General features: G+C 43.9%; 132 protein-coding genes, 4 tRNA genes and 1 pseudogene. 75 read left to right on the top strand and 62 right to left on the bottom strand.

The window, feature by feature from the left end; genetic code table 11:
* Positions 1 to 137: 137 nt before the first annotated feature.
* From AC1DV1_RS12890 to AC1DV1_RS12900, 3 genes are all read left to right on the top strand, one after another.
* A complete protein-coding gene (locus tag AC1DV1_RS12890; RefSeq protein ID WP_477359736.1) occupies positions 138 to 701 on the top strand; it encodes an arylesterase in 564 nt (187 codons plus the stop codon).
* Positions 702 to 900: 199 nt separating this feature from the next.
* Positions 901 to 3,585 carry an alpha-L-rhamnosidase gene (locus AC1DV1_RS12895; RefSeq protein ID WP_477359738.1) on the top strand — a complete coding sequence of 895 codons (2,685 nt, stop codon included), beginning with the start codon at positions 901 to 903 and terminating at the stop codon, positions 3,583 to 3,585.
* A gap of 140 nt (positions 3,586 to 3,725) precedes the next feature.
* Positions 3,726 to 4,370 carry an START domain-containing protein gene (locus tag AC1DV1_RS12900; RefSeq protein ID WP_477359740.1) on the top strand — a complete coding sequence of 215 codons (645 nt, stop codon included), beginning with the start codon at positions 3,726 to 3,728 and terminating at the stop codon, positions 4,368 to 4,370.
* Positions 4,371 to 4,484: 114 nt separating this feature from the next.
* Here the strand turns inward: AC1DV1_RS12900 and AC1DV1_RS12905 are convergent, their stop codons facing one another.
* Positions 4,485 to 4,808, bottom strand: coding sequence for an FtsB family cell division protein (locus AC1DV1_RS12905; RefSeq protein ID WP_477359742.1), 324 nt, complete (start codon positions 4,806 to 4,808; stop codon positions 4,485 to 4,487).
* 118 nt (positions 4,809 to 4,926) lie between these two features.
* Complete coding sequence (locus tag AC1DV1_RS12910) at positions 4,927 to 6,255, bottom strand: DEAD/DEAH box helicase (protein WP_477359744.1); 1,329 nt, start codon at positions 6,253 to 6,255, stop codon at positions 4,927 to 4,929.
* A 226-nt stretch (positions 6,256 to 6,481) separates the two neighbouring features.
* Here AC1DV1_RS12910 and AC1DV1_RS12915 point away from each other — a divergent pair, with 226 nt between their 5' ends.
* Positions 6,482 to 6,928, top strand: coding sequence for a hypothetical protein (locus tag AC1DV1_RS12915; protein WP_477359746.1), 447 nt, complete (start codon positions 6,482 to 6,484; stop codon positions 6,926 to 6,928).
* Here AC1DV1_RS12915 and lspA read toward each other — a convergent pair whose 3' ends face one another.
* From lspA to AC1DV1_RS12930, 3 genes are all read right to left on the bottom strand, one after another.
* A complete protein-coding gene (lspA, locus tag AC1DV1_RS12920) occupies positions 6,929 to 7,459 on the bottom strand; it encodes a signal peptidase II (protein ID WP_477359748.1) in 531 nt (176 codons plus the stop codon).
* 143 nt (positions 7,460 to 7,602) lie between these two features.
* Positions 7,603 to 8,898, bottom strand: a complete 1,296-nt coding sequence (eno, locus tag AC1DV1_RS12925; RefSeq protein ID WP_477359750.1) for a phosphopyruvate hydratase — start codon at positions 8,896 to 8,898, stop codon at positions 7,603 to 7,605.
* 183 nt (positions 8,899 to 9,081) lie between these two features.
* Entirely contained in the window at positions 9,082 to 9,804 is a 723-nt protein-coding gene (locus tag AC1DV1_RS12930) for a DUF2490 domain-containing protein (RefSeq protein WP_477359752.1), read from the bottom strand.
* Between the two features lie 269 nt (positions 9,805 to 10,073).
* Here AC1DV1_RS12930 and AC1DV1_RS12935 point away from each other — a divergent pair, with 269 nt between their 5' ends.
* Entirely contained in the window at positions 10,074 to 10,724 is a 651-nt protein-coding gene (locus AC1DV1_RS12935) for a DUF4279 domain-containing protein (protein WP_477359754.1), read from the top strand.
* A gap of 114 nt (positions 10,725 to 10,838) precedes the next feature.
* Here the strand turns inward: AC1DV1_RS12935 and AC1DV1_RS12940 are convergent, their stop codons facing one another.
* The 3 genes from AC1DV1_RS12940 to AC1DV1_RS12950 all read right to left on the bottom strand — a co-directional run bounded on the left by AC1DV1_RS12940 (position 10,839) and on the right by AC1DV1_RS12950 (position 13,887).
* On the bottom strand, positions 10,839 to 11,951 hold the full coding sequence (locus AC1DV1_RS12940; protein ID WP_477359756.1) for an ABC transporter permease: 1,113 nt from the start codon (positions 11,949 to 11,951) through the stop codon (positions 10,839 to 10,841).
* A gap of 134 nt (positions 11,952 to 12,085) precedes the next feature.
* Positions 12,086 to 12,850 carry an ABC transporter ATP-binding protein gene (locus tag AC1DV1_RS12945; protein WP_090651231.1) on the bottom strand — a complete coding sequence of 255 codons (765 nt, stop codon included), beginning with the start codon at positions 12,848 to 12,850 and terminating at the stop codon, positions 12,086 to 12,088.
* 743 nt (positions 12,851 to 13,593) lie between these two features.
* The gene (locus tag AC1DV1_RS12950) at positions 13,594 to 13,887 is read right to left on the bottom strand and encodes a GNAT family N-acetyltransferase (RefSeq protein WP_477359758.1); all 294 of its coding nucleotides are present in this window, start codon (positions 13,885 to 13,887) and stop codon (positions 13,594 to 13,596) included.
* A 262-nt stretch (positions 13,888 to 14,149) separates the two neighbouring features.
* Between AC1DV1_RS12950 and AC1DV1_RS12955 the strand changes: the two genes are divergently transcribed.
* From AC1DV1_RS12955 to AC1DV1_RS12970, 4 genes are all read left to right on the top strand, one after another.
* The gene (locus AC1DV1_RS12955) at positions 14,150 to 14,815 is read left to right on the top strand and encodes a hypothetical protein (protein ID WP_477359760.1); all 666 of its coding nucleotides are present in this window, start codon (positions 14,150 to 14,152) and stop codon (positions 14,813 to 14,815) included.
* Positions 14,816 to 15,051: 236 nt separating this feature from the next.
* Positions 15,052 to 16,947 (top strand): DNA topoisomerase IV subunit B, encoded by a 1,896-nt coding sequence (locus tag AC1DV1_RS12960; protein WP_477359762.1) that lies wholly within the window; start codon positions 15,052 to 15,054, stop codon positions 16,945 to 16,947.
* A 230-nt stretch (positions 16,948 to 17,177) separates the two neighbouring features.
* Positions 17,178 to 17,666 (top strand): cytidine deaminase, encoded by a 489-nt coding sequence (locus tag AC1DV1_RS12965; RefSeq protein WP_477359764.1) that lies wholly within the window; start codon positions 17,178 to 17,180, stop codon positions 17,664 to 17,666.
* Positions 17,667 to 17,669: 3 nt separating this feature from the next.
* Positions 17,670 to 18,329: a GDSL-type esterase/lipase family protein gene (locus AC1DV1_RS12970; RefSeq protein WP_477359766.1), complete on the top strand. Its 660-nt coding sequence runs from the start codon at positions 17,670 to 17,672 to the stop codon at positions 18,327 to 18,329.
* 205 nt (positions 18,330 to 18,534) lie between these two features.
* Here the strand turns inward: AC1DV1_RS12970 and AC1DV1_RS12975 are convergent, their stop codons facing one another.
* Positions 18,535 to 19,077: a YceI family protein gene (locus AC1DV1_RS12975; protein WP_477359768.1), complete on the bottom strand. Its 543-nt coding sequence runs from the start codon at positions 19,075 to 19,077 to the stop codon at positions 18,535 to 18,537.
* A 286-nt stretch (positions 19,078 to 19,363) separates the two neighbouring features.
* On the opposite strand from AC1DV1_RS12975, the gene AC1DV1_RS12980 reads away from it, so the two are divergent.
* Positions 19,364 to 21,004: an FMN-binding glutamate synthase family protein gene (locus tag AC1DV1_RS12980; RefSeq protein ID WP_477359770.1), complete on the top strand. Its 1,641-nt coding sequence runs from the start codon at positions 19,364 to 19,366 to the stop codon at positions 21,002 to 21,004.
* Positions 21,005 to 21,409: 405 nt separating this feature from the next.
* Positions 21,410 to 21,862 carry a hypothetical protein gene (locus tag AC1DV1_RS12985; RefSeq protein WP_477359772.1) on the top strand — a complete coding sequence of 151 codons (453 nt, stop codon included), beginning with the start codon at positions 21,410 to 21,412 and terminating at the stop codon, positions 21,860 to 21,862.
* A gap of 35 nt (positions 21,863 to 21,897) precedes the next feature.
* Here the strand turns inward: AC1DV1_RS12985 and AC1DV1_RS12990 are convergent, their stop codons facing one another.
* Complete coding sequence (locus AC1DV1_RS12990; RefSeq protein ID WP_477359774.1) at positions 21,898 to 22,791, bottom strand: DUF6193 family natural product biosynthesis protein; 894 nt, start codon at positions 22,789 to 22,791, stop codon at positions 21,898 to 21,900.
* Positions 22,792 to 23,061: 270 nt separating this feature from the next.
* On the opposite strand from AC1DV1_RS12990, the gene AC1DV1_RS12995 reads away from it, so the two are divergent.
* The 5 genes from AC1DV1_RS12995 to AC1DV1_RS13015 all read left to right on the top strand — a co-directional run bounded on the left by AC1DV1_RS12995 (position 23,062) and on the right by AC1DV1_RS13015 (position 27,264).
* Positions 23,062 to 23,172: a hypothetical protein gene (locus tag AC1DV1_RS12995; protein ID WP_477359776.1), complete on the top strand. Its 111-nt coding sequence runs from the start codon at positions 23,062 to 23,064 to the stop codon at positions 23,170 to 23,172.
* Between the two features lie 218 nt (positions 23,173 to 23,390).
* Complete coding sequence (locus AC1DV1_RS13000; protein WP_477359778.1) at positions 23,391 to 23,780, top strand: hypothetical protein; 390 nt, start codon at positions 23,391 to 23,393, stop codon at positions 23,778 to 23,780.
* A gap of 11 nt (positions 23,781 to 23,791) precedes the next feature.
* On the top strand, positions 23,792 to 24,757 hold the full coding sequence (locus tag AC1DV1_RS13005) for a cytochrome-c peroxidase (protein WP_477359780.1): 966 nt from the start codon (positions 23,792 to 23,794) through the stop codon (positions 24,755 to 24,757).
* 92 nt (positions 24,758 to 24,849) lie between these two features.
* On the top strand, positions 24,850 to 25,467 hold the full coding sequence (locus AC1DV1_RS13010) for a DUF1579 family protein (protein ID WP_477359782.1): 618 nt from the start codon (positions 24,850 to 24,852) through the stop codon (positions 25,465 to 25,467).
* 606 nt (positions 25,468 to 26,073) lie between these two features.
* Positions 26,074 to 27,264, top strand: a complete 1,191-nt coding sequence (locus AC1DV1_RS13015; RefSeq protein ID WP_477359784.1) for a winged helix-turn-helix domain-containing protein — start codon at positions 26,074 to 26,076, stop codon at positions 27,262 to 27,264.
* 305 nt (positions 27,265 to 27,569) lie between these two features.
* Here the strand turns inward: AC1DV1_RS13015 and sucC are convergent, their stop codons facing one another.
* The gene (gene sucC, locus AC1DV1_RS13020; protein ID WP_477359991.1) at positions 27,570 to 28,823 is read right to left on the bottom strand and encodes an ADP-forming succinate--CoA ligase subunit beta; all 1,254 of its coding nucleotides are present in this window, start codon (positions 28,821 to 28,823) and stop codon (positions 27,570 to 27,572) included.
* A 3-nt stretch (positions 28,824 to 28,826) separates the two neighbouring features.
* Complete coding sequence (locus AC1DV1_RS13025) at positions 28,827 to 31,931, bottom strand: sensor histidine kinase (RefSeq protein WP_477359786.1); 3,105 nt, start codon at positions 31,929 to 31,931, stop codon at positions 28,827 to 28,829.
* Positions 31,932 to 32,111: 180 nt separating this feature from the next.
* On the opposite strand from AC1DV1_RS13025, the gene AC1DV1_RS13030 reads away from it, so the two are divergent.
* From AC1DV1_RS13030 to AC1DV1_RS13045, 4 genes are read left to right on the top strand one after another with little or no spacing between them, the layout of a single operon-like run.
* Complete coding sequence (locus AC1DV1_RS13030; protein ID WP_477359788.1) at positions 32,112 to 32,765, top strand: ABC transporter ATP-binding protein; 654 nt, start codon at positions 32,112 to 32,114, stop codon at positions 32,763 to 32,765.
* Positions 32,766 to 32,779: 14 nt separating this feature from the next.
* Complete coding sequence (locus tag AC1DV1_RS13035; protein ID WP_477359790.1) at positions 32,780 to 33,088, top strand: hypothetical protein; 309 nt, start codon at positions 32,780 to 32,782, stop codon at positions 33,086 to 33,088.
* Positions 33,078 to 33,686, top strand: a complete 609-nt coding sequence (locus tag AC1DV1_RS13040; RefSeq protein WP_477359792.1) for an HAD family hydrolase — start codon at positions 33,078 to 33,080, stop codon at positions 33,684 to 33,686. The genes AC1DV1_RS13035 and AC1DV1_RS13040 overlap by 11 nt, the downstream gene beginning before the upstream one ends.
* Before the next feature lie 54 nt (positions 33,687 to 33,740).
* Positions 33,741 to 35,255, top strand: a complete 1,515-nt coding sequence (locus AC1DV1_RS13045; RefSeq protein ID WP_477359794.1) for a S41 family peptidase — start codon at positions 33,741 to 33,743, stop codon at positions 35,253 to 35,255.
* Between the two features lie 220 nt (positions 35,256 to 35,475).
* On the opposite strand, the gene smc is transcribed toward AC1DV1_RS13045, so the two are convergent.
* A complete protein-coding gene (smc, locus tag AC1DV1_RS13050) occupies positions 35,476 to 39,015 on the bottom strand; it encodes a chromosome segregation protein SMC (RefSeq protein ID WP_477359796.1) in 3,540 nt (1,179 codons plus the stop codon).
* A 561-nt stretch (positions 39,016 to 39,576) separates the two neighbouring features.
* Between smc and AC1DV1_RS13055 the strand changes: the two genes are divergently transcribed.
* Positions 39,577 to 39,942, top strand: coding sequence for a SnoaL-like domain-containing protein (locus tag AC1DV1_RS13055; protein ID WP_477359798.1), 366 nt, complete (start codon positions 39,577 to 39,579; stop codon positions 39,940 to 39,942).
* 49 nt (positions 39,943 to 39,991) lie between these two features.
* Here AC1DV1_RS13055 and AC1DV1_RS13060 read toward each other — a convergent pair whose 3' ends face one another.
* The 4 genes from AC1DV1_RS13060 to AC1DV1_RS13075 all read right to left on the bottom strand — a co-directional run bounded on the left by AC1DV1_RS13060 (position 39,992) and on the right by AC1DV1_RS13075 (position 41,642).
* Entirely contained in the window at positions 39,992 to 40,282 is a 291-nt protein-coding gene (locus tag AC1DV1_RS13060; protein ID WP_477359799.1) for a hypothetical protein, read from the bottom strand.
* A gap of 62 nt (positions 40,283 to 40,344) precedes the next feature.
* Positions 40,345 to 41,280, bottom strand: a complete 936-nt coding sequence (locus tag AC1DV1_RS13065) for an alpha/beta hydrolase (RefSeq protein WP_477359801.1) — start codon at positions 41,278 to 41,280, stop codon at positions 40,345 to 40,347.
* Between the two features lie 108 nt (positions 41,281 to 41,388).
* A tRNA-Leu gene (locus AC1DV1_RS13070) sits at positions 41,389 to 41,472 on the bottom strand.
* Positions 41,473 to 41,558: 86 nt separating this feature from the next.
* A tRNA-Leu gene (locus tag AC1DV1_RS13075) sits at positions 41,559 to 41,642 on the bottom strand.
* 116 nt (positions 41,643 to 41,758) lie between these two features.
* Between AC1DV1_RS13075 and AC1DV1_RS13080 the strand changes: the two genes are divergently transcribed.
* From AC1DV1_RS13080 to AC1DV1_RS13110, 7 genes are all read left to right on the top strand, one after another.
* On the top strand, positions 41,759 to 42,766 hold the full coding sequence (locus tag AC1DV1_RS13080; protein WP_477359803.1) for a WD40/YVTN/BNR-like repeat-containing protein: 1,008 nt from the start codon (positions 41,759 to 41,761) through the stop codon (positions 42,764 to 42,766).
* 135 nt (positions 42,767 to 42,901) lie between these two features.
* Positions 42,902 to 42,974 (top strand) — tRNA-Lys (locus AC1DV1_RS13085).
* A 96-nt stretch (positions 42,975 to 43,070) separates the two neighbouring features.
* Positions 43,071 to 43,143, top strand: a tRNA-Lys gene (locus AC1DV1_RS13090).
* A 466-nt stretch (positions 43,144 to 43,609) separates the two neighbouring features.
* On the top strand, positions 43,610 to 43,957 hold the full coding sequence (locus tag AC1DV1_RS13095) for a helix-turn-helix domain-containing protein (RefSeq protein WP_477359805.1): 348 nt from the start codon (positions 43,610 to 43,612) through the stop codon (positions 43,955 to 43,957).
* A complete protein-coding gene (locus tag AC1DV1_RS13100; RefSeq protein WP_477359807.1) occupies positions 43,957 to 45,252 on the top strand; it encodes a type II toxin-antitoxin system HipA family toxin in 1,296 nt (431 codons plus the stop codon). The genes AC1DV1_RS13095 and AC1DV1_RS13100 overlap by 1 nt, the downstream gene beginning before the upstream one ends.
* Positions 45,253 to 45,491: 239 nt before the next feature.
* Positions 45,492 to 46,043, top strand: a complete 552-nt coding sequence (locus AC1DV1_RS13105) for a 2OG-Fe(II) oxygenase (protein ID WP_477359809.1) — start codon at positions 45,492 to 45,494, stop codon at positions 46,041 to 46,043.
* 246 nt (positions 46,044 to 46,289) lie between these two features.
* A complete protein-coding gene (locus AC1DV1_RS13110) occupies positions 46,290 to 47,078 on the top strand; it encodes an HAD-IIA family hydrolase (RefSeq protein ID WP_477359811.1) in 789 nt (262 codons plus the stop codon).
* Positions 47,079 to 47,231: 153 nt separating this feature from the next.
* On the opposite strand, the gene AC1DV1_RS13115 is transcribed toward AC1DV1_RS13110, so the two are convergent.
* The 3 genes from AC1DV1_RS13115 to AC1DV1_RS13125 all read right to left on the bottom strand — a co-directional run bounded on the left by AC1DV1_RS13115 (position 47,232) and on the right by AC1DV1_RS13125 (position 51,011).
* Positions 47,232 to 48,155 (bottom strand): DUF6607 family protein, encoded by a 924-nt coding sequence (locus tag AC1DV1_RS13115; protein ID WP_477359813.1) that lies wholly within the window; start codon positions 48,153 to 48,155, stop codon positions 47,232 to 47,234.
* A gap of 144 nt (positions 48,156 to 48,299) precedes the next feature.
* Positions 48,300 to 48,908 carry an HmuY family protein gene (locus tag AC1DV1_RS13120; RefSeq protein ID WP_477359815.1) on the bottom strand — a complete coding sequence of 203 codons (609 nt, stop codon included), beginning with the start codon at positions 48,906 to 48,908 and terminating at the stop codon, positions 48,300 to 48,302.
* A 36-nt stretch (positions 48,909 to 48,944) separates the two neighbouring features.
* Positions 48,945 to 51,011, bottom strand: a complete 2,067-nt coding sequence (locus AC1DV1_RS13125; RefSeq protein ID WP_477359817.1) for a TonB-dependent receptor plug domain-containing protein — start codon at positions 51,009 to 51,011, stop codon at positions 48,945 to 48,947.
* A gap of 131 nt (positions 51,012 to 51,142) precedes the next feature.
* Here AC1DV1_RS13125 and AC1DV1_RS13130 point away from each other — a divergent pair, with 131 nt between their 5' ends.
* The 7 genes from AC1DV1_RS13130 to AC1DV1_RS13160 all read left to right on the top strand — a co-directional run bounded on the left by AC1DV1_RS13130 (position 51,143) and on the right by AC1DV1_RS13160 (position 62,222).
* Complete coding sequence (locus tag AC1DV1_RS13130; RefSeq protein WP_477359819.1) at positions 51,143 to 52,093, top strand: helix-turn-helix transcriptional regulator; 951 nt, start codon at positions 51,143 to 51,145, stop codon at positions 52,091 to 52,093.
* A gap of 225 nt (positions 52,094 to 52,318) precedes the next feature.
* Complete coding sequence (locus AC1DV1_RS13135; RefSeq protein WP_477359821.1) at positions 52,319 to 54,214, top strand: PAS domain S-box protein; 1,896 nt, start codon at positions 52,319 to 52,321, stop codon at positions 54,212 to 54,214.
* Between the two features lie 197 nt (positions 54,215 to 54,411).
* Positions 54,412 to 55,251: a chromate resistance protein ChrB domain-containing protein gene (locus AC1DV1_RS13140; RefSeq protein WP_477359823.1), complete on the top strand. Its 840-nt coding sequence runs from the start codon at positions 54,412 to 54,414 to the stop codon at positions 55,249 to 55,251.
* Positions 55,252 to 55,341: 90 nt separating this feature from the next.
* Positions 55,342 to 56,739 (top strand): TolC family protein, encoded by a 1,398-nt coding sequence (locus AC1DV1_RS13145; RefSeq protein ID WP_477359825.1) that lies wholly within the window; start codon positions 55,342 to 55,344, stop codon positions 56,737 to 56,739.
* Complete coding sequence (locus AC1DV1_RS13150; protein WP_477359827.1) at positions 56,736 to 59,900, top strand: efflux RND transporter permease subunit; 3,165 nt, start codon at positions 56,736 to 56,738, stop codon at positions 59,898 to 59,900. Before AC1DV1_RS13145 ends, AC1DV1_RS13150 begins: the two co-directional genes overlap by 4 nt.
* A complete protein-coding gene (locus AC1DV1_RS13155) occupies positions 59,897 to 60,982 on the top strand; it encodes an efflux RND transporter periplasmic adaptor subunit (RefSeq protein ID WP_477359829.1) in 1,086 nt (361 codons plus the stop codon). The genes AC1DV1_RS13150 and AC1DV1_RS13155 overlap by 4 nt, the downstream gene beginning before the upstream one ends.
* Positions 60,983 to 61,037: 55 nt before the next feature.
* On the top strand, positions 61,038 to 62,222 hold the full coding sequence (locus AC1DV1_RS13160) for a chromate transporter (RefSeq protein ID WP_477359831.1): 1,185 nt from the start codon (positions 61,038 to 61,040) through the stop codon (positions 62,220 to 62,222).
* A gap of 42 nt (positions 62,223 to 62,264) precedes the next feature.
* On the opposite strand, the gene AC1DV1_RS13165 is transcribed toward AC1DV1_RS13160, so the two are convergent.
* The 9 genes from AC1DV1_RS13165 to AC1DV1_RS13205 form a co-directional block, all read right to left on the bottom strand.
* Positions 62,265 to 63,425: a L,D-transpeptidase scaffold domain-containing protein gene (locus AC1DV1_RS13165; protein ID WP_477359832.1), complete on the bottom strand. Its 1,161-nt coding sequence runs from the start codon at positions 63,423 to 63,425 to the stop codon at positions 62,265 to 62,267.
* Positions 63,426 to 63,973: 548 nt separating this feature from the next.
* Positions 63,974 to 65,626, bottom strand: coding sequence for an alpha-glucan family phosphorylase (gene glgP / locus AC1DV1_RS13170; RefSeq protein WP_477359833.1), 1,653 nt, complete (start codon positions 65,624 to 65,626; stop codon positions 63,974 to 63,976).
* Positions 65,627 to 65,628: 2 nt separating this feature from the next.
* Positions 65,629 to 66,048, bottom strand: a complete 420-nt coding sequence (locus AC1DV1_RS13175; RefSeq protein WP_477359835.1) for a hypothetical protein — start codon at positions 66,046 to 66,048, stop codon at positions 65,629 to 65,631.
* Entirely contained in the window at positions 66,036 to 68,420 is a 2,385-nt protein-coding gene (locus AC1DV1_RS13180; protein WP_477359837.1) for a phosphoketolase family protein, read from the bottom strand. The genes AC1DV1_RS13175 and AC1DV1_RS13180 overlap by 13 nt, the downstream gene beginning before the upstream one ends.
* Before the next feature lie 9 nt (positions 68,421 to 68,429).
* Positions 68,430 to 69,611: an acetate/propionate family kinase gene (locus AC1DV1_RS13185; RefSeq protein WP_477359839.1), complete on the bottom strand. Its 1,182-nt coding sequence runs from the start codon at positions 69,609 to 69,611 to the stop codon at positions 68,430 to 68,432.
* Positions 69,612 to 70,141: 530 nt separating this feature from the next.
* Complete coding sequence (locus tag AC1DV1_RS13190) at positions 70,142 to 70,996, bottom strand: universal stress protein (RefSeq protein ID WP_477359841.1); 855 nt, start codon at positions 70,994 to 70,996, stop codon at positions 70,142 to 70,144.
* Positions 70,997 to 71,146: 150 nt separating this feature from the next.
* Entirely contained in the window at positions 71,147 to 73,099 is a 1,953-nt protein-coding gene (locus AC1DV1_RS13195; RefSeq protein ID WP_477359843.1) for an alpha-amylase family protein, read from the bottom strand.
* Positions 73,100 to 73,157: 58 nt separating this feature from the next.
* Positions 73,158 to 74,510: an MFS transporter gene (locus AC1DV1_RS13200; protein ID WP_477359845.1), complete on the bottom strand. Its 1,353-nt coding sequence runs from the start codon at positions 74,508 to 74,510 to the stop codon at positions 73,158 to 73,160.
* A 43-nt stretch (positions 74,511 to 74,553) separates the two neighbouring features.
* Positions 74,554 to 75,324, bottom strand: a complete 771-nt coding sequence (locus tag AC1DV1_RS13205) for a DUF6377 domain-containing protein (RefSeq protein ID WP_477359847.1) — start codon at positions 75,322 to 75,324, stop codon at positions 74,554 to 74,556.
* Between the two features lie 299 nt (positions 75,325 to 75,623).
* Here AC1DV1_RS13205 and AC1DV1_RS13210 point away from each other — a divergent pair, with 299 nt between their 5' ends.
* From AC1DV1_RS13210 to AC1DV1_RS13235, 6 genes are all read left to right on the top strand, one after another.
* Complete coding sequence (locus AC1DV1_RS13210; protein ID WP_477359849.1) at positions 75,624 to 76,613, top strand: LacI family DNA-binding transcriptional regulator; 990 nt, start codon at positions 75,624 to 75,626, stop codon at positions 76,611 to 76,613.
* Between the two features lie 238 nt (positions 76,614 to 76,851).
* Positions 76,852 to 78,462 (top strand): DUF6377 domain-containing protein, encoded by a 1,611-nt coding sequence (locus tag AC1DV1_RS13215; RefSeq protein ID WP_477359851.1) that lies wholly within the window; start codon positions 76,852 to 76,854, stop codon positions 78,460 to 78,462.
* 567 nt (positions 78,463 to 79,029) lie between these two features.
* Positions 79,030 to 81,942, top strand: coding sequence for a SusC/RagA family TonB-linked outer membrane protein (locus AC1DV1_RS13220; protein ID WP_477359853.1), 2,913 nt, complete (start codon positions 79,030 to 79,032; stop codon positions 81,940 to 81,942).
* Positions 81,943 to 81,952: 10 nt separating this feature from the next.
* The gene (locus AC1DV1_RS13225; protein ID WP_477359855.1) at positions 81,953 to 83,500 is read left to right on the top strand and encodes a RagB/SusD family nutrient uptake outer membrane protein; all 1,548 of its coding nucleotides are present in this window, start codon (positions 81,953 to 81,955) and stop codon (positions 83,498 to 83,500) included.
* A 73-nt stretch (positions 83,501 to 83,573) separates the two neighbouring features.
* Positions 83,574 to 86,876, top strand: coding sequence for a VCBS repeat-containing protein (locus tag AC1DV1_RS13230; protein WP_477359857.1), 3,303 nt, complete (start codon positions 83,574 to 83,576; stop codon positions 86,874 to 86,876).
* 8 nt (positions 86,877 to 86,884) lie between these two features.
* A complete protein-coding gene (locus AC1DV1_RS13235; RefSeq protein ID WP_477359859.1) occupies positions 86,885 to 90,223 on the top strand; it encodes an FG-GAP repeat domain-containing protein in 3,339 nt (1,112 codons plus the stop codon).
* A 6-nt stretch (positions 90,224 to 90,229) separates the two neighbouring features.
* On the opposite strand, the gene AC1DV1_RS13240 is transcribed toward AC1DV1_RS13235, so the two are convergent.
* The 3 genes from AC1DV1_RS13240 to AC1DV1_RS13250 all read right to left on the bottom strand — a co-directional run bounded on the left by AC1DV1_RS13240 (position 90,230) and on the right by AC1DV1_RS13250 (position 93,066).
* Complete coding sequence (locus AC1DV1_RS13240; protein ID WP_477359861.1) at positions 90,230 to 91,159, bottom strand: GyrI-like domain-containing protein; 930 nt, start codon at positions 91,157 to 91,159, stop codon at positions 90,230 to 90,232.
* Between the two features lie 108 nt (positions 91,160 to 91,267).
* On the bottom strand, positions 91,268 to 92,176 hold the full coding sequence (locus AC1DV1_RS13245) for a helix-turn-helix domain-containing protein (protein ID WP_477359863.1): 909 nt from the start codon (positions 92,174 to 92,176) through the stop codon (positions 91,268 to 91,270).
* A gap of 125 nt (positions 92,177 to 92,301) precedes the next feature.
* Complete coding sequence (locus tag AC1DV1_RS13250; RefSeq protein ID WP_477359865.1) at positions 92,302 to 93,066, bottom strand: SDR family NAD(P)-dependent oxidoreductase; 765 nt, start codon at positions 93,064 to 93,066, stop codon at positions 92,302 to 92,304.
* 277 nt (positions 93,067 to 93,343) lie between these two features.
* Here AC1DV1_RS13250 and AC1DV1_RS13255 point away from each other — a divergent pair, with 277 nt between their 5' ends.
* Positions 93,344 to 94,669 carry a vanadium-dependent haloperoxidase gene (locus AC1DV1_RS13255; protein ID WP_477359867.1) on the top strand — a complete coding sequence of 442 codons (1,326 nt, stop codon included), beginning with the start codon at positions 93,344 to 93,346 and terminating at the stop codon, positions 94,667 to 94,669.
* A gap of 14 nt (positions 94,670 to 94,683) precedes the next feature.
* A complete protein-coding gene (locus tag AC1DV1_RS13260; RefSeq protein ID WP_477359869.1) occupies positions 94,684 to 96,726 on the top strand; it encodes a glycosyl hydrolase family 95 catalytic domain-containing protein in 2,043 nt (680 codons plus the stop codon).
* A gap of 224 nt (positions 96,727 to 96,950) precedes the next feature.
* Here the strand turns inward: AC1DV1_RS13260 and treA are convergent, their stop codons facing one another.
* Positions 96,951 to 98,543, bottom strand: a complete 1,593-nt coding sequence (gene treA, locus AC1DV1_RS13265; RefSeq protein ID WP_477359871.1) for an alpha,alpha-trehalase TreA — start codon at positions 98,541 to 98,543, stop codon at positions 96,951 to 96,953.
* 210 nt (positions 98,544 to 98,753) lie between these two features.
* Between treA and AC1DV1_RS13270 the strand changes: the two genes are divergently transcribed.
* The gene (locus AC1DV1_RS13270) at positions 98,754 to 100,487 is read left to right on the top strand and encodes a glycoside hydrolase family 13 protein (protein WP_477359873.1); all 1,734 of its coding nucleotides are present in this window, start codon (positions 98,754 to 98,756) and stop codon (positions 100,485 to 100,487) included.
* A gap of 299 nt (positions 100,488 to 100,786) precedes the next feature.
* Positions 100,787 to 101,260 (top strand): carboxymuconolactone decarboxylase family protein, encoded by a 474-nt coding sequence (locus AC1DV1_RS13275; protein ID WP_477359875.1) that lies wholly within the window; start codon positions 100,787 to 100,789, stop codon positions 101,258 to 101,260.
* A gap of 336 nt (positions 101,261 to 101,596) precedes the next feature.
* On the opposite strand, the gene AC1DV1_RS13280 is transcribed toward AC1DV1_RS13275, so the two are convergent.
* The 10 genes from AC1DV1_RS13280 to AC1DV1_RS13325 all read right to left on the bottom strand — a co-directional run bounded on the left by AC1DV1_RS13280 (position 101,597) and on the right by AC1DV1_RS13325 (position 108,627).
* Complete coding sequence (locus AC1DV1_RS13280; protein ID WP_477359877.1) at positions 101,597 to 102,568, bottom strand: quinone oxidoreductase family protein; 972 nt, start codon at positions 102,566 to 102,568, stop codon at positions 101,597 to 101,599.
* Between the two features lie 71 nt (positions 102,569 to 102,639).
* Complete coding sequence (locus AC1DV1_RS13285; protein WP_477359879.1) at positions 102,640 to 103,224, bottom strand: Crp/Fnr family transcriptional regulator; 585 nt, start codon at positions 103,222 to 103,224, stop codon at positions 102,640 to 102,642.
* A 96-nt stretch (positions 103,225 to 103,320) separates the two neighbouring features.
* The gene (locus AC1DV1_RS13290) at positions 103,321 to 103,932 is read right to left on the bottom strand and encodes a hypothetical protein (protein WP_477359881.1); all 612 of its coding nucleotides are present in this window, start codon (positions 103,930 to 103,932) and stop codon (positions 103,321 to 103,323) included.
* An 84-nt stretch (positions 103,933 to 104,016) separates the two neighbouring features.
* Positions 104,017 to 104,373 carry a VOC family protein gene (locus AC1DV1_RS13295; protein WP_477359883.1) on the bottom strand — a complete coding sequence of 119 codons (357 nt, stop codon included), beginning with the start codon at positions 104,371 to 104,373 and terminating at the stop codon, positions 104,017 to 104,019.
* Between the two features lie 145 nt (positions 104,374 to 104,518).
* Positions 104,519 to 105,004 (bottom strand): DUF6169 family protein, encoded by a 486-nt coding sequence (locus tag AC1DV1_RS13300; RefSeq protein ID WP_477359885.1) that lies wholly within the window; start codon positions 105,002 to 105,004, stop codon positions 104,519 to 104,521.
* Positions 104,988 to 105,143: a hypothetical protein gene (locus AC1DV1_RS13305; protein WP_477359887.1), complete on the bottom strand. Its 156-nt coding sequence runs from the start codon at positions 105,141 to 105,143 to the stop codon at positions 104,988 to 104,990. The genes AC1DV1_RS13300 and AC1DV1_RS13305 overlap by 17 nt, the downstream gene beginning before the upstream one ends.
* Positions 105,144 to 105,280: 137 nt before the next feature.
* Positions 105,281 to 105,706, bottom strand: coding sequence for a VOC family protein (locus tag AC1DV1_RS13310; protein WP_477359889.1), 426 nt, complete (start codon positions 105,704 to 105,706; stop codon positions 105,281 to 105,283).
* A 250-nt stretch (positions 105,707 to 105,956) separates the two neighbouring features.
* On the bottom strand, positions 105,957 to 106,643 hold the full coding sequence (locus AC1DV1_RS13315; protein ID WP_477359891.1) for a DUF2461 domain-containing protein: 687 nt from the start codon (positions 106,641 to 106,643) through the stop codon (positions 105,957 to 105,959).
* A 14-nt stretch (positions 106,644 to 106,657) separates the two neighbouring features.
* Positions 106,658 to 107,821 carry a metallophosphoesterase gene (locus tag AC1DV1_RS13320; RefSeq protein ID WP_477359893.1) on the bottom strand — a complete coding sequence of 388 codons (1,164 nt, stop codon included), beginning with the start codon at positions 107,819 to 107,821 and terminating at the stop codon, positions 106,658 to 106,660.
* 197 nt (positions 107,822 to 108,018) lie between these two features.
* Entirely contained in the window at positions 108,019 to 108,627 is a 609-nt protein-coding gene (locus AC1DV1_RS13325; protein WP_477359895.1) for an alpha-ketoglutarate-dependent dioxygenase AlkB family protein, read from the bottom strand.
* Between the two features lie 100 nt (positions 108,628 to 108,727).
* Between AC1DV1_RS13325 and AC1DV1_RS13330 the strand changes: the two genes are divergently transcribed.
* From AC1DV1_RS13330 to AC1DV1_RS13355, 6 genes are all read left to right on the top strand, one after another.
* A complete protein-coding gene (locus AC1DV1_RS13330; RefSeq protein ID WP_477359897.1) occupies positions 108,728 to 109,105 on the top strand; it encodes a hypothetical protein in 378 nt (125 codons plus the stop codon).
* Positions 109,106 to 109,110: 5 nt separating this feature from the next.
* Positions 109,111 to 109,839 carry an ImuA family protein gene (locus AC1DV1_RS13335; RefSeq protein ID WP_477359899.1) on the top strand — a complete coding sequence of 243 codons (729 nt, stop codon included), beginning with the start codon at positions 109,111 to 109,113 and terminating at the stop codon, positions 109,837 to 109,839.
* Positions 109,832 to 111,334 (top strand): Y-family DNA polymerase, encoded by a 1,503-nt coding sequence (locus AC1DV1_RS13340; protein ID WP_477359901.1) that lies wholly within the window; start codon positions 109,832 to 109,834, stop codon positions 111,332 to 111,334. Before AC1DV1_RS13335 ends, AC1DV1_RS13340 begins: the two co-directional genes overlap by 8 nt.
* A 2-nt stretch (positions 111,335 to 111,336) precedes the next feature.
* The gene (locus AC1DV1_RS13345; protein ID WP_477359904.1) at positions 111,337 to 114,519 is read left to right on the top strand and encodes an error-prone DNA polymerase; all 3,183 of its coding nucleotides are present in this window, start codon (positions 111,337 to 111,339) and stop codon (positions 114,517 to 114,519) included.
* Between the two features lie 584 nt (positions 114,520 to 115,103).
* The gene (locus AC1DV1_RS13350) at positions 115,104 to 117,125 is read left to right on the top strand and encodes an HRDC domain-containing protein (protein WP_477359906.1); all 2,022 of its coding nucleotides are present in this window, start codon (positions 115,104 to 115,106) and stop codon (positions 117,123 to 117,125) included.
* Between the two features lie 132 nt (positions 117,126 to 117,257).
* Positions 117,258 to 119,567, top strand: a complete 2,310-nt coding sequence (locus AC1DV1_RS13355) for a glycoside hydrolase family 3 N-terminal domain-containing protein (protein ID WP_477359908.1) — start codon at positions 117,258 to 117,260, stop codon at positions 119,565 to 119,567.
* Between the two features lie 139 nt (positions 119,568 to 119,706).
* Here the strand turns inward: AC1DV1_RS13355 and AC1DV1_RS13360 are convergent, their stop codons facing one another.
* The 6 genes from AC1DV1_RS13360 to AC1DV1_RS13385 all read right to left on the bottom strand — a co-directional run bounded on the left by AC1DV1_RS13360 (position 119,707) and on the right by AC1DV1_RS13385 (position 130,678).
* Positions 119,707 to 121,098 (bottom strand): Gfo/Idh/MocA family protein, encoded by a 1,392-nt coding sequence (locus AC1DV1_RS13360; RefSeq protein WP_477359910.1) that lies wholly within the window; start codon positions 121,096 to 121,098, stop codon positions 119,707 to 119,709.
* A gap of 230 nt (positions 121,099 to 121,328) precedes the next feature.
* On the bottom strand, positions 121,329 to 122,144 hold the full coding sequence (locus AC1DV1_RS13365) for a glycerophosphodiester phosphodiesterase (protein WP_477359912.1): 816 nt from the start codon (positions 122,142 to 122,144) through the stop codon (positions 121,329 to 121,331).
* Positions 122,145 to 122,205: 61 nt separating this feature from the next.
* The gene (locus AC1DV1_RS13370; protein ID WP_477359914.1) at positions 122,206 to 124,956 is read right to left on the bottom strand and encodes a bifunctional YncE family protein/alkaline phosphatase family protein; all 2,751 of its coding nucleotides are present in this window, start codon (positions 124,954 to 124,956) and stop codon (positions 122,206 to 122,208) included.
* A gap of 72 nt (positions 124,957 to 125,028) precedes the next feature.
* Positions 125,029 to 126,603 carry a SusD/RagB family nutrient-binding outer membrane lipoprotein gene (locus AC1DV1_RS13375; protein WP_477359916.1) on the bottom strand — a complete coding sequence of 525 codons (1,575 nt, stop codon included), beginning with the start codon at positions 126,601 to 126,603 and terminating at the stop codon, positions 125,029 to 125,031.
* Positions 126,604 to 126,616: 13 nt separating this feature from the next.
* Positions 126,617 to 129,913: a SusC/RagA family TonB-linked outer membrane protein gene (locus AC1DV1_RS13380; RefSeq protein WP_477359919.1), complete on the bottom strand. Its 3,297-nt coding sequence runs from the start codon at positions 129,911 to 129,913 to the stop codon at positions 126,617 to 126,619.
* Between the two features lie 180 nt (positions 129,914 to 130,093).
* The gene (locus AC1DV1_RS13385; RefSeq protein WP_477359921.1) at positions 130,094 to 130,678 is read right to left on the bottom strand and encodes a phosphonate degradation HD-domain oxygenase; all 585 of its coding nucleotides are present in this window, start codon (positions 130,676 to 130,678) and stop codon (positions 130,094 to 130,096) included.
* Between the two features lie 268 nt (positions 130,679 to 130,946).
* On the opposite strand from AC1DV1_RS13385, the gene AC1DV1_RS13390 reads away from it, so the two are divergent.
* The 13 genes from AC1DV1_RS13390 (at position 130,947) to AC1DV1_RS13450 (ending at position 145,272) form a co-directional block, all read left to right on the top strand.
* Positions 130,947 to 131,525 carry a helix-turn-helix domain-containing protein gene (locus AC1DV1_RS13390; RefSeq protein ID WP_477359923.1) on the top strand — a complete coding sequence of 193 codons (579 nt, stop codon included), beginning with the start codon at positions 130,947 to 130,949 and terminating at the stop codon, positions 131,523 to 131,525.
* Between the two features lie 215 nt (positions 131,526 to 131,740).
* Entirely contained in the window at positions 131,741 to 133,075 is a 1,335-nt protein-coding gene (locus AC1DV1_RS13395; protein ID WP_477359925.1) for a DUF5690 family protein, read from the top strand.
* 15 nt (positions 133,076 to 133,090) lie between these two features.
* Complete coding sequence (locus AC1DV1_RS13400) at positions 133,091 to 134,215, top strand: TIGR03364 family FAD-dependent oxidoreductase (protein WP_477359927.1); 1,125 nt, start codon at positions 133,091 to 133,093, stop codon at positions 134,213 to 134,215.
* A gap of 43 nt (positions 134,216 to 134,258) precedes the next feature.
* A complete protein-coding gene (locus tag AC1DV1_RS13405) occupies positions 134,259 to 136,796 on the top strand; it encodes a phosphocholine-specific phospholipase C (RefSeq protein ID WP_477359929.1) in 2,538 nt (845 codons plus the stop codon).
* A gap of 179 nt (positions 136,797 to 136,975) precedes the next feature.
* Positions 136,976 to 137,566 (top strand): RNA polymerase sigma-70 factor, encoded by a 591-nt coding sequence (locus AC1DV1_RS13410; protein WP_477359931.1) that lies wholly within the window; start codon positions 136,976 to 136,978, stop codon positions 137,564 to 137,566.
* Between the two features lie 137 nt (positions 137,567 to 137,703).
* Complete coding sequence (locus AC1DV1_RS13415; RefSeq protein ID WP_477359933.1) at positions 137,704 to 139,419, top strand: tetratricopeptide repeat protein; 1,716 nt, start codon at positions 137,704 to 137,706, stop codon at positions 139,417 to 139,419.
* Positions 139,420 to 139,767: 348 nt separating this feature from the next.
* Positions 139,768 to 140,484: a 5-oxoprolinase subunit PxpB gene (gene pxpB / locus AC1DV1_RS13420; protein WP_477359935.1), complete on the top strand. Its 717-nt coding sequence runs from the start codon at positions 139,768 to 139,770 to the stop codon at positions 140,482 to 140,484.
* Between the two features lie 5 nt (positions 140,485 to 140,489).
* Positions 140,490 to 141,506 (top strand): 5-oxoprolinase subunit C family protein, encoded by a 1,017-nt coding sequence (locus AC1DV1_RS13425; RefSeq protein ID WP_477359937.1) that lies wholly within the window; start codon positions 140,490 to 140,492, stop codon positions 141,504 to 141,506.
* Between the two features lie 9 nt (positions 141,507 to 141,515).
* On the top strand, positions 141,516 to 142,277 hold the full coding sequence (locus AC1DV1_RS13430; RefSeq protein ID WP_477359939.1) for a LamB/YcsF family protein: 762 nt from the start codon (positions 141,516 to 141,518) through the stop codon (positions 142,275 to 142,277).
* Complete coding sequence (locus AC1DV1_RS13435) at positions 142,278 to 143,459, top strand: NRAMP family divalent metal transporter (RefSeq protein ID WP_477359941.1); 1,182 nt, start codon at positions 142,278 to 142,280, stop codon at positions 143,457 to 143,459.
* A gap of 507 nt (positions 143,460 to 143,966) precedes the next feature.
* A complete protein-coding gene (locus tag AC1DV1_RS13440) occupies positions 143,967 to 144,134 on the top strand; it encodes a type II toxin-antitoxin system HicA family toxin (protein WP_477359993.1) in 168 nt (55 codons plus the stop codon).
* 7 nt (positions 144,135 to 144,141) lie between these two features.
* Positions 144,142 to 144,531: a hypothetical protein gene (locus AC1DV1_RS13445; protein WP_477359943.1), complete on the top strand. Its 390-nt coding sequence runs from the start codon at positions 144,142 to 144,144 to the stop codon at positions 144,529 to 144,531.
* 246 nt (positions 144,532 to 144,777) lie between these two features.
* A complete protein-coding gene (locus AC1DV1_RS13450; protein ID WP_477359945.1) occupies positions 144,778 to 145,272 on the top strand; it encodes an ORF6N domain-containing protein in 495 nt (164 codons plus the stop codon).
* Positions 145,273 to 145,494: 222 nt separating this feature from the next.
* On the opposite strand, the gene AC1DV1_RS13455 is transcribed toward AC1DV1_RS13450, so the two are convergent.
* The gene (locus AC1DV1_RS13455) at positions 145,495 to 145,662 is read right to left on the bottom strand and encodes a hypothetical protein (protein ID WP_477359947.1); all 168 of its coding nucleotides are present in this window, start codon (positions 145,660 to 145,662) and stop codon (positions 145,495 to 145,497) included.
* A 757-nt stretch (positions 145,663 to 146,419) separates the two neighbouring features.
* Here AC1DV1_RS13455 and AC1DV1_RS13460 point away from each other — a divergent pair.
* A complete protein-coding gene (locus AC1DV1_RS13460; RefSeq protein WP_477359949.1) occupies positions 146,420 to 146,971 on the top strand; it encodes a hypothetical protein in 552 nt (183 codons plus the stop codon).
* A 533-nt stretch (positions 146,972 to 147,504) separates the two neighbouring features.
* Here AC1DV1_RS13460 and AC1DV1_RS13465 read toward each other — a convergent pair.
* The 3 genes from AC1DV1_RS13465 to AC1DV1_RS13475 all read right to left on the bottom strand — a co-directional run bounded on the left by AC1DV1_RS13465 (position 147,505) and on the right by AC1DV1_RS13475 (position 151,237).
* Complete coding sequence (locus AC1DV1_RS13465; RefSeq protein WP_477359951.1) at positions 147,505 to 148,065, bottom strand: GIY-YIG nuclease family protein; 561 nt, start codon at positions 148,063 to 148,065, stop codon at positions 147,505 to 147,507.
* A gap of 31 nt (positions 148,066 to 148,096) precedes the next feature.
* Complete coding sequence (locus tag AC1DV1_RS13470; RefSeq protein WP_477359953.1) at positions 148,097 to 149,764, bottom strand: hypothetical protein; 1,668 nt, start codon at positions 149,762 to 149,764, stop codon at positions 148,097 to 148,099.
* A gap of 261 nt (positions 149,765 to 150,025) precedes the next feature.
* Positions 150,026 to 151,237, bottom strand: coding sequence for a hypothetical protein (locus AC1DV1_RS13475; RefSeq protein WP_477359955.1), 1,212 nt, complete (start codon positions 151,235 to 151,237; stop codon positions 150,026 to 150,028).
* A gap of 401 nt (positions 151,238 to 151,638) precedes the next feature.
* On the opposite strand from AC1DV1_RS13475, the gene AC1DV1_RS13480 reads away from it, so the two are divergent.
* The 4 genes and pseudogenes from AC1DV1_RS13480 to AC1DV1_RS13495 all read left to right on the top strand — a co-directional run bounded on the left by AC1DV1_RS13480 (position 151,639) and on the right by AC1DV1_RS13495 (position 156,127).
* The gene (locus AC1DV1_RS13480; RefSeq protein ID WP_477359957.1) at positions 151,639 to 151,815 is read left to right on the top strand and encodes a hypothetical protein; all 177 of its coding nucleotides are present in this window, start codon (positions 151,639 to 151,641) and stop codon (positions 151,813 to 151,815) included.
* A 531-nt stretch (positions 151,816 to 152,346) separates the two neighbouring features.
* Positions 152,347 to 154,914, top strand: coding sequence for a M1 family aminopeptidase (locus AC1DV1_RS13485; protein ID WP_477359959.1), 2,568 nt, complete (start codon positions 152,347 to 152,349; stop codon positions 154,912 to 154,914).
* Positions 154,915 to 155,227: 313 nt separating this feature from the next.
* Positions 155,228 to 155,503 (top strand): annotated as a pseudogene (locus AC1DV1_RS13490) (DUF1016 N-terminal domain-containing protein); the annotation flags it as partial.
* A gap of 150 nt (positions 155,504 to 155,653) precedes the next feature.
* Positions 155,654 to 156,127 (top strand): PDDEXK nuclease domain-containing protein, encoded by a 474-nt coding sequence (locus AC1DV1_RS13495; protein WP_477359995.1) that lies wholly within the window; start codon positions 155,654 to 155,656, stop codon positions 156,125 to 156,127.
* Between the two features lie 220 nt (positions 156,128 to 156,347).
* Here the strand turns inward: AC1DV1_RS13495 and AC1DV1_RS13500 are convergent, their stop codons facing one another.
* Positions 156,348 to 159,023 (bottom strand): DUF7133 domain-containing protein, encoded by a 2,676-nt coding sequence (locus tag AC1DV1_RS13500; protein WP_477359961.1) that lies wholly within the window; start codon positions 159,021 to 159,023, stop codon positions 156,348 to 156,350.
* A 248-nt stretch (positions 159,024 to 159,271) separates the two neighbouring features.
* Here AC1DV1_RS13500 and AC1DV1_RS13505 point away from each other — a divergent pair, with 248 nt between their 5' ends.
* The 6 genes from AC1DV1_RS13505 to AC1DV1_RS13530 all read left to right on the top strand — a co-directional run bounded on the left by AC1DV1_RS13505 (position 159,272) and on the right by AC1DV1_RS13530 (position 169,006).
* Complete coding sequence (locus AC1DV1_RS13505; RefSeq protein ID WP_477359963.1) at positions 159,272 to 160,231, top strand: FecR family protein; 960 nt, start codon at positions 159,272 to 159,274, stop codon at positions 160,229 to 160,231.
* A gap of 208 nt (positions 160,232 to 160,439) precedes the next feature.
* Positions 160,440 to 163,829 (top strand): TonB-dependent receptor, encoded by a 3,390-nt coding sequence (locus AC1DV1_RS13510; RefSeq protein WP_477359965.1) that lies wholly within the window; start codon positions 160,440 to 160,442, stop codon positions 163,827 to 163,829.
* 10 nt (positions 163,830 to 163,839) lie between these two features.
* Complete coding sequence (locus AC1DV1_RS13515) at positions 163,840 to 165,471, top strand: RagB/SusD family nutrient uptake outer membrane protein (protein ID WP_477359967.1); 1,632 nt, start codon at positions 163,840 to 163,842, stop codon at positions 165,469 to 165,471.
* Between the two features lie 41 nt (positions 165,472 to 165,512).
* Positions 165,513 to 166,649 (top strand): SusE domain-containing protein, encoded by a 1,137-nt coding sequence (locus AC1DV1_RS13520; protein ID WP_477359969.1) that lies wholly within the window; start codon positions 165,513 to 165,515, stop codon positions 166,647 to 166,649.
* Between the two features lie 62 nt (positions 166,650 to 166,711).
* A complete protein-coding gene (locus AC1DV1_RS13525) occupies positions 166,712 to 167,872 on the top strand; it encodes a glycoside hydrolase family 76 protein (protein WP_477359971.1) in 1,161 nt (386 codons plus the stop codon).
* Between the two features lie 60 nt (positions 167,873 to 167,932).
* Entirely contained in the window at positions 167,933 to 169,006 is a 1,074-nt protein-coding gene (locus tag AC1DV1_RS13530; protein ID WP_477359973.1) for a glycoside hydrolase family 76 protein, read from the top strand.
* Positions 169,007 to 169,084: 78 nt separating this feature from the next.
* On the opposite strand, the gene AC1DV1_RS13535 is transcribed toward AC1DV1_RS13530, so the two are convergent.
* From AC1DV1_RS13535 to AC1DV1_RS13570, 8 genes are all read right to left on the bottom strand, one after another.
* Entirely contained in the window at positions 169,085 to 169,336 is a 252-nt protein-coding gene (locus AC1DV1_RS13535; protein WP_477359975.1) for a hypothetical protein, read from the bottom strand.
* A 15-nt stretch (positions 169,337 to 169,351) separates the two neighbouring features.
* A complete protein-coding gene (locus AC1DV1_RS13540) occupies positions 169,352 to 169,585 on the bottom strand; it encodes a hypothetical protein (RefSeq protein WP_477359977.1) in 234 nt (77 codons plus the stop codon).
* A 272-nt stretch (positions 169,586 to 169,857) separates the two neighbouring features.
* Positions 169,858 to 170,820, bottom strand: a complete 963-nt coding sequence (locus AC1DV1_RS13545) for an acyltransferase family protein (RefSeq protein ID WP_477359979.1) — start codon at positions 170,818 to 170,820, stop codon at positions 169,858 to 169,860.
* 30 nt (positions 170,821 to 170,850) lie between these two features.
* The gene (locus tag AC1DV1_RS13550; protein ID WP_477359981.1) at positions 170,851 to 171,240 is read right to left on the bottom strand and encodes a hypothetical protein; all 390 of its coding nucleotides are present in this window, start codon (positions 171,238 to 171,240) and stop codon (positions 170,851 to 170,853) included.
* Positions 171,240 to 172,985 carry a DUF1565 domain-containing protein gene (locus AC1DV1_RS13555; protein WP_477359983.1) on the bottom strand — a complete coding sequence of 582 codons (1,746 nt, stop codon included), beginning with the start codon at positions 172,983 to 172,985 and terminating at the stop codon, positions 171,240 to 171,242. The genes AC1DV1_RS13550 and AC1DV1_RS13555 overlap by 1 nt, the downstream gene beginning before the upstream one ends.
* A 2-nt stretch (positions 172,986 to 172,987) precedes the next feature.
* Positions 172,988 to 174,487, bottom strand: coding sequence for a hypothetical protein (locus tag AC1DV1_RS13560; protein ID WP_477359985.1), 1,500 nt, complete (start codon positions 174,485 to 174,487; stop codon positions 172,988 to 172,990).
* A gap of 98 nt (positions 174,488 to 174,585) precedes the next feature.
* On the bottom strand, positions 174,586 to 175,032 hold the full coding sequence (locus AC1DV1_RS13565; protein ID WP_477359987.1) for a hypothetical protein: 447 nt from the start codon (positions 175,030 to 175,032) through the stop codon (positions 174,586 to 174,588).
* A gap of 157 nt (positions 175,033 to 175,189) precedes the next feature.
* Positions 175,190 to 175,369, bottom strand: a 180-nt coding sequence (locus AC1DV1_RS13570) for a hypothetical protein (RefSeq protein ID WP_477359989.1), incomplete at its 5' end; no start/stop codon positions are given.

Here is a 175,369-nt window from a genome sequence, read left to right on the forward strand (position 1 = left end):
ACCAATGACCAATGACCAATGACCAATGACCAATGACCAATGACCAATGACCAATGACCAATGACCAATGACCAATGACCAATGACCAATGACCAATGACCAATGACCAATGACCAATGACCAATGACCAATGACTAATGACCAATGTTAAAAACATACTTTTTTTTGGCGATAGCCTTACGGCGGGGTACGGTTTAGGAAACCATAAAACCGAGTCGTTCCCTGCGTTGATACAACAAAAAATAGATGTTGCGGGCCTGCCGTATCATTGCATTAATGGTGGTCTTAGTGGTGATACTACGGCTGGTGGTTTAAAGCGGCTGGAATATTGGATGAATCGTCCTTTGCACGTTTTTGTGCTCGAATTAGGTGTAAATGATATCATCAGGGGTATATCGCCGCAAACTACTGCGAAAAATATACAAACCATTGTTGACAAGGTAAAACTAAAATATCCTGGCATCATACTGGTAATGTTGGGTATGGAAGTTCCGGCTTTTATCCCCGGGACGTTTGCCGTAGATTTTAAAGCTATTTTTCGCAGCGTGGCCGATGCCAACCAAATGGCTTTTGTGCCTTTTTATTTAGATGGTGTTGCAGGCAAAACACACCTTAATTTACCCGATGGGCTGCATCCCAATGCAGCCGGCTACAAAGTAATGGCCGATAGCGTTTGGCCGGTGCTAAAGGCATTGTTATAATACAGGCCTTTTCCTGAAACCTGTTATTTTACGCCACTGGGTGTAAATTCATATCCTTCAAGACAGTAAAGGACGCCCAAATAAAAATATCATTTTACATTGCAGGGTATACGTTGAAAGCATGCTTTCGGCATAGTTTTAACTATGATTTGGCTAAAACCTTTTACTACTTTTATAAACCCGGATACTACCATTTAATATGAAACTACTTTTATGTAAGCCTGCGCTTTACATCGCTTTATCGTTTTTTTGTTTGTTTAAAATCCCTGTGGCTGCTGCGCAAACGCCAACAGCTATGGGCCTGCAGTGTGAATACCTGACTACCCCAATAGGTATCGACGCCAAACACCCCCGCCTAACCTGGAAAATGGCCGATGCACAGCAGGGAGCCGCTCAAACTGCCTACCAGCTTTTTGTAGGTACCGATTCGCTGGCGATTGCCGCAGGTAAGGCCGATAGCTGGGCAACTACTAAAACGTCATCGGCCACCAGCCTGGTTACCTATAACGGCAAGATATTGCAGCCCTTTACTAAATATTTTTGGCGGGTTGTTTTGTGGGGTAACGCTGGTAAAAAGCTTAGCTCATCGGCAATTACCAGTTTTGAAACGGGGATGATGGAAATGCGCAACTGGAAAGGATCGTGGATAAGCGATAACTATGGCATTGCAGCTAACCCTGCACCGTATTTTCGCAATACGTTTAAGGTTGGCAAAACTATCAGGTCGGCAAGGGCATACATCGCGGTAGCAGGTTTATATGAACTTTATATTAACGGTAAAAAAATTGGCAACCACCGGCTCGATCCAATGTATACCCGGTTTGACAGGCGTACGCTTTACGTGGCTTATGATGTAACCGCCAACCTGCAGAACGGTAAAAACGCCGTAGGGGTGCTGTTGGGCAATGGCTGGTACAACCATCAAAGCACGGCTGTATGGTTTTTTCACCAGGCGCCATGGCGTGGCAGGCCAACCTTTTGTATGGATTTAAGGGTAACCTATACCGATGGCACTACCGAAACCATATCATCCAACACACAATGGAAAACGTCTTTAAGTCCTGTTGTGTTCAACAGTATTTATACTGCCGAACATTATGACGCCCGCAAGGAACAACCCGGATGGAATACCGCCGATTTTGTTGACTCCGGATGGAAAAACGTAATTAACCGCTCGGCGCCATCGGCCAATATTGTGGCCCAAAGTCTACAGCCTATTCGTAATGTAGAGGAGATAGCCACCAAAACCATCACTAAAATTGATTATAACCTGTGGGTGTTTGATATAGGCCGCAACATATCGGGCGTAAGCCAGATTACCGTTAAAGGCGATTCGGGCACAATAATCCGCCTGAAACATGCCGAGCGGCTGAATAAGAACGGTCACGTAGATCAATCCAATATCGACCTGCATTACCGCCCGACAGATGATAAAGACCCTTTCCAGACCGATATTTTTATTCTTGGTGGTAAAGGCGAAGAAACCTTTATGCCTAAGTTTAACTATAAAGGCTTTCAGTATGTAGAGGTAAGCAGCAGCAAGCCTATCCAACTGACCAAAGAAAGTTTGAAAGCTTACTTTATGCACAGCGATGTACAACCGGTAGGCGAGGTAAGCTCATCAAACCCAACTATTAACCAAATTTGGAGCGCCACTAATCACAGCTACCTGAGCAACTTGTTTGGCTACCCGACAGATTGTCCGCAACGCGAAAAGAATGGTTGGACGGGCGATGCCCACATAGCCAGCGAAACAGGCCTGTACAACTTTGACGCCATTACTATTTATGAAAAGTGGCTGGCCGATCATCGCGATGAGCAGCAGCCTAACGGCGTATTGCCCTCCATTATCCCCACCGGCGGCTGGGGGTATGAGTGGGGCAATGGGCCCGATTGGACAAGCACTATCGCCATCATCCCCTGGAATATTTACTTGTTTTATGGCGATAGCAGGCTATTGGCAGATAGCTACACCAGCATCGAAAAATATGTAAACCATATTGATGAGCTGTACCCGACCGGCCTTACCAGCTGGGGCCTTGGCGATTGGGTGCCTGTAAAATCTGTTTCGCCGGTTGAACTTACCTCGTCGGTTTATTATTATACAGATGCAACGATATTGGCCAAAGCAGCCCATGTTTTAGGTAAACAAACCGATTTTGTAAAATATACGGCCCTGGCTACAAAAATAAAAAATGCCATCAATGCCAAATACCTTAATACGCAAACCGGCATTTACGGTCAGGGTTTTCAAACCGAATTGAGTGTTCCGTTATTCTGGGGCGTGGTGCCCGATAATATGAAAAGCAAGGTGGCCACCAACCTGGCCGCCCGCGTGGCTGCCGATAATTACCACCTGGATGTAGGTATCCTTGGCGCCAAAGCCATTTTAAGCGCATTGAGCGACAATGGTTACCCCGATGTGGCGTACAGGATAGCATCGCAGGAAACTTTCCCTTCATGGGGTTGGTGGATGGTGAACGGAGCAACAACGCTGTACGAGAACTGGCAGATTGATGCCAAATCTGATATATCACTTAACCACATTATGTTTGGCGAAATTGGCGCCTGGCTGTACAAAGGCATTGCAGGAATTCAGCCCGATGCAAATCAGCCCGGCTTTAAAAACGTGATCCTGGTGCCGCATTTTGTGCCCGGCCTAAATGAATTTACGGCCACACATGTTGGCCCTTACGGCAAAATTTTATCGTCATGGAAACGGGAGGGAAGCGGTGTTACTTATAAAGTAACTGTACCGGCAAATTCAACGGCAAGTATCACCTTCCCCGCAGGTAAAGTTACCTTATCAGGTAAATTCATTGGCAAAGAATATAAGGCGGTGGCAGGTAACTATGAGTTTAAAATAAGCCCCCCAACCCCCTGAAGGGGGAGCGTTTGATTGGTATGTTCGCTTTTAAAAGGAAGGTTAAGGCTAAATGACTTAAAATTGACAGGCCGGTTATAATACCGGCCTGTTTTGTATATAGCTTTGTTACATCGGGGCCTGCAACCCGTTTTGCTACCATGTACTATAAATTAACATTATTACTCCTGCTGATTGTTAATACAGCGTTTGCCCAAAACGATGAGGGCTGGGTATTAAAACACAGTAACGACGGTGTAAATATTTATACACGCAAAGTATCCAACTCAAAAATAAACGCCATTAAAGTGGAGTGCCATTTTGATGTTCCGGCCTCGCGGCTGGTAGCCGTTTTGATGGATGTGAAAAACAGCGAGGATTGGCTGTACCATACCTCATCAAACTATATTATAAAACAGGTATCACCATTGGAGTTGTATTACTATTCGATGGTAGAGGTGCCATGGCCCGTGAGTAACCGCGATTTTATAGCCCATATTAAAGTATCGCAGGATGCGGTTACCAAAGTAATTACTGTTGATGCACCCTGCATCCCTGATATGGTACCCCGAAAGGCTGGTGTGGTGCGTGTAGCCGATTCAAAAGGCAAATGGGTACTCACGCCTGTTGGTAATAATAAAGTTAAAGTATTGTACACCCTGCATGCCGATCCCGGTGGCAGCATTCCCGCCTGGCTAAGCAATATGTTTGCCACCAAAGGCCCTACAGAAAGCTTTCAAAAACTAAAATTGCAACTGCAAAAACCAATGTATAAAAACGTAAAGGTGCCTTATATAACGGAGTAAGCATCAGTCCTGAGGGGGGCAATTGAGTAGCTTCCTGGTTTTTTAGCGGCAGAATGCAAAAACAAAAAAAGCAATGAACAATACATTGCTTTTTAAATACCTGGCTTCTTGCCTCTATTTCTCTGTTTTCTCAGGAACAATCAGATAAACATCCTCGTTATCTTTTTTCATGAGATATTTTTCGCGGGCAAATTTTTCTAATTGCTGCGGGTTGGATGTAAGCTCGTTAAGCTCTTTGGTAACCTGGTCTGTTTGGGCTTTATAAAAATCGCGCTCTTTTTTTAGCTTGTTTACCTGGGTGCGGTATTCGTATTGCGAAAACAGGTCGTTTTTATCAAAAAAAATCATCCACACAATAAATGCCAGCGTAACCAAAAAGAATTTATTCTTAAAAAGGTTAATGAGGCGTTTCATTGATATGGGTTCTTTGAATTTCATTTAAAGCTATTTATTTTTTCTGAGGGTTGCAAATATTTTTGGTGAGTGGTTGATTGGGTTGATTAGGTGAGTGGTTGACGTTTAACTTAGTCAGCCATTCACCCAATCAACTACTCAACTATCTTCTACCCGACGATCTGCTTGCGCCGCTCATGCCACTTGCGCCGCCAGAACGACCGCCGCCTCCGGCTGGTCTGCCACCACCACCTGATGGTTTGCGGCCACTACCGCCACGGCCACCTTCGCGTTTAAAGCTGCCCGATCCTTTTTTGGATTGGCCTGCCACTAAGTTTGCAGCCATAGCCACGGGGCTCATTGGGTAAGGGTGACCTTCCTCAACAGGGATTTCTTTTCCTATCAGTTTATGGATGTCGCGTAAAAACAGGATCTCTTCCGAATCGCAGAACGACATGGCTATACCGTCGGCGCCGGCCCGGCCTGTACGACCTATACGGTGTACATAAGTTTCGGGTATGTTAGGCAACTCGTAGTTTACAACGTGTGTAAGCTCATCAATATCAATACCGCGGGCAGCAATATCAGTAGCTATAAGCACGCGGGTAGTACGGTTTTTAAAGTTGGTTAAAGCCCGCTGACGCGCATTTTGTGATTTATTACCATGGATGGCTTCGGCAGTGATACCTACTTTATTCAAATCTTTTACAACCTTATCGGCACCGTGTTTGGTACGGGTAAATACCAGTGCGGTTTTAATTTCTTTATCTTTAAGTATGTGGATCAGCAATGATTTTTTATCATTTTTTTCTACATAATACAAGGCCTGTTGTATAGTATCGGCTGTAGACGATACCGGGGTTACTTCAATCCGCTCGGGATTGGTTAAGATGGTATTGGCTAATGATGTTATTTCGGCAGGCATGGTAGCCGAGAAAAACAGCGTTTGCCTTTTTGATGGTACTTTGGCGATGATTTTTTTTACATCATTTACAAAACCCATATCCAGCATGCGGTCGGCTTCGTCCAGTATCAGCATTCTAACCTGGTCAAGGTGTACAAAACGCTGGTTCATTAAATCCAGTAAACGGCCTGGGGTTGCTATCAAAATATCAACACCACGACGTAAGGCATCAACCTGCGGGTTTTGCGATACACCCCCAAATATAACCAGGTTTTTTAAGCCGGTATGTTTGCCATAAGCAGTAAAGCTTTCTGCAATCTGGATAGCCAGCTCGCGGGTTGGGGTAAGTACCAAGGCTTTTATGGCTTTTTGCTCTTTGTGGGCCATCCTGTCCTGGAACAGTAACTGCAAAGTTGGCAAAGCGAAGGCCGCGGTTTTGCCCGTACCTGTTTGCGCGCAACCCAATAAGTCGCGGTGATTTAATACAATAGGAATGGCTTGCGCCTGGATAGGAGTGGGGGTTGTATATCCCTCGGTTTTTAAGGCCTTGAGGAGAGGCTCAATTAATTTTAAATTTTCGAATGACATGTTTGTTTGAATGTGCAGATGTGCAAATTTCAGATGTGCAGATGTGCTTGTAATATTATAGACTGATATGCCTATGTTTTTAGCGAGGCATTATTATTTCTGCAAAGATACGGTTTTTATTGGTAAGATTAATTTATGCGTAAGAAGGGATCGAAAAAATCAAATAACGATGTTGGCAAGGGTTACTTTGCCAATACAAAAGTATCAATGTTATTAAACAATTAATATGATCAAAAAAATCATCGTGGTAATAGCCTGCATTACACTATTATTGTCGTCATGTGACCCTATAAGTCATGATATCACTATCATTAACAGCACACCAGATTCCCTGTACTGCTTTATTCAGGAGTATAAATCAGACAACGAATACAAGTATAACTTTGCTTATGACGCTATAGCGGCACACGATACGGCTGCAAAGCGTTATGACATTGCTTATAACATCAATGCCCATAAGTTTTTACCGCATGACACCATCCATCCAATGGACAACGATTGGAGCTGGAAAAGGAGGACTGCTATTAAAGATGGTTTAACACTGTTGTTTTACAAAAGAGATATACAGCAATTGGCAGAAGACGCGCCGCTGGGTGCAAAAAATATTTATAGACGATTCGATCTGACTATAAGCCAATTGGATAGCCTTGAATATAATTTCGAACTTAAATAGTTAAGCCGTAACCGCTTTCCCGGCGGCTGCCTGCCTTTTTTGCTCACGTTCGCGTAAAAATGCATTTAGCAGCAGTATGCCTACACCAACCATAATGGCTACATCGGCAATGTTAAATATGCCGGTTTCAAAAATACCAAAGTTCATATGGGCAAAATCGGTTACGCTACCATAAACCGCCCTGTCGTACAGGTTGCCTATGCCACCTGCCAGTATCACGATGATGCCGGCCTGGTTAAGCAGTGTTAAACCGCGTTTTAATAACACATATAATAAGCCCCATGCCAATGCCGCTGCGGGTAAAACCGAAAGCAGGATAAAATGCCATGGATTGGGCAACTTATCGCCCATACTTAAAAATGCGCCCGTATTTTCGACACGGGTGATAGTTAAAAAGTTTTTTATAACAGTAATAACAATGGCAAAATGGATATGATCACGTACATATATCTTGCTGATCCTGTCGGCCCCAATAACTAAAGCTAAAAGCAATAACAACCACAACCCCCTCGAAATCCTTTTCTTATCCATCAAAATTTAGTACTGGTATTTTGTTTATAACGTAACAGGCGTTACTTAAGTTGTAGGCTCACATCAATTGCGGCCCCAATATTGGTCATTTTATAAAAAAGAGCCATCCGTTTTGTACAGATGGCTCCTGATATCGGTCGAAATTATTTTTTGTAGAATTTAAAATCTTTACCAATGAATTTTGCGTTTGCGCCTAATTCTTCTTCAATACGAAGCAATTGGTTGTATTTAGCGATCCTGTCTGAACGTGAAGCCGAACCGGTTTTGATTTGGCCGCAATTTAATGCTACGGCTAAATCGGCAATGGTAGCATCTTCAGTTTCGCCAGAGCGGTGGCTCATTACCGAGGTATAACCGTTGGTTTGTGCCAAAGTTACCGCGTTGATGGTTTCTGTTAACGAACCAATTTGGTTTACTTTTACCAGGATTGAGTTTGCAGTATCCTCGTTAATACCACGTTGTAAACGTTTGGTATTGGTTACAAATAAATCGTCACCTACCAACTGTACAGTTTTACCCAGTTTTTCGGTTAATAATTTCCAGCCATCCCAATCGTCCTCGGCCATACCGTCTTCAATCGAAATAACTGGGTATTTGGCAACAAGTTCGGCAAGGTATTCAACCTGCTCGGCGCTGGAGCGGATAGCACCTTTTTCGCCTTCAAATTTGGTATAATCGTATTTGCCGTCTTTGTAAAATTCAGATGCAGCACAGTCAAAAGCGATAAAGATATCTTCGCCTGGTTTGTAACCCGCTTTTTCAATCGCTTTCAAAATGGTTTCAACACCATCTTCGGTACCTTCAAAAGTTGGTGCAAAACCACCTTCGTCGCCAACTGCGGTCGATAAGCCACGGTCGTGCAGAATTTTTTTCAGGTTGTGGAATACTTCGGTACCCCAACGTAAAGCTTCAGAGAATGAAGGAGCGCCAACCGGCATAATCATAAATTCCTGGAAAGCGATAGGGGCATCAGAGTGCGAACCACCGTTGATGATATTCATCATCGGGATAGGTAAAGTGTTGGCATTTACACCGCCAATGTAGCGGTATAAAGGCTGGCGGCTTTCCTGTGCGGCTGCTTTTGCAACTGCCAATGAAACACCTAATATAGCGTTTGCACCAATTTTACCTTTATTTTCGGTACCATCAATTTCAATCATCAGGGCGTCGATGCTGTTTTGATCAAATACGTCAATGCCTTTTAATTCGGGAGCTAAAATGTCATTTACGTTAGCAACGGCTTTTAACACACCTTTACCCATGTATTTTGTTTTATCGTCATCGCGAAGTTCAACAGCTTCGTGTACACCGGTTGATGCACCAGAAGGTACTGCGGCGCGACCGAATGCGCCATTCTCAGTTAATACTTCTACTTCGATAGTAGGGTTACCGCGCGAATCTAAAATCTGGCGGGCGTGTACGTCAATTATTAAGCTCATTTTTTTATTGTCAGATATTTGTAATTTGTAAACCGGCGGCTAAGTTAACAGCAAAATCAAGAAATCACAATCGAAATTTTCTATTTGTTATGATTATTAACGATGAAGCCCAAAGGGTAACAACAAATTAACATGCAGTTAAAAATATTTTTATGTAATGGACTAAACCGCGGTGTTAATATATTAATCGGTTGTAGTAGGCACATGCTCGCGCTGCACAGCGTTTTTGCGGTTAATACGGTACATGAGCATCAGCATAATATTACTTTTGGCACTGCTTTGTATAGCCGTGTAATTACGCTGATTTATCCAGCCTGCCTGTACAATCCAGCTTTTATCAACCTGGTAACCCAAAGCGGCAGATATACGGTTGCGCTCGAAATTCGGCACCCTGTTATTAAAAAATACCTCATCGAAAACCGAGATAAACCAGGTGTTGGCAATAATTTTTTTGTGGTTTAAAGGAATAAACATATTTAGGCGATACCTGAAACGGTTACGGAAATCGCCATTTACCCAGCGCTGCTCTATGCGGTAACGGTGTTCGAATTTAAAGCGGTCTAAAAACTGGTTAACCGTCATTTGCTCCCAAAACCTGAATTCGTTGGTAGTTGGGCCCTTGTCAAGGTCGGTATAATCATAAGTATGGTAAGTTCCGGTACCAAGCAGGGCTGTGAAATTTTTATCCAGATCGTAACTTACACCCGCTTTTGCCTCGTAGTACTGAAACTGTGTAAACATGCCATTTGTACGGGTTTGAATTTCTGAGTATCCGCCCCATTTATGAGCGCTATCGCCCGGTAACACAACGGTGGCTATGCCCCATGTGCCCACTTTGCTATCCTGGGCTTGTACTGCCGAAGAGCCAATAATCAGTACCAATAAAAATAAGTAAAATTTGTTCACGTTAAATCAATGTTAATAAAACGCAAATATCTATTTTATTAACATTAATTTAATGTTGGTGGATAAAATTTATTTAGCGGGAAATACCTCGGGAAAGATGGCTGAAGATACTTATACACCAAATTAAATTATTATGGCGATGCCTTTGGCCCGGGCTAACCGCTCATACGCACACAAGGCATTAGGCGCGGGCCGGTATCCGCTTTTATCCCTATCGCAGTAGAAAATGGCAGTTTAAGCTTACATTTGTTTTGCCAAAAACGTGTGATATGACTAATGAAGAAGTGGTCCTTTTAATTGAAAATGAGTTTTTATCCAAAACATTAGGAGCTACCGCACAATACCTGGAAATCCATCAGCCAGCATTGAAAGATGGTAAGATTAGGATTGAGCGCATAGATAGGGAGAAGGAAGATGATTTGATAATTGTATACCTGCCGGTAGTGGACGAATACTTTTACTTTGCGGTTTATATCGATGCTAAAAAAAAGGACATATTTAATGTAGGAATGGAATCGCGCAATACAGTATACTTCAGGGCCGAGTCTGAAATAATTAATTTGGACATATTACAGAGTTTTACAACGCTACAACCAACAAGGGCATGGAACATCGGCGATTTAAGACCCGACGGAAGGCGGGTTTATAACTTTAACTGCATTGAATTTACTCCAAACCCCGAGGCGGACGAATTTGAAGACAAACTTGAAAAACTGTTAACGTTTTTGCAAAAAGATATTGAAGGCGTGCGTACATTAGCTGCAAATGCCAATGCGTTCGTTCAGGTAATTATGGATTTTCATGCCGGTAATCAGCGTTTGGGCGGTATGGCTATCAGTTCAAAGCATGTMCAACTATTAAGTAGTTTGAATTTGGCTATATATTTTGATGTCACCGCCTGGGGAGAACCGTTTAACTAATTGCTGATAAAGCGTGATAGATTTATAAAGTTGGAAATTGCTTTACTCCCTGGATAATGCGAAGCAAATATATTCCTGGTCTTAATTCTTGACTCTAACCTCTTGATTCTCCCCCTATTCCCATTTAAAAGTCTTTATAGCCACAGCATAAACAATAACAAACCAAATTAAAAGGATCAGGAGTTGATGCGTTACATCTGCCAAGCCCGCACCTTCAAAAGCCACCTTGCGCATGGCATTGTTTAGGTGTGTTAAAGGCAAAGCATTGCTGATTACCTGTAGCCATTTAGGGAAAGCTGTTACAGAAAAAAAAGTGCCCGACAGTAAAAACTGCGGCATGGTAATAATATTAGACAGGGGAGGCACCGTGCCCTCGTTTTTGGCAATGCCCGAAATGATGAATCCAAAGCCCATAAATATAATGAGCCCGAAAGCCGAGAGCACCAGCATATTTACTACCGTGATAAACCCGTGGATAAGTGTAAAGCCAAACAGGTAATGGCCAACTAAAATAATGAACAACGCACCCAGTAACGAGAAGGTTATCCTGGCCAGCGCCTCGCCCAACACAATGCTTGATCGTTTAACCGGCGTAGCAAAAAAGCGCTTGATAACCAATGTTAAACGCAAACTCAGGAAAACAAAGGCGGTACCAAAAACGCCGCTGCTCAGGATCGAAAAACCTAACTGCCCCGGTAAAATAAAATCGATGTATTTATAAGCGCGGCCGGATACGGTAGTTTCTTCAAGGTGCACAGCTTCGGGTATTTTAAAGCCTGATACGGATTGTATTTTGGCTATTTCGGCCAGCTGCGCATTGTAGGAAATATTGTTCAATATCGATTTTAAAATGCCTCCTTTGTTTGAAGCCTGGCTGTATTGTATTTTGATATTCAAAGGCTGCATGGGCACCAGCGGTTTAATATCTATAATAGCATCTATTTGCCCTTTAGCCAGGTTCTTGTTCATATCATCTGTTGACTGATCTGTTATGAAATTTATCAACTGTCGCTGTTTGAGTTGCTGATAAACCTTTCCTGCAGTATCGCAACCTTTGGCAACGCCAACATCAACCGAAGGCGCCCCGCCGCCGATATTGGCAAAAACAATAATAAATATTAAAGGGAAGGCCAACGTAAACACAACCGCCGACGGGCTGCGTAGTATGGCCCTAAAACTTGCTTTGGCAATAGCCAGGGTTGCTTTAGTATTGCTATATTTTTTCATTAGTTCATTTGGCCTCACCCCGGCCCTCTCCAAAGGAGAGGGAGGTAAAAACGGGTTTTATTTATTTACGATATTATGTATTATCTCTGTTCTTTTAAAGTCCTCTCCTTTGGAGAGGATTTAGGTGAGGCTCTCTACCCTTCCCGCCATTCCTTACCTGTAAGGTTTATAAAAACATCCTCCAGGTTGGCCAGTTTAACTTGTTTTTTACGTTCGAAACCAGTTTCTACCAACTGGTCAATAAAATGATCGGGGGTATCTATGCCAATGATGTGGCCGCCGTCAACAAAGGCAACACGGTCGCATAACACTTCGGCTTCGTCCATGTAATGGGTGGTTATCACAACCGTTGTACCCTGGTCGCGTATTTCGCGGATCAAATCCCAAAGGTTGCGGCGGGCCTGCGGGTCGAGGCCGGTTGTGGGTTCGTCTAAAAAAATGATGCGTGGGTTATTAATAAGCGTGGTGGCGATAGAAAAACGCTGCTTTTGCCCGCCCGAAAGGTCTTTATATTTTGCTTTGGCTTTATCAACAAGCGCAACTTTTTCCAGCATTTCGGTGGGGGTTTTGTCAACCCCATATAAGCCGGTAAACAGCTCTATCAGCTCCGATAGGTTAAGGTTGGGATAATAACCAGCTGCCTGCAACTGCACACCTATGCGCTGTTTAATGCTGTCTTTATCGGTATCAATATTAAAGCCATCAACAGTTATTTCGCCCGATGTTTTTTCGCGCAGGGTTTCAATAACTTCAAGGGTGGTAGTTTTTCCGGCGCCATTGGGGCCAAGTAAGCCGAAGATCTCGCCTTCGTAAACTTCAAAGCTGATGCCTTTTACGGCAGCAAAATCGCCGTAATTTTTTACCAGGTTTTTTACAGTGATAATGGGTGGTTTTGCCATAGGGTAAAAATGCAACAGAATAATGAAATATCAATGAATTATTTAAAACAGCTCCAGCCTCACCTAAACAGCATTCATGAGCGCCCAAAAGCATCATAGTGCGAATAATCCTCTCCAAAGGAGAGGACTTTTGATTTGCATATTTTATTTTCAAAAACCTTGATTTTTCAGAACCCTCTCCTTTGGAGAGGACAGGGTGAGGCTCTTTATGTTTTTGGTTACGGGCTCATCGTACTTTAACCGTTTTATCTTCGGTTGCCGATTTTGCCCGGTTCCGGTTTGTTTTATCTCCCTTTTTATAGTGTTTTTGTATAAATAACATTATTGGAGTACCGTTGATTTATATGAAACCTGATATAAAGCTCCCCCTTCAGGGGGCGGGGGGCTATTTTATCAAATGGCCTATAGAGTGAATAATAGTTTCGGCGTGTTCGGCAGCTTTAACTATCAGGTGGATGATTTGTATAGCAAGTAAAGTTTTCATGGTGATTGCGATTTGTTGATTCAAAAGTGCAAACAGAATGGGCTTTTAGCTATGGTTATTAGGCGAAGCAAAGCAAACTTCCGGTAAACGGCGGAAAATTACCGATGAATGTGTGGCCGAAACTGCGGTTTGTCGGTGAGTGTTTGAAAAAAAGCGCTGGGTTGCCAACGGATAATCGCCTTCGGAAAAAAAATCGGCCGCAGCCATAACAACACCCAGCCCGTAAATACCGTATTTACAGGCGGGGTGTTGTTTCGCCCTACTCTGCAATCGCCAGCAGCCGCTTCCACTCGGGGTGGCGTTTTAAATAAGCGACAATGTATGCGCAAAGGGGCACAATTTTCAGGTGGTTATCTTCAATATAATTAAAAGCTTTCTCTACAAGAGCCGCGGCAACGCCCGTGCCCTCCATCTCTGCCGGTACTTCGGTATGTATCAGGTAAATTTTGTCGCCTTTTAATTTGTAATCAATAAAAGCCCTGTTGCCATCTATAATGAGTTCAAAATTATGAATGGCCTGGTTATTAATAAGTGGAATGTCCTGGTATTTCATGTTTATTTAAAATTTGTGCCGAAACTAAATTAGCAACAAAATTAATAAAGCCGTTTTGTTATTGTATTTTTAGGAAAATGTTGCTGATAGGTTAAAAAAGAGAGCAAGCAAGCGGTTCAGCATGTTATTTAACTGGCCGCAAATGTCTGATATTAACTTAGTTGTTTGTGTTTTTAAATTTTAATTAATTTTGATTTGTGGTTCTATTTTTATAGAATTACACTTAGAAACATCCCTGGTTTCGCCGTTAATGAAAACTATTGTGAAGCAGTTTAAGCATATTTTACTTCATGCTATATTATCGTTATGCGTTATCTGCGCTTTTGCACAGGTAAAGCACCCGCGATATTTGGCCGGCAACAAGAAAAAAACGGCCACTGCTACACCGGTTAAACCGGTAAAGGGCAGTGCGCAATTTCGCGAGTTTTCAAAAATTTTGGCCAATGCCAATGTTACTTTTACCTTTCCCAAAGGTTTCAGGGAAATACAGGCTGTAAACAACGAGAATTTTTCTTTTGATTACGCCATGGAAATTCCCGGACGCGAGTTTGAAATATGGTTCCAGGTAAAATCCTTAAAACAAAACTGGCTGAGTTTGGAGCGCAACCATGAGCAGCAAAATCCCGATTCATCGTACCTGGAGGTTGGTAAAGCGCAGGCTACTAATTTTTCTGGCGAACAGGATAATTCTGTCAGGTCTATCCCGGCCAATGTGCTGGCCCGTTATAATGCCGATGCGGGTAAATCGTACCTGTTAACACTGATGGACATGCCCGATACCAAGAGCTACAAATACGCCCTGCTTATTATTTTGCAGCGTAACCATACCGGTACCATTATGGCGGTTTGTTTTACCAACGAAAAAGATGCTGAGTTTTTCAGGAACATTGATAGGGCCAGCAACTGCCTTAAGTTTAAGCCCCATTAATAGACACACTAATTCTCACCAATTAAAGGCGAATTTCACGAATTGAGGAGTGGATTTTCTTGTCAGTTAATCATGATAGTCATGAGATTCGTGAAATTCGCTTTAATTAGCGTGCATTCGTGTATTTCAGATATAATGTTAATAAGTTGACAGTTTTGAACACTCAATTCATTGCCGAAACTTTATTTTTGCAGATAGGTGCATAGTGACACCTATTTTAAAATTCTACTTTATAAATGGCAGAACCAGTTAATTACAGTGAAGATAGTATCCGTTCGCTCGATTGGAAGGAGCACATACGTTTACGCCCCGGTATGTACATCGGTAAACTGGGCGATGGCTCGGCTTACGATGATGGGGTATACGTATTGCTTAAAGAGATTGTAGATAACTCGATAGATGAGTTTGTAATGGGCAGCGGTCGCACCATCGAGGTAAATATGAGCGATCATAAAGTATCGGTACGCGATTATGGCCGCGGCATCCCGCTGGGTAAGGTTATTGATTGCGTAAGTAAAATAAATACCGGTGGTAAATATGATAGCAAGGCCTTCCAAAAATCGGTAGGGTTAAATGGTGTGGGTACCAAGGCGGTAAACGCGCTATCAAACAATTTCATCGTACAATCATACCGCGAGGGCCGTACCAAGCTGGCCGAATTTGCCAAAGGCGAACTGATTCGTGATGAAGCCGAAAAGGAAACAACCCAGCGTAACGGTACCGCTATCAACTTCATACCCGACGATACCATTTTCAGGCATTACCGTTTTATCCCGGAGTTTGTCGAGAGCATGATCTGGAATTACGTGTTCCTTAACTCGGGCCTTACCATTAACTTTAATGGTCAAAAATATTTTTCGGAACGCGGGCTGTACGATTTGCTTACCCGTAATACCGATGTAGAAACATTGCGCTATCCTATCATCCACCTTAAAGGCGAGGATATTGAAATAGCCATGACCCACGGGCAGCAATATGGCGAGGAATATTATTCGTTTGTAAACGGCCAAAACACTACGCAAGGGGGTACCCACCAGCAGGCCTTTCGCGAGGCAGTGGTAAAAACCGTTCGTGAGTTTTATAAAAAAGAGTTTGACGCAGCCGATATCCGGGCATCAATAGTTGCCGCAATTGCTATTAAGGTACAGGAACCGGTTTTTGAATCGCAAACTAAAACCAAGCTGGGTTCTCAAAACATCGGCCCCGAAGGCCCGTCTGTGCGTACTTTTATTAACGACTTTGTTAAAAAGGAATTAGATAATTACCTGCATAAAAATCCGGCTGTTAAAGACGCTTTAGAAAAACGCATCCTGCAATCAGAACGGGAGCGTAAGGATATTGCAGGCATCAAAAAACTGGCCAATGAACGCGCCAAAAAAGCATCGTTACACAACCGCAAACTGCGCGATTGTAAGCTGCATTTTGAAGATACCCACGAGCGCCGCCAGGATACTACATTGTTTATTACCGAGGGTGATTCGGCCAGTGGAAGTATCACCAAATCGCGCGATGTAATGACCCAGGCAGTTTTTAGTTTAAAGGGTAAACCGCTTAACTGTTTCGGCCTAACCAAAAAGGTAGTTTACGAAAACGAAGAATTTAACCTGCTGCAACACGCCCTTAATATTGAAGATGGCCTGGATGCCCTGCGGTACAACAACATCGTAATAGCTACCGATGCCGACGTGGATGGCATGCACATCCGCCTGCTGCTGATGACTTTCTTTTTGCAGTTTTTCCCCGACCTGGTAAAAGCGGGCCACGTTTTTATTCTGCAAACGCCACTATTTAGGGTGCGTAATAAAAAAGAAACCATCTATTGCTACAGCGATGAGGAACGCCGTAACGCCATAGCCAAATTAGGCAACAAGCCCGAGATTACCCGCTTTAAAGGCCTGGGCGAGATATCGCCCGATGAGTTTGGCTTGTTTATAGGCAAAGACATCCGCCTTGACCCTGTGATCCTGAAAGATGCTAATATTAAGGGCCTGCTGGAATACTTTATGGGCAAAAATACCCCAACCCGCCAAATGCACATTGTAAACAACCTGCGGGTTGAAAAAGATGACGAAAGCATTAACCCGCTGGTAGCCGAAGAGGCCGACGGTGTGGCATTGCCGGTGGCGGTGTAAATAGGTTTCTGAACCGGAATTTTTAGGATTATCGGAATTTCTCGAATTTTTAAAATTCTGCTAATTCTTTAATTCGATAAATTCCGGTTCAGACAATTTAAGTATATCAAAACATATTTCGAAAATATTCATTACCTTGTATCCCCCTATTCTTTAAATGGATAGGGGGATAGTTTTTATATAACTTTTAAAAAAAGAACCCTCTCCTTTGGAGAGGGCAGGGTGAGGCCATGACTAACCACGAAATTAAAATAGCGTTCGATGAATACGACGCTATTGAGCAACTTGATAAAACCGATTACAGGCTGTGCCTTGAAGCAGCCGAAGCATTAAAAAACTCCCATTCTCCATATTCAAAATTCAGGGTAGGGGCAGCGTTACGCCTGCAAAGCGGAAAAATTATTTACGGCAGCAACCAGGAAAACGTAGCCTATCCATCCGGCCTGTGTGCCGAGCGTGTAGCATTATTTTACTGGGGGGCCAATCACCCCAATGATCCTGTTGAAGCTATGGCGGTAACCGCCCAGACAGATGAATTTGAACTTACCCGGCCGGTAACCTCATGTGGCTCATGCCTGCAGGTATTGGCCGAAGTTGAGAAAAAGCAAAACAAACCCATTAAAATTATATTATATGCACAGCAGGGGCCGGTTTGGGTAATACAGGGCATTGAAAATCAACTGCCATTTTTGTTTTTTGAAGAACGCCTTACTACATAAACCATGAAATTAAAACTGCTTTTATTGCTTATTGGCTGTGCCTTTACCACCCACGTATTTGCGCAGCAGGGCTTCCCGTTTGATAACGAGATCAGGGCTTTTAAACACCAGGATAGCGTGAGCTTCCCTAAAAAGGACGGTATTTTATTTATCGGCAGTTCGTCCATTCGCTTATGGAGCGATCTGGAACAACGTTTTGCCGATAAGCCTATTATTAAACGCGGCGTTGGCGGCAGCACCATCGAACAATTGGTTGATTATTATACGCCTTATATCCTGGTGCCATATCAGCCCCGCAAAATATTCATTTACGCCGGCGAAAATGACATAGCTGCTGGTAAATCCGGGCAATTTGTAGCCGATGAATTTACCAAGCTGTGGGCTATCATTCATACCAGGTTGCCTAAAACAGAAATTTATTTTATGTCGGTAAAGCCAAGCCCGTCGCGCGTTAAATATTATGCCGAAGTTTATAAAGCTAACGACCTGATTAAAACCTACCTCAAGGATAAGCCCAAAAGCCATTATGTTGATTTAGTGCCGGCCATATACAAGCCCGGCACAACCCAGCCCGATAGTAGTTTATTTAAAGGCGATTACCTGCATTTAAACCCAAAGGGCTATGATAAATGGGAGATGGTGTTGAAGCCACTGGTGAAGTAGGTAACAAAAGACTACAGTCGGCACACAAGCCCTCGGGTGGGGTGGTTTGTTAAAAAATCATTGACGCAAAAAAGCCATCCTTTTCGGGATGGCTTTTTAATTAAAGTTTGTATTGCTTTGCTGTTTTCAATAATGCCGTGCTGTTACGTATACTTAACAACAGCGGCATTTTAATTATTAAAACACAGCAACAGCATTCAAACAATTAAGCTTGTTTGGCAAACTGAACGTTAATTAACAGTTTGATGTCTTCGCCTACTACAATTGAGCCGGCTTCGGTAACGCCGTCCCAGGTAAGGCCAAATTCTTTACGGTTAATTTTACCGCTGATTTCGAAACCTGCTTTGGTGTTCCCATAAAAATCAGCAGCCGAACCGCCAAATTCTACAGCTAACGATACCGGTTTAGTAACGTCTTTGATAGTTAAATCGCCTTTTAAAGCAAACTCATCGTCACCGGTTTTGGTGAATGAAGTTGATTTGAAGCTGATTTTTGGATAGGTTGCTGCATCAAAAAATTCAGCCGATTTCAAGTGCTCATCACGTTGGCTTTGATTAGTGTCGATGCTATCGATATCTAACGTAAAGTCGATCTCGGCGTTTTCAAAATCATCGTTATCTGTGATTAACTCACCGGCAAAGCTTTTGAAAAAGCCGCTTACGGTTGATATAACTAAGTGTTTTACTTTAAATTGTACTTCTGAATGCATTGGGTCGATAACCCATTTTGTTGCTGTTTGTGTTGACATGATATTTGTTTTTTTTGTTGATACAAAGATAATACAATAATAGATGTTTAAACATCTATTATTGCTAATTTACAATTCGCAGACAATGAGATACAAGTTTAACCATACACTTGCGTAAAAGTTTAAATATTTAAGTTTTTAGTTTTGAGTCAGGAGTTTTTTTAGATTTGACTAACCACTAAAATCAAACATACCATATCAATGTTAAGTAATTAATATGTTGTTGTAAGTAAAAGGCTACTTTTTCAACTCAAAACGCAATACGCACAACTCATAACCTAAAAAAATGAGAAAGCTTTTTATAGTTTCATTCTTTATCATATTTGCTGCGCTGGCAGGGTGGACCATCATCTGGAAACCCGCCGCATGGTCGTTCATTATTATGGTGCCCATTTATGCTGTGGGTTTTTATGACCTCGTGCAAAAAAAGCACAGCATTGTGCGCAACTTCCCGGTGTTTGGGCACCTGAGGTTTTTGATGGAGGATTTGCGGCCCAAAATATACCAGTACTTTGTTGAAAGTGATACCAACGGTACACCGTTCAACCGCCAAAACCGCAGCGTAGTGTATCAGCGGGCCAAAATGGTTGATGATACCCGCCCCTTTGGTACCGAGCTTGACGTTTACGAAAACGGCTACGAATGGCTTAACCACAGCATTGCCGCTATTGATCACCATAAACTAAATATGGCCCCCCGTGTAAAAGTTGGCGGGCCCGATTGTACGCAGCCTTATATGGCCAGCGTATTCAACATCTCGGCCATGAGTTTTGGCTCGCTGAGTGAGAATGCCATACTGGCCCTTAACGGCGGCGCCAAACTGGATAACTTTGCCCATAACACCGGCGAAGGCGGCCTGAGCGACCACCACCTGCAGCCCGGCGGCGATATTATCTGGCAGATAGGCACCGGCTACTTTAGTTGCCGCCATAAGGATGGTACTATTGATTATGATGCCTTTGCCCTGCGTGCCGTGCTGCCGCAGGTAAAAATGATCGAGATTAAGCTGTCGCAAGGTGCCAAGCCGGGGCATGGCGGTATTTTACCGGCAGCCAAGGTAACGCCCGAAATTGCCCGCATCCGCTTGGTCGAGATGGGGCAGGATGTGGTATCGCCACCGTACCATACCGCTTTTAGCGATCCTATTGGCTTAACCACCTTTATTAAAAAACTGCGCGAGCTATCCGGTGGCAAACCCATCGGCTTCAAATTGTGCGTAGGCCATAAAAGCGAATTTTTGGCTATTTGCAAAGCGATGGTTAAAACCGGCATCTACCCCGATTTTATCACCGTTGATGGGGGCGAGGGCGGCACCGGCGCAGCCCCGCTTGAATTTTCGAATTCGGTAGGTATGCCCCTGCGCGAGGCTTTGGCATTTGTGTACGATGCCCTGACTGGGTTCGATATTAAAAAACATATCAAGCTCATTGCCTCGGGCAAGGTAGCTACCGGTTTCGACCTGGTGAAGAACTTTGCCATCGGTGCCGACATGTGTAACAGCGCCCGCGGCATGATGTTCGCCCTGGGCTGCATCCAGGCGCTGGAGTGCAATATGAATACCTGCCCAACCGGCGTGGCTACGCAGGATAAAGGCCTGATGCGCGGACTGGTGGTCGACGATAAAAAGGTACGTGTAGCCAATTTTCACAAGGCCACAGTAGGCAGCGCTATTCAGATGATAGGTGCCTCCGGCCTTACCAAACCCTGCGATTTGCACCGCATGTTCATTTACCGCCGCATTAACCACAGCCAGATTCAAACTTATGCCGAGTTGTTCCCCTATATCCCCAAAGGCAGCCTGCTGAACACCCCATACCCCGCCAGTTTTGAACTGGACATGGCCCTGAGCAGCGAGAATACCTTTTTACCGGATTATAGTGTGGTAACTAATATTGATTACAGTAATGTGAGTTCGTATATAGTATGAAGTAGTTGGTTTTGGAGTATCAAGTAGTAAGTATCAAGTAGCAAGACAGGAGCTGCAGCAAACTACCTCGCAATGACGGTAGTTTGATATTGACAGTCAGTAACTTACAAGCACGTCATTGTAAGCGATAGCGTGGCAATCTCGTAACTACGCAAACGGGGCTATACAAGGACGATTTGATGTCAATTAATCAACAGCACCTTTATTCTATTTGCATAGAATGGAGAAGCTAAGAAATTTTTATGCCCTGTTTTGGATCCTGGGCTTAACCCTGTTGATTTACGCCTTCTTTAGGATAAAGCAGGAAATTTTCCGGCATAGAAAGCCAGCTACAGAAATAAAAAAGCCCCTCTCCTGATCATCATTGGGGGACATCCACAATCACCTATCACAACCGCCATTGTGATGAACGAAACAATCTCCAAACTATGCTTCATGTTTTTGTGGGTTACGAAATTATTTTGTAGAAGCTACAACATCGGCCCGCTCTTGGCCGCGGGGGCCAGACACTTTTGTCTTGATACAAAAGTGTCCAAAAAATCAAGTCAGCAGAAATGCTTCTTTGCGCTCCTGGCCTTTGCCCTGCAAAACGGCCAAAACCTGGGCTTGAATTATTTGTCCCCTTGCTTTGCCCGCACAGGTCGCCCCTTCTGGCAAAACTTCCTATGCCCTGCCACTGCCCTGACCACCATCGTTTTGACAGTTTTTGCCCGAAGCTGTTCTGCTGACACTTTGGGGAAAACGAGAGCTTTTTCATATAAACATACGCAACTAAAATTCTGCAAATTCTCAAATCCTGAAAACGGCTCAGCCCTCTTGAACACCTTTGAAAAATCATTTACATGTGAAAAATTCTGATTCTGACAACTAAAAAGCTGTTCTGCCAGCATACCTCATTTCAAAAGATCCTCTGCCGTTCCCTTTACTGCCGGGCCAATATCGGCAGGGAGGCTGTCTTTGAGTATTTTTAGGGCTTCTGCTGCTGTTCCGCTGCCCAGTAGTTGGTTGTTGGGCAATCTTACTTCAAAATAGCCTTCGTCAACCGGATTTATAGTTGCTATATCGCCGGTGTAGGGATAGCCGGTACATTTGCTAAAGCAAAGTCTGTTTAGGCTGGTGAACGGGAAAAGTTTGCTTAAAACTTCGTCGTCCATTGCCAGGCTGATAAACTCTTTTAAGTGGTCTGTTGGCGGGTGATTTAATGTTTGGTGCCAGCTATATTCAACCTCCCGGCCTATGTCAAAGGCATGGGCTTTATCATTGGGTGTAACAAACGGGAATTTTTGATATAGTGCTTTTGTTGTAATGTTATTACCAAGCCAGTAATCAATAGCCATAGCAAGCTGATTAATATCGGGTGTTGAGCCGTTGGCTAAACAAACACCATCCCGCCAAAAATCGGGCAAGTAAAGCTTTCGTTTTGCGGCGATGTATATTTGCGAAAACTTATTTCCGTTTTCGACACTGGCATAAACAATCGGGAACTTTACTTTGATGTCCTCATCAACCGCTACCCTAAAAGCAGAATTTATTTTAGCCAGTTCCAAATCAAGGGCTTTATCAAGGCTGCCAACCGTCTCTATTTCAATATACTTGCCGCTTTTTTTGCCTTTGCCGAACATTAAAAACACAAACAACCCGAATGTGGTGGTGATAATTGAAACAATTACCCAATCCTGCGTCATTTCCGGCCTGAATTGCAGCTGCCCGTGCGAACCTACTACCCAAACACCCATTGTAACCAGGCAAAGCAGTAAAAACAATATGGCGAAAAGCTTTTTTAACATGTGGTGAATGATAAAGGTTGGTGTAAGTTAATAAGGTTTGGGCGATTGAGGGGAATTTTTTGGTTTGGGAAAGTCACAAGTGTGCATCGCTTGTTTCCATTGTGCAAGAATGGCGCTAAAGGGGTTACAAACCGAAGGGAACTATACGCATATTTACTTAGAGGATGGCAAAAAATATTTAGCAAGCAAAACCCTCAAAGAGTACCACGAACTGCTGGAACGGTCAATTTTTTACGTACCCATCAATCACACCTCATCAATTTTAAAAAAATGGGCTCGTACGTAAAATCAGACGGCGGTTTTATTGTAATGGACGACAATAGTCAGATCCCGGTTTCGCGAATGAAAAAGGAGGAGATTGTGAAGAGGATCAGGGGCTGAAAGGCTTGTGCTTTACAGGATATTTTATAAAATAGGTCAACAGGTCATCAACCAGCAGGCGGCCACTCAAAACTTGTACTAAGGGGTTATGCACCTTATTTGTTCATCGCTGAGCTATTACATGCAACATATTCTAAAGTATTTGCAACATACGCGCAATTAAAGCCGGACGAAATTTTGTTTTTTTGGAGATATCCCGATCATCATCAAACACTGCCATGAAGAAATTTTGCCTGCTTAGCACTTTAGTAATTATGCTATCCTCCGCTATCGCCTTTAAAACCGAGACTAACCTCCTGGTTGGGAAATGGGAACATACAGGCACTTACCAGGGGGCGCCCTTTAATTTTCTGGCCATTTTCAGGGCCAATGGAACCTTTGATGGTTTTATCAATAAAAAGGAATTTGTAAGCGGAACTTATCATATGAACAATGATACACTCCACATGTCTGATCCTACCTGCAACGCCAAATATGAAGGTAGCTATAAGGTTGAGTTTTTTGGCCGGCAAGACTCCCTTAAATTTCATGTGGTACAGGATACATGTATGGGCCGCAGGCAAGGGACTGATGGATTGCTATTTAAAAAAATAACCGCGGCCAAATAGCCACATCGTGCATGAAAAAGTTTTGCATCACCCTATTAGCGCTTGGTTTCATCCTGGTTATTTCGCTAAGCGCGTTTAATGATCCGGAACAGGTAACGGCTGCAGCATTGGGCCGCAAGTTATTTTTTGACCCAATACTCTCCCGCACTAAAAAAATCAGCTGTGCGTCTTGCCACAAAGAGGAGTTTGCCTTTTCCGATACTTCCGCCATCAGCTTAGGTGTACACAACAGGAAAGGTGTGCGTAACACTCCCTCAGCTATGAACATGAGCTTACAGGTAGCTTTCTTTTGGGACGGGCGTGCCGCCACACTGGAACAACAGGCCCTGATCCCGCTCCAAAATCCTATTGAAATGGATATGCCCTTAGCTACAGCCGTGTGGCGACTGCAAAACAATGCTTATTACAAAACGGCATTTTTAACCATTTTTAACGAAGCGCCCAATGCCAATAACTTAGCCAAGGCATTATCAGCATTTGAGCGTACACTGGAAACCGGCGATTCGCCATTTGACGACTGGCGCCTGAATGATAATGAGGCCGCCGTTAGCGAATCGGCCAGGCGGGGCTTTACTATTTTTAATACCAAGGGGCGTTGTATCCAGTGTCATTTCGGTCCCGACTTCAATGATGTCGAATTTCGCTCCATCGGTTTGTATGACGGAAAAAAAATGTCAGATAGCGGCCGCGCCTGCGTTACCAAAAAGGTAAATGACCTGGGCAGGTTCAAGATAGGCGCTTTGCGTAACGTGGCAATAACCGCCCCTTATATGCATAACGGCATGTTTAAAACACTGCGACAGGTAATTGACTACTACAACGACCCGGATAAAATTGTACCCTACTCCATTAACCGCGATACCCTGCTTAAAACGCCAATGAATTTAACTGAACAGGAAAAAACCGATCTGGAGAATTTCCTGGTTTCATTAACCGACAAACGGTTTGCGGGGAAGCTGAAAAAGACGCAGCCTTAACATGATAGCAGGGTGGCCTGGCACGCGTTATCCAGGTTTATTGTGGGTTTACAGGTATTTGAATTTACTAAGTTTATAAACGTCTCTATCTTATGAAAAAAATAATTTTAAAGAAAGTGTTAATCAGGTTATGTCAGGCCATCTTTAGCTATGTAACTTTTAGTAGTGCAGTGTACGCACAGGCGCCAAAACAACCCGACACCATGACGCAATTGCTTGATTATTCCCGGCCGGGGACAGCACACGCGCAGTTGGGAAAACTTGCCGGCACCTGGCTGTTTCAGGATGCAAAGCTGGCCTTTGTTAAAGGTACGCTGGTGCGTAAGCCCATCTACAACGGGCGATTTTACAGCGTTGAAATGACAGGCGGGAAACTACCTGTACCCGTTGCCGAGGGGAAAATGAAGGAGGATTTTTACCAAAGCATGCAAATTGAAGGGTTTGACAACCCCAAAAAGAAATACATCAGCACCTCTATCAATAATCATATCGGCAGCGACATTCAAATGCAAACCGGCACTTTTGACCCTGCAGGGCAAGCGTTCACCTATGAATGGGATGATGAGCTAATCCCCGGACAAGCTCAAAAGAACCGCCGGATTTTGACTATTCAGGATGCCACCCATTACAAGGAAGAGTTTTATGAAATGCAGGGCAATGCATTTGTTAAAGTAAGGGAACTGGATTACACGAAGACCACCGGTAAATAACAGTAAGTGAGCAACTTTTGCCTTTATGGTAACAATTTAGCAATCACTCCCAAAGTCCTGCCGAACTCGTTTCGGCACCTCACATGCTACGTATACATCAAGTGGGTTGCCTGTTCTGTGGGATCCCGAAATAAGTCCGGGACGTGTTATGAGAAGGCAAAGTTCACTTTAGCGCAAGAGCGATGGGGTACTTGTGAGTGCTTTAGGTCTGAAGTATGCAAAATCCTGTAATCTGAAAAAACTGCCTAATCCGAGTTCAGCCAAACTCCCCCCCGCGATAGGGATGGCAACGGATACCGGCCAGGCGCCTAATGCCTTGTGCGCGTATGAGTGTACAGCCCGGGCCGCAGGCATCGCCATGAAGAAGAATCAAGAATTAAGAGTCAAGAATCAAGACTGAAATTGTCAATACTTCGGCAACTCCAGTTACTCGAGACGTCAGTTTAGTGTTAACCATGATTTTAATATAAATTGTTTATTATCAGGTGTTTGGTGTATTTTGTGTTTGAAATGTGTTAAGTTATGTTAACCCAGTTTTGGTGTATTTGCCCCGCAACAATTCGCGCGAAGCTGTCCCATCTGCAAATTATTTCCTTATTTTGAATTATGGAACCACTAACTCTCACCAAACCCCAGGCCCGCAAAATCATCCTCCATGCCGCTGGCCTGGCCCGGCAGGCGCAGTTTGGGACGGGGATTGAAGCAGTTTACCGGCTGATTGATCACCTGGGGTTTGTGCAGTTGGATACTAATTACGTGGTTGAACGGGCGCACCACCACGTAATGGCCGCGCGGGTGCCCGATTATGAGCCGGAATGGCTGGGCGAACTAACCGCCGACGGCCGGATTTTTGAATATTTTACTTCCGACGCGGGGTATATCCCGATGGGAGATTTTCGTTTTTCGCTGCCCGTTAAGGAAGGTTTCTCGGTAAACCGGAAGCCTGTAAGTCCGGCAGAGGCCCGCCTCATGAAACAGGTGCTCGACAGGGTGGAACGCGAAGGCCCCCTGATGGTTGGCGATTTTGAAAACGACCGCCTGGAAGCCAGCTCGGGCTGGTGGGACTGGCGGCCGGCCAAAGTGGCGTTGGAAAGGTTGTACCTTGACGGCAAGCTGACCATTACCCGCACCAGGGCTTTCCATAAGGTATATGATGTGCCGATGAACTTAATCCCCGCGGATACAGATTTAACCATGCCCACGGCAGAGGAATTTGCCCGATTTGTGATCAGGCGTACGCTGGGGGCATTGGGGATTGCCTACGTTAAAGAAATGGCCTGGCGCGCGCGTTACGTGAAGGGCAACCTGGTTAAAAAAGAACTGGAGAAAATGGTAGCTACAGGTGAAGTGCGCATGGTACAGGTAGATGGGCTGAAAAGCGCCCCGCTTTATATGCTGCCCGGTCAGCAAACTGAGGTTGAACTGGCGGGCGATGCCTTTATCCTTTCGCCCTTTGATATCCTGAATGTTTTCAGGCACCGGCTGAAGGACTTTTTTGACTTTGACTACCAAATTGAATGCTTTGTACCCGCGCCCAAACGTAAGTATGGCTATTTCTCGTTACCGGTACTGGTAGGCGATACATTTGTAGCTCGCATGGATGCCAAAGCCGACAGGAAACAAAAAATACTGCTTGTACACAACCTGCACTTTGAAGAGACAGAGCTTGACGAGGCTATGATAGGGAAGATAACAGTAGCGCTAAAGGCGTTTGTACAATTTAACAAGTGCCGGGATATTGTTTTCAAAAAGTCGAACCGGGCGGATTATTTGGCGGCTGTTGGTAGGGCATTTTGATGACAAGGGGATCATTTTTAAAGCTAAAAAAAATGTCATTTCGAACGAGGTACGAGGAGAAATCTTTTACGCCCTGTATTACTAAAGTACCTTGGAATGTAAGGGCGTAAAAGATTTCTCCTCACGCCAACGCTCAAAACCTCTCCTCGTTCGTTCGAAATGACATTTTGTTTTAAATGATGCTTGTGGATAACTTGATGAGTAATGCATGGGGAGCCGCATGTGATGCGTCTCTACAAGAAAACAAAAAGACGATGAGTTTTACACCCACCGCCCCTTTCAATATATGTTTCAATCAGCTTTAACTACAAAGCCAATACTTCTTTAACTCTTTCAGCAGCTTCTTTTAGTAAGATAGCCGAGAATACTTTCAATCCTGAATTATCGATGAGTGCTTTTGCTTCGGCGGCGTTGGTGCCTTGCAGGCGTACAATGATAGGTACAGGGATGTTGCCAATTTCTTTGTAGGCATCAATAACACCTTGTGCAACACGATCGCAACGAACGATACCACCAAAGATGTTGATGAGGATGGCTTTAACGTTTGGATCGCTCAGGATGATGTTGAAACCTGCTTTTACGGTTTCGGCATTGGCAGTACCACCAACGTCGAGGAAGTTGGCAGGCTCGCCGCCGGCAATTTTAATAATATCCATGGTGGCCATAGCTAAACCTGCACCATTAACCATACAGCCTACGTTACCATCAAGCTTTACATAGTTAAGGTTTGATTTGCTGGCTTCAACTTCGGTAGGGTCTTCCTCGTCGGTATCGCGCATAGCGGCGTAATCCGGGTGACGGTACAGGGCGTTATCATCCAGGTTAACCTTGGCATCAACAGCTAAAATTTTGTTATCAGATGTTTTTAAAACCGGGTTAATTTCAAACTGCGATGAATCGGTAGCATCATAAGCTTTGTACAGGGCCGCTATAAACTTGGTCATGTCCTTAAAAGCCTCGCCAGATAAACCTAAGTTGAAAGCGATTTTGCGGGTTTGGAAAGCCTGCAAGCCAACTTTAGGGTCAATTTCTTCTTTAAATATCAATTCGGGGGTCGAGTGTGCAACTTCCTCGATATCCATACCGCCTTCGGTGCTGTACATGATAATGTTACGGCCTTTAGCCCTATCAAGCAGTACGCTCATGTAAAACTCTTTTACTTCGCTTTCGCCGGGGTAGTAAACATCCTGGGCTACTAAAATTTTCTTAACTTTTTTACCTTCGGGTCCGGTTTGTGGGGTAACCAGTTGCATGCCAATAATATTGCCTGCAATTTCTTTAACCTGGTCGTGATTTTTGGCCAGCTTTACGCCACCGCCTTTACCACGGCCACCGGCATGTATCTGGGCTTTTATAACCACCCAGCTCGATCCCAGGTCTTCTTTCAATTTTTGGGCAGCTGCAACAGCCTCTTCGGGTGTGTCAGCAACAATGCCTTCCTGTATTCGTACGCCAAAGCTTTTCAATATCGCTTTGCCCTGATATTCGTGGATATTCATGTTTTTTGAAGAATTTGCGGTAAATCTACAATTTTTGTTTAAAGTAGGGGAGGATTGCAGCGTTTATTTGACAGTACTTATTTTATCATCACCTTTTAGCCAGAAAGAAATTTTACTGCCCTGGCCCAATTTGCTTTGGATGGTTAGTTTACCGCCATTTTTTTCGATAAAATCCTGGCAAAGCGAGAGCCCCAGCCCCGAGCCTTTTTCGCCCGAGGTGCCATCTTTATGGAAATTTTCTTTGCGGAATATTTTGGCAATATCCTCGGCAGACATGCCGCCGCCGGTATCTTCTACATACACTTCAACAAAGCCGGGTTTGGTGCTGTATCCCAGGGTTATTTTGCCGTCAACCGCGGTAAATTTAGTGGCATTGCCAAGCAGGTTGCGCAATACCAGTTTTATCATGTCCCTGTCGCCGTAAACAGCAATGCTTTTATTAATGTTGTTAACCAGTTCAATGTGTTTGTTGTCGGTGTTCAATTTAAACAGGTGATAGTTTTCGTCGGCAATTTCCATTACGTCAAATAAAACCGGGTTTACCTGGATGCCGTCCATCTGGCTTTTTGCCCAGTAAAGCAGGTTATCCGTAAGGCTAAATGCCGAGCCAATGTTTTCGTCGAGATGGGGGATAAGCTCCTCTAATTCTTCCAGCGAGATCGAACCGGATTTTACCAGATCGAGGGTTTGTTTGAGCTGGCCAATTGGCCCCCTTAAATCGTGCGAGATGATGCTGAAAAGTTTGTCTTTGGTTAAATTTGATTCCTGCAGCGCCTTGCTTTGGGCCAAAATCTCGTCGTTTTTATCACTTAATTCCCTGGTTTTTTCCTTCACCTTTTTTTCAAGCGCCAGTTTTTGCCTGTTAATACGGCCATTGTTTAATATACCGAACAGGTAAAATAACAGCGCGGCTGTAAATGCATATAATAAATAAGCCCACCAGGTTTTAAACCAGGGCGCAGTAACATGAAACGAATAGGAATCTGTGCGGCTTATTTGCCCGTAAATATTTTTGGCCCGCACAAAAAAGGTGTAATCGCCATCGGCAAGGTTGGTAAATGAAACTTCGCGGTCATGGCTCCAGGCCGACCATTTATCTTCAAACCCGTTTAATTGGCATTGATATTGAATTTTATCGGCGTCCTCAAAAAACGGGCTTGTAAAAACAAATTTCAACCTGTTTTTTGAAAACGGAATATCGTTTTGCGGCAGCCCGGCCCCGTTAGCAAAAATGGTTGAATCTGCCGCCTTTACGGTTTTGATGTATACCGGCAAAGGTTTATGGTAATAAGTTGGCTGATTGGGGATGTAATTAACAACCCGCTTTAAATTACCAATCCATACCTGGTTGGTGCCAGCTGCAAGTACGGGTGCATCTACATCAACAGGCAGCAGGCCATGCGTAGCCAACGCAATTTTTTTAAACGGCGTAAACAGCAACCTGAATGAGCCATTGGGCTGCTTAATAAAAGCTCCTGCACTTTGCTCTTTTTTTGATGGCGCACCCCAAAAGTAAATATCGCCTTTGGCAGTTTGTGTAGCTGTATAAATGCAAACCCCCTGGCTTACCTTACCAAGTATGGCATCGGGCTCAAACCTGTTTTTTGTTTTGTTGTAGCTATAAAAACCATTGGTGGTAGCAGCTATAATCCGGCCGTTTAAGTGGTAAATCCGGTTGTTAAGGGTCGATGGCAATCCGTTTTTTGTATCATAAAAGGCGGTGCTGATTACCGAATCCATCTGCGCGTTTAGCCTTAGCTTATAAATACCTTTATTGTAATGGCTTATCCATATATTACCCTCATCGTCCTGTTGTATATAGCGGGTTTCCTGTTCAAAACCCCTGATCTTTTTTTCGTGCCAGGTGTTGCCTTCTTTTGATAAAAGCCAGATGCCCGTGTTATAGGTGCCCATAATCATGCAGTCGGGCTTGTTTTTTACCTCACCCAGGGTTTGGATAAACCAATGATGAATTAAAGGGATGGCTTTTTTGCCTTGAATTTCAAAAACCCCGGTACGATGAGCTAAGTATAGTTTGTTGCCGAAATTAAACATGTTCCAGTTTTCCGTTTCGGTTCCGGGAATGGCAGAAAACGTTGAATTGTCGTTTTTATAGAAAAGTGCTTTATCGGTACCCACATATAAATCGTTGCCTTTTTTACCAAGGCACAATATGGTACCATCGAGGCCATTATTATTGTCATATATGGATAAGGGCGAACTTGAAATCAACTGTGTAATATAGGTATCAGCGCCAAGCCAAATGTTTTGGGCCTTATCCAGGAAGCAAAAGCCGGTATTAAGGTTAAGCCCCAGCATATCCTTTGAATTGAAGTTTACCGTTTGGCCAGCCCTGTTTAAAATATAAACGCCTTCCTCGGTAGCCATTACTATTTTCCCTATATCCATGTATAGCAGGCTTCGCACAGGAATATTTTTGGTGCTGGTAACCGGATTTTTGGTAAGCAGCAGCATTTTTTTACTGCTATCGGCTTCCAACGGGTTTAATGACCATATCCGGTTATTATCGTCGAGCAAAAGGTATTCACCATTTTCATAATCGGCAATTCGTTTTATATGCAATCCGGCTAGTTGCTTGCCAAAACCGGCATCGGCAAACCCGCCGTTTTTATAAACTAACAAGCCATTACCGCTTAACGAAAACAATTGCTTTTTTAGCCTAAATAACCAGTTATCGGCAATGTTGAGTATTTTAAGCTTGCCTTTGCTGTACCGAAAAATGTTTTTATTGTTATTGAAAAATACCTCGTCGTTAAAAACTATTGTTTGGCGTATATCATTCAGGTTTTTATAGGTTTTGGGAAGCAGGGGTAATAGGGTATGATACTTGTAATTTGCTGCGCTATCTTTCCTGAAATAACCAAGCTCGTTATAGGATCCTACAAAAATCTCGTTTTTTGAATCAAGCCCCAGCGAAAACACATAGTTTTGATTGGCAATGGGCATTAAATCCCAGGTTAGGCCATCATATTTAACAACGCCATCGTTATTGGCAATATACAGCACTCCCTGGTTATCCTGTGCCATAGTCCAGCTTTGAATGCCGGCGCCGTAAACGTTCATTGGATATTTTTCAACAAATAGCTGTTGAGCATTTATAAGTGATACATTGAAAAGTATAATGCAGCAAACTATCAGAAGGCGCATATCTTATATTTAGGTGTTTGCGATAAGTTTATTGCTACTTTAAAGTTTTGTATTGTCGCCTTTTATACGGGTTTTAGTATATTTTGTTATACTATTTTAACATCATCGCCTTAAATTTAGCTAAAATTTAGCAGGTTATCAACGCCGCGATAAAATCAACCAAAATAGTAACTTTGCGTTATGCTTAAAGCTAAATCCATCTACAAGTCATACGGGCAGTTACAGATATTGAAAGGTGTTGACCTGGAGGTTAAACGTGGCGAAATTGTGACCATTGTTGGCGCATCGGGCGCCGGCAAAAGCAGTTTACTTAATATTTTGGGCACGTTAGACAGGCCGGATTCGGGTCAGTTATATATTAATGATATCGAGCTAAGCCAGCTTAACAATAAAAATCTGAGTGATTTCAGGAACCGGAAAATTGGCTTTATCTTCCAGTTTCACCATTTACTGGCCGAATTTACCGCCCTGGAAAATGTGTGCATCCCGGCTTTTATAGCAGGTGTATCAAAATCAGAGGCCGAAAAGAAGGCTAAAGAGCTACTGGATTTATTGGGCCTGGGCGATAGGGTAAGCCATAAACCGAACCAGCTTTCGGGCGGTGAGCAGCAGCGTGTAGCTGTTGCACGGGCTCTGATCAACAACCCCGCGTTGATATTTGCCGACGAACCATCGGGCAACCTCGATTCGGTAAACGCGCTGGAATTGCATGAACTTTTCATTAAGTTGCGTAAGGATTTTAACCAAACCTTTGTAATTGTTACTCATAATGAGGATCTTGCCAACCTGTCTGACCGTACGGTTATTATGAAAGACGGTTTAATTGTACCATAAGCTTAGCTATTAAATTGAAGATACTGATAACGGCAGCAAACGCTGCACCGGCTTACAAGCAGAAAAACAAGTTAAACGGCGCCGACATAATCATGGGCGATTACATGGACCTGCCGGATTTTATGCTGAAGCCCGGCCAGCTCATTCGGCTGCCTAACCCTGCATCGCCCAGTTATACGCACGAAATGCTGGCTTTATGCCTCGACTTAGGGGTAGGCAAGGTTTACCTCTTCCGTGAACGGGAAACCGAACTGTTAAAACAATCGGAAGTATTATTTAACGAATATAATATAACAATCATTGCCGGCAACGATGACATATAAGGATATTGATAAGCGCAAAAACGCGTTTGTACTGGAGCTGGATGATGTTTTATACCCGGCCAAAGATTATATATACCAGGTGTACTACCTGTTTGCAAACATGCTGGAGTATGTTGAACTGGTTGATGCCAAGCAAGTAATTAGCTTGATGACAGATACCTACGTTGCCGAAGGGCCGGAGTTTGTATTTGATAAACTTGAAGAGGAGTTTCCTGTTGCTGCGCAGTACAAGGATAAATTTTACGGCCTTTTTGATACCGCCAAGCTGCCCTTGAAATTGCTTTTATACCAAAATATGCTTACCTTACTTCAGGAAGTGGTTATTGACCGTAAAAAGCTATTTATTGTTACCAACGGGAAAGTTATACAACAGGTAAATAAGATAAAACAGGTGGAGTGGCATAAGCTTGAACCGTATCTTACCTGCTACCTGGCCGATGAAACCGCCCCAAAACCAGAGCCCGATGTAATACACCTGTTAATGCAGGAGCATAACCTGCAACGTAGGGATATTTTGATGATAGGTAATTCGGAGGTAGATAATTTATGTGCTGAAACCGTTGGGATTGACTATATCAGCGTCGATAAATTTTTGTAACGTCTGTTGTAACATACTTATTTTTATTTCGTTAACACATTATACTCGTTGTACATGAAAAAAATATTTTACTTAACTATAATTTTGGCAGCCGGTTTATCCGCCTGCTCAAAAAAGAAAAATACCACCACTGATGATGGTATATTAACTGCCCCTACTAAAACGGGTACTACGCTCGATTTGATAAAAGATTCTGTTTATCTGTATGCCAAGGAAACTTATTTATGGTACGATGCCATACCCGATTACAAAACATTTCAGCCACGCAAGATCACCGCATCTGCCGATGCAGATGCACTTACCAAAGAGGTTGACCAAATCTCGCAATACAAAATAAACCCAGCCACGGGTCAGCCTTATGAGTATTACGCTGCAGATCCGGGTTCGGCTAAATATTCGTTTATCGATGACGGTTCGGTATCTACAGAATTAGGTGGTACCAACGGCGATTTTGGTTTTTCGGTTTTATACCAGGAAACTACGGATTTGCGCATCAAATACGTGTATCCCGGTTCGCCGGCAGATAATGCGGGCCTGAAAAGAGGTTACCAGATAACCAAAATAAACGGCCGTACCAGTCTTGATTATGATAACGGAACAAACGTTCAGTTTGTAGTAAATGCTATTTTTGGAACCGATCCGCTTACCATGACCGTGAAGAAGCCCGACGGGACATCTGCTGATGTTTCATTAGCCGTGGCAACTTATACCACAAACCCGGTTTTAACCTATAAAGTATTTACCGAGGGTGCCAAAAAAGTGGGATACGTGGTGTTTAATACCTTTACTTCGCCAACCAATGCCAGCCCGCAATTATTAAAGGCGTTTAAAGCTTTTACCGATGCTGGTGTTACCGAGTTGGTTGTTGATTTACGTTATAACGGCGGCGGCTATGTATCAACTGCCGAATATTTAGACAACCTGATTGTGCCGACTGCTAAAAACGGATCGAAAATGTACACTTATTACTATAACGATAAGCTACAGGCCGATAATCACCCCTTGTTGAGCGCGGTATATAATATTCAAAAAGGCGACTTTTTACCTGCAAATAACACCGTAAATTTTGCTAAAAACGGCACGTTAAATATCAGCCGGGTATTTTTTATTGTAACCGGGTCAACAGCCTCGGCCAGCGAATTAACTATCAATAACCTGCGCCCCGAAATGGATGTACAGTTTATTGGCCGCACAAGCTATGGTAAACCGGTAGGCTTTTTTGCTATAGATATTAATAAATACCAGTTATATGTGCCGCAGTTTGAAACTAAAAACTCGGCCGGCGTAGGCGGCTATTACGCTGGTATGAATCCTGGCACCACCGATTACCCAGGTAAAAATGATTACGATGATGTTACCAAAGATTTTGGCGATAGTACAGAAGTGTTATTGCAACACGCTTTAAACTTTGTTAAAACAGGTACCTACGCTGTATCCGGGCCAAGAGTTCAAAGCCTGGGCAAATCACAAACCATGACAGCCGACCAGGTAAACACCATGACCCTGAAATTAGACGAACGTAAGTTTAGAGGAATGGTAGGTAGTAAAAAGACACTTACGCATAAATAAGCCGAAAGCTTAAGGCGTAAAGCTGAAAGCATGATATTACCTAATAAAAGGGGCAAGGGATTCTTATCTTTTGTCCCTTTTTAATTCAGCGGGATACTAATATAGAACCCAGGCAAATAGTATTAAATTAAGAGGTATTTCGCGCAAAGACGCAAAGCGATTAGCTTATTTTTTCTTAGCGTCTTATCTCCTTAGCGACTTTGCGTGAGAACATCTGCATCTAATCGGCCAGTTCCCGCAAATCAACAGCTACTACCCGCGATATCCCTTGCTCAACCATGGTTACGCCATAAATAACATCGGTGCTGGCAATGGTGCGTTTATTGTGCGATACAATGATGAATTGCGAATCTTTTGAAAAGGTGCGGATGATATTGTTGAATTTATCAATATTGGTATCATCCAATGGGGCATCAACCTCATCAAAAATACAGAATGGGGCTGGTTTTAACAGGTAAAGGGAAAAGAGTATGGCTGTGGCCGTAAGGGTTTTTTCTCCCCCGGATAATTGGTTGATAGACAGCGGGCGTTTACCTTTTGGCTTCGCGATAATGTCAATGTCCGATTCAAGCGGATGACTTGGATCAGTCAGGATCAAATCGCATGAGTCCTCATCATTAAACAGCGAACGGAACACTTTGATAAAGTTTTCACGCACCATCACAAAGGCATGCATAAATTTTTCTTTGGCGGTATCATCAATCTCCTGTATGGTGGCCAGCAGCGATGCCTTAGCTTCGCTCAAGTCCTTCTTTTGGGCCTGGATGAAGGTGTAACGCTCATTCATCTCATTATAGGCCTCAACCGCCATCGGGTTAATAGCGCCGAAATCATCCAGTTGTTTTTTTAGTTTCTCGGCCTTTTCGCGAAGCTCCTGTTCGCTTTCGGCCGGCGTTTCGGTTTCTGGCAGGTCTTCAATATCTATGTTAAACTCAACCGAGAGGCGTTCTTTAAGCGCGTTTAGTTCCAACTTCAGGTTATTACGCTCATCACGAAGTTCATTTTCAATTACCTCGTGGTTATCTTTTTTACGGCGAAGGGCGGTTATCTCGTTTTCGTTTTCGGTTATGAGGCCACGCCATTGGTAGTATTCCTGCTCGGCCTGTTGAGTGGCTTTCTCCAGGTTTTCCTTCTGCTCGTACATCTCCAGCAGGTCATCATCGGAGTTATCAGATTGTTTCAGGTTGTCCTGTATGGCAATTTTTACCTTTTCCAGTTCGGTACTGTTTTGTTTAATGCGGGCCTCCAGGTTTTCCTGCTGATTATCGCGGTATTCCAGGTCTTTTACCAGGCCCGATACCTTGTTTTGCTGCTGGTGAAAACGGATATTCTCCTGGTTAAAGGCGTTTGATTGTACCGATACATATTCGTTCAGCTCGTTAAATTCGACCTGTTTATCAACAAGTAGTTCGCTTTGAATTTGCTTCTGGGCTTTTAAATCGGCCAGCTGCGGGTGCAACGCTTCCATTTCGGCTTTAATGCCTTCAATTTTGCGGGCTATATCATCCTTACGGTTAAGGCTGTTTTCAATAAATGTCTGGTACTGCTCCTGCCGGGTTTTTACCGTGATCAGTTCGGTGTTCAGCCGGTTAATGATCATCTGCTGCTCATTAATCCCGGCGCTTTTGGTTGATGATTTTAAGGCAGATAATCTACTATGTAATTCGTCAGATTTGCTTTTCTGCGTGTTAACCAGGTTTTCTATACCCTTAATCTCTTTAGCCAGGTTTTCCAGGTTTTTGGCGCGCCCAATCCTTTTCCCCTCAAACAAACCAACCGATCCGCCGGCCATGGTATGCCTGGATTTGTTGAATTTGCCGCTTTTGCCTATCAGTACAACGCCATCGGGAAGGGCAGCGTTGTTAATTTGCTGGTCTTTATCGTCATCAACCAGGTATACATCTTTCAGCAGATGGTTGCACAGGTTAATGTAGCGTTTATCAACCTCAATAACCTTAAGGGCCGATACCGCGCCCGCATTTTCAAAAGCAGGGTTAGTGGGGTTTATCTCGTTATAATTTTCAAGGATAAAGAAATGCGCCCTACCGCGTGACGAATTGCTCAATAGCTGGATAGCCTTTATAGCTTCATCATAATTTTCAACTACGTAATAGTTCATCAGCGGCTCCAGGTAGTTTTCAATAGCTACGCGGAATTCCTCTTTACAAAACAATACATCACTAAACAGGGGGGCATTTTTGGCCCAGTCGGTATTTTTCTTTAAAAAACGAATGGACTCGGGAAAGCCTTCCAGGTTATCCACCATGCTTTTGGTAAGGTTGTACTCGTTTTGTTTGGCGTCCAGCTTGCGGCTTTCTTTAATGATGGTATCTTTTACCAAACTTAGCTCGCTGTCTGTTTCGGCTATCTGCTCCTTTAACTTATTTTCAAAGTCGAGGGATTGCTGGTAATCAAAATCCAGCGTTTCCTTACGGTTTTGCAGCTCGGCAACTACCTGGTTAAAGTGCGAAAGTTCCACCTCCTTATTGGTGGTGTCTTCCATGTTACGCTGACTTTCCTGTTCCAGGGCCTGCTGCTGTATTTGCAGGATATCAATGTCCTTTTCGGCCTTATAGGCCTGGTTTTGCAGGCGGGTATTGATACCGGTTATTTCGGTAAGTTCGTTTCGGGCCGATGTTTGCTGCAGGCGCAACTCGTCAACCGCTTCTTTCAAATCGGCCAGGCGGGTTTTAATGGTTTGCAGGGTTTCATCCTCCAGCGCCTTTTCTTCCGACAAGCGTTTGATGTTATAAAAAACGTGGTTTAACTGGTTTTTATCTTTATCCAATTCTTCGGTTAAGCGCGCTTCTTTATCCTGCTGAAATTTTAGCTGCTCGTTTTTGATCTTTTTCTCGCTTTCGTACGCGCGAATCTTGGATACAAATTCGTTGGTGGTTTTTTGCTGTACCGATAGGTTCTTCTCTTTGGTGATGCTATCCAGCTTTTGTTGTTGCAGGGCTGCCTCCAAAGTATCTATCTGGGCAACAATGCCGCCTTTATCCGCTTTTTGCTTTTGCTCCTGGTCCTGAATTTTTGCCAACGATTCGCTGAACGACACGATGCGGAACGAGGCCAACATAATGCTCAGCGATTTATACTGATCCTTTATCCGGTAATAGCGCTCGGTTTTTTTTGCCTGGTTTTCCAGTGTTTTCAGGTTCTTTTCAATCTCGAAAAGCAGGTCCTCCACACGCTCCAAATCGGCCTCGGTATCTTTAAGCTTGTTAAAAGTTTGCTTTTTGCGCAGTTTGTACTTAGAGATGCCGGATGCTTCCTCGAACAAATTACGGCGAGAGCCTTCTTTGTTGGTAATGATCTCGTCAATCATCCGAAGCTCGATAATAGAGTACGAATCTGAGCCGATACCCGTATCCAGGAAAAGATCGGTAATATCCTTTAAACGACACTGTACATCATTCAACCGGTACTCGCTTTCGCCGGTGCGGTAAAGCTTGCGGGTAAGGGTAACCTGCGAATAATCCGTAGGCAGTACGTTTTTGGTGTTATCAAAAGTGAGGGAAACTTCGGCAAGGTTGGCTGCTTTGCGGGTTTTGGTGCCGTTAAATATTACGTTGTCCATCTTCTCCGATCGGAGCATCTTAGTGCTTTGTTCGCCCAATACCCAGCGGATGGAGTCGACAACGTTTGATTTACCGCAGCCGTTGGGCCCTACAATAGCAGTTACACCCTCATTAAAATTAATGGTGATCTTATCTCCAAAACTCTTAAAGCCCTTGATTTCTAAGCGGGTAAGCTRCATTTAATTTGTTGTATCCCTTGCAAAAATTTAACCTTCAAAGTAATCATAAAAAATTGAGTTTATTAAACTTTTTTTGGGAAAGGGGAGGAGGTTAAAGGCGAAAGGTAAAGGGTGAAAGGTTAACGCGTTTTGTTTTGTTATTTCAGTTTTGGGTAATGGTGAAATTTGGCGAAACGCGGAAGGAGGAATTACGTTTATCGCATTGCGGCGATTCGACTCACCCCGACAACCCCGATAAATATCGGGGCGTCACCCCTCTCTCCGACTGCGTCGCATAGAGGGGCAAAAAAATAAGCTTCACCCTCTTTGCGGCTTCTGCCGGAGAGAGGGTCGGCCAGCGCAGCGTAGCCGGGGTGAGTAGTAGCCAGCGTTCAAAGCCGATGTTTATTTGAACCGAAACACGTCTGAGTAGTAAGAACCGAAGTTATAGGTCCTTGTTCGATTTTGTATTTTCCGCCCCAGAGCTTGAATAAAGCTTAACCTAAACTTAAAACAAATAATGCTGTGTTTTTTATATTACTGAGTAACTTTATGCAACAATAACCAATAGAACCAATTGAGATGAACACACAGGAAGTAGCCGAAAAATTAGTTGAGCTTTGCCGCGCCGGCAAAAATTTAGATGCCATAGATGAGCTGTATGCCGATAATGTGGTGAGCCATGAACCCAAGGGTTCGCATATGGAGCTTTCGGAAGGCAAGGAGGCTGCGATAGCCAAAAACCAGCAATGGTATGATATGGTTGAAGAGGTTCACAGCGGCCAGGTATCTGACCCGATTGTGAGTGGTAACTTTTTTTCGGTTACCATGGATATGGATGTAACCTATAAAGGGCAGGGCCGAAGCATGATGAGCGAAGTTTGTGTGTATGAAGTTAAAGACAGTAAAATTGTAACCGAATCGTTTTTTTATAACCTTCCCCAATAAACCTGAATATAAAAGCCCTCCGGATGTACTATCGGGAGGGCTTTTATAATTATGGACGCGGCGGCAAAGGCGGGCGCGGCGGTGTTGGCAAATGTAATGGATTTGGCGGTGCAGGCGGACGCGGCGGCAATTTTATATGCAACCTGCGATGCCTGTGAATGCGCCTGTGACGCCTCCTGAACGGATTTGGCGGTGCAGGTGGCCTTGGCGGCGGAGGCGGAAGCTTTATCTGTAAAACAGATGTTGCTTCAACAACCGGTAGTGCTTCGGCAGTGGCGTCAAAAGCCTCAAAGCTCATGAGCGCTATGGTTGCAATTGTTATAATTTTTGTGACTTTCATGTACTTGTAATTAATTGGATCAAAGCAAATTCAACATTATAACTATAAAAAACAACAATTGTTTACTCCGGTTTCTTAAATAATATTTCGTAGTAAAAATCGGCTGCAAATTGTGCTGCCTCAAGCCATCTTTTTTGCGTGGGTTTACCGGCATCAAACAAAGGGTTGAAATGCCGTTGCAACTCGTGGCCAAAACCTTCAAATACTTTTATGTTGTTTTTTATATGCAGGTCATCTGCCTTATGATGGATAGTGATACTGCCATACATGCCGGTATCTACCTGTATGGGGTTTACAATACGGTCATGTGAGCCGTAAACGCTCACAATAGGTACCCGCGCGTTTTTTAACCAGCGGATGTCAAGAATGCCTCCCCAAAAGTTAATGATGCCGGCAATTTTGGCTTTGTCGTCGGGTTTAAGCAAGGCTGTCGAGTCAACTACGCCTGTACGTCTTGATAGTTCGGCATTGCTGCTATAAGCGGCTTGCAAGGCTATTATGCCGCCCGCCGAGTTACCGGCAAGAATTATTTTGTTGGTGTCGATATGGTATTCGGCATGGTGCTGTTTAAAATAAGCTATGGCTGTTTTTACATCCTGTACGGCGTAATAACAGCTTTTTTGCAATTCATCAAAATGGAATACCGGGTTGTTTTTGCTTAGGCGGTAGTTAATGGCCGCGCACACATAACCGCGCCGGGCAAAATCAGTACTCCATATTTTGATGCCCCGGGCAGTTTTCGAGCCGTATTTAAAACCACCGCCGTGCATCCAGATAATTAGTGGTCTTGCGGTAGAATGGTCGCCTTTGGGTTGATATAAATCGAATAAGTATGATTTTTTATCATCGGGCTTCGCGCCTGGGTTGTAGCTTAGGTTTTCTGTTATATCGATATTAGGGAAAACATGATCTTTGTATTGATGTATAGCGGGGCTTTGCGCGCTTAGGTTTGATGCTGTAAGTAAGGTTATGAATATGGATAATGCAGATTTATACATTGGTGTGTTTAATGTATATACGTTACAACTAACATTATCAGATGTTTGCAAAGGAGGTTGTTATAACCTCACGTTGTAAAGGGAAGTTGATTTTGAATTTTTGCGAAGTACCCAGGATGAGATTCGAACTCACACATCCATTCGGATGCCACCCCCTCAAGATGGTGCGTCTACCAATTTCGCCACCTGGGCATTTTTAAGTTTAAAGTCTTAAGTTCTAAGCCTTAAGTGTTTCACTTTAGACTGTAGACTTAAGACTTTCAACTTCATTTCCGGCGTGCCCGAAGAGAGACTCGAACTCTCAAGAGACAATTCTCAACGGCTTCTGAGACCGCAACGTTTACCAATTTCGCCATCCGGGCCTGTTGTTTTATTAACAAGCGTGCAAATATAAACGTTTCCGTCAAAAAGCATTATAATAAATTAAAAAATTGGCGGGTAGTTGTTACTTGCCCGGTTTAGGCTTAATTTAGGCTTCATGAAACGTTTTTACCAGCTAATAATCACAGTTTTACTGTTTACGCCATTTATTTCGGCAGCGCAAACCATCACCATTTTACAGCAGGATAAGGCAACCAGTATTCGCGGTTTATCGGTTGTTGATGATAAAACCGCCTGGATAAGCGGCAGCAAAGGCCACATAGCCATTACTACCGATGGCGGCGCAACCTGGGCCTGGCAGCAGGTTGCCGGCTATGAAAAAGCCGATTTTAGAGACATTGAAGCATTTAATGATAAAGAGGCCGTAATCATGAGTTCGGGCAGCCCCGCACTGGTGTTAAAAACTACCGATGGCGGTAAAACCTGGCAGGAAAAATGCCGCAAAACCGATAGTATATATTTTTTTGATGCCATGGATTTTGCCGATGCCAAACACGGCTATATTTTAGGCGACCCTATAAAAAATAAGTTCCTGCTGATGGAAACCAAAGATGGCGGCGAAACTTGGTCCGAGATGCAAAACACGCCCGATGCCTTACCCGGCGAAGCGGCCTTTGCAGCAAGCGGTACCTGTTTAAGGGTTAATAAAGATTTGGGTGTGGTTATAGCAAGCGGCGGCATGGTGGCCCGTTTTTTACAATTGTGTAATTGCGATAAGCCACAATGGCAAACAAAAAGTTTACCGCTGGCACAAAATGCAGGCAGTAAAGGCTCTTTTTCCATATCTGATGATTTGCTGGTAGCAGTAGGGGGTAACTATTCAAAAGATAAAGTCACGGATTCTGTAATTTGTAAGTACGACAAAAAAAGCAACGCCTACAAGGTTTTACCGGCAGGTGTTACGGGGTTTCAGTCGTGTGTAGAGCGCATACAGGGGCGTACATATTTATCCACCGGGACATCTGGTACCAGCTTATCGGCAGCCTACGGCGAGTCCTGGAAAAAAATTGATAACACCAGCTTTAATGTTTGCCGCAGAGCTAAACATGGAAAACTGGTTTTATTGGCCGGCGACAAGGGTAAAATAGCCGTATTTAAAATGTAGTTTATTGGCAATTAATAGCTTAACAAATACTTTACAATTAATTACAATTAGCACTTGCATCGTATTATTAATCGCCCTATATTTGCACCACTTTAAACGGGAACGGTAGCAGTATCGGAAAAGTTGAAAAGTAATGATTCCGTAGCTCAGCTGGTAGAGCATAACACTTTTAATGTTGGGGTCCTGGGTTCGAATCCCAGCGGGATCACGAAAAGCCTTTGAAAGAAGGCTTTTCTTATTTAAAACCATAGTGAATCGCTTAGAACCGAAACGGTAGCAGTACCGAAAAAGTTGAAAAAGTAATGATTCCGTAGCTCAGCTGGTAGAGCATAACACTTTTAATGTTGGGGTCCTGGGTTCGAATCCCAGCGGGATCACAGAGCAAACACAAAATACCAGAGTTTGCAATCGTTTTGAAGGAAGAGCCTCTTGAAAAAGAGGCTCTTTTTTTGTTTAAAAGTGCGTTTTTTAAATMAAAAACGCACTTTTAAACAATTAATTACAGGTGTTGGGGAGAAAAGTAATTGGTTTGAACAAGCCATATATGCTATATCGGCCCCTGTTTTCGCCAAAAATCGGATCAGTAAGAAAGCAGGGGGGGGGCCTCGGGTGGGCGGCAGCCTGCCGCCGGGGAGTTTCAGAAAGCGGATGCTTTTGTAGCGTAGCTAAAATGCAGCAGTCGGAAATTATTCTTCTCATGCTGATAAAAGTCATCATTAACTGAATAAATATAATTTAATGATKGAACAAGTAATCATTATTAATTAGTATCGAATAATTGTTGTTAATTCTTGTTAACTTTGTTGGAATAAAGAATCATTAACCTGTTTTAAAGCCTTAGTGATGAAAAAAACAAGCACAGAATGGTTCGCTACAAGCGACCATGGACTTTTAAATATCATCGGGCAATTCATACAAGATACCCGTTTACAACAAAATAAAACCCAGCAACAAGTTGCAGAGGCAGCCGGTATTAACCGTTCCACTGTAGGTCAGATCGAAAAAGGAAATGGTGGAACCTTACTATCGCTCCTTCAGATCTTACGTGTCCTGGAGCAATTGCCCGTCTTGAGTGCGTTTGAAGTGGAACATAAAATAAGTCCCTTGCAAGTTGCTAAGCTGGAACAGCAAAGACGCCAAAGAGCAAGAAATAAAGATGTTCAGGATAAAAACCCCAAAGTTAACTGGTAATGATCAACAGCGCATTTATTAATCTTTGGGGCGAACGCGTGGGCGCCATAGCCTGGAACGCAGATACCGGCATAGCAGACTTTGAATACGAACCTGGCTTTCTTCGTTCGGGCCTGGACATCGCCCCGCTAAAAATGCCGATCAGCGCGGCTGGTGGCAGAATCTATTCTTTTACTGAATTAAGGGATAACCAAACGTTTAAAGGCCTGCCCGGATTGTTAGCCGATGTGTTGCCGGACCGTTACGGAAATACGCTGATCAATACCTGGCTTGCCAGGGCCGGCCGTGCTGCGGATAGCATGAACCCGATAGAAATGTTGTGCTTCATTGGCCAGCGTGGAATGGGTGCGCTGGAATTTGAACCTGTGGTGCCGAAAGGTAGAAATATATCTACCAAACTGGAAGTAGATAGTTTGGTGGAAATCTCCGAGGCCATTTTATCGGGACGAAAAAACTTTCATACCGATCTATCGGCTGACGAAGAAAAAGGATTACTGGATATTTTGAAGATAGGAACCTCTGCAGGTGGTGCCCGCGCAAAAGCGGTTATCGCTTATAATTCCAAAACAGGCGAAGTTAGAAGCGGGCAGGCAGAAGCGCCTAAAGGTTTTACCCAATGGCTTATCAAATTTGATGGTGTACATGATGCACAATTCGGCACGTCACGGGAGTATGGCCGTGTAGAAATGGCTTATCACATGATGGCCGTGGACTGCGGCATCACAATGACGGAGTGCCGTCTGCTGGAAGAACATGACCGTGCACATTTTATGACCAGGCGATTTGACCGGGTACCCGAAAAGGGGAAGATCCATGTGCAGACGTTTTGCGCTATACAGCATTTTGATTTCAATAATGTCGGTTCGTACAGCTACGAACAATTGTTCCAAACCATGCGTTCCTTGCGCCTGGATTATCCTCAGGCAGAGCAAATGTACCGCAGGATGGTGTTCAATATATTGGCGCGCAATTGTGACGACCACACTAAAAACTTCGCTTTTATGATGGACCAAACAGGTCAGTGGGCGTTAGCCCCGGCCTATGATGTATGCCACGCCTATCGGCCCGATAGTCCGTGGGTTAGTCAGCAATCCTTAAGCGTCAATGGTAAGCGGCAAGGCATTAACCGCAATGACCTGTTACAGGTGGCCAAACAAATGAATATCAAAAAAGCCGATGAGATCATCAGGCAGGTAGAGGATATTTTAAAATCCTGGCCTAAATATTCCAGTCAGTATAATGTGAAAACAGACATGCAAGATGCGATAGCTCAAACATTTGTTAAATTATTATGATTTATGCTGGAGATGGAGCTCAATTTCGGGCTGCAAACAATACCTGATTCACTTTATCCATCCGCAATGTTCGTTTTCTCTGTTCCACCTCACTAACAACTCTAAGTCCGATCCCACCCTTCGATGCTGCACAGCAGGCTGGGGCTAAAAGGTAAAGTTCCCATAAACTTTTATGCTATATTTGAATATCGAAGAGGCTGCCATAAACCTTAAAGGGTAAGCTGAAATTAAACCTACACATGATGCAACTCCGTGTTCTGACAAGTGATATTTTCATAATTGAGGATTTTTGGACTCCGGAAGCCTGTGACGACTTTATTTTTAAAACTGAGGCCATTGGGTACGAGCCCGCAACCATTGAAACAGGGAGCGGACAAAAAGTTGTTACGGCGGTTCGTAATAACAATAGGGTTATTTATAAAGACCATGAGCTTGCCGGCATACTTTGGCAACAACTAAAGTCATTTGCGCCTAACCAAATTGGGTATAGCAAAGCCGTTGGATTAAATGAACTTTTCAGATTTTATAAGTACCAGCCCGGTCAGGAATTTAAGCGCCACAGAGATCAAAGTTACATCAGAAGTGATGGCGAGGCAAGCTACTATACCTTTATGATTTATTTAAATGAGAATTATGAGGGAGGTGAGACGAATTTCGGCAACCAGGTTATTCAACCCAAAAAAGGGTTAGCGCTCGTTTTCTTACATAATTTAGAACACGAAGGCAAGCCGGTGATTAATGGTATAAAGTATGTTTTACGTACCGACATCATGTTTCGCCTGGAAGAATAAAATGTAATTATTAAGCCAGAAAAACAAGCCTGGCATGCAATTAACCTATATCACAAATTTTTCAGAAATTGAAGGCCCAATATATGTTGGAATGCTTTTCTAAAGCTTATGTGTATTAATAAATTGTTAATAAATAAATAAAATTATTATGATATTTTTAATGAAAAATCAATTTTGTTATTAATATAGTATATTTGAATATATAGAAGGGAGTCTTCTTACAACTTATAATTTAAAAAATATACTATGAAACAAGGACTTTTAATCGATATGGATGGTGTTATCTATAGCGGCGAGGAACTGATATACGGGGCGGATAAATTTATCAAATATTTAATTGACAGCGATATACCTTTTGCATTTATGACCAACAACAGCCAGCGAACAAGCCTGGAAGTTGTGCGTAAATTGAAAGGTTTGGGTATTGAGGTTCAGGACAAGCATGTTTATACCAGTGCTATGGCTACCGGAAAGTTTTTGGGCGATCAGAGCCCCAATGGCACTGCCTATGTTTTAGGCGAGGGTGGTTTACTAACCAGCCTGCATGAAAATGGCATTACGCTGGTAAATACCGATCCGGAGTTTGTTGTTTTGGGCGAAGGCCGCAATTTTACGCTGGAAATGGTTCAACGCGCGGTAGATATGATTTTGGCGGGCGCCAAATTTATCACCACAAACCGCGATCCCTCCCCTAAAAAACCCGGATGGAACAATTTAGGCATTGCTGCAACTACGGCAATGATTGAAGAGGCCACAGGCCGCAAGGCTTTTGTTACCGGCAAACCAAGCCCGGTAATGATGCGATCGGCCCGTAAATTCCTGGGGTTGGAAACAGCCGAAACCACTGTGATAGGCGATACCATGGAAACCGATATACAGGGAGGCGTGCAAATGGGTTATAAAACCATCCTGGTTTTGTCGGGGATATCTACTAAAGACAGGCTTGCGCATTATGCATTTAAGCCGGATATGGTTGCAAGTTCGGTAGATGAAATAAAATTCCCGTTAAAATGGTGGGATAAAGTTCCTGCCTGAATGTTCCCTGGGTGAGATGAGGGATGAAAGCTAAAGTAACCCGGCGCGTAGTGACTTAACATTAAAGGTCCCTGATGCGCCGGGTTTGACAAATTAGTGCCTGCCTTACCGCTTTTCCCGTGAGAATTGGCGGCAAGTGCAGGACTTTATTTGCTAATTAGCCGCTAAATAAATTTCAATCACTTTACTGATTTCTGTTTTATTTTTGGCAGTATCCCATTTTTCTTTTGCAGACCGATCGGCCAGGTCAAAAAGCCTTTCGTATAGCAGCTTTCCATCGGTTTTTCCTTTTAGCTTTACCTGGGCGTGTTGCGTATAAACATCGTCCCAAACCTGCCTTACAGATGTCCAGTAAGACTTCCGGGTTTTCCACCAGCCTTTGGCGTAATTAAATTTACTTTCATCTGCTTTGGTAAATTCTTCGTAGCCCTTTTCGCGTACCAGTAATTTATCTTCTGTGGCCGAACGTATAATTTTTTGGTTATCCTGTTCAAACATCCAGCCCTTAGCTGTCAGGTAAATCCTGTTTCCTCTCCTGAGTACATTATAATCGCTGCGTTTGGTAAACTCCCGCCGGGGCAGGGGGGCATCACATTCGCTATGCCACTCGTGCCTGCCATCAACATGTACCCATGTGCCTATGCTTTCATAGCGGGGACTGTCATCAACCTGAAATACTTTTTGTACCCAGCGGCCTTTTACTTCGGCTGGTTTTAAGCCCACCTTTTTCCAGGTATTGTCCTTGTCAAACGTTACCAGGTTGTTTTCTTCATAAATCCAATCCTCCCGCCAATGCTTGATTACAGAGGTATCACCGATAACCAGTATATGCTGGATCACGATTTTTTTGGGCGATTCTTCCTCAACCACTGCCCATTCATAACCGGATGAATGATATTTAGGATGGTTTTTGTAAGCGGTATCGGGCGCAAAAGTTTCTGCATAGTCGAATGTTACTTTATAGAAGCCGCCGAGCGAACGGATGGCCGCGCGGTCCTGGTCTGTTTTTGATTGCGCATACAGGGCCGCTGTAGCTATAACCAGCAGGCCAAGTGTCAAACATATTTGTTTTTTCATGATAATTTGAAGTGCTCTTATTTGTTTCTTTTGTAATCAATGTTGTATCAACAGCGGGGCGATGGATAGCCCATAGTCGAAAATATCAGGTTTTAAGTCAAAAATCACAAAGCTGTACTTCAGACTTAATAATCTGTTCAGTAGCTATTGTAAGCTGGTTGTACCATCGCCCTGGTAAGCAAAGCGGAAGGTATAATAGCGTGATGCTGGCCTGGTGGCCAGGTTGGCAAATTCGGCAGTTGTTGTGTTTGGGTTGCCCTTATAATAGCTTATGATTTCAACCTTGGCATAGTTACCCGCCGATGTTTTAATCACAATGATCTTCCCTGGCACGGTAAGGATGGCATGCTGCGGCTCGGTGGTGGCTGTATAAGTGTACCATCCCGATATAGCTGGTGCCCCCGTTGCATCTGTTTTATAACCGGCCGTTGGCGCGGTAGCCAAAGTTTCAAAAGTGCTGCTTACTATTTGGGCCTGGGTAGTTCCGATGCCTGATGTACCGCCGTTTATAAATATGCTTGTCCCCTTAAATTTGATATCCCATTTGGTAGTGGCCGTATCGGCACCGGTAATTTGAGCACCGGTTGAAAGGCTGTAATAAACGTTAGTTGTTGAGCCGTCAAGATCGGTAACTGTTTTTGTGCTGAGTTTACTTACTACAGGAGTAACGTCATCGCTGTTTTTACTGCATGATGATACCAGTAAAATGATAGCGCTGCTTAATGCCAATGATAAAGTTGCAAATTTGTTCATGTGTTTTATTGTTTGAATAGTTATTTAATTTGTGTGTTATTTTTTAATGAAATTATAGGCTATCCCGGCGTAGATAAGCCTGCCCGGCAGGCTAAGTATAACCTGGCTGTCTTTATAATTCAGCAGGTTTTGGGCCGTAAGCTGTACCCTGATGGCATCTTTTAGTAAAGGTTTGGATAGCGATGCGTTAACCAGCACATATCCTTTGGTGTACTCGTCATCGCGGTTTACAATGCCGTTTCCATCGGTGTCCTTATAGCCGTATCTGCCGCGATAGATTGCCCTTATGGAGGCATTGATACCAGTTTTATTTTCCTGGTAGTTTACACGAATATTGTACGTGTATTTTGACCGGCCGAGCAACCCTCCATAGTCGCTTCTTTTAATAATCCTGGTAAGATTGGTTTCGGGGTCCTTGGTAAAAACCTTGCCCGCGGCTATCTGATCCAAAACCTCCTGGTTATATGCTTCCAGGTATTGAAAACCACCTGCCACCTGCAGCGACTTGAATACCTGGTAGCTCAGGTCGGTTTCAGCACCCTGCGTGTACACTTTATTGAGGTTGAAGTAAGAGAAAACAGATTGGCCATTGGTTTTTATGGCTATAACTGCTGTTTCTATCAGGTTGGTAATATTGTTGCGGAATAGGTTGGCTGTCCAATAGAGTTTTGCTGTGGGTTTGTACCGGTAACCCAAGTTAAAAGCGGTGGAACTTTCGGCATTTAACCTTTTCAGTGTGGCGGCATCAATCAATATGGTTTCAATTTGGCCGGCCTGCTGTAAGCGCTGTATACCTGCGCCTGCTTCTTCGTAACCAAAAACACTGTAACCAACTTCGGCATTGGTAAAGTTTAAATAAAGCTGGCGAAAGTCGGGGGCCTTATAACCTTTACCAACCGACCCTAACACCGTAAATTTTGGACTAAGCGAATAGCTTGCCGCCAGTTTTGGGCTTAACTGCGATTTATAAACGCTGTGCACATCATACCTGCCTCCGGCAATAATATCCAGCTTTTTTACCGGTAGCCAGTCGGCCTGGAAGTAGCCATACCCGGATGTGAACGATTGTAGTTTGGTGTAGCGTGTAGCCTCAACCGTTTCATACTGGCCACCCGCACCGGCGGTTAATTTCAGGTTATCCTTTAACGCATAATCATTTTGTAATTCGGCACGGTTAAAGGCCTGGTTAAAATAGGTTTGGTCATATATAGACCCGTCATCCTCATACCTGACATCCGATTTGGTTTTATAGGTTGAGCGGTAAAATTGTAAGGTAGATAGTAGCTTACCGGTAAAGCGATGGGTGATTACCGGTGCTATGTTAAAATCTTTTTCGGTACCCGTTCCGCCCGCATAGCGGTTATCAACAAGGTACCTGCTATCCTGATCATTGGTATAATATCTTACCGAAAGGTTAATGGTTGTTTTGTCATCTATTTTGTAAGATGATTTGCCATTAAGCGTATAGCCCGCGAATGGCGAAACTGTAGGCAGACCCGATGAAGGCTGTAATGTATAACCGCCGCTGCTATAACGGTTGGCAAAGCCCGCAATATAGAACCTGTTATTTTTATATGCCGAATTTAAGCTAACATCTGCGGTATTATTGGTGCCGTACCGGGCCGCCGTCCCACCCGATATTCCCTTTACCGGGTCGGCAGTAATGATATTTACAACCCCGGCCATCGCTTCACTGCCGTACAGGGAAGATGTTGGGCCTTTTACAATTTCAATCCGGTCAATATTATTAATGGTGATTCTGGAAAGCTCCAGGATACCTGTATTGCGGCCAATTAAGGGTAGCCCGTCTATCAAAATCATGGTATAGGCTGGGTCAAAGCCCTGAATTTGTATGCCTTGCCCATGCGGGTCATCTAAAATGGTCATCCCGGTTTGCTCGGCCAAAATCTCGTTCAGCCGTACCAGGCCTTTCTTTTTTATCTCATCAGCTGTAATGCGGGTAATTGGGATGGGCACCTGTTGCAGGCTTTTTTGGGTGCGGGTTCCGGTAACCACCACTTCTTTAAGCTGCTTAATATTTGTTGTATCCTTTTTTAATGTATCTGGCTTTTGCGCATAAGCTATATTTAATGTAATTGGCATAACTAAAACGTAAAGGATATATTTTATTTGCATTTATTTAGACTAATTAAAAATAATGATGCAAATTTGAATGATTTCTCGGGTGCATGATAACGCCAGCGGGATTTTAATAAACGCTATACGGATTAATAATGATCAGGATTACTGCTACCTTATCGGATGATTATGTTTACCATTTCAATGCTCTTTTAACTGATAAAATTGTATTTAATCAAACCGGGAACTGGGGGTGCGTAAGTATGATAACTACAGAGTTACCCAATATCCGCTTCTTTGTGATCGATTTCGATGGCAATAAACCATGCCCGGTTACTGTGGAGATTAACACCCAATGCATGATGATAGCCTTTACTTTATCAGGACAATCTCAACCGGGTTTAGCGCACCTTACATTTTGTGAAGCAGAACATTGTTGCCTTTTGTCGCCCGGGCATCTAAAAGTTAAGGCAACCCTTCAAGGTAACTTGTTGTTCTTCGTTGTTTGTTTCCTGGGCGATAGTTTAAAAAAGAGCATGCCGGGAGTATTGGACCCCGGGCAGTTGGAGTTATTACAAGCAAGCAGGCCAACCACGCTGCAAATGAGCCAGGCTATCCGGGATATAATGCTTAATATTGATAGAAGGGGGAACCATCATATTTATTTTGAAGCGAAGGCATTGGAATTACTTTTCCTTGAATTGGAACAAATAGCGGCTTTAGCCAGCCAGCCGGCCAGCTCGTTTTTGAAAATGCATGACCTGGAGCGCATTAACCAGGCCAAAACCATAGTGGAAGGAAATCTGCTAAACCCCTGTTCGCTTATCGAACTGGCGCATAAAGTAGGCCTCAATGATTTTAAACTAAAAAAAGGATTTAAGGAAGTTGTTGGGACAACGGTTTTTGGCTATTTATATGATTTGCGGATGGATAAAGCGAAACGTCTTTTAAAAAACGGGAAACCGGTAAGGGAGGTTGCTTTTGAGGTAGGGTATAAAAACGCTCATCATTTTACTACGGCATTCAAAAAAAAATTTGGTTACCTGCCCAGTAAAATTAATAAGCTTTTAGGACTGTTTGTTTTTATGTTGTCGCTGGTTGAGTAAAAATGGAGGCGACATGTATTGCAATTTGTAGCCATCCCCTAAGGCTGCTGGTGAAATGCCAAAATTTAGGAAAAATCACAATTACCGTACTTAAGTTGCGCAGTTATATTTCCAAATGCAATGATTTATCCTTGTGCAACTATGCGTCAACGGATAAGTAACTTTTAAAGGCGATACTAACTGATATTCAGCTATCTTTACCTTCGCAGCAAATGCGCTCACACTATGCAAATTATCGACGAGTACAATTTGACCTACGTAGTGCAGAATGCGCCGGTGGGTATTTGCATAGTAAATGCCGCAAGCCTGTTGGTTGAAACGGTTAATACCCATTTTTTGAAACTGACCGGGAAGTTGGAACATGAAGTTTTAGGAATGCGCTACCGGGAGATATTTCCGTTAGAAAGATTTGATAATGAGGAAACCGTTCTGATACAAGCTGTTCATGAGGGCCRCCCGTTTAGTACCCGGGAACGGGAAATCAGGCGGGTTAATGGAGATGGAAAAGAAACGGCAACAGTTAGTTTTGTTTATTCGCCCATCAAGAACAAGGAAGGCGGTGTTGTTAGGCTGGCGGTATGGTTGCTGGAATATAATACCCAAGGCCTTAATGAAGAACTGGCCATTACCAATGAAGACTTTGCCGCCGCCAACGAAGAGCTGGCCGCGGCCAATGAAGAACTGGCGGCCACCAATGATGCGTTGGTTGAAACCCAGGCCAGCCTGCAGCGAAGCGAGAAATTGTTCCGCTCCATCGCGCTGAATATTCCCGGATCATTAATAATGGTGATTGACAGGAGCCACAGATATGTGACGATAGAGGGGGATATTATGGAAAAAATGGGCTTTAACCGCGAGGGGTATGAAGGCAGGCACCCCGCAGAAGTATCGCCCGGAAGCTACGAAGTTTCCAGGCCTCTATATGAAAGAGTTATCGGCGGGGAGCAGTTTTCGATTGAATGGAAAACTGGTACCAGCGAGTTTTATATTGTTCATTTTGTGCCGTTAAAAAATGAAATGGACGAAGTAGATGCGGGCCTGATCATTACACTCGACATTACAGATATTAAACAAGCCGAAGAAAAAAGCGCGAAACTGGCAGCAATTGTTCAATCTTCTGACGATGCCATCATTAGCAAAACGCCGGAAGGCGTGATAACCAGCTGGAACGTGGCAGCCGAACGAATGTTTGGCTATACATCAGATGAAATGATAGGGCAAACGATTTATAAAATTATCCCTCCCGACCGCCAGGATGAGGAACCCCGTATACTGGCCAGGTTAAAAAAAGGCGAGCGTGTAGAACATTTTGAAACTATCCGGCTCAACAAAAACGGAGGCCTGCTTGATATTTCTTTAACAATTTCGCCTATTAGGGATACAAACGGTAATATTATTGGTTTATCTAAAATAGCAAGGGATATCACCGAAAAAAAGCAGGAAGAGCAGCGTAAGAATGATTTTATCGGGATGGTTAGCCACGAACTTAAAACGCCGCTCACCTCGCTTAGCGCCATTATACAGGTGGGCACAAGCAAGCTAAGGCATAACCAGGATGAGTTTTTATCCGGGGCGATGGAAAACGCTAATAGGCAGGTTAGGAAAATGACCAGTATGATTAACGGTTTTCTAAATATTTCGCGGCTGGAGTCGGGGCAGTTATTCGTTGAAAAAGAGTCTTTCGGCCTCGGTCAGTTGCTACAGGAAAATCTGGACGAAATAAGGCTCACTGTTAATAGTCACAGCTTTAGTTTGACGGGATGTGATGACATAGCCGTAAATGCCGACCGGGATAAAATAAGTTCGGTGATTTCCAACCTCATCAGTAACGCAGTTAAGTATTCGCCAAAGGGCAAACTGATTGATGTTGATTGTAAAATTGACGGCAAAACGGTGGTTGTAAGTATAAAAGACGAAGGCATTGGTATTAAACCACCAGATATTCACCGGATATTTGACAGGTATTACCGGGTTGAAAACAAACACTTGCGTCACGTTTCGGGTTTCGGTATCGGCTTATACCTAAGTGCCGAAATTATTAAAAGGCACAACGGTAAAATATGGGTAGAGAGTGAAAGCGGCAAGGGCTCTACTTTCTTTTTTTCGTTGCCATTGGACTGATCGTGAGGTAGCTGGCACTATAGTCAACAATTGATCAAACATCGGCGGTACTTTTACTATAAAGATTTCTGAATAAACGTTAACTGCTTTCTTTTCCGTTTCTGTTGATTTGAACAAATTTGTTACGATTATCCCCGGATAGTCGCCAGGGAATCCGTTGCTATAAAAAGGATTAGATTTCTAACTTTGGTGACGAAATGAAATGGATAACCCGCCAACATCCGAAGATTGACCGCATAGCCTGTCCCTGGCTCATCAAACGCTTTATTGATCCCGATGCCGAAATTATTTATGTACCGGTAGACCAGGTGATTTCGCAGGCTGCGGTCTTAAATGCCATTCCTTTTGATCTTCCGGGTGTGGAGTACACGCATTACGACGACCAGTGTAGCTTTGATTATTTTATAAAAAAACATCAGCTTAAGGATATCGCGCTTGACCGCATTGCCGCCATTGTTCGCGGTGCCGATACGGATAGGCATGATTTTGCCCCCCAGGCATCGGGTTTGTCGGCAATCTTTTTAGGATTATCAAAAAATATTCCGGAYGACCACGAATTGCTGGAGCTGGGTATAAAAGTTTACGATGGTTTATACACCTGGGCCAAATACCTGTACGAGCAAAAACATATCCAGGAGCCGGTAGAATTCCTTTTGCTGGAAGTTTTTAATAAATACTTAAAACAGCAAGGCTCAAAAAAAGCGCCCGCGTGGGCAAAAGAGATCAAGGAGATGATCCAGGACCAAATTGATACCAATATGAGCTTAAGCTTGCAACAGGTATCAGAAGAACTGAAGATTAACCCGGCCTACCTGTCGCGGGAGTTTTCCAGGTACTTCGAAAATTTATCATTCGGCGACTATATCCGTAAAATGCGTATCGAAAAGTCAATAAACCTGATGGAAACCACCGATTACGCTTTAACAGAGATTGCGTACCTCACCGGATTTTCGGACCAAAGCCATTTTAACCGGATCTTCAAAAAACAAATGGGGATGAGGGCGTCTGAATACAAAAAAAACCTGGTAAAAAAGTAAAGCAGATTCTATTCGGTAAAATCTGTTCTATTTTAAAGTAGTAAATTGCCATAGTATTGCGCCTACATATACAGCACTGGTTTTCCAGCTATGAAATATCCCGATTTATCCGCCTTTCCAAAAATCAGCATGCTTGCAGGTGTGCTTTTTTGTTTTTTACTTCCCAGGCAAACTTTGGGGCAGCAAAGTAAGCCCTATCTTGATTCCCTGCTGCATACTGCAACGGCTAATTATCCTTTGATAAAAGCAAAAAAATTGCAAACCCAGGCCTTACAATACGCTGTAAAGTATAAGCAGAATGGCATTATTCCGTCGCTAAACGCATCGTACCAGGTAGATTATGCAACCGCCAACAATATTACCGGCATGGTTTATCCGCAGTTTATTACACCCATCAGCGGGCCGCCAAGCAAGGGCAACGATTATAGCGGTGTGCCGGGCAGCGCAGCCGCGCTTAACCTGCAATGGGAACCCATTACTTTTGGCCAGCGTGGTGCCGAGGTTGACCTAGCTAAAGGCAGATTGAAATACGGGCAGGCAGACGAGAACTTAACCCTGTTTCAGCACCAGGTAAATGTGATTGGCGCCTGGTTAAATTATTTGCTGGTTAGCGATCTGATTAAAGTTTACCGGTCCAATATTGATAAAGCAGCTTTTAATTTAAAACAGGCCCAAACCCTGGTGATAAGCGGTTTGCGGCCTGGAACCGATTCTTCATCCTTTCATTCGGAGTATACCAGGGCCCAAATGCAGCTAATAGCTTTTGAAAGGCAACAGGATTCAACATTGATAGCGCTTAAGGAACTGGTAGGTGGTCATTTACCGGCCGGCCTGGTGGTTGATACTTCGCTTTTTAAAAATCTACCGGTAATTGCTTTAATTGATACCATAACAACCAGCCACCCCGAAGTGCAATTGGGACAGGCCAACGTAAATGCTAATGAACTGGCGTTAATATCATTAAAGCGAAGTATCCTGCCCAAATTAACCCTGTGGAGCACCGGTTATGGCCGGGGATCGGGCATTGGTGCCGATGGTTCGGTAAACTCCGGCGACGGCTGGCGTTTTCAGCGTTATAATTATGGCGTGGGGGCACAAATTGCTTTCCCGATATTGGAAGTTTTCAGGCAGAAGCCCCTATGGAAACAACAGGAACTCATTACCGCATCAAGCCGTGAGCAACTTTTGCAAACGGAATTGCACCTTAATACGCAAAAAGAAATTGCCGCATCCAACTTTCAAAGGGCGCTGCAATCGGCACAGCTTGCCCCGCAGCAATTACACTCGGCCGAGTATACCTACAAGGGTATTCAATCAAGATATAAGTCGGGCCTTATTAATTATTATGATGTGATACAGGCACAGCAATTATTATTTCAGTCGGCAGCTACAGTCAGCATCGCTTATTACAGTGCATGGCGGGCATTATTAAATGAAGCGGCCTACAGTGGCAACCTGAACCTGTTTTTAAATCAATACGGCAAATGAACATCATCCAGTTTTTATACGCCTCATTAAGAAAACCGGTCACCATTGTTGTAGCCGTTATTGCCATCGTTTTTTTCGCGGTGGTATCTATACGTACCATGCCGGTAGATATTTTCCCGAAGCTTGGTACCCCCACCATTTACGTGGCACAAACTTACGGCGGGCTATCTGCCGAACAGATTGAAGGGTTTGTAACTTCCTATTATGAGTACCACTTTTTGTATGTAACCGGTATTAAATCTGTAGAAAGCAAAACCATACAAGGGGTTACTTTATTAAAATTGAATTTTTACGAGGGCACCGATATGGGGCAGGCCACCGGCGAGGTTGTATCAATGGTAAACCGGGCGCGCGCTTTTATGCCTCCCGGTACGGTATCGCCATTTGTAACCCGCTTTGACGGGGGCAGCGTGGCCGTTGGCCAGCTGGTTTTCAGCAGCCCAACCAGGTCATTGGGCGAGGTATCAGATCTGGCCCTATTTAAAGTACGGCCCATGTTCTCCACCCTGCCAGGTGTTTCGGCCCCGCCGCCGTTTGGCGGTAACCAGCGTTCTGTGCTCATCAAGGCCGATCCCAATAAACTAAGGAGCTATGGTATCAGTCCCGAAGAATTGGTAACGGCCATTGCCAAAGGGAACACTATCCTGCCGGCGGGTAACCTTCGTGTGGGCGATCAGATGCTAATTGCCCCTCAAAATACGGTGGTAGATAATATACAGGACCTGGGCAATATCCCGGTAAAAACTGGCAGCGGCCCGGCCGTTTATGTACATGACCTGGCACAGGTGGATAATGGAGCCGATATTACAGCAGGTTATGCATTAATCAATGGCAAACGTTCGGTTTATATCCCCGTTACCAAAAGGGCCGATGCCTCAACCTGGGATGTAGTACAAAAAGTGAAAGCTGCGTTGCCGGATATGCAGGCCGCCATACCACCGGATATTAAAGTAAGTTATGAGTTTGATCAATCGGGCTATGTTATCAATTCATTAAAAAGCCTAATGACGGAGGGCATCTTAGGCGCTTTGCTTACCGGCCTTATGGTATTGTTATTTCTGCGCGATTGGCGTGGTTCGCTTATCGTGGTTTTAACTATTCCGCTGGCCTTGCTTTCGGCGGTTATCTGCCTCAAACTTTTTGGACAATCCATCAACATCATGACACTTGGCGGCCTGGCACTGGCCATAGGTATTTTGGTAGATGAAGCCACCGTAACGATAGAAAATATACATCATCACCAGGAAAAAGGCGAACTGAAGGGGCGGGCCATTTTAGAAGCCTGTAAAGAAATTGCCTTGCCCAAATTATTAATCCTGCTTTGTATCCTGGCGGTATTCTTCCCGGCTTTCTTTATGTCGGGTATTCCTAAAGCCATGTTCCTGCCGCTTTCGCTGGCTGTTGGTTTTGCCATGATCGCCTCGTTCCTGTTATCACAATCATTTGTGCCGGTTGTTGCCAATTGGTTGTTTAAAGACCAGCCGGCCGAAACCGCAAAAGAAGGCAAGCGCATGGCCCGTTTTAAAGAACGACATGGAAGGCTGATTAACCGGCTTTCGCCGGGCAGAAACATCCTGATACCCGTTTACCTGGCCCTTTCATTTGGCCTGGTGGCTTTGCTTTTTTTTACAGTTGGTAAAGAATTATTTCCTAAAGTTGATGCCGGGCAGTTCCAGGTAAGGCTAAGGTTGCCCGAAGGAACACGTATTGAACGGACGGAGGCAAATACAAAACAATTGCTGCACCTGGTTGATAGCCTGTCTGGTGGCAATAAAATCGCGATATCGTCCGCCTATGTTGGTTTGGTGGGTTCAAGTTACCCGGTGAGCGTTATTCACCTGTGGACCAGCGGGCCCGAAGAAGCTCTGCTAAAGGTGAAATTTATCTCAGGCTCGGGCATTAAACTGGATGATTTCAGGGAAAAGGTACGCCAGGCGGTAAGTGTGCAAATGCCCGGAGCGCATATTTCTTTTGAGCCGGCAGATTTGGTGGGCCAGGTGATGAGCCAGGGAACTGGCACACCTATACAGGTACAGGTTTTAGGTAAAAGCCTGGCACAGGACCGCCAGTTTGGGAAAAAGATTGTTGAACGTTTGAAAACCCTGCAGTACCTGCGCGATGTGGCTTATAGCGCCCCGCAGGGTTATCCGGCCATGAAAATTGAATTTGACCGGGTAAAGCTGGGGCAATTAGGCCTTACTGTTGAGGATGCCGGGAAATCGCTGGCTGCGGCAACTTCATCCAGCCGTTTTACGCAGCCCAATTATTGGGTAGATAAAACAGCCGGAACAGCTTACCAGGTACAGGTGCAGATACCTGAGCAGGTAATGAACGATCCCGCGCAGGTGGATAATATTTTATTGAGCTCCAATAACGGCAAACAGGTTTATATGCGCGATGTAGCAACCTGGAAAATGGGCAATACCGAAGGCGAGCTTGACCGCTTAAATCAAAAACGCTTTATTACCATTACCGCCAATTTGCAAGGTAAAGCGCTGGGTTCGGCCATTAACGATATTGATAAGATCATCAATGAAACCGGAAAACTACCCGATGGCATGAAAATACAACAGCCGGGCCAGGCCGAAGTTTTTTTACAAACTTTCCAGGAGTTGCAGAATGGTATTTTGCTGGCTATTGTGGTAATTTTTCTGTTATTAGCCGTAAACTTCCAGTCGTTCAGGTTATCGCTGGTGATCATCTCGGTTATTCCAGGCATTTTAGCCGGTAGCCTGCTGTTGCTATGGATCTGTGGCAAAACACTGAACATACAATCCTATATGGGCTGTATCATGGCCGTGGGTGTGGCTGTGGCCAACGCCATCCTGTTTGTGACCCAGGCAGAAAAATATAGAAGCGAAAAACAGGAAGATCCCTATTTGCAGGGAATTAAAGACCGGATGAGGCCCATCCTGATGACCAGCTTAGCGATGATTGCCGGAATGGTGCCGATGGCCTTAGGCTTAGGCGAGGGGGGCGACCAGACATCGCCTTTGGGTACAGCTGTTATAGGCGGCCTCATTTTCTCCATGGTCTCCAGCCTCATCGTTTTACCGTTAATTTACCAGTGGTCCGTTGGTAACCGTCCGGTGCCTGTTATCTCTTTAGACCCGGATGATCCGCAAAGCAAATATCAATCCCTAACCGAAAATCAATCATGAAAGTTATAAAATATATATTCTTAATCCCGGCTTGCTTGCTGTCGGCTTGCGGGGGTAACCAGGTTGAAAAAGCAACGCCGCAAGGCCCGCCAGAGAAGCCTGTGGTTAAATTGTTAACGCTGAAACCAGAGCCCATTGCGAACAAACTGAACCTCACCGGGGAAATTATTCCTTTCGATCGCGCCAATATTTATGCCCGCACACCGGGCTATGTAAAGGAAGTAAAAGTTGATATCGGCTCAAAAGTTACTAAAGGCCAGGTTTTATGCATCCTTGATGCTCCCGAATTAAAAGCGGCGCAAGCGCAAAGCCAAAGTAACAGTATGGGCACCAGGTCTAAATATGAATCCAGCAAATCAACTTATTTAAGGTTACTAAAAGCAGCGCAAACGCCCGGCGCTGTGGCTGATAACGAGCTGGAAATTGCGCGCAACCAAATGCGTACGGATAGTGCTGTATACCAGGCTTCCCGTTCGGCTACCGAGGCCAATAAAGCGATGGAGGATTACCTGGTGATCCGGTCGCCTTTTAACGGTGTGGTTACAGCCAGGAACATATTTAAAGGAGATTTTGTAGATAATACCGGTAAAACGCTGCTGTTTCGTGTAGAGGATAACTCGTCTTTAAGGGTCGATGTGGCCGTGCCTGAAGCGTATAATTCCACCACGCTAAAAGATAATGAAGCAAGTTTTACGGTATCGGCCAATCCGGGCCAGGTATTTAAAGCCAAACTGGCACGAAAATCAGATGCCATTGACCCTCAAACCCGAAGCGAAACCTGGGAGCTTACCTTCCCAAATACTAACGGTTTACTTAAACCCGGCATGTTCGCCCAAATTGTATTGCCGGTTAGCCGTCCCAAAGAAGGTTTCCTGGTGCCGTTTAAAGCAGTGGTATCTACCCAGGAACGTAAGTTTGTGATCAGGGTGGTAAACGGGAAAACCCAATGGGTAGATGTAAAAACCGGTTTTACCGGCAAGGAAAAAACCGAGATAGCCGGCGATTTGAAACCCGGCGACCAGCTGGTGGCGCAGGCCAATGAGGAATTGAAAGAGGGTACAACTGTGCAGGTAAAGCAATAGTTAAAAAGGTAAATACTGTATTCAGGCAAAATATGCACAGCGAGGAGAAATATCCATGGAAGAGCAATTAACAAAACAACCACCGGCTTATTCTTTGCTGGATATTACAAAATACTTTTTAAAACTGGGCACCTGGGGTTTTGGCGGCCCGGTAGCTTTGGTAGGGTATATGCAGCGCGATCTTGTTGAGCAAAAAGGCTGGCTAACGGCCGAAGAGTACAAAGAAGGTTTGGCATTAGCGCAACTGGCTCCCGGGCCTTTAGCGGCTCAATTGGGTATCTATATCGGCTTTGTTCACTATGGGCTCATTGGTGCAACGCTTACGGGCCTGGCTTTTGTTATTCCGTCATTTATCATGGTTGTATTGTTAGGCATGGCCTACCAGCTTTACGGCGGCTTAACCTGGATGCAGGCGGTATTTTATGGGGTAGGCGCAGCGGTTATTGGTATCATCGCAATGAGCGCTTATAAACTAACCGTAAAATCTATCAGTAAGTTTGAACCTGCTGCCATGAAATCCAAATGGCTGCTTTGGCTTTTTTATATCGCCGGCGTTGTGATTACGGTTATTACCGAAAGAGAAGAAATACTATTGTTCCTGGGCTGCGGCATTGTGTATATGGTTATCAAAGCGCCGCCCCAGTGGATCAAAAAGCCGGCGGTACTACCAGCCGGAATATTAATAAGTACCGGTTTCTGGAAATATGACGGCAAAACCTTGCAGGAGATTGCCTGGTTTTTTGCAAAAGCGGGTGCGTTTGTATTTGGCAGCGGGCTGGCAATTGTGCCGTTTTTGCATGGCGGCGTGGTAAAAGAATTTGGCTGGCTAACAGAAAACCAATTTGTAGATGCGGTTGCCGTAGCTATGATAACACCGGGGCCCGTGGTTATCACAGTTGGGTTTATCGGTTACCTTGTTGCCGGTTTTCCGGGCGCTTGTGTGGCAGCTTTGGCTACTTTTTTACCTTGTTATTTATTCACCGTCGCCTTAGCGCCATCCTTTAAAAAGATCGCCAAAAATACCAGCATCAAAGCATTTGTAGAGGGCATCACCGCATCGGTAATAGGCGCTTTGGTAGGGTCGGTAATTATTATCGGACTACGGTCAATTGTCGATATTCCGACAGCACTGATTGCTTTTGCTACCATAGTTGCGCTTATCTATATCAAAAAGCTACAAGAGCCTTATGTAATTGGTGTTGCCGCTGTTATCGGGTTAATCATCAAAATCAGCAATTAAAATGCTTAAGCCGGTGTGAAATTTCCGCCGTAGGTGGACTGATTAAGGCTTGCTAACTTTATACAAGGCTTTTTTCAATCGTGCGTCCGCATAAAAAATATCTTTATAGGTAACCAGCTGCCCGTTGCGGATATCGCAGGTGAGGTAAGTAAGCGAGACCGGAATGGGTTGCTTTTTGCTAATGTTTGATAGCTGTGCGGCAAGTTTGGCCCCATGTGCAACGGTAACCGGTATAGCAGTGGTATCCTGCCTGGCCTGGTTAACAACCGGGTTTATAGTTAATTCTCCCGGCTTTTGATATGCAGGCTTGCTTATCTGTAAAAAAATTCGCCCTTTATTGGTGGTGATATTTATAGCCGAATAATCCAGGCCAGCTGCCAACAGATCCATGCCCGGCTTGTCTATTTTTATTTTGAAGTATTGATCGCCTGTTTTGGTATGTACAGTTAATATACCTGAAGGGATATTTATATCTACTGCTGTTTTTTTCCTGGTGCTGTACCAGCGCAGGCGCTCCATATTGATGGCTACCCGTTGCACGTCGGCTACGCTAAATTCATAACAATCCAGTTCATATAGCCCTTTCATCAAATACATTTGATGTTTCAAGGAAGCATAAGCCTTGGTTTGAGGTTGTACGTTGCTAATCTCTTTTTCAAATTGCTGGCTTTTAAGTGCGTTAATCAGCACCTTTTCGGCATTAAACCCGTTTTTAATTCCCGAGTCGATTTTTGAGTCAGGGTAATTCGGGTTAAGCCGGCCATAACGCAGGTTGTTTTCGAAAGCGAGGATTGCATCGGTTAACAGGATGTCGAACATTGCTTTTTGCCTGTTGCTAACCGGGCTTGAGCTTGATCTGAGTAACTTTAACTTATCGTACAATAACTGATCTGGGTGATAATCCAAATGTTTTAGTCCGTAGGTAACCACACAATCAAGTAACAGCATAGCATCGGTAGCATGAGTTTTAACGGTGTCGGGCGCTATCCATGCCAGCCTGAAGCCTGTTTGCCGGTAAAAGCGTTGAACACTGTTTGGAAAGTATAATTCTTTGCGGTGTACCGCCAGCTGGCTTTTTATAGTGGTTGTTACGGATGTATCTTTTCGGGCATTGTATACTGCGGCCTTTGGTGCAGCGCCAATTAACAATAACAACAAAGTTACTCCTGCCGAAAAGAAAAACAAGCGATGATATTTTTGCATTTTATTTGGTTTTAGCTTTGTAAAGATCATTGTAAAATGGGTTGGTATTTATGATGTCCGTCATTGTAAAAACTGATATTGAGCACAAACGTAAATCCTTAAAACAGCCAGGGAGGCTGATAAGTAATATTAAAAAAATAGTTTAGGCACTTTAACTGGGGCAGCAAATTGTTTTATCGATTGCGAAGCTAAAGTTTCCCCTTCCGGGCTACCGTGTACCCACGTCTTTGGATCTCATCACTAAACAAAAACGGTGTCATTTCGAACGAACCTGCGATGGGTTGCGCGAGTGGGGTGAGGAGAAATCTTGAGCGATTTGCATCCCGAGGGACTTGTTGTAATACAGGGCGTTCAGGATTTCTCTTTCGCGCCCCGCTCTTTCCCACTCAAGCTCTATCGAAATGACAATTTCTTTTGTTAAAAAAATGTGGGTACACGGTAACCTACCGGAGAGATTATACGCGATTTGGTTGTCTTTGGTGCTCATAAAAGCTACGCTATTTAGAGTGGGCTTTTGCTGAAGCTATTTCGACACAATTACTAAGCTACTACAGTTTATACATTTTCTCATAATATTCAGCGGCCAATCGCCCGGCTTCAAATGCGGGTACCACATCCGCGGCCGCCTGTTTCATGATGCCTAACCATTTTTTTGGAGCGCCATAATACATAGGCACTACCTTTTTTTCGAGCACATCCATCAGGTTCCTGTTTTCCTGGCTGTCTTTTTCATGCACCTGTAGTTGGTTGGATGCAGGCTGAATTACGAAACAGTTTTTTTGATCGTTTGCAAACTCAGGTACCCAGCCGTCGGGAAGCGAAAGATTAATACTGCCATTCATGGCCGCAGTCATACCGCTGGTGCCTGATGCCTCGCGGTACATCCGGGGATTGTTGAGCCACACATCCGACCCTTTTTTTAGCAAGGCCGATAAATGCAGTTCATAACCGGTAAGCACGGCACAATTTGCAAATGGGCGGGCACGCTCAATGATGTGGTTAAACAAGGCGATAGAACTTTCATCCTCCGGGTACGGCTTGCCGGCCCAGATAAATTGGACGGGGTATTTAGTATTACTTACGATGGCCAAAAATCTGTCCCAGTCCTGCATTACCAGGTCGGCCCGCTTATAGCCGGCAAAACGCCGCGCCCACACAATGGTGAGCACGTTGGGATTAAACAGTTTGCCGCACTGGTTTGCCACCACGCTAAACAACTCAAGCTTCATTGCTTTTTTACGGGCAATTATAGCTTCATCATCATGAGTAGCAATGGCGTCATCTAAAGCAGCATCATGCCAATAGGTTTTATTTTGCGCATTGGTGATGGATATAATTTCGCAAACACCTGTATTATTGCCCCACATTTGCCGCGCTACTTCGCCGTGAAGCCTGGATACGCCATTTGCTTTACGTGAAAATTTAAGGGCGGCCAGGGTATAATTAAAATTTTCTCCTTCCATTCCCAATAACGATTTTACTTCGTGCTCCTGTAAATGATAAAAAAACGACATCTCTTTTAGTAATTCGTAGCTATGCGCTTCGTTACCGGCCATTTCTGGTGTATGGGTGGTGAAAACCACCCGTTTCCTTACTTCTTCCAGGTTTTTATATTTGGCGTACAGGTAAAAGTTTAGCGATACCGAATGCCCCTCGTTCATGTGGTAAACATCCGGTTCAAAACCTAAAATATCCAGCAGCGTAGCGCCGCCAATACCTAATACAATAGTTTGCGCGATACGGGTTGCCTCGTTAGCATCATAGAGTACGTGGGTGATAGACCTTGATAATTCATCGTTTTCCGGAACATCGGTACTCAATAAAAATAAGGGTGCGGTACCAAATGTTTCGGGCTTTAGCAACCAGGCTTTGACATGTACAGGCGCGCCATGCACCTGTACAGTAAAAAGAATGCCTGTATCCTGTAAAAAGGAATAGTGCTTTTCAATAAATTCCGGCTTCATAAAGCCGTTGCCATCCCTTACCTGGTCATAATAACCATATTTCCACAGCATACCAATGCCTACCAGGTTTTGCTTCAACTCGTAAGCACTCCTTAAATGCGAACCGGACAAAAAACCCAGTCCGCCGCTATAGATCTTTAAAGCCTGGTCAACCGCAAATTCCATCGAAAAATAAGCGACCGGTGTTTTATATTTTTGATCCGGCTCGTAGCCAAATATTTCTTGTTTACTGAGCATATTTAACCTTTAATCCTATACGGTGTCCATTTAAAATACCTGTCCTCTGTTATCTCCTGCTCAACCAATTGAATGTTGGCATCAACCAGGTTTACATGCAAATCCTCGTAGTGGTCTATCCGGTATTGCAACAATGCTGGCTTGCCGGTCTCGCCCTGGTCAATCAAGGCGTCTATGCATGCAAGCGCGCCTTCTTTTGCTTTTTCCATGGCGGCTACCAGGCTGGTTGTTTGATAGTAGCGGTCATATCCCGGTTGCAAAGTATAAACTGCGTTGTTCCGTTCTATCAATCGGGAACTAATCGGTTTAAAATCATTTGCCGGTATTGTTTTTATCCCGGTGTCATTTCTATCAACGCAATAGCTGCGGTAATAGGTATGCATATCGGGCTTAACGGTTATCTCTTGCGTTATTGTTTCCATTTCCAGTTAAGTATTTCGGGCATATCCTTGCCGTTAGCTTTAATATATTGCTTGTGCTGGGTTAGCTTATCTGTAAGCTGCTGCTTAAGGTAAACGCCTTTGCTGCCCGTTTGTGGCAGGCGGTCAATCACATCCATCACCAGGTGAAAGCGGTCCATTTCGTTAAGTACCGTCATATCAAAAGAGGTGGTGATAGTTCCTTCCTCTTTATACCCCCGCACATGCATATTCACGTTGTTGGCGCGGTTATAAGTTAAGCGATGTACCAGCCATGGGTAGCCATGGAAGGCAAATACCACAGGTTTATCGCTGGTAAATAGCGCGTTATAATCTTTGTCGCTAAGACCGTGGGTGTGTTCGGTGCTTTTTTGAAGTTTAAACAAATCTACCACGTTAACAACCCTTATTTTCAGCTCGGGCATGTGTTCCCTTAAAATCGAAACCGCTGCAAGCGTTTCTAAGGTTGGCACATCGCCACTACAGGCCATCACCACGTCAGGCTCGGCCTCCTGGTCGTTGCTGGCAAAATTCCAGATGCCTATGCCGCGGGTGCAATGTTCAACCGCCTGCTCCATATTAAGCCATTGTGGTGCCGGGTGTTTACCTGCTACAATAACATTTACATAATGATAGCTGCGCAGGCAATGATCCATTACCGATAAAAGGCAGTTGGCATCGGGTGGTAAATAAACCCGCACAATGTTGGCTTTTTTGTTTACCACATGGTCCAGGAAACCCGGGTCCTGGTGGGTAAAGCCGTTATGATCCTGCCGCCAAACGGTAGATGTTAACAGGATATTAAGCGATGCTATGCGCCTGCGCCAGGGCAGTTCGAGCGTTGTTTTTAACCATTTGGCATGCTGGTTAAACATCGAATCGACGATATGAATAAAGGCTTCATAGCAATTAAACAGCCCATGCCTTCCGGTAAGCAGGTAGCCCTCCAGCCAGCCTTCGCACTGGTGCTCGCTCAGCATTTCCATTACGCTGCCATCTGCCGCCAGGAATTCATCGTACGGAATTATTGGCGCAGCCCACTGGCGGTTGGTTACTTCGAATACAGCATCCAGCCGGTTTGATACCGTTTCATCGGGGCCAAATATCCTGAAGTTTCGCTTTTCCTGGTTTGCTTTGATCACATCCCTTAGAAAACGGCCGCTCACATAAGTATCGCCTTCGCCGTCAGCGCCGGGGCTTTCCACCACGGTGGCATAATCCTTAAAATCGGGCAGGCGCAGGTCGCGCAGTAAATTGCCGCCATTGGTATGCGGATTGGCACCCATCCGGCGTTCGCCTTTTGGGGCCAGTTCGGCCAGTTCGGGCATCAGCTTACCCTGCTCATCAAATAACTCTTCGGGATGATAGCTTTTCATCCAGTCTTCCAGCATTTGCAAATGTGCCGGTGGCGTACTTGCCGAAACCGCAAGCGGGATTTGGTGGGCCCTAAAGTTGCCTTCAATTTTATGACCATCTACTTCCTTAGGCCCTGTCCAGCCTTTGGGCGACCGTAATACAATCATCGGCCAGCGCGGGCGTTCAGTATTGGGTTGTTCGGCATCATATTTTATTTGTTTAATACGGTCAACAGCGTAATCAAGTGCCAGAGCCATATCCTTATGCATTTGCTCCGGATCTTCGCCTTCCACAAAAATGGGGTTCCAACCATAGCCGCGAAACAGCTGCTCCAACTCTTCGTGGGTAATGCGGGCTAAAACCGTAGGGTTAGATATCTTATAACCATTCAGATGCAGTATAGGCAATACTGTACCATCGGTAAGCGGGTTAAGGAATTTATTGGAATGCCAGGCTGTAGCCAACGGGCCGGTTTCCGCTTCGCCATCGCCTACAACGCAGGCAATAATCAAATCGGGGTTATCCAGCACCGCGCCGAATGAATGGCTAAGGGAATAACCCAGCTCGCCACCTTCGTGAATAGAGCCCGGCGTTTGCGGCGAAGCGTGGCTGGATATGCCGCCGGGATAAGAAAACTGGGTAAACAGTTTACGCAAGCCTTCTTCGTCCTGCGTAATATCAGGATAAACTTCTGTGTATGTTCCTTCCAGGTAGGTGCCGGCAACAACAGCCGGGCCACCATGCCCCGGCCCCGAAACATAGATCATATTCAGATCATATTGAGTAATGATCCGGTTGAGGTGCGTATAAATAAAGTTTTGCCCGGGTGTAGTTCCCCAATGCCCCAGCAGCATGTTTTTTACATGATCGAGCTTGAGGGGCTCTTTTAACAATGGGTTGTGGTGCAGGTATAGTTGCCCTACCGATATGTAATTTGCCGCGCGCCAGTAGGCATGTATTTTTCTTAATAGTTCGGTCGATAATTCAGCCTGTTCTATATCTAATATTTCGGTTTCCATGGTGAGTTTTTATTTTAAAATAGTGGTTTGTGTATGTTGTGCAATCATTGCTTCTTCATTAGTTTTTAGCACCATCACTTTAATCTTACTTGTTGATGATTCTATGTTTTCTTTGTGATGGTTGTTCAATTTGTCGTCGATGCGGATGCCTAAAAAATACAGGTTGCGGCAAATCATTTCCCGGATAACGGCCGAATGCTCGCCTATGCCGCCGGTAAAAACCAGCAGGTCTAACCCACCCATAGCTGCGGCCAGCGAACCGATGAACTTGCGCGCCTGGTAACAAAAGGTGGTAATTGCAGCGCGGGCTTTGGCATCATGAGCTGCCAGGCCCAGTAATTCCTGCACATCACTTTTGCCCGCAATGGCCTTTAACCCCGATTGTTTACTGAGTAGTGTATCAAGCTGCGTGGTTGTTAACCGCCCTTGTTTCAGCAGGAATAGTACTACGCCCGGATCAAGATCGCCGGAACGAGTGCCCATTACCAGGCCGCCAATAGGGCTAAGGCCCATGGTAGTTTCTACGCTGATTCCGTTTTTGACCGCGGCCATGCTTGCGCCATTGCCCAAATGCGCGATAATGATATGCTGCTTATTTACATCAATACCATCGGCAGCCAGTTTTTGCATAATGTATTCGTACGAAAGGCCATGAAAGCCATAATGCAGCAGGCCTTGTTCCCGGTATTTATCGGGCAAGGGGTAATATTTAGCCTCGTCGGGCATATCGGCGTGAAAGGCGGTATCAAAGCAGGCTACCTGGGGTAACTGCGTAAAAGCTTTTTGAAAAGCTTTGATGGTTTTAATTTCATCGGGCAAATGGTTGGGGGCCAGGTAAACATATTGGTGCAGGGTTTTTAGCAAATCATCTGTTATGAGTTGCGGTGCCCGGTGGTTTGGCCCGCCCTGTACCAGCCGGTGCCCTATAGCCAACAGGCTATTGTTATATTGGCTTTGTTTAATCCAACGGATTACGGCTTTCACTGCTGCATCCAGGTTTTTAAATCCACCGGCGTGGCCGGGTACCGGTTTTTCCTGCTTACTTATTACAAGTTTACTTGCTGTACTGCCAATGGCATCTACACTGCCCGATAACTCTTCCTGTAGCGAGCTTGAATGGTACAAACTGAATTTAAGGCTGGATGAACCGCAATTAATGGTTAACAGAAAAGTATTTAAGGAGACCGCCATACTTATTTAATCATGCAGTTTTAAAATGGACTACAATGCAAAGCTATAGCTTACTACCGGCTTGGGGAATGACGCTCATGACCATAAATAGTGATGTATATCATATCCTTAGGTACAACCGGATGGCCTTTGAAATGTTTTGAATTTTCCTGGTCTATTTGTGATAGAATTTTGTGGTAAATGTTAAGGTGGTAGAATCACGGCAAACGCGTTTAAATACTTAACGGCGATAAGCTGTTATTTAATAATCGCTAACGGAATAAGCTTATAGGGTCGGGAAGATATAAGCATCAAACGATACCTTGTTTTTATTGCTGATCCTGGTTAAATGAAACAGGTACCAAAGGAGATTGTGTTGACCAACAACAGGCACAAACATTTGGATGCTTCTGCATTGTACCATCAACTTAGTGTTAACCATGTTTAAATACAATATGCTGATTATTAAATATTTATAAAAAATATATTTGAAATGTGTTAAGTTATGTTAACCCAATTATACGCGTTTAGTCAGCTGGCTTCCAAACTAATTACGCCTGGAAAACCAGCAAGGGAACCGAAAGGTGGGCAGCCATTTTTTGTGTGTGGCTTAAGTTTAAAACATCATCAATAAAGCTATAGGGGCCATGGTTCATAGCCAGTATATCTACCTGCCCGTGTTTGCAAAGCCAGGTGAGGCCCCTTTCGGCAGTGGTATCTTCTAACGCACGATAATAAATGTGCGGGTAGTCGGCTTTGTTTGATAGTTCGGTGAGCAACTGATCTATCAATAACTGGAGTGCGGGAGAATGGTGCTTTTCGGTGTAGACATGGGTTAGCAGAATTTCGGCATTAAGGGGCCGGGCTAATGCTATCAATTCATATATCGATTTAATGTCTTTCCCTATTTTGTTGAAATCAGTGGCGAAAGCAATCTTTTTAACCATATCTACACGTGCCTGGGGCGGAACAACCAGCAGCGGCTTTTTGGCGGCATCAATAAGCGCGTTGGTGTGGTTTGCCAATAAAAAGCCACTCCAGCCGCTGGCGGCGTGCTTCCCGATAACAACCAGAGCAACGTCGGCCGCGGAACAGTTGGTGTTCACCACATCTGTAACCCGGCCCGCGTCATTTACATAGCCCACCTGGGGCCTAAAGGTGTCTGTGCGGTCAATGAGTTCAAGATGGGCTTTTAAGCGCTGTAACTCATCGGTACTATCTTCCATCAATAATTCGCTTTCTCCCCCAAGCCAGCCCGTGAATCCTGCTTGCGGTATCTCTGCCGGTATAATAACCGCGTTGCACAGTAATACGTTTGCCCTCATTTGTTTGGCCAGATAGTAGCCATATTCGGCTGCATGCCGGGCGTTCTCTGAAAAATCGGTAGGAATTAATAATGTTTTCATTTTTTGCCGTTTAACCGGGAGTAAAATTGGCTAAATTATTGGGGCAAAATTATGACGATGGTCACGGTACAAGGTGATAGTTGCTAMAAAATCAAAACGACTATTGGGCGGGACATGGCCTGCCCAATGGTCGTCAAAAATATTGCGCGATTAAGGCTGTAAAGCCCCCATTAAATGAAAACCAAAGGGCTCAATTATCAGGTAGTCATCGCTATCGGTAACGTTATAGTTTTTGCCCGACCAATGGTCCGTTAACTTTGTGGTACTGCCCTGGTTTAATCCAAAGGCTGCCCAGGACAGGAAGCATACTTCATTACTGAAGTTAAATACCCCATAAAACACCTGCCCATTGTAGGCCCGTGAGTAGCCCGCTACATGAATGTTATATGGCTTAAACCAAGCCAGGTTATTATGATCGGCCACAGCAGGTATTTTTTTGCGGATAGCGATTAACTTTTGAGTGCCCGAAAAAACAATATTTTCGACCGTACCAAGGGTATTTATCAGTTCATTTTTATGCCAGTCAATTACCGGGCGGTGCATCCACCGGTTATCATAACTTTTAGCCTCATCGGTTAAATAGGAGTAGTCGTTTGTATAACCTACCTCATCGCCATAAAAAATCATGGGTATGCCGCCAAGAAAAAAGCTGTGTGCCTGCATCAGTAAAATTTTTTGAACGGCGGTGTTTATTGCCCCAGTATCATTACGTTTTATAGCCTTTTCAAGGCCACATAATGAAGCCAGCGAACCGCTGATGCGGGCATCGCCCGTTTGGGGGTTCGCCGAAAATAAAGCGCCTGCCGATGGGCTCGACACAAAATTTCCTGTATAATAATCCTGCAAAAACCGGCGGTGCCGATACGGGTCATAACCGGCTTTCCTGATCATTTCATCGTCGTAACCTAAACCAATATCGTCATGGCACCTGGTATACGTAATCCATGAGGAGCCGTATGGTTTTTGTAATAATTGGTTTTGTGCGGCAAGCATTACACGGGTATCGCCGGTAGCCAGCATATCCCATTGTAGTGCCATTTGGGTAGCGTTATAGGCAAAATCACATTCTTTGGCTGCAAACCGTCCGCTGCCAAAGTATTTCATGATTTCGGCGGGGGCCACAATGACTTCGCCAAGCAGCGCCAGGCCCGGCGCTGCTACCAACACGCATTGCTTAATAAGGCGCAACAATACGTGCGCCTGCGGCAGGTTTTGGCAATTGGTACCCAGTTGCTTCCAGATAAACGCCGGCGCGTCAATCCGCAGAATGTCTACACCCAGGTTGGCATAAAAAAATACAATATCCAACATCTCCAGGAACACAGCCGGATTGCTATAATTTAAATCCCACTGGTAATGATGGAATACCGTCATTACCCATTTATCACACTCCGGTATGTAAGTAAAGTTTCCGGGCGAACTTTCCGGGAAAATTTCGGGCATGCTTTGATCATATTGATCGGGAATTACCCTGTCATCATACATGTAAAAATAATCCTGGTATTTAGGGTCGCCACTTTTTGCCTTTAATGCCCATTCATGCTGGTTGGATGCATGGTTAAGCACAATATCCGTCATGAGGTACATTTGTTTGGTGTCCATTTTCCGGCGCAGCCGCTTTAAATCGGCCAGTGATCCAAATCGCTCGTCTATTTTTCTGAAATCGGAAACCGCGTAGCCCCCATCGCTTGCAGCGGGCGGGCTTTCAAATAGGGGCATCAGGTGCAAAAAATTTACCCCGAGTTTTCCAAAATAGGCCAGCTTATTGCCCAGGTTGCTTAATGTGCCGCAAAATCTATCTACATACAGGCTCATGCCTGTAATTTGGTTACTTAAAAACCAATTGTCCTTTGCAATCTTTGCCTCGTCTTTATTTTTAAACACCGCAGGCCTGGCTGCATAAGCCTTGGTGATATTTAAAAGCAGTTGTTCAAATACTGGTGCCGCAGCCGCATGGCTGCCGTAGATCTCGTGATAAAGGTCTTGTATGGTATCGGCGCTGGTCATCAGCCGTATGTAAAATGCGTTGTCGGTGCCGGCTATGTCAAGGTTGTATTGGTTTAAAATACTGTTAACCCGCTGATGTAATTGATGGTTGTACACGATTATAAAATTTTATCCAAAAATGGGTTGATAAAACAGGCTATCGATATAAATATAATTAATGCCCGGCCCCGGCTGGTACTATTACATCATCTGTTATGGTATCTTTTTTAATGCGTATGGTAGCTGTAGCTGCTATTAATAATAATACCCCGGCAAAAGTGATGGAATTTAATGGGTTATCGCCCAGGAAATTTTTATAAATAAAGCCAAAGCTAATGGTTTGTAATATCATAGGTATAACAATCATCATGTTGATGATGCCCATGTAAACGCCATACCGTTCTTTGGGGATGCTGCCTATTACCATAATGTAAGGTACGCCCATCATGCTGGCCCAGGCTATACCAAAACCCACCATTGGCGCAAACAACAAATTCCTGTCGGTAAGGTGCGGGAATATCAGCAAGGCTACACCCGCCATGAGCAGGCAGCCTATATGTACATATTTTGCGCTGAATTTTTGCGCAAGCCAAACCAGGCCGAATGCCGAGCAAAAGGTAACTATGTTATAAAATCCGTTTACTTTGCCGGCCCATACAACGGCTTGCTCATACAGTTCCTTATTACCATCGGGGGTGGTATGAAATACCGATTTTGCTATGCTTAACGATACAAACTGCCAGTAACAAAACATGGCATACCATTGAAAAAGGTATACCAGTGCCAGTTTCCACATAATGCCGGGCATATGTTTAATGGCTGCAAAAATTTCTTTTATAGGTTCAAAAAGCCCTTTCTTCCTGCTCCTTAGTTCGGTCAGTTCGGCTTCAGTAGGGGGAATCTCGGGCGTGGTGGTAACCGACCAAACGACTGAAACTATGGAGCAGATGGCGCCCACAAAAAACGACCCGAAAACCCAGTAGGGGATACCTGATTGCCCATCGCTGGTTTTTGTACTGCCCGATATGATGTTTTTAAAAAAGCCAAGCGATAAATTGGCCAGGGTAATACCGAGGCCTGTAAAAAAACTTTGTGTTAAAAAGCCGAAGGCCCGTTGCTTTTCGGGCAGCTTATCGGCTATAAATGCGCGGTAAGGCTCCATGGCTGTATTATTAGCTGCATCTAATATCCAAAGTAAACCAACAGCCATCCATAACGCCCTGCTAAAGGGGAACGCAAAAAGGCAAAGGCTGCAAAAAATGGCGCCTACTAAAAAGAAAGGTTTACGCCGGCCCCAGCGCGGGTGCCATGTTCTGTCGCTCAGCGCTCCAATAAGCGGTTGGATGAGCAAACCTGTCATTGGCCCTGCTAAATTGAGTAGTGGCAGATCTTCGGGCCTGGCATGCAGAAACGTATACAGGGGATTTATAGCCGTTTGCTGAAGTCCGAAACTATACTGGATGCCAAAAAAACCGACATTCATGTTAATGATTTGCCAGAAACTTAAACGGGGTTTTAAAATGGACATGGATGGTTGTTAAATGGTAATAAGTTAAGAAAGTATGGCATATTTAAGCGGATTTGACGTAACGGCCGGCTTCATCAAATGAAGCTTTGAATAGCATAACCCCATCAGCGTCGTCGGCAGGTACATTGAGCCTGGCCTTGATGCGCATTTTATAAACGTAGATGGTATTGGCCGAATATTCTAAGATGCCAGCAATCGTTTCACAATCGGTAATGCCCAATTTCATGAGGGCAAAAATGCGCAGTTCGGTATTTAACTGGCCGATACGTTTTGGCCATATCTGGTCGTCCTTTTTCAGCATTGCGTTAAATTCCATAACAAAATTGGGGAAGGCTTTTAAAAAGTACTTGTCAAAGTCGCGGCAAAGCGATTTGCGTTCCTGTTTAATGTCTGTTTCATTGAAAAATGGCAGTATATCCCGGTAGGTTTTTACGTCGGTATTGCGTTTTATGCTTCGGTGCAGCTTCTCAAATTTGGTAATATAGTCCGATACCAGGCAAACAAAGTGGCCTATGTGGTCGGCTTTACTTTGGCCGTTTTGCTCTATTATAGTGTTTAAACTAAGTAGCCTCGATTGCTGCCCCGCTATAACATCCTGTTGCAACTTTGTTTGCTTTGATAATGCAAAAACTCTGCATATAGAGGTAACCGATATCAATACTGATACCGTGAGGGCTATAGCCAAAACGGTGTATGATGAGGAGGGGTGAAGTATAAGCGCAGGTATATCTTTTAAAAAAGCAGTACTGGTTATTTCAAAAAGATAAGTATAGCAAAAAAATGAAAAAACGGAGGCAGTATGATATATGCTCATGTCTTTGGTAATTTAACTGGCAAAAAGGTAACAGGTTATAATTGGTAATACTTTTTTAAAAGTAAGGTTTAGCTTTCACGTTTTATACACACCACAACCAGAATAAGGTTTGCAACAGCCCGCAAACGTTTGCGATAATGTTTGTTGTTGAAAAATAGTTAGGAAACGCCGGCCATAATGCTGGATGAAAGTAATGAGTGCGAGTGCATAAGCGTTGCTTAACGCGTTAAAAGGATATAGATAAATTGAAATCGAAAAAATGTACTACTTTTAATTGCCGATTACCAACAGCCAACCCCATGCCTGATATAACATTAAAAAAACTTGCCGAGATGCTTAATTTAAGTATCTCCACAGTTTCGCGGGCACTTAAAGATCATCCGGACATCTCAAAAGAAACCAGGCAAAAGGTTAAAGAACTTGCTGCCATTGCAGAATACGAGCCTAACACCTACGCAATTAATCTTCGGACTAACCAAAGCAAGGAGTTGGCAGTAATTATACCCACAATTGCCAATGATTTTTACCAATCATTCATCAGCTCGCTCGAAGAAGAGGTGCGGCTGTATGGTTATTCGTTAATGATGCTGCAATCTGGCGACGACCCGTTGATAGAGCAGCAAAACCTGAAACGATGCCGGCTGGCGAGGGTTTCGGGCATATTTATTTCTATAACTACCAAAACCACAGATATTAACAACTTTTTTAAACAAGGCGATCATCATATCCCTATTGTTTTTTTTGATAAAGTACCCGCAGCCGAAAGCTGTATTAAAATATGTGTTGATGATGTAAGGGCAGCAACCATAGCTGCCAAAACACTGATAGCCAAAAACAAACAAAATATTCTGGCCGTTTTTGGCAATGAGGAGCTATCTATCACCAAAAAACGGCTATCTGCTTTTACCGAAACATTGCGGGCGGCTAATCCCGAAGTCAGGTTAGCCATTCATCATGCTGGCTCAATAAATGAATCTTTTGAGGTTATAATGAGTAAGTTGGCCCGGCAGCAGCCGGATGCCATATTTTGCATGAGCGATGAGATATTGATAGGGGTGATGAAAGCTGTGCAAACCTTACAGTTACATGTACCTGGCGATATAGGTATTATAGCTATAAGTGAGGGCCAGGTACCCACATTTTATTATCCGCAAATTACCTATATTGAAACCAGCGGCTTTAAACTGGCAAAAAGCGCTTTTGTAAAAATGATGGCATGCATAGCTGGAAATACAGGTACCCGGGAGATGAAAATTAACTCCGCCCTGGTAGAGGGAGGCTCGCTTTAATACGTTGCCAGAGCAGCTTGCCAATACGCCTGTAGTGTTTAATTATGTTAATAAAGTAAGCCGTAAAGACTGCTCCTTTATATATCTTTGAGATATAAACCCGTAATTTCAATTTCATAGTAGTAAAATAAAAAGAAGACCTGTACCGGAGTTGTTTTTATGCGGTTACAGTTTACTTGAATATTGTTCCATGGAGGGCGGGTTAACCAATTTGTTTAAACCTTTGAATTATATAAGCATGAAGTATTTTTTCTGTTTCTTATTGTTATTAACTTCTTTGTCAACATTTGCATCTGATACTACAAATAATTTACTTGAAGAATTAAAAACCGAGATTGGAAAAAAAAGCACTTACGAGCATACTAAAGAGCTGCGGATTAACAAGCTGAAATTATACCGATCGAGGCTATCCAAAGATGATTATGACGCGCAGTTTTCTACATTAAACAGCATTTACAGCGAGTATAAGGGGTACCAGTTTGATTCGGCCTATGTTTACGTGGATAAGATGATAGGCTTAAGTAAGCAGCGGGGCGATAAGCAGGGCGAATATTATAGCTATGTAAAAATGGCATTCATCCTGCTATCATCGGGCATGTTTCATGAAGCTTTTGATTATTTGCACAAGGTTGATGTTAAGGTTTTGGAGAACCCTGCCAAAATTGACTATTATTTTTTTTTGGGCAGGTGTTATTACGATATAGCTAATTATAGCAACGATAAATATTTTACACCCGGTTACATTACAGCCGGCAATAAATCTATTGATTCGGCAATATCTTTTTGCGGCGATGACTTTGTGAGCCGTAATTACCTGCTGGGTTTACAAAAACTGCAGGAACGTAACTACATTCAGGGTAAAGTTTGGTTTGGTAAGCTGCTTGAAAAAGACATGGTGATAACCATGCACTTAAGAGCAATGGTTTCCTGCTCATTAGGGATGATTTACCTGCAGGATAATCAAAAAGAAGAGGGGATTAACCTGATGATTCAATCGGCCATCGCCGATATTAAGTCATCTACCCGTGAAACGGTTGCTCTTTATACCCTGGCCGACCTTTTATATAAAGAGGGTAATATAAAAGATGCTTACAGTTTTATACAATTGGCTAAAGAAGATGCCGATTTTTATGGCGCAAGGCAACGAAAAATACAGATAGGGTCTATTTTGCCAATTATTGCCGCCGCCGAACTTAATAACTCCGAACATCAAAAAAACCGCTTCCTGATCCTGCTGCTTACATTAACTGCCCTGGCATTGTTGGTGKTATTTTTCCTGGTGATGATTGTAAAACAGCTTAAAAAACTAAAAACCAAGGAAAAGATAATTGAAGGGAAAAATGTACAGCTTAACGATATAAACGGCAAGCTACTGGTAGACGCCAAAATTAAGGAAGAGTATATCGGGCAATTTTTTAAAGCGATATCGGGGTATATATTAAAGCTCGAGAACCTGAAGGTTTCTATCGAAGCTAAAATTTCGATGAAAAAGTACGATGCCATTACCTCGCTCATCAATAATATAGATATTAAAAAAGAACGTGAGAGTTTATACTATAGTTTTGACCATATTTTTGTGAAAATATTTCCAAACTTTATTAACGTATTCAACAGCCTGTTTGACGAGAAGGATCAGATTTGGCCACAGGAAGATGAGTTATTGAATACCGATTTAAGAATATTCGCGCTTATCAGAATGGGTATTGCCGATAACGATACTATTGCTAAAATATTAGAATATTCGGTGAATACCATCTACGTTTATAAAATGCGCATCAAAGCCAAATCACTGCACCCCGAACAATTTGAACAACGCATCATGAATATCAAACCATTTGACATCAGTTAATTTTTAGATGTCCCGATAAGCATTTATAAAGTTCAAAAAGCAATTTTTGGATAATTTAGTACCGGATTTTGTTAAAATAGAGGTAATAAAAACTTTATATTTTTATAGTTCTATTTTTTTTTAAATTCCTGATAACTAGACCAATAAAAAATAAAAACATCGAAAATGTTTATATAAATTTAAAATTATCAGCGTTTTGCCAATCTTGTGCCCCACATCACATTTTTCTACTGCTTTAATAACTAAATTGCATAAGATTTTCAGGTGTAATATTATAAACCATTACATTTTCAGTAGCCGGTATTGTTAATTAAGTTCTCATTGACGCCATGTTAATTGGTTTTAAACGAGAATTTTTAACGTTTAATTAAGTATTTTTTCATCAAGGTTTCAACTAAAAAATACTTGAAGAGATGCCGGCCGCTAATTTGAAAGGTTATCTTATCAGCCAAAAAAGTCTAAACCAGTTAATTAAACCAATTCAACTAAATCTCAGTAATTATGCAATTTAAACACTTACTCAAAGTATGTTTCTTTGCTGTATTTGTCTTTTTCTCGGTCGCAGCAATGGCCCAGAACAAAGTAATCACAGGAAAAGTAACTGACAAGAAAGATGGATCAGCACTTCCGGGAGTATCGGTAACCGCCGTAGGAGCTACGGGTGGCGCCATTACAACCGCAGATGGTGATTACAAATTATCTGTTGCCGGTAACGTTACCGCAATTAAATTCTCTTACATCGGCTACGTTGGCCAAACTGTAAACCTTGATGGCCGCACATCTGTTAATGTAAGCCTTGAAACTTCAAGCAGATCATTAAATGAAGTAGTGGTAATTGGTTATGGTACCCAAAAGGTAAAAGATGCAACAGGTTCTGTAGCTTCTCTTAGTACCAAAGATTTCAACAAGGGTGTTATATCAACCCCCGATCAATTACTTCAGGGCCGTATTGCCGGTGTTACAGTAACGCAGTCAAGCGGTGAGCCAGGCGCTGGAGCTTCTATCAATATCCGCGGTACAGGTTCTATCAGGGCCGGTAACGATCCTTTGTATGTAATTGATGGAGTGCCGGTATCAAATGATAGCTATGCTGCGTCAAGCGGCTCAAGCCCTATTGGTATGTCATCGGCCAGGAACCCTTTATCTTTCCTGAACCCTAACGATATCGAAAACATCTCTATATTAAAGGATGCTTCGGCTTCGGCAATTTACGGTTCACGTGGCGCCAACGGTGTAGTATTAATTACCACCAGGAAAGGCCGTAAAGGACAAGGTATCCAGTTTTCAGAAAATACTTCATTAAGTACCCCTGCAAGCCGTTATGATATCCTGAATGGCCCCGACTTTTTGAAGGCTGTTGCGGGTGTAGGCGCCGATGCTAACGCCATTAATAAAGGTGCAAACACTAACTGGCAGGATCAGATTTTTCGCAAAGCTGTTTCGCAAACCGTTAACCTTGGTTTCGGTGGTGCTAAAGATGGTTTTACCTACAGGGCTTCGTTTGGTTACGATGACCAAAATGGTATCATCAAAAAATCTGGTTTAAAACGTTTAACCGGTCACTTGAACGCCAACCAGTCGTTATTTAAAGATGTCGTAAAATTAGACCTTACGCTGGCTGGTTCAAATGTGAAAAACCAATACGCCCCGGTAACCAACGATGCTGGTTTCCAGGGTAGTTTAATTGGTGCTACAATTGGCCTTAACCCAACCTACCCGATTAAGAATGCCGACGGTACTTATTACTTTGATGGCAGCAACCTTAACCCGGTTGATATGTTGAATAACACCTATGACAGCGACAATGTGAACAGGTTACTTAGTAATATAGGCATCACTGTAAAATTGGCCAAAGGCTTAAGCTATCGCGGTACTTTTGGTAATGATTACTCGCTGGCAAAACGCACTACCTTTTATGATCCAACTATTCAAGGTTATACCAGCAGCAGCACCATCAGGGGCAAAACAGTTCCTTCAATTTCCGGAATTGGCCAGGGCGATTTGCAAACTGTGAAATTGAGCAGCCAGATCACTGAGCAAACCTTAACCTACGAAAAGAAATGGAGCGATAACAGTTCATTTACTATTTTGGGCGGTTATTCATACCAGGTATTCAACAACAAAAGCCTTATTGATATCAGGACCCAAACTTCTACGAAAAACGTATTGGTGAAAAATATGAATGATTTTAAAGACAGGTTTCCCCTTTTTGGCGATACAACCAAGTCTGAACTGCAATCATATTATGCAAGGTTAAATTACTCTTATAAAGACAAGTATTTATTGACTGCTACAGTACGTACCGACGGATCATCTAAATTCGGTTCGAACCATAAATACGCTACTTTCCCGGCTTTGGCACTTAAATGGAAAATCATTAATGAAAGCTTTGCTCCTAAAAGCTTATTTGATGATTTAAGCCTGCGCTTAAATTACGGTAAAACAGGTAACCAGGAATTCCCTGCTTATCAGTCATTATCTGTATTCCAAACAGATTTGGCAGGTAACAGCAGCCAGCTTTACTTCCCTAACCCTAATTTGAAATGGGAAACAACCACTGCTTACGGCGCCGGTATTGATTTCACAATTGTTGGTGGCCGCTTGTCAGGTACCATTGATTACTTTAACAAAAGCACTAAAGACCTTTTGTTTTTCAATGCGTTCCCGCAACCTACAGCAGCTCCCGGTATCTGGATTAACTTACCAGGTAATGTTATTAACAAAGGTTTAGAGATTGGTTTAAACCTTGAAGCTGTTAAAAGTTCAAAATTTCAATGGGATGTTAATTATAACATGACCTTCCTGAAAAACAACGTGCAGAACTTTACAGGTCGTGTTGTACAAACAGGAGCTATCAACGGTCAGGGTCTTTCTGGTGCGTTCTCGCAGGTTATCCAAAACGGCTATCCATTGTTCACATTTAAAGTGGCCCAATACAACGGGTTAGATAAAGATGGTTTTGGTATTTATCCTAATGGTATTGACGTGCAGACTTTGCAAGGCAGCGCGCTTCCTAAGTTTACCGCCAGCTTAACCAATAACTTTACTTATGGCAACTGGAATTTAAGCGTTTTCTTAAATGCGGTTACCGGTTTCTACGTGTATGATAACACTGCCAACGCTTACTTCTACAGAGGTAGCTTGCTTACAGGCCACAACGTATCGCACGATGTAGCTTTCACTAACGAAAATGCGTTAAACTCTGGCCAGGTATCAACCCGCTGGTTAGAAAAAGGCGACTTTTTACGTGTATCAAACGTTAACCTTGGTTATACATTCCCTATCAAAAACAGCAAAATATTTAAAACGCTTAGGTTTAGCTTAACCGGACAAAACCTGGCTTTAATTACAGGCTACAAAGGACTTGACCCCGAAATTAACGTTAACAAACAAATTAACAACGTGCCATCAAGAGGTATTGATTATACCGGCTATCCAAAGGCACGTACCTACACTTTTGGAATTAATGCAGGATTTTAAAAATATTGATATGAAAAAATTAACAATAAAAATTGGAACAACCTGCCTGGCAGCACTTGTGCTTGCCTCAATGAGTTGTACAAAGCTGAATGAAAAGGTTTATGGTTCAAAGGAAGTAAGGGCGGCAAGTAATGGATCTTCCGGTGACCTTGGTGGCGTATACTCGCAATTAAACGGACAATCAAACCAGGCCAATACTTACGCTTTGCAAGAGCATCCGACAGATGAAATGATGGGCCCAACAAGGGGAACTGACTGGGGCGATTTTGGAACATGGCGTAAATTGCATACCCACACCTGGGATGCATTTCACAACCAGGTAAATGATACCTGGGATGAGCTGAATACAGGTGTTTACCGTGCTACACAGGTTATCAACGCATCTGGTGTAACCAACCAGGTAAAAGGCGAAGCCAGTTTTTTAAGGGCTTACTTTATGTTTGAAGTAGTTGATCTTTACGGCCAGGCGCCTTTCAGAGACCCTGCCGGTTCGGTAGATGCGATCCCTACAGTTTATAACCGTAGCGCAGCAACAGATTTTATCATTAAAGATCTGGAATTTGCAGAAGCTAACCTTGGCACACCTACTGACATTGGCCATGCCGGCAAAGCCGCTGCACAGGCGCTTTTGGCTAAGGTTTACCTTAATAAAGCTGTATACAAAGCAACAGCCGTTGGCGGTCCGTTTACTTTTGATGCGGCAGATATGAACAAAGTAATAGGCTATTGCAACGCGGTAACCGCAGCAGGTTTCCATTTAAATGGTCCTGGCAAATACTTTGATAACTTTTCATGGGATAACACCACGTTAAGTACCGAAATCATCTTCGGTCGTATCAATACCTCTACAAATGCACCGGCAAATACCCACAACCGTTGGAGAATGGGTATGCACTACAACCAAAGCCCAAGCAGCTGGAATGGTTTTACAACCCTTGCCGATTTTTATCACAGCTTTGAGGCCGGCGATGAGCGTGTTGGTGGTACTTATCCAAAACTAACCGAGTACAATGGTTTAAGAACAGGTTTCCTTATCGGCCAGCAATACGGTCCCGGAAATGTTGCCTTAAAACAACGTGGTGGTGCTCCATTGATTTTTACTCCGGATGTTAACTTAAATTATTCAACAGAGGCACAAGGTATCAGGGTTATTAAATATTTCCCTCAGCCTAAACCAGATGGTTCTGTAAATGATGATTATGCTACAAATACATACATCCTTTTACGTTACTCTGATGTATTATTGATGAAAGCTGAAGCTATTATGCGCGGTGGTACCGATCCTAACGGCCAAACAGCTTTGGGTATTGTTAACAGCTTAAGAACAACGCGTGGTGCTACTGCATTGGGGGCTTTAACAGCAGCCAATATATTAGCCGAACGTGGCCGCGAACTTTATTATGAAGGATGGAGAAGGAATGACCTGATCCGTTTCGAAAAATTCAATGATCCGGTTGATCAGCGCCCTAATAAAACTGATAAAACAAGAACTTTATACCCTATTCCTCAGCGTGCTGTGGATACCAACCCTAACCTTAAACAAAACGCAGGTTATTAATATATTGGGGTTTATTTGATTTATAACAGAACGTAGCGGAAAATTTCCGCTACGTTTGTTTTTTGCCAATTATATGATGCTATTTAAAAAGTGGTCCTTTGTTTTTGCAGGAGTTGTTGTATTATGGAGCTGTAACGGCGGTCAAAAAAACACGTTGTTTTCTTTACAACCTAACGATGAAACAGGCATAACTTTTATAAACCAGTTAACCGATAAGGACCGTACCAATGTATTTAGCTACCGCAATTATTACAATGGTGGCGGGGTTGCTATTGGCGATGTTAATAACGATGGGCTAAATGATGTTTACCTCACTTCAAATACCGGGGGCAACCAGCTTTTTATAAACAAAGGCGACTGGAAATTTGAAAATGCTACGGCCAAAGCTGGGGTAAAAGGCACCAAGTACTGGAGCACCGGCGCAACCATGGTTGATATTAATGGTGATGGATGGCTGGATATTTATGTTTGCCACAGCGGCAACGCCCGTGGTAAAGAAAAAGGGAACGAACTATTTATTAACCAGCACGATGGTACGTTTAAGGAAGAGGCCGAAAAATATGGCCTGGTAGATAACGGTTTATCAACCCAGGCCATATTTTTTGACTACGATAACGATGGCGACCTGGATTGCTTTGTGTTGAATAACTCGTTCAGGCCAATTGGCTCTTTTGATTTCAGCAAAAACCTGCGTACCGTAGTTGATCCGCTGGGCGGCGCGCGTTTGTACCGTAATGATGGGGGCCATTTTACCAATGTAACGCAACAGGCCGGCATTTTTTCAAGCGATATAGGTTTTGGCCTTGGGGTATCCGTGGCCGACGTTAACCAGGATGGCTACCCGGATATTTATGTATCTAACGATTTTTTTGAACGCGATTACCTCTACATTAACCAAAAAAACGGGACTTTTAAAGAGGACATCCAAAACGAGACCGGCCACCTGAGCCTGGCCTCGATGGGATCGGATATTGCCGATATTAATAACGATGGGCAATATGATATTTTTACTACCGAGATGCTACCCGAAGGCGATAAGCGCCTCAAAAAAATGACCTCGTTTGAATCATACGATGTGATTAAGGCCAAACAGCACGATGGCTATTATAACCAGTACATGCAAAACTGCCTGCAGGTAAATAATGGCGACGGAACATTTTCTGAAACTGCTTTTTACTCGGGTATAGCCGCTACCGACTGGAGCTGGGGAGCGTTGATGTTTGACATGGATAACGACGGCTGGAAAGATATTTTTATCTCCAACGGAATTTACAAAGACCTTACCGACCAGGATTATATCGAATTTTTGGGCAATCGCGATAACATGGCCAAGATAGCAGAAGGTCGTAAAAAGTTTGATTTTAAGGATTTTACTGATAAAATGGTATCAACCCCTTTATCAAATTACGCCTATCTCAATAATCACAACCTTACTTTTAGCAATAAGGCAGCCGATTTTGGTTTGGATAAGCCATCCTTCAGCAACGGCGCCGCCTATGCCGACCTTGATAACGATGGTGATAACGACCTGGTGGTTAATAACGTAAACATGCCTGTATACGTTTATAAAAGTAATGCCGAAAAAAATGGCAATCACCGTATTCAACTAAAACTAAAAGGCACCGGGTTAAATACCTTTGGCGTAGGCACAACCATCAAAGCCTTTATGAAAGGCAGCGCGCTTATTTATTACAATCAGCCCACCCGTGGTTTTCAAAGCTGCACATCGCCCAATTTGCTCACTATTGGTATAGGTAAATTTAAACAGGTCGATTCGCTCCAGGTAATATGGCCGGGCGGTAAATATCAGCTCATTAAAAATCTTAAGGGCGATAGCGTTTATACCTGCAGCCAGGCCAACGCAAACCTTAATTATAACTGGAACAAGACGGTAACCAAATCATTATTTGCCGACGTAACCAAAGCTGTGTTTGATAGCATCCCAAGGCACAAGGAGGATGATTTTATCGACTTTGATAACGAGCGGCTGATGCTGCAAATGCTATCCACCGAAAACCCTTACATGGCAAGCGCCGATGTAAATGGCGATGGCTTAACTGATTTTTATTTTGGCAGTTCCAAAAACGGGGCGGCGGCTATCTACATACAACAAAAAAACGGCAGCTTTAAACAAACCATCCCCGATGATTTGGCTAAACAAAGTTACCTTGAAAATGCCGGCGCTGTATTTGCCGATTTTGATGGTGATGGCGATCAGGACCTCATCATTGGAGTAGGGGGCAATGCCGATGAAGCAGGCACACCGGTGTATTTTCCCAGGTTTTATGAAAACGATGGCAAAGGGAACTTCCATCGTGATGCAAGCCGTACCTTACATGCAGGGGTTAACGCGTCGATGATCGTATCGGCCGATTATGATGGCGATGGCCACCCCGATTTGTTTATTGGCGGCAGGAGTGTGCCCGGACTTTATGGCTGTTCGCCAAAATCATACGTTTTTCATAACGATGGTAATGGCCATTTTACCGATGTATCTGCTTCGGTATTAGGGCAGGATACCAAACTGGGCATGGTTACATCGGCCAAATGGGCCGACCTGGATAAAGATGGCTACCCGGATCTGATAGTAGCCGGTAATTGGATGGGCATCCGTATTTTCAGGAACAACAAGGGTAAATTTACCGAAGATACCCAACTGACAAATTACAAGGGCTGGTGGAGCAGCCTGGAAGTAGCCGATGTTGATGGTGATGGCCATCTGGATATTATTGGCGGCAACATTGGGTTAAATGCCAAATTTAGGGCATCGTTTACCGAGCCGATGAAGATTTATATTAAAGATTTTGATAACAATGGCACAAAAGAATGCGTAACATCTATGTACCGCGGCGATGATGTCAGCTACGTTTTTCATATGAAACCCGATTTGGTTGGACAACTGCCGATATTGAAAAAACGCTTTTTACAATATGTGGATTATGCGGGTAAACCTTTTAATGAAGTATTTACCCCCGAGATGCTGGAAGGCGCCGAAACCCACGAAATGAACTTTTTAGCCTCGGCCGTATTTTTAAATAACGGCAAAAAATTTACCTGTAAATTGTTACCTGCCGATGCACAGTTATCTATGGTAAACACCATTTTGTGCGATGATATGAGTAGCGCCGGTAACATTAAAATAATTTTAGCCGGCAATTTTTATGGCTTTAAGCCCGAAATAGGTCGGCTTGATGCCAACCGCGGCTTGGTTTATCAATATAACAAAAATGGCTTTACCTATTTGCCACCGGCAAAAACAGGGTTTGATTTACGTGGTCAGGTGCGATCATCGCTGGCTATAAAAAATCCATCGGGAGGCAAATACTACCTGTTTGGCATCAATGACGAACCTTTAAAAGCTTATAAACTCCGTTAATATTTAAAATGTTGTTTTACAAAATATACAGATCATTGCCGGCGAAGTTTTTGTTGTGGAGCTGTTTTATCGGGATGGTTTTGCTATCGGCCTGTAAGCCTAATAAGGCAGGCGAGGGCGTTTTTAAATTGTTGCCTGCTGATGAAACCGGGTTAGATTTTGTTAACGTAAATACAGTTTCCGATTCGGTTAATATTCTCGATTACCTGTATTTCTACAACGGGGCGGGTGTAGCTGCTGCCGATTTTAATAACGATGGTCTGCAGGATTTGTATTTTGTATCAAACCAGGGTTCCGATAAACTATACCTTAACAAAGGCAATTTAAAATTTGAAGATATTACTGCCAAAGCGGGCGTAGCGGGTACCGGTAACTGGAAAACCGGTGTAACGGTTGTTGATATCAATGGCGATGGACTTAAAGATATTTACGTATCGGTAGTATCGGGCTATAAAGGCTTCAAAGGTAAAAATCAGCTTTATATCAACAACGGCGATTTGACGTTTACCGAATCTGCTGCCAAATACGGGCTCGATTTTGCAGGCTTTTCAACCCAGGTTTCGTTTTTTGATTATGATAAAGATGGCGACCTGGATATGTTTCTGCTCACCTCATCGGTACATAGCAATGATACCTACGGCGATTCTACCTTAAGGTTTAAGTACAGCCACGATGCAGGCGACCATCTTTTCAGGAACGACAATGGGCATTTTACCGATGTTACGGCAAAATCGGGCATTTACAGTGCACCAATAGGCTATGGCCTTGGCCTTAGCGTTGGCGATTTGAACAATGACGGCTGGGACGATATTTATGTAAGCAACGATTTTTTTGAACAGGATTATTACTACATCAACCAGCACGATGGCACTTTTAAAGAACAGTTAAAAAATGCTTTCGGCCATACCAGCTTATTCTCAATGGGTAACACCATCAGCGATATCAATAAAGACGGGCACCTGGATGTGCTTACCACCGATATGTTGCCCGAGGATTTGAAAGCGCTGCGGTCGACAATTAACGACGAGCCACTGGATATTTACAACCAGGAGGTTAATGCCGGCTATTATTACCAGTATTCAAAAAACTGCCTGCAGCTTAATGTTGGCAATGGCAATAAGTTTGTTGATATGAGTTTGTACAGCGGCGTATCGGCTACCGATTGGACGTGGTCGCCCCTGGTGCAGGATTTCGATATGGATGGCCGCAAGGATATGTTTTTTAGCAAYGGCATAAAAAAACGGCTTAACGATATGGATTACCTGAAATACCTGGGCAACCCCAACGTGATACAGGAATATAAAACCAGCCGTGTATTTGATAAGGATAAGGTAAACATGATGCCCGATGGTGCTGTGCACAACTTTTTTTACCATGGCGATGACCTGCTGAAATTTACCGATGCATCTTTTACCAATGATATGCAAAAGCCGTCTATTTCGGCGGGCTCAGTAGCGGTGGATCTGGATAATGACGGCGACCTGGAAATTGTAACCAACAACATGGACGAGCAGGCTTACATTTACGATAATACCACCATGGAAGGTAGGGGGACGGATAAGCCGGCATATTTGAAATATGCTGTTAAATATACTAAAGCCAATCCGGATGGTATTGGTACAAAGTTTTTCCTGAAATCGGGTAAGCAGCTGGATCACCAGGAAATTCAAACCAGCAATGCCTACGCCAGCAACCTGAGCAACGAGTTGCTTTTTACTTTTTTGCCTAACGATAAACCCGAAGAACTATTGGTGGTGTGGCCGGACAACAGCTGGCAGTTAATCAGGGATTTTAAGCCCGGGATTAAAACGATAATGAAATTTGATAGCACCCAAACGCAATCAACGGGTGATGTGTCGTCGGTAATAAATACATTTATCAGTAATAAGCAACCCTTTGATTATACGCCGGTTCAGGCTAAGTTATTGGCAAAGTTAAAGCCGTTTGATACGCCCGATTTTAATTACTATTCGTTATTGCCGCATACTTATTTGCCGCACACGCCTGCTGTTGCTGTAGCCGATGTGAATGGCGATGGTATTGATGACATTTACGTGGGCGGCTTTGCCGGCGAGGAAAAATACCTGCTTGCAGCCGACAAAAACGGAGGCTATACCAAAATTGTGGTGCCGCAATTTAACCAGGTTAAAGATTACGGCGATGGCCAGGCAGTTTGGGCCGACGTTAATAATGACGGCAAACCCGATTTGCTGGTGATTAGCACCAATCACCCCTTACAGGAAAGCGATAAGCTGCTGCCGCCACGGTTGTACATTAATAAAGGAAATTTCCAGTTTGAGTATAAGGCATTACCCAAAATAGTTAATCAAGCTGCTAAAATAGCCGTGTTTGATTTTAATGGAGATGGACAGACTGATGTTTTATTAACAGGCAGCATTTCTTATACCAACTATACCGCATCGCGACCGTCGACCATTTTGATCAACAAAGGTAACGGGGCTTTCGAGGTGAGTCATGATAAACAATATAACGATATTACTGCCATTCAGTACGTAACGGATATAGTTACAGCTGATATTGACCACAATGGGAAACCCGATTTGGTAATTACCGCCGAGTGGCAGCCGATACAGCTATTTTTGAATGATGGTAAAAAACTGAATAAATTTTCATCGCCAGTGCTGGATAGCCAAAAAGGCTGGTGGCAATCGGTAATGGTAGCCGATGTGGATGGTGATGGCAAAGCCGACCTGGTAGCAGGAAACTGGGGTACCAACAATAAATACAATGTATCGCCAGAACAACCATTATATGCTTACAATAACGATTTGGATAAGGATGGCAAAAACGACTTGATACTATCCTACTGCGTAAAAGGACTATACTATCCATTTCGCCCTAAAAACGATTTGGAGCAGGAGCTACCATATCTGAAAAAGGAATGGCTGAGCTACCAAAAAATGGCCGATAAAACCACCGCCGAAATATTTAAAGATAAACTGGACGAGGAAAGCCGTTTAACTGCAAATCAGTTCAGTAGTATTTTTGTAAGCGATGTGTTGCATGCTACCAAATTTGAAGTTTTGCCCTATCAATACCAGCAGGCACCCATCCGCTCCATTATGCGTGCGAATAATAAAGCCGGGGATTTGTTGTTGAACGGCAACTTTTGGGGTGTGGTACCTTACGAAGGTAAATACGATGCTTTAGGCCTGGTTGGTTTGCATTATGATAAAACGCAAAAACAGTTTTCGGCACCCGGCTATATGGTAAACGCGGCTTTTAATTTCCAGGAGCTTCCGTACATCAGTACTATAAAAAGAGCAACATCTACCAATTACCTGATTGTAACCTATGATGGCAGGCTGATGTTGGTTACCCAATAATCGCCTTTAAAATATGGGGTAATATATTTTGGTAACCCATTTTGAAGTGTCTTTTTCAAGATACCTATCGGTCACCATGGATTCAAAGGGCATGGCAGGGGCTATCAGTTTATGATCTTTCATGTAAATCCTCACTTCTTCAAATGCATCGTTCACTGTATTTGGGCCGCCTTTTACATCGGCTATCAGTAAATTGCCGCCCATTACCAGGTTGTTGATAATCGATCCTTTACCCGGAGTTATTTTTTTATCAATTGGGATAGCATAGCTAATTTGGTATTCTTTACTGCCCACCTGGGTGATATTCAACATCGGGAAATTTGTCATTTTGGCCCCTTTGGCAATAGCTTCCTTTTTTAGGTTTTCGATACTGCTATATATACTTTGCATGTCGGGGTAGGTAGCAGCGCTTGCGGTTGTTGTCAGTAAAAACGGGTCTGTTACTTTATTTATGTAAATTTTATAACCGTAGGCGTTTTTCTGATCCTCTAAAAATGTTTTAAAGCGGGCTAAAACCTGCCCTGTTTTGTTTTGAAGATCGCGCGCTGCAAAATAATCCATTACCCTTTTTACCGGGTTCATGCTGCTTTGTCTTTGTGCCTGCAAAGATATTTTGGCCGCGAAATCTTCGGCTAAATAACTGATGTCGGCATCAAGTTTGAAATTGCCTTGTTGCAGATCAACATTTGCACCGCTGTTGGTGGTTTTATTAATGGTAAATTGTACGCCTTCGTAAGCAAACTGTTTTTCATTAACTTTTGTACCCGGCCACCATTTTTCCCAACGGTGCTGGTGTACCAGGAATTTAGCTACCACGCCGTCAGATGCTTCAACAGTTAATTGGTTGCTTACAGCTAAGGTAGATGGAATTATAAAATATATAGGGGCAGCAATAATTACAATCGCAGCTAAAATGATCAGTACAGTTTTCTTCATTTGGGCTATAAAAGGGCATCCAAATTTAAAGATAATGGATCAATGCACAGCATTTGAAACGTAAATAAGCAGCGGTATATCCAATAAAAAGCAGGCGAACATTTTTTGCTACGATCTGAACGCCACAGGTGTAAACGAAGTTTGTTTTTTAAAGTATTTAGAAAAATGTGCAGGGTCATCATAACCCAGTGCATAGGCAATTTCACTTACGCTCCAATGGGTTTGTTTCAACAGTATTTTGGCCTCCTGTATAATCCTGTTGCTAATAATTTCGGTTGTGGTACTGCCTGTAACCTCTTTTAGTACCTTGTTAAGGTGATTAACATGCACAGCCAGGCGGTCGGCATAATCTTTGGCGGTTCGTAAACCAAGTTTTTGGTGTGGAGGCTCAAGCGGGAATTGTCGTTCCAGCAATTCGATAAACAGGGAAGATATCCGTTCAGACGCGTTTTGCGCGGTACTTATGGCCAGCATGGGCTGTAGTTTTTGCCCGTAATGAATAAGTTCTAAAACCAGGGTGCGTAAAAGGTCATATTTATACTGGTAATCGGCATCAAGCTCCCGCTGCATTTTCCTGAAAATGTATTCAATTTCGTTTATTTCTGTCTCAGAAACCTGGAAAACCGGTACTTGCCCCGGTTGAAATATGGGCAATTCATCCAACAATACCGCTGATTTGCCGGGCGAAAGAAAATCAGGTGTGAAAATGCAAAACATGCCGGTTTGGTTACCATCTTCGGGCAGCCAGCGATAGGGGATTTTGGGCGTGGCAAACAGGAGGGCGTTTTTCTGTATATCTATTACCTTATCGGCATACTCGGCTTTGCTCTTGCCTCTTAACCAGCTAATTTTGTAGTACGCCCTGCGGCTATAGGGCATCGTTCTTGTCCCTGTCGTTTTATCAAACAATTTTTCGGCTTCAAACACATTGAAATGGCCGATCTCTTTACTTGTCCCATTATGAAAAGGTGCGCCGTTCCGGTGGTAAAAATCTTCGAGGGATGTATTGGTGATCATGCTGCTTTTTCCGAAATTTAAAGTTAGCAATTTAATGCATTGGTATCAGCAATTGCCATTAGCGGCAGATAAAAGCAGGGGCGCACTGTTCCATCAAGTACCGCCCTGCTTTTTATTAAGTTTTATTATACAAGCATGCCGCCCGAAGCTTCAATACGCTGCCCGTTTACCCAGCGCGCATCGTCTGTACACAAAAAGGCTACTACGCCGCCAATATCTTCGGCTACAGCCGGCCTGCCTAATGCGGTTACCGAGCTTACTTGTTTTTGTGTTTCCTCACTTGCCCGGAAGTGACCGCCGCCAAAATCTGTCATTACCGCACCGGGTGCAACTGTATTGGCCCTGATACCCCTGGCACCTAACTCTTTGGCAAGGTAACGGGTAAATACTTCAACAGCGCCTTTCATAGCAGCGTAAACCGACGACCGTGGAAAAGACACCCTGGTTAAGCCGCTGGATATGTTAACAATACCCCCACCATCATTCATCAGCGGGATGATACCTTGCGTTAAAAAATAAACGCCTTTAAAATGAATGTTCAGCAGCTCATCAAAAAACTCGTCAGTAACCTCTTCAATCAATTTATATCCCCCTATGCCCGCGTTATTGATCAAAAAATCAATCCGGCCTACACCAAAGGTATTGGCTAATATATCTTTAACCTGGTCAGTGAAAGCGCCAAAGCTTTTAATGTCGCCGGTATTTAGTTGCAGCGTTGCCGCTTTTCTGCCGCTTTGTTTAATTTGATTAACAACATCTTGCGCCTCTGCCAATTTGTTGTTGTAGGTAAGTATCACATCAATACCTTTTTCGGCAAGGCGAAGCGCCATATCTTTGCCTAAGCCACGGCTGCCACCGGTTACTAAGGCTATTTTATTTTTACTCTCCATTTTGATAATTTTTATGATCCAAAATTGGCAATATTGACGGTACAACTGTTTGTAACAATCAATCCGTTACTTGTACAATTCAAATGATATTAATGCTGCCGCCTTGTAATGGTTGGTTAAATTCGGATAGCTTAAATTGCACCAAAAAATCGCGTAAAAACCCCTTTTTATATGCCGGACTATAGGATATAAAAGCCTATATTAGCTGTCAATCAATGCAAAAAACAGCAGGATTATACGCTCTGTCCGGCTTGTTTTTTAACCTATTTTATAATTTATGAGATTCTTTCTATTTTGTATTGCAGGCGGGCTATTTTTACTCTCTTCCTGCAAAAAGCCCGAGTACCAAAAAATAATGCACGATCCTGAACTGTACCGTGTTACCGTGAAGAAACTGAACGATATAGTGCTGGAAAATAACTTTCCGCCGGTTACTGCTTCACGTAATTATGTGTATGCCAACATTGCGGCTTACCAGGTTATCGCGGCCGGCGATCCGGCGCATTTCAGGTCGCTATCCGGCCAAATCAAACATTTGCCGCCAACACCAAAGCCCTCAAAAGATACCACGGTTGATTACCAGTTTGCATCCCTGCTGGCATTTTGCTTTGTGGGTAATGCGGTAACGTTTCCGGAAGGCAGTATGGACCAGTATGTAGATGGGCTTAAACAAAAAGCAAAAGATGCCGGCATGCCCAATGATCTGTTTGAAGGATCGGTGAATTATGCCAATAAGGTGGCCAAATCTGTTATGAAATGGAGCAAGGGCGATAACTATTTAAAAACCCGTTCGGCAAGTAAATTTACGGTAAAACAGCAGGATGGCCGCTGGATCCCGACGCCGCCTATGTATGCCCAGGCACTGGAAGCACACTGGGGCGAGATAAGGCCAATGGTTTTGGATTCCGCTTCGCAATTAATCCCGGCAGATCCTCCGGCTTTTGATGTTGAAAACAAAAACGGAAGGTTTTACCTGCAGGCGCTTGAAGTGAAAAATATTGTTGACAGCCTGACCACCGAACAAAAGCACCAGGCCGATTTTTGGGACGACAACGCATTTAAGCTGAACGTAGTGGGCCATGCCTCATTTGCCACCAAAAAGTTTTCGCCGGGAGGCCACTGGATGAATATTACCGGGACAGTTACGCGTGCCAAAAAGCTTGATTTTAACACCACGGTAAGTGTTTACGCCGAAACTGCCATTGCCTTATTTGATGGTTTTATCAATTGCTGGTATTTAAAATACCGCTCAAACTATGTACGCCCCGAAACTATTATTACCAAATACATTAATCCTGATTGGAGGCCATATATCCAAACCCCGCCGTTCCCGGAATACAGCAGCGGGCACGCGGTAATATCATCGGCTGCGGCCGAGGTACTCACCAGCAAGTTTGGCGATAATTTTGCCTATACCGATTCGTCGGAGATGGAATTTGGGATAGCGCCGTTATCGTTCAAGTCATTCAGGGAAGCCGCGAAGTCAGCAGCCATGTCGCGGGTATTGGGCGGTATCCACTTTAAAAACGCCTGTGTTGTGGGCAATAAACAAGGCGCCGAAATTGGGCAGCTGGTGGTGAAAAAACTGCAATTGAAAAAATAATATATACGATATTGATGATGAATAAGCTATCAAAATGGCTGATGTTGCTGGCCTTTGTTGTTCCTGTTGCAGCAAATGCCCAGGGTGCCGACCCATGGACGGTTAAAGCAGACAAAATAGACCCGGCGAATTATTACGGCATCACCGTTGCCAACGGGATGATAGGTATTGTATCGGCCCCCGAGCCTTTTAAGGTAAAAAATGTGGTACTGGCAGGGGCATATGACCTGTACGGCAGGGGCAGGGTAAGTAATTTTTTAAACAGTTTTAACCTGCTGAACATGTACCTGGAAATTGATGGCCGACGCATTGATGCCAAAAATATCAGCAATTTTAAGCAGGAACTGGATATGCAGCATGCAGCCTTTACCACCATGTTTGATTATGGTGATAAAGCAACCATCAAATATACTTACTACTCCTTGCGCCAACTGCCTTTTACCGTATTGATGGATGTGGCCGTTATTGCCAAAAAGGCCATCAATATAACATCGGCCAGCGTAATGGAAGCGCCGGATGCCTTAAAGGAAGTTCAAAACTATTACAACGAGATTGACAGGCCGCATGTAACCATCAGCCTGTTAACATCTACAGCAAAAAGCCCAACGGGCAAAATGCAGTTATGTGCCTCCACTTCGTTTTTATTTAACGAGCCGCATGGCCAGGAACCACGCATTATTCACGAGATGTGGGATAATAACATGCACCTGATGAAATTTAGCAAGGCTATTGCCGCCGGCGAAACTTATAAATACGCGGTTACAGGCTCATCCATAACTTCGGCACACCATGCTGATCCCTTAAACGAGGCCGAACGCCTCACTATTTTTGCCAAACTGGAAGGCCGCGACCGCCTGATCAAATTCCACAACAAAGCCTGGGACGACCTTTGGGCCAGCGATATCCAGATTGAAGGTGATGCGCAGGCGCAGCAGGATGTCCATAGCATGCTTTATCATTTGTATTCGTTTTCGCGTGCGGGTACTGCTTATTCGCCGTCGCCAATGGGACTTTCGGGTTTGGGTTATAACGGCCACATTTTTTGGGATTGCGATATCTGGATGTATCCCGCTATGCTGGTGCTGCACCCCGAAATTGCCAAATCTATGGTTGAATATCGTTTTGAACGGCTGGATGCCGCCCGTAAAAATGCTTTTTCGCATGGTTATAAAGGGGCGATGTTCCCCTGGGAAAGTGCCGACAGCGGGGTAGAAGAAACCCCTGTTTGGGCCTTGAGCGGTCCGTTTGAACACCATATTACTGCCGATGTTGCCCTTGCTGCCTGGAACTATTATTGCGTAACCCAAGACAAACAATGGCTGCGAGAAAAAGGCTGGCCCATACTATCGGCCACTGCCGATTTTTGGGCAAGCCGGGTTGAACGTAACGGCCCCGGGCATTATGATATCAAAAATGTAGTAGCCGCCGATGAGTGGGCCGAAAATATTGATAACAATGCCTTTACCAATGCTGTCGCCATTGCCAACCTGCAAAACGCTGCCGCCGCTGCCAAAATATTGGGCGAAAAAGCGGATGCCGACTGGCAGCTGGTAGCGCAAAATATCCCCATCCTGAAAATGGATAATGGTGTAACCCGCGAACATGCCACCTACAACGGCGAAGGTATTAAGCAAGCAGATGTTAATCTGCTGGCCTATCCGCTGAAAACGATAGCCGATGCCGGCCAGATTAAAAAAGACCTGGAATACTACGAAACCCGTGTACCCAACGAAGGCACCCCGGCCATGACCCAGGCTGTTTTTGCCCTGCTATATGCCCGCCTGGGTAATGGCGATAAAGCATATCATTTTTTTAAGGACGCTTACGAGCCAAACCTTAACCCGCCATTCCGCGTAATTGCCGAAACCAAGGGTGGTACCAATCCCTATTTTGCAACAGGCGCTGGCGGTATTATCCAAAGCTTACTCATGGGTTTCGGAGGGTTGGATATAACCCCCGCAGGTATTACACAGTTAAAAAGCAAGCTGCCATCCAACTGGAAATCGCTAAAGATAACCGGCGTTGGGATGGATAAGCGAACTTATGTTATTAAGTAATATTACCAATAACACAGTTGAAACATCTAAATAAAACCTCGCGACAGGTGAAATATATTTTCTCTCTCCCGCGGGGTTAGCATAGCGTAACCCGTCAGTAAACCTGGAGTAAGCTTACGTTTACCAAACCATAAAATACACTTAATTTGAACGCGGTGCAGCTAAAAGCTACAGCCAGATTGTGTCACGAGTTGAAACCTCGCGACGGACGAATAATACAATTATCAGTTCTGGTTCTCCGGCAAATCTTTGCTTTCATGTTCGGTATCAATATGGTACCGGTTAATTAGGTGCAGCAGCACCCCGTTGGTCCATCCGAAGCCGTCTTGTAACGGGTATTCGCCGCCGCCCGCGGTAAGTTTGGTATCAACCACGTTGTATTTTTCAAGCAGCTTGCCGGTTTGTTTAAATACCCTGATGTTTAACCGCAGCCAGCGCGTGGCAATTTCTTTGGCCAGGGCGTTGTAGTGGTAGTTCTCCAGGCCATCAATCGCCATATACTGTAATGGCGCCCAGCCATTTGGGGCATCCCATTGCTGGCCCGAAAAGTTAAGGGTGGTAACCAATCCACCGGCTTTCAGGAAGTTGTTCTTTAATCCTTCGGCTACCAGGCGGGCCTGCTCGTCAGTTGCTATTTTAAATTCAAGCGGGAACTCGGCAGCCAGGGTAGGTATGTTTGATAGCTGGTTTAGCTGCCAGTTGTAATCATCAAACCAGCCCGTTTTTTGGTTCCAGCAGTACTTCAAAATAGCGGCTTTACGGTGGGCGGCCCTTTCGCGGTATAGCTTGGCCAGCTTGGCGTTTTGAATTTGGTTAAGGCTGCGGGCTATGCTAAGTTCAAGGTTATAAAGCAAACAGTTCAGGTCGACCGGTACCAGGTTGGTGGTTTGTATGGTTGGCAGCTTGCCCGATGTATCAAACCAGCGCGTGCTGAAATCCCACCCCGAGGCTGCTGCCGCCCTGATGTTATGGTAAAATTGTGGCAGCGGTTGTTGGGTTTCTTTGCCGGCGGTTACATCCTGTACAAATGACTCCTCGCGCGGCTGGTCGCTCTCGTCCCAGTAGCGGTTCAAAAGTTCGCCGTCTGCCATCTTTACAACCCTGTGCGAGGCCTGGTTAGCAGCCAAACCTTCCCAGCCTTGCATCCAGTACAGATATTCTTTGATTAACTGCGGCCTGAAATGGGTCAATACTTTCTCCCCTTCGTTTTTGGCCAGCAGGTTTACCATCATGGCAAAAAATGGCGGTTGTGACCGGGTAAGGTAATAAGCCCGGTTACCATTAGGTATAAAGCCATATTTATCAATCAGGTAAGCAAAATTCTCAACCATATTGTGAATCACCTTTACCTGGTGGCTTTCCTGCAGGCCCAGCATAGTAAAGTACGAATCCCAGTAATAAATTTCCCTGAACCTGCCACCCGGTACTATATAGGGGTTTGGCAAAGCCAGTGACGATGAAAATGGTTTAGCCTCATCTGGCCGGCGCTGTAAAACATGCCATAATGTATCAATATGTTTGCGGATGCCCGCTTCAATATCTGTTTGAAACGAGTTATGCGATACCGGCATATCAAAATGTGCCAGTACAAATGTTTTAATATCAAAGCCGGGTTTATCCTTTTCATCCTGGTAGGCTTTCATGATCATGGCCGGGTCCTGCTTGGGCACAGCATCTACAAAAGTTTTATTATCCGGAAAAATCTGGCCAAGCTGAACTGCTTCAAACAAGCCCGGAAATTGTTGCCGTGGTGTTAGCGTTTGTGCTTTAACGCTAATGGTGAAAAATAAAAACGCGAGTAAAAAAAGTCTTCTCATTTAATATATCGATGCGCCTTTTTAAGGGTAAGGCAGTGGGTTCATAATAGTGTATAAATTTAATGTTTTTAAGTATAAATGTGTATCATAAACACTATTAATTTGCTGCGTTTTTTAAACATATTTTGAAGCATGCATAAAATGTCATAACTTGAACATTATTACCAGGAACGCCAATTTAACCTGCTGCTTTTTAGTTGTTTGCTAACCATGAAGATTTTTACCCCGCTTATCATAAGTGCTGCCTTTTTGCTATTGGGCGGTAATTACAGCTGTGCCCAAAACAGTCTGCCCAGTAAAGATAGCCTCGATCGTAAATGGTGGAAAGAGGCTGTGGTTTACCAGCTTTATCCGCGCAGTTTTAATGATGTAGATGGCGATGGCATTGGCGATTTAAAAGGAATAATTGCCAAACTTGATTACATCAAAAGTTTAGGGGTTGATGCGGTTTGGCTTAACCCGATATATGGGTCGCCAAATGACGACAACGGTTATGATGTGAGCGACTACCGCGACATTATGAAAGATTTTGGCACCATGGCCGATTTTGATACCATGCTCAAAGGCATGCATGCCCGCGGCATAAAACTGGTGATGGATCTGGTAGTAAACCATAGCAGCGACGAGCACGAGTGGTTTAAAAAAAGCCGCAGCTCGCGCAACAGTCCTTACCGCGAATATTACCATTGGTGGAATGCCGAAAAAGGCAAACCGCCTTACCGTTACAGCCTTTTTGATGTAAACCATGATGCTTGGCGGTACGATTCGCTTACCAACGCCTATTACCTGCATTATTTTTCGCGCAAGCAGCCCGATCTTAACTGGGAAAACCCCAAGCTAAGGCAGGAAGTATACGATATCATGAAGTTTTGGGGCGATAAAGGGATTGATGGCTTTAGGCTGGATGCATTCCAGTTTGCGGCAAAAGATACCACCTTTCCGGCTTTCCCAAATGGGTTTGAAAAAAACTTTACCCAATACTACGGTATGCAAGGCAACCTGCATGGTTACCTGCAGGAGATGAACCAGCAGGTTTTAAGCAAATACAATGTAATGAGCGTAGCCGAAGGGGCTGGCAATACTTTTGAAGATGCACACAATTTGGTTAATGCCGACAGGAACGAACTGAACATGGCTTATGCGTTTGAAGCAATAGACATAGCCAAACCCGAAGGTTATAGCCTGCTGCGTTTAAAGCAGATATTTACCAAATGGGATAGCGCGTTTGCTGCAAAAGGATGGCTCTCCATTTTTCTGGCCAATCATGACCAGGCAAGGCTGGTTACCCGGTTTGGCAACGATAGTCCGGAGTTTAGGGCGGTATCATCAAAAATGCTGACCACCTTTTTAATGACCATGCGCGGTACCCCTTATTACTATAATGGCGACGAACTGGGAATGACCAACGCCGGATTTAGTAAGGCAGAAGATTATCGTGATGTACAAACCCTGAACGAATACCAGCGCCAGAAAAACCTTGGCACCGATATGCAAAGGTATTTACAGCGTATGAGTTTTGAAAGCAGGGACAATAGCCGCACACCCTTTCAATGGAACAACAGCAAAAATGCCGGCTTTTCAACCGGAAAACCATGGATTGCGGTAAATCCCAATTATACCACCATCAATGTAGCTGCCCAGGAAAAGGACGCCAATAGTACCCTTAACTATTTCAGAAAAGTTGTAAAACTGCGCAAAGACAACCTGGTACTGGTTTATGGTAAATACACCTTGCTTGATGGCCAAAACGACGATACTTACAGCTATACCAGGGAGCTGGATGGTAAAAAATTGCTGGTATTATTAAATTTTAAAAGTAAGGCGGCCACCACCAACACCGGCGTAGATTTTAGCAAAGCCAACGTTTTATTGGGTAATTATTCCCAATCTTCCAAAAACGGAACGCTTAAACCTTATGAAGCAGTAGTTTACGAGCTGAGATAAAGTGTTTGAAATCAGTTATTTGATTGCGAATGGCTGCGATTATTGCGGCCATAGGTTTTATGTGATTATACCTAATGGCGAGGTCTTGGTTGTAGCCTTTAAAAAATCTATAAACTCCACACAAATTTATTGGATAATTACCACTGCATTTGCGGGTACAATGCTTATGGCCTCCAGGTATTGGAAAACAGGTGGATGTAATTAATGGGGGATAGCCATATTTTTTTTAAAAGTATATGTCCTATTATGCATATCTCAATCGCTATTAGGGCATAAGTAAAACATCAATAAATAACACCATGAAACAACGACTCAATGTTTTTGAAAAAGGCCAGGGCGCTATGAAAGCTTTGTATGGCCTGGGCATTTACCTGGCTAAATCGCCGGTTGAGCAAACGCTTTTAAATTTAATTTATTTCCGGGTATCGCAGGTTAACGGTTGTGCCTATTGCCTGGATATGCACTCGAAAGACTTACGGGCCAACGGCGAAACCGAGCAGCGCCTGTATATGTTAAATGCCTGGCGGGAAGCCCCTTTTTATACCGATAGGGAACGCGCAGCATTGGCATGGGCCGAAGCTTTGACAAAAATTGCAGGTGGTCCCGTACCCGACGAAATTTACGCAGCAGCCCGCGAACAGTTTACCGAAGAAGAATTGGTTGATTTAACTTTGGCTGTTATCACCATTAACAGCTACAACCGCGTTAACCTTGCATTCCCTAATGTGGCTGCTGTTGGTACGTACAAAGTTGGCGCGCACGCCGTTCAATAAATTGGCAAGGCATAAGGTAGTAAATTGAACACCTTAATTAAATAAGCCCGGTTATTATCTTTTGATAAATACCCGGGCTTATAAATACAATTCAAATCGACGGTTAGCCGGTTTTTGGTTTACGCCTTAAAAATCTGGCCACTAATTTTTTAGCCCTTGCCGAATTCTGAAATTTCAGGACAATAACCGACCAAGCGGCAATCAATAATGCAGCAATCATAACGTTGTTGTTAAAGTGTTAGTGAATGAGGATACAGAAGCTGTTAGTGTATTGATTTGAAAACAAATACGTTATTGCCTTATTTGTTTTTTAGCTTCTGTAATAACAGGATAGCATCAAATGGTTACGACCAGGCGCTGCCCGTCGGGGACATCTAAATTCCAAAGTTCGGCAATGTCTTCCAGTTTAACGGTGATGGTATCCACTTTGAGTTTTCCTACGGCTGCAAGGGCAAACATTTCGGGCAGTATAGCGGTAAAAAGCTGGCCAACCTCCTGCTTTGACCATGCGCCAAGCCCCGATCCGGTGAGCTGAAGATCGACGCTCCGCAAATTGGCGGCAGATAGCTGGATGATATCGCCGGCCATGCTACCAACCGATACATACCTTACCTTGTTTGTAAACGAACCATCGCCCTTTAAACAGGCAAGTATCATTTCGGCGGTATGGCCCCACAGGTAATCTATAATAACGTCAATGGGGGTTTGTGCGTGAATAGCTTTAATACGGGCCTTAAATTGTTCATCATCCTGCAAAACAGAAACAGCCTCATCAACACCCATCGTCAGCAGGTCATCAAGCGATTTTTGATTTCTGCCGGTTACAATCACCCTTTTTGCACCATAATGTTTGGCAATTTGCACGGCTACCCGGCCTGTAAAACCGGTAGCGCCATTTACCAGTACCACATCGCCCGGCTTAATGTCGGCTTTAAACCGTAAACCCATTGCCGCGCCTATTATGGCGTTAGGCAAGGCAGCCGTAGCCGCATCATCAAGTCCATCGGGTATTTTTACTATCCGGTCTTTGTTAATGGTTGCTTTTTCGGCCAGCATACCACTCACACCCATGCCATAAACCCGGGTTCCGTCTTCCAGCAGGCAAACGCCATCGCCCCCAATTATCCGGCCGCTTGCCGCAGGGGCATCGCTTGAGTAGTGTTTGCCGGCGGCACGCCCCTTATCAAAGTGTTTAATGGCCACGGCTTTTACCGTTACCAATAGCTCATCGCTATTTTGAATTGCCGGCTCTGGAAAATCAACATATTGAGGTAATTCCCCTTTTTGATACATTACTGCTGCTTTCATCTTTTTATTTTTTTGTTAAGACAAAATTAGCCCGCAACATAGCGCCGCAACGATAACATATGTTATCAAGTTCAGAAATGTAATTTGCCTTTTGCAAGCTTGCTTTTAATGCGGCTTAAGTGTACTTTGCTGATACCCAGGTATGAAGAGATATAATGTTGTGGTACCCTCTGCACAATATGCGGCCTTTCGTCCAACAGTTTTTGATAACGCTCTTCGGGCGTATCCCTGATAAAAGAAACAAACTCGTTGATGTAATGGGTTTGCCTGCCGGCAGATAGCTGTAATATCATTTGAGCAAAACCGGGTTCCCGGGTTAGCTCATCCATCAATTGAGTAACGTATTGTTTGGGGAGTAAATAGACTACTGATGGCTCTATCGTTTCAACCGTGAATGCGCTTGGCGTGTTATTGATAAAGCTTTCGAGCGAAGCGAGGCCTTCATCCTCAAAAAAGAATTGTACAGTTTTGTCATCCCCTTTATTGTAAAAAAACGTACGCACACAGCCTTTCTCAATAAAAATATAGTGCTGTGATACTTTTCCTTCTTCCAGCAAAATAGTTTTTGCCGGTACCTCCAGCCGTTTCTGATATTCCAGGTACTTATCCCAAAAAGGGTTCAATTGGGGGAATTTATTTCTGAAATGGAAAATCATAACCTGTATAATTAATATGCTAAGATAAGCTCCCTTCCTATAAAATAGAGATATTAAAAATAGAAGTGCGAAAACCGGTATTAACGATCAAGAAGGTCAAAGAGCCATTTGCGGCAGATAGCCCGCGCTAAACGCATTGACCGTTGATCGGGGTGTGAGTACAGTAACCTGTTCCGCCTTTATCGGCAAGCCCGTTTTTTCATACCCCGCAGGCGTCCAATGATAAAGCTGGTTATCGGCTACCAGGTAGGGTTCGCCGTTAACCTGTATAAAAGTACCGTTGGGCAGACCCTGTACATCGGCATCGAACGTTACTTTGTTGCCGTTTTTATCTATCCTTTCCTGGTGTGTAATCTCGTCAATTTTCCCGATGGCGGTTTTATTATCAAACCCAAACCCAGCATTGCCCTTAAGCCAGGATGTTTTAAACTTGTTGGCATCATCGCGGCGGCATTCAAAACAAGGACGATGGCCGGCTGCAAAAGCGGTGGCCTCATCCAAAAAGAACAGTTCTGTCCACAACCCCGGCGACATCACCTCGCGGTGCCTGCCTTTAAACTGCAACAGGCAGGTAATCCAGGCTTTAAGCTTAAAGGGGCGCAGTATGGTTTTGGTATCACCATGCAACTGACCACGGTTACCTATCCAGGCACCCCGTGCACTGGTTTTGATAATATCGCCCTGAGGGTTTACCCGATTTTGCAGCATGTTAAATAATTAAAATTTACCAAAAAGAGCCTGTTTTTTTGCTTTCTGCCTTAGGCCTTAGGCCTTCGGCTTTCAGCTCCTTCCCTAATCGCACTCAATATTGTGGCCTATCCGCAAAATGTGCCCATCGGGATCTTTTACCAGCATCTCGCGCATAAACCAGGGTTTATCTTCCGGTGTCGATAAAATTATAGCGCCTTTTTCTTTAATAGTTGCATAATATTCATCCACATTATCAACATTAAGGCAAAGCCATGTTCCGGCATGGCCCTGGTCGCCTTTGCAAAAAAAGATGGTGGTGTCGCCTGTCAATGCACCGCCAAACGTTGGCGGGTCGTCCCATGTCCATTGTTCTTCAAAACCCAGTACCTGTGTATAATAGGCCAGGCTTCGCGCAACATCATCAGAATAAAGTATCGGGATAACAGATTCTATTTTCATGACTAAAGGATATGTAGAGAAGCTAAATATGGAAATTAATCTACGTTTCAAACCAATCATTAATGGTTAAATCAAGATATGCATATTAGTTATAGCAAACAAAATAAATGAGAAAAGGTCGTCATTTTTCAATGATATGCGACCCTTATTTATTGTATATATCCTCTAAGAATTTATTAAATGAAGTTAAAATTAATTGTTTTAGTGGGTTATCTCTTACAATCATCAATGATCCATACACAAAAGTGTTTTCATATGGAATAACATTGTCGTGCTTTTCAACAGATAAATCTAAATCGCTACACCACTGGTTAAAAACAATTTTTCTATGTCTTGAGTATCCGTCGTCGCCGAAACAAAAATATATAAGTACTCTGTGGTCGTTTTTATTAAAAAAATCATTAACGATAGACATAATAGTAGCTCGTATTAATCTATCATACTTGAATGAGAAAGGGGTAGATGAATGATCTCCGTCCCTGCTAAACCCTAAATTATAAACTATATGAATATTACCATCTGAATCGGGCAAAGTAGATTCAGAAAAGTAAATTAAGTAATGATGGTTTTGTTCAGAAATGAAACTATAAGAACCGTCTTCAGTTACATCAAAGCTATACAGGAGAGACAATTTTAATTCCCTTTAGCGTAGATAAACTTTCTCCATTTTTAATTGCCTTAACAATCCTTTTTTTATCCTCAATCATTTGGATGATTGGATTGGAGTCTTTTTTGGGTTCAGAAACAGTGTTTTTATTTACTTGTTCCATGATGCGTATTTTTTTGATATACTTTAAATTGAACACAAATTTAAACAAAAAAGAAGAAATATTTGTTCGGTGTATGCAATTTATCCTGGTAAATAGAGTGGATGTTACATACATCCCAAACTCATTAATGACGTTTATTATTCCTTTTTCCAGTCCGAATATTTAGTCTCCTCTGGTACGTCTGTCGGGCTTTCAAAATCCAGGTTATAGCCGTCGGGGTCCTTTATTGTAACTACCCACATATTGTTTCCAACAAAAGGCTCATTGGGTTTAAGACCATGTTCCACAAACTCGTGATATAATGCCAGCGCATCCTGGCACTGAAAGCACACAGATACCCCCAAACCGCGCCCGGGCATCTCCTTATGCAGGGTTTGCAGCATAAGTGCACCGCCGCCGCGCTGAAGCCAGCACCATTCTATTTTATCTTTTGGTACCCATTGATTAACCAGCGTAAAGCCTAATTCTTCCACATAAAAGTGTAATGATCGCTCCATTTCGGTGACCATAAAAAAAGGTACCGCTTGAGTAATGTTTGGGGCTTTGGTGATTTGATTGGCCATGGCGGGGATGGTTAATAGAGTTGGATACCACAAAGTTAAGGTGTAGACGTATTCGGGCAAATAGATATTTGCCATCAATTGCAATATTCCAGACTTGTAGTTTCAGAATTTTACAACTATCTATGGCGTGTTGGGTTTTTGAGGCGGGCGGGCCTGTCAGTCTGAGCCTGTCGAAGACTCGTGCGTAGAGGCCTTTGCCCGCTTGGTTCGACGGGCTCACCATGACGCCCCTTTTACAACGTTATTCACCCTAATCAATCACCCCATTAATATCAGTCACCAGCGCCTCGCTCATATAATCTAAAAAGGGGCGCATATCCCGTAATGCCTGGCAAATGCTTTCAAAAAAACCGGAACTCAAAAATTCATCATCGGTAAACCGGTGCACAACCAGGTATTGCTTGTACCGCAACAAGTCGATAGCTTCATGATCGGCGGGGTAACCTTTAGGAGTGGTTTTCACGGTTTCGCCGCGTAAGGTGCCAAAGCTTTTGATAAAAGTTGCGCTGTTGAGGATATTACGCAAGGGCTTATCATCAAAAGCAATGTCATCCCTGATGCGTTTTAAATCCTGCGGATTGGGCGCCCAAAAACCACAGGCAACAAAGGTGTTTCCGGGTTCAAAATGGTAATAGTAGCCGCCGCGCCTGTATTTGGTAGCACGCCTGAAACCGCCGCTCCAATTGGTTTTATAGGGCGTTTTATCTTTGCCAAACCGGGTATCGCGGTAAATGCGGTGCATGCTTTTTTTACCTGTTGGCGTTTCAATAACATCGTGCAGGTTTAAGTTGGCCAGTATGGCATCTACAAAACCCTCCACAAAACCAAGCTGTTGCTGGTAAAACTCTTTATGCGCGGTAAACCATTCCCGGTTATTGTTATTTTTCAGGTCGTTTAAAAAGTCGATAGCAGAAACGGGCAATACAGGTTGACTCATGGCATCAAAAATAACTATTTGCGCCTTAAGGTAAGTACTGCAATTTCGGGCCAGATGCCTATACGGCCCTTAAGCCCAAGAAAACCGAAGCCCCGATTTACGTATAAATATTTGCCGCTTTGCTCATAAAGGCCGGCCCATTGCTTGTACACATACTTAATGGGGCTCCACTTAAAGCCAAACAATTCAAAGCCAAATTGTGCACCATGCGTGTGGCCGGATAAAGTAAGGTGAACATGCTGGTGGTGCCCCATAGTTACCGCATCCCAATGCGATGGATCATGCGACATCAATACTTTAAATGCATCATCGGGCACACGTGCGGCGGCCTTTTCCAAATCGCCATATTTATGAAAACCGCCCTTACCCCAGTTCTCTACGCCGATAAGCGCCAGCGACTCGCCATTTTTATCGATAGTTAACGATTCATTTAAAAGCAGGCGGAAGCCTATTTCTTTATGCACATTTTTTAGGCGTACAAGGTTGGCATGCTTGTCGTTCACATTATCCCAGCGCATATAGTCGCCATAATCATGGTTGCCCAATACCGAATATTTGCCATAAGGGGCTTCCAGTTTGGCAAAGGCCGGTATCCAGGGATCCATTTCGGCAGCATGGTTATTTACCAGGTCGCCTGTAAATAGTATCATATCGCTCTGTTGGGCATTCACCAGGTCGAGGCCTTTTTGCACACCTTCGGCATCGCTGAAACTGCCGGAATGAATATCAGATAACTGGGTGATGGTAAAACCATCAAATTCCTCAGGCAGATCTGGGAAGTACAACGTCTCGCGCCTTACTTTGTAATAATGGCGACCGCGGGTAACACCAAACAACAGCAGCAGGAAAAATACACCTGCTATGATGAGCACAAACTGGCTTACGCCCACGCTATGCGGCGGAAAGCCACGGAACAGGCGTGTAACATCTTCCAGTAATAAAACAATGCTGCCAATAAGTTTGGGCACAAATGATAACAGCATTAATGCCATTAACCACGATATAACTTTGGTTTTACCGGTAAAGGCGCTGAAAACGATAGTAGCACCTAGCAAGCCATCAAAAAGCCAATAGGCCAGGTAAACCGTTGTATTGGCGGTAAGCGTTTGTACCGCCGCAAAAAAATAAACATCAATGATAAGCCATAGCAATACAATGGCAGGGACTCTTTTCTTCATACTTAGGTTAGACGAACAAGTATCAAAAAGATTTTAAACATTTAAACTTCATTGCGTTAAGATGACAAATGGTTTTGTAGAGACGCATCACATGCGTCTCCCGCAGGATATTCACAATTTGCCGGTCGGGTTTGCATGTGTGATTTGCATGGGGGAGACGCATGTGATGCGTCTCTACAAAAAGGGAAAATATAAAATCATATCACCACCCTAAACGTCAAATTAACCCTGGCTTTCATCGGTTTTACAGATTTTGCTATGCGGTGTTCCCAATGCTCCTGCAATCCGGCCTTCATCAGCAAAAATGAGCCATGCTCCAGCCGTACCGAATATTTTTCATGATGATGCTGTTTGCTGCGGATATCAAAGCTGCGTACCTGCCCAAAACTTACCGATGCGATGACCGGGTTTTTGCCCAGTACATCTTCGCGGTCGCTGTGCCAGGCTACCGAGTCGTTGCCATCGCGGTAATAATTAAGCAGTACACTGTTAAATTGGATGCCGGCCAATGGCTCTATTTTATTTTTAATCATCAGCAGTTCGGGCGTCCAGTAGTTGGGCTTGCTTTGGGTTAGTGAGGCATAGTCATAAACTTCTGGGTCGCCGTACCAGGCGGTCAGGCGCGGGGTGATGATGCCTTTATCATAAATCCTTTGCATCCGCTGTTTCCAGGGAGTTTCGGCAATAAACTTTTGGAGCAGGCTGTCGCTTTCCTGCTCATTAAAAAGGCTGGGGCGGTAATCTAATAAATGGGTGGGCAGGCCCTTACTTTGCCCGGCATCGGGAAAAAAACATAGCTGTTCCATATCAACCTCCAATTTTTGCTAAAACAAATCTGTGCTAATTTTTTTTACAAAGATATTAAAATGCTAATATTTTTAGTATTAGATTTGTAGTCTGTTTCTGATGGAAGAATTTTATATCGATGTGAAGATCAGCCGTGGCATGACCCGGATACAGGTGGACGAGGTGCCGCCTGAGCAATGGGATTTGCCCTATGCGCCGCAATTTATCATCGAGTTTTATAACGGCCGGGAATTTATTACCATGATGCTGCAACTGGAGCAGGGGGAGTGGTATGATCGTAATGCCCGTGTACAGGATGACGATATACAGCGTTATTTTGAACCTGTGCCTGATCCGCGTAATGCCGATTATGAAAGCCCGTTAAATGTACAGGCCATCCAGGAAATTGGCCATGCTATCAGCAGGCACATGGTAGTGCACCTAACAGTTTATATGGGGTTATTTATACCTGTTTTTCGTGAACCAACTTTAAACTGAAACTCATGGAAGCAAAAGAGGATATTATCAGCCAGCTGAAAAAAGATATTTTATTGTGGGAGGGTTTTAAAGTACCCATTGCCGGGGCCGACGATAGCTTTGGCCTGGGGCCTATTGAGGCTGCTTTTCCAAACGGTATTTTCCCGGTAGGTGCAGTGCATGAGTTTTTAACTACCGAGCCCGAACACGCCGCGGCCACCAGCGGCTTTATTGGCGGCATACTGGCCCAGTTGATGCGTACCAATGGGGTTTGCTTGTGGATAAGCAAAGCGCGTACAGTTTTCCCGCCTGCGCTTAAAGTATTCGGCGTACCGCCCGAGCGGGTGATATTTATAGACCTGCAGCGCGAAAAAGATTTGCTATGGGCAACCGAAGAAGCCCTGAAATGCGATGGCCTGACAGCTGTTATTGCCGAATTGCCGGGCATCAACTTTACCCAATCGCGCCGTTTGCAGCTGGCGGTTGAAAGCAGCAAGGTTACCGGGTTTGTTTTACGTACCGATGCTAAAAAGTTAAGTACCACCGCCTGTGTATCCCGCTGGCAAATAACGCACCTGCCCAGCGAGTTGGAAGATGGTTTACCCGGCGTAGGCTTCCCGCGCTGGCAGGTGGAACTTTTAAAGGTGCGTAACGGCAACCCGGGCTGCTGGCAGGTAGAATGGGTGGCCGGCAGCTTTGTACCTGTTATGGAAGAAAAAGTGGTAACAGAAATAGCATACCAGCAATATGCCTAAGCGGTTTATGTCCATATGGTTCCGTCATTTAACTACCGACTGGCTTACCCTGAAGCAGCCGGAGTTGAAAGATGTGCCTTTTGTTTTTGCGATAAAAGATCACGGGCGCATGCTAATAACCGCCACCAACCGTGCCGCCGAAGTGCATAGTGTAAAAGCAGGCATGGTTGCTGCCGATGCCAAAGCCATAATAGTTGGCCTGCAGGTGATAGATGAGCAACCCGACCGTGCCGCCAAATTATTACATGCCTTAGGCGAGTGGTGCATCCGCTATACGCCCATCATCGCCATTGATATGCCCGATGGGCTGATCCTTGATGTATCTGGCTGTACCCACCTTTGGGGCGGCGAACGGGAATACCTGAAAACGATAGTACTTAAATTAAGAAGCAAGGGCTACGATGCCCGCGCCGCCATGGCAGATAGCATTGGCACGGCCTGGGCCATTGCGCGTTTTGGCAGGCTGAGCCCCATTATTGAAAGTTACGGGCAGGCCACGGCCTTGCTGCCATTACCGCCGGTGGCCTTGCGGCTGGAGCCGGTTATTACAGATCGTTTGCAAAAACTGGGGTTGCGTACCATCGGCAGTTTTATCCGCATGCCACGGTCGGTACTACGCCGGCGGTTTGGGGAGCATCTGCTGCTGAGGCTTAACCAGGCTTTGGGCAACGAGGATGAACCGATGCAATTATTACAGCCCGTTGAACCCTACCAGGAGCGCCTGCCCTGCATGGAACCCATCAATACCGCCACCGGGATAGAGATAGCGATCAGACGGTTACTGGAAAGTATGTGTAAACGGCTGCAGCAGGATGGCAAAGGGTTACGAACGGGTGTACTGAGGTGTTACCGGGTGGATGGTAAGGTAGAGCAGGTGCAGATAGGCACAAACCGCGCATCGCACCATGTGGAGCACCTTTTTAAATTATTCGAGCTTAAAATAGCCACGATAGAACCTGCCCTGGGGATTGAACTTTTTGTGCTGGATGCCCCCAAGGTAGATGATGCCGACCCTGTACAGGAACGCCTGTGGGGCGAGGTTGGCGGCCTGGATGATACCGGCGTAGCCGAACTGCTGGACAGGATTGCCGGTAAAATAAATACCAATGTTATACACCGTTACCTGCCCGACGAGCATTACTGGCCCGAACGTTCTATTAAAAAAGCCGCTGCCATACTGGAGAAACCTGCTACCGCCTGGCGCATCAGCAGGCCACGGCCCACACAGCTTTTGGCCCGGCCCGAACCTGTTCAGGTAATGTCGCTGGTGCCAGATTATCCACCAATGCATTTTATCTATAAAGGTAAAGTGCATCAAATTAAGAAAGCCGATGGCCCCGAACGCATTGAGCGCGAATGGTGGCTGGAAAATGGCGAACGCCGTGATTATTACCATGTTGAGGATACAGATGGCAAGCGTTACTGGATTTTTCGGCTGGGTAAGTACATGGAAGGCGAAATTAATGAATGGTTTATTCATGGTTTTTTTGCGTAAATATGGAGTATACAGAATTACAGGTTACCAGCAATTTTAGCTTCCTGCGCGGCGGCTCGCATCCTGCCGAACTGGTGGAGGCCGCCGTTAAGTTGGGTTATACAGCCATTGCCATTACCGACCGTAATACTGTTGCCGGTGTAGTACGTGCCCATGCCGCTGCAAAAAGTGCCGGCATCCGTTTTATCCCGGCTTGCCGGCTTGATCTGTTGGACGGTCCCAGTCTGCTGGCTTATCCTACCGATATTACTGCGTGGGGGCGTTTGTGCGCTTTGCTAACCAAAGGCAACCTGCGTACCGAAAAAGGCAAATGCGAGTTGTATAAAAATGATGTATTCGAACATGCCGAAGGCATAAAATTTATAGTGATTCCCCCCGATGAATTAAACACCTGGTTTGATTTTGATGACTCATTTAAGCAGGATTTAAAGGAGTACCAGGCAGCTTTGGGCCATGATTTGTATATAGCCGCAACCCGCTCATATCATGGCGATGATGCCAAACGCTTTTACCGGCTTTCACAATTAACCATCCCTATGGTGGCTACCAATGATGTGCATTATCATGAGGCCGAAAGGCGCGAGCTACAGGATATAGTAACCTGCGTACGCGAAAAGTGTACCATTCACAATGCCGGTTTCCGGCTGCACGCCAATGCCGAAAGGTATTTGAAGCCGATTGAAGAAATGGAACGCCTGTTTCAACAATACCCAGATGCCCTGGCACGTAGCCGGGAAATTGCTGAAGCCTGTAAATTTTCATTAGATACTTTAAAATACCTGGAGCCGGAGTGGATTAGCCCTGATGGGCAGACGGCAGATGAACACCTGGCATCCCATACCTGGGCCGGTGCCAAAAAAATATTTACTGATGCCGAATTTGAATTACAGAAGGGACAGATCCAATTCGAACTCGATTTTTTTAAGAAACGAAAACTGGCCCCTTATTTTTTACGAATTTTTGAATACACCCAGAAGGCTGAAGAGTTAAAAATCCTGCACCAGGGGAGGGGCTCGGCGGCTAATTGCGCGGTGTGTTTTTGTTTGGGGATAACCCCTGTTAACCCGGCCAAATCAAACCTGTTGTTTTCGCGCTTCATGTCCGATTCCCGGGAGGAGTGGCCCGATGTGGATGTTGATTTTGAACACGAGCGACGGGAAGAAATTATCCAATGGATTTACCAAACCTATGGCCGCGAACATGCGGGAATTGTGGCCACCGTTACGCAGGAACGACATAAAGGGGCCATCCGCGATGTGGGGAAGGCTATGGGGATTTCTGTAGATACCATTAGCCGCCTTGCGGGCGCTATCTGGGATTTTTCGGAAGAGGCTTTTGACCGGGAACGTATCATTTCGCAGGGGCTTAACCCCGACGATCCGCTGTTGACAAAGGTACTGCAACTAACTGATGAACTGATGGGGTTCCCGCGGCAGTTAGGGCAGCATACAGGTGGCTTTGTAATTATGCGCTGTAAACTCTCGGACATTTGCCCGGTTATGAATGCCCGCATGGAAGACCGTACCCAGCTGGAATGGAACAAAGACGACCTTGAAGACCTGGGCATTTTAAAAGTAGATGTACTGGCCCTAGGCATGCTTACCTGCATCCGTAAAGCATTTGACCTGGTTAAGCAGCACTATGGAGAGGAACTAACATTGGCCAACGTACCGCAGGATGATAAGGCAGTTTATGATATGATATGCCAGGCCGATACGCTTGGTGTTTTCCAGATAGAAAGCCGGGCACAAATGTCGATGCTGCCACGATTGAAGCCCAGGGAGTTTTATGACCTGGTGATAGAAGTAGCCATCGTACGCCCCGGCCCCATACAGGGCGATATGGTACACCCTTATTTACGCAGGCGCGATGGGATAGACAAGGTTGAGTATCCTTCGGAAGAATTAAAAAAAATACTGGAACGAACAAAAGGTGTGCCTTTATTCCAGGAGCAAGCTATGGAGATTGCCATGGTAGCGGCAAATTTCACCGCTGCCGAAGCCGACCAGTTGCGCCGAAGTATGGCTACGTTTAAGGCCAAAGGATTGGTAAGTAATTTTCGTGATAAACTGGTGGCCGGTATGATGGGCAAAGGTTATACCGAAGAATTTTCCAAACGTATTTTTAAGCAATTGGAAGGCTTTGGCAGCTATGGTTTCCCCGAAAGTCATGCTACTTCATTTGCCCATTTGGTTTATATTTCATCATGGCTTAAGTGGTATTATCCTGATGTTTTTGCCGCGGCGTTGCTCAACAGCCAGCCAATGGGCTTTTACCAGCCGGCGCAGATAGTGATTGATGCCGAAAGGCATGGTGTAGTTGTGCGCCCGGCAGATGTAAATCACTCCATGTGGGATAACACACTGGAAGAAAAAGATGGTAAGTTTTGCGCCGTTCGTTTGGGTTTTAGGCAGGTGAACGGCCTGCGCGAGGATGATATGCAGGCGCTGATAGCGGGGCGGGGAACAGGTTATACCAGCATCAGCCGATTAAGCGATGCCGGTGTGCCGCAGGCCGCCATTGAAAAACTTACCGATGCCGATGCATTCCGTTCCCTGGAACTGGATAGGCGCGAAGCTTTATGGGAAGTACCCGCGCTTAATGATAAACCCATCGGCCTGTTTGCCGGCCAGCTATCCGAAAGCGCTATGGAGGCACAGGTTACGCTGCCGCTGATGACCCAGGCCGAGCATGTGGTGCAGGATTATGCTTCTACAGGTTTATCGCTAAAAGCACACCCCGTTAGTTTTGTGCGCGAAAAACTGGATCTGTTGAAAGTAACAGCTACCGGCCGGCTGGCACAGCTAAAAGATGGCGACCCGGTTAAAGTTACCGGCCTGGTAACTGTACGTCAGCGCCCTGGTACGGCCAAGGGGATTTTATTTATTACCATTGAAGACGAAACCGGCTTTGCTAACCTGGTGGCCTTTGAAAAGGTTTTTGATAAATACCGAAAAGAAATATTGCAATCACGCCTGCTGATGGTAGAGGGTAAATTGCAGGTAGAGGGATTGGTAATCCATGTGATAGCGCACCGTTTTTTTAACCTGTCGCCCTTATTACGTGGCCTTACGGCGGCTCAAACCGAAGATTTGCCGGTACTAACTTTATCGCGTAGCGATGAAACAACATCGCCGGTTACCCCTGTTAAGGAGGTTTTTCACAAAGGCAGGAACTTTAAATAATAGCAAAAATGAGAATCAAGAGTTGAGAATCAGGAGTCAAGATAAAAACGAAGAAGTGTTTAAATTGATTTACAGGTAATGGAAATGTCGATAGCGCATGGCGGTGACGACTCACCCCGACGACCCCTATAAATATCGGAGCGTCTTCCCCTCTCTCCGACTGCGTCCATAGCGGGGCTTGAAAAGAGAGAAAAGACAAAAGATATAAGACAAAAACTAATAAAAAAATGAGCTACACCCTCTTTGCGTCGCAGCCGGAGAGAGGGTCGGCCAGCGCAGCGTAGCCGGGGTGAGTCGTGACTGGCGTTCAAAACCGCATTGCTACAAACGCTAAATGTTCCTGAAAAATCAAATTTTAAATAGCTTCTGATAAACCGAATATAAAAATTGCTGCTTGAAAAGCTGTTTGTTAATTGAAGTTGAGTGTTAACCATGAATATTTATAATATATTAATTATCAATTGTTTATAATTTAATTTTTAAAATGTGTTAAGTTATGTTAACCCAATTTATATGCGTTTGCCAAATTCATGACTTTAATATCCAGCTCAAATAAAATTTATATTAACATTGCAACCGAAAAGATGAAAGAGACAAACCCGGCAATGCAGATGGCTTTTGATTACCTGGAAACAACCAATACGGTTGTTTTTTTAACGGGTAAGGCAGGTACGGGTAAAACCACTTTTTTGCAGCGTGTAAGGCAGGAATCAAAAAAGAAAATGGCCGTTGTAGCGCCTACTGGCGTGGCTGCTATCAATGCCGGTGGCATGACTATTCACTCGCTGTTCCAGATCGCCTTTGGGCCTATCATCCCGGCAGGGAATACCCGGCCCGAGATGCATTACAGCCCGGAGAAAAAAGAATTGCTTTCCAGCCTGGAGTTGCTTATCATCGATGAAGTGAGCATGGTCCGCCCCGATGTGCTTGACCAGATAGACCTCATATTACGCAACCTGAAAGGCACCACCCAACCTTTTGGCGGTGTACAGCTTTTGCTCATAGGCGATCTGTCGCAGCTAAGCCCCATTATTCGGGATGAGGAATGGATGATGTTGGGGCGATATTACAGCACCCCTTATTTCTTCAGCAGCCTGGTGATGCAAAAAGCGCCTTATGTAAAAATCGAGCTCGATCATGTGTACAGGCAAAAGGAACAGGCCTTTGTTGATATTTTGAACGAGGTGCGTAACCAAACCATCAGCCCTGGTAACCTGGAGTTGCTGAACGCCCGGCACCAGCCCGGTTTTCGCCCCACGGCTGCAGAACCATACATTACCCTTACTACACATAACTCCATTGCCCAGCAGCTGAATAACGAATTTGTAGAAGCATTGGCAGGGCAGGAGTTTGAATTTGCGGCCATCATCCGGGGGGAGTTTCCCAAGGATGCATACCCTACAGAAACAAACCTAAAGCTTAAAACAGGTGCGCAGGTGATGTTTGTTAAAAACGATAGTTCGGCCGAAAAGCTTTTTTATAATGGCAAAATAGGGGTGATAACCCGGATAGAACCCGATACTGTTTTTGTACGCTGCGGGCAGGAAGAACGCGAAATTGCCGTACAGGCTTTGGAGTGGACCAATATTAAATACCAGCTGGAAGATCAGCAAATTAACGAGACCAATGCCGGTAGCTTTGCCCAGATCCCGCTAAAACTGGCCTGGTCCATCACCATTCATAAAAGCCAGGGTTTAAGCTTTGACAAAGCCATTATTGATGTAAGCGAAGCTTTCGCCCACGGGCAGGCATACGTGGCGCTCAGTCGCTGCCGGACACTATCGGGCATGGTATTGCGTAACCCCATTGCCGCGCATAATATTATCGGCGACCCTGCAGTTGCCCATTTTAATGAGCAGGCCAAATCATTAAAGCCGGATGAAGAAAGACTGGAGCGCGACCGGGAGCTATATCGCCAATCGTTGCTGGCCGAGTTGTTCAATTTCAGTGGTTTACAAAACCGGGTTACCGGGTTTGAAGAGGCGACGCCCGACATGGAAAAAGATATTTTTAACGTGGCCGAAAAGTTGTCTCAGCAATTATCCACTTATCAGCCCGAACGCATCCAAAAAGCGGCCCTCTATTTCAAAGATAAACTGACTGAAGCCACCGGAAACCTTCATCAGCAAATCCCGGTGCTTATGGGCTTATCTAAAGATAAAGAGACCAAAGCAGCCAAAGCAGATAAGCTGATCCAATGGATGATGACCCGGATTGTGTTAATGGACCACTTTTCCAAAAACACGTTTACCGCAACTACATATCTTGAAGAAAAGCGAAAGGCACAGGATCGGGCTGGTTCAAATCAAACAAACTCTTATGTTAAGGCTTTGAACGAAAAGCCAAATCAACAGCTTTTTGACCAGCTAATGGCTTGGCGCGATACTGCGGCTGAGAAGGAAAATATAATGCCGGGAATGGTGTTATCCGAAAAAACAGTCGCGACCATTGCCGAAAAATTGCCGCCCACCATCAAAGTATTGGGTGCCATTAAAGGGGTAGGCCCGCAAAAAGCAACCCAATATGGCCCGCAGCTTATCGCCATGATCCGGTCTTATTTGCAGGAAACATTGGGTGCCGAAATGGAGCAAGGGAATTTGTTTTAGGTGTAATGTGTTGAAATCCGAATAAAACAGTACCCCGGTTAATAAAGTTTGAAGTATCTTAGACTATTGAAGGATGGTGTTTATTATACTATCTGTCATATACTACATCTATAAAAACAAACTTCGTTAAAAATGGTCAGCAAAAAGATATTTGCCATTATTCCAATTGCTTTAACTTTATCCGCCGGTGTGCAGGCACAGCTTTATAAAAATCCTAAAGCGCCTATTGCACAACGGGTAGCCGATTTGCTAAAACGGATGACACTGGAAGAAAAAGTTGGGCAAATGAGCATGTCGTCGCTAAGCGAGGCAAGTAAAAACAAGATTGCTTATGGCGTATTGGAGAGCCCTTTTACAAATGTTTATGATATTGCCCAACAATCGATTGCCGCCAAAAAATACTCGCGCGAGCATACCCGGCTTGGTATCCCACCCATACAAATTGGCGAATGCCTGCATGGGCAATTGTCGGCCGGCGCTACTACATTCCCGCAAGCTATAGCGCAGGGGAGTACCTGGAACCCGGCACTGATTGAGCAAATGGGGGCTACCATTGCTTACGAGGCGTCAACATCTGGCGTTGATGAAGCCCTTTCTCCGCTTTTTGATTTGATCAGGGATGCCCGCTATGGCAGGGTAGAGGAATGCTTTGCCGAAGATCCATACCTGGTTGGCCAGTTAGGTTCGGCATTTGTAAGGGGCATGCAGGGCGATCCAACCAAAACAAAAACAAGCTTTGCCTTTGATAAAGTAATGTGTACCGGTAAACATTTTGCGGCTTATAGCAAGCCAATTGCCGGTATTAACCTTGCCCCATCCGAGCTTGGTGAGCGTGAGCTACGATCAATGTTTTTGCCACCGTTTAAAGCAGCTGTACAAGAGGCCAACATAGCGGCTATTATGCCATCATATAACGAGATTGACGGCATCCCGGCCCACAGTAACGAGTTTTTGTTAAAACAAATTTTGCGTAAGGAATGGGATTTTAAAGGTTATGTTTTTTCGGATTACGGCGGCTTAAGTCAACTATATAATTTCCACAAGGTCGCCAAAACTGCCTTAGATGCGGCACTGTTAGGGATCAAAGCCGGGGTAGACCTGGAAGCATCGCGCCCTGATGTATACAGCCATTTGGTTGAATTAGTAAAGGCAGGCAAAGTAAAAGAAGCACAGATAGATACTGCTGTTACCCGTATCCTGACCATGAAATTTAAAGCTGGCCTTTTTGAAAAGCCGTTGCCCGATACGGCACGCATTAAAAGCAGGTTACATACCGAGGAACATATCAAACTATCGCAGCAAATAGCCGAGGAGTCCATTATCTTACTAAAAAATGAAAAAAGCCTGTTGCCTTTAAATATCAGCAAATTGAAATCGATAGCTGTTATTGGCCCTAATGCTAATAAAGTGCAGTACGGCGATTATAGCTTTACCCGCGATAACCTATCGGGGGTAACTGTTTTAGAAGGGATAAAGCAGTTTGCAGGCAACAGTGTAAAAGTAAATTATGCTAAAGGTTGCGAGCTATCGGGCCTGGATAAGAGCGGCTTTGATGAGGCTGTAAAAACCGCCAATGAGAGCGACGCAGTTGTTGTGGTGCTTGGCACAACAAGTGTAGTATGGTCGGGTGTGGGGTGGAATGGGCAGGCGCCGGGTAACGAGCCTAAAGATCCTTTTACCTGTGGCGAGGGTTATGATGTAACAGATATTAATCCGCAAGGTGTTCAGCGCGAATTGTTGCAAGCCGTTTATAAAACCGGTAAGCCGGTGATATTGGTATTGGTACACGGCCGCCCATGGAGCATCAGTTGGGAGAAAGATAATGTGCCAGCTATTTTAGAAGCCTGGTACCCCGGCGAAAAAGGCGGCACTGCCATTGCCAATATTCTTTTCGGGAAGGTAAACCCATCCGGCAGGTTAAACATGAGTGTGCCACAATCAACAGGGCATATCCCGGTATTTTATAACTACGTTAACTCATCAAAAGGAATTAACCGCCAGCACGGCACCATTGAAAAGCCGGGGCAGGATTATGTGTACTCGTCAACCGATCCTTTGTTTGCTTTTGGCTATGGCTTAAGTTATACCTCTTTCCAGTACGATAATCTCAAGGTATCTAAACCCGTATTCAGTAAAAATGAACAGGTGTCAGTTTCGGTAGATGTTAAAAATACAGGTGCTGTTGCCGGTAAGGAAGTAGTGCAACTGTACCTGGGCAACAAAATAAACTCAGTAAGCACGCCCGAAATGAGCTTAAGGCGGTTCAGTAAAATAGCCCTTGCACCCGGCGAGGTAAAAACCGTGAATTTTACCATTAACAGTAAAGATCTGGCTATCTGGAACCGGCAAATGAAATTGGTTACCGAGCCGGGAACCTTTGATGTAATGATTGCAAAAGCCGCCGATAATGTGGTGTTAAAAAAGCAGCTGGAATATAGATAGGCCTAATTGCCGGTTGTTGATTAATGCGAAAGGCTATAAGTGTTTAAAATGGTTTATTTTAAACACTTATAGCCTTAGCCAGTTGGATTACCATGAAATATTAAAATGCAATTTTAGTATTTCATGGTAGGTATTATACCTACACTATCTTCATCTCTTCTGCATTCCACTTAATTACCTTGTTTTCAAAATAGCTATCGTTACAAGCCAGGCAAGGCGCTGCAGCCCGGAAACCAAATACCGCATCTTCTACAACGGGTTTACCGGTACGTATTGAATCAAAGAAGTTTGCAAAGTGATCATTTGATGCATTGTACCCTTCCGGGGCACGGTAACTCTCGCCTGGGAGAGTAGGCTGCTGCTGATCTGCCTGCGAGAATTGTTTATTATAGTCATCCATTAACGCTTTTTGCTGGGCTTCGGTAAAAGTTGATAATGAATCCCAGCCTCCGATTCCCGTGGCTATCGGCATTTTGCTTTTGCGGATAGAAAAGCTATCATCGCCCATCAGGTCCATTACGCCTTCCGAGCCTACTATTTTGGTGGTGCTGTGATCACCCTCGCCGCTGATGAAGTTTACCCGCAGTGTTACCTGGAACGCTGGGTGTTCTTTTGTTTCGCCGTAATGGATCACGGCGCTCATTACATCCGGCACATTGCGGCCATCTTTCCAGTACGCCAGATCGCCGATTGAGTAGATTCTTTCGGGTCCTTTGGAGCCGGTTATAAAGTGTATGCCGCTTAGCAGGTGAACAAAAAGATCGCCGGCAACCCCGGTACCATACTCGCGGTAATTACGCCACCTGAAAAAACGCTTGCTGTCATAATCATATTTCAACTTGGCGTTTGATTGGAATCTTGCCCAATCTACTGTCTGCGGCGATGCATCAAAGGGAATAGTGTATTGCCAGGCCCCAAGCGCGCTTTGCCTGTTAAATGATGCCTCGATAGAGTTGATTTTGCCAATGGCACCGGCCTCATACAATTCTTTTGCTTTTTTATAGGCAATGCTGCTTACCCGCTGGCTGCCAACCTGTAAAACCATTTTTGTTTCCTGCTGCGCCTTAATCTCGGCAAGGCCCTGGCTTATCTGGTGTACCATGGGTTTTTCGCTGTAAACGGCTTTGCCGCTGCGCATGGCATCAATGGCTATTTGGCTGTGCCAGTTATCGCTGGTTGCTACAATAACGGCATCTATATCCTTGCGGGCCAATATTTCGCGATGATCGCCGGTAGTGAACAGGGTAGATCCATAAAGCTCTTTAGCCCTGTCAAGGCGGCCTTTGTAAAGGTCGCAACAAGCCACCAGCTCAACACCGGGTACAGTTAGCGCGGCCTTGGTATCGGCAAAACCCATAATACCCATGCCGATGGTAGCAATCCGGATTTTATCATTCGGCCCCACGCGCTTTTCGGCACTCAGGATGCGGAGTTCATTTTCTTCTTTGGCGGACAGGCTATTAAGCGTAGCCGAAGTAAGCAAAACGGAAGCACCCAGGTGCTTAATGAATTTTCTGCGGTCGGTTGACATGGTAATAAATTAAGTTTTTAATAATATTGGTATAAACCGCAAGGCGCGGTTACATAGGTTTGCAAGAGGCAATTTAGCAAACCAAAACTAAAATGCAACCAAAATTTATTTAATCCTCAATTCTCGTAGCGGGTGCCGAAAAGCAGACGGTCATAAAAAACGGCAACAAATAGGCTTTTGTATTTGCTGCCGTTTTTTTTGGTGGGCTTTTCAATCGGCTTTGGTATGTTTTACCTCAGCCCTTTCTCCTTCAAAAATTTTACTAATAAGGCAGGATGATCTGTTTGCAGGCCTTTTAGGTCTTTCTCTAGCGCTTTGTTCCAATCGTTTGGCCCCTCGCCTGCGCTTTGGATATCGGGCCAGGCCGGGATGTTGTATTTGGCTGCAAGGGCTACCATATCGTTGCTGTATTGGTTGTATGAGCCGTCCAGGATATCGGGCTGATATTTATTGATAAAACTTTCCATTGCTGCCACGGTTTTAACGCTATCGGGCATGCTCAGCATCAGGGGCATTTTTGGCGCGGCCTTGCGCCAGCCGGTAAACTGGGCTGCACTGTTAATGTATACCAGCACTTGTTTTTCCATACCATATTGTTTTATCATCTGGTAGGCTTGTTCCGGATCTGCAGCTTTAAAATCAAGGTAAATATTGATTTTGTTTTTACAAACTGTAAGTATCTGCTTAAAGGTAGGGATGCGGTATACGGTTTTATCTGTGGTATCCTTGCTTTTTACTTTTAGCTGTTCCAGTTCGTCAAGGGTAAAATCTTTAACATTGCCTTTGCCATCGGTCATGCGGTTAATGGTGCCGTCGTGCATGCTCACCAGTTCGTCATCTTTGGTGGTGCGAAGGTCAATCTCTACATAGTCAGCCTCGTTCCTGATGGCTTCCTCATACGCAGCTAAAGTGTTTTCGGGATAAATAACATGGTCTCCACGGTGGGCCGCTATAATAAATTTATGTTTTGATTTTGGGGCCGGGTTGGGCGTAAACGAAGTTAGGCCTGCTATGAAGGCTATAATAGTGATAAACGAAAAATTCATGATTATTGGTTTAGTAAAATAATAAAGCCCGGTTAAAACCGGGCTTTTTGGCTAATAAGATTTAGTTAACTATTGTGCCCGATGTTTTTTTGCCTTTTTGCTTATAATGATCGTTGCGCTCGCGGTCTTCATCGTCCATATCAACACCTTTTTTAATTTTGCGCCAGTTGGTGTTTTTGCTGTAACGCGCCATTGCCTTTTTAGTATCAAATACGCGTGTATCGCTTGGTATAAAAGTATATGGGTTATAGTCGGGCTTGTTTGTAAAAAAGTCTTGCAATAACGATGCTGTAACATCGTACTGGTTTACATAGGGCACATCCAACACGTTATAAATGGTTTTTAATATCGAACCAAAATTGGCATGGGTATGGCTTACATAGCCTTTTTTAACGTACGGACCAGCCAGCATCAGGATAGAGCGGTGGGCATCTATATGATCTACACCGCCTTGCGGATCATCCTCGGTAATAATTACCAGCATGTTTTTCCAGTATTTGGTGTGCGACAGAAAATCGAGCATGCGGCCCACAGCCAGGTCGTTATCGGCCATGTACGATTGCCTGTACGGGTAACCGTCTTTAGGCCTTACATCGGCTCCGTGGTCGTTAGGTACCTGCATGGTTATCAGCGAAGGCATTTTCTTTTTACCGGTGATCCACATTTTAGTAAACTCGCTTTTAAACTGCTCTACACGGAATTGGTCGGGAATGTTGGTGTTAAAGCCGGCGTAGTTATGGCTGGTACGTGTGTATAAAGCCTTTTGCATAGGCACCATAACAATATGGGCTGCACCGGTGTTGGTATCTTCCCATTCTTCGCGCACGTGAGCGGTTTCGTTAGCCTCGCCAAAATTGTAAAAGTCTACATGCTTGCGCTCAAGCGCTTCCCAAAGGCCACCTGTTTCGGCATAGTCTTCAGGATCCATGCTGCCTGTTGAACCGGGAAAACGGCGGCCGGGGGCGTTTGAAAATAGCTTAGCGGTTTTGCTTACATTGGAGTTGGCTTCCACCCATTCGTTGGGGATAACGCCCATCATCCAATGGTGGCCGTGTATCGATGCATCACTATCGCAATAATAATTATCACTGAAAGCGTACTGTGTAGCAACTTTTATATGGTTTGGCGATACATTTAGGTTAGGAAACTGCATCCGGGTAGCATCGGGCAAAGTATACTCGCAATGCACGCCGAAGCGGGCCAAGGTACTGTCGCCTTTGGCGTTGGGCAACTGGCCTAAAACTTCGTCATAAGTGCGGTTTTCTTTGGTAATGTATACAATGTATTTGATAGGCGTGGGCGATGTGCCTGGTAGTACCGGTAGTGGGTTGTTGGTAGCAACATCAACCGGTTTACTTATAAAAGTATTGCTGAGTACTTGTTGCGTGTACTTAGCCAGCTGCGCATTATCGGGCATGGCAACTTTTTGAAAAGTGCCTAACTGAATATCGCCGATGTAGGTACCTTGCGGCGGGGCAACAAAGCCATGGCCGCCGTTAGGCCCGGCGCCATAACCACGGCACGATGTAATATAAAGTTCTTTTTCATCGGCCGACAACTTCACCCTTGATGTTCCCCAGCCGGTTGGGATAAGCCCTTGGGTGGTTTGGGTGGGGATATTAATTACAGCAACAGCGTTAAAGCCTAAAAGGGCTACGTATAGCGTTTTTTCATCTTTACTTAAGCTGATGCCAAAAGGTAATAGTCCGCGGAATTTATCAATACGGGTATCAACTTTAATGGGGATGTCGCCCAGGAGTTTGTGATTTTTGTAATCGATAATGGTGATGTTATCATTGGTGGCATTGGTAACATAAGCATATTGGCTGCCAACAGCTATTGAATTTGGGCTTGCACCACCGGTTACTTCGGCATCTTCCAGCATTTGGCCAACCTGGTGGCCGGTTTTAAATTTATTAATCACCTTGTTGGTGGTCAGGTCGATAGTGAAAACACTCATGGCCTCGGGTGATGAAGGGCTGCCAACACCGGGGATCTTTCGGCCTTCAACAATAGTTCCCTCGCGTGACTCTTTGGTGTTATCGCCATAAGGATGTCGGGAGATCATGATCGAATCGGCATTTTTAGGGGTAGCACCGGTTATTAACGGGTAGGAATACATACCCACGTTGGCCACAAAGGCAGTTTTTTTATCGGGGCTTAAAGCAAGGCCAAAGGGCTGGCGGCCTACATTGATTGATGCGGTTATTTTTTTTGTTGCCAGGTTAATCCGCACCATGCGGAAGTTTCCCCTATCCAGTACCAATAACTCATTTTTATCGGCATTAAATAACAGGTCGGATGTGAAGCTGTCATCATAATCTTTATTGCCAACACGGCCATTTAATGATAGCGAATCGGTTTTTATGAACTTTTCGGCATCGTAAACTATAACCGCGCCATTATCGCCACCGCTCAGATAAAGCGTTTTTGAATCGGGCGAAAAGGCCACACCCAAAAACGAACCGTTAGATAAAGGGGAAGTTATCTTTTTATCGTATGAGGGTACCCTTAAGCTGCCCATAGTGGCAATATCAATAAGGGTGATAACGCCGTTATGCAGCGTTACCGCCTTTTTGCCATCGGGCGAAATGGATAATCCAAAAGGATCGTGCGTTATGCGGATGGTTTGGCCGGCTGGCGTTATTAACCTGCCACTGGGTAAAACTGAAGTGCCGGCAGTATCTATTTTACAGTATTGATTAATCCCCGGCACCTGTAAAGTGTTTACCTGCTGTTTTTGGGCAAAGGCGTTTGGCATAAGCCCAATGCCGATAGCGAATGATAAAAGAACCTTTTTTTTAACTGGCATAGATAAATTGTTTTTAACCAAACAAAGGCCCCCGTTTGATGAGGGCCTTTGCAAAGTTCAGGTTAATAATTTTTATTTAAGAATGTACATTTTACCGTTAATATCATCGTTGCCGCTATATTGATCGGCTAATGCTTTGTTATAATTAACTGCATTTGAAGTACGCTCGGAACCCGGGTACTGGAAACGCAACGCTATACGACCGCTATTGCCTGTACCCGGACCAGTTGTAAACGTTGGCACACCGGTACGGCGGTAGTTGTAGTAGGCTTCTAAACCTGAGTGGCGGAACAACGCCAGGTATTTTTGCTGTAATATTTTGGTAAGTCCGGCAGCATCGGCGGTATACTTAACGCCTGACTGTGCATAGTAGGTAGCCCAATCAACATTAATAGTATAGTTGTCATAATTTGCCGGGTTTGCAGTACTTGTTGATCCCGGACGGTAGAAAGATGCTGTGAAAGTACCTGTTCCCGTTGGGATGCTGTAATAAGCAAAAGATGCCTGGATACCTTTGATGTAATAATCTTCGGCGTTACCGGTTGCCCAGCCGCGGTTAATCCCTTCGGCAATGTTAAACATTAATTCTGGGTAACCAACCTGGATGCTTGGTTCGCCGGTAAAAGTAGAGTAATAACGTTTACGGTTCAGGAATGAATATTTCTGCAAACCGGCATTATTATACATGTCGCCTAAATCCAATCCTGGGTCGGCACCAATGAACGATGAAAACGCCGTAGGGCTTTGGTGCAGGTTATCAACGTTATAACGGGCAGGTTCGGCGGTTACATAAACGCGCGGGTCTTTTAAATTTGTTAATAAACCAATATAAGTAGCCGAAGTGTTTTGTCTTGATCCGTTTTGACCAAAATTATCAGGTGTTTGCGGATAGTAATTGGTAGGCACTAAAAAAGTGTATTGCATGTTATCCGCAGCGCTGGTCATTACAGGATATTTGGTTGGGTTGCCAACAACTGTAGCAAACTGGCTTGCAACATCAATATCGCCGGCTTTTTTACTTAGTTGTACCAATAACCTTATCCTGAATGAGTTTACTACTTTTTGCCATGCGGCAAGGCTATTGCCCAGGTAAATATCACCAGCAAAAGTGGTGTTGCCTGATGCAATCAGTGCGTTCATATCGGTATTCGCACTTTCTAACCACGCTAATGACTGTGTCATTACGGCCTTTTGCGTATCATAAGCAGGGGTAAGGTTTTTTTCGCCCTGTAAAGCCTGGGTCATCGGGATATCACCTTCTTCCATGCTCATTTTGCTAAAAAGGTAAGCCCTGAAGAATTTGCCCAAAGCGCTGTATGGGTTAACAGCCGGGGCACCGGCTTTAACAGCCTGATCTTCCATTGCTACAACGTTTTTTAGCGTAGTATAGTAATTATCGCCGCTACCAAAATCATAACGGTTGTTACCATAATAATCGTAGTTGTAAATGTAGTACTGGCCGTAAATTTCCTTTGAACCATCCGGAAATTCGGCAATGTTGTTTAATATACCGTTTAAAAGGAGCGAAGCAGGCACCGAGTTGGGTACGTTTTGATTAACCGTTAATTCCTGGAAACTCTTTTTACAGCTGGTTACTGTCAGTATCATGAATACCGGCAGTAAGTAAATTTTAAATATCTTTTTCATATTCATCTGCAGTTTAGAATGATAAATTTAAGTTGAAGCCGTAGCTGCGTACAGTTGGCGATTGCAATACAGTTTGAGCCTGGGCTCCGTTGTATTGGTCAAGATCCACATCCTTAAAGCGTTTGTCTTTGTAGAAATACAACAGGTTGCGACCGTAAAGCGATGCAGAGATCTTCTGGATAAAGCTTTTTTGCAGCCATGCTTTAGGGAAATCGTAGCTAAAAGTTACTTCGCGTAGTTTGGTGAAAGTTTTATCCATCAGGTTTGACTCATCCACGTTGTAATATTTACTCACGTAATCCTGTACCAACGCCTTTTGTTTGTTACCAGAAAACTGTAACGCGCTGTAGTTAAGGATGGCGCCGGTTTTTGAATCAAGGTTGATAGGAACAGGTTTGCCATCGGTACCAAGGTTTGATACATATACACCTGGCCCTACATAGGTACCGTTGTAACCCGCTACACCAAAGTTTTTCCAATCCTGGTAACGTGCATCACCTAAAGCGCCTGTTGCGGTTTCGATATTAGCACCACCACGCATGGTTTTATTGTGCATATAATCAATGATAACACCACCAACACCACCATCAAACTGGAAGCCCATGCTAAAGTTTTTGTAACGGACTTTGTTGGCAATACTCCAGTTGTATTTGGCATTCATGTTGCCCAATACCTGGCCACCTACTGATCTTGGCTTACCGGCTTCGTCATTAATGATCTGGCCTTCTTTAGTTCTTAAAAATTTGCTGCCCCGCAATACATCGGTACGGTCGCCAACTTTGTAATAACCTTGATAGGAACCATCCTGACCCGGAGGCAATTCTTTGTAAACTTCTTTATTGGTTGCAATATTCACCAATACATTCCATGTAAAGCCACCCATGTTTTTAACTGGAGTACCCTCTAATGATCCCTCGTAACCTGAGCGCTTGGTTTTTAAGGTATTTAAATACAGCGTAGTATAACCAGTTGCTGTTGAAATTGAACTTGGGAAAATCCTCGGTCCGTCAATGTATTGGAACGCGCTGGCGCTAAAACCTAAACGGTTTTGCAAGAATTTAATATCAAAACCTTCTTCGTAGTTTACACGGGTAGATGTTTTGATGTTGTTGGCATACAGGTAATCTGTTGCATAGCCTGCTGTTTGGCTGTTGTAAGGCTTGTTGGTTTGGAAAGATGTATTCAATGAATAATCCGGACCGTTATATGGCGAGGTATAAGTAGAGCCATAACCCAGTGGGTTATTAAACAATGAAGCACCTGTACTGCCACCAAAAGCGGTAATAGAGCTGAAAGGGGCGGGGCCAATTGTCGAGCTTGATGCATCAGCCTTAACGTTTGCGTATGATCCGCGCAATTTCAGGAAAGAAATTACACTTGGCAGCGGGATGTAATCTGAAACTACAGTGGCTACCGATACACTTGGATAAGTGTAAGTGGTTGGCACCTGGAATGCGCTGGTATGATCGCTACGGTAAGTTGCCGATAACGTTGCATATTTTCCAAATGACATATCTAACGAAGCGTAGTAACTAAATACACGCTCTGATGATTGGAAACTTGTAGCCTGTATAGGATTTTTTGAGTTGCTGAAAGCGTAAACCTCAGGTACGTTCAAATAATCTGTTGATACCCAGCTTGAATTGTACGACATGGTACGTAAGTTTGAACCTACTAAGCCCGAAAGATTTAAGAAATTCTTAATGGTATAGTTATAGTTCAAAATTAACTCGGTGTTGTTATCAAACAAATCACGGCGATCTTCGCGGTAGTCGCCCTGGTTACCTTCACGGCCATAAGGGTGAGCAGAGAATGGAAGGTCTTCGGTACGTAAAATGTTATACGTATCAATTTGCGAACGTAACCTTAAGTTCAGGTTGTCATTAAATTTGTAAGTACCGCCCAAATAACCGTAAGTGTCATTTTTGTAATGACCACGGGTCCATTTTTGGGTTAACAAATATGGGTTATGGTAGCGTTGGTACTCGGCAAATTGCGATTGAACACCTGTTTTACCTGGCTGCCATATAGCTTTAATGTCAGGTGCGTTAACATCCCAATCGGCACCGGTCCATACAGAGATATTGTAAATGATACTGTTGGGACCGTATTGAACATCAGGGAAATTATCGGTTGATTGCCTGTTGAAGTCGATATTACCTTCAAACGTCAATTTTGGGGTTGGCGTAAAGGAAGCGTATAAGTTGGCATTGGCTATATTCAGATACTGTGAAGGAATATAGCTGGTTTGGTGTTGTTGTGAAACAGAAAAACGAGTTGTGTAGTTATCGCCTACAACGCCTAATGCAACGTTATTATTTGTTTGCGAACCTACTTTTAAAAAGTTTTTCAGGTTATTCTTACCACGGGCTATCCATGGGGTACCCTGGCGTACACCATTAACAATAGGGCTATCGTATTGCGGAATTAACTGGCCGTTAAAATAAGGGCCCCAAACATCATAATCACCATCTACGCCGCCTGGTGCACCACCCTTACCGTCAACAAACTCATAAAAGGTGTTTTCACCTGGCCCGAATGTGTTTTGCGTACGTGGGAAAGCCAAGAAGCCCGAGTTTAATACGGTACTGCTGTTGATATCAACCGTTAAGCCTTTTTTGTTTTTATCGCCTTTTTTGGTGGTGATCAGGATAGCGCCATATTGTGCTCGGCTACCGTAAAGCGCTGCAGCGGCAGGGCCTTTCAATACAGTATAGGTTTCAATATCATCCGGGCTGATATTATAGGTGTCTGTGTTGATAGGGAAACCATCAACAACATATAATGACACCTGGTTACCACGAATTAACACATTAGGATTGCCCAATAGCTCGGCAGACGGGCCTACCGATACACCAGCTACTTTACCAATCAGACCCGCAATAGGGTTAGGGTCGCGGGCTGTAGTCAAGGCATCGCCCTGCACAGTTTGAACGGCATAACCTACGCGCCTGGTTTCTTTTTTTACACCAAGAGCGGTAACAACTACTTCGTTCAAAGTTTTGGAATCGCCGGTAAGACTCACATTTATGATCAGTTTATCGGCAACCACAACAGATTGTGTAGTGTAACCGATAAACGAAAATGATAATGTTTGTCCCTGGCTTGCTGTAATGATGTAACGGCCCTCAATATCGGTAACCGTACCTTTGTTTTGTTCTTTAATGCGTACACTCACGCCGGGTACTGGTAAGTGGTTCTCGTCGGTAACTGTACCGCTTATTTTGCTTTGAGCTAATAATATAGATGGCGCAATACAAAATAACAAAACCGTAATAACGGTTTTTAATCTCTGGTAAAACTTATTCATCTGCTAAAATTTAAGGGTGAAACATTTGCTTTTTTCATACAGCAATGCTAAACTTTGTTTATTATTAGTAAACCAATTTAGTATTAAACTATACTTAAGCTTTTGTTTACCCTGTGTTAAGCAGGTAGTTTTTGTAACGAAAATATCACATACTCTTTATAGAAAATTAACACACCGCCATTAAGGGTTAACCTGTTGTAAATGAGTAAGTGCAATGCCTTTCAAATAGTCGATGTTGTCAACGGGCGTATTCATTTCTTTGGCCATATCGTCCCAGTATCTGAGTCTTACAATCAGTTCAGCGTCAGGGTTTAGTTCGAAGTCGGCGGCCTCATCAGCAGTCATTACGCCGCCCTGGAAATTAAGGGTAGCTTTGCTGGCGTCCGACAATCGGTTATAGTATTCAGGGTATTTAAAGGTGAGGTATCTTTTGGCAATTACGTGTCCTTGTACCAGGGCAGCAACTCTTTCGGAAAAACCACGCTCCAGTAAAAAATCGGCGCCAATTTGTTCATGATCAACATTGCCCATGCCGTCCATACTTTCAGCTTCGCCGGCTTCTGCACATAAATGGCCAATGTCATGAAAAAAAGCGGCCAGTATTACTTCGTCGTCGAATCCCTCGGCTTTAGCCAGGGCAGCAGCCTGCGACATGTGCTCCAGTTGCGAAACGGGTTCGCCTATATAATCTTCGTCGCCATATTTTTCATAAAGAGAAAATACTTCTTTCACCACTGCCTGGGGGTTATATGCAGAATATGTCATGTTGTTAGGTTTTTATTGCAAATTAAGCCGATTGAGGTTACTATATTATTAAATGTTTGTGAAAAATCCCGCTAACCCCCTGAAGGGGGAACATTTTGATTGATACGTTTTTTTATCTGTTTTATGTATAAGATACCAAAAAGTGAACAGTCAAGTTTATTATAATAATGTAGGCAAAGCTCCATGCAATTCAAAAGCTCCCCCTTCAGGGGGTTGGGGGGCTTAACAATTTTTTTTACTTTGCGAGTGTTTACCAATACTAAACAAAATGGAACAAGATATACTGATACAAATCAGTAACCGGATAAAGGAACGCCGACGCGAAAAAAATATCACCGTGCAGGAACTGGCCATACGCGCCAACGTAAGCAAAGGTCTGATATCGCAAATTGAAAATAGCCGTACCATACCATCGCTTATTGTATTAATAGATATTATTAAGGCGCTTGAGATTGATATGAACGATTTTTTTAAAGATATACGGTCGAAAAGTAATTATTTCCCGGTACTTATTAAACGTAAAGACGAGTATGAGCATTTTGAAAAGGAGCATGCATCGGGCTTTCATTACCATAGGATATTTACACAATCCATTGGCCGGTCAACAGTTGATATCGTGGTGCTTGACCTTATGCCCGGTTCATCGCGGCCAATGGTTACCACCGAAGCTTTTGAATACAAGTATATTTTAAGTGGCGATGTGGAGTATCATTTTGACGACTATAAGGTACTGTTAAAACAGGGTGATTCGATGCTGTTTGACGGCCGCTTACTGCACACGCCTAAAAATCCGGGCAGTACAACTGCAAGCATGCTGGTTGTTTATTTTTTTGAGGAAAAGAAGTGAGTTGGTGAGTGGTTGATTAAGTGAGTGGTTGATTGAGTTAATTGGCGGATGTTAACAGTGCGTGCTTTTTTAACCATTCACCTAATCAACTTAATCAACCATTCACCAATCCCAACATTAACCAAACCTTAACATAAACTTAGTTTGTCATTAATGAAATAAGTTTAGTATTGCTAAACATTTGAATTTGTAATTCGATTAATCAATAAGCAGGCATGGTGTTAATAGAACAGTTAAGAGCCAGGGTAGCCAAATGGCCTTATTCGCTGCTATCGGCAGTGGCAGCGGTTTCGGCTTTTGGCTTGTATACCTCTATGTATGCGTTCCGCAAAGCCTTTGCTGCAGGTACTTTTACCGGGCAGCAGTACCTGCATATTGATTATAAGGTTTGGTTGGTTATAGCGCAGGTAGTGGGTTATACTTTCAGTAAATTTTATGGTATCAGGTTTATTGCCGAGGTAAATGCCAAAAACAGGGGCCGGTACATATTAACATTAATTGGTATAGCCTGGGCGGCATTGCTTTGCTTTGCTTTTGTGCCTGCGCCATGGAATATTGTTTTCCTTTTTATTAATGGTTTCCCCCTGGGGTTGATATGGGGACTTGTTTTCGGATACCTTGAAGGCCGTCGGTCTACCGAGTTTATGGCAGCTGTATTATCTATCAGCCTCATATTTGCATCGGGTTTTGTGAAAACGGTGGGGCGTACGCTGCTTACCGTATTTCATGTAAATGAATTTCACATGCCTTTTTTAACGGGAGCTATATTTGTTTTGCCCCTGTTATTGTTTGTTTTTTTTATGGAGTTAATGCCCGCACCCACGCCGGAAGATATCAGCCTGCGGGCCGAGCGCAGCCCTATGAACGCTGCTGAACGTAAAGCTTTTTTGATGCGCTTTTTGCCCGGCATTATCCTCACCATTATCATTTATGTATTGCTGACCATTATGCGCGATGTACGCGATAATTTTGAGGTGGAAATATGGGCCGATCTTGGTATAAAAAGCAACAGTATTTATACAGGAATTGATTCTATAATCTCGGTGATTGTACTTGTAGGTATTAGCTTGCTGATATTGGTAAAAAAGAATTTAAGGGCGTTTAGCATTATTCACCTGTTCATAATAGGCGGATGCGTATTGGTAGGTGGTGCCACTTTACTTTTCTCGCTTAAAATAATCGGCCCCGTAACCTGGATGACCATGGCCGGCCTTGGCCTTTACATGGGCTATGTACCCTATAATGCCATCTTTTTCGATAGGATGATAGCCACCTTTAATTACCGCAGCAATGTAGGCTTCATTATGTACATAGCCGATTCGATGGGCTACCTGGGTAGTGTAAGTATCTTATTTATAAAAGAACTTGGCCGGCCCACCATCAGTTGGGGTGCTTTTTTTAAAGAAGGCGTAATGATAGTGGCTGTAGTAGGCGGCATATGTGGTGTATTATCGCTGTTGTATTTTTTACAAAGCGCCAAATTAAGTCAAAATTCAAAAGTAAAAATTCAAAATGAAAGCGGTGACCTGGTGACAGGACCAATGAACTAATGAACCATTGAACCAATGAACAAAAATGCAATAGTAATAGGCGCGGGCATAGTTGGCCTGGCTACATCGCGGGCACTGGCTTTGCGTGGGTATAAAGTAACTGTATTTGAACGTAATGAGCGCGCGGTTGGCGCATCTATCCGCAATTTTGGGATGATATGGCCCATAGGGCAGGCTACCGGCCCCATGTATGAGCGGGCCATGCTATCGCGCAGCATCTGGAAAACTATTTGCACCGAGGCCAAAATATGGCATGATGAAGTTGGCTCCCTGCACCTGGCTTACCATGATGATGAGCTACAGGTGATACGGGAATACGTAGAAGCCAACCAGGCCCATCGTGATTGCGCATTGATTAGCCCTGGCGAGGCATTTGTAAAATCGCCGGCCATTAATACCAATGGTTTAAAAGGCGCGTTATGGAGCGGCGAAGAAATGATCATCGAATCGCGCGAGGCTGTTGGGCAGGTGGCGGCATACCTGGCCGATAAATATGGCGTTGAATTCCATTGGAATACCGCTATCAGCCGTATTGAGCATCCAAGAGTATATTCGGGAAAAAGTACCTGGGAGGCCGACGAAATTTACGTTTGCAGTGGTGCCGATTTTGAAACGCTTTACCCCGAATTATTTGCTCAAACAGCTATTACCAAATGCAAGCTGCAAATGATGCGGCTGGTGAGCCAGCCTGATGGCTGGCGCATTGGGCCATCGCTTTGTGGTGGGCTATCTATGATCCATTATCCAGGTTTCCAGGTTGCTGCTTCGTTGCCAGCTTTGCGCGCGCGTTACCAGGAACAATATGCTACACATCTGAAATGGGGCATCCATGTAATGGCTTCCCAAAACGGCAGTGGCGAACTAACCATCGGCGATTCGCACGAATACGGCCTGGTACATGATCCATTTGATAAGGCGTTTATTAATGAAATGATAACAGGCTACTTACATACCTTTGCTAATTTTAAGGACTGGCAATTGCTGCAATCATGGCACGGAATACTACCAAAAATGACCAATGGTGCAACCGAACTTATTGTTGATGTGGAGCCGGGCGTAACCATCATTAATGGCCTTGGCGGCAACGGGATGACCCTTTCATTAGGGCTATGCGAGCAGGTCATAGCAGCCAAATCATAGTTTTCTTAAAAAGCTTTCACGTATAACTTACAACCTAATAATCATGCTCGATTCAAGACGGGATTTTCTTAAAAAAGCGGCTTTGCTAACAGGGGCAGCCGGATTAACAAGCATTTTGCCCGAATCTATTCAAAAGGCTATGGCCATTAACCCTGCGCCGGGCAGTACATATCTTGATGCCGAACACATCGTGATCCTGATGCAGGAAAACCGCTCGTTCGATCATACTTACGGTACGCTTAAAGGTGTACGTGGCTACAATGATCCAAGAGCTATTGATTTGCCCAATAACAATAAGGTTTGGCTACAATCAAACCATAAAGGCGAAACTTATGCGCCGTTTCACCTTGATATTAAAAATACAAAAGCCACGTGGATGAGTTCGTTGCCGCATTCCTGGGCCAACCAGGTAAATGCCCGCAACGATGGTAAGTTTGATCAATGGCTGAATGTTAAACGCAACAGTATCAAAGAATATTCGGACATGCCATTAACCATGGGTTTCCACAATCGTGAGGATATTCCTTTTTACTATGCCCTTGCAGATGCTTTTACCGTTTGCGACCAGAATTTTTGTTCGGCCTTAACGGGTACCAATCCCAACAGGCTTTTCTTTTTTACGGGCACCATCCGCGCCCAGCAGCATGAAAATTCCCTGGCGCACGTTTGGAATGATGATATGGATTATGGCACGCTGAACTGGGGCACGTTCCCTGAGCGTTTGGAAGATCGTGACATCTCCTGGAAACATTACCAAAACGAGATTGCCATAGATACTGGTTTGGTTGGCGAGGAAGATCCCTGGTTATCTAACTTCCAGGATAACCCGCTGGAATTTTTTGGGCAGTACAATATTAAATTGTATGAAAGGCACATCACCCATCTGCAAAAGCAATCGACAGATTTACCAGGGGAGATAGATGCGATTGAAAAGCAAATTGCTGCGCTACCAGTGGGCGATGCACATATCGATCACCTTAAGAAACAACTTAAACAAAAGCGCCGGGACCTGGAGAGTGTTAAGAAGGACATGGCCAGCCTTAATCCGGGTAAGTTTGCCACATTATCGCAACGCGAAAAAAACCTTCACCAGAAAGGTTTTGTAACCAATACCAACGATGAGCATTACCGTACACTAAGCCCGTTAAAATATAATGATAATGGAACCGAGCGCGAGGTACTGGTGCCTAAGGGCGATGTATTACACCAGTTTAGGGAAGATGTAAAAGGCGGCCATTTGCCCACTGTTTCGTGGTTATCGGCACCCGAACATTTTTCTGATCATCCCAGCTCGGCCTGGTATGGTGCCTGGTATGTATCCGAAGTGATGGATATATTAACACAAAACCCCGAGGTTTGGAAAAAGACCATTTTTGTTTTGGCTTACGATGAAAATGATGGCTATTTTGACCACGTACCGCCGTTTACGGCCCCGCATCCGCATAAAGCAGGAACAGGAAAGGTATCGGAAGGGATTGATACCAGCGTTGAGTTTGTAACCTACGAACAGGAAAAAGCAAGAAAAAACTTTCCCGAAGTTTTTGATCGCGAAAGCCCTATCGGCCTTGGCTTCCGTGTGCCATTAGTTATCGCATCACCCTGGAGCAGGGGAGGCTGGGTAAATTCGGAGGTTTTTGACCATACATCAACCCTGCAGTTTTTAGAAAAATTCCTGAGTCATAAAACCGGTAAAAAGGTTGTTGAACCCAACATAAGCAACTGGCGCCGCACGGTTTGTGGCGATCTTTCAACCACGTTCCGTCCGTACAATGGCGAAACCATTCCAAATCCTGAATTTGTAGCCAGGGAGGTGTTTTTAGAAGGTATCCATAAAGCGCAATTTAAAAAACTGCCAAATGATTATAAGTTGCTGACTGCCGAAGAGATAGCGCTGATTAACAAAACTCCGCAGGCGTCGCCTTACATGCCGCAGCAGGAAAAAGGTATTAAACCATCATCGGCCCTGCCATACCAGTTATATGCTGATGGAAAATTGAGTGCCGACAAAAAATCATTCGGGATAAAATTTAATGCGAGCAAACAGTTGTTTGGCGATAAAGCTTTGGGTTCGCCGTTCAATGTGTATGCGCCCGGCAAATATGCCAGTTTTAAAGATCCGCAAAAAATGGAGCCTTTGCGTACCTGGGCATACGCGCTAACCGCTGGCGATAACCTTGCAGATATTTGGCCTTTACACGAATTTGAAAATGGCGAGTACCATCTGCGTGTGTACGGACCAAATGGTTTCTATCGCGAATACAAAGGCAACGCGGCCGATCCGCTGCTGGATGTGGCCTGCGATTATCAGCAAGCCAACATCACATTGAAAATAGCCAATTTAAGCCACGATGTGGCTTACAATGTAGAGGTATCTGATCAAGGCTATAAAACCAATAACCATAAAGTTGTAGTAAATAAAAAAGGTCAAAATGTGTTAGTGCTTGATCTGTCCAAAAGCCACGGATGGTATGATTTCAGCGTAAAAGTAACCGGGTCGCACGCTTTCGAAAAAAGATATGCCGGCCGGGTAGAAACCGGTAAACATAGCTTTAGCGACCCATTGATGGGTAAAATGGTTTAAAGATTTCATTTGTACGTTTATTTTTAGCCCGGTAACTTTGTTAAGTTGCCGGGTTTTTTGTTAGCGGGTAACTTAATTTTGGCTACAGTGAGTTTGCCTGAAACAAAAAAGAATTTTTTATTTAAAAATAATCTTGTAATTATGCCTATCCAATTCAGAAACCGTTTTACAGTCCATTTATGCTTCCAGGCGAGGAATATCAAATGTGGCCCGATGGTAAATTGTTAGATTTACTAAGGCTGGATGACCGTGAGGCATTTGAATTGCTGTACAAAAGATATTCGGCCAAGCTATTCCACGCCGCCTACAACCTTTTTCGAGACCGCGATGTTTGCGAGGATCTGGTTCAGGAGTTGTTTATTGCCCTATGGACAAAGCGTCATCAGCTTAACATTACCTCGCTGGAATCATACCTAAAGGTGGCTATCCGTCACCGGGTTATCTACTACATCCGTACCAAAAAGGCCACGCTTGATTTGGAAGTTGTGGAAGAACTGATAGAAAAATATACAGCAGACAGCAAATTATTACAGAGCGACATCAGCCAGCTGCTGGAAAACAATGTGGCCCTGCTACCCGAAAAATGCCGCCAGATTTTTACGCTAAGCCGTAAAGAATACCTCTCCAATAAAGAGATAGCCTCGCGACTAAATATCTCCATAAAAACTGTCGAAAACCAAATAACCATAGCCCTACGCTTTCTGCGCACAGGCTTAACAGATTACCTGCCATCAGTTATTGCCCTGTTAATGGTGTATATGATGCAATAGGGATTATTCATCCGACCGTATTTAAAAACTATTATTTAAATTTGTTAGTACCGATAGCAGCCCGGCTTGTTATCGGTCTCCAGTTACAAACTTTACCGGTTACCTGTTTATAATTCACGTCTGTTAAAAAAACTACAATGAAAAAGGTATCGCTTTTTTTTGTGTTCCCTGCTATTTTAACAGGGATCTGCTTGCTTGCGTTCAAGCTGCATAATTCACCCGGCAAAAAAATTATAAAAAAGAGCTACCCGGTTACCTGTGGATCATTTGCTGCGGATAACATTGATACTGCAGCCGACGGAAAATATATAATAAAACTGCCTGGATGGGGCGATTATAGCTACGCCATATCAACCCATAATGATAGCGCCCAGTTTTACTTTAACCAGGGCTTAACTATGTATTATAGCTACCATATGAAAGAGGCGCTGGCATCATTTAAAGAAGCTGCCCGGTTTGATCCGGCTTCGCCGATGACTTATTGGGGGCAGGCTTTAACTATGGGGCCTTACTATAATGCGGTTCATCTTTATAAAGTGCCGCAGGGCCTGACTGACGTTTTAAAGCAGTTAAATACAACCGCCGGTAACGCGTCTGAGAAAGAAAAAGCGCTTATCAAAGTCATGAATTTAAGATATCCATTGGTGAAAAATCAAACAACGCATGATGAAAACGTTTATGCGCAAGGCATGCGGAAACTGGTATCTGCATATCCCACAGATGTGGATATGAAAATGCTGTACATAGATGCGATGATGCTGATACACCCCTGGGATTTTTGGACCCCTGATGGACTGGCAAAAGAATGGACGCCCGAACTGGTGGATTTATGCAAAGGCGTATTAAAAGTAAAACCTAATAACCCGGCCGCTTTGCATTATTATATTCACCTCACAGAAGCATCCCATAATCCCGAAGTGGCGATTGCCAATGCCGAGGCTTTAAAGCGGATTTTTCCGGCGGTAGCGCATATGGTGCATATGGCCAGCCACGTTTATCAACGCAATGGATTATATTTTCAAGGAGTTGATGTCAACGAAAAGTCGGCTAAAAGTTCGGTGTTGTATGCCTCGATGGTGAAAAATATGCCCTTGGCGAAGTCTGTTCCGCATGTTTACGCCGTCGAGACGTATTGCGCCTTTAGCGGGGGGATGTATGAAAAGGCCATGGAAGTTGCCCAGCGTTGCCGTAACAGCATTAAACCGACCGCAGCAGATAGTTATACCCAATATTTGTACATGATGCCGGTACTTACAATGGTACGCCTGGGTAAATGGAACGAGATATTGAATAATAATAACCCACCGGCTGCGGGTTGGACCTACGCGCAAATACTCCATAGCTTTGCAAAGGGGTTGGCTTTTATTTACACAGGCAAGCCCGATTCGGCAAACAGGCAGCTCCAGTTGATACGCGATAATATTAACGCCCCGGCTTTAAAAATAAGAGACATCCCCTTTAATACACCATTTGAAGGTGCCTCTATAGCCGAAAATATATTGGAAGGTGCGATTTTATTAACACAGAATAAATACGAAAGTGGTATAGCCAGCCTTAATAAAGCTATAGTGGTGGAAGATCACATKATTTACTCCGAGCCCGCCCAATGGCCTATTCCTGCCCGGCAATTTTTGGGTGCATATCTTTTAAAAAACGATGATAATATAAGGGCCGAAGAAGTTTACCGGGCCGACCTGGTGCGCAATCCTGGCAATGGCTGGTCGTTATTGGGGTTGTACCAAAGTATTAAAGCGCAAAATCATAAGCAAAACCTGGCCGAATATAAAGCTGGTTTCCTCAGGTCGTTTTCGCATGCGGATGTTGTGCCAACGGGTTCGGTTTTTATGAATTAAACTGCCGCCAATAACTCCGTTTAAACTGGTTTTTAAGGGGAAAATAAAAGTCCCTAAGCGCTCGCCGCCGGGACTTTAAACCTAAACCTTATCACAAAGAGGCCGACAGGATGTCCGCCCCAAGTAAGACCAGCAAATTGCAAAATTTCTATCGTAATTCCAAATCCGAAAGGTGAAATTCTCTTTCTGTGTTCAATTTGTTTAGACTGCTGCAGTCACTGCGAAATTAAGATGGCCTTGTACCGTCGTTTATAAAATTCAGGGAATTGCGGCGTATAATTGCAACTGTAAGCGGTATTACCGAAATTTATCCAAATAAAGCTCAGTTGTTTTATAATTAAATACACCATGCCCAACGGAGCCTTTAAAATTTATTACTTAAGTGAAGTAGCCGTTACCGTTGAGTTTGGGCAACAAATTGCCGAAAATTTGTTAAACAGGGTTAATGGCTTAAACCGATTGCTGTATCAAAAACCATTTCCCGGTTTTAACACAACGGTGCCGGCTTATGCTACTTTAACTGTTTTTTACGACCCTGTTTTGGTTATCAAATCTGATTTACCGGGGACCGGCTGCTTTGAAAAAGTATCGGCCTACCTGAATGATTTAAACCTTCAAATGTCAACGACTAGGCCAGCCGAAGGGGATATAGTGACTATCGAAGTATGTTACGGTGGCACGTTTGGCTCTGATTTAGCCGAGGTAGCCACTTTTAACAGCTTAACTATCAACGATGTAATTAAGCTGCACAGTGCCGCCTCCTATAAAGTTTATATGATAGGTTTTGTACCAGGTTTTGCTTATTTAGGTGGAATGGATGAACAATTGACAACACCGCGACGGGCAACACCCCGGCCGTTGGTGCCAGCCGGGGCGGTTGGCATAGCCGGGCAGCAAACGGGGGTATACCCACTGGACACCCCTGGCGGCTGGCAAATCATCGGTCAAACACCTTTGAAATTGTTTGACCTGGACCGCAGTCAGCCATCATTATTAAAGCCTGGGGATACGGTTATCTTTAAGCCTATCGATGAAAAAGAGTTTAACAGTTTAGCAGCCAGGTGATTATTATGCAGATCAAAGTATTAAAACCCGGCTTAATGAGCACCATACAGGATATGGGGCGTCACCAATATCTCTCGCAGGCGGTACCTGTATCAGGCGCTCTGGACCTGTTGTCGGCACGTATTGCCAACAAGGCTGTGGGAAACGGCGATAATGCCGCGGTAATTGAATTTACCTATGCTGATGCAGAATTTATTGCCGAAACCGACCTGCTGATTGCTTATGTTGGAGATGGCGCGATATTTCAATCGGGCGAACAAGTATTACCGCCAGAGCGCCCTCTTTTTATCCCATCGGGGACAATCATAAAACTGACAAACAACCCATCGGGCAGCCGCATCTACCTGGCCGTGGCGGGCGGATGGGATGTGCCGGAAATTTTAGGAAGCAAAAGCACCTGTCTGACCGCCGGTTTTGGCGGATTGGAAGGAGGGGGCTTGAAACGTGGTGATACGCTCAAAAATGATGACAAATTAACCACTAATGCGCAAAAAATACTGCAAAATTTCAAACAAAAACTACAAAAAAATGCTACAAATGATACATTTTTTTATCCTGGCTGGAGCATAGCCCGGCAGCGGCTTTTACCGGCCGATCGTAAAACGATAAGGGTGGTACCGGGAAACGAATTTGGGTGGTTTGACGGCCCGAGTGTCGCCGGATTTTTGTCGGCACCGTACATCGTCGGCCGGCAAAGTAACCGCATGGGGTATCATTTGGAAGGGGCGGTTTTAGAGCGTATCAAAAAGGACGAATTATTGAGTACCGCCGTAATGCCGGGCACCATACAGGTTACCGGGGGCGGCAGCATGGTACTTTTAATGGCCGATTGCCAGACAACCGGGGGCTACCCACGCATAGCACAGGTAGCGGCGGTGGATATGCCATTATGCGCCCAGTTTAAACCACGCGACTCCATTTTTTTTAAAGAGATAAGCCGGCGTGAAGCAGAAATGCTGTATATTGAACGTGAACAACAATTGCGACAGCTAACGGTTGCTGTGCAATGCAAATTTTTATAAAATAATACGATGCAAAGCATAGACCTGAACTGCGATATGGGCGAGGCATTTGGCAACTACCCCATGCCTAATGATGATACCCTGATGGACTACATCACATCGGCCAACATAGCCTGCGGATTTCACGCGGGCGACCCCGAAGTAATGCAGCATACCGTTGGCATGGCGGTAAAAAAAGGCGTGGCCATTGGCGCGCACCCCGGCTTGCCCGATTTGCAGGGCTTTGGCAGGCGCGAGATGAAGATATCGGCAAATGAGGCCTACCAGATGACCCTGTACCAGGTTGGCGCCCTATCGGGCTTTGTTAAAGCGGCTTACGGCAAGCTTCGTCACGTAAAGGCGCACGGGGCATTGTACAATATGGCGGCTAAGGATGTTAATTTGGCTAAGGCTATTGCCGAGGCCGTGCACGATTTTGATTCCTCATTGATATTATACGGGCTGGCCAATAGCGAAATGATTACCTGGGCAAAAAAACTGGGCTTGACTACCGCATCCGAAGTATTTGCCGACCGTACTTACCAGGACGACGGCTCGCTTACCCCGCGTACCCAGAGCAACGCGCTGATAACCGACGAGCAGCAATCTATCAGCCAGGTGCTGATGATGGTAAAGCAGCAACAAGTGATATCGGCTAATAATAAAATCATCAGCCTTAAAGCCGAAACACTATGCCTGCACGGCGATGGCGCGCATGCCGTTGAATTTGCCAAAAAGATAAACGAGAAACTGAAAGCCGAAAGCATAAGCATTAAAGCACCGGCGCAATAAATGAAAAAGCAGCGCAATTGGAGTGTGTTAGTGGGCGCCGCCTTCCTGATGGCATCATCAGCTATCGGGCCTGGATTTTTAACGCAAACAGCTGTGTTTACCGCTCAGCTGGGCGCCAGCTTTGGTTTTGTGATATTGCTTTCGGTGGTACTGGATGCTATTGCCCAATTAAACATCTGGCGCATTATTACTGTTGCCGGTAAACCTGCACAGGATATCGCCAACCAGCTTTTACCCGGCCTGGGGTATTTTATTTCGTTGCTGGTGTTTTTGGGTGGTATGGCATTCAATATAGGCAATATTGCGGGGGCCGGACTTGGCCTCAATGTGCTGTTTGACGTAAGCGTTGGGCAGGGGGCGGTTATGAGCGCCATTGTAGCCATCGGCATATTTATATATAAAGAATCGGGTAAGGCGATGGATTTGTTTGCCAAATGCATGGGATGCCTCAAAATAGCGCTGGCCTTATATGTTGCTTACATCAGCAACCCGCCACTGGCCCAGGCGGCCATAAGGGCGGTAAATCCCACGCAGTTTAGCTTTACCGCGGTACTAACTATTGTTGGCGGCACTGTTGGCGGCTACATTACCTTTGCAGGGGCACACCGCTTGCTTGATGCAAAAATCACCGGTCAGCAAAATTTGCCGGTGGTTAACCGGGGGGCCTTAAGCGCCATTGGGTTGGCATCGCTGATGCGGTTATTGTTGTTTATAGCTGCTTTGGGTGTTATAACTGCCGGCGGCAAGCTCGACCCGGCTAATCCGGCGGCCTCTATATTTCAACTCGCTGCGGGGCAGGTTGGTTATAAGCTGTTTGGGGTTATCATYTGGGCGGCCGGGATCTCTTCGGTAGTGGGCTCGGCCTATACTTCGGTTTCGTTTATCAGGAGTTTTAGTCCGCTGATATTGAAATGGAACCGCGAGATTATTATCAGCTTCATTGTGATCTCCTGCTGTATATTTTGGGCGATAGGCAAGCCGGTGAAAATACTATTGGTAGTAGGAGCCATCAACGGTTTTATATTGCCCGTTGCCCTGGGCGTAATGCTGGTTGCGGCTTACCGGTCAAAAATCATCGCAACATACAAACAGCCTTTATGGCTTACCATTTTAGGCGTGCTGGTAGTTGGCACCATGACCTGGATGAGCATTGGGGCGATAGGGCAGATGTTGGGGTGGTGAGTGGTGAGTGGTGAGTTAGATTTCTCCGCTGTCAGATTCTCCGACTTCGGATGATTATGCCAGTAGTCTCCGACTATTGAATGATCGGGGCAAACGCGTCTTATTGGGTTAACATAACTTAACATATTTCAGATAAAAAATTTATAAATATTTGATAATCAATATATTGTATTTTATCATGGTTAACACTAAACTGATGGCGCAATTTGGGCGCTTCCAAATATTGGTGCCTGTTGTTGACCGATACAAGTCCCTTTGGTACCCTGTTGCCCGATTCTCAGGATCATTCGATAGTCTGTGACTATCGAATGATCGGCAAATACATAAAAACCCATCGGGGAAAAGCGGTAATAATCCTGTAGTCAGAGAAACAGGCGTTGTGGTTCGACGTCGGAGAAATCGAACAGCAGGGGTAACAAAAACGATACTTTTCACTTGCAAAAAAGTATCGTTTTTGTTACTTTTGTTTAAGCAAAACAAACCTGAACTATTGAAGTCGAGCGAACTATTAGCAAAACTAAAAAAAGCGGCTGGTACGAAGTTAGGCAAACCGGCAGCCATAAAATACTTGCCCATACCGATTTTATTTACACCATCACATTTCCTTATCATGGTAGTAAAGAAAGGAAAACCGGCACCGCAAACAGTATTTTAAAGCAAGCCGGACTTAAATAGATTAAAAATGAAAAAATTTGATTTTAAAGTAGAGAAAACGAGTGATGGGTACAGTGCTCTTCATGAAATGACAGACGGCAGCATGATATACACCGACGGGGATACGCTGACGGAATTGAAGACTAATATATTAGATGCATTAAACCTTACACTCGATTATAAAAAGAAAAAAGCGGTCGACGAAAGCCACATCAATTTAGTTATCGATCTGGCAAGTTTTTTTGAGTATTATAAAGTCATCAACACCACGCAATTGGCCAGCCGGTTAAAAATAAACCGGTCGTTATTAACGCAGTATATCACTGGTGTAAAAAAGCCTTCGCCTTTGCAAACGCAAAGAATATTAAATGGTGTTAAGAGCCTCGGTAGGGAATTATCGGCCATAGAATTTTCGTGACCTATTGGTTGTGATTTGCTGTCAAGCTTTAAACAACTGATATTTGGTACACCGCCCGCTGTCCGCAGTCTCTTCGAACAGCGGGGGAACACGGCCTTGCTTAGCCAAAATTTGCTAATGACTAAATCAATCGACGATTTGATGTCGCAATTTGCGACTTCAAGTAATAACTACAATTAATAATTATAAAACGTAAAAATCAGCTCTATTATGCCGGAGAAATTAATCATACCTGACGAAATTATAATGAACAAGATCTTTTATATCAGGGATCAAAAAGTTATGCTTGATAGTGATTTAGCGGAATTGTATGGTGTTGAAACAAGACGATTGAATGAGCAGGTCGCCAGGAATATTGATAGATTTCCCGAAGACTTTATGTTTAGGTTAAGCGACAAAGAATTTGAAAGTTTGATGTCGCAAATTGCGACATCAAAACGGGGAGGCAGAAGAAAACTGCCATATGTTTTTACAGAGCATGGTGTGTTAATGCTTTCCGGCGTATTAAACAGCAAACAAGCTATTCAAGTGAATATACAAGTGATGCGCATATTTACACGCGTCCGCCAAATGTTTATGGATAATACCGAGTTGCGCCTCGAAATAGAAAAGATAAAAACCAAACTTGATAACCACGACAAGAATATGGAAGTTGTATTCCGATACCTGGACGAGCTGTTAGAGAAAAAAGAAGAACCAAAACCACGCAAAAGAATAGGGTATAAATCGGATGATCTGTAATTGTTAAAAGCGAAGTGGGGGGGCATTTATTATTCACCACTATAACGATTTAGCCCAACGCCGGGCAAAAGTAAAAGGTATATCCGCCGTCCGATTCTCCGACTTCGGATGATTATGCCGATAGTCTCCGACTATCGAATGATAAGGTGAAACTCGCGCAACACAAAAACGAGGTTGATCCTTTCTGAGCCAACCTCGTTTCTTTATCATTTTTATTGATGCTTATTTCTTTCTTAAATGATCTGGCAGGGGGTGCTTGCGTAAAAATTCTTTGGCTTTTGCAACTTGATCCAAAACAAACGGATCATTGGCATGGCTCCTAACATCATCGCTGACAATGGGCTTACCGTATCCTCTTTCTGTAACTGTTGTTTTTTTTACCGAAGGCATAATAGTTCCTTTCCTTATTCTATAATCAAATTTAATGCTTTATTTCCAGCCTTTACTAAGGCGTTTACTTTTTTTGATGACCTGCTAACTTACTACGATGGGTACTTTGCAGTTTGAAACAGGGCGTATACTCGGCACGCGGGCCACAAGCCGGGGGACGTTTGGCTCGGCGGGGGCGTTATTGCTTCACGGCCGCGCATCATGTATGTAGAATTTACAACACATTCGCTTGAACGCAGGCTACGACTCACCCGGCCGACGCTGCGCTGGGCCACCCTCTCTTCACCTGCGGTGGAAAGAGGGTTTTGTACGTAATTGTTTTATAATCAGTTATTTAAAAATAGAGCCTTCCAAGCCCCCCTTTCCGGCGAAGCCGAAGAGAGGGTGGCGGGCGCAGCCTCGCCGGGTGAGTCTTCGCCGTCACGCGATATGGATCATCGTCCCTTCATTGGAAGCATAAAAACATTGGTAAACCAAATTTAAACAGCCTCTAATAATCCTGTAGTCAGAGAAGCAGGCGTAATTGTTCGAAGTCCAGAGAATCGAACAGCGGGGGTGTTAAGTCAACGGTACTAAGTCGTAAGTCAACAATGTTTTTTTGGCTTAGAACTTAAGATTTTGGGCTAAAGGCTACCCGTCAATGGGTAACTAACCTACTATTTACCATTATTTACAAAGTTTACTTTTTTATTTACAATCCAAATTCGTCGCGCCGAAAAGTATCAAAGTAGGTTTGCTAAATCAATTTTAACAAGATATGAAAAGTAAAAGAAATGTTTTGTACAGCCTGGCTATTATGCTGGTTGGCGTAATTTATTTTCCCGTACAGGCTCAACAAAAAAATGGCACTCACCGCGCTGATTTTTCTGGCGAATGGAAATCCAAAGAGTCGATAAGTATGGGCGGAAATATTGTTTGCACATATGATGAGGGTGATCGTATGCTATCTAAAACAATGAAAATAACAGCACAGGCAGATTTTATGACCATAGAGGTGCCAAACCCCTCTTCTGGCGCAGCGCCTGTTACAAGCCAGGAGAAACTGGCCTTCGACGGTAAAGCAAGCGAAATTAATCATGGCCGGGGAAGAGGAAAAAAGGTTACCGTAAAGTTGTCGGCCGATGGACAAACTATGACTGTTAACTCAGTTGTACACCTGATGATTGATCAAAAACAAGTATTTGTTAACGTAACAGAGATTTGGAAGTTGAGCAATGATGGCAAGTCGATTTCTGTTCAGGCCAATGCAAAATCAACCATATTCGACAGCGGGCGTTCCTGGAAGACTGTATTCGAAAAAGCCGGTTAGTATTCAAAAACTCCGCTGCCCGACATTCGAACAGGCAATTGGTATAACCCCGGCGTATCCGCTGTCCGAAGTCTCTGACTTCGGACGATTATGCCGATAGTCTCCGACTATCGAATGATAAGGGTTATGGATCAGCAATTGCTAAATGAATACATTAAAACTATCGGCGGTAATAATCCTGTAGTCGGAGACTACAGGCATAGTGGTTCGAAGTCAGGAGACTTCGAACAGCGGGGGTTAACTATCCCCGGCATTGGCACCACAAAATAAACTCCGCTATCCGATTCTCCGACTTCGGATGACTATACCAATAGTCTGCGACTATTGAATGATAAGGTGATGGATGGCAATTGCTCAAATGGACTAATAAATATATTGGCAAAGGCGGCAATAATCCTGTAGTCGGAGACTACAGGCATAATGGTTCGAAGTCTGGAGACTTCGAACAGCGGGGGACGCTTGCGGCAGCGAGGGCGGTTAAAAACTATCCGGTAATAACAATTAAATATTTAATTCGGTGTACATTTCTAATATTATTGTTTACCAACGATAGGATGCCATTTCTCCCTGAAAAAGCTTTCGAGATGCGGCGCTATAACATCATAATTATCGATATCGAGCCTTAATGCTTTGACGCGGAAGCTTTGGCCGTGAAGAACCTTTCGGATTTTTAATTTCATTGCGAACGTGGTTTTCTCCCGCTCCTTTAGAATATGTTCTGAAATACGCTTGCCTACGTTTCTGCTCTTGCCGATATACAACGGAACCCATTCGGACAATGCCCCATCCTTTTTATGCGCCTTGATCCTTACCTGTTTAATACCCGGAACCCATGCTAACGGTTCTTGTGCGTTTAACCAGATAGCGGTAAATTCATCCAACCACTCGTCGCAGTTTTTCGCCGAAAAGTCTGCTCTGATTTCAAACAAGTAAATGCCTGGGTAATGGTGTTTCTCTTCAGGTACCGCACCCATCAATTCGTTTAATTTAAATAAAGCAACCTCCGTAAAGACCAAAGTTTCTGCAAGCAGGGCAAGCCTTTCCAACTCTAAGCTGATACGTTGATCTATTTGTGCTAAAATGCTATCGGTCATATAAAAGAAGTATTAAAATTGTGAGCTAGGTTTAACCGATATACATATTCAAAAACAGGTGATATAGACGGATCGATTTGCCAAATCTGACTATTGTGCTGTAACCCACCTTGAGATCAGATTTACCAATCTCAGCTTCCAGGTCAGTCATAGCGTTGCTGTTTTGAAATACTACCTCAGCGACATGCTTTTTATAGGCGTTCCATGTTTTAAGAAATTGCCTGGCATAGGACAAAATAACGATAAAGCTTTCTTCATTTCCCGACGTGTCGTAGCGTGTCAAAAGTTTGTCTATATGGTCTTTAATGGTGCTGTCTTTGCTGCCGCAGGAACTGATCTTGACCGTTTCTATAATGGTTTTGACATTGCCATTGTTGGCAAGATCCCTGATGGTGATATCAAGTTCGCCGCTTTGTATTTTGCCTTTATTTCTACCGCCGGACCTTCCGCTTCTGGATTGGTCAGCGATGTAATATTTTTGTGCGCGGAGCAAATCACATATGTAGTCATTCCATTGATCTTCGCTCAATGCTAAATGCTTGCGTGATTGGATAGTAATCAGCGTGTTCTGTAGGTCTTTGCATATATTTTCCTTTACAGGGGCCGAATAGGACAAATGGATTAGCTCTTTCCAGGTATCCAGCTGATATTGGATTTTCTTAAAAAAATCCGTAGTGGCAAGCGCATTGTACGCTATTGAGTTCCCGTCAAGCCTTAGTTCGGTTATCAGCTGCAGACTGTGCTCATATTTTTCCAGGAGACCTGTGACCGCAGGATTAAAGACTTCCTCGGTGTATTGTTCGGCTAATATTTTGCCTAATTCTTTTTCATACAGCCGCTTCATATCCTGATCGTGCCGGTTAGTAAAGCCCCTTTCTTTTTGCAAAGCCTTTATTCGCGCCAACTGTTCTGTTAGCTTTTTAAGAAAAAGATCACGTTTTTGGGCAAGTGTTGGATCACCCCCAAGTTCATGATATAGCTTTTCAATATACTTTTCATTTATCTCCCTGCTCATGGAGTTGACTTTCGCCATCATGCTGGAATGATGCCCTTCAAATAACTCATCCTCAAGCTCGCCCTCATACTGTATCGCTGAATTGTTGATGGGATGAAAAAGAATTTGCAGCTCGGTAATAAGGTATACTAAGTGTTTTTTTGTTGCCTCGATGATAAAAACGTTAGGATTATCCCAATCATCATTCTCAGTATGTTGAAGCTTCTTTTTTAGCAGGAATGCGTCCCTCGCTATTTTCTTTGCAAGCTGGATGTTCCGCGTGGCGTAAAAACTGATTGCCTGCTGATCGCTCGCATTCTCGAATTGTTTTGTGATTGCCCTTTTGATACTTTCAAATTCCAGTGTTATAATAGTCAGGAACAGTTCGGACTTAGCATCGGGCGGAGGCGGAATGTCGATATTGATCAAGTCTTCCTCGGCTTCGTTGGGGATTTCTTTTATGGTTAGTCGCGGCGTTTCTCCCTCCTGATCTAAGATTAGTTCCACTTCATCCCCATCCTTGAGCCCAAATGCAAACTTTGGGAAATGCTGGAGCAGATTATCCGGAAAGTCCTTAGCTACGGTTATTTCAGTAGAGAAGATTTCCCTCTCCAAGTTTTTCAACCCTTCTTCATTATCGTACACTTTCAGATGCGGCCTCAGATCACCGTTAATGATCCTATTGAATAGCTTGAACTCATTCATTTTGTTGTCACGGGCAGCCCGTAGTTAATGGTTTGACTTTAAATTTACTAAACTATTTAATAAATAGGTAAGTCACCTTAAAGACGTTTTTCAAAGGAGACAGAACGAAGGTCAAAATTGATAACTGCTTGCACTTTGTTGGTGTTGTCTCCAACAAATTTCGCCATGCACACGGCTTTAGCTTCTGACTAAACGCTGTCTTAATCAATTAACTTTGGCTTGTTGAAGACAACTCCAACAAGGTCAGAACGGCCAAATTCTTTAAATCCCAAATCTTGTAACTCGAATATGTAGGTAGTGGTGTCGTTTAATTAGATCATCATAAGTTAACAACCTTACGTTCGCCTTTGGCATTGCCATGAATGCGTTTAAACCAGAAAGGTTTTGCAATTTGTCTTCATCAGTTCCCATTAATAAAGAATATTGAAAATCTAAATTTTTTATTGATGCGTCATGTTGAAGCGATTTTGATTGTATTTCTTCCAAATTAGCGGGGTCAGAAAAATAATCAAAATACTTTGTGCCTATTTGATGAAAATACTTTTGAGCAGGTTTAAGCATGGTGAGAGTTTGTTTGGAGAAAAAGCGCTGGTTTGGCAGCTTGACCTCGAAAAGCTCATTCAAGTTCATAGAATATTGATGTGCGATATTGAAAAAATCAACTTCTTCATATTTCCTGGAATTGTTGTGGTAATAGTGCTGTTCGTAAATTGATTTATGAAAATGCTCAGACTTTAAAAGGTGGTGATAAGTCTGAAGGAATACGTGAATTTGTTTCTCATTTCGTAAAGATGGGTTCTGATTATACGTTTTCAACAACTTAATTAAAGCATCGGCAGTAGATTCAACAATTTGCAGACCGTTACCAACCCATAAATAGTCCAGTGGCTTTTTGTTTTCAAAGAACACTTCCGACAACACTTTTAACTTATAGGCTCTCGCATTAAATATGCGCAAATTCATTTTTGTAAAACCCGAACTGCTATCTAAATCCAAGTCATCAATGTCCGATTTTAATCTGTCTAACCATCTGTCCATTCCTTTCGCTAAGGGGTTATTAGTAATTCCTATTCTTTTATTATTTTCCGGTTTATAAACCAATCCATCAAATACATTTTCAATCAGTTCATCCACGTGTTCATAATGCTGGCGCTCATACCCAAGCATGTTGTTCATCAGAAATAGTGGCAATGAGGAAAGTCTGAAATTTCTGTCCGAGTAGGTAAAGGATGAATCCCTTAACCACTGCGCCAGTTCTGTATAGCTTTGAGAAAAAGTATCGCTGGTAAAATCGGCTATGATAAAATCAATATGTTTTTGATTCTCTATCAATTCCGTTTCAATGACCGTTTTAGCATCGGCAACAGAATACTTGATAATCACATCGGTTTCGTGCTCTATGTACTCACCTATATACATTTTAAGATATTGCTCGACATCAATAGTTGCTTCTGAAATGAGAATAAACTTCATATCGATTTAATCCCCCTCATAGAAGTTACCCATAGATCCCAACACCTTTTGAAATATATCTCGCCCAATATTTTTTTAAAGTTTAGTACAGGATATAAATTTAGGGAAAGCCTATTACACTTCGCTATATTTTGCTAATAAACCTTCAAGACAAATAAATAAAAGTAACCTGATTAAGAATCGCAAATCATAAGTTCATGCCGAAATTTGTTGGTGACAACACCAACAAATTTGGGCATGAACACGGCTTTAGCTTCTCACTAAAAGCTTTGTTAATCATTAACTTTGGCTTGTTGGAGACAGCTCCAATAAGGACAGAAAATAACTTTTAATACATCAAAAAACTGTTGTATTATTTTAGATTTTTACTTAGGCAATAAAGCCACCTTAAAATTTAAAAAATGAATATAAATACTGTTGTCGTAAGCGAGGTTAACAAAGATGAGTTTCAAAAAAAATTGAGCATGGCACTATTTGGGGTAAATCCTGAAAATCTAATTGATGTTAAATTTTCTACCCATGGTTTAGTTGGAATGCCATATGTTTACTCGGCAATTGTCATTTCTAAAATCATGTAAACAAAAATGCCCGGTGGTGAGCCGGGCATTTTTGTTTTATTCCTGTTCCAATCAATTCTTCCCAAAGCTGGAGCACGTGTGCCCCGTATGCAAATCACAATCTCATTGTATAGCCCTAACCCCACAACTTCCCCGAATTCGCGTTAGGGATAAAAGCGGATACCGGCCTCGCGCCTAATGCCTTGTGCGCGTATGAGCGGTTAGCCCGGCCCGCTTCTACCAGCGGGAACGCCCGGGTTAGATAGGAGATATTAGACTTAAAACAACAGGTGAAAGGTAAAAGGTTAAAGGCGAAAGGTAAAAATTCTCTGCTATCCGATTCTCCGGGTTCGAACCATTATGCCTATATTCTGCGACTATTGAATGACAAGGTTTTGATCGGCAATGTTAAACGAACACAATAAAACTATTGGGCAAAGGCGGTAATAATCCTGTAGCCGGAGAAACGGGCATTGTGGTTAGAAGTCCGAGGCCTTCGAACAACGCGGGGGGCTTTCGACTCAAAACTCAAAACTCAAAACAACCAACCATATGAAATTATATAAATTGATACTGTTTTTGTTGAGCTTAAATGTTGTGGTATACGCACAGCAGCGTGTTAAACCTGTACCTGTTGAAACGGGGGTATCGTACAGGTTGGCGCAGTACAGGCATTCGGTAATCAGTAATGTGGAGTATGACCTGTCGTTTTTGGTTCCGTTAAAACGGGCTGAGGATATTACCGGTGTGGCGCATATCGCATTTGATTTAAAAAATGCCGGCCAGCCGCTGCAAATAGATTTTAAGCAGGATGCGCAGCACATTAAAAATGTGCGGTTGGCCCGGGGGCGGGTAATCCCTTTTGAGGTGAAGGACGAACATATCGTTATAGCCACTAAATATTTAAAGACCGGGCATAATGCTATCACGATTGATTTTGTGGCCGGTAATGGATCATTAAACCGTAATGATGATTATTTGTATGCCTTATTTGTGCCCGACCGCGCCCGTACTGTTTTCCCCTGTTTTGATCAGCCAGATTTGAAAGCTACTTTTAAATTAAGCCTGAGGGTGCCAAAGGAATGGAAGGCATTGGCCAATGGCAGCATAAAGGATGTAACTGATGAGGGCGACTTTAAACGTTATGTTTTTAATACCAGCGATAAATTGCCCACCTACCTGTTCTCTTTCACCGCGGGCGCGTATGCTGATGTAAGGCAGATGATAGGCGGGCGCAGTGCCGAATTTTTGCACAGGGAAACAGATTCAACCCAGATCAGGTTAAGTGTCGATTCTATTTTTAAAGCCCACCGGGATGCCATTAGCTTTTTAGAGAGCTGGACGGGCATACCTTACCCTTTTCAGAAAGTGGGCTTTGTGGCCATACCCGATTTCCAGTTCGGCGGCATGGAGCACCCGGGCGAGGTGCAGTACAAGGCCTCGGGCTTGTTTTTGGATGAGGGGGCTACTAAAGATCAGTTCATCGCCCGGTCTAACGTAATCTCGCACGAGACGGCGCATATGTGGTTTGGCGATATGGTGACCATGGAGTGGTTTAACGATGTGTGGATGAAGGAGGTGTTTGCCAACTTTATGGCCGATAAGGTGACCGAAAAACTAATGGGCGCCGAAACCTTTAACCTGAAATTTTTGCAGGATCATTACCCGGCAGCTTACGGAATTGACCGTACCATGGGCGCCAATCCAATTAGGCAGCAGCTGGATAATTTGCAGGATGCGGGTTCGCTTTACGGCAATATTATTTACCACAAAGCCCCCATTATGATGCGCCAGCTGGAAAGCCTGATGGGGAAGGCCAACTTTCAGCAAGGCATCCGCGAGTACCTGAAAAAATATGCTTACGGCAACGCCACCTGGCCCCAGCTGATTGCTATCCTGAGCAAATACAGTACCGCCAACCTGTACACCTGGAACAAGGTTTGGGTAAGCCAGCCCGGCCGGCCGGTGTTTGATTATAAAGTGAGTTATAACGATGGTAAAATAGGCGCTTTTAACATTAGCCAGCATCCTGAAGTTGGCCCGCCACGCATATGGCCGCAGGTATTTAATATTACGTTGGTGTATCCGGGTTACAGTAAAACCATCCCGGTGAATATGAACGCGCGGCAAATTGTACTAAAGGCAGCTGCGGGGTTGGCGAAGCCCCAATTTATCTTATTTAATGCAGACGGTATGGGTTATGGATTGTTCCCGGCGGATAAGGCAATGACAGCCAGTCTGTTTGATTTAGACAGCCCGCTGCAACGGGCTTCGGCTTACATTAACGGGTACGAGAATATGCTGGCCGGGCGTGCTTTTAAACCGGCTGAACTATTAAAGCTTTACCTGCACGGCATCGGCATCGAAAAAAATGAAATGAACCTGCGCCTGCTTACCGGCTATATTACCAGCATATTCTGGACCTTCACTTTACCAAAAGACCGGCTGATTTTAAGCACGGAGCTGGAGCACACCCTATGGCAGGCCATGGAACAGCAAACAGCATCGAATAACAAGAAAATACTGTTTGGCGCTTACCAAAACACCAGCTTAAGTGCCGAAGCTAAAAGTCGTATTTACCAGGTATGGCTAACCCAAAAACCACCCACGGGCGTTAAACTGGCCGAAGATGACTATACCGGTATGGCCCTTTCCATAGCCCTGAAAAGTGATACGATTACATCGGTACTAAAGCAGCAACAAGCCCGGATCAACAACCCCGAACGCAAAAACAGGCTGGCTTTCCTGGCGCCTGCCCTCTCGCTGAATGTGCAGGAACGCGATGCCTTTTTTAACAGCCTTGCCGACCGAAAAAACAGGGCAAAAGAAGCCTGGGTTACCACGGGTTTAAGCTATTTAAATCACCCGTTAAGGCAAAGCACATCCATCAAATACCTGCCCAAAAGCCTGGAACTTGTTGAAGAGATCCAGCGTACCGGCGATGTGTTTTTCCCGCAATCGTGGCTGAGCGCGGTATTTGGAAGTTATCAGACTAAGGAGGCTTACCAGATTGTGCACGATTTCCTGCTGCAGCATCCTGGCTATAACCCTAAGTTGAAGGATAAAATACTACAGGCTACTGATAATTTGTATAGGGCGCAGGGGATATTGGGGCATTGATTTTAAATGAGGTTTTAGGACTGTGCGATTCTCCGACTTTGGGGTGACTACACCTGATAAGGTTATGGTGGGATTAATAATACAGTTGTTAAAAACTACAGGCATAATGGTTCGAGTCAGATGCTTGGAACAGCAGTGGGAGTAGTATTCAGCTTTCTTTAATACATCCTCTATTTTTGTAGTTTTGCCATTGAACCATAATTCTTCATACGATGCTTATTAATCAATCTGTAATAGCCGACATACAGGCCATTATCCATGATGCTAAAGACAAGGCAAGGCTATCAGATTGGTTGATCATGAGCGTACTTTAATGTATTGGCAAATAGGACAACGCATTTTTGAAGAAGAACAACAAGGGAAAGACCGGGCAGATTATGGCAATTACCTCACTAAATTTATTGCTGATTAATTAGAGCCGGAATACGGTAGTGGGTTCTCGAAAAGACAGATAGAATTATTTCGCCAGTTTTATCGCACATTTCCAATTGCGAACGCACTGCGTTCGCAATTGGGCTGGACGCATTATAAAATATTATTACGTATTGATAGTACTGACAAAAGAGACTTTTACATAGCAGAAGCAATAAAAAACAACTGGACAACCCGTCAGTTAGAACGACAAATCCACAGTAGTTTATGGGAACGTCTCTTAATGAGCAACGACAGGGAAAGTGTATTGGCTGTAGCCCGAAGCGAAAAACAGCCTTCTGATGCGAAAGAAATAATCAAGGACCCAATGTATCTTGAGTTTTTAGGATTGCACCGGGAAGCATCCTATTACGAAAAAGATCTGGAGCAAGGGATCATTACACATTTGCACGATTTCTTATTAGAAATGGGCAACGGTTTTGCATTTGTTGCAAGGCAAAAGAGACTGCATATTGAAGGTGATGAATTTTTTATAGACCTTGTTTTTTATAATCGTCTCCTGCAATGCTTTGTAATTATAGAGATAAAGACCACAAAATTTAGCCATCAGGATATTGGCCAATTACAGATGTACGTAAATTACTATGACAGATTCGAAAAGAAAGATTTTGAAAATCCAACCATCGGTATTTTACTATGTGCAGAAAAAAACAATGCCGTTGTAAAAATCTCCCTCCCGGAAGATAATAAAACCATCTTTGCAAGTGAATACAGATTATATCTGCCTACAGAACAACAATTAATAGAAGAAGTTAAAAAGGAAATAGAAAAGAGAGGGTAATTATTGTCTTATCCTAAATTTACTGGTTCATGATTCACGAACCAGTAAATTTATGTTCCCGCGGGGTCTCTCGAAGAGGACCCAGCGGTTATACAAAGCCAGTCGCAGTCCCAAGCCGCGTTATGCGAGAATGATTAGGTACCTCAGGGTCTCTCGGAGAGGCCCCTGAGGGGACATAAATTTAATCAACATAAAAGAGCTCCACCACTCAAACCCGCGTTTAATTTTTTTGCTGCGACAGAAAAGTAACGAGGGAGGCAAACTCGTCATAGGAAAGCGCATTGGCAAGGCCGGTTGGCATCATGGATGTTTTTAGCTCTTTGCGGCTCAGTATGTCGGCGGTGTTAATAGTAAAAACATCGCCGGTAATATTCCTCATCACTATTTTGCGGGCCGATTCTTCGGTAATAAAGCCCATATAGCTCTTGTTGCCTTTCGCCGATATCATTACGGTGGCAAAGCCTTGTGAAATGGATGCGTTGGGTTTAAGAACAGATTCTGCAATTTGCTGCCGGGTCATGATCGAGCCTATCTGCCCCATAAACGGGCCTTTCTGTTTTTCGGCCCTGGTTAAACTGTGGCAGGCTATACAGCCCTGGCGGGCAAAAAGAACTTTTCCCTTAAATGGGTCGCCCTTTATTTTCGCAAGCATCAACATTATATCTTCAATAGATGATTTTCCTATCTGGCCTTTCTTGTTAGCAATTTTTGCCAGGTCTATCTTCACTTCTTTGGTGGTTTCGGTTTTTTCTTCGCCGCCAAAGGCTGCAATGCCCATTTGATGGCGGGCATTTAAATCGGCAAAAAACTGTTTTCCTTTCGGGGTTGATTTTGTCCATTCGGTCTTTAAAAATCCGGCAATCCGGGCCGAACCATCCCAGGTAACGCCCTTGTAAATTGGCCCGTGCGAATCGGGCCTTGTGCCCCACCACCATGAAGCATCATAGTCAGCTTCTTTTTTGTACAGGCGCGACAGGGTTACCAGTATTTGCTTTTTTGTTTTTTCGTCCTTAACAGTTGAGTACGATGCTATTAAACCATCAACCGCTTTGGTATCATACATATATCTTAAAGCCCATAATGCCAGGGTTGAATGTGCCGTGCCGATAGCTTTAACGCAATCATTAACAGCGTTTAAGCTAACAAGGGCCCTTACCGCCAAATGTGCCGGGATAATTGCCGAATTGGGTTTGGCATGCGGGCCTTCCGCATTTTTGCCCGGTGCTACAAAGCTGGCGGGTACAGGTGTTGCCAATAAAGGCTGCGCCGCCGCCTGGCTGCCAATACGGCCCAGGCCCACAATAGCCGCCGCCTTCACACGGTCGGAAGGATCTTTCAGTCCGGCTAAAAATGGATCCAACGGTACGCTTTGTATGCCTTGCTTTCTGTCGGCCAGCGCCCTTAAAGCGAATTCTTTTAATTTGCTGTCCTGCGTTAGTTGCACCAATGCCGGTACGCCTTTTTCGCCAGTTGCCTGGGCATAAGTAAATACACCGGCTACGCGGGCATACAGTGGCAAGGTAGCATCAGTTGCAACGGCCAGCGATAGCCTGCCAGCTTCTTCGGCCGGGCGGGTAATCAATTCCTGTGATGCGTTTAGCCTGGTAACCGCGCTTGCCGATTTCAGGTAGTTAGCCAATTCGGTAGCAGAAGCAGCCTTAAGGTCGGGGAATGCTTTATAGCTCCAGTTACGTGGTACCGCCCGCACCACGTAGCCTTTGGCAGGGTCGCCGGAATAGCCTGCGCCATCCCAAGCCGAAAGGTAAAGTCGGCCGGAGCCATCTACGTCAAGGTCGGTAATTTGCGGTAACGCTATAAATTCTTCTTCTTTTTGTTGAAAACTGGCGCCATCGGCGGTTACCCTGTTGATATACAGTTCGCTTCGACCCCAGTCGGCGGTCATGGGTACGTGGTTGTATTTTTCTGGCCAGGTAGGTTCGTCCATAAACAACGATCCCGTGCCCGATCCTCCGCCCAAATCAACCAGGGCCGGTAAAATCTCGTCGGTAAAGTGCTGGAACAATACCGGGTATCCATACTCGGCCGATTGGATGTGGTGCGAAAAACGGATGTTCCAGCCGCCACCATCATTGGTATTATCCCTTGTAAAAATATTCATGTAAGCATCAATGGCCACATCATAAATGTTGCGGGTACCATGTGTATAAATTTCCATCTCGGTTCCGTTTGGCCTCACCCGTACAATGCCGCCGCCCAGCATGGTCAGCTTTTTGCCGCTTCTGTCGGTAGCGTCATGAAAGCCGAAATCGCCTACGGCAATATAAATCCAGCCATCAATACCCATCCGTATACCGTTTGTCGCGTGGTCAGTACCCCGCTCGGCCAGCATGTGCGCATTGCTGATATGTTCAATAAGCGGCTTCGCTGGTCCATCGGCAATACCGTCCCTGTTTTTATCTTCAAAAACTTCCAGGTTCATGCCGGTAGCTTTGCCGGTTTCTTTTGAAAACACGGTATGCATTACAAAAACCTGGTCGCCCATTACCAGGATCCCCCGCGGATCATCTACTTCGGCAAATTCGGTATGCTTATCCAGCTTGCCATCATTGTCGCTATCCACCAGCCTTAAAATTTTTCCTTTGCCGGGCGTTTTACCTAACGAGCCTATCATATCCACGCCAACAAATACCTCGCCTGTTGGCGCTGCGGCAATACAGGCCGGGCTCGGTGTAAGTTCCGGCCCTGCAAATGTGCTCACCGTTAAATCGGCAGGCCATTTCAATGTATCCGGGTGCGGGTTAGTGTTTCCGTTTTTTTGATGTTGTAATGCTGGCTTACGCCCACCGGGTTCGGGATTAAACATGGCGCCGGCTAAGTAGCTGAGCATACCTAAAAAGATAATGACGAAAATAAGGTTGAAGGAAACTTTAAGCATAGGTGTGTAAATTGGTTTTGAATAAGCAGGTTAATCAAAAGATAAATCTATGTGTTTAGTTGAAGTATAGGTGCAATTATTTTCAAATTATTTTACGGAGATCAGCTAAACCCAATAACTGGGCAAAACTTATGGTTGTAAAACACTCCCGGCACGAGGTGAAAAATTCTGATTTTAAACAATGCTTAAAAAAAATCAAATTCTTTTGGGGGGTAGGGCATGTTCAATGCATCCTGCATATATAAACCATGAGAAAGTTTAATTTCAGGAAAAAACAAGTCTCTGCTAAAGACCAATCTTTGCAGGAAGAAATCGTAAATCAGTATTTTGACGAATTGGATTTGGGTACCCTGCCCGAAGCAAACCATCATGGTGTTGAGTTTAACAGCGATAAGGTATACAACCGTATTGCCGCTCAAATTGATAGCGGCGGCAAAATCAAAACCCTAACCAGGCAATGGTTGGTTGCTGCATCGTTGCTTGCCGGCTTGTGTTTGTCGGCATATTTGTACCGTAATGATATCCTCAACTATGTTTCGCCTATAGCCACCAAACAAATTACGGCGGCCAATGGCAAAATTGTAAATATAACCCTTGCCGATGGCACTAAAATATGGCTTAACGGCGGTAGTAAACTTACCTATCCGGATAAATTCCGGGGCGACCGCCGCGAGATTACTTTAACAGGCGAAGCTTTTTTAGATGTAGCGCACGATGATCATCAATCATTCATTATTCATACCGGCGCTGTACGCACGCAGGTGTTGGGTACAAGTTTCAATATAAAAGCCTATCCCGAAGATCATTTTGTGAAGGTAGATGTATTGAGCGGTAAGGTAGGTGTAATAGCGGCGGCTAACAATGCCAAAAAATCGCAAACTGTTTTCTTGACCCCAGCCCAGGAAGTAATATTTAATAAGGATAATAACCAGGCCGTTAAAACCGAAATGGTTGATGTGGATGTATTGGTAAGGTGGAAGAGCGGCGACCTGGTATTTAAACGTATGCCGCTCCCAGAGGTAATAAATACGATTGAGCATCGCTTCAATGTTAAAGTTGATGTAGATATCAACCTTGTGAGATGTTCAATAACAGCCGACCTGACCAATAAATCGTTGGAAACCGTAATGAAGGTTTTATCAAAAATTGTAAAAGGCAAGGCTATCCAGGATAAGGGGCGCTACCGCCTTAAAGGCAAAGGCTGTTAACCAATAAAATAAACCAATTCATTTAAAATATAACCAATTATTAGCTAACCTAAATAGAAGAGCATGACAACATAAATACATACAAAAAACCCTGATCAAAGGGATTTGAACAGGGTTACTAAAATGCAGCGTATTAATAAGTGCAACGTTTCGAGGTCCAATTCAGAACAAAGCACTCAATTTCAAACACTTTAATTATCTCAAATCTATGAATATATCTCTATTTTCAAATGGAGTAGTTCGTTATGTATTAATATTAATGAAATTTACCTCGCTCGCCTGCTTTGTTGTTTGCTTCATGTGCCTTTCGGCGGTAGCAAATGATTCATTTGGCCAACGCTTTTTGGAGATTTCGGTTACGCTGAAGCTCAAAAACGCAAGGCTTTCTGATGCGCTCGATAAAATATCGGCCGATAAACATATTAAATTTGCTTACGCGGATAATGTGCTGAAGCCGGATTTCAGGGTAACGTTGAATGCCAAAAATGAAAGCATCAAAACCGTGCTCAATGAGGTGTTAACTCCATTTAACCTTAGCTATAAAATTATTGATGACGTAATTGTCATTGATGAAAAAGCCGAGGTAGAAAGCAGCACAGGCGGCATACAGCAGGCCCCGCCGGTCCCCATTAAAATTACTGGTAAAGTAACCGACGAAACGGGCCTGCCATTTCCGGGCGTAGGCATCAAAATAAAAGGAACTACAACCGGCACCATAACTGGCGTAGATGGTACTTTTACCCTGCCTAACGTGGGCAGCGATGATATACTGGTATTTAGCTTTATTGGTTACGCGCCAAAGGAAGTGCCGGTAAATAATCAAACTACTGTTAACGTGCAGCTATCGCCGGAACGAACTTCGCTAAATGAAGTAGTTGTGATTGGCTATGGCACACAAAAACGGGCTAATATTATTGGCGCGGTCGATCAGATCTCGTCAAAGGCCATTGAAGGCAAACCGTCTGTAAATTTAACGCAGGCATTGCAAGGCACATCGCCAAATCTTATTATCCAGCAAACCAACTCCGAGCCGGGTGCTTATCAAAACATTAACATTCGTGGTGTAAGTACTTTAGGAGATAACAGCCCATTGGTGGTTATAGATGGTATTACCGGCGGCGACATTAACCTGCTTAATCCGCAGGATATTGAAAGCGTTTCTGTTTTGAAAGACGCCGGCAGCGCCGCCATATACGGTTCGCGATCAGCAAATGGCGTAATATTGGTTACCACCAAAAAAGGAAAGAAAAACTCCAACACCCAGCTTACTTATAACGGGCAGGGCGGTGTACAGGAACCACATGTGGGTTATAAACCTGTTCATAGTTACGAAAATGCCATCCTTAGAAACGAGGCTGTGGTAAATGCAGGTTTACAACCAATTTACAGCCCGCAGGACATCCGCAATTTTCAGCAGGCAGGTGATCAGCAATGGTTTTTGGATGCCATTTTAAAAAATGCGGTGTTGCAAAACCATAACCTGGCGCTAACCGGTGGTAATTCAACGTCATCATACCTGGTATCGGCCGGAGTGACAGATCAGCGGAGCAACCTTGTTGGACCTAACTATGGTTTGCGCCGCTATAATTACCGCATGAACCTAAGTACCGAATACGGTAAATTAAAGCTGACCAGTATCCTGGCTTATTCCCGCACCGAAATTAAGGAGCACTCCTATAGCACATCAACCCTTATAGTTGATGCCGGCAGAACGCCAACTTATTACAAGATTAAAGACGACCAGGGCCGGTATTTAACTAATGATGTGTTAACTGAATTTAACCCGCTGGGGATTTTAGAAGCAGGCGGTTACCGCAAACGCGACAACGACAACATCTTCGGTAATTTAAACGCGGAGCTGGCTATAACCAAAGACTTTAAGTTGAAAGGTGTTTTTGGCGGAACACTTCTATCAAACCACATGTTTGGCAGGGTGATAGAAGTTGATTATTTCCCGAAAGGAACATACGGTGCTGACAGGAATACAAATGATGAGAACAACAAGAACCTGTTTTTAAATACACAGGTAATTGCTCAGTATACCAAAACATTTAATAAATCGCATAACGTAGATGTATTGGTAGGTGTGGCCAACGAGTCGACAACTAACCAGGGCAACAGCCTATACCTGAAATATACCGACCCTGAGTTGGGTACGCCGACAACGGGTACTATAATTGACCCTGCATCGTCAAACACCAATAACAACACCGCGGAAACAAGCTTGAACTCAGCTTTTGGAAGAGCAAGTTATAATTATCAGAATAAGATATATGGTGAGTTTGATTTCAGGATAGATGCGTCATCAAAGTTTAATACAAAAAACCGCAACGCTTTCTTTCCATCGGGATCGGTAGGTTACCGCGTTACCGAAGAGGATTTTATGCAAAGCTACCGCGATAACTATGGCGATTTAAAGTTGCGTGCATCATACGGTATTTTGGGTAATCAAAACGTTGGCGACTACCAGTACCAGCGTACTTACGGCCCATTCCAGAATGCGTACGGCTTTAATAATGCCGGCGTTGGCGGCGCAGCCATATCATTTGCCAATCCGGATATTCGCTGGGAGCGTGCTGCCACATTTAATGCGGGTATAGATGCAGGTTTTTTCAAAAACACCCTCACCATATCTGCCGATTATTTTAATAAAGTAACAAAGGATATTTTGTTGCCGCCAATAGTGCCGGGCGTGTTTGGCGCCGGGTTGCCTGATTATAACGCAGGTAAAGTTCAAAACAGGGGATGGGAATTAACAGTTAATTACCGCCTGTCAGGCAAAAACTTTAACCATTCGTTTTCATTTAACGTAGCCGATACTAAAAACAAGGTATTATCCCTTGAAGGCGGCGACCAGATTAAAGCCTACGATGAATTACAGGTTATTAACAAAGTTGGCCTGCCAATTGGCTCATACGTTGGATTAAAACGCGATGGCTATTTTCAAAACCTTAACGATATTGTTAACGGGCCAAAACCGGCCGGTTTAACTGTGTCGCCGGGCGATAACCGTTATGTGGATGTTAATAAGGACGGCGTAATTGATGATAACGACAGGTTTGTTTTAGGCAATGGTTTCCCGCGTTTAACATTTGGCTTTACCTATAACGTAACTTACAAGGGCTTTGACTTCAACCTGTTTATGCAGGGCGTAGGCAAACGCAGCATGTTTGTGCGTGGCGAACAGGTTGAGCCCTTCCATTTCAACTATTCGCAGGTTATTTACCAGCATCAATTAGATTTCTGGACTCCCGAAAACCCCGATGCCCGTTATCCGCGCCTTGCAGCTGCCGGCAGTCAATCAAATACCAACAATTTCAGGCGCGGATCTGATATGTACATTTTCGATGGTTCATACCTGCGTGTTAAAAATGTAACCCTGGGTTATTCATTACCACAAAGCGTGGCCAAGGCCATAGGCACGCATAAAGTAAGGGCTTACGTTTCGGGCCAAAACATCCTCACCTTTTCGGGCATGAAATTCCTTGACCCTGAGTCGACAGAATTTAACGGTAATGTACAGGCAGGCGGTGCTAATAGCGGCAGGGCCTACCCAACGCCGATATATTATGGGTTTGGTATTGATGTAATATTATAATTTATTATACATGAAGAAATTAACGACATATAGAACCGCGTTTTTTATAGCCCTGTTAACCGTTATGGTTTCAGCCTGTAAAAAGCTCGATCTGGCACCGGTAAATAAGTTTACCGATATCAACTTCTGGACAACTACCGAAAAAGCGAACAGCGTATTAAATACCGCGTATTCACAGATGTTTCGCTCAGATTATTTCTTTTACAATGAAGGCGCATCCGACAATGCGTACAATGGTCGCGGTGATGCCAATGGAGTGGCATCACTTGCAGCCGGCACTTATGATGCCTCGCTTGGGCGTATTAAAGAGGAGTGGGGATATCATTATTCAGGTATCAAAACCTGTAATATATTTTTGGAGAATGTTGATAGGGTAGCCTCTATGGATGCCACCCTTAAAGCCCGTATGAAGGCCGAGGCAAAATTTATCCGTGCCTATCATTATTTTCAGCTGGCTACCTGGTTTGGCGATGTTCCGTTGTTTGATAAGGATATTTCGATAGCCGATGCCAAAACCATTGCCCGTACACCAAAAGCGCAGGTAATTGATTTTGTACTGAAAGAGTTGGACGATGCAGCAGCTGCATTACCGGTAAACACAGCTTATGCTGCTGCAGACAGGGGCCGTATCACCAAGGGCGCTGCCATTGCACTAAAAGCAAGAGTGTATCTTTATGACAGCCGCTGGCAGGATGTGGCTACAACCTGCGAAAAATTGATTAACGATAACAGCAATGGTACTTATAGCTTGTTTTCATCTTACGAAGGCGTGTTTTTACCCCAAAACGAGTACAACAGCGAAGTAATACTCGATCTGGAATTTGTGCCGCTTATTAAAACATACAGCCAATTTTTTGATTTTGCCCCACTTGCAGTTGGTGCCCGCCTGAATGCCCTTGCCCCAACACAGGAACTTGTTGACAGTTACCTGATGGCCAACGGTAAAAAGATCAGCGATGCAGGATCGGGCTACGACGAGAACAACCCCTATGTAAACCGCGATCCGCGGATGACCAATACAGTGGTTTATAATTTATACAAATGGAAAAAACCAGATGGCAGTACCCAAACCATTTATACTAAACCCGGATCTGATCCTGGTACAGATAAATTGGATGAATATACACCCGGTAAAGTAAGTTCGCCAACAGGTTATTACATCCGCAAATATTACGACCCTACATCTGCCGTAAATTTTCAGTCGGGTTTAAACCTTATTCTTATTCGTTATGCTGATGTATTACTCATGTATGCCGAAGCTAAAAATGAATTGGGCCAGTTGGATGGCGGCGTATGGGACAAAACCATCAAGGCCTTAAGAAGCCGCGCCGGTTTTACCGATCCTGCCGCGCTTACTTTCAGTGGTGCTCCCCAGGCCGATCTGCGTAGCATTGTTCGAAACGAGCGTCGTACCGAGTTGGCTATGGAAGGACTGCGTATTTTTGATATCCGCCGGTGGAGAACTGCCGAAGTGGTATTGAATGGCTGGTCGCATGGTGCCAAATTCGGACCGGCATCGGTAGATAACGGATACATCAGGGCCGATTTGCGAAGTTTTGATAAAAGCAAAGCCTATTTATGGCCGGTTCCGAGGGACGAGCGTGCTGTCGATCCAAATCTTACACAAAATCCAGGTTGGTAGTTCAATAATTATTTATAAAGAAATTATAATCAATTAAGATCATGAAAAAAATTACTTTCTGCCTGATGGCAGGCATATTGGCACTTATTATTGTTTCGGGATGTAAAAAAGATAAAACCTTACAGCATACCCAGGTATCGGCAGTAAAAAACTTTTTCGCCCCGGTCGACAACAAATTCATAAAACTTGAACCGGCTTCCGGCTCGGCTTCATTTGAGTGGGAACAGGCGCAGGCCGAAGATAATGGCCTGGTGGTGTACGAAGTTGCTTTTGATAAAACAACCGGCGATTTTTCAAAACCGGTTTATACCCTGCCCTCTGATGGTAACGGCTTGTACAATAAGTTGACCATCTCTTTTAAAGACCTGAACAAAATTGCCGACCTGGCAGGCATCCAACCACAGGAAACCGGCAAATTAAAATGGACAGTAATGTCGTCAAAAGGGATCAACGTACAAAAAAGCAGCTTATCACGTACCATTGAGGTACAGCGTGCTGCCGGATTCAGCGAAATTCCTGCCGATTTGTACATTACCGGAACGGCCACCGAAGGCGGCGATGACCTGAGCAAGGCTGTACATTTAAAACAAACTTCAACCGGTGTTTTTGAAGCTTACACATCACTAAAAGCTGGCGCTTTCCATTTTGCCGAACGTAATACCGGCACACCTGCAGCTTATTCAATAGATGGTGTTAAGTTGCTGAAAGATGGTAGTACTACCGTGGCCGGCGCCACAAAAGTTGAGAAAATTGTAGTTGATTTTACAACTGCTTCTGCGTCTATGACCGAAGTTGTATCGGTAGGTTTATGGTTTGCTGCCGATAATAAAATCTGGTTTAACCTGCCTTACGTTGGTGGTAGCAGCTGGGAAATTGATAATGCATCTATCGTTTTCCACCAGGAGTCATGGGGCAGGGATGAGCGTTATAAGTTTATGTTTACGCTGAAGGATGCCGCTGGTACAACATCTACACAGTACTATGGCAGCACTAATTCGGATAATAACCCGGCCACTACAACAACGGCAGCGTCTTATTTCTACATGGTGCCGGTAAACAACTCCCAGTATGATTACTGCTTTAAATTTGATCACCGTGCCGATAATGGTAAAGCGGATATCAAAATTATCTGGAGCGCAGACGTAGCTGCGTATACCCATGTTGTTACCGTTAAGTAATAAATAAACTTATCAATTTTGTGCCGGCAATATTTGCCGGTACAGAATTTAAAACATAATTTATGAAGATTATACCTCAACATATACAGAAATGGGCATTGGTATCACTAATACCGTTGGTGCTTACATCGTGCTTAAAAGACAAGGCTTTTCCGCTTTATCCCAACAATAAAACCGCAACGGTTGATTACAAATACGCCGCCACTGCCGATTCGTTACAGGAAAAAACTTACAGTACATATCTATCCGCAAACGGTAATTATTTTGTGCAGGATAATGCAGGTAATACCAATTATAACTATTGGCCCCAGGCACATACGCTGGATATTTTTACCGATGCATTTTTGCGCACCAAAAATGACGTTTATAAGCAACGAATGAAATCGTTGTTAAATGGTACCCGGGTTACCAACGGTAATAAATATCAAAACGAATATTATGACGATATGGAATGGCTGGCCCTGGCAAGCCTGCGCGCCTATGCAGCAACTAATGAAAATGATTACCTTGACGCCGCAAACACACTTTGGACCGATATTAAAACAGGCCAAAATAATAACCAGGGCGGTGGCATAGCCTGGCGCAAATCGCAGCTGGATTATAAAAATACACCCGCCAATGCGCCGGCTATTATATTTGCCTGCCGCTTGTATGCTTTAAAAAAGAACGACGCTGATCTTACATTGGCCAAAAGCCTTTACACCTGGCTGAGCGCTACCCTGGTTGATCCTTCGAGCGGGATAATTTGGGATGGCGTTAACGGAAATCACGACGGGCAGATCAGCAAAAATAAATTCACCTATAACCAGGGTGTTTATATGGGTGCCGCGCTTGAATTGTACCACGTTACCAAAAATGCCGATTACCTGGCCGACGCCGTTAGAAATGCCAATGCAACTATTAACGATACGGATATATCGCCCGGCGGTTTACTGAAATCTGAGGGACAAGGTGATGGCGGGTTGTTTAAAGGGATTTTGGTTAGGTACCTTACCCTGCTGATACAGGAGCCCGCTGTAAGTTCCACAGATCGTGATGCGTTTGTTAAGTTTTTGAAATATAATGCGCAAACTTTATACACCAAAGGTATAAGCCGACCGGCACTTTTTGTAAGCCCCGACTGGAAAACGCTGCCATCAGGCAATACCGATTTAACCACGCAGTTAAGTGGGGTAATGATGGTAGAAGCTGCGGCAGCCTTAAAAGCCGATGGTAAATTATAATTTTTAACTATCTTCCGGCATTAAAGCCGGAAGATAGTTTCTATGCCCCTGCATAAACCTATGAAAAACATAATATCAACCATTTACCTGTGCCTGGCAATAGTTTTGAATACTACCGCCCAAACTACCGCCAGTTATAAAGAACGTATTGCCATCATTAATAAAAATATCTATGATAGGTTTTATGATGCAAAGTCAGATCTGTACTTCGAGACCGATGACAGTGCGGCCAACAAAGGTAACCACTCTTTTTTGTGGCCGTTATGCGCTATGGTGCAGGCTGCAAATGAAATGGAGGCCGGCAATCCTTCAAAAAATTACATAGCTCCGGTTATGAAAGCTATTCAACAGTATTATTCTGCCAAACCGCCTGTGCCGGGTTACCAGGCCATGGTAGCCAGGGAAAAAGTTGATTCGCGTTTTTACGATGATAACGAATGGATTGCCATTGCACTGATGGATGCTTACGCCCGTAACCACAAAAAAGAGTACCTGGAAACTTCCCAATTGATTTACCGTTTCCTGTTGTCGGGCCATGACATGGTTGGCGGCGGTGGCTTTTATTGGGTGGAGGGCGATAAGAAAGGGAAAAATACCTGTTCTAATGGGCCGGCCATATTGGTGGCCTTGCAGTTATACCAGGCCGCTCATCAAAAAGACTATTTGGATACCGCAATAGTTACCTACAATTGGGCAAAAGAACATTTGTTATCGCCCAACGGTGTTTATTATGATGCCATCAGGGTACCATCGATGAAAGTTGATTCGGCTTATTATACTTACAATGCAGGGACCATGCTGCAATCGGGCGTGCTGTTGTACAATATCACCCATGACAAAAAGTATCTCAATGATGCTCAAAACATAGCCAAAGCCGCCGAAAAGCATTTTTACAGAAACGGCCGCTTACCCGGTAACTACTGGTTTAACGCCGTATTGCTTAGGGGATACATTGAACTGTATAAAGTTGATAACAACAAAGCTCAGCTACAGTTCATGATAGACGATGCCAACCGCACCTGGGCCTCAGAAAAGGATGATCAAAATCTTTTAGGTCCCAAAAAGGTAAAATCGTTGATTGACCAGGCGGCCATGCTCGAGATTTATTCGCGGTTGGATAATCTGAAGTTATAGTTGCGGCCAACTATGTTCAACACATGTTCATTTTTATTAAAAAAATGGACATGTGTTTGTTTTGTGTCCACTTCATGGTCACGATTTTTTGCTGTCTTTTAATTCCCTAACTTCCTGCTGCAGGATAGCCACTTCGCCCTCAAGAACTTTAAGGCGGATTTCGTTAACCCTGTTTTGAGTTTCCTGGGTTGACCGGACATCCCGTATATCCCCCTTTAATTGAAAGTAAGTTGTCATCACCGAAACAACAATACTTATAGTGCTGATGATAGTAACGGTGATATTTTTGAGGGTGATCCCCCTTATTTCACGTTGATCGAGTGTTGCCATAACTGGTTGAATAAATTATTGGGTAGAAGTAGTTGTAGCAGGTTCAGGCTGCTTCACGGCAAACTGGGCAATGGCGCCCATGGTTGTGCCCACGGCAGCCATTATAGCCGTTACAGCAACCGGAACAATGTCAATGCCTGTTAACGAAACAGAAACGGCCACCAGGCCTGCGCCTAAAATTTGAACTTTTTTAAAAAATGAGGGCGTATCAGTGGTGATACGTTCCCAGAACGAATATTTTTTTTCCATAATTGGGTAGGGTAAATAGCCTTGGGTTGAATAGGGCTATTGGGTGAATTAATGTTGAAAATCCTTGGTTTAAGCTCGTAGAAAGAACGCGGGAATTGGATTCAGGGGATTTTAGTTACCCGTAATATTGAAGTGCAGTTTGTATTAATACTGCGCTGACGAGGAATGTTTTAAATATCGCTTTTGTCATTTTCGGAACGAAAATATGTGGCGAGAAGATTGCTATGTGATCCACCTTAATTTCTAATACGTACAACAATCTGAATAAATCTTTACCCCTTTCTTAAGTTAATTCTTTTTGAAAGGTTTAATGCTGGTCTCTCAATTAATAAATAAAAAATATAGGCGATTAAAATGGATAATATTAAACATACAAGAAACAAAAGACCAGCATTTTTTAAGGAACCGCTTAAGGTTCTGATTACTATTGCACTAATTGGTATATGCATAAGATAAAGTGAATAGGAAATATTACCTAAAAAATTTAGTACGGGAACGTTAGTGTTACGCTTATAAAGCATTAAAAATGCTACGGCGGAAGCGGGAACCACACCGCTTATTATCGATTTTGCAAAAATTATATAAGTGGTAAACAAAAGAAAAATAATCCAAAACCATTTCCGGTCTATCAACTTCACATATGCCATAAAAGCTATATATCCAAAGGCGAATTGATAAACATTGCTAATGATTATACCATTGATATTATATTTAATAGATAGCACACTAAGAAAGATAACAATTAGGACGGATATATAATTTTGTACCCGCATTAAAACAGGATACAATAATCCCAATATTATATAAAATTGAAACTCGATCGAAAGCGTCCAAAAAATGCCACTATACCAATTAACTGACTTTATAAATGGAACAAGGTAGGTTAAATGTAAGAAAATGGATTTCAGATTAATAGCGGAAAGTGGCAAAGGGACCAATATAAATAGTAGAATTATGCAACACCAATAAGGCGGGTCTACTCTAACGCTTCTCTTAAGTATAAAACCAAAGAAGTTTTTAATTTGATATTGCTTTTTAAAAAGGGAATAGGGCAAAATAAAACCTGAGATGACAAAGAAGATCACAACACCCTGTTGACCATTAATAAATAGGTAATCAAAAAAAGGATTGATTTGAAACCCGGTTGCCATTTGTATATGTATAAAACAAACCCCTAAAGCCGCAATCGCCCTTAATAAAACAACACTGTTAATTTTTGTATTTTTTTCAAGCATTATGAATGCAATATAAAATTATAATGCGATTTATAACCTGGTTTCGATTATCTCAAATGAATAAAATGGATAATCAATTACTTCAATGGAAAACCCTTTTATTTTGGTCACCTCACTTTTAACCTTTTCCGCATCGTTTAGAGCAAATTCAACTGACATGCCTTTTAACAATGTTTTATCTGCAAAAGACGTGTTATCGATCGATGTTTCCACGTATTCAATAGTACCTCCAAGAAGTTGGAAAACTTCATTTACTTCCTGTGTACCCGAGCCTGAATACGTAAATGTTTTTATTGCTCTTATACCTTTAAACCGTTGTCCAGTTGAATAACCTATGAAATTGTAGATTACAGATTGTGTACCAACAACCTCATATAAAGCATTTGGCTGAATTTCACCGCTTAAAATCTGATATGCCATTATGGTTTTAAATTATTGATTCTAATAATATATCTTATCTGAATGAACTTTGCATTTATTGGAAATTCTTGTACACCTAATCCTCCTCTAATATAAGCTGGGTCGCCGTTACCTCTAACAATTGAACCAGTGCGCAAGTCGCCAGTGTTGTTAGATGTTGGCCTAGTCCCTAGTTCGTAATGCTGGTAGCTTTCATTGCTAAATGCTACTATAACCACACCAGACCCGGAAAAAGCACTTGTATCAATTGCTTTAAATACATTACCAACGTCGTAATTAATCGCATTGTAAGTAATTGTTCCCGATACAACTTGATAATAGTTACCAACCGTCACGGGCGTACCGGAAGCGATGTTTGCGCCRCCATCACTAAACCTTGCCATAATTGTATGTCGTTGCGGCGCTTCAAGAATTTCACGAAGCACACCAGACGCGACAGACGTAAATGACGTTTGACCGGTTACAGTTGTAAACCTTTGACCGGGTTGATAAGTTGTATCGTTGTAAACGATAGCTCCAACCTCAACAATATAAGGTATGCCGGCGATTAACGAATCTGAAGTGCTTTTAGTGGTCGTGTCCAAATCGGCTATACTATCAATATATTGGCCGTTTCTATCGGCGTTGAAGCCACAAGATGGAAAGTTCGCAAATTCCCTACCTAATGTATTTACGATGATATTGGTGTCGATTTGGGCATCTAAAAGAGGGTCAGTTAATGTTATACTATCATCAGCTACCGTAATATTAATTGCACTTGCAAACTCAAAAGCGCCTGCGCTTTCAGTTGCACGAGCTTTTATTGGATACGCGAGTGATTTTGCACCAACGTAAGTTCCGAAGTAAGAAAGGTTTTTTGCTGGACTTGCGAAACTTAAGCTAAGGTCACCTATAGCCGCGTTATTAAACAGAGGATCGCCCATAGCAGAACCGTTAAACGAGTTAAATACTGAAAGTGAATTCATATCGGAAACTAACGAGGCAATATTTGAATAGTAAGTAAATCCACTCGGTACACTCGGATAAAGATTGCCGCCCGTATTTGATATCCCAGCCGTCATTTTAAAGTTACACTGATAAAACAAACTGTATCTTAACAAACCCATGTTAGCAAGACTGTTAGATGATATATTGCATTGATAAAATAGGTTAGAAAATGCAGTTTGCAATGTATTACCGAAGGAAACTGATATGCATTTATAAAACGTGCAATTCGATAAAGTTAGGTTACCACTTTCTAAGTTAATAGGAACGTTGCAATTCAGGAAAATAGAGTTGACTATAGTAGTTGTATAACCTTGATAGATAGCAATGTTATCAAAAATACAATCGTAAACTAAGGTTGTACGTGTACCAGGTTGTTGCACATATCCTCCGGCACCTCTGTGTGTTATGTTATAAAATGAGTTGTCCCCGTTATCTGTTTGAAAAAGTCCGTAGAAACTACTATCAAAGACAACGTCTCCATCGCCTATCCAACTTTTATTGAGACTATTAAAATAGGGGATTTGCTCCCTATAAACGCCACTACCGACTATAATTACCCCACCCTGTGAAGTTAGACTTTGTGCCTTAGTTAATGTCCTAACGGGAAGTTGTCGACTGCCATTACCTGTCATGTCGTTTCCTGATATTGCTACATAACAAAAATTTACTGGCTTTACGTTGTCAGCCGAGTTCGGTATTGCAAATCCATATTTATTCGTCACTCCTGGCTTGTAAGCCCAATTGTATGTTGCACTCATAATTAATTATCTTGACATTTAAGTTTAATGTTACAGCTTGCGTTTGTTAGGTCGGTATAGTTGAAAGTAATGAATACACGATCACCAGCTTCGTAAGTAAAGGGATACGTCTGTGTGCCTAATGGATACGTGCCAGATATGCCGTTTTTTAGTTTTATACTGGCAGCACCGGAGATTAATACACTATTTACTTGCCCACTATTCTCCATTAAAATACTTACTTCATTTAATCCGACAGGATTGATTTGGTAATTCACCTTTTTCTTTTCATCCAGTATTAGGCTAATGGTTTTTAAAGCTGTCATTGCTCTTTGATCGTCATTACGGGCAAGGGCTTGTGTTGTGGTAGCCAGAGCAACAATGCCGGAAGAACTTTCGGTTGCGTCTGATATGACCCCGCCACCAGAACTTAACACCCAAAGATTATCGGTATTATCCCATATATACATTTTGGCATCAGACCCTTCACCAATATCCACATAAGCATAATCTCCAGCAACACCGGTCGGGTTTGCGGTAGTTAATACCCCCGAACTTGTATAGATTCCTTTGAAGTGTTCTGATAGGTTAGTCAGTTTAGTTTTTTCTGATGTTGTATAGTTTTCCTGGCTTAGTCCATAACCTGCAACTGTATTAACTTTGTTATCTATCTGCTCCTGCAACCCCTCATCCCCCGCACTTCTCAACTCAGCCTCGTTAGCTATCTCTTCCGCATCGGTATTATCCAGCGAAAAGCCGGCCGGCCAAACGCCGGCTGTTTTTGGGCCGAAGAAGGTGTACGTTGTTGTGTTAACGTAATAATCGCCATTGCTACCGGTATACAAATTGGAGGGGTTGGTGGTACCGCTTAAAATGGTTTTGCCATTGGCGCCGGCAGGGCCGGTTGCGCCTTGCGGACCGGCAACCCCGGCAGGGCCTGTTTGCATGGAAAATACCTGCGCCCAGGCGCCTGTCGATTTTTTGTAGAAGATACCGGTTAGCGTGTTTATATAAGTGTCGCCATTTTTACCAGTAGCGGTTGCCGGGATGCTGGTGCCATATAAAATGGTTCCATTGGCTGCATTTCCGGTGGGGAAGGTGTAAACCACCGCCCAGGTGCCGGCTATTTTTTGCGCCAGGGTACCCGTGGCAGTGTTTATAAAAATGTCGCCGTTTTTGCCCGATATATTGGCAGGTAGGGTGGTGCCGAAGGAGATGGCCGCGCCAACGGTTAACCCGGTGCCGATAAACTCCAGCAGGGTGCTGAATGCAAACTGGTAATCGGTGCCGTTTTTTACCAGGATAGAACTGTCGGACGCGGCGATGGCGGATGCTACCGGCAGGTCGGTTATTTTTTTATCGGTTGCCATCAGTTTAAAAATTCGGTAATGGTTAAATTGTAATTGTTGTAGTCGCCCGGATAATACATGGGCGTCAGTATTGTAATTTTGCCCAAACAGGACGGATACTTCAAACTTTGGATCATTAGTTAATTGGTCATTTGCTTTACTGTCATTGGTCATTTTGCTTCGCTGTCATTAGTCATTGGTCATTTCGCTGCGCTGTCATTGGGTATTGGAGGGAGGGCAATTAATTTTCAAATCTTCAAATTCTCAAATCTTCAAATCAAAACATCCACTTCCTTTTCGGTAGATGCGGGTTTGGGGCCTGTGCTGGTTATTTCAACTTTGAGGGTTTTGTGTGATTCGGTTAGTGTTTTGGTTGCTTCGGGCTTGTCAGTCCATCCCATACTTTTTAAGGCGAATATGGCGCCTGTGGGTTTTTCGAACAAAAGTTGTTCGTAGGCTGCCTCTATTCTAAAACGGGCATATCGGAGTGGCTTTCGGTGACTTCGTTTTTTTTCATGATCTTCAAAATCAGCAATGTTTTTAAAGTTCAGAAACAACGCCAGGCCACGGATTGTGGGTATCTCCGGTTCGCGGATCCATTTTTTTTTCAATCCAGTTGTTGATGTATCCGGCGAGGGTTCACCTTTAACATATTCAAAATAATCATTCACCATCTGCATCCTCCGGGGTGCACGGGCATATTTAAAAGAAGTTTCCATGTTTTATGTTTTAAATGCCGATTGGCATAAAGTAGAATCAAATGTAAGGATTATTTTTTAATTATGCTAATTTTTTTGGTAAAATAATTTAGTTGATTGGTTCACGTTAGTTCATTGGTCCTGTCTGTTGGATTACCAGACAAGACCAATGAACTTTTTATTGTAGCTTAAGCTTTTGCCCCGCATGCCCGCTATGCCCGCGTTCCAATGAACCAATGAACCAATGAACCAATGAACCAATGAACCAATGAACCAATGAACCAATGAACCAATGAACCAATGAACCAATGAACCAATGAACCAATGAACCAATGAACCAATGAACTAATGAACCAAT

The organism is Mucilaginibacter sp. P4_D1 (assembly GCF_056401935.1).

What these genes read in the sequence shown, in the direction of transcription:
- AC1DV1_RS12890 (WP_477359736.1), top strand. Translation starts at nt 138, where the DNA reads ATGACCAATGTTAAAAACATACTTTTTTTTGGCGATAGCCTTACGGCG.
- AC1DV1_RS12895 (WP_477359738.1), top strand. Translation starts at nt 901, where the DNA reads ATGAAACTACTTTTATGTAAGCCTGCGCTTTACATCGCTTTATCGTTT.
- AC1DV1_RS12900 (WP_477359740.1), top strand. Translation starts at nt 3,726, where the DNA reads ATGTACTATAAATTAACATTATTACTCCTGCTGATTGTTAATACAGCG.
- AC1DV1_RS12905 (WP_477359742.1), bottom strand. Translation starts at nt 4,808, where the DNA reads ATGAAATTCAAAGAACCCATATCAATGAAACGCCTCATTAACCTTTTT.
- AC1DV1_RS12910 (WP_477359744.1), bottom strand. Translation starts at nt 6,255, where the DNA reads ATGTCATTCGAAAATTTAAAATTAATTGAGCCTCTCCTCAAGGCCTTA.
- AC1DV1_RS12915 (WP_477359746.1), top strand. Translation starts at nt 6,482, where the DNA reads ATGATCAAAAAAATCATCGTGGTAATAGCCTGCATTACACTATTATTG.
- lspA (WP_477359748.1), bottom strand. Translation starts at nt 7,459, where the DNA reads ATGGATAAGAAAAGGATTTCGAGGGGGTTGTGGTTGTTATTGCTTTTA.
- eno (WP_477359750.1), bottom strand. Translation starts at nt 8,898, where the DNA reads ATGAGCTTAATAATTGACGTACACGCCCGCCAGATTTTAGATTCGCGC.
- AC1DV1_RS12940 (WP_477359756.1), bottom strand. Translation starts at nt 11,951, where the DNA reads ATGAAAAAATATAGCAATACTAAAGCAACCCTGGCTATTGCCAAAGCA.
- AC1DV1_RS12945 (WP_090651231.1), bottom strand. Translation starts at nt 12,850, where the DNA reads ATGGCAAAACCACCCATTATCACTGTAAAAAACCTGGTAAAAAATTAC.
- AC1DV1_RS12950 (WP_477359758.1), bottom strand. Translation starts at nt 13,887, where the DNA reads ATGAAATACCAGGACATTCCACTTATTAATAACCAGGCCATTCATAAT.
- AC1DV1_RS12960 (WP_477359762.1), top strand. Translation starts at nt 15,052, where the DNA reads ATGGCAGAACCAGTTAATTACAGTGAAGATAGTATCCGTTCGCTCGAT.
- AC1DV1_RS12965 (WP_477359764.1), top strand. Translation starts at nt 17,178, where the DNA reads ATGACTAACCACGAAATTAAAATAGCGTTCGATGAATACGACGCTATT.
- AC1DV1_RS12970 (WP_477359766.1), top strand. Translation starts at nt 17,670, where the DNA reads ATGAAATTAAAACTGCTTTTATTGCTTATTGGCTGTGCCTTTACCACC.
- AC1DV1_RS12975 (WP_477359768.1), bottom strand. Translation starts at nt 19,077, where the DNA reads ATGTCAACACAAACAGCAACAAAATGGGTTATCGACCCAATGCATTCA.
- AC1DV1_RS12980 (WP_477359770.1), top strand. Translation starts at nt 19,364, where the DNA reads ATGAGAAAGCTTTTTATAGTTTCATTCTTTATCATATTTGCTGCGCTG.
- AC1DV1_RS12985 (WP_477359772.1), top strand. Translation starts at nt 21,410, where the DNA reads ATGAACGAAACAATCTCCAAACTATGCTTCATGTTTTTGTGGGTTACG.
- AC1DV1_RS12990 (WP_477359774.1), bottom strand. Translation starts at nt 22,791, where the DNA reads ATGTTAAAAAAGCTTTTCGCCATATTGTTTTTACTGCTTTGCCTGGTT.
- AC1DV1_RS12995 (WP_477359776.1), top strand. Translation starts at nt 23,062, where the DNA reads ATGGGCTCGTACGTAAAATCAGACGGCGGTTTTATTGTAATGGACGAC.
- AC1DV1_RS13000 (WP_477359778.1), top strand. Translation starts at nt 23,391, where the DNA reads ATGAAGAAATTTTGCCTGCTTAGCACTTTAGTAATTATGCTATCCTCC.
- AC1DV1_RS13005 (WP_477359780.1), top strand. Translation starts at nt 23,792, where the DNA reads ATGAAAAAGTTTTGCATCACCCTATTAGCGCTTGGTTTCATCCTGGTT.
- AC1DV1_RS13010 (WP_477359782.1), top strand. Translation starts at nt 24,850, where the DNA reads ATGAAAAAAATAATTTTAAAGAAAGTGTTAATCAGGTTATGTCAGGCC.
- AC1DV1_RS13015 (WP_477359784.1), top strand. Translation starts at nt 26,074, where the DNA reads ATGGAACCACTAACTCTCACCAAACCCCAGGCCCGCAAAATCATCCTC.
- AC1DV1_RS13025 (WP_477359786.1), bottom strand. Translation starts at nt 31,931, where the DNA reads ATGCGCCTTCTGATAGTTTGCTGCATTATACTTTTCAATGTATCACTT.
- AC1DV1_RS13030 (WP_477359788.1), top strand. Translation starts at nt 32,112, where the DNA reads ATGCTTAAAGCTAAATCCATCTACAAGTCATACGGGCAGTTACAGATA.
- AC1DV1_RS13040 (WP_477359792.1), top strand. Translation starts at nt 33,078, where the DNA reads ATGACATATAAGGATATTGATAAGCGCAAAAACGCGTTTGTACTGGAG.
- AC1DV1_RS13045 (WP_477359794.1), top strand. Translation starts at nt 33,741, where the DNA reads ATGAAAAAAATATTTTACTTAACTATAATTTTGGCAGCCGGTTTATCC.
- AC1DV1_RS13055 (WP_477359798.1), top strand. Translation starts at nt 39,577, where the DNA reads ATGAACACACAGGAAGTAGCCGAAAAATTAGTTGAGCTTTGCCGCGCC.
- AC1DV1_RS13060 (WP_477359799.1), bottom strand. Translation starts at nt 40,282, where the DNA reads ATGAAAGTCACAAAAATTATAACAATTGCAACCATAGCGCTCATGAGC.
- AC1DV1_RS13065 (WP_477359801.1), bottom strand. Translation starts at nt 41,280, where the DNA reads ATGTATAAATCTGCATTATCCATATTCATAACCTTACTTACAGCATCA.
- AC1DV1_RS13080 (WP_477359803.1), top strand. Translation starts at nt 41,759, where the DNA reads ATGAAACGTTTTTACCAGCTAATAATCACAGTTTTACTGTTTACGCCA.
- AC1DV1_RS13095 (WP_477359805.1), top strand. Translation starts at nt 43,610, where the DNA reads ATGAAAAAAACAAGCACAGAATGGTTCGCTACAAGCGACCATGGACTT.
- AC1DV1_RS13100 (WP_477359807.1), top strand. Translation starts at nt 43,957, where the DNA reads ATGATCAACAGCGCATTTATTAATCTTTGGGGCGAACGCGTGGGCGCC.
- AC1DV1_RS13105 (WP_477359809.1), top strand. Translation starts at nt 45,492, where the DNA reads ATGATGCAACTCCGTGTTCTGACAAGTGATATTTTCATAATTGAGGAT.
- AC1DV1_RS13110 (WP_477359811.1), top strand. Translation starts at nt 46,290, where the DNA reads ATGAAACAAGGACTTTTAATCGATATGGATGGTGTTATCTATAGCGGC.
- AC1DV1_RS13115 (WP_477359813.1), bottom strand. Translation starts at nt 48,155, where the DNA reads ATGAAAAAACAAATATGTTTGACACTTGGCCTGCTGGTTATAGCTACA.
- AC1DV1_RS13120 (WP_477359815.1), bottom strand. Translation starts at nt 48,908, where the DNA reads ATGAACAAATTTGCAACTTTATCATTGGCATTAAGCAGCGCTATCATT.
- AC1DV1_RS13125 (WP_477359817.1), bottom strand. Translation starts at nt 51,011, where the DNA reads ATGCCAATTACATTAAATATAGCTTATGCGCAAAAGCCAGATACATTA.
- AC1DV1_RS13130 (WP_477359819.1), top strand. Translation starts at nt 51,143, where the DNA reads ATGATCAGGATTACTGCTACCTTATCGGATGATTATGTTTACCATTTC.
- AC1DV1_RS13145 (WP_477359825.1), top strand. Translation starts at nt 55,342, where the DNA reads ATGAAATATCCCGATTTATCCGCCTTTCCAAAAATCAGCATGCTTGCA.
- AC1DV1_RS13150 (WP_477359827.1), top strand. Translation starts at nt 56,736, where the DNA reads ATGAACATCATCCAGTTTTTATACGCCTCATTAAGAAAACCGGTCACC.
- AC1DV1_RS13155 (WP_477359829.1), top strand. Translation starts at nt 59,897, where the DNA reads ATGAAAGTTATAAAATATATATTCTTAATCCCGGCTTGCTTGCTGTCG.
- AC1DV1_RS13160 (WP_477359831.1), top strand. Translation starts at nt 61,038, where the DNA reads ATGGAAGAGCAATTAACAAAACAACCACCGGCTTATTCTTTGCTGGAT.
- AC1DV1_RS13165 (WP_477359832.1), bottom strand. Translation starts at nt 63,425, where the DNA reads ATGCAAAAATATCATCGCTTGTTTTTCTTTTCGGCAGGAGTAACTTTG.
- glgP (WP_477359833.1), bottom strand. Translation starts at nt 65,626, where the DNA reads ATGCTCAGTAAACAAGAAATATTTGGCTACGAGCCGGATCAAAAATAT.
- AC1DV1_RS13175 (WP_477359835.1), bottom strand. Translation starts at nt 66,048, where the DNA reads ATGGAAACAATAACGCAAGAGATAACCGTTAAGCCCGATATGCATACC.
- AC1DV1_RS13180 (WP_477359837.1), bottom strand. Translation starts at nt 68,420, where the DNA reads ATGGAAACCGAAATATTAGATATAGAACAGGCTGAATTATCGACCGAA.
- AC1DV1_RS13185 (WP_477359839.1), bottom strand. Translation starts at nt 69,611, where the DNA reads ATGGCGGTCTCCTTAAATACTTTTCTGTTAACCATTAATTGCGGTTCA.
- AC1DV1_RS13190 (WP_477359841.1), bottom strand. Translation starts at nt 70,996, where the DNA reads ATGAAAACATTATTAATTCCTACCGATTTTTCAGAGAACGCCCGGCAT.
- AC1DV1_RS13200 (WP_477359845.1), bottom strand. Translation starts at nt 74,510, where the DNA reads ATGTCCATTTTAAAACCCCGTTTAAGTTTCTGGCAAATCATTAACATG.
- AC1DV1_RS13205 (WP_477359847.1), bottom strand. Translation starts at nt 75,324, where the DNA reads ATGAGCATATATCATACTGCCTCCGTTTTTTCATTTTTTTGCTATACT.
- AC1DV1_RS13210 (WP_477359849.1), top strand. Translation starts at nt 75,624, where the DNA reads ATGCCTGATATAACATTAAAAAAACTTGCCGAGATGCTTAATTTAAGT.
- AC1DV1_RS13220 (WP_477359853.1), top strand. Translation starts at nt 79,030, where the DNA reads ATGGCCCAGAACAAAGTAATCACAGGAAAAGTAACTGACAAGAAAGAT.
- AC1DV1_RS13225 (WP_477359855.1), top strand. Translation starts at nt 81,953, where the DNA reads ATGAAAAAATTAACAATAAAAATTGGAACAACCTGCCTGGCAGCACTT.
- AC1DV1_RS13230 (WP_477359857.1), top strand. Translation starts at nt 83,574, where the DNA reads ATGATGCTATTTAAAAAGTGGTCCTTTGTTTTTGCAGGAGTTGTTGTA.
- AC1DV1_RS13240 (WP_477359861.1), bottom strand. Translation starts at nt 91,159, where the DNA reads ATGAAGAAAACTGTACTGATCATTTTAGCTGCGATTGTAATTATTGCT.
- AC1DV1_RS13245 (WP_477359863.1), bottom strand. Translation starts at nt 92,176, where the DNA reads ATGATCACCAATACATCCCTCGAAGATTTTTACCACCGGAACGGCGCA.
- AC1DV1_RS13250 (WP_477359865.1), bottom strand. Translation starts at nt 93,066, where the DNA reads ATGGAGAGTAAAAATAAAATAGCCTTAGTAACCGGTGGCAGCCGTGGC.
- AC1DV1_RS13255 (WP_477359867.1), top strand. Translation starts at nt 93,344, where the DNA reads ATGAGATTCTTTCTATTTTGTATTGCAGGCGGGCTATTTTTACTCTCT.
- AC1DV1_RS13260 (WP_477359869.1), top strand. Translation starts at nt 94,684, where the DNA reads ATGATGAATAAGCTATCAAAATGGCTGATGTTGCTGGCCTTTGTTGTT.
- treA (WP_477359871.1), bottom strand. Translation starts at nt 98,543, where the DNA reads ATGAGAAGACTTTTTTTACTCGCGTTTTTATTTTTCACCATTAGCGTT.
- AC1DV1_RS13270 (WP_477359873.1), top strand. Translation starts at nt 98,754, where the DNA reads ATGAAGATTTTTACCCCGCTTATCATAAGTGCTGCCTTTTTGCTATTG.
- AC1DV1_RS13275 (WP_477359875.1), top strand. Translation starts at nt 100,787, where the DNA reads ATGAAACAACGACTCAATGTTTTTGAAAAAGGCCAGGGCGCTATGAAA.
- AC1DV1_RS13280 (WP_477359877.1), bottom strand. Translation starts at nt 102,568, where the DNA reads ATGAAAGCAGCAGTAATGTATCAAAAAGGGGAATTACCTCAATATGTT.
- AC1DV1_RS13285 (WP_477359879.1), bottom strand. Translation starts at nt 103,224, where the DNA reads ATGATTTTCCATTTCAGAAATAAATTCCCCCAATTGAACCCTTTTTGG.
- AC1DV1_RS13290 (WP_477359881.1), bottom strand. Translation starts at nt 103,932, where the DNA reads ATGCTGCAAAATCGGGTAAACCCTCAGGGCGATATTATCAAAACCAGT.
- AC1DV1_RS13295 (WP_477359883.1), bottom strand. Translation starts at nt 104,373, where the DNA reads ATGAAAATAGAATCTGTTATCCCGATACTTTATTCTGATGATGTTGCG.
- AC1DV1_RS13305 (WP_477359887.1), bottom strand. Translation starts at nt 105,143, where the DNA reads ATGGAACAAGTAAATAAAAACACTGTTTCTGAACCCAAAAAAGACTCC.
- AC1DV1_RS13310 (WP_477359889.1), bottom strand. Translation starts at nt 105,706, where the DNA reads ATGGCCAATCAAATCACCAAAGCCCCAAACATTACTCAAGCGGTACCT.
- AC1DV1_RS13315 (WP_477359891.1), bottom strand. Translation starts at nt 106,643, where the DNA reads ATGAGTCAACCTGTATTGCCCGTTTCTGCTATCGACTTTTTAAACGAC.
- AC1DV1_RS13320 (WP_477359893.1), bottom strand. Translation starts at nt 107,821, where the DNA reads ATGAAGAAAAGAGTCCCTGCCATTGTATTGCTATGGCTTATCATTGAT.
- AC1DV1_RS13325 (WP_477359895.1), bottom strand. Translation starts at nt 108,627, where the DNA reads ATGGAACAGCTATGTTTTTTTCCCGATGCCGGGCAAAGTAAGGGCCTG.
- AC1DV1_RS13330 (WP_477359897.1), top strand. Translation starts at nt 108,728, where the DNA reads ATGGAAGAATTTTATATCGATGTGAAGATCAGCCGTGGCATGACCCGG.
- AC1DV1_RS13335 (WP_477359899.1), top strand. Translation starts at nt 109,111, where the DNA reads ATGGAAGCAAAAGAGGATATTATCAGCCAGCTGAAAAAAGATATTTTA.
- AC1DV1_RS13340 (WP_477359901.1), top strand. Translation starts at nt 109,832, where the DNA reads ATGCCTAAGCGGTTTATGTCCATATGGTTCCGTCATTTAACTACCGAC.
- AC1DV1_RS13345 (WP_477359904.1), top strand. Translation starts at nt 111,337, where the DNA reads ATGGAGTATACAGAATTACAGGTTACCAGCAATTTTAGCTTCCTGCGC.
- AC1DV1_RS13350 (WP_477359906.1), top strand. Translation starts at nt 115,104, where the DNA reads ATGAAAGAGACAAACCCGGCAATGCAGATGGCTTTTGATTACCTGGAA.
- AC1DV1_RS13355 (WP_477359908.1), top strand. Translation starts at nt 117,258, where the DNA reads ATGGTCAGCAAAAAGATATTTGCCATTATTCCAATTGCTTTAACTTTA.
- AC1DV1_RS13360 (WP_477359910.1), bottom strand. Translation starts at nt 121,098, where the DNA reads ATGTCAACCGACCGCAGAAAATTCATTAAGCACCTGGGTGCTTCCGTT.
- AC1DV1_RS13365 (WP_477359912.1), bottom strand. Translation starts at nt 122,144, where the DNA reads ATGAATTTTTCGTTTATCACTATTATAGCCTTCATAGCAGGCCTAACT.
- AC1DV1_RS13370 (WP_477359914.1), bottom strand. Translation starts at nt 124,956, where the DNA reads ATGCCAGTTAAAAAAAAGGTTCTTTTATCATTCGCTATCGGCATTGGG.
- AC1DV1_RS13375 (WP_477359916.1), bottom strand. Translation starts at nt 126,603, where the DNA reads ATGAAAAAGATATTTAAAATTTACTTACTGCCGGTATTCATGATACTG.
- AC1DV1_RS13380 (WP_477359919.1), bottom strand. Translation starts at nt 129,913, where the DNA reads ATGAATAAGTTTTACCAGAGATTAAAAACCGTTATTACGGTTTTGTTA.
- AC1DV1_RS13385 (WP_477359921.1), bottom strand. Translation starts at nt 130,678, where the DNA reads ATGACATATTCTGCATATAACCCCCAGGCAGTGGTGAAAGAAGTATTT.
- AC1DV1_RS13390 (WP_477359923.1), top strand. Translation starts at nt 130,947, where the DNA reads ATGGAACAAGATATACTGATACAAATCAGTAACCGGATAAAGGAACGC.
- AC1DV1_RS13395 (WP_477359925.1), top strand. Translation starts at nt 131,741, where the DNA reads ATGGTGTTAATAGAACAGTTAAGAGCCAGGGTAGCCAAATGGCCTTAT.
- AC1DV1_RS13400 (WP_477359927.1), top strand. Translation starts at nt 133,091, where the DNA reads ATGAACAAAAATGCAATAGTAATAGGCGCGGGCATAGTTGGCCTGGCT.
- AC1DV1_RS13405 (WP_477359929.1), top strand. Translation starts at nt 134,259, where the DNA reads ATGCTCGATTCAAGACGGGATTTTCTTAAAAAAGCGGCTTTGCTAACA.
- AC1DV1_RS13410 (WP_477359931.1), top strand. Translation starts at nt 136,976, where the DNA reads ATGCTTCCAGGCGAGGAATATCAAATGTGGCCCGATGGTAAATTGTTA.
- pxpB (WP_477359935.1), top strand. Translation starts at nt 139,768, where the DNA reads ATGCCCAACGGAGCCTTTAAAATTTATTACTTAAGTGAAGTAGCCGTT.
- AC1DV1_RS13425 (WP_477359937.1), top strand. Translation starts at nt 140,490, where the DNA reads ATGCAGATCAAAGTATTAAAACCCGGCTTAATGAGCACCATACAGGAT.
- AC1DV1_RS13430 (WP_477359939.1), top strand. Translation starts at nt 141,516, where the DNA reads ATGCAAAGCATAGACCTGAACTGCGATATGGGCGAGGCATTTGGCAAC.
- AC1DV1_RS13445 (WP_477359943.1), top strand. Translation starts at nt 144,142, where the DNA reads ATGAAAAAATTTGATTTTAAAGTAGAGAAAACGAGTGATGGGTACAGT.
- AC1DV1_RS13450 (WP_477359945.1), top strand. Translation starts at nt 144,778, where the DNA reads ATGAACAAGATCTTTTATATCAGGGATCAAAAAGTTATGCTTGATAGT.
- AC1DV1_RS13455 (WP_477359947.1), bottom strand. Translation starts at nt 145,662, where the DNA reads ATGCCTTCGGTAAAAAAAACAACAGTTACAGAAAGAGGATACGGTAAG.
- AC1DV1_RS13460 (WP_477359949.1), top strand. Translation starts at nt 146,420, where the DNA reads ATGAAAAGTAAAAGAAATGTTTTGTACAGCCTGGCTATTATGCTGGTT.
- AC1DV1_RS13465 (WP_477359951.1), bottom strand. Translation starts at nt 148,065, where the DNA reads ATGACCGATAGCATTTTAGCACAAATAGATCAACGTATCAGCTTAGAG.
- AC1DV1_RS13470 (WP_477359953.1), bottom strand. Translation starts at nt 149,764, where the DNA reads ATGAATGAGTTCAAGCTATTCAATAGGATCATTAACGGTGATCTGAGG.
- AC1DV1_RS13475 (WP_477359955.1), bottom strand. Translation starts at nt 151,237, where the DNA reads ATGAAGTTTATTCTCATTTCAGAAGCAACTATTGATGTCGAGCAATAT.
- AC1DV1_RS13480 (WP_477359957.1), top strand. Translation starts at nt 151,639, where the DNA reads ATGAATATAAATACTGTTGTCGTAAGCGAGGTTAACAAAGATGAGTTT.
- AC1DV1_RS13485 (WP_477359959.1), top strand. Translation starts at nt 152,347, where the DNA reads ATGAAATTATATAAATTGATACTGTTTTTGTTGAGCTTAAATGTTGTG.
- AC1DV1_RS13495 (WP_477359995.1), top strand. Translation starts at nt 155,654, where the DNA reads ATGTATCTTGAGTTTTTAGGATTGCACCGGGAAGCATCCTATTACGAA.
- AC1DV1_RS13500 (WP_477359961.1), bottom strand. Translation starts at nt 159,023, where the DNA reads ATGCTTAAAGTTTCCTTCAACCTTATTTTCGTCATTATCTTTTTAGGT.
- AC1DV1_RS13505 (WP_477359963.1), top strand. Translation starts at nt 159,272, where the DNA reads ATGAGAAAGTTTAATTTCAGGAAAAAACAAGTCTCTGCTAAAGACCAA.
- AC1DV1_RS13510 (WP_477359965.1), top strand. Translation starts at nt 160,440, where the DNA reads ATGAATATATCTCTATTTTCAAATGGAGTAGTTCGTTATGTATTAATA.
- AC1DV1_RS13515 (WP_477359967.1), top strand. Translation starts at nt 163,840, where the DNA reads ATGAAGAAATTAACGACATATAGAACCGCGTTTTTTATAGCCCTGTTA.
- AC1DV1_RS13520 (WP_477359969.1), top strand. Translation starts at nt 165,513, where the DNA reads ATGAAAAAAATTACTTTCTGCCTGATGGCAGGCATATTGGCACTTATT.
- AC1DV1_RS13525 (WP_477359971.1), top strand. Translation starts at nt 166,712, where the DNA reads ATGAAGATTATACCTCAACATATACAGAAATGGGCATTGGTATCACTA.
- AC1DV1_RS13530 (WP_477359973.1), top strand. Translation starts at nt 167,933, where the DNA reads ATGAAAAACATAATATCAACCATTTACCTGTGCCTGGCAATAGTTTTG.
- AC1DV1_RS13535 (WP_477359975.1), bottom strand. Translation starts at nt 169,336, where the DNA reads ATGGCAACACTCGATCAACGTGAAATAAGGGGGATCACCCTCAAAAAT.
- AC1DV1_RS13540 (WP_477359977.1), bottom strand. Translation starts at nt 169,585, where the DNA reads ATGGAAAAAAAATATTCGTTCTGGGAACGTATCACCACTGATACGCCC.
- AC1DV1_RS13545 (WP_477359979.1), bottom strand. Translation starts at nt 170,820, where the DNA reads ATGCTTGAAAAAAATACAAAAATTAACAGTGTTGTTTTATTAAGGGCG.
- AC1DV1_RS13550 (WP_477359981.1), bottom strand. Translation starts at nt 171,240, where the DNA reads ATGGCATATCAGATTTTAAGCGGTGAAATTCAGCCAAATGCTTTATAT.
- AC1DV1_RS13560 (WP_477359985.1), bottom strand. Translation starts at nt 174,487, where the DNA reads ATGACCAATGACAGTAAAGCAAATGACCAATTAACTAATGATCCAAAG.
- AC1DV1_RS13565 (WP_477359987.1), bottom strand. Translation starts at nt 175,032, where the DNA reads ATGGAAACTTCTTTTAAATATGCCCGTGCACCCCGGAGGATGCAGATG.